The organism is Rickettsia koreansis (assembly GCF_046532895.1).
GTDB lineage: Bacteria > Pseudomonadota > Alphaproteobacteria > Rickettsiales > Rickettsiaceae > Rickettsia > Rickettsia rickettsii.
In genome coordinates this window covers 346,030-576,715 of the sequence record NZ_WHLZ01000001.1, presented here as the reverse complement: position 1 = coordinate 576,715, position 230,686 = coordinate 346,030, and the positions used below count along the sequence as shown (strand labels likewise).

Below are 230,686 nucleotides of genomic sequence, written 5' to 3'. Positions count from 1 at the left end.
GTAAAGTTTACGTTTAAACGGTATTATAATAGATAAGAGTTCATCAAGTGATGCCCAACGCCATTGGTCAAATTCCGGATTAGAGGTATTTATATTAATATCTTCGTTATTTCCGGTAAACCTAATTAAAAACCAGCGTTGTTTTTGTCCACGAAAATTACCGTTCCACAGTTTAGGTATTAAAAAGCTTGGTACATCATAACTATACCAGAATTTGCTTTCGGCAATAATATATCCTTTATCGCTGCCTATTTCTTCTAACATCTCACGCATTGCTGCAATACTTGGTGTTTCGCCGGGAACTATCCCACCTTGCGGCATTTGCCATGCAGATATTTTTGTATCTATTCTTTTACCGACGAATATATGGTTATCGGCATTTAATATCATCATGCCGACCCCTGGTCTATATGGTAAATCAAGATGTTTTTTGGAAGAATTGCTCATTATTTTTTTACTTTAAAAAATCAATTATAATTTTACTACTTTATTTTTACCCGTTGTTTTAGCTTCATACATAGCTTTGTCAGCACGTTCAATGAAAGATTCTATTGATTCTTCTTTTTTATATTTCGTAACTCCGATTGAAATAGTTATTTTTAAAGGTTCAATTTGATCTTCAATGTGAAAATTCATATATTCTATTTTAACCCTAACTCTCTCCGCAGTTTCAATTGCTTTAGAAATATCTATATCCGTTAAGAGTATAGTAAATTCTTCACCGCCGAATCTTGCTATTAAGTCTGTTACTCTGAGAGTATTCTTCAAAATACGGGATACAATTGTTAAAACCTTATCGCCTGCTTGATGACCGTAAGTATCGTTTATATGTTTAAAATTGTCGATATCGCACATAAGTAAATATAATTTAATACTTTCTTTATTAGTTTGCTCAATCATTTGTTTGAGATGTATATCGAAATAGCGACGATTAAATAAGCCGGTTAGACCGTCTTTAGCTGCTAAATTGACACTTTGTTCAAGATCATTACGTAAATTATCTTGATATTGCTTACGTCTTAATTGTGTTCTAATTCTAGCAAGCAATTCGCTTTCCTCTATAGGATAAACGAAATAATCATTAATACCGAGTTCAATACCTTTCACAACCAAAGGCATACCGTCTTCATCAATTTGTAAAATTATTACTACGCCGCTTATTTCTGCTTTACCTCTTAAAATAACACTGATCCTCAAAGGATCGTCATCTTCGAGCGTACTACTGATAATTACTAAATCGGGGGTATATTCATTTATAATATCTAATTCATCGGAATTACTTATTACCTTTACGTTTTGGGTAAGCTTAAGTAACATTTGTTTTATATTTTTAGCTTGTACCACATCATCATTAATTAGTAATATTTTTTTATCTGCACAAGTGTCATGCATTGCGATATTTGTTACGCCTAATAATGCATTAGTGTTATTACGAAGCTTTAACTCATCAATTAAGCTTTTCATTCTAGATAGCGATTTAAGTCTTACAAATAGGGCAGTATCGTTAATCGGTTTTGTTAAAAACTCATCAGCTCCTGCCTCAAGACCTTTAACTCGATCATCAATATCGGAAAGTGCAGTTACCATTACAACCGGTATATGAGTAGTTTCCGGATCGGTTTTTATTGTTTTACATACCTCAAATCCATCCATTGCCGGCATCATAACATCAAGTAGTATAATATCAATTTTTCCCTTTTTAAGAATTGCTAGTGCTTCTTTACCGCTATTTGCAGTAAGAACCGTATAATACTCTTTTAAAAGTTTGGCTGTTAGTAACTTAATATTGGGTTCTATATCATCTACTACTAATATTGTGGTCATAAGATTAAATTCTTGTTTTTAAAGGAAATAATTTGTATATTTATACTTTAATTTTAAGTCTTAATATGTATGATATATGAAAATTTCAGCAAATTCAATTAGAACAGGTAACATATTAGTTTATAATAATGATTTATGGGTTGTCAGCAAAACACCGGAACATACTCAACCCGGGAAAGGTGGAGCTTATGTACAAGTTGAGATGAAAAATTTAAAAACAGGGACAAAGCGTAACGAAAGATTCAGTTCTGCCGATTATTTAGAAAAAGCCGCACTTGAACAAAAAGAATATCAATTTTTATATTTTGAAGGTGATGATTTGGTATTAATGGATACCAAACATTTTGATCAAATAAATATTTCCAAGGAAATGTTAGAAGAAAAATTATCTTTCTTAACTGAAAATATGATTGTTAAAGTCGAATTTTATAATGATAAGCCTTTAAATATTGAGCTTCCTCCAACTGTTATACTTGAAATTAGTGAAACTGATCCGGTAATAAAAGGAGCAACCGCTACCGCTTCTTATAAACCAGCAATTTTAGAAAACGGTATTAAAGTTAAGGTCCCGCAATATTTAGAAATAGGAGAAAAAATTGTTGTTAAAACTGATGATATGACATATGTCGAGCGAGCGAAGTAAGCTGTTTTATTGAACTATGGATGTCATTCCAGCGAAGGCATTGCCTGTGTGGATACCACCCCGTTATTGTGAGCAGCCGTAGGCTGCGTGGCAATCTCATCAAATATCCTGAGATGGCTTAGTCAAAATTTACAGTTTTTTCTCGCAATGATGACTTTCAGCATCCACTCAGGCAATGCTTTTAGTGAGGAATGGTATCAATTTTTTAAAGCCATACGACATAATTGCTAAAACTAATATCTTAAAGTAAAAATATCAAATGCAACCTATAACTAATTTATTAATTAATGCCCTGCGTAAAGCTGTGAAGTTTTTGCATAGAGATTTTTTAGAACTCGAAATGCTACAAAAAAATTCTGTAAGAAATGAAGAATTTTGTAAGCGATCTTATATAAAATTAAAAACTTTATTATGTGAAGAATTACAAAAACATACACAATATTTATTTTTTCCGGAGGATAAATTCGATTTAAATAATAATTATGAGAGTGTTTTTTTAATTAATCCTATAGATAGCCCAAATAATTTTGCCAGAAGCATACCTTTTTTTGCGATATCCGTAACTTATTTAAAAAGGAATCAAGAAGTTTTAACTCCTACTTCTACAGTAATATATTTTCCTGCTCTTAATGAAATTTATTATGCTGAAAAAGGTAAGGGAGCTTGGATAGAAAAAAATAATTTAAACTCTAATTATCAAGGATTAAGACTTAGAGTTTCCGATAATGCCGATTTAAAAAACTGTTTAGCAATTATTGAAGATGTAAATCATAATGATTTGGAGGAGATAGAGGTAGATAATATTAGATCTTTTGGTTCTCTTTGCTATGGGGCTATGCTTGTAGCGTCAGGTAAAGCGGATTTAATATGTTTATCATTATTAAATTTTACATTATATTATGCATTTGAGCTTTTTATTAAGGAAGCAGGCGGGATAATTATAGATTCTAGCGATAAATTTCTATATTCAAATCGTTATATTGCTAAAAAACTTAAAAAATATTAGACAAGAAATTATTTTAGATTTGCATTTTTATTGTTATAATAATATTAATATAATTATTAATTCATAAAGTTATGGCACATTATAAAGAGTTTGAATTTGACTGCGATTTTAGTGGACAAAGAGCCAAGTTTAAGTTTTATATAGGTACGCCTCAAGAAGGGCATCATCCGCTACAATTTCAAGCAAAATGGTTATCTGACGAAAGAGGCGGTACTATTCCTGATGATGTTATGAAAGCAATATCACAGCTAAATGATCTTGCAAAAAAAAACGGTGTTCCACTCCCTGATTTATGCGTATATGCTCTTGGTTCTGCGCAAGAAGTCCAAGCTACCCCTCAAGATGAAGATGAAAACGAGAGTGAGAACCAAGAAGATAAAGCAGAGTAGGCATAGTTAAAAATAATAAGGAGATTCATAGAAATTAAAATGAAACAATATAATGATTTATTTAAAATTATTCACCGCGAAGGATATATATTTATTGCTAGCTTTGCATTAGTAAGTTTTTTATTAGCATCATTTAATGAAAAACTTGGCTGTATTGGATGTATTGCTACTGTTTGGTGTATTTATTTTTTCCGTAATCCTGATCGCGTTGTGCCTATAAGTAATGATCTGATAATAAGTCCTGCAGATGGAATAATTCAAGAAATTAAGGAAGCATTGCCGCCTCCGGAATTAGGGCTTGGTGATGTGGAAATGATTAGAGTTAGTGTTTTTCTAAATATTTTTAATGTCCATGTTAATAGAATCCCGGCAAACGGAAAAATTTTAGCACTTCATTATAATCCAGGAAAATTTTTTAATGTTTCACTCGATAAAGCTAGTGTTTATAATGAGCGTCAATCAGTATTAATGGAAACTGCTCAAGGTCAGAAAATTGTTTTTGTTCAAATAGCCGGACTTATAGCAAGGCGTATAGTTTGTGATTTAGAAGAGGGTAATGAAGTTAAAACGGGCGAGCGATACGGTATAATTCGTTTCGGTAGCAGAGTAGATGTTTATCTACCGTTGAAAACAGCTTTATTAGTGAGTAAAGGGCAGACTGCTATAGGCGGTGAAACTATCATTGCTGATTTTGGACGTAAAAAGACAACAGAATTTAAGTTTGAGAGGAAGTAGCCTCATAACTTTAAAACCGTCATTGCGAGCAGCCGTAGGCATGGTTTGTTTATGTCATTCCTGCGAAAGCAGGAATGAGACATTGACAGCCATGCAACCACACTGTTTTTTCCTTGCAATGACGTGATAAATACATTTTGAGTATAAAAATTGTTAAAAATTCGTAAATCTATAATAACTAAGCCTGTACCTCTAATAAAATTAATTCCCAACTTTATTACGTTGCTTGGTTTAGTAACCGGTATGAGTTCTATAAAATTTGCTTTGGATAGCAGATGGGAACTTGCGGTATATTGCATTATAGTAGCGGCAATTATTGACGGTATTGACGGTAGAATAGCAAGGATGCTAAATGCAGTTAGCCCATTTGGTGCAGAGCTTGATTCATTATGCGATTTTGCTAATTTCGGTATAGCTCCTGCCTATCTGATATATTTATGGTCTTTTCAACAATATGAGTATAAGGTATTTTCATCAGCGGTAATGTTATTATTTATAGTGTGTATGGCACTACGTTTAGCTCGCTTTAACGTTGGTATTTATCAACCGAAACAAGATAAAAAAACTGACTATTTTTTTACCGGTGTACCTGCCCCATGTGGTGCTTTACTTGCTTTAATGCCTGTAATGATAGATTTTGAAATCGGTACGTTATTAAATATCAATACCCGTACTCATACTATAACAATTAATATATATTTGGCTATTATAGCTTTTCTACTTGCTAGTAGGCTGCCTACAATCTCAACAAAAAATTTGAGTATTAAACCTGAATATTTATCGCTTGCAATGATTTTAGTTGCTATTGTTATTATAAATCTTATCATATATCCATGGTATTCACTGCCGTTAATTGCAGTTATATATATTCTTTCTATACCAATTTGTTATTTTTTGAAACATAGAGGGTATTGGTGAAGTTAATTATGCCGAGTGTATTACAACAAGCTATCGACAAATATAAACATCATCCATTTACTAAATATGTAATTATTATAGCCTTAATCATATTTATTTATTTGGGATATAGAATTTATGTTTGGGCAAATACACAATCCACGGATAATGCTTACATAGATGCAGATATTTCAAATGTTAGTGCTGAAGTTAGCGGTGTTTTAACAAAGTTATTTGTTACCGATAATACTAAAGTTAATAAAGGCGATCTGATAGGTGAAATTGACGATAGAGATTATAAGGCAAAGCTTGCAGCACTTGAAGCATCTATTGAAGCTTGCATAAAAAATATAGAAATTATAGAGCAAAAAATCTCAATAGGGCAGATTAGCCTAGAGCAAGCAGCTGAAAAATTAAAGCTTAATAAAATAAGCTTTGATATTGTTGCAACAGATTTTATGAGAGTGCAGGAATTAAATAAGACAAAATTTGCTAGCTCTAAAACGTTAGATGATTCTAAAAACACATATCAAAAAGCCAAAACGGATTATAAACAAGCACAATTAGATTTAGATATATCTAAGCAACATTTACAGCTTCTTGAGCTTGAAAAAGCAGCAGAACAGGAAAAACTTAAAGAGCTAACAGAAAATAAAAAAGTAACCTTAAGGAGCTTACAAAATACTAAACTTATTGCTATGGTACCCGGTATATTCGGTAATAGTAGTTTAGAAGTCGGAAATTACATAGTACCGGGTAGGGCGTTGTTTTCTATAGTTCAAGATAATACTATGTATATTCAGGCTAATTTTAAAGAAACACAAATTCAGAAATTTAAGTCCGGCATGAAAGTCAAAATTGAATTTGATGCTTTGCCTAAAAAGGTAATTTACGGGAAGATTCGTAATATTGCTCCTGCTACCGGCTCTAAATTTAGCTTAATCCCACCAGATCATGCTACCGGTCATTTTACTAAAAGCGTACAACGTGTACCTGTTTTAATAGATTTTGAATCCCCAAATGCTAATCTAGTTCCCGGCATGTCAGCAATCGTATCCATTAGAACGGATCAAAGTACGTAATTTTGGTTAAAAAATAGCAATAATTATTCTATTAAAAGTACATATTCTAGTATTATTTACTGATTACTTAAAAAGCTATATAATATGAGTAATACCAAAAGTAATAATTAATATGCAAAGATATTTAGATCCCACTAATGATAGTGTATTTAAAAAAATCTTTCGTGATTTAGAGAGGTTCAAGGAATTTATCAATGTAGTTCTTGCACTACCTGAGGGGCTTAGAATTAAAGCAATAGAATTTATACCTGTAGAGCAAGTACCTATGCTCGATAAAGGGAACAAAAAGCATATTTGATTTAAAGGTTAAAGATGAAGCCAGTAGCTGGTATATAATCGAGATGCAAAAAAGAAATGAAAGCGATTACTTAAAAAGAGTGCAATATTATTCTGCTCATTCTTACGTACAGCAACTTACACAAGGAATAAAGCATAAAGATTTATTACCGGTAATAGTTATTTCACTTATTAAGACTAAAATGTTTGATGATGAAGTACCTTGTATAAGTCTTCATAAAATGCTTGAAACTAAAACAAATAAGCAATATTTATTTGATTTTTCCTATGTATTTATAGAGCTTAAAAATTTTGATAAAGATAAGATTGAAACTACTATAGATGAGTGGCTACATTTATTTAAGTGTGCAGAAACATAAAACAGCCCACCTGCAAATATAAAGAGCGAGAAAGTATTAGATGCATACAATATAATAGCAATGCATAACCTCACCGCCGAAGAATATGATGCCTATATAAGAGCGAAATTAATGGAAGATGCCGAGGAAATAGCTTTAGACGAACAGTGTGAAAAAGGGAAAGCTGAAATAGAAATAGCAAAGAACTTGTTACTTAAAGATATAGATGTCAATATAATAGCAGATTCAACAGGGCTAACTATAGAAGAAATAGAAGAGCTAAAAGCAAAAATAGAAAATTCTGAAACTAGTTGATTAATTATTTGCTCTTTAACTCTGCTAATTCTTTCTTGAGTTTTATTACTAAAGTTTGTAATTTTTCAAATTCTTCGCGAGTGACGTAATTCCCTTTAAGTATTTTATCCTCAATTATGCCACAGCTTTTATCCGTTATACTATTTAAGGCTTTTTGTGCTACGCTGCTAGCTCCAACGGCTACTTTTAAAATATTATTTGTTTTCATAGTACCTCTATCGATAAAGCATGCAAGCCGCTATTAAATTCATCGGCAAGTAAGTTATTAATAGTGCGATGATTGGCAATTAGGCTTTTCCCCTGTAATGTTTCTGCAGAAATTCTTATTTTTATATGGCTGTGAATTCCGTTATAATGACTAGCATGTTTATAGCTTTCATCTATTATTTCTTGAAAATGTGGTTTTAACACACTTAATTTTTCTTGTATCCTTTCTATGCGGTTCATATTTTTATTTTATTTACAGTAAAAATGTCCTAATATTCTTAAGTATATAATTTTATGATACACATGGCAATGTCGGAATTAATAACGGATTATAAAGATTTACAAGATGCGATAGATAAATTGGAAAAAGGCGTATGTTTTGCTTGTAGATTAGTTAATTATGATGAAATAGAATTTATAGAGCAGGGTAAGCATTTTATAATTGAAGATTTAGATCAAATCATTAAAGATGTAAGCAAAGAACTTAATATTTTTTCAAAGTTTAAGAAAATAAAGAAAGATAGAATATTATTTATCCTAAATACTACTGATTCTGACTTAATTAAAAATTTTGCTAGAAAATTATATTTATTTTTGCAGCTTTATATTAATGAACAGAAGCCGGCAATTTATATGAATTGTTATATTGCTAGTATTAAATTTCCAAAAGTAAGTAATAATGCTAAAGAAATTGAAAAAACATTAAATATGTTACTTTCACAAAATAATAATTATTATTACCGTGAATATAGCAGTACAGAACATGATTTGGAAAATATAAGAAAATCTAATCTTCAGCTTAACTTACTACGACAAGCCTTAGCAAAAAAGACTATGCGATTTGCTTATCAGCCTATAATAGATCGCAATACTATGAAGATTCATTATTATGAATGTCTGCTTCGTATACCTGACGAGAACGGTGTTTATGTTTCCGTAGGTCCTATAATCCCTATTGCTGAAAATAAAGGATTAATTTTTATAATTGATCAAATTGTTTTAGAAATGACTGTTAATGAACTTGTCCGCAACCCAAACTTAATGTTAGCCGTTAATATTTCAAATATAGGAACATGCGATGAAGCTTTATGGGAAATAGCAGAAAACTTATTAAAAGCTCATAATGTTCGGGATCGTTTAATTATTGAAATTACGGAAACTTCTTTCAATGAGCATTACGATAAAATAACTTTATTTATTAATAAACTACGTAAGTACGGATGTAAATTTGCATTAGACGATTTTGGTGCAGGTTTTACTTCTTTTAAACAACTTCAAAGCTTACCAATTGATATTATCAAAATTGACAGTAAATATGTGCGTAGTATTACAAGTGATGTACAAAGTAGGTATTTCGTAGAAAGATTAATTAAAATTTCAGAAGATTTAGGTATTGCAACGGTAGCTGAATTCGTAGAAAACGGAGAAATAGCTAAATTTTTAATTGATCTAAAAGTCGGTGGGCTACAAGGCAACTTCTATTCCGAAGCAAAATTTGATAGGGTGGATGAGGTTTAATTGTCATACTGAACCGGTTTTGTTGCCTGGCTCTTGAAAAAGACTCCGATGTCATGCCGTGACTTGACCACGGTATCCATAAAAATAACTTTTAATATCAATGATTTTAATATTTTAAACTGGATACCGCGATCAAGTCGCGGTATGACACAGTTAGTGCTTGACAATGTTACTTAAAACCTATATGCAGAACTCAATTTTAAATGATTAAACTTAAATGCTGTTACTTGAATTAAAAAAAACTAATCAAACCTTAGAAACTATACATTTTATAGGTATTGGCGGCGTTGGTATGAGCGGTATTGCCGAGATATTACATAATCTAGGTTATAAAGTACAAGGTTCCGATTTAGTAGAAAATTATAATACTAAAAGGCTTGAGTCATACGGCATTAAAATATTTTTAGGACACGCCGAGCAGAACATTACCAATGTGTCGTATGTTGTTATTTCATCGGCAATTAATCCAAAGAATCCTGAAATAAAAGAAGCTTTGGAGCGTAAAATTCCAATTATTAGACGTGCGGACATGCTTGCTGAACTTATGAGATTAAAATGTTCAGTAGCAGTTTCGGGATCGCACGGTAAAACCACTACTACTTCTTTAGTTGCTTGTTTATTTGAGGCAGCCGGTTTATGTCCTACGGTTATTAACGGTGGGATCATCAATAATAAATCGACTAATGCATATCTTGGTTCAAGTAATTATTTAATTGCGGAGGCCGATGAATCGGATGCAACGTTTATTCATATTCCATCAACTATTGCGATAATAACTAACATTGATCCTGAACATTTAGATTATTATAGAGATTTTGAAACATTAATTGGTGCTTTTAGAAGCTTTATTAATAATTTGCCGTTTTACGGTTTTGCCGTTTGTTGTATCGATCATAAAATAGTTCGTAAGTTAGTAGACGATATTACTGAAAGGAAGATTGTTACTTACGGCATCGATTCGGAAGATGCTCATATTATAGCGTTTAATATTAACACTGATATTGCCTCCTCTACTTTTGACGTAAAAATTAGTCTACCAAATGTACTAGGTACAACGATTATTGAAAAAATTACTATTCCAACGCCCGGAAGACATAATATTTTAAATAGTCTTGCTGCAATTGCCGTTGGGATAGAATTAGATTTCGGTATTAAAGCTATTAAAAACGGTTTTAATAATTTTAAAGGAGTGAAGAGGAGATTTACTAAAGTAGCTGAATATAATAAGGCTTCAATTATCGATGATTACGCTCATCACCCTGAGGAAATCAAAGCAACGCTTGCGACGGCTAAAAATATAGCAAATAAACAAAACGGTAAAGTTATTGCTATTTTTCAGCCTCACAGATATTCAAGAATGCAGTATTTATTTGATGATTTTATGCTTTGCTTTGCTGATGCCGATATACTCTATATTACCGATATATATGCTGCAGGTGAAAACCCTATAGAAGGAATTACAGGACAAAGTTTAGTTGATAAGATTACTAAGCATAAACATCACGATAAAGCAAATTTTCTAGCAGAGCTAGATGATGCGGTTGGAGTTATTATAGATAATGCAGCTTCCGGTGATATGATAATTATGATGGGAGCAGGTAATATTTCAAGTTTTGCTAATGAATTAGATGGGAGATTGTCATCCCGTGGCTTTAGCTGTCATACCGTGGTTTGACTGGTATTGTGTTGCATAGCTCTTATGTCATTCCCGCGAAAGCGGGAATCCAGAAAAAAATGATAAAAACAAAGAAAATTATATACTAAATTTTTATATAATTTATTTAAAAAACTGGATTCCCGCTTTCGCGGGAATGACATCTGTTCGTATAACATAGGGTCAAGCGAACTAGGGGACAAAAGAGTGAAGATAACAGTAAAGCGAATAGCAGGACTAAATATGTTAATTTTACCGATAGTAAAAGGCGAGTATAAAAAAGATTATAATTTAAAACACTTAACATGGTTTAAAGTAGGCGGTAATGCTGAAATTTTCTTTAAACCTTTAGATAGCGAAGATTTAAAAAGTTTCTTAATACAAAATAAGCAAAAATTACCTATAAAGACTTTTGGAGCAGGCTCAAATATTATTATAAGAGACGGTGGCATAGAAGGGGTCGTTATAAAACTTGGTCAGAATTTTAGCAATATTGAGTTTATAGATAATCATTTAATAGTAGGTAGCAGCTGCCTTAATTATAATTTAGCAAAATTTTGTCAAGCAAATGCTATTTCCGGTTTTGAGTTTTTAGTAGGTATTCCAGGGACTATCGGCGGCGGTGTTGCTATGAATGCTGGTGCTTACGGCTCTGAATTTAAAGATATTGTAGTGCAGATTGAAGCGATTGACTTTGCAGGAAACTTTTTAACATTCACAAATGAAGAAATCGGTTTTAAATATCGTAGTAATAATTTACCAAAGAATTTAATTATTCTCAAAGCTGTTTTTAAAATAAATAAAGGCGATAGTGAAAATATATTATTACGGATGAATGAAATAAATAACGCAAGATCATCTACACAGCCTATTAAAGAGCGTACGGGCGGTAGTACTTTTGCAAATCCTGAAGGGCGTAAATCTTGGGAACTTATTGACAAAGCGGGGCTTAGAGGCTATAGAATAGGCGGTGCTTCGATGTCAGAACTTCATTGTAATTTTATGATAAATAACGGTGATGCTACCGCTAAGGATTTAGAAGATTTAGGTGATTTCGTCCGGCAGAAAGTATTTGAAGATAGCGGGGTTAAGTTAGAGTGGGAGATTAAGAGAATCGGACGTCATCCCTAATTAAAAATGGCGTTGTTGCAGCTAGTTTTATGTCATTCCCGCGAAGGCGGGGATGACATCGAGTAGGTTTTTCGAGCTATGCAACAAGGCCGCTTTTAGTTAGGAATTACAATGGGTTTAATAAGAAAGGAAAAAACATGCACAAATATCAAACACATTGGGTAGAACACTCTATAGTCAAAATATTAAGTAGTACCGGTAAAAAGCATATAGCATTAATGGCGGGCGGTATGTCTGCTGAGCGTGAAGTATCGTTAGTGTCAAGCGAAGGAGTTAGTAAAGCTTTAATTGAATTAGGATATAGAGTTACCTTTATTGATATGGGAGCGGATATTGCAGTTAGATTACAAGAAATAAAACCTGATATCGTTTTTAATTGTCTGCACGGTACATATGGTGAAGACGGTTGTTTACCAGGATTACTTAATATAATGCGGATTCCTTATACTCATAGCGGCGTGTTATCTTCAGCTTTAGCATTCAATAAAATACATTCTAGGAGCTGGTTTTTAACGAATAATATTAATATGGCAGAAAGCATTGTTGTAAATAAAGGCGATAATATAAAAAATGATCCTATGAAACGACCGTACGTTATTAAGCCTCTTACGCAAGGTTCAAGTATTGGTGTTGAGGTGATATTTACAGAAGATGATTTTAACTTTGCCGATTATGATTTTCCTTACGGTGATCAGGTAATAATAGAACAATATATAAAAGGGCGAGAATTACAAGTAGCGGTATTAAACGGCAAAGCTCTTGGAGCTTTAGAGATTAAATTACTAAAGAATCGTTTCTATGATTATGAAACTAAATATACCGAAGGATTTGCTGATCATCTTTGTCCTGTTCCGCTACCTGCTAATTTATATGAGAAATTACTTATAGAATCAGAAAAAATTTATAAAACAATGAATTGTAAAGGTCCTGCTAGAGCAGAGTTGATTTTAGAAGAGCAAACAAACAAGTTATATGCTTTGGAGATAAATACTCACCCAGGTATGACGCCTTTATCAATAGTGCCGGAAATTGCAGCTTATGCAGGGATAAATTTTACTAACTTAATTGAAGAAATTATAAAGACGGCAAGCTTTGAATCATGAGAAAAAAAACAAGCTCCAATAAAAAAAAACAAACAAAAAAAACTAATAATATCTCATTACGCCGAAAATTAGGACTAATTTACAAAAAAGCAATATTAGGGCTTAAGATTGCTTTAATTATCTTTGTATGTCTATTTGTTTTTACAAAATATTTTGCCAGCATAAAAACCTACTTAACAACAAATATATACCAAACAACAACAAAACTTGGGTTTAAACTTGAGAATGTTATAATTGAAGGACAGCAAAATGTCGATGAGCCTACAATATTAAAGGTTTTAAATGCGAATAAGGGCAGTCCTATTTTTGCTCTTAAATTAGACGAAATTAGAAATAATTTAAAGAAAAATAAATGGATCAAGGAAGTATATGTCAGTAGAAGATTACCAAATACGGTATATATAAAATTATTTGAAAGAGAACCTATTGCTATTTGGCAAATTAATAATCAGCTTTTCTTAGTCGATGAAGAAGGTTACGAAATTAGTAAAAATATTCAACCTTTTCCTCATTTATTACATGTTGTAGGGGAAGGGGCGAATATCTATGCAGGTACATTAGTATTAGAGCTGCAGAAATATCCGGCATTAATGAATAAAACTTCAGCTGCTGTAAGACTCGGAGATAGAAGGTGGGATTTAAATCTTAAAGGTAATATAAGTATTAAGTTACCTGAAAAAGAGTTTGAAGAAGCATTAAAATATGTCGATGCACTAAATAAAGCTAATAAGCTATTTAACCAAAATTATAAGGTTTTGGATTTAAGGGATAAGCATAAGTATTATATAGAAAAGTACTGAGAATCGTCATTGCGAAGAGAAACGTAGTTGCGACGTGGCACTCTTATCAAGCATCCTGAGATTGCTTCGTCGCATTACTTTGTAATTCTTCGTGCAATGACGTTTTTGGAATAACAAGCATAAAAAAATGAAAGAGAAAATATCAAATTTTGTTACACTTGATTTCGGTAGTAGTAAGATTGCCGTAATTGCTGCCTATATTAGTAAAAAAGGTGAAATTAAAGTAGCTAGCCAAAATTTGCATCATTCTAAAGGTATTAAATCAGGAGTTATATCAGATTTAAAAAATGCTGAAACTAGCATTGTTTCAGCAATTTACGCACTTGAAAAAGATTGCGGTAAAAATATAAAAAAAGTTATATTATCGTTATCAGGTGCCGACACTAAATCTTATTATATTAATTATACCATTAAAGTTAACGGGCAAACCGTAACGCAGCAGGATATTAAAAAGTTACTACAAAAAGCATTACTTGAATTTAAAGTTAAAAACCAAGAAATTATTCATTATTTTCCTCTTGAATTTACCCTTGATAATAATTCAGTCGAGAATCCTATAGGTATGTACGGTAGAGAACTTAGTTGTGAATTACATATTATTGCTGCTAGTTCAAATATGTTATCAAATATTGTACAATGCTTCGCTAAATGTCATGTTGAAGTCACAAATATTACTCTAGCAATTTATGCTTCTGCTATTAGCTGTCTTACGAATGATGAAAAAAATCTAGGTTCGATTATCATCGACATGGGGGATAAAACTACCTCTTTCGGCATTTTTTTTGCCGGTAAATTAATATATACGGGGCATGTAAATATAGGTAGTTTTCATATTAGCTCGGATATTGCTAAAGTCTTTGGTATTGATCTTGTTACGGCAGAGAAATTAAAAATTTTATACGGTAATGCAATGATACCTTTATTTGAGAAAGATATTATTATAAATATGGAGGATTTTCAGGTTGATACTCATCATACTTTAAATACTTCCGTAACAATTTATAAATTGGCGGAAGTAATAAGAGCAAGAGCCGAAGAAATATTATCAATAGTAAAAGCTGAATATGATAAAGCAACAAAAGGGCAGGTTGAAGTTTTTAGAGTTGTAATTACCGGCGGCGGGTCTCAGCTTAGAGGACTTAAAGAGCTTTCAAATAAAATTTTTGAAAAACAGAGTAGAATCGGTAAACCGGAGATTATTGCCGGTTTTATAGAAGACTATAATCCGGCCATGTATTCAGCAACTATAGGAATGCTAAAAATTCATGCTCTAAAACAGCAAAAAGAATTTGCTCATACTAGACTTGATGCAAATAGTAGCTTCTTTAAAAAAGCTTTTGATTGGTTTAAAGAGAATATTTAGAGAGGCTGCCCGCGTTGGACTGGAAAATGCATTTAGTGTCATTCCCGCTTCCGTGGGAATGACATAAAATGATCCACTCAACAATACCTACTTGCAATGAGTACTTGTATTTATGCGGGCAATGTCATTTAGAAATATTTTGCTAAGAATTATTATTAGGTTTTTCTCTAGAACAAATTAGTACATTCCCTTTAACTTCGATAATAAAAAGTCGGTCGCCTGTTTTTGCATCGATTTCATTTGGAACAAGGTAAGCATTCATAATAGCACCGGACCATCTTACTTGTCCTATAGTATCAGAAGAAACTGTAGAACTATAAACCTCTACCGTTTTGCCTATCATATCCAAGTAATTTTTTGTTTTATCAGTTTTATTATAAACATATTTTTTAAGAGGATAATATAATATGCAAAACCAAATAAGCGATAATATACCAAAAAATGTTATTTGATTTGTTAAGCTAACTAGAGGGTAGTTATATACCACAAGAGTGTTTGATAACGCTCCAAGCCCAAAGAATAAGAATCCAATACTTGGAACTGCAAATAATTCAACAACTATGCAAATTATGCCTATTATTAACCATATTTCGGTGAGATAATTATTTATCATGAACATAAGTTTTTAAAAATAATATTACGTCAGCTATGTCTTGTGGTTTTGAGATACCGGCAAAGGACATTTTAGTTCCTGGTGCATAGATATTTGGTTTATGTAAGAAAGCAAATAAACTATCATCATCCCATACGTCGCCAAGTTTTGATAGAGCAGGGGAATATTTATAGTCTGCTATGCTTGCTTTTGGTCTGCCTGCTACACCCCAAAGATGCGGTCCTAGTTTATTTGGACCGTCTTTATCAAGAGAATGACACATTAAACATTTCTTGGCTATTTCACGACCGTTATCGGCGTTAGCAGTCTTCATTAATTCTGGTATATTTACCGGTGCTTGCTCTAGTGCAGTAGTATTTTGATTTTCTGATGATTCTTGAACCGCAACACTGTAGCCGCGATGTTGTAACTCTAGAGTGGGCTTGTATAATATATTTGCAACAAATCCAACCATCATAGCAATTAAACTAGCCAATAAGATGGCTGCAACAATTTTATTTAATTCTTTTCCAGACATTTATTTTGTTTTTTTTATTAGAATTTATACTATAATTTAAGTTGTAAGAGAAGTTAATTAAATTTATAAAAATATTTGTTCTTTGGAGAGAAAAATAAATGTCAAAAAAATCAAGGGTTAGAAAAATGTTTAATAAGTTAAAATCTTATTGGACTAGTTTTAGACAAAGTAAAATCGGTAAAATATTATTTAGCAATAGTTTAAGTTATGCAGTTTCCATAGCTTCTATAGCAATTACAGTTTCTGGGCTTTTTACTCCTATATCACCGATAATTATAGCTGTAGCTGTTGTTTCAGGAGTTAGCTTAGGAATTCAAGCTGTAAATGAAACTTTGAAAGTGCATGATTTGCGTAAACTTCATAAAGAGAATAATTTATTAGTACATAACAGAAATGCTAAAAGTCAGCAAGATTATATATTATCATTAGAACCGAGCTTAAAAGATATTTTGAAAAATGAATTATATACGCCGCAAACGGCAGGTAAGTATGCTACTCAAGATAAGTATGAGTTAAATGTAAATAAATTGAAAAGTACAGGACGAATATTTGGAAATAATTTAGGTGGAGCCGCAAATTTGGTCGCTTCTATTATTAAAGGTGCTAGCGGTAATGTGCTTGATATATTAAAAGCTACGGGTTACGGTGTAGTGACAACCGCATCATTAATTATCGACGGTCTTACTGAAAAGGAAAAAATAGAAATAAAAGCAATATTTAAATTAAATATAAATGAAGAATATAAAAAACAAGATACTCCTATATATGAAAATTTAGAACAATTAGAGCATTATACTAAAAATCAAGTATTGCAAACATTAGCTTTAAAAAAATTAATAACGGATAAGAATTATTGGAGTATGAATAAAGACCAAAAAATACAAAAATTTCGAGAAATAATAGGCAGTTTTAATTCTGAGATAAAAAGAAACGGTTTAGAAGAATTTTTTAGAGAAAATAAAATAACAATGGATAATAGCAAAGAGAGCTATGTTAAAGATATTCAAAATGTAATGAATCCATTTTATGAAAATCCTAGTAAAGCCGAAGGATATAATCCTTTAACTAAAGCTATGGATAAAGATAAAGTTAATAATGCTGAAATAAAAAGGACCAAAAGTGAAAATTTAAAAAGGATGCAAAAAAGAAATCGAAATTTAACAATATGAAATGATTATTATAACTCACTGCTAGTTACAAATTTGTAAGAGGTAGTATCGCTAAATATTCTATACAATAGTTCATTATTAAGAGCATGGCTGGTTTTGTAGCCTTTAATTGCACTTACAATGCTAGTGCCGTTGGTATATAAATCACCGAATAAATCTAATAGTTTATGGCGAACAAATTCATCTTCATAACGTAAGCCGTTTGGGTTTAAGATTTTATCCTGCTCATCTATTCCTATAGCATTCTCAAATGAGGCACCTTGGGCAAGCCCTTTGCTTTTCAAATAATCAACATCTCTTATAAAGCCAAAAGTTCTAGCATCCGCAATATTTTTAGTAAAAGATTCTTGATCCCTAAAACTTAGATTTTGTCTGCCTATAGCTTTACTACTAAAATCAATGGTTAAATCTACAGTCATGTGATCGGAAGGAGTACAATATAATTCACAATCTTTATGAACTACTTTTATATCTTTTAAAATTTTTAGATATTTTTTAGGAGCATTTTGTAATTTTTTTCCTGCACACTCAATCATAAACACAAAAGGTTTACTACTGCCGTCCATAATTGGTACTTCAGGACCGTCAATTTTAATAATTGCATTATCAATGCTGCATCCCCAAAGTGCTGCCATTAAATGTTCAATTGTTGAAATTTGAACTTTATGATCATTGCTGATAGTGGTAGATAACAAGGTATCGGAAACATTGAAATAGTTAGCTTCAATATAATTATTTTCAGAAGATATATCGGTTCTAATGAATATAATTCCGGTATTTTCTTTAGCTGGTTCTATAGTTAACTGGGTACGTTTTCCTGAGTGGACCCCGATTCCGTAACAACTAACCGGTTTTAATAATGTACTTTGCTGCATTTTAGGCATTGTAAAAATATATTTAAATATTAATATTTAATGCCAAATTATACAAGTTATATTATGTTACAGAATATTACACATATACTCGATGAACTTCAAAAATTGGCTGCGTCATCCTACAAGAGTTGCGATACTCACGTATTAAGTATACGCGCCTCACCTTGTGGATTCCTTGCTCTTTTTGAAGTTGATCTTCGTCTATGTTAGTTTAAGACTTTTTGCATAACTTGCTAATAAGGATAATTTGTATGTCGATCCGGTACTCGAATCCTCACGTTACTTGCGTGTACGCTGCGGTTCTGCGTTCCGTGTCTCCTGCAAATTTCTCTTATTAGCAAGTTATGCAAAAAGTCTTATTAAAATCTATATAATGTATACTTAATAAAATACCAAAAATGATAAGCTACAAAACTACCGACTACGGCAAAAACAGAAAATAAGAAATCACTGCCGTTAATAGTGCCGTAAGGTACATGAGATGATAAAGCTCCGGCATATGTACCGATGCTGCACATTGAAAAATACGAAAATAAAGCTGTTCTAAGTTCGTAATCCCTAAATTTATCAATTAGTATTAAAATATTGCAAATATAAATGGATCCTAAACAACTACCGATTAGTATTATATATAATATATTAAGGTTTTTATTAGTTCCATGAAGCGGTAGTAAAATAAAGCAGACGAGCAGAATTATAGTTAGTGATAAATTAGCCAAATATTTATTTACTTTGCTTAATATATAGCATATAGGAATTATAGAAAAACATATTGCTAGAAAAATATATTTTAGTATAAGTCTTAAATTAATTAATGCTAATTCTTTCTTTAATGCAAAAGCTTCATAATACCATAATATATCCAAGGTGACATAAGCAACTACGAAGCCTGTCAATAATTGTAATTCGACATTTTTTATTAAGGATGAAAATTTGGAATTTAAATTTAATTTATGAGATGTAGGATTATAATGCAGAAATTCGGTTAGTATATTGATACAATATAATAATGCACAAATTACTATAGTATTATTTGTTGGTGTTATAAATGGATTTAATAAATCTACCATTAAGTTTCCACCCGCCCATAACAACATTATACAAGCTAAAAAAAAATATTTCTTTTCTTTGCTACTCTCAATAATGTCTAATGTTATAGAAGTGAAATATGAAAATGTTCCAAAATTAATTACAATAAAATTAATTTTAATGAGAGTATAATTATTTAATAAAATTAGGTTTATTGTACAAATAATTAATAAAGATAAGCTAATTAAAATAATTTTTTGATTACTTAACTTATTAATTAACTGTGTTAAGGCAAAGCTTGCGATTATCGAACCTATAAATTTAGTTTGATTTATATGATTTATTTGTTCTCCGCCTAGATTTTTATTTAGCAGTAAAAAGATTTTAAAATTATAAAAATTTATAGCATTGATACAGGAAAAAATAAATATTCCCAAAAGTGAGAAAAAAATAGTTTTGTAATCGTTTTTTAAAGTCATAAATTAAGTGTTTGCTAAACATAAATACATTGTATATAACTCATAATTATAATGATTAAGATTATTATCTTAAAAATTAAAGAGATTCGTAATTCCATTATTTAAGTATATATGGATAGTTATTAGATTATCAGCTTTTAATCAAGTATGGTAGTCTTATTTATAATTTGTATATAATTATTGTTGAATTTTAAAAAAAATTAATGAATTAAATAATATGAAAATATTTTAATGTAAGAAAAATAATAATATATTTTTTAGTATTTTAAAGAGGTGTTATTTGAAGTTTATCTAGAATTTCATTTTTGCTCTTTACTCATAGATAAATTATCTATTTAAATAAATTAATACAAGATAAACAATGATTTTTCTTAAGATACAAGCATTATATTAATTATTTGTTCTTCAAGTTAGTGAGCAAGATAAATGAATAAAAAGATTATAATTGATGCTAATTTTCCAAGCGAAACAAGAGTAGTTTTATTAGGACAAAGCAACAATATAGAAGATATTGAATTTCAAACAACCGTAAGACAACAAAATAAAGGTAACATTTATTTAGCAAAAGTTACAAGAATAGAACCGTCGCTACAAGCTGTTTTTATAGAGTACGGAATGGATAAAAGCGGTTTTTTACCGTTTAGTGAAATCCATCCTAACTATTACAATTTGCCTACCTCGGAGAGCAATTTTCCAGTTAATGCTTTTCCTGAAATAGCTCTTTCAAATATTACGGTTGAGGATGATAAAGAGAAATCGGCTGTTATATATGATTCTTTGGTTGATAGTGAAGAAATTGACCTAAAAACCATAGAAGATTTAGTAGAGAGTAAATTCCAGTCAGAACTTAATTTAGAAGCGGCTGATGATATTGAAATGATTCAAAGCGGTACCTCTGAGTCAAATATTCCGCAATATAAACAATATAAAGTTCAAGAAGTAATAAGAAAAAACCAAATATTATTAGTGCAGGTTACTAAGGAAGAACGAGGAAATAAGTGCGCCGCTTTTACTACTTATATATCCTTGGCTGGTAAATATTGTGTTTTAATGCCTAATAAAGGTTCGCAAAACGGTATATCGCGTAAAATATCAAACGGGGAAGAAAGAAAAAGACTGAAAGATATTTTAAATAAAATAGTAAGCGGTGACAAAAATGCTTATAGCGTCATTGTTAGAACCGCAGGTAGAGGAAGTAGCACCTTAGATTTAAAGAAAGACTATAATTATTTAGCAAGGTTATGGAATAAAATTCGTAAAAGTACTATTAAATTTCCGGCTCCGTGTTTTATTCATGAGGAAGATAGTATAATACGTAAAACCATACGTGATATGTGCGATCACAATGTTAAAGAGGTGGTAATTCAAGGACAAGAGGGTTATGAAGACGCTTCAAAATTTATGCAGGATTTATTACCTTCAGAGCTTGCAAAGCTGAAAGAGCATAAAAGTAAAACTCCTATATTTACTAAGTTTCAAGTAGAAGAGCAATTAGTTAAATTATATCAGCCTGTAGTGACGTTACCTTCAGGAGGATATATCGTTATTAATCCTACGGAAGCTCTTATCTCAATTGATGTAAATTCCGGTAAATCAACTTCTGAACAAAATATTGAAGAAACGGCACTAAAAACTAATTTAGAAGCAGCCAAAGAAGTAGCAAAGCAAGTCAAGCTTAGAGATCTATCAGGTTTGATAGTTGTTGATTTTATAGACATGAGCGAAGCTAAGAATCGTAAAATTATTGAACGATCCTTTAAAGAGTTTTTAAGTCGTGATCGTGCTCGTATACAAACCGGTAATATTAGTCAGTTTGGACTACTTGAATTCTCAAGGCAGAGATTACGTTCTTCTTTCTTAGAAACTAATTCGGCAATTTGTGCTCATTGTAACGGTAAAGGAGTCATTAGAGCAAGTGACGCTAATGCTATGTTAATTTTACGTACTATAGAGAATGAAATTTTTGAAGAAAGAATTGATGTAATAAATGTTTTTACCAATATCGTTTCAGTTATTTATCTACTTAATAATAAACGTGCTGAGATAAAATTTATTGAAGAAAAATATAATATAAAGCTTAATTTTTATTCCGATCCTAATGCTACATCAGATAGTTATTCGATTGAAAAAGTGAAGCTGTTCAAGAAAAATAACAATAATGTTAATTCTGTTAAGCCGGTAATTCAGAATCATAATGCCGATTATACTGAAGAAGAGCTGAAAAAAGAACAGTTACGCAAAAATAAACATAAATGGAAAACAGCTAATAATAGTAATAATATTGCTAATGAAGTAAAAGATAAGAGTTTAGAGGCAAAAGAATCGGTAGAGCAAACCGTAAGCGTTGTGGAAGAGGTGAAAGTTGTAGAAAGTAATGCCGGCTTAGAAGCAGCACAAGCTACTCCAAAAAAGACAAAACGTAGATATCGTAATAAAACATCAAATAAGAAACGTCCTTCTAATACCGTCGAAGATACGGAAAAGAATGCAGAGTCTTGATTTGAGGGTTATAATATGTCATTCCTGCGGAAGCAGGAATCCAGTAATCTTTAATGTTACCCCGTGGGCTTGACCACGGGGTCCATAAAAATAATAAAAAATACTAATATGATTAGTATTTTTAGCTGGATCCCGCGATCAAGTCGCGGGATGATAAATGATAAACCTATCCACGCAACAAGGCCTACGCGGGGATGACATAGCAATGCCGTAATGACGCGATAAAAAACATAAACTTAAAATAAAAGTGCAGAAAAGTTTAATTACAAAATGGTTGTGTATAAGTTGTATAATGGTCATAGCGACGATTGTTATAGGGGGGATAACAAGGCTTACCGGTTCTGGTTTATCTATAGTTGAGTGGCGTCCGGTAACTGGTATTTTGCCGCCTTTTAGTTTTGAAAGCTGGCAGGCGGAATTTGCTAAATATAAAGCTTTTCCTGAATATAACTCCGTTAATTACGGAATTACTTTATCACAGTTTAAGTTTATTTATATGTTAGAGTTTATACATCGATTACTCGGTAGAATTACAGTTTTAATATATATTGTACCTTTAATGTATTTTTATTTTAAAGATGTTATAAAAAATCGTGACATACCTTATATAATTGTTTTGTTGTTATTTTGCGTACAAGGCTTTATGGGGTGGTATATGGTTAAAAGCGGCTTGTTGAATAGCCCGTATGTTAGTCATTTTCGACTTGCTTTTCATTTAATTATCGCCGTAATTATTTATCACATACTTTTTTATCAACTAATAAAAAATCGTTGTGATATTTTGTTAATCCCGTCACAAACAGATTTTAAATTACCATTAATATTTTCCGGTATTGCTATTACTGTAGTATATGTGCAAATTTTTTTAGGTGCTTTAGTTGCAGGGCTTGATGCAGGGCTGATATATAATATTTTTCCGCTAATGGATGATAGTTTTATCCCGATGGAGATAAAAGATAATTTCGTTGATCTTAAAAATTGGTATGATCCGGTTTTTATACAATTCATACATCGTTTAGGCGGCTATAGCGTATTTTTGGTTGTTGTAGTTTTGATAATTTGCTTGTTAAAAATAGAACATCCGAAATTAAATAAGATAGCGTATTTTCTAATGATTGCATTATTTATGCAGGTATCTACCGGAATAATTACTCTTTTATACTCTGTACCTATAATAATTGCCTCTATACATCAGCTTTTTGCTATAATCCTTTTATCTATAATAATTTGGTGCTATTTTTTAATAAAAAGTTCCTAATTTATTAAAAATATGATCATCGATTTCAATACTCCTATTTCTTCTAGATTAGATAAATATTTAAAACGTCTATATCCCTTATTGACTCAAGGAGTAATAGAGAAAGCATTACGTCAAAAACAAATTACTGTTAATTCTCAGAAAGCAGAAGCGAGTTTAAGAGTAAAGGGCGGCGATAAAATTTTTATTAACGATAAGTTTAATTTACCTGTTAAGCAACCTGAAAAATTAGTTTTTACCGACACTGAAATTAAGCTAGCGAAGAAAATTATTACCGATTATTTGATATATGCAGATGATAATTTAATAGCTATAAATAAACCTGCAGGTCTTGCTACTCAAGGCGGCAGTAAAATAAATTTATCTATTGACTCTGCATTAAAATATTTGAATTATAAAGGTGCTGATTTTAAGCTAGTACATAGATTAGATAAAAAAACAAGCGGTTTGCTCTTAATAGCCACAAATTATTTAAGTAGTGTAAAACTTCATGATGCTTTTAAAGAAAAATTGGTTGTAAAAACATATTTTGCCGTAACCTATGGGAAGCCAATTAAAAATGTAGGCGAAGTTAGAAGTAATATAGAAAAGAGTAAAGGAAGTACACCTAAAATTACTGATATTGATAGTGAAAATGGTAAACTTGCCATTACTTATTATAAAGTACTTAAATCACTTGATAATAACTTATTTTTAATTGAATTTACGCCGGTTACAGGTAGAATGCATCAATTAAGGTTGCATGCTAAATTATTAGGTTGTCCGATACTTGGAGATGATAAATATGGTAATAAAGAAATAATGCCGTATAGTAAATATATGTTCTTGCATGCTAATACTATATGTTTATCTGAAAAAATTTTTGGTCAAGAGATTAAGTTAGAAGCAAAATTACCGTTTTATTTTAATAGACGTCTTACATAACTTGTTTCTAAAGGTAATTTGTACGTTGATCCGGTACTCGAATCCTCATGTCAAGTGTACGCTGTGGTGCTGCGTTCCGTGTCTCCTTCAAATTTCTTTTTATTAGCTGCGTTATGTAAGACGTCTATTGATAAGTTTGTGGAGTGTTGCATTTATGATTCGTAGATATTTTTTATTGCTGCTTTTTTTTATGACTAATTGTATTGATTGTTTTGCAGATATACAGCAAAGAATCAATGAAGCAGAAAAAGAATATATAAGTAATAGATTTTTAAATGCCGTTTTTATGTTTGCCGATGATTATAAACCTTTATTAACCGGTGCTAAAGGAATTTTTGCTTTAAATGGTGAGCAATTAAAAGCAAATGAAATGATGCCTATTGTTTCTGCTACAAAGCCTTTTACAGCAGCGGGAATCTTAAAATTACAAGAACAGGAATTATTAAATATTAACGATAAAATTTATAAATATCTTGATCCGGAAATGTGGGGTGGAAAAGTGCCGGATTGGGCATATAAAATATCTATCCATAATTTATTAACGCATAGTAGTGGTATTGCTGAATATTTTAGTTTTGTTAAACTTGATTTAAATATGCCTAAGAAAGAGATTCACAAGAAAATATTACAATTTGTTTCTTCTAAGCCTTTAGAAATATCTATAGGGAAAAAATTTAAATATAGTAATACTAATTTTGTTATACTCGGTATGATTATAGAAAAGGTGGCTAAAAAAGATTTAGCTAACTTTTTTTATGATGAATTTTTTAAACCGCTTAATATGAAATCTACTAGTTTTGCTTCATATAGTGAAGCCGCTAGAATCCAAAAAAACGTTATTAGTTCTAATTATCCGGTAAGATATTTTTTAACACCTAATAATAGTAATAAACCTATATTTACTCCTGTAACTGCTGATTTTTTAGCAGTTCCTTGTGCTGACGGTGGTATAATATCAACACCGGTTGATCTTATTAGATGGTATAGGGCATTAAATGAGGAGAAAATTCTTTCTAAGAAGTCGTATAAACTTATGACTACTAAATATTTTTTAGCAAAAGATATAGAAGGTCGTAAGTCTTATATGGGTTACGGTATTTTTCTTACTGATCTTGATTCTAAGCGTTTAATGATTCATTATACGGGAAAAGCCCTTGGAATACAAAGTGAAGCAGGATATGTTTTGCCTGATAATCTTTATTTTGCTATACTTAGTAATACTATGATAAAAATTCCTGAAGAAGAAAAAGATAAAATTGATATGAAAAATCCTTTAAATCAACTTGGAATAATTTATTTTAGAGATGCAATAATAGGGGCAGCTATAAAAAATTAAATAGACTTGTTGTGTAAGCTATTTTATAAAGAGGAATTTGAAAGAAACACGGAACGCAGTACCGCAGCGTACACTTAGTACGTTAGGATGCGAGTACCGGATTGACATACAAATTACCTTTAGAAGGAGGTTATACAACCAGCCTAATGAAGATAGTTACTTGGAATATTAATTCATTGCGTCTACGGATCGCTTTATTAAGAAAATTAGCATATGAACATCAGCCGGATATTATTTTACTTCAAGAAACAAAGGTAGCTGACTCATTATTTCCTCTTGAAGTTATTAAAAATATAGGCTATGAACATGTAATATATTCAGGGCAGAAATCATATAACGGTGTTGCTATTATTTCAAAATTTCCTTTGCATAATGTTTTTTCATTGGAGTTATATAATAGTGATAAAAGGCATATAGCAGCTATAGTTAATGATATAGAAATACATAATTTTTATGTTCCTGCCGGCGGTGATATACCTGATATCGAGGTAAATACAAAATTTAAGCATAAGCTCGAATATGTAAGGTTAATGCAGGAATGGTTAACGACTAACCGTACTAAAAACGATAAAATGATTATTGTCGGGGACTTGAACATTGCTCCGTATGAACATGATGTATGGTCTAGTAAGCAGTTGCGAAATGTTATCAGCCATACCGATATTGAACGCTCGTTATTGGTAGAGCTACAAAATGCGTTAGGTTTTATTGATAGTAGCAGACATTTCGTATCGCTTGACGAAAAATTTTATACTTGGTGGAGTTATAGAAATATAGATTGGAAAAAATCTAACAGAGGTAGAAGACTTGATCATATTTGGGTTAGTGATAATTTAAAAGGTGCATTATTTTCTATGCATTTACTACCAGAAGCACGTGATTGGCCTTCACCTTCGGATCATGTGCCATATTTTGTGACTTTTAATTTACAAATGTCATCCCGTGGTTTGACCACGGGGTCCAGTTCAAAATAAAAAAAAAAGACTGGATCCTGTGGTCAAGCCACGGGATGACAATAGTCTTAAGGAGTAATTAGTGGATATTAAGTTAGGAAAATATAAGCCGACAAAGGAAGAATATATAAAAAGCTTTAAAGATATACTCCTACTGCGTCGTTTTGAAGAAAAATGTGGTCAGTTATACGGAATGGGAGAAATCGGTGGTTTTTGTCATTTATATATAGGGCAAGAAGCAGTAATTTCTGCAGTAGATATGGTTAAACAAAAAGGTGATAGCACTATTACTAGCTATCGTGACCATGCTCATATTATTTTAGCAGGAACTGAGCCTAAGTATGTTCTTGCCGAGCTTATGGGGCGTGCTACAGGTTGTTCGAAAGGTAAGGGTGGCTCAATGCATTTATTTAATGTACCAAACAAATTTTACGGTGGACATGGTATAGTAGGGGCTCAAGTACCGATAGGCACAGGGCTTGCGTTTGCTGAAAAATATAACGATACGCATAATATCTGTTTTACTTTTTTAGGTGATGGTGCCGTTAATCAAGGTCAGGTATATGAAGCTTTTAATATGGCTGCTTTATGGGGGTTGCCGGTAGTTTATATTATTGAAAATAACGAATATTCGATGGGGACGTCTGTAGCACGTTCTACCTTTATGCGTGATTTATATAAGAAAGGGGCATCGTTTGGGATTAAAGGATTTCAGCTAGACGGTATGGATTTTGAAGAAATGTATGACGGCTCTAAGCAAGCAGCCGAGTATGTTAGAGAAAATAGCTTTCCGCTGATATTAGAGGTAAAAACTTATCGTTATCGTGGGCATTCGATGTCCGACCCGGCAAAATATCGCAGTAAAGAAGAAGTTGAGCAATATAAAGAGCGTGATCCGTTGGTAATAATAAGAAAAACGATACTCGACAATAAATATGTAACCGAAGTGGATTTAAAAGAAATAGAACAGTCGGTAAAAGAAATTGTGAAAGAAGCAGTAGAATTCTCAGAAAATTCACCGCTACCTGATGAAGGGGAGTTGTATACACAGGTGTACTGTTAAGGTGTCATTGCGAGGAAAAACTGTAAGTTTTGACTAAGCAATCTCAGGAATTTGTTATTATTTCATGAGATTGCCACGCAGCCTACGGCTGCTCGCAATGACGTTCACGCAGGCAAGCCTACTTGCAATAACGTTTAATTTAATCAAATAAAAAAGAAAAATGCAAATAACGGTACGTGAAGCGTTGCGTGATGCCATGCAAGAAGAGATGATAAGAGACGACAAGGTTTTTGTCATAGGCGAGGAAGTTGCAGAATATCAAGGAGCTTACAAGGTAACTCAAGGATTACTAGAGCGATTTGGTCCTAAGAGGGTAATTGATACACCGATAACGGAATATGGTTTTGCAGGGCTTGCAGTCGGAGCAGCTTTTGCAGGACTTCGCCCGATCGTGGAGTTTATGACCTTTAACTTCGCTATGCAAGCATTCGATCACATAGTTAATTCAGCTGCAAAAACGCATTACATGTCAGGCGGGCAGGTCAAATGTCCGATAGTATTTAGAGGACCAAACGGAGCAGCAAGTAGAGTAGCTGCACAACATAGCCAAAATTATACAGCTTGCTATTCCCACATTCCGGGATTAAAAGTAGTAGCTCCTTATAGTGCAGAAGATCATAAAGGACTTATGCTTACAGCTATTAGGGACGATAATCCCGTTGTTTTTTTAGAAAATGAAATTTTATACGGTCATAGTTTTGACGTGCCGGAAACAATCGAGCCTATACCATTTGGTCAGGCAAAAATTTTAAGAGAGGGTAGTAGTGTCACTATAGTAACTTTCTCGATTCAAGTAAAACTTGCCTTAGATGCTGCAAATGTTGTGCAGAATGATAATATTGATTGTGAGGTTATTGATCTTCGCACTATTAAACCGCTTGATACTGAGACAATAATAGAATCAGTGAAAAAAACTAATCGTTTAGTTGTAGTGGAAGAAGGGTGGTTTTTTGCAGGTGTTGGTGCAAGTATAGCTTCTATTGTTATGAAAGAAGCATTTGATTATTTAGATGCTCCGATAGAGATGGTAAGCGGCAAAGATCTTCCCCTTCCTTATGCTGTTAATTTAGAAACACTAGCTCTGCCGAGTGAGAGCGATGTAATAGAAGCCGTTAAAAAGGTTTGTTATTATAGTATTTAATGTATTAGCTTAGTTTTTTCGTCATTGCGAACAACTGAAAGGAGCGTGGCAATCTCATAAAGCAAGATTCCAGAGGTTGCTTTGTCCACACTTACAGTTTTTCCTTGCAATGACGATGTCAACTTTTTGAGGCATACCTACTTTGCAGCTCTTTTACGGTCGTTAGGGTCAAGTAGAGCTTTACGTAAACGAATAGATTTCGGTGTTACTTCAACTCGCTCGTCATCTTGTATATAGCTGATTGCCTGCTCTAACGTTAAAAGCATTGGCGGAGTTAGCCTTATGGCTTCGTCTTTACCTGCCGCTCTAACGTTGCTCAGTTGTTTCGCTTTTAGTGGGTTTACCTCTAAATCATTATCACGATTATGTTCGCCGATAATCATGCCTCTATATACTTTGTCACTAGGGTTTATAAACATTTTCCCCCTTTCTTCTAGATTCCATAGAGCATATGCGACCGCTGCCCCGTCACCGTTAGAGATAAGCACGCCGTTACGTCTTCTCTCGATATTTCCTTTATAATCAGCATATCCATGGAAAATACGATTCATAATCCCTGTGCCTCGTGTTTCGGTTAAAAACTGGCTGTGATAGCCGATTAACCCTCTAGACGGTCCGATAAACGTAACACGGCTTTTACCGCCGCCTGATGGCCTCATATCAGTCATTTCGGCTTTTCTCAGTGCTAAAGATTTTACGACTACTCCAACATAATTATCATCAACGTCAACTTGGATTTCTTCCATCGGTTCTTGCTTATTACCTTTCTCATCAGTTTGGAATAATACTTCGGGTCTGCTAATAGATAGCTCAAACCCTTCACGACGCATAGTTTCAATTAAGATACCAAGTTGTAACTCACCACGCCCTGCAACTTGGAAAGCATTTTTCTTGGCAGATTCAGTAACTTTTAAGGCAACGTTACTTTCAAGCTCACGCATTAACCTAGCTCCAATTAAGCTCGACGTAACTTTTGTCCCTTCGCTTCCTGCAAGCGGTGAGTCATTAACGCTAAAAGTCATGGATAAAGTCGGCGGATCGATAGGTAGAGACGGTACGGCCTCGGTTACCTCAGGGGAGCAGATAGTATCGGCAACGTTGGCGTTTTCAACGCCTGATACGGCAATAATATCGCCGGCTGTAGCATCATTTATAGCGATGCGTTCTAAGCCTCTAAAGGCTAATATTTTAGTGATACGTCCGGTTTCAAGTACTTTATTCTCACGATTTAATACTTTTACGTTTTGGTTAATTTTAACAGTGCCGCTTTGTACACGACCTGTTAAAACCCTACCGAAGAAAGAATTATATTCTCTAGTAGTAACAAGCATAGAAAACGGTGCTTTGTCATCGGCTAAGGGTTTTGGTACATGCTTGTACTATAAGGTCGAAAAGCGGTGCTAAATCATCTGCTAAATTATCTAAAGGATTAATTTTATCATCAAAGGTTAAAGATGCTCTACCTGCTCTACCTGATGCATAAACTATAGGGAAGTCAAGCTGATCGTTGTTTGCTTCAAGTGCCACAAATAGCTCAAATACTTCATCGATAACTTCTTTAATTCTTTGGTCATCTCTATCGATTTTATTAATAACGACAATAGGTTTTAAGCCGAGATTTAACGCTTTAGAAAGCACGAATTTTGTTTGCGGCATTGGTCCTTCCGATGCATCGACAAGTAGCACTACACCGTCAACCATGCTAAGGATGCGTTCTACTTCACCGCCAAAATCGGCGTGTCCTGGCGTATCAACTATATTGATACGGATATCGTTCCACATAAGAGCAGTACATTTGGCAAGTATCGTGATTCCACGCTCACGCTCAAGATCGTTAGAGTCCATAGCACGCTCAGCAACTGCTTGGTTAGCTCTAAATGTTCCGCTTTGTTTAAGCATGTTATCAACAAGCGTAGTTTTCCCATGATCAACGTGGGCAATAATTGCTATATTACGAATAGATGTCATCTTTAAAAATTCTTACAAGTTTACAATAGTTTTTCGTATTATACACTAAAATACCACAAATTGGAATATAAGTTCTTGAAAAAGAAATTGATTGAACTGCAGAATAAAAATTACTAAGAATTTTAAAACTTTAAAATAAGAGAAATTAATGAACGATAATACAGCTTTATTTATATTTGATTGTGACAATACTTTAGTTGGACATTCGCATAATTATATCGGAGAGAGGTTAGGAGGTTTAATAGCACGTAATATACAAAATCGCTTTTTTAGCTCCTATGAAGAACGAGAGCAAGAAAAAGTTAGGCTTGAGCAAAAATTTTCTATAGAGCTGATGGAGAAATTCCTAGATAATGAAAATTTAGGTTGGAAAAATGAAGAGCAAATAGCACGCCTTTTTAAGCATATTATATTATCCGGTCATAAAATAGCTATAGCATCATTTAATGATTATCCTCATGCTGTAAAATATGCATTAGAAAGGTTACTAGGAAAGGAAGATGCAGCAAAAATTTATATAAAATCAGCTTTACCTTCTAATAATTTTGAAGAAATACAAAATTGTACTAAAAAAGAATATATAAGAGAAATAATTAATAATACCGAAATAACTAATAATTTTTCATGGATGATGATATTAAATATGTCAATGCTGCAAAAGACTATGGTATTACAGTAGTTTTGGTTAAGAACAAAGGAACAGAGCATATTCATGAAGCTTTTTTTTATATGAATTTAGTGAACAGCATGAAATTTATGTTGAGCTAGAAGAACCGGCTACTGAACCTTTGCTTAGTGATGGAGAGAGTACCTATTTTAAGTACTGAAGCAATAAAATCTATTTCGTTTGAACCTATTTCTAGTGATTATTATTCGGATGGCGAATATACACCATGGGGAGGCGTGCCAATGTTAGGTAAAGATTAAGTTTTTAATTATAGACAAATTGCTTGATGTTATTTATTCTTAGATTAATAAGGGTGTTGCTCCGGTGTCATTCCCGCGTAGGCGGGAATCCAGTAATCTTGAATGTCATCCCGCGACTTGATCACGGAATCTTAGGATACTGCTTGTGACACAAGATCCCGTGGTCAAGTCACGGGATGACAATCCTAGCCGACACCGTTTAACCTAAAAGGATCAAGGATGATGTACCGAATATTATGTTTATACATATTCATAATAAATTTCTCAACGATTACGGAGGCACAAAATGTGCCAATTAAAGAAGATAATTTTAAAGTTAGAGTAGCTGTTGCTGATGTACAATCTATATTGGAAGGTTCGATCGCTATAAAAGATTTGCGTAATAAAATCGAAAAGCTTAATCATAAAATTCAAGAGGATATTGCTGCAAAAGAAGCAGAATTTAAACCGTTGGAAGAGAAGCTGCTAAATGAGCGTTCTCATTTAAGTGAAACCGAATTTGAGCATAAAGTAAACGAATTTAATGCAAAAGTTAGCCATGTTAGAAAAGAAATTCAGATTAAGAAAACAAAGCTTGAACAAGCTCACGCTGAGGCTATGAGTAGAGTCCATGAAACAACTATTACAATAATTAGTGAACTTGCCGAGAAATATAACCTTAATTTGGTCATTCCAAGTGCTCAAGTCTTATATGCCAAAAATAATTTGAATATAACTTCCGAAGTGACTTTTATGTTGAATGAGAGATTAAAAGAAGTAACGATAAACTATTGATAGTGTTGTATGGATTTTTGTGTGTCATTCCTGCGTAGGCGGTAATCCAGAAAAATAACTTCAATATTGATATAGAAGTTACATATTTGATAAAATAAATCTATAAAAACTAGTTTTTATAGGTTTTACTGGATTCCTGCCTACGCGGGAATGATATAAACAAGAGAGTATTTAATATGGCAGAATTTACACCGATTACAATTGCATACGGGGACGGTATAGGTCCTGAAATAATGGAGGCAGTGCTTTATATATTACGTAAAGCCGAGGCTCGTATTCGTTTAGAAACCATTGAAGTAGGTGAAAAGCTTTACAAGAAGCATTATACTTCAGGCATAAGCGAGGAAAGCTGGGAATCAATACAACGCACTGGTATTATACTTAAAGCCCCGATTACTACTCCGCAAGGTGGAGGATATAAAAGTTTAAATGTCACGATTCGTAAAACATTACAGCTTTTTGCTAATATTCGTCCTGCCGTTTCGTTTCATCCTTTTACTAGAACATTACATCCAAATTTGAACCTAACTATTATACGTGAGAATGAGGAAGATTTATACGCAGGTATAGAATACCGTCAAACGCATAATATGTATGAGTCAATGAAGTTGATAAGTCATACAGGATGTGAGAAGATTATTAGATATGCTTTTGAATATGCAGTAAAAAATAACCGTAAAAAAATCACGTGTTTAAGCAAAGATAATATTATGAAATTTTCCGATGGGGTTTTGCATAAAGTATTTAATGAGATTGCAAAAGAATATCCGCAAATTAATAACGCGCATTATATTATCGATATCGGGACGGCAAGGCTTGCTACCAAACCAGAAATATTTGACGTTATCGTAACTTCTAATTTATACGGTGATATAATATCTGACGTAGCTGCTGAAATTTCAGGCTCGGTAGGTCTTGCAGGTTCTGCAAATATTGGGCAGCATTATGCAATGTTTGAAGCGGTACATGGAAGTGCTCCCGATATTGCCGGTAAAGATATCGCAAATCCGTCAGGGCTTTTAAATGCTGCAATAATGATGCTAGTACATATAGGGCAGAGTGATATCGCTACATTAATCGAAAATGCTTGGAAAAAAACTATAGAGGATGGCGTTCATACAGCCGATATATATAACGAGCAGAGTTCTAGTAAAAAAGTCGGTACAAAAGAATTTGCCGAAGAAGTAACGAAAAGATTAGGACAGTTACCGACAAAGCTACCTAAAGCAGATTATCCCTTAATTGCTGAGAAGCAAGAAAGCAATATAGATTATAAAATTGATACTAAAGAAGTTAAGAAATTGGTCGGTACGGATATATTTGTGAATATGAATGTATCTTCTGCTCATGATATAGCAGATAAAATTAATAAACTTGATCTTGGTAATTTTGAGTTAAAAACAATCTCGTCAAAAGGATTAAAGCTGTGGCCTCATGATACAAGGTTTGAAACTGTTTCCGATCATTGGTGTTGTCGTTTTATGAATAAAGACGGCACAGAAATAAAGCATTTAGATATAACAAGATTGCTTGAAGCTTTAAGCACAGCAAATATCGATTTTATCAAAGTAGAGAATCTGTTTGAATTTGATGGGGTTGCAGGTTATAGCTTGGCTCAAGGTGAGTAAAAACGTCATTGCAAGTGAACTTTAGTTCGTGCGGCAATCTCAGGACTTTTGCATGAGATTGCTTCGTCAATTATTTCATAATTTCCTCGCAATGATGAAAAAAGGATAAACACAATGACACTATACTATATAGGAATTTTATTAGTAATTATTGGATTATTTGCTATATTTTCAGGGATAATCGGTTTTTTTAGATTTCCTGATTTTTATACTAAATTACATGCAGCAAGTGTTATTGAGAGTTTCGGCGTGCCTATTTGCTTAATAGGTTTTGCGTGCATTGAAGCAGATATTGTGAACTCTGTTAAATTAATTTTAGCGGCTTTATTGATTTTTATACTAAATCCGGTAGCAACTCATGCACTTGGTAAAGCATCTTTATTTATGAAAATTAGAGCTGATAGTACCGTCATTGCGAGGAAAATTACGAAGTAATTGACGGAAGCAATCTCAGGATGCTTGATAAGATTGCCACGTCGAAATTACGTTTCTCCTCGCAATGACGTTAAATTTTAACAACCATATGACAGTAAAGACAGCTTTAAATTTTGATCTCGGCAATTACCTACTTAACTTAATTGCTTTTTTATTGATCTTAATCTCGATAAAAATAATTTTTGCTAAAGATTTACTAAATGCAGTGATTGCTGCTTCTGTATTTAGCTTATTAATTGGTGTATCCTATCTTATTATGGATGCTCCTGATGTCGCAATGACCGAGGCAGCACTTGGAGCTTGCTTATCAACATGCGTATATTTGAATTTGTTGCGTAAATTACCTTCGGATTTAAAGAATATTGAGAGAACTAATATTATTCCAGCAAGTTTAATATGTTTATTGTTTGTAGTAACTCTTGCTTATATGGGGCTAGAATTACCGAATTACGGTGATGATAATGCTCCTATTCATATGCATTCAAGTAAATATTATATCGAAAATACCTCTAGAGATATAGGTATACCTTCTTTTGTTGCGGTTATTCTTGCAAGTTATCGTGGATATGATACTTTAGGTGAAACTAGCGTAATTTTAATTGCAGGAATTGCCGTGCTGTTGATATTTTCAAGAAAGTCTGATGATGCAATACCGCGACTTGATCGCGGTATCTCAGGACACAGCAGGCGATACAAGATCCCGTGGTCAAGCCACGGGATGACAAATCCAATAATAAAATATATTACTAGTTTTATAATACCTTATATAATTTTATATAGTATATATATTCAGCTTAACGGTGAGTCTTCGCCGGGTGGTGGGTTTCAAGCAGGTGTTATATTTGCATCTAGCCTTATTGCTTATGATTTAGTTTACGGTAATCGAAAATTAAACCGATCTAACATGTTAGTTTGTATTGCGGTTTTAGGTGTAGCAATATATGCAATTGTAGGAACAATATCACTCTTTTTTAACGATAATTATTTAAATTATTATTCACTAACAAATTTTATCAATGATAGGCTACTTGCTCAGCATATTGCGATAGTTATTGTTGAAATTGGTATAGGTTTAACTGTTGCAGCTATTATGTACTTAATTTACAACGTATTTAATAATTATGAATAGTCTATTTGTACTAATTAAGCGTGAATTGATAGTGCAGAATCGCATTAATAATGTAATTAAATATCTAGTTATATTTTTTTTATTTTGCATAATTAGTACTGTTTTAATTAACAGTGAAAGGGATATTAACAAATTCGGTTTAATTTTTTCGGTAATTTGTTTATTAATTTCATTAATCGGTTTTTCTTCGGTGATATTTCAATCTGATTTGGAAGACGGAAGCTTAGAGTTATTATTATCAATTGTTAGTCATGAAAAAATTATATTGGCTAAATTTTTTGCTATATTTATCAGCAGTATGATAGGGCTGGTTTTTGTTTTACCCATTATTTATGTTTTGTTTGATCAAACTTTGCTTGAGATAATATTTTTCTTTATTAGTGTATGGATGATATTAGTGTTATCAAGTAGTTTAGTAGTGTTATCCGGTAGCATGCAATGTTATTTTAAGAAGAATGCTAACTTTGTCGGTACGTTTATCATGCCGTTATTAATTCCGAATATTATAATGACAGGTTTAATATTACAAGATAATAACTTACAATTAATTTTTATTATGATAGGAATTAATTTAGTATTTTTACCGATTTCATTCTTCTTGAGTTCCTGTTTAATTAAAAATATTTATAATATTACGTGATTTTGCTTTATTTTTACTAATGTAGTGATATAAAATAAGATGAGTATTATTAATAAATTTTTTTGAGCAGAATATATGTGGCAAGCTTTACGAAGGTTAATGGCAGCAAATCCTATGGGATTTTTTCTGTGGTCTATTATCACTAAATGGTATTTAATTATAGCAGTTGCTTCCTTAATTACTTTATATTATACAGTATTGGGCTTAAAAAAAATTGGGTTTATAGATTATTTTACTGAAACTACAGTCGAGATATTAGATACAACTAAAGCAGTTGCTCAAAATTGTACTACAAAACTCGGTCCTAATTGGAATCGTTTAGTTAGTTTTTGGAATTGCTTAAGTGATCCTGGCGAATATAAGCATGAAGAAGGGACAGGAGCAAAAGTGTTAGAAGATGAAATAAATAAGCTTACGCCAAAACAAGCAGATAGTGCTGCAGACGCTGAACGTCCTATAATAAATCCTTATGAAGCACTAGAAAATCCAAATAATCTTAATAATACCCCAAGCGGTAGTAATAATAATCGTTAATTTATGTCACCTTAATAATTATATGTCGGATACTGAAGAGAATAAAAACAAACAAACAACACGTCGTGATTTTATGGTTCTAACGGCTAGTAGTGTTGCAGCAGTTGGGGCAGCATGTACTCTTTGGCCTCTCGTTGATTCTTTGAACCCTTCTGCGGACGTGCTAGCTTTATCATCAATTGAGGTTGATTTATCAAATATTGCGGTAGGTCAAACAGTTACGGTTAAATGGCAAGGTAAACCGGTTTTTATCACTAACCGTACGCCTGACAAAATAGCTGAAGCAAGAGCCGTTAAAATGTCAGAGCTGATTGATCCTGAAGCAGATGAAGCACGTGTGAAAGCAGGGCATGATAATTGGCTGGTGACGATCGGGATTTGCACGCATTTGGGTTGTGTACCGCTTGCTAATCAAGGTGAATATGATGGATGGTTCTGTCCGTGCCATGGTTCACAATATGATTCTTCAGGTAGAGTTAGAAGAGGGCCTGCCCCTTTAAATTTAGCTGTGCCGCCTTACACTTTTATTAGCGACAAAAAAATTAGAATAGGGTAATTATTTATGAATGAAGATATTACCCCTAAAAAGCCTAATGCTATTATAGAATGGATAGATTATCGTCTTCCTATTTTTGCGTTCCTAAAGCATTTTAGTCATTATCAAACTCCGAAAAATCTTAGCTATTTGTGGAATTTAGGCTCTATTGCTGGTATTGCGTTAGTGATTCAGATAATCACCGGCGTCATACTTGCTATGCACTATACTCCGCATGTTGATCATGCTTTCGATAGTGTTGAGCGAATCATGCGTAACGTGAATTACGGTTGGTTACTGCGTTATACTCATGCGGTAGGTGCATCGATGTTTTTTGCCGCCGTATACTTACACATAGCAAGAGGTTTGTATTACGGCTCTTATAAAGCACCTAGAGAACTGCTTTGGCATATTGGTATCATCATTTTTCTAACCATGATGGCTACTGCTTTCATGGGTTACGTGCTTCCTTGGGGGCAGATGAGCTACTGGGGAGCAACGGTTATTACTAATTTATTTTCCGCTATTCCGTTAATAGGGGAATGCATAGTTACGTGGTTATGGGGTGGTTTTTCTGTTGATAACCCGACATTAAATAGGTTCTTCTCACTGCATTATTTATTGCCGTTTATTATTGTTGCTTTAGTGATGCTGCATTTAGTAGCCTTGCATCAGCATGGTTCAAATAACCCAAAAGGTATAGATGTTAAAAGCCCTAAAGATACTATTCCGTTCCACCCTTATTATACCGTAAAGGATTTTGTCGGTTTCGGAGTTTATTTCATAATATTTGCCTATTTTATTTTTTACGAACCTAATTATTTAGGACATCCCGATAATTACATTCCGGCAAATCCGTTAGTTACGCCTGCCCACATTGTCCCTGAATGGTATTTTCTGCCGTTTTATGCAATACTTAGAGCCGTGCCGTCTAAGCTTGGTGGGGTGCTATTAATGTTCGGAAGTATATTTGTGTTATTCTTACTACCTTGGCTTGATACTTCAAAAGTTAGAAGTAGCAATTATAGACCGATATACCGCATGGCTTTTTGGCTATTTATGGCAGATTGTTTATTGCTTGGTTATTTAGGTGGGCAGCCGGCAGAAGAGCCGTATATTACCATTAGCCGTTTTGCTGCTTGTTATTACTTTTTTCATGTCTTAGTAGCTCTGCCGCTGATAGGTAAATATGAAAAACCGCTGCCATTGCCAGAGGAGTTGTAAGAGTTAAGTCATTACGAAGCAATCTCAGGAGTTTGTTATTATTTCATGAGATTGCCGTGTAGCCTATGGTTGCTCGCAATGACGTTTTTTGTATTATACAAATTTATGAAGTAACCAATAGTATATTATAGTAACTAACAAGAAAAATGGCTATACTGGTGTTACTTTTAATGTAATAAAAAGAATGTATCAACACAAAAATGATACAATTCAGGGGTTTAGTAAAAATTGCAAAATTTTAGTATTTTATGAGATTCATCAACTATGAATTCAGCAATAAATAGAGAAAAACAAATTAAAGCCGGTTTAAGAGACAAAAAAATTAAATTAATAGAACAAACAAATATAAATTGGGATGATTTGTATAATGAAATTATTCTGTAATAAAAACATCATTGCAAGTAAAGACAAAACCTCAACACGACAATCTTATAAAATAATAACAAACTCCTGAGATTGCTTCGTCAACATTTTCAATTTTCCCTTGCAATGATGACTCAAAAAAATTTATGAAAACTAAACTACTTATCTCTATCATCATACTACTAACGTCGTGCTTAAGTTTAGCCAACGAAGAAGTATTACGTCCAAAAAAGATGAAATGGTCGTTTGGCGGCGTATTTGGTACAGTTAATCGTGAAGCAGCACAAAGAGGTTTTCAGGTCTATAAAGAAGTTTGTAGTGTCTGCCACGGTTTAAACAATTTATATTACCGTAATCTTAAAGATATCGGCTTTTCGGATGACGAGATAAAAGAGATTGCTAAAGGCTATACGATACAAGACGGACCTAATGATGACGGTGAGATGTTTGATCGCCCCGCTCTTCCCTCTGATCGTTTTGTACCTCCTTACTCTAATGAGCAAGCAGCAAGAGCAACTAATAACGGTGCCCATCCTCCTGATTTATCGTTGATAATAAAAGCACGTCATGACGGAGCTAATTATATATATTCGCTACTTACCGGCTATACTGAACCGCCGGCAGATTTTAAGCTGATGCAGGGAACTCATTATAATCCCTATTTCCCTGGCGAGCAAATAGCAATGCCGCCGCCGCTTACAGACGGGCAGGTAACCTATATGGACGGTACTAACGCAAGTGTAGAGCAGATGTCGCAAGACATTGTGGTATTTCTACAATGGGCAGCTGAGCCGGAAATGGAACATCGTAAGTCTATGGGTCTTAAAGTTATGATGTTTTTAGCGGTATTTACTATCTTTTTCTATATTGCAAAAAACCGCATTTGGTCTAATTTAAAGTAATTGTTGAGTGGATCAGTTTTCCTATTATTGGCGTTGTTGCATGGATCATTAAACATGTTCAATGTCATTTCTGCGAAAGCAGGAATCCAGTAAAAAATGATAAAAACACAGCAAACTATATAAAAATTTAGTATATAATTAGATTAAAAAACTGGATTCCTGCTTTCGCAGGAACGACATAAATAATCAGTCCATGCTGCTCCTTTTTGCCTCTTTTTAGTATAATGACTTATCTTTGCTATACTTATCCTAAAATTTATATAGATAGATATTTATGATTACTTTACTTGCGGCGATAACAGGATTTATTAGTTCAATAATTCCTGAAATTTTGAAAATATATAAAGATATTAACGACAAAAAACACGAGATAAATATTTTAGACCGTCAAATTGCTAATAACAAAAACTTAATCAGTCTAACACTTCTAAAACTTTTACAGAGCTTACCATATCACAAGAAATGGCAGAGCAATATTCTCTTTACTCCACTTATAAATTTAGGTGTTAGTTGGGTTGATGCTTTAAATGGTTCGGTAAGACCCGTGCTTGCCTATAGCTTTTTTGCAATGTATGTAGGAGTTAAATATGTTCAATATAAATCGTTAAAAAGTTCTGCTCTGCTAGTTGAATATCTAGATATATTATGGAGCATAGAAGATCAAACTATTTTTGCAGAGATTATTAGTTTTTATTTTGGGCAGCGTACTTTCAGTAAATTATGGAAATGTAAGACTTGAATTTTAAATAGATAATTTTATATATTTAAATATATAACTAACAAAATTAATGGTGGTTTTATGTTAAAGAGCGTAAGATTATATATTCCGTCTATAGCAGCTATGATTTTATCTAGTAATATTGCAATAGCTAATAAGAATTATGATTCCGGTAATGCAACGCCACTGCGTCATGTAGCAGATTTAATAGATAATCAAATTACAAATATTGATAATTTATTTAAAAATAGATTGCCGCTTTATGAATCTAATAGCATAAAAAGCAATTTTATTACTAAAGATAAGCAGTATATTATTGTTATGGAAGTACCTGGCTTTGATAAAAGTCAAATTAAGGTTAAAGTAAACGGTAATAAATTATTTATTACAGGGAATATAGAAGAAAAAAATAAAGCTGATGATTCAGATAATTATATGAATAAAAATTTTAATTATGTAATATCATTATATGAAGATGTAGATCAGGCAAATATCTCTTCAAGCCTTAAGAATGGAATACTTACTATTATTCTACCTCGTATTGAGATTAAAGAACAAGAAGCAAGAGAGATAGTCATTGATTAATCAACCATTGCTAAATATTAGCATTTAATTTTTCTGCAACAAAACCTTTCTCTATATAGTTAGGTAATTTTATTAGCTCCTGCTTTAGTTCATTATCTACTCCTATGATTTCAAATTTTCGATCGACTAAGAAAATTATAGGTTTAGTGTTATGAATAAAGAAGAAGTCAAAATTCGGTTTGTTATCAAAATATCGATTAACACGAGGAAAATGATAAGCATAAGTAACAATAGCAATTTCGGCGTTACTTAAGTCAATATTACTGTTTTCATACTCTTTATATAGAGTGTTAAATTGTCCGCGCCGGTATTGGTTTGGTATTCCGGCAGCGTAAAAATATAAAAATTTTCTTTTGGATAATCGGTAATAATATTTTTATCAAGCGCTTCTTGTAGTAATTTATTATCATACGCTCCGCCGTTAAACAAAATCATCGGTCCGTATTTTTTCAATTCTTCATATGTTAGGCTAGATATTTGCTTATCAAGTTTTTTAGCTGCTACTTCTCTTGCAATCTCTATCTATGCCAAGTCTCATCCTATTATATCCGTCCTCTTTATCTGCAGCCTTTATATTTTGAGTATCAGAATTGATAGGTATTTTGGTATAAGAATGTCTTGTGGATTTTTTCATTAGCAGGATCAAACTCTAGATTATTTACGGTTATTACCTGCTCAAAATGTTTATCTTGAGTAAATTTTTGATAACTCTGAAATCCTAGAACCGAGGCTATAGCTATAATAAATATAGAAATAGCAGTAGTAAAGTTTTGCTAGTTTTTCATGTTGCGATAAAAATAATAAGGTTGAAATATGAAAAGGTCATACCAAAGCTTGACCATGATATCAAGAAAAATAACTTTTAGTAATTTATTCGCTTTTTAGCTTTGCTAGATCTTGAGGGGTAGGCAAGAATTTTTCAAGCTTTTTAGGTAATGTTGCTGTAAGCTTAAATTGTGATACTCCTATTGGTTTTTGGATGCCTTCTATAGCGTATTCTACAGTAATACCTTGTTTTTCTTCGCACAAAATTAACCCAATTGTAGGATTGTCTGAATTTCTTTAATTGTGCGCTCCATTAAATTAAGATAAAAATTTAGTGTACCGGCATATTCCGGCTTAAACTTGCCGGTTTTTAATTCAATAACAACATACATAGCATTTGAGTTTTATGTGATAAAAAACTAAATCCAAATAATAATCTTCTCCCTCAAGTTCTATATGATACTGATTGCCAACAAAATTCTAAGTTATACGGTTCTTTTATAATCGACCTGGCTAAATCAGACTGTAGCTCAGGTAGAGTATTGGAAAAGTTATTTATAGTTATTTATACCTTTCGCTGACCTTTCATGTAAATTACTTTTAATTTGCAAAGATAATACATTTCTTGACCAACCATTTTCGATGGTTTGTTGTGCATACCAAATTCTTTGATTTATATTTTTTAGTTTTGAAAAAATAATAATATTATGACTCTATGGGATTTCTCCAATCGCCTGTTGGAGAATTTGGTCATTATTATATTCTGCAAAAAACTGATGCATATAAGAAAGGTTTTGATATGATAATCCTTTCATTTCAGAAAATTCTTTACGCAAATCATTAGAAATATTTTGAATTACTTTTGATCCCCATTTTTCTTTATTCTGACGTTCTAAAATTAATTTTCCTATATTCCAATCAAGAACTATCAATTCTTTATTTACTGCTAAATGGGCTCTAATAAGAGCTTTGCTAATTTCGTGTTTTAAATTTTTAATTAAATCAGTATATGATTCATTACTTAAAGTATTGCTCATTGATTTTCACTACTTCTTACCACCCGCATTCATAGCAAGGTTTGCGGAAACAAATTCTTCAAGGTCACCGTCAAGCGCTCCTTTAGTATCGGAAGTTTCATAATCGGTACGTAAATCTTTTACCATTTGATAAGGTTGCAAAACATATGATCTAATTTGATGTCCCCAGCTATTATCGGTTTTAGTGGCATTCTGCTCGTTAACGCTATCGGTACGTTTTTGCATTTCAAGCTCATAGAGTTTGGCTTGAAGCATTTTCATCGCTTGAGCTTTATTTTTATGCTGCGATCTATCGCTTTGGCATTGTGTTACTGTACCGGTCGGTATATGAGTGATACGTACAGCTGAATCGGTAGTATTAACGTGCTGCCCGCCGGCTCCCGATGCTCTAAAAGTATCGATTCTTAAATCTTTATCCTCAATAGTAATTGCTATATTATCATCAATTTCGGGATATACCCAGCTACTTGCAAAGCTAGTCATTCTTTTACCGGCTGCATTAAACGGAGAAATACGCACTAATCTGTGAACTCCAGCTTCGGTCTTAAACCAGCCGTAAGCACGCTTTCCTATTATCCTAATCGTGCATGATTTAATGCCTGCCTCTTCGCCGTTAATCATATTGATTATTTCGGTTTTAAAGCCGAGTCTTTCGGCAAAACGCAAATACATACGCATCATAATAGACGCCCAGTCATGGCTTTCAGTTCCCCCGGCTCCAGCATTAATCTCTAAAAAGCAATTATTACCGTCTGCTTCACCTGAAAACAAACATTCCGTTTCAAATTTGGCAGCAATTATGCTTAAATTTTTTAAGTCCTGTTCAATTTGTGAAAGTATTTCTAAATCGTTTCCGGCTTCAGCCATTTCTTCAAGTTCTAAAGCATCTTTTAAATTGGATTTGAGTTTATTAAAAGCGTTTAGTTTTTCTTCTAGATTACTTTTTTCTCGCAGTAATTTTTGAGCATTAGCCTGATCATTCCATAAACTAGGATCGGCTGTTAACTCTTCTAACGCGTTCAGTCTTTCAGTTGATGCTTCAACGTCAAAGTGACCTCCAAAGTAGTTCTAAAGACTGCTCAATTTTTTTTACATAATTTTCTATTTCAGCTCGCATTATTTTTTCCTGTTATAAATTTCGATTTTGTTATATATTATCGTGGTTTAGTGTCATCCCGCGACTTGATCGCGGGCTAACAGACAATAAACAAATGCAAATTATATCACAATAATTATGAATCATCAAAAATATATAAGGAACTTCTCAATAATCGCCCATATTGATCACGGTAAATCTACATTAGCCGATAGGTTAATTGAACATTGCGGCGGCTTGCAGGCTAGGGAAATGAGCCAGCAAGTGCTAGATTCGATGGATATTGAAAAAGAGAGAGGTATAACTATTAAGGCACAAACCGTGCGGCTTGTATATAAAGCTAAAGACGGTAACACCTACTATTTGAATCTAATGGATACTCCCGGGCATGTCGATTTTGCTTATGAAGTTAGTAGGTCACTTGCTGCTTGTGAAGGCTCGTTATTGGTAGTTGATAGTACGCAAGGAGTAGAAGCACAAACGCTTGCCAATGTTTACCAAGCAATCGAGAACGATCATGAGATTGTACTGGTGCTTAACAAGCTTGACCTACCGGCGTCAGAACCTGAACAGGTTAAGCAGCAAATAGAGGATATAATCGGAATCGATGCAAGTGAGGCTGTGCTAATCTCTGCTAAAAGCGGTATAGGGATTGATTTAGTTTTAGAGGCTATAGTAAATAAATTACCTCCGCCAAAAGAAAGTAGTTCTGATATTTTGAAAGCTTTGCTTGTTGATAGTTGGTATGACCCATATCTTGGCGTGGTTATTTTAGTACGTGTTATTGATGGCTACTTACGTAAGAATATGCGTATTAAAATGATGGCTACTAACTCGGTTTATACCGTTGAGAATGTTGGCTATTTTACTCCGAAAAAACATATTTCGGATGTTCTGCATGCAGGCGAAATCGGCTTCTTTACTGCGGCTATAAAGCAAGTAGCGGATTGTAAAGTTGGGGATACTATCACTGATGAAAAAAAGCCTTGTGAGCAAGCTCTACCAGGTTTTAAACCAAACTTACCTGTAGTGTTTTGTGGTCTTTATCCAACGGATAGCTCGGAATTTGAGCATCTAAAGGATTCACTAGCTAAATTACGCCTTAATGATGCTAGTTTTGAGTATGAAATGGAAAGCTCTTCGGCACTCGGAGTAGGCTTTAGATGCGGCTTTTTGGGGCTGTTACATTTAGAGATAATCCAAGAACGTTTAAGTAGGGAATTCGATTTAGATTTAATCACTACCGCTCCAAATGTGGTGTATAAAATTCATATGCGGGACGGTGAGAATTTAGAGATACATAACCCAGCAGATTTGCCTGATTTACAAAAAATCGAATCAATGGAAGAGCCTTGGATTAAGGCAACTATAATGGTACCTGATGAGTTTTTAGGTGCGGTACTATCGCTTTGTACGGAAAAGAGAGGGATACAACTTGATCATAGCTATATAGCAAATAGGGCTAAAATAATTTATAAATTACCGCTAAATGAGATAGTTTACGATTTCTATGACCGTTTAAAAAGCTGTTCTAAAGGTTATGCAAGTTTTGAATGGCAAATGGATGTTTACGAACCTTCCGAACTTGTTAAGCTTGGGATTTTGGTTAACGCAGAGGCGGTTGATGCACTATCCACAATCGTACACCGCTCACGTGCCGAGCAAAGGGGGAGGGCATTATGCGTAAGGTTAAAGGATTTAATACCAAGACAGCAGATTGATATAGCAATTCAAGCAAGTATAGGTAGTCGTATTATCGCTCGTGAGACTATTAAAGCCCTACGTAAAGATGTTTTATCTAAATGTTACGGCGGTGATATAAGTCGTAAACGTAAATTACTTGAGAAACAAAAAGCAGGTAAAAAGAGAATGAGACAGTACGGTAATATCGAAATTCCGCAATCTGCATTTATTGCAGCTTTAAAAATAGGTGATGAATAAAACTTTTTTATTTTATATAAAGAAAACGCTAGACGTTATAATAAAGATTTGTTATAAGGAAGTATCTGAATCTTCCAGATGCTTCTAATGTTCCTCGGTAGCTTAGTGGTAGAGCAAACGGCTGTTAACCGTTCGGTCGCTGGTTCGAGTCCGGCCCGGGGAGCCATTCCTCGATTTTTGACAACTTTACGAATGCATCAAACGGTGAATGCAGCATAAAGTCAAGCTTTTTGCCTGTTAATTTAATTGAAAACACAGTTTTTATTAGGCGTCTTTTTCCCTCAGCATTCGACAAAACAAAATATTGATGTGCATTGGCAACTAAATTTAGTACATCTATTATTTTTTCCGTAAAACAATCATCACCTTTATTATGCTCTGCTATCTCTAACATTACTTTATCACGACGTGTTGTTAATTTATATTTATCTTCTTCGTCGTATTCTTCATTTGTAAATATACCTTCTAAAAGTTTACTTCTAAGCTTATCAAGGCTATTTTTTACACTGATAAGCTCTTTATTTAATTCTGTTATTCTTGTGCTATAATAATCTTTTTCATATTTTGCCGATTCTTTAACACTTTTAATTATTTTGTTCAATAAATCAGGCTCAATATACATTGATGCAAAAACTTTTTCTATTTGTTCTATAATTCTTTAGTAACAATAGGCTTGTAAATATGAGGGTAGTATTTGTTGCCTTTTTTATAATGTATTACTCCTAATGTATTACTCCGTGATAAAAAGTATTATTTAATATTTTATGTCGGGCAATGGGGCGTATTAGATGTGTTAGTTAACCCTTATGCACTTGATACAAGCGACAGTATAAGAATAAGATTTATGCAGGATATCGATATTGCCATAAGACATCCTGAATCTTTTGCCGTTGCTAGGAAATGATAAACTAGCTTTTCTTGCTACTTCCATAGTACGAATACGATTTTAATATGAGGCCATTCATTACGCTGGGCTAATTTTAAATCATATCTTGCTTGTAAATTACATAACTGGGCTGAAGTGTGAAAATATTTACCTAATCTCAGTGCCATATCAGCCGTAAGAGTTCGTTTGCCATGCACTAGCAACGCCAAGTAAGAAATCATCGCCTACTCAACTATCAAAACCGACAGTACTGCCGGTTGAGTTAGATTTATAACCGCTTAGATTATTTTGTGCCTTTTGAGTACTATTGCCGACAAAAGGACTAGCCCACGTACTGAAATCTACTTCTGTTTTATCATCGGCAGAAATAGAGAATATTTTTAAAGCCATAGATACGGAAAGATCAGAGAGCTATTTAATAAAAATTATCAAGTTCAAAAAGAAAAAATTGATAATATAGTTAAGTCACTAAATGAAGAAAATAAGTTTGCGATACTTCGCAGAAATCTAACTAATAAAAGTACCTCAGGAATAAAAAATATAGTTGAGAAAATAAACAGAATGCAAGTTGATATAGGTAAAGTATTGTTACTCGGTAGTGCAGGAATAGGTAAAACCACGTTAATGCATTATCTATCTTATAAATGGGAAAAAGACAAACTGTGGAACAACAAATTTGATTATGTATTTGGAATCAGGTTAAAGGAATTGTTAAGCAATTGGACAGTACGTTATGGTACTAATATAGATGACGATATACTAAGTTGTTTTGTCCATTATTGTTTAGATTCTAAAGATATAAAACTTGAAGATATAAAAAGTATACAAGATAAAGATAGGATATTATTACTACTGGATGGTTATGATGAGGTAGCGTTTTTATCACAGAGTAATCGTGATTACCGAGATATTATGGATTCGGTATTTCAGTATAAAAATATCGTAATGAGTTCTAGGCCTAATGCGGTTATAGAAGAAATGAGCAACAGATTTGAGCAGAAAGTAGACAATACAGGCTGGGATAGTGAGGTAATAGAGCAATATGTACATAAAAATTTTGAGTATGATAAAGAGCTAGGAGTGCAATTAAAAAGCTTTTTGGATACTCATAGCCAAATAAAAGAAATATGTGAAGTTCCTATCAATACTGCATTAATATGTTTGGTTTGGAGTGATCAAGATATAAGGGATCAGTTGCACAAAAACAGCGATGAAAATTTTAATATAAGTCGTTTATATAGTGAAATAATAAACTGGCTTAATAATAGGCATCTAGAAAAAAACAAAATAAATATAAAAATAAAACTGAAGCTAATGATATAGATGAAGTTATAGAACAAGGGCTATTAAGAAGAGAAGGGCAAAATTTTCAATTTATTCATTTAACATTTCAAGAATATCTAGCTGCATGTTATTTAAAAAATCAGTTAACAGATAATAATACAAAACACAAAGCAGCGAGCTTTATAGGTGCGCATAGAAACGAACCGAAATATCTAATGACTCTGAAGTTTCTAGCAGGGATGGTAAGTAATGAAAATAATCAAGAGTTAATAGAAATATTTTGGGAAGTTGTAACATGTAATGTTGATGGAATATTAGAGCTAGGAATTGAAAGAAAGATTATACTCTTAATGCATTTATTAGCTCAAAGCAAAATTAAGGGAAAATTTAATAGTAGAATACCGTATTTAAAAAAAATACAAGAGTTGATAGATGAGATCGTACTAAAAGATATTACAGAATAATAGATAGCGGATATTTATCGGCAGAGATTGCTAAGCTCATAAATGAGAAATTACGAAACAAAGAAACTATATTTCAAGCATTTAAAACAGCTATAGAAATAATTAATAAATAAAAATACTTCGGGTAATAAAACAAAAATTTATGAAAGATTAATCGGTTTATTAAAAGTTGATGATACGCAATTAAAGAAGCTAGTATAAATTGGCACATATATTAGATGGGACGATAGATAAGACAGTATTACAGGAAAGCTTTAAAAAAATAATACCATACTAAAATTGAAGCATTCCAATTTGATGAAGATTTACACACAAAGGCAAACACCACTCTACACACAATAACCGATTACATCACTTAAGAATATGAAAAAAGTAAAAATCCTGAAGTAATAGAATGGTTTATTGCGAGTTTTAACTAATTACCGAATATAAGCGAAACGCAAATCTTTTTAAAAGAAATATGTAAAAGCATATTAAAAAGCGGTGTGATAAATGAGTTAGAGAGTAAGTTTATTTTAAATGGTATAAAGAAATATAATTTTACTTTTACAGTATCGGTTAGTAAAGCACCAGGAATAGAAGGCAAGATAATATTTGAAGATAGAAACTATGAAACATTTACAACCGATAATTCAGCAAGCAAAATAGTAAGTTTAGAGGAGTTTGTAACTAAATTACTTGCAGAAACAGACGATCCGTTAGCAGAACGATATAAAACACATAAATCTCTATTCCTAAACAAAGGATTAGCCCTTAAAATAGCAGCAAGTGATATTTAATTACGTAAGTAGTATTACAAATGAAAATAACAAACTTTTTACTGAAAAATATCTTTTATCTTATGCAGGTGATAATAAAGATAAGTTCGTAATGTTGTTAGAAAAAAGAAGTATTTTCGGTGATCATCTAATATATAAATTTGGTGAGGATAATTTAAAGAAAATAGCCACTATTTATCCAGCAGAAATTAACACAGAACTAAGAGGGCAACTATTTAACGAATTAGCAGCCCAAGAACAATGTTTATTAAGAATGAAAAGCTTAAGCCTGAAGAAGAAAAACAGATATTTAAACATAGTAGTAAGCTGAAGTTTTCAAGTGAAATAATTCAAGATGCAAAAATAAGGTTGAAAACCAGTAATTTAAAATTACTAGATGCCGTGGCAAATAAAAGATTAGATGCCTATGAAATTAAGATAGATAGCCACAATAAAACACTAAAAGCTAGTGGAACAATACAAAAAGCAGAAATCTTTAGAGAAATTGACAGTTTAGCACAAGAAAGCCCATTATTATACGATTACTGTAATGCATTTTATTGGAATATAAAAATATCATAAATGCTTGCTGTATTGCTGAAACTAAAATATTTAAAAATAATATTAATGAGCAAGAGGGTATAATAAAAATATTAGCAAAAGGTATAGATTTAATAACGCAAAGTTTCTTAGATAGATATATTAACAGATTTGGCTTGCAGTATAGTAGCAGCAAGGCATGAGAGAAAGCATGGAAATAAAGTAATTAGTATAAACGATATTATTCGCAATAAAATTGAAATAGAAGATTTAGATGATAACTTAAAGAAAATAGTTATTATTAAAACACAAGAATGTAGAAACGAAATAATAAATCTTTCAAAAACACCTATATCAAATTCTGATTCTACTCGATTTCGAGCTAATATAAAAGAATTAGGTAATGTAGTTAAAGAATTTGGGCTTTCTAAAGCTATAGAAAGACATGACCAGGACAATATAGCTGTGCAACTAGCTTTAAAGGACTCTATTTTATTTATTGAATCTTTATATACAAACCGTGATGATATATTGAATGAAAAAAGTGATATATTTTTTAGAAGAAGATAATATAAAGAAGAAAGTTTGTGGCAGATAAGCTTTATACGGGATAAGCAATAACAGCACTAATAAAACATAATGAAGTTGCTTAAATACCAAAAGGTTAAAATTATTATGCTTCTTTAGGATTAAAAAGCCATTTCTTATTACAATTTTTTAATTTTTGTTTTAATTGTAATCAACTATTATTAATAAAAATAAGAAATGACTTTTATGGAAGATTTAAGCTCTTGGCAAAAAAGTTTGAAACTTGCGTTTACGCTAAAAAACTATTAGACAACATCGAATATTTAAACGCTAAAGTAAAAAATCCTGTTGATATACAAGAAGTGAAAAAAGGTATCTACTACGCTTGCAAGTATCACGGCTTACAAATACGTCAATTAGGCGATCCTTATTATTCTCACCCGATTGAAGTAGCGATTATGCTCGTAGAGTTTGTAGCCGAAGAAGCTCCTAAGCTTTATAATGCTATTATGCTGCCAAGCTGCTTTACTGCATGACACTATTGAAGATACAGCACTGACTGAAGAAGTAATAACTACAATTTTTGGATCGGAAGTAGCAAAGCACGTAGAGGGTTTAACTAGAATAAAACCTTACGGAAAAATAAGTAGTGAGGAAAGTCTGAATTTGCTAGTTAGACAAAAAAGATATGATACAGTATTAATAAAGTTCTGTGACAGAATGCATAATTTACAAACTTTAGGTGCTAAATCACCTGAAAAAATGAGGAAAGTTTAATTAGTTTTGTAAAAATTGCTGTGTATATAGAGGCACATGAAATAAAACAACAATAATTAAACTGTGCTACAAATAAATTCTGATGAATAATTTCTGCAGGGCTATAATTAAAAGTATTTTATAATATATTAGTACAATAAATATATTATAAATAAAATGCTACAGGACCTGTACAATCTAATAAAAAAACGCTATAATAGTTTTAATATTACTTTTATCTTCTTAGGATCAAATCGTTTAGCATACACAAACTCCGGTGTCTCTCTAAGCGCAGTTCTCCCGATGACTCCTACTATAGTGATTCCAGCACCGATTAAAAAAGCTATACGCCAACTAAAACCAAATGAAGTAACTAAAGAAGCTAAGCATAATGCTCCAAAACCACCTAATATACAAAAACTATCTAAAGTTGCTATAGTTGGATATTGTACAGGTGGTTTAATAAATTCAGTTAAATATACATCTGCTCCTATTACTTTTCCCATTGAGGACATGCCTTGTGCCATACGGCATGCTATCGTAACCCATGTAGCTACAATTCCTGTTTCATCATAAGTTGAAGATTTGACGTAATAAAACAAGCTATAGTAATAAGCAAAGTAGTTATTATTATAGTTGATTTTCTTCCTATATTATCACCAAGCCAACCAAAGATTAATGCTCCTATCGGTCTAAATACATATGTTGAACATAATGCAGCTGCTTCATAGATTAGAGCAGTCTGAAGATCAGCTTGAGGAAAAGCTCGTTGAGAGGCACTGCCATATGTACATATAAATATAAATCAAAATATTCAAGAAAAGTTCCAATAGACAAAATACCTCATGCTTGCTTTTGTTCTCTATTTAAACTTGTTGGTGCTTGCTCATAGCCGAGCATAAATTCTTTATAAAAAATTAAATTGTAAAGAAATCTATACTGTTTTATATAAAAGTCAATAGGAAATTTCGCTTTATACGAAAATCAGAAAGTGAAGTGCAACTTATTATTAATTTATGTTATCCATTTTGTCAATATAATTGCACTAGTTTAAAGCAGTATGCCCGTGTACTTGAGCATTCATCACAAGACCAAAGCCGATTAGCATGGATGTGATCATTGTTCCGCCGTAAGAAATAAACGGTAGCGGTACGCCTACTACGGGAAGCAAGCCCATAACCATAGCTATATTAATAAATACGTGACTAAATAAGATTGAAGTAATACCTATTACCATTAATTTACTAAAAATCTCTCGGCAATTTGCGGCAATTAATAAAGAAATAGTTATAAGTGCAAAATATAATATTAGTAAAAACATTCCTCCTATAAAGCCGAACTCTTCAGCGAAGGTAGCAAAGATAAAGTCAGTTTGATGTTCGGGAAGAAAATCCAAATGGCTTTGGCTACCTTGATTTAAACCGCGTCCAAATAGGCTACCTGAACCTATAGCGATTTTAGACTGAATAATATTATAACTAGCACCGAGCGGATCATGTTCGGGATCTAAAAAAACCATTACCCGTTTTTTTTGGTAATCATACATCATATTCCAAGCGATAGGTAGGCTAATAAGAGCAGCAAGACCTAGTATTATAAAATATTTTATTCTAAAACCTGCCGCAAAAAATATAATTGCCGCAACAATTAAAACAATCATTCCCGTACCTAAATCTGGTTCTCTAATTATTAGAAAAGCCGGTATGAAGACTCCTATAATCGGTATAATAACTTTATGAAATTTTGTAAGATCATCAATTGTTAGTGAATGGAAATATCTAGCAAGCATTAGTACAACGGCGATTTTTATCGGTTCAGAAGGTTGAAGCTTAACTATACCGATATCAATCCATCTTTTACCGCCCATGGCAGTTGAGCCGAAAAGCTCCACGGCTACTAGTAAAGCGAGTACGCACAAATAAAAGATATACGATAACCTAAATATTATGCGTAAATCAATTAATGCAATAATAATAGCTAAAGGCAAGAATATACAAAAATTTATAATTTGTTTGTAAGCCCAGGGCTGCAAATTGCTATTTGCTGCAGAATAAAGCACAATGAAACCAATACAGCAAATTAAGTTAATTAGTAAAATTAAAGTAATCGGTAATTTTTGTAATTGTTCTAGATAATTTTTATGCATTGTTTTTGTATTCAGTAGAGGTGTTGTATGTCATTCCTGCAACAAATCTGCTAACTAAACCTCAACATCAAACACCTTAAAAATAAATACTAATTCATCAGCTATCTCTTTCAGATAATCAAAACGACCAGCAGAACCTTTATGTCCCGTATCCATATTTGTTTTTAATAATAAGGGATTATTGTCCATTTTTAGTGCTCGTAATTTTGCTACCCATTTAGCAGGTTCCCAGTAACCTACACGTGGGTCGGATATACCGCAAGTAACGAATAGAGCAGGGTAGTTTTGTGCTTTTACGTTATCATAAGGGGAATATGATTTAATATATTCAAAATATTCTTTCTCTTTCGGATTACCCCACTCATTATATTCCAAGAGAGTTAACGGTAAGCTTTCGTCAAGCATGGTACTCAAAACATCAACAAACGGTACATGCGCGATTGCTGCTCTATAGATTTCCGGTTTTTCGTTGAGTATGTAACCGATTAACATACCGCCGGCACTACCGCCCATTATTACTATATTGTTGTTACTTGTATATTGCTCGTTAATTAAAGCTCTACTACAAGCTATGAAGTCTTCAAATGTTCTTTTTTTGGTTAAAAACTTAGCAGCTTCATACCAATCATGACCTAGATCATCGCCACCTCTAATATGAGCAACTGCGTAAATAAAACCGCGATCGGCAAGTGTCACTGCTGTATTTCTAAAATTGACGGGCATAGCGATGCCATAAGCACCGTAACCCATTAGATATAAAGGATTTGAACCGTTTTTTTTAAATAAAGATTTTTTATAAAACAAGGTTATAGGTACTTTTACATCTTCATTATCTGCAAATATTCTCTCCACTTTATACTCCTCCGGGTTAAAGCCTGAAGGTATTTCGTGGCTCTTTAATATCGTTAATTTATCGCTATTAAAATCGTAGCTATAAGTGGTATTGGGTCTTGCTAGAGAAGAGTAATCTATTCTGATATCGTCTTCCTCAAAGTTTGTAGAAAAACTACTTGCTTGGAAACTTTTGTCGGGAAAATGAATTGTGTTTTCTTGTAAATCTTTAAACCGCTTTATTTTAATTAGCGGTAAACCTTGGTCACGATAGTTTAAGATTAAATAATTATTTGTAACATTAAAGCTTTTTAAATATTTGTTTTGTTCTTCCTTAATATAAATATCATCCCAATCATCCCAGCTAGTATTTTCAAAATTATTTACCGGCAGTTTTATAACATGGAAATTTTTAGCTTTATAATTAGTTTTAATATAAAAATAATCGCCATTATATTCTATTTCATAGAATATTTTGTTTTCTGCAGCTCGTACTAATTTAGGCGTAAAACTGTCATCCTGCATAGAAATTACGTAAATTTCATTTTCATTATGATCGCCTGAATTTATAAAAATATATTCATGACTTGCTGATTTCGTGCAGCTGATAAAATGAAGAGGGTTTTTTACCTCGAATATTAATTTATCCTGAGTGACCTCTTCACCTAGACGGTGAAACATTACCTTATTCCAGCGTTGATTCTCATTAATAGTAATATAGAAAAAGCCGTTTAAGTGTTCATGCCAAATTATAGTAGGAGCTACAGCTAAATCTCGATCGCTTGATACAAGCGAATTTTGCGGCATTCGCCTATGCTCACGTACATTTGTACGTTCCGCAGGCTTTTCCTGAAATTCATCTTGTTTGAAGCGATCGAGATTTAGTTGTACATTGCCTAATTCATCAGGTAAGTATTTTTGTTCTTTAAGGTTGTATATTTTGATATTGTATTGTTCATTACCTGTAAAATTAACACTATAAGCCATTAAATTGTGATCAGGTGACATTGCAACTGTAGCAACATCAATAAAACCGCTATTTGGAGCAAGAAGGTTGACATCTAATATTACTTCTTCCGCTGAATCCATATTATTATGCTTTCTGCAATATATCGGATAATTTTTATTCTCCTCTACTCTATGGTAATAGTAATAATCTTTGTTCTTAACATAAACCGATTCATCGTCTAATTTAACCCGTCCTTTTAATTCTTCAAAAATCTTTTCCTTATCATTTTGCAGATCGGCAAAGAAATTTTCGGTATATTGATTCTCAGCTTTTAAATAATCTAAAATTTTAGAGTCTTCTACATTTGGCCACTTAGGATCACGCAGCCAGTGATAATCATCGTTTATTGTTGCTTCGTGAACTTCAAAGCTGTAATTTTGTTTGTCTGTTATTGGTGGTTTCATGTTTTTTATTTTTTTGTGTTGTTATGCCTAAAGTCCTCATTGTGAGGAGCCGTAGGCGACGCGGCAATCTAGTAAAATAATAAAAAAATTCTGTAATCAGAATTGTTTACTAGATTGCTTCGTTGAAACTTACAGTTTCTTCTCGCAATGACGATTTTGGTATCTATACAACAATGACATCGAATTATTGTAGTGTTAAAATCAAACTAATTAATAGGAATAATACAATCAATATAGCAGTTTGCTGATTATGCCAAGCAGATATTTTACTTAAAATATTATCCCAAATAACCTTAAAATTAAGATATTCTGCCGCATCTTCGTTATTGTCTGCCGTTTCTTTATATTTATCGATACTGAAATATATAAATTTTTCAATATATTGGTATAGGTCAAGGTTTATGTTTTCTGTTGAAATGCGTGGTATTTTTCTAAATATTAAAGCCAATAACAGTGAGATTGCAAGGATGACTAGCTTAAAGTTAGCAGTATGTGATATTTGAATAGGGTAGAATAAACATATGCATAAAGTTATGATGCAGAAAGAGAGGTAGGTTATAGTTCTTATGTCATTCCCGCGAAAGCGGGAATCCAGAAATATTATAAAGCTTTTATTTTTAAGGTTTTTACTGGATTTCTGCTTTCGTAGGAATGACATAAAGAGAGACAGGAATGGCGTAGAACTCTCCATCAACAACCCAAATAATACGGTACAAGTCGCTATCTTGGAAAATAGCATTACACTATTCTCGTTTAAAATATTAGCTATTTCATCTTTAATATAAGAAGAACTAATAGGCAGTATAGATGTATAGATCAATATACTAATAACAAATCCGCTTAATAAAATAAAATTAATTTGAGTATTCTGAAGATCTTGGTAATTTTTAATATCATACTCATCTTCTATATAAGCGAAATATAAAGCAAATAATCCGTTATATAATATATGTATGAATATAAAGCTTGTAATAAGATAAGCTATATTTGGAGAGTTTATGCTAATAGCCGTTAATATAAAACCAAGCTGTGATACGGTAAGATAACATGTTAATCGTTTAAGTTTTTTTTCAATTAGAGAAAATACTAACCCGTAAATGATCATTGATATCCCAAAAAACTTTAATATCTCAAGACCGCTAAATAATTTTAAAATGATAATTAAAATAACTTTAGTAGTAAAACTAATTAAATATACAGTACCGCTACTTGAAGCTATAGGATAGCAATGAACCACCCAGCCGTTTACAAAAATAGCCGAGGCATTAATTAAACAACCTGCAAGTATGAATACTGCTGGTAACTCAAAATTATTTACTGATTCCGTTAAAGAAGTAAAAGTCGTATTACTTGTTGTTTGGATTAGAAGAGTCATACCGATTAAGATTAGCCCGCTGCTGAATAAATGAGTGAGGAAATATTGACGTGTCGGTTTTATCTTTAATTGGTCACAAAAAATAATTATGCAGGCAAAAATCGTCATGAATTCAAGCGAGATTATCATGGAAATAAAATCAGCTGCAAATACGCATATAATAGAGGATAAACAGTATAAACTACCGATTAAGCATTCTAATTTTCTATTTTGGGAAATTGTATAAAGACTTAAGATAGCAGTAACAATTAGAAATGCTAGAGCTATTAGCTGATTTTGTGGGTGAAAATCAAACATAAGCTCAAAATTAGTAAGCGGCAATGTACACTTGGTATTTTGAATAAACATTTTAATCCTTAGAAGAAACTGTTAAAACCTCTAGTCCCTGGATTCTTTTAAAGTCTTTTACATTTAGAGTTAATATCGGAAAACCTTTTGTAATAGCCGTTGCTGCAATAAGCATATCATGAGTTCCTATAGTTATACGTTGTGTGTATAAATCATGAGTAATACGTGCATATGTATATACTTCTTCAATACCGAAAGGTAATATAGTAAACAGACTTTTTACGTATTCTATAAAAGCTAAACATTTTATACGTTTATTCTCATTCTTGACTCTATCTACTCCTATTAATAGTTCAGTTAACACAATAGGGCTAATATAAGTCTGACCGTAATGTGACCATTGCTTGGTACTTACCTTTCCTCTTGCTAAAGCTATGATTATAGCAGTATCAATAATTAATCCCATCTTTCAACCAATTTTTTAATATCTTGTTTAGTATTGCGTCTTATTTCTTCGAGATTTTTCATGAATTGATCAGCATCTTCAGGATCAAGATGTGGACCATTTTTAAAAGCTTCCTCTAAGTCTCTTACTGCTACAGAATGCTTGATTTCTGCAGGCGTAATCCTTGCTACGATATGATTACCTTTTTGAACGTCAAAGCTTTCGCCTTTATAGTAAACTCTATTCATAATATCTGAAAAAGATCGTACAAATTCTGTTGCTCTAATAATTTGTGCCATATTTATACTCAAAAATAATTACCATATGTATACCTTTAATACTTCAAGATTTGGTACGTCAAATTTTGGGATTCGCCTGTGTTCACGTACTATTGTACGCTGTGTAGGCGCACTGCTTATTTGACTTCCAACTTTTGAAGTATCAAAGGTATACATATTATATGATTATGTGTAGATTATGTAAATATGTTTATGTAATATAAGCTAAAAATTCTCTGATTAAGATTTGAATAAAATAGAAAAGAGTTACGGCACAGCAGCACATTATTATACTAATTTGCATAGAGTAGGGGAGTGGTTTTGTTACGCTAGATTCTACTAAAGAAAGTTTATAAATAGAGCTTAATATTTTGAGCAGGTAAAGGCTTGAGAATATACTACTAGCTATTACGACAATCATAACAATGATTTGATTCTGTTCGCTTGCGGCAAGTAATATTGAGAATTTGCTAATAAATCCGCTAAAGATAGGTATACCGATTAATGATAATGAAGAGATAGATATAATAAAAGAAATTAAAGGAAATTCTTTGGATGTACCATGTAAATTCTGTACTTGATCGGCTTGCTTTAAACTGTAAATACTTCCCATACTATAAAATAAGCAGATTTTTGTAAAAGAATGTGAAACTAAATGGAGTATTGCGGCTCCAAGTGCCTTAGGTGTTAACATGAAAGCACTAAGCAATGCAAGGCTTAATTGGTTCATAGTGGAGTAGGCGAGTATTTTTTTGATATTATCCGTGTCTAGGGCTTTGATTGAGCTATAAAATATGCTTACTATCGGTATAAAAATTAACCAGTTAAACTCGGCAAATATCATTTGTAAATACGATAAACCGAATATATATAATAGGATTTTGTAAATACAAAATAATCCGGTTTTAACCACTATTACGGCATGCAGCAAACTACTAATGGGGTAATGTGCAACCATTGCAGCAGGAAGCCATGAATGCACCGGAAAAATTGCAGTTTTAGCAATACCGCAAATAAACATTAACAATAAAATAATTGACTGGTTTTTGGAAAAATAATTTTCTACTAAACTCCCACTTGCAAAATCTCCGTTACCGGTTTTAGTATAAATAATTATCACTGCCGGTAAAAATAATATTGTGGCAGAAATCATCAGAATTTTTAGATATTTATATAACCCTCTAAGTACTATATTATTTTTGGTATGTCCTATTAAAAAAGCTGTAGAAATAGTTAAAAGCTCATAGCAAATAAACATCGTGAATAAGTTGCTAGATAAAGCAATTAAAACACCGATTATAATAGTTAAGTTAAAGAAAAATAAGAATCTAGAAGAATAGTCTATATTATTAATAGCAAGATATTTGGGAGTGTAAAGTAAAGCACAAATCCATAAAAAGCCTATTAAGCTTAAGAAAATAAGCCCTAAAGGTTCAAGATGGAATCCTATAGAGTAATTACTGAATATATTAAATTCAAATCCTGCTCTAATACCTTTTAAAAACAACCAGTCTATAATTAAAATATTACCGAAGAAAAAAATAGCGATAGTAATAAGTAAAAAATTACGTATAAAGCTATCTTTTGGAGTGGCATACGGGCTAGTTAAGTTTAATGCACCAACTAGCAAAGTTGATAGAATCAAAAGACTCGGAGTAGTAAATTGTGTAATCATGATAAGCTGTTATACTTTTTTTGATAGTATGGTTAGAGCATTACCTGTATGGCTTTCTATGTCATGCCTAGCTAAAAGTGGGAATCCAGAAAAAGCGAGATAAATCGTGCTTTTAGTTTTAAAAACTTACTGTGTTTATATTTTTTAATTACTGGATTCCCGCTTTCGCGGGAATGACAATAGTACCATTTTATAATGGTAAAATAACGATCCTACGGAGCTAAGTAAAATTATAATAAAATCTAATAGTAGATTTTGTGTTAATAATAATTCAAGAATATTTACTTTGATAAAAAATAATGGACTAATAGGTAAGCCACAGCTGCACATAATAGCAATTATTATTAAAACTTTGTTAGGCTCTCTTTTATAGCTTTCATTATAAGCATCTATCAAGAAAAGAGCTATTTTATTTATACTATCCGCAAGTAATAAACTTGGTAAAACTATTATACCGTTTTCGGTTACGTATAATAAAAATACGTAACCTATTTGAGTGCAACATGAATAAATTATAATATTCTTGAAATCTTTTGTTTGGTAAGCAAAATACGGGGCTATAATAAGAGTAGCTAAAGCGATAGGTTTTATAAAATTTGTAATAGCCGTTTTAATTGTCTCATAGCCTATAATAATATAAGTAAATTTATATATTATATATATTCCTATTATAGTAGAAATCCCTGCTAAATATACTAAAATAACTGAAGCCGTGTTATTATAAGCTCTCATCATCCAAAAATGCATAGGGAAAAAAGCTGTTTTTAAAATAGCACCTATTAAGAAAAAACCGATAGCTATAGTGATTATACGGGAATTAGTATGTTCTTGTAAATACGCTGCAATTTCTGCCATATTCAAACTACCCGTAATGCTTAGCAAAAATCCTATAGATATAAGAATAAGAGTTGCACCGATACTACCTATTATCAAATAATCAAAAGCTCCGATTAAAGATTTTGGATTATTACCTGAGGCTATCAGGACATAGCTACTAAGTGCTGAAATCTCTATAAATATATATAGATTAAAAAAATCGTGAGTAGCAATCATCCCTAAATAGCCCGTATGAGCGAATAATAATATACCGTAAAATAAAGATTTTCTATTATGGTTTATATATTTTAAGATAGTTTGATTAGTAATCTTATGACAAAAAACTAAAAAGAATAATAAAACCAAGTTAAGATAAATAATAATAGCTTGGTTTAGTGCATTTAGCCGATATTCTATTCCTATTTTTGAAGTCCATCCTCCCATGGTGTAAGATAGCTCCATATTTTGTATAATGCTATATCCATAAACACTGACCAAAAGGCTAGATAAAATACAAATCGTAGTAATTATTCGTGCAAATGTAATAAAGCGAAAAGATATTATTGAGAGTAAAGCCCCAAATAAAGGGAATAATATTTGTATGATAGGGACATGGTTAGCTAGAATCATTTATCAAAATTAATTTCATTTTCTGATATTGTACCAAAATGTTTATAAATTTGATATATTAAACTTAAAGCTACGCTAAGAGTAGCAAACCCAACTACTATAGCAGTTAGCATTAATACATGAGGCAAAGGGCTAGTGTAAGTAGTGACGCCCTCTTGGAAAATAGGTACACCGCCTATTTTAATTTTTCCGATACTTAAATAAAATACTAACACCGAACTTTGAAAGATTCCAAGCCCGATAATTTTATGAATATAATTACGACTTGTGAGCATTATAAATAAGCCGCTAGTTAGTAAGATCAAGGCAAAGAAATATATTAAATGATGCATAATTATATTGTTATTGTAAGAAAAGCATTGTTACGTGAATCAGTTTCATCGTCATTGCCGCAATGACGTTGGTAGACATTAATACGCTTTGAAAGACTGATTAAATACGCATGTGACTTTTTTGCCCTTACGTATAGCGAGCTTAGGAAAAACCTGTTCAAGGATCACCATATTAGGATTATCTTGAGCAAGGCGATAATTTACTAAAGATTCTCGAAGTGAAGCATCTACAGCAAAAATACCGGAAATTTCAGCGTTTTTATCCCTAAATTGCAGATAAGTAAACTCACCGTCATCAAAAATTTTAATAGGAGCTATTTCTTCGCTGCCGCTAATATAGTAATTAAAGTTATATTTTTCAGGATGAGTCAGGTCGGGACTTGCTAGGGCAGCAGAAAAAGTTTGCATATGACCGCTCATATTGTCATTTTCGTCATCCGGATAAAGAAACTTTACGTTAAAGACCATTTCAGGATCACGCATATCAAGAGTTTCGGCGGCATATAGTTCAAAGAAGTACGTCCGTTTATTAGTAATTAAAGTCATATTAGTAGTAGCATCTGGTTCCATCGGTTTAATAAAAATCCTATGACCGGCAGGTACTATTTGCCATGAAGTAGTATCTCCCATAGAAATACTTACTATTTCCTCGTCCCTTGCTAGTTCTATACTTGCTTGATAGCCGTAATATCCTGTGAATTTGAAAACATCGTCAGGGTTATAAGTCATAACTCTTAGACGTGGGTCTCGACCTAGAGGTCGTGATATAGTAAGAGCAAATACATCTAATGTAAGTATTATAAAAGTACAAAATATTATTAGTTGCTTCATATTATTTCTGATTTTTATTCCTTAATAACTTTAGCTTGTAACTAGTAACGGTAAAATTGAACGGCATATCAGGTGATGTATTTGTACTGATAGAATCCATTATAAATCCGATTCTTGCTTCCCATACCATATTTTCTAAAATTGTATCCGTACTATTTTTTGCCAATGATTCAAAAGTAACAACTGCCTCGTTATCGTTTATATTGTTAATTGATAATATATTAATTGAGCGTCTATATAGTTTTTGATATCTTATGACCGGTGATAATGGGTTATCAATATTCATAAAATTAGCAAATTGCATATAAACAATACTCGTAGAAGTATTTTTGATAAAGGTAAATTGTTCTTTTAATATATCGTAATTGTATTCTTCTCGTTGCTTTACATAATTCTGAAGCATAATATTTGCAATAGAGATATAAGGATTTGTTAATGTTGAATGTTTAGTATTAGTAACGGCAGCTTGTTTTGCGGCATCATCTTTTATTAAATAACTTACTTTTTTGTTTATAGGTAGCAATATATTGATATTTATACAAATTAAGGTTAATAATAAGGTAAAAATCGTGCATATTAAAAGCAGAAGACTTCTATGACTTAATGGTAAGATATACTTAAAATTATACCATTTTCTTGCATCAATAAAATATTCGCCGGATTTTATATATTCTTGTATTGCGTTGGTTAATGGGTCCATAATTACTAGATTAATATCTAATTTTATTCTGTTTTAAAACTCTATCATAATTATTATAATATGATTATGATTTGTTAATTTAATGTTATTTAAGCTATAAAATAAGTTTATATTGTTGCTACAATACCAAATATTTAACTTTAAAATTAAAATAAATAAATTATAAATTAAAATTATACAATAACAATTATTGATGGTAGTTATTATGTTATACGCGTCCTACTTGAAAAATTGGCAAAAATGTCTTATAAGTCCGCAGGTAGCCACGTATTAAGCACACGCTCTTCTCCTAAGCTGAACTTCGTATAACTACTCTTTATTTACTTCAGAGTATAATAATTTACAATCTTTTTAATATTTTTTCTATTTATAAATAGATTTTTTCAAAAAATGCTTGTGAACTATTGTATAGTAAGGTAATTTTAAAATAGTAACAAGATAATTTAATAATGTATAATTAGAATGTTAAAATCATTAAAGCTTCTATTAGTATTAATTATGCTTGCTCAATTGTTGTCATGTACCCCTTCAGCTCCTTATGAAATTAAAAGCCCGTGTGTTTCTGCTGATATAGATGATGGGAGTGTAAGCGTAAATCCTTGTATAAGAAGACCTGTTAATTCAGTAAATATAGTATAAAAGTAATAGTTTTACACAATAACAATGTAATAATAAAAATACCTTTGATATGAATAATATATTTGGCTTCTTTAAATCAAGTAATAACTCGCAAATCGGTTCAGGAGATACACAAACGCAAGAAAGTATTAAATCGGCTAATCCTTTAAAAATTACTCAGAATTGGTATGAAGAGCGATCTGATAAGTTACTTGTTCAACGTAACTTACTTATCATATTAATAATACTACTAACCATTTTTATGGTTATAGCAACTTTAGTAATAGCCTTTGTAGTAAAATCTAAACAGTTTGAGCCTTTTGTTATTCAGCTTAATAGTGATACCGGACGTGCCTCGGTGGTAGAACCTATTTCATCACCAGTGTTAACGGCGGATGAGTCTCTTACAAGGTATTTTATAAAGAAATACATAACGGCACGGGAAACATATAATCCGGTTGATTTTGCGACGATAGCTCGTACGACAATAAGATTATTTTCAACAAGCAGTGTTTATTACAATTATCTTGGCTATATAAGAAATAAAGATTTTGATCCTACTTTAAAATATAAAGAAGAGAATACTACATTTTTAGTAATAAAATCATGGTCAAAAATCGCAGCAGATAAATATATAGTTAGATTTTCCGTAAATGAAACATCAGGCAACCAATTAGTTTATAATAAAATAGCGGTAGTAAGTTATGCTTATGTGCCTATGCAATTAACAGATTCAGAACTTGATGTAAATCCTGTAGGGTTTCAAGTGAACGGATATAGGGTAGACGATGACAATAGTTAGATTTTATTTTTTAGTTTTTATATTATTAAGCGGTTTTACAGTACAACGAGAATGTCCACTTGTAGATGATCCATATAATAGTAGTAATAATTATGTAGATGATTTATCTTTAACTAAAGATAATAGGATAAAAACTTATATATATAATCCAAATGAAGTTTATTTATTAGTTTTGCATTTTGGCTTTCAATCGCATATAGAATTTGCTAAAAACGAAGAAATCCAAAATATAATTCTTGGGGATGCTTATGCTTGGAAAATAACTCCTTTGGCAAATAGATTATTTATTAAGCCTCTTGAAAAAGATATTCGTACAAATATGACTATTATAACTAATAAAAGAATATATGAATTTGATATCGCTTCTACGGAACTTATGATGGGTAACGAAAGGGATTTAGTATATGTAATTAAATTTTACTACCCTAAGAAAAATAGTAATTACATGGCAAGATTTTAATCGATGTCATTTCTGTGTAGATACGTCATTGCGAGCAGCCGTAGGCTGCGTGGCAATCTCATGAAATAATACAAACTCCTGAGATTGCGGACTTACAATTGCTCTGCGGTTTCCTCGCAATGATGGAAAACCGATCCACGCAACAATGACAATAAAAATACTTTAACTAATATAATTTAGATATGGCTGAAGAGCAAAATAACAATCATAATACCGGTTCTTTATCAGGAGCAGATTTTCCTGAAGTACAAAGAGAATTATCAAAAGTTTCGGTTAGCTTTAATAAGAGTATTGCGATAGTAGTCGTAATTTGTAGTATTTTTATATATATTTTTTATACTCTTTTTTTCGGTACTGAAAAAGAAGAAATACCGGAGACTCAGATACCGAGTAATATTGTAAAACCTGTTACGGAGGTTGATGATAATATTCCGGAGATTCCAAAGTTACCTGATCCGCCTAAGCTTGAGATGCCCACTGCTCCTCCACCGCCTCCCCCTCCGGTAGTAAAAGTTCCACCGGTCTTACCTCCTACTGCTCCTGTAGAAGAGAATAAAGACAAAACGCTTCCATTGCCGCCAGTTTCGTTGCCTTCGACTTCAGGAACGTTAGTTGAGAGCGATGCAGAGAAGCAACGTCGTGCAGCAAAAAGAAAATCAGCGATAGTGTTAATTGGTGGTGTAGAGCCTAAAAAAACACCGGAACAGATTACGGCAGAAGCGACCTTTAAAGATCGCGGTGATATGTCTTTGGTTCTCGGACGCGGTAAATTAATTGATGCAGTCCTTGAAACGGCAATAAATAGTGATCTTGGCGGTGAAATAAGAGCCATTATTAGTAGAGACGTATTTTCTGAGAAAGATAAAGTTATATTGATACCGAAAGGATCAAAAATATTCGGTAAATATGCAACCTCAACTTCTTCAGATAGTTACGGTAGAGTTTCTATAATATGGGATAGAATCGATTTAACTAACGGTTATACTATAGAATTCGACTCACCTGCAGTTGATAATTTAGGTAGACCGGGATTACAAGGAAGAGTTGATAATAAATATAAAGAACAATTTGCAAATGCCGTATTACAATCCGGCTTTAATATAGGGCTTGCTAAAGTCCTTGATAAGTTAGTGCCGCCTCCTATAGCTTCTCAGGCAGCGGCTACCAATAGTGCTACGGCAAAACAATTGTTAAATACTGCTCAAACTATTGCGTCTAATACCGCTATGGATGCAAATACTAGGATAGTTACAATTTGTACTAATATACTTGCTGCTATTACCGATAAAACTTCGACTGCTTATACTACTATGACTCAAGCATGTACAACCGCACAAACTGCTTCTTCAGCGAATACTGCTGAGCAGAGACTTCAAACCTTAGTACAGGCAGTTAATACGGCAGCTTCAAGTTTGCTTACTACTACCTCTATAGCATCAACTCCGACGCAAGCACAACAAGCTTCTACTCAAGCTTTTACGGATGTAACGAATGTTGTAAAAAATATGATAACTCAGCAGCAGTTTAAACCGACGACAACGGTTAATCAAGGTACGCCGGTTAGAATATACGTTAATAAGGATTATAAATTCCCAAAATCCGTTTTATTAAAATCGAAGGTCATGAAATGAATGAAGAATTTGCAGCCTTAGAGACGTTTTTACTTCCTTTTAAAAATTTATTTGCTGAAGACGGTATTAACGAAATTATGGTTAATAAGCCCGGAGAAGTATGGGTTGAAAAAAAAGGCGATATATATTCTAAGCAAATACCGGAACTGGATAGCGAACATCTATTTGCATTAGGGAGTTTAGTCGCTCAATCTACCGAACAGATGATTTCAGAAGAAAAACCGCTTCTTTCGGCAACTTTGCCGAATGGCTACCGTATTCAAATAGTATTTCCTCCTGCTTGTGAGATAGGACAAATCATTTATGCTATAAGAAAGCCTAGCGGTATGAATCTAACTTTAGATGAATATGCTAAAATGGGGGCATTTGATGATACTGCAACAGAGAGTTTAATAGATGAAGATGCAGTAATTTTAAATAATTTCTTAGCTGAAAAAAAGATTAAAGAATTTATTAGACATGCAGTTGTTTCAAAGAAAAATATCATAATTAGCGGCGGTACTTCAACCGGTAAAACTACTTTTACTAATGCGGCACTCACTGAAATACCTGCAATAGAAAGATTAATTACTGTAGAAGATGCTCGTGAGGTTGTGCTATCAAGCCATCCTAACAGAGTGCATTTACTGGCCTCCAAAGGAGGACAGGGGCGTGCAAATGTTACTACTCAAGATTTAATAGAGGCCTGTTTGCGTTTAAGACCAGATAGGATTATAGTAGGTGAGCTTCGAGGTAAGGAAGCTTTTAGTTTTTTGCGTGCTATTAATACAGGTCATCCCGGTTCAATATCAACACTGCATGCTGATAGTCCTGCTATGGCTATTGAGCAGTTAAAGCTTATGGTTATGCAAGCAGATCTTGGTATGCCGCCTGAAGAAGTAAAGAAGTATATTTTAACCGTTGTAGATATCGTTGTGCAGTTAAAACGCGGTAGCGGCGGGAAAAGATATGTTGCGGAAGTATATTATAAGAAGAATAAGAACGCTGAGGGGGTGGTTTAAAAACGTTATTGCGAGGAAATTACGAAGTAATTGACGAAGCAATCTCAGGACACAATCCTGAGATTGCCAAGCTCCTTTTAGTTGCTCGCAATGACGTAAAAATGACTCCACGCAAAAACTACATATATAAGCATAAACTAGGAATATCAATTCATGGAATGGCATAAGATACTTAAAGTTACTAGAAATATATTCGGTCATGCTATAATTCATCCGGTTGTTATTTTTTGTACCATTTGGATAAGCGGTGCATTTGTTGCAATTTTTACTAATGAGGTTGGAGCTTTAGGTGTAAATATAAATGCTATAAATATTGCTTATAAGTGGGCTTACTGGCTTATTAACGTTTGGGGGCAGTTAAAAATTGCCGACTATAATTATTTAAAATTGAAGCTACTTGCCTCTCTTCTCAGTCCGGCTATTATTGTTATAATATTTTACATTAAAAATTTTGAAAGAATAAAATCATTACAATTTTTCAAACAAGATGAAAAAGTATATGGAGATGCAAGCTGGGCTAATCCGTCAGATATAGAGGCTGCAGGTCTTAGATCTAAGAAAGGTATGCTGATCGGTGTTGATGCCGGTGGATATTTTGTTGCAGACGGGTTCCAGCATGCTTTATTATTTGCTCCTACCGGTTCAGGTAAAGGTGTAGGGTTTGTGATACCTAACTTGTTATTTTGGAGTGATTCGGTAGTAGTGCATGACATAAAGCTCGAAAATCACGGGTTGACAAGTGGTTGGCGTGAGAAGCAAGGGCAGAAAGTTTTTGTATGGGAGCCTTCTAATCCTGATGGTGTTACTCATTGTTATAATCCGATTGATTGGGTTAGTACTAAGCCTGGGCAAATGGTTGATGACGTTCAAAAAATTTCAAATCTTATAATGCCGGAAAAGGATTTTTGGAATAATGAGGCACGAAGCTTATTTTTAGGCGTAACTCTATATTTAATAGCCGATCCTACTAAAACTAAATCTTTCGGTGAAATAGTGCGTACTATGAGGAGTGACGACGTAGTTTATAATCTAGCGGTCGTACTCGATACGCTTGGTGGTGTAATACATCCTGTTGCATATATGAATATTGCTGCATTTTTGCAAAAAGCCGATAAAGAGCGTTCTGGCGTAATATCTACAATGAACTCATCGCTTGAATTATGGGCAAATCCACTTATTGATTCAGCTACAGCATCTTCTGATTTCAATATACAAGAATTTAAAAAAGTAAAAACAACCGTATATGTAGGGTTAACACCCGATAATATACAGCGTTTACAAAAATTAATGCAGGTGTTTTATCAGCAGGCGACAGAATTTTTAAGCCGCAAAATGCCGGATTTAAAGGAAGAGCCGTATGGAGTAATGTTCTTACTTGACGAGTTCCCGACGCTCGGGAAGATGGATACTTTTAAAGCCGGTATAGCTTATTTTAGAGGTTATAGAGTTCGTTTATTTTTAATTATTCAAGATACACAGCAGTTAAAAGGCACATATGAAGATGCAGGGATGAATTCTTTCTTATCTAATGCAACATATCGTATTACTTTTGCTGCTAATAACTATGAAACGGCAAATTTAATATCGCAGCTTGTCGGTAATAAGACGGTAGAACAAAGATCATTTAGTAAACCTTTATTTTTTGATCTTAATATTTCTACTAGAACTCAAAACGTTTCTCAGGTTCAAAGAGCTTTACTTTTACCTCAAGAAGTAATACAGTTACCGAGAGATGAGCAAATTGTTTTAATAGAATCCTTTCCGCCTATAAAATCTCGTAAAATTAAGTATTACGAAGATAAGTTTTTTACTAGTAGATTATTACCGCCGACTTTTGTACCTACTCAAGTACCTTTTGACCCTAGGGCAAATAATAATGAGGCTTTTGAAGAGACCGAAACAATAACTGTTCCGGAAAATAATGAGTAAAATGCGTTCAGCTATTATTGATATCGGTTCAAATGCTTTAAGAGCTGTAGTTTATGAAAGTGATGAGCTTGGAGCGCCGGAAATTTTTAATTATAAATTTAGAAATTATCTTACAAATTTACTTAATTTAGATAATTTAGACGTAAAACATCAAACATATTTATCTCTACAATATCTTATTCATATTTTTACCAAACTGTCCGTTACTAATATTAGATGTGTTGCAACAGCTATACTTAGGGGGCATCCTAAAGCAGATGAATTCAAAGCTATAATTAAAAAGAGATTCAATATTGATATTGAAATTATCTCAGGTGAACGTGAAGCTTATTTAACTGCTGCCGGATTAATTTCCGGTATTAGTGATGCTTTCGGTATTGTAGCTGATCTTGGAGGTGGAAGTCTTGAGCTTGCACAGATTGGAAATAAAAAAGTCGGTAAATTAAAATCATTGCCGCTTGGTACAAAAATTATTGTTAGTAGCAATTTTGGTGATGTCGGGCTTATTACTAAAATGCTAGAGGAAGAATTTGGAACTGCACATTATCCTAATTTATATTTAATTGGCGGTGCATTACGTCTAATGAGCCGTATATACATGGAGTCTATAAATTATCCCCTTAAAAATTTACATAATTTTGAAATAAATCGTGTAGAGTTTGAGTTATATTTAGAGAAATTATCGCAAATCGATAAATTAAAGCTGAGTTATTACGAGCAGAAAGCCATAAATTATAATGCAGTTTTAGTAATAAAAGCAATGATTAAGGTATTTTCACCGGAAAAAATTATTATCTCAAATTACGGTTTAAAAGAAGGAGTAAGATTTGACTCGTTGCCGTCTCATGAAACAGAAAAAGATATTATTTATGAGAGGGTGAAGAGATTAGTAAAATTTGATAGAAATATATGTAAAATTGAAAAATATATTGAAGCAGTACAATATCTTTTAATTAATGCCGATGCCACGACTATTATTATTATTGAACTCGCTATAATGCTAGCACAATATAATAAAAATATTGATAAAACGCTTAGAGCAAATTTTGTTTCGGAATTTATATTATCTTCAGACATTCCTTTTAGTCATAGACAGCGTCTTATGCTAGGTATTGCCCTTACGGTTACTTATACTGCTAAAACTGACATGCAGATTAATAAAATAGCTAAGAAAATGATTAGTAAAAGTGATTATTACAACAGTCATATAATCGGTTATTATATAAAAATTGCTAGAGAAATTGATGGGCCAGAATTTCAAGAACCTTCTTTTTCGATTAAATTAAAAGACGATAAATTTTTACAAATTAATGCTTCAAATATCTTGCCTAAACAAGTCTTTGAAAAGGTTTGTGAACGTTTAAAAGATATCAGTTCTGCTAGAAAAAATATTAGGTATAATTTTAGTGATTAGGTTTTTTTGTTATAGTGCCGGATAGTTTGCGAAAAGCCAGGTATGACATAAAAAGCGCCACACAACAATAGCTAAATTAATTACGCTCCATCAAATGTGTCACAATTATATTCCTTTGTACATCCTATAATAGTAGATTCCATTTTAGGAACTATGTGTTCCTCCCAAAAATCTGCCAGCGGTTGGATTGCATTAATAATAAGTGAATCTTCGATGGAATGCAATAAATTATCTATACTAATTTCTAGATACCTAACTATGAACTCTGCAGCTCTATCATCTGATTCGCTGTGTATAAGATTTCCAATTCTTTCTAAGTAGTAAACTTGCTCGCTAGTAAGATCTTTATCTTTTATTATTTGTGGTAGAATCTTGGTTAATATACATTGCAATTGAACTTTTTGATCAGTTGCAAATAATTCATAATAATCCTGTTCTTTTACACAAGGTAATTTTAGTAAATTAATAATTAAATTGGTCATAATATGGGCATGAGAATTAGTTTTTATAACTTCCTCTAATTCTCTTGTATCTGTTTTTTCCGGTCTATAATTATTAAAGTAAATATAGGTAATATAGTCTCGTTTTTTAAATATTTAATCAATTCTTTACTATCGTTATATTTACTACTAATTTCATTTTTTTCCTCTGGTGTTAATATTAAATTTGCCGTTAAATCAAGTATTGGTTTTGCCGCTCTACTACTATTCATATGAACTATTAATTAAGCGCTTTAAGCTTTCAAAATTTTTAGGCAAAAATATTTTATCATCATTTTGATATGGTACATTTTTTACGAAATCTGTTTTCAAAATTTGAAAACTATTATTTAGTGGGATACTTGCATTGTAAAAAATTTTCTCTATTGCATAATGTCCAAATTCATGTGCTATTATTGATTCTAAATTTAATTTTTCTGCGCCTATACCTATTAGGTTATTGTCTCAATCGTAATGAGCAAATGAATTTATTATCAAATATTATAGGCTATCTTGCACTTTAATATTAGCCGTTATATAGGCTAATAACTTATTTGTAGGCCCCTATTGCAAAAGCTTTGTATAGTTATGAAGAATTATATTGTCATTTAAATCGCTTACATTGTTAAGTCCTTGTCATTAAAATAGTAATATCAGAGTTTTCGCTATATGCAATTGGTGATAATTTTTCTATTTTAAATTTTGCAATATTAAGTTCTTCAATATTTATCTCAATTTTATTATCTTCAATAAAGCTTTTAAACTATTGAAGACTTAAATAACTAGCTAATTTTTTAATTCAAATCCTTCTATTTTAAGTTCACTAATTGCATTGTTATTTTGCTCCTCAATCGCTCTCTTCTTAAACTTAATCAACTCTTGCAACATGCTGCTTTTTGTATCTCTATATTGTATAGTATCAAAATTTATAAATGCTGCTACATCAAGTATAGATGTATCATCAATGTTATGTATATATCTATCGTATTCAGCAGAGGTAAAGTGGCTAGGGTTAGCATAAGAAATAATAAGTTTATATACTTCTAGATCAAATGACGTAATGGCATGATGTAACCCTAACAATTATAGCTGTTCTTAGATGCTAAAATTGATTTTATTTTGTCATATTTTTTAGTTTTTATAAAATTTTTTATTAGCTTATTCAAAGCTGTTGTGGGTCATTGTAAATAATATTCAGATGGTAAAGACATGTTGTATATCCTATCAAGTTGCTATATTTCATGGTAATATGTTTTATAATAAATAGTATATCTTTTATTAAGCTCTCTTAGTCTACCTCCCAAATCATTATATAATCCTGAAAACAACAAATATATTAGGATATATGATAAAATCGGCATAGAAGCTTATCGAGAAAATGTTATAGTATATAGATGTATTAATTTAATTGCACAATCGGCGGGACATGTTCAGTGGACAGTGCTTAAAAGTAAAACCGGAGAAGTAATATTAGACTATCCGGTGCATTATTTACTAAAAAAACCGAATCCCAAAAAAGCCGGAGCGGATTTTGTTAGTGAGCTAATTGCAAGCAAATTATTATGCGGTAATAGTTATATTTTATCAGCTCTAGACTCGTACCCTAAAGAGATTTATTTACTACCGGCTCTTGCTACGGAACTGGTTATAGAACATAACAATTTAGTTGCTTATTTTGATTTGCCCAAATTATTTGTCCGTTAACTCTTGCAGCACCGAAAATGAGCGGTATAGGTTCGCCGTAATTAGCTGTTACATATTTAAAACTTTCTTTGAAATTTTTAATATTGTCATATTCTATCGGTTCGTGATTTAGTTGATCTAAATACTCACCAAGCATTTTGCCGACAAATCTTCCCACGCTTGAAAATATGTCACCGCAAAATGCATTTCCAACAGTACCGACAAGCGAACTACAAACATATTTACCATATTATAATTTAATATGGATTGATATTAGCAGTATGATGTGGTAACACTAATATATGTCATTCCTGCGAAAGCGGGAATCTAGGAAAACATATAAAAAAACAAGCTTTTATATGTTTATTTTGTCAAACATGTACCAATTATTAAGGTTATTTTTTCTGGATTCCTGCTTTCGCAGGAATGACATAGAAAATCACAGGGTGATATGCTGCCTTAAAATGGAAATCATAAATGTTTAAAAAATATATATTTATTCTAATATTATTTATTGCTTCTATAGCTCGTGCAGAAATTATAGAAGTGGATAGTTTAAATAAAATAAAACAAGATTTTAAAGAAAATTATAATAAAAATTATGTACCTCAGGATTTATTAGTAGTAACGGTTCTAGATGAATTTTTGTTTAAGTCTTTAGTGCCTATCGTTGCACAGCTTGATAAAGACATTTATCTTACACTAACTCCTCTTTTACGTAATATTAATAAAAATTCAAAAACTATTTATATAAAGCAATTGATTTTAACTAATGATAGTTATAAGAAAGAATTACAAGAATCTGATTTTCCAAATTTTGTAAATGAAATGAGTAATAGTAAAATCCCCATAATAGCAGTAAATGATGGGTTTACCGGTAATTTTAATAATATTCCTAAATTTGAGATATGGTTTGCCGATTATTTAAAGAAAAATTTCGATATTGATTTTTCAAATAGTTTTCCAAACAATAATTATATTATTTTTAATAATTTAGATAGTTTTGCTAATACTTATCCGGTATTTTATAAGGGCATATTGACGAGTAATAATATATCGGAAGCGGCAATGATACTCAATTTCCTTATTCAAATGAATTTTATACCGAAATGCTTTATAATGATTAGTAGTAGTATAGAATTGCTAAGCTCAATGGAATTGCAACTTAGTAGTTATAGTTCTAATATATTATTTATTGGTTATCATTATAATAATAAAAATACTCTGAAAAATAAAGATGTTTCATATTATACTAAACTGATTAATGATTTAATATCTCAAATAAATAAGCTAAAAAGAAATAATCCACCTTTAAAGAATAATAATGCAAAAGGTAAAAATCCTTATGACACGAATAAATAAAGTTTTATTGAGTTTACTTTGCTTAGTTATTTCGTATGCGGGATACGGTCAAATTATTCCTACTTACTCCGTAGATTCAGTAACAATGAAAAACTTATTACCGAAGATAGATGCAGATACGTTGGTACTTATAAATATAGATAATACTATCATAACACCGAAATCCAAATTATTTCGATATCAGGATAATTCTTATATAAATTTTACTAAATATTTATATAGTCTTGCAGCGGATAACGCATCAGTTAATAAAACTATTGCAAAATTGATAGTGCAGCGTCAAATGATGCTTGTTGAATCTAAATGGGTAGATTTAATTAATAAGATGAAACAGCAAGGTGCAACGGTTTTAGGTCTTCAGGAAATAACGGCCCCATGTAATTTAATTGAAAATTATGAAGGATGGTTATATACCTTACTTTACGGACTCAATATTAATTTTACTAATAAAGTTAATGATAAAGATGTATTTAGATTTAATCCAAGCGATGCTGAAGCCCCTCTTTTTTATTTAGGTATAATATTTACCGGTAATATAAATAGAGTAAAAGCTCTTGTAGAGTTCTTAAAAATTATACCGAAACAACCTAAAAAAATAGTAATTTTTGCAAATAATAAAAAAGATTTAGAAAATATGGACTCTTATTTAAGTATGGTTGATATAGGATATTATGGAATTGAATATTTGGGGTGGCAAATGTTACCGGGGTCACCTGATCATCAAATCGCTGAGTTGCAGCAATCTACGTTTTTAAATACCGGTCAGTGGTTAGAAGATGATACAGCTGCAAAGATGTTAAATAAATAATTATGAATGACAATTTAATTAATGCTTTAAAAGATTTAATTATTAATACCGGCAAGATTGCACTAGATATAAAAAAGGCAGGAATATTGACTGATATTAAATCAGATGGGTCAGTAGTCACTAATGCCGATAAGGAAATTAGTAAAATAATTTATCAAGCTCTACAAACCTTAACCTCTCAAATAGCTATAGTATGTGAAGAGCAGCCGCTACCTATATTCAGCAGTGATACTTTTTGGTTAATCGATCCTATTGATGGGACATGGAGCTATGTAAACGGTAAAAGTACATATACGGTCAATATAGGGCTTATTGAAAACGGTTTTCCAACCATCGGTTTGATATATCACCCTGAAACAGCAAAGCTATATTATACCGATGTAAACGGTCGGTTAAAAATCGAACAGAATTCTAAAGAAATATTTGTTAATCATGAACTTAAACATGAAGAGCTTAATGCGGTAATAGGTTTTTATAATTCAAATAAAGCTACTAAAGAATTTTTAAGTAAGTATTCATTCGGTCAAATAAATGCAATAGGCAGTTCAATTAAACTATGCTTAATTGCTGAAGGAGCAGCTGATATATATCCAAACTTCGGTCAAACTATGGAATGGGACATAGCGGCAGGTCATGCTTTAATTAAAGCCGGCGGTGGTAATATTTTAGATACGCATGGACAAGAAATTACTTACGGTAAAGAAAGTTTCGCTAATCCTAATTTTTTCGCCTGTAGTAAATATTGGTTGGAAAGGGAGGCAAGGTTGCATAGATACTAGGTCGTCATTGCGAGCAGCCGTAGGCTGCGTGGCAATCTCATGAAATAATAACAAACTCCTGAGATTGCTTCGTCAAAACTTGCAGTTTTTTCTCGCAATGATGAAAAAACTGATCCACGCAGGCACTGCTAAACTCGCATCAAACCAACTTCTTTAACTCATAAATTAACTCAAGTGCTTCTTTAGGGGATAGTTTATCAGGATCGATAGTGCTGAATTTTTTATCTAATTTGCTGCTTATAGTAGTTTTATTAGGTTCAAGATAAAACAAACTCAAATTATTTGATTCCGTTGATAAAATATTTTTTCCTTTACCTGTAGAAGTTTTTTCAAATTTAAGCAGAATCTGCTCAGCTCTGTTTATAACACTCGCAGGGAGACCGGCAAGAGCCGCAACATGAAGACCGTAGGACCTATCGGCAGCACCTGATATAATATTATGTAAAAATAGAATATCTTTACCTGACTCCTCAATAGCAATAGTATAATTTTGCAAAGCCGGCAGGAAATTACTCATAACGGTTAGCTCATGATAGTGCGTTGCAAATAAACAGCGACATTTCAGCTTATCATGAATATATTCAAGCACCGACCATGCTATAGATACCCCGTCATAAGTGGATGTGCCTCTACCTACCTCATCAAGTATGATTAGTGAGTTTTTTGTAGATTGAGCAAGAATTGCCGAGGTTTCAAGCATCTCTGCCATAAAGGTCGATTGTCCCTTAATTAAGTCATCGGCAGCACCTATTCGGCTAAATATTTTGTCGACTACCCCTATTTTAGCACTTTTTGCTGGCACAAACGAACCTATTTGAGCAATGATTGCAATAATGGCGTTTTGACGTAAAAAAGTACTTTTACCTGCCATATTAGGACCGGTAATTAACCAAATACGCTCAAGCTCTGATAAATGACAATCATTATATACAAAGCTTTTGCTTTCTTGCTGTAGTGCTTTTTCTACTACAGGATGCCGTCCTTTAACGATATCAAAGCTTAAATCATCGGTAAACTCAGGCTTAACATAATCATATTCATCAGCGATGTAAGCAAAATTACAAAATACGTCAAGCCCGCTTAAGGAGTTTGCAAGCATTCGTAAATAGGAAGCTTTTTCGATTACTTGGCTACAAATATCCGCATATAATTCTTTTTCTAAGCTTATTACTAAGGTTTTAGCGTTGAATAACTCACTTTCAAGCTTTTGTAGTTCAGCAGTAGTGTAACGAACATGATTAACCGTTGTTTGACGGTGAATAAATTTGGGATCAAGGATTTTATTAACATTTTTAGCGGTGATATCGATAAAAAGCCCTATAACATTATTATGAGATATTTTTAAACTGTCTATTCCCGTTTCTTTGCGATATTGATCTTTTAGCTTTTCAATATATAATTTTCCGTTATTAATTAAATCATGTAATTGGGCTACTTTCGGATGATATTCATGTTTTATTATACCTCCGTCATTTAAATTATTTGGTGCATCTTCTCGTATTGTTTCGTCTATTAAATTATATAATTCTGCATCGCCTGATAGAGGTTTAATAATTTTTTCGATAAAATCAGGTAAATTAAAACCGTAAGCGTCAAAGAATACTCCTTTAATAATCGTTGCCGTTTCTAAAGTATATTTAATGCTCAGTAAATCACGACCTGAACTTCTGTTCATCGTAATACGTGTTAAGCAGCGTTCTATATCACTAGTTTTTTTTAGAAGTTCTCTAATTTTTTTGACTATTTCTAAGTTGGAATAAAAGAACTCGGTAATATTTAAACGATGATTTATTTTAGCAATGTTGGTTAAAGGACTTGAAAGAAAATTATATAGTAAACGTCCGCCTTGTTTAGTAACCGTATGATTAAGGGTGCTTAATAAACTTCCTTGCGAGCCGCCTTGTGAGTTTGTTACAATTTCAAGGTTGCGTCTAGTAGAGAAATCAATAGTCATATAGCTATGAAAATTGATAATTCTAGGGATTGGCAAATGAGGAATATTTTGTTTTTGCGTTAACGATACATATTCTAAAACGCTACCTATGGCACAAATTTGACTACTAGATATCTCGCCAATTCCTTTAATATCTTTCATTTTATAAAAATCTAAAATGATTTTTTCGCATTTATTAATCGCAAAAAAACTATCAACTTGATAGGTAATACGAAAATTTAATTGTTTGAAAATACTATCCGCAAGATTAGAAGATCTCAGATTTTCGCTAAGCAGAATTTCACGAGGTTTTAAACGAGCCAGCTCATTAAGAATTTCCGTTTCCGGTACATTAACTACAACAATTTCGGAAGTAGAAAGATCAACATAACAAAGGCTAGCTGTTTCTTTATTTTTCGGTATTACGAGACTTGCTAAATAATTAGGTTCGGCTGAAGCAATTAAATTTTCTTCAATTATAGTTCCCGGAGTTATAATACGTGTAACATCCCTAGTAACTACCGCTTTATAACCGCCTCTATTCTTTGCTTCTTCAGGTGTTTCTAGTTGATCACAAATAGCAACCTTATAATTTTCTTCAATTAACTTAGTTAAATAATTCTCAAGGGCATGATAAGGTACCCCGCACATCGCAATTTCTTCTTCGCCGTTTTTGCCGCGCTTTGTTAAAGCAATGCCAAGTACATTGCTTGCTAGAATTGCATCTTCATAGAACATTTCATAAAAATCACCCATTCTAAATAGTAGTAAACAATCTAAATGAGCAAATTTAATGTCTAGATATTGCTGCATCATTTTCGTTGCAACATCGTAATTATATTTTTGTTTCAACTCTTGAAGATTCATACTAAGCAGCATAATTTATATTATAGTTTGGCTTTATTGTATGGATACCGAATCGTCATTGCGAGCGACTGCAAGGAGAGTAGCAATCTTATGAAATAGTGCAAAATGCCTGAGATTGCCACGTCGAGGCTTTGCCTCTTCTCGCAATGACGGATAATAACAATGTTTAACAGTTTATACAACTATTTTATCTTTGATAGGCGGGTGCTATGTCTGCCGCCTTCAAATTGGGTAGTTAAAAACTTATCTATAATATCAAATACTATTTTTGGGTCTATGGTTTTTGCTCCGAGTATCAAGATATTAGCGTCATTATGAGCTTTAGCATTTTCGGCAGTTAATATATTGTTGCACAAAGCGGCTCTTATTTCCGAGCTACGATTCGCAGCTATAGACATACCAATTCCCGTATCACTAATTAAAATACCGATAGGTGCTGATTTTTCAATAATAATATCTACTACTTTCTTAGCATAATCAGGATAATCAACGGTTTGTGTATTATTTGTTCCGCAGTCATAAATCTTTAGAGATTTCTGCTCTAAATAATTGATAATTTTAGACTTAAGCTCATAACCTGAATGATCACTAGCGATGACAATATTATAAGTTTTCATAGTTAATTTTTTGATGGAAAATAATGATAAAAATTATATACTATGTAAGATTTGTTTTCTAATGTAAATAATAGTTTTGTTAAATATATGAAATATCCTGTTGTACTTAGTATCGTTATATGTTTTTGTTTAGTTGCTTGTGTTGATCAGACACCGGCTCCAATTGAGTATAAAGTGGGAGATGTTACTGCAAATAATAATTCTACTGCACTAGATCACGATGAGGGTATGATAGTTCAAAGAACTATGGAAGACAATCCCGCGTCAGAAAAAGTTAGCGGTAGACTCGAAGAGCCAAAGGCAAAAATTATAGAAGATGATAATGATGATATTGAGATTCCTATGTCTCGGAATGAAGACGAAGATGAAGAAGCGAAATTAAACTTTGTAAAACCGTTAAATGGGGTAATTATTAACGAGTTTAAAGCTGGTAAAAGTAAAGGGATAGATATTGCAGCTAAAGAATATAGTGAAGTTAAATCGATAGCTGCAGGAACGGTAATATATTCAGGTTATAATAAGCAATTCGGTAATTTAGTAATAGTTAAATTAGATAAAGACGATCTAGAAGTAGCATATGCGAGTTTAGATGATTTATTACTTAAAAAAGGTGATAAAATTGCTAGAAATAGTGTTATCGGACATGTAGAACATAAATTATATTTTGCTATGCGTAAAAATAAAATAGCAGTTGATCCTAATAAGTATATAGAATTTTAAATGGAAGATGTTATTACTCTTACCAAATATGGTGAACCTCAAAATGTTATAGTAAGAAGGAGTAGCAAAGCTAAAAATATAGCCATCCGCATTACGTCTAAAGGTGCAGAGCTTGTATTACCTCTTAAGGTAAAAGCCAAAAAGGGTCATAATTTTTTGTTAAGTCAAGAATATTGGGTTAGGCAAAAATTACGTCGTAATGTCACTGCGATACCAAAAGATGAAGATAAGATTTCTATTTTGGGTAAATCTTATGAAATAATACATATTGATTCGTCTAAAAATCAGATAAAATTAAATGATTCTACGTTAGAAGTGTATTGTTGTAGTCAGGTACTAAAAAAACTTAGTATAGAAGTATTCCTTAAAAAGAAATTATTAGCAGAAATAAAAATAATAGTAGAGAATATATCTAAAAAACATAATTTGACTTATTCCAATATTAGAATAATGGAAAATGTTAGCCGTTGGGGGAGTTGTTGTAGTAAAGGGAATCTTGTTTTTAATTGGCGGGTCGTTTTTGCCCCCTTTGAAGTACTGAAATATTTAGTAGCTCATGAAATGGCACATTTATAAAGAAATGAACCATAGTAAAAATTTTTGGGAGCTAGTTGAGGATATATATCCCGAATACCAACTGGCAAAATTATGGCTAAAAAGAAACGGTAAGAATTTATATAGTTATTTGCCATAACTTTATGTCATCCCGAGAAAGCGGGAATCCAATCCAATACTTTAAAGCTTTTTAAAAGCTCGATTTATCTTGTTTTACGCTGGATTCTTGTTTTTGCAGGAATGACATCGGAAAGGTTAATTTAAAGAAAAACATAAAGGACAAATAGAATGCATAACACCACAAAAAGAGTAACAGTCCCGGCACTTGAAGAAATCTTATATGAGCCTATAAAAGTGTTAGATTACGGCTTTATTAGAGTTATCGACTATATGGGGGATGATAGTGCTATAGTACAAGCAGCTCGTGTTTCTTACGGTAAGGGTACGAAGCAATTAAACCAAGATAAAGGGCTGATACACTACTTGCTTCGTCATTATCATACCACTCCTTTTGAGATGTGTGATATCAAGTTCCATATTAAACTACCGATATTTATTGCAAGGCAATGGATTAGGCATAGAACAGCTAGCGTTAACGAATATTCGGCAAGGTATTCTATTTTAGGTAATGAATTTTATCTACCTGAACCGGCAAATATTGCTGCCCAATCTGTTGTAAATAAACAATGTAGGGAAGGGGGGAGCTTACCGAAAGAAGTGGCTGAAAAGGTCCTTGCAATTTTAGAGGAAGATGCTAGACAGTGCTACGGGCATTATAAGGAACTGATGAATGCCGATGAAGAGGGTAATATTATAGATGAGAACGCCACAGGGATAGCAAGAGAGCTTGCTCGTATGAATTTAACTTTAAATTATTATACGGAATGGTATTGGAAGATTAATTTACATAATTTACTTCATTTTTTAAGATTGCGAGCCGACCCTCGCGCTCAATATGAAATTAGAGTTTATGCTGAAAAGATGCTTGAGATAGTCAAAGCTTGGGTTCCTTTTGCTTACGAAGCTTTTGAAGAATATCGTTTGCAGGGAGCAAATATTTCACGTAAAGGTTTGGATGTAATTAAAAGAATGATAAACGGTGAAAAAGTTACCTATGAAACTAGTGATATGACTAAGAGAGAATGGGAAGAACTGATGAAGATTTTTGGGTAATGTATGTCATTCCTGCTTGCGCAGGAATGACATACAACAACCATAACGGAATTTGATAAAAAGGAGTATTTTAAGTGCGAAATATTATATATTTTATACTATCACTATTATTTAGCGTTACCAGCTATGCACTTGAAACAATAAACATTGAGCATGGGCGAGCTGACCCGACACCTATAGCGGTCAATAAATTTGATGCCGATAGTTCTGCCGCTGATGTATTAGGTTACGATATGGTTAAAGTTATCTCTAATGATTTAAAGCTTTCGGGGTTATTCCGTCCTATTTCTGCTGCCTCTTTTATAGAAGAGAAGACAGGAATAGAATATAAACCGCTTTTTGCTGCATGGCGTCAAATTAATGCTAGTCTTTTAGTAAATGGTGAAGTTAAAAAACTAGAAAGCGGTAAATTTAAAATTAGCTTTATATTATGGGATACGTTGCTTGAAAAACAGCTCGCCGGTGAAATTCTTGAAGTACCGAAAAATTTATGGAGAAGAGCAGCACATAAAATTGCCGATAAAATTTATGAAAAAATTACCGGTGATGCCGGTTATTTTGACACTAAAATAGTGTATGTATCAGAAAGCAGCTCTTTACCGAAAATAAAAAGAATTGCTTTGATGGATTATGACGGGGCTAATAATAAATACCTTACCAATGGAAAGTCACTAGTCTTAACCCCAAGATTTGCTCGTTCGGCGGATAAGATTTTTTATGTTTCATATGCTACTAAAAGAAGAGTACTCGTTTATGAAAAAGATTTAAAAACAGGCAAAGAAAGTGTAGTAGGTGATTTCCCCGGTATATCTTTTGCTCCTAGATTCTCACCGGACGGTAGAAAAGCTGTAATGTCGATAGCTAAAAACGGCTCGACTCATATTTATGAAATCGACCTTGCTACTAAACAGCTTCATAAATTAACTGATGGATTCGGTATTAATACCTCTCCTAGCTATTCACCGGACGGTAAAAAAATTGTATATAATTCCGATAGAAACGGTGTGCCTCAATTATATATCATGAATTCAGACGGAAGTGACGTTCAGCGTATTAGTTTTGGCGGTGGTTCTTACGCAGCTCCTAGCTGGTCGCCTAGAGGAGACTATATAGCATTTACTAAGATTACTAGAGGAGACGGAGGCAAAACTTTTAATATCGGAATTATGAAAGCCTGTCCTCAAGATGATGAGAATAGTGAAAGGATAATAACAAGCGGATATTTAGTCGAAAGTCCTTGTTGGTCGCCTAACGGACGAGTTATTATGTTTGCTAAAGGTTGGCCGTCGAGAGCTAAAGCTCCGGGAAAAAACAAAATTTTTGCAATTGATCTAACAGGTCATAATGAAAGAGAAATTATGACACCGGAAGATGCTTCTGATCCAGAATGGTCAGGTGTACTGAACTAATGTCATTTCTACGAAAGCATTGTTGGGTGGATCGTTTTTCCGTTGTCATACCGTGACTTGATCGCGGTATCCAGTAAAAATACTATTGTTGTTTTTGGATCCTGTGGTCAAGACATGGGATGACAGTCCAATAAGGCTTAAGCTACTTCTCTACTATGGTTTAAAATAAACTTCTTTATTTTTTCAAAAGCCGTATTTTCTATTTGTCTAATACGTTCCTTAGAAATATTATACTCATTGCTTAGAATATCTAGAGTTTTAGGAGTATCCGTTAGTTTACGCTCTGTTAAAATACGAAGTTCCCTGTCGTTTAAAATCTTCATAGCATTTGATAGTAACTGCCTTTTACTGGTAGAATTTTGCTTATTAATAGCCATAGCTTCAGGAGTAGGGCGTGTTTCCGGTAATAGTTCTATTAATTCTCCGGATTCTGCATCGTCACTATTTATAGAGTTATTTAACGATAAATCAGGACCTGAAATTCTAGTATTCATTTCAGAAACTTCATTAACCGAAACACCTAGCTCATCTGCTATTTGTACAAAATCATCGGTAGTAATAGCCCTTGAGTATAAATTAGTAATTTTATGCTTAACTTTATTAAGACTAAAAAATAATTTTTTTTGTGCGGCCGTTGTTCCCATCTTTACTAATGACCAAGATTTTAATATATATTCTTGTATGGCTGCTTTAATCCACCACATCGCATATGTTGATAGGCGAAAACCAAGTTCGGGATTGAATTTTTTTACTGCCTGCATTAAACCTATATTACCTTCTGAAACCAATTCGGTAATAGGAAGACCGTAAGTCCTATAGCCGCTTGCAATTTTTGCAACAAGTTTAAGATGGCTTGTTACTAATTTATGTGCAGCTTGTAAATCATTCCCTTCTAAATAGGATTTTGCTAATAACAATTCTTCTTCTTGCGTAAGTGAAGGAATTTTATTGATTTTCTGTAAGTAGCTATAAAATCCTGATTCGCTAGAAATTGCTAATGCATTAATATTATTAGTCATACTAACCTTAAAAACTATTTTTTTTATACTAACTTTATACTAACACATATATGATCTAAAATAAACTTTTTCTAGAGTATTTTTAAATAAAATCAAATAATGTCTAAAAAATCCAATAAAAATTTAGCTTTTTCCTTGCTGGGATTAATAATTAGTATGGTGTTACTCAGTTTTGCTTCCGTACCTATCTATAATTTATTTTGTAAAGTTACAGGATATGGCGGTACTACTGCAAAAGAAACGGTGAGTGTATATTCTAAGGTAAAAGGCACTAAACCTATAATTATCGAGTTTGATGCTAATGTTGATAAAGATTTACCTTGGCGGTTTATTCCAAGGCAGCAAAGAGTGCAAATTGTTCCGGGGCAGAATACTATAGTGTTCTATGAAACGGAGAATCTAAGCGATAACGATATAATAGGTACTTCCGTATATAATGTTACTCCAAATAAAGCAGGAAAATATTTCGTAAAAATTCATTGTTTTTGTTTTGAAGAACAATTATTAAAAGCCGGCGAAAAAGTCTTAATGCCGGTTACATTTTATATAGATAAGGATTTTGAGCTTGACCCTGAAATGCAAGACATTAAAGTACTTACTTTATCTTATAGTTTTTTTAAAGTACGAGAGATGTCGTCATTGCGAGGAAATTACGTAAGTAATTGACGAAGCAATCTCAGGAGTTTGTTATTATTTCATGAGATTGCCACGCTTTCTACGGTCGCTCGCAATGACGGCTTTGGAATTATGCAACAACACCGGCTCATTGAGTATACTCGATAACCCATTTACGAAGTCTAACAATCGGCGGAGTATTTATAAGAGCGGTAGCAGGTAAAACTTTGCCGTTAGTATTAAAATTAATTATAGGATCTATACCGTATATGCTATACCAAGGTTTTAACGGTGAGCTATTTGAATATTTACGGTGGAACCAAGATAAAGAAGGTGTTGTTTCTCCATATTCTATTACTTTAACCGATTGTGGATTTTTATGATATATAAGGCTCAGTACCGATTGATCGGAATGATGCCATTTATATTCATCGTAATTAGGATGGATATTATAATCTTTACCTGAAAGAATTCTAATATCTTCACAACTTTTTAGCCATTTTTCAATGAAAGAACGAGAAAGCTTGGTATTACGCACAATAATAACGGCACTCCAAATGTGATCGTCATTTCTGCATTCATCTGTAAGGCAATCCATTAAAGCAAAAGTTTCGCCTTTAACAAAACTACCGTTTTTACGATTGCGATCATGTACCAGTAATATATCATTATCGCCTAAAAGATTTGTTAAATTACTGATATGCTTTTTAATAACAAATGCTGAATCTAAATATACTATAATAGCTCCTTCTGGTGCATTTTTCATTGTTTTAAGTATAATATAAGGCTTCCATAGCCATAACCCCGCTCCTGCAGGTTCATTAAAAATTTCTTGGTTTTTTTCTATAAACGCTTGATTTATGTGCTTTTTCTTATAGTTAAATATGAAGTCTATACCTTTATTAATTGCATAATGAGTGGTTGCATTTTGATTACGATAAACATACTCCGGACCGTCGGCATAAGAAACTAAATAAATTGGTTCTTTTATGGAATTCTGAATAGATAAATCTACTTTTTGTAACGATAAGTCATTAATAAAACCTTGACGTGCATATTCTAAAATAATCAGTATGAAATAAATTAGAGCTAATGTAATAACTGTTTTGTATAATATTTTAAATAACATATAATTTTTGCATTATTTGAAGCATCTTGTCATTCCCAGGTGGATTAGTAAATCGTCATTGCGAGGAAATACGAAGTATTGACGAAGCAATCTCAGGAGTTTGTTATTATTTCATGAGATTGCTACGCAGCCTACGGCTTCTCGCAATGACAAAATCGATAATTATTAGACAACGCCAATATAGCATTTTAATATATTAAAAGATAGTGTTGTAATTTAATTATAAATTTAGTATAACTTGCTGTTTGTTTAAGGTTGGTATGATTAATTTAGGGGATAAGCAGTCTACTATAGTTGTCGCAATGTCAGGCGGGGTTGATAGTTCGGCGGTTGCCGCAATGCTGCATGAACAAGGACATAATGTTATAGGTATTACCTTGCAGCTATATGATCACGGTATGGCAGTAGGGAAGAAAAATGCCTGTTGTGCCGGTCAGGATATTTACGATGCTAAAATGGTAGCGAATAAGCTAGGTATTCCCCATTACGTACTTGATTATGAGAGCAAATTTAAAGAGTCGGTAATAGATAATTTCGTCGATAGCTATTTACAAGGTGAAACACCGCTTCCATGTGTGCAATGTAATAAATCGGTAAAGTTCAGGGATCTAATTAAAACGGCTAGAGAGCTTGGAGCAGATAAGCTTGCTACCGGTCATTACGTACGAAAAATAAACGGTGATAACGGAGCGGAATTACATACAGGGCTTGATCCAGCAAAAGATCAAAGTTATTTTTTATTTACGACAACTAAAGAACAATTAGAATATTTACGTTTCCCTCTAGGAGGGCTTACTAAGGATGAAACACGAAAGCTTGCTAGTAAATTTGGGCTTGAGGTAGCTGATAAGCCCGACAGCCAAGATATTTGTTTCGTACCTGACGGAAATTATAAGAGCGTAATAAATAAAATACGTCCAAATAGCAGTGCAAGCGGTAAAATTATTCACGTAAACGGGTTTGAGCTAGGAGAGCATAGCGGTATAATTAACTACACCATAGGGCAACGTCGTGGTCTTGGTATAGCTTATAATGAGCCTTTATATGTAGTAAAGATTGATCCTAAGGACAATATAGTATATGTAGGACCGGAGTCCGCATTAAACGTGCAGGAATTTATCATTAGAGATGTGAATTGGCTTGCAGATGAGATTAAAGATAACGAAAAGTTAGAAGTAGCAGTTAAGATTCGCTCGACAAGACCGCCACGTCTAGCCGAAATAAGTAAACTCGGTGATGATAAAATGAAAGTAAAATTTTTATGTGAAGAAAAAGCCGTTGCCCCTGGGCAAGCATGCGTTATTTATGCTGGTGAAAGAGTACTTGGTGGCGGATGGATTACTAGAGAGATAAGGTAATTGCGTCATTGCGAGGAGCGAAGCGGCATGGCAATCTAGTTAGACTTTCTGAGATTGCCACGCTCCTTTTAGTCGCTCGCAATGAGACATAATTCACAAAAAAATAAGCTCACTAAAACAGGAGAAACTAATGAGTTGTTTAAGGAAGAAAAGTTTTGAATCAGTAAAAGAGATAGGCAGCTCAAGCGGTCTTAGCAAGACGCTTGGAGCATTCGATTTAATATTACTGGGTCTTGGTGCGATGATCGGCACAGGCGTATTCGTCGTTACCGGTATAATTGCTGCTAAATATTCAGGACCTGCAGTAATGTTATCTTATGCGATTGCAGGTATTACCTGTATCTTTGTAGCGCTTGTTTATACTGAACTTGCTGCAATGCTTCCGACATCAGGAAGTATTTACACTTATTCCTATGTAGCATTTGGCGAAGTATTTGCTTGGATGATCGGTAGTGTTATAATATTAGAACTTGGTGTTGCTGCAGGAATAGTAGCTGCAGGCTGGTCGGGCTACGTACAAGGAATACTAGCAGCAGGTGGAATCAATTTACCGAAAGAATTAACTACTGTACCGACAAACGGCGGTATAATAAATTTACCGGCATTTTTAATCTCGGGATTTATTGGATTTATTTTATATTTAGGTACTAAAGATAGTAAGAGACTAAATGCAATTTTAGTTTTCATAAAAATGGCTGCAATATTTGTATTTATACTCGCTGCTGCCCCTCATTTTGATGCTACTAACTGGAGTAATTTTATGCCTTTCGGTTTTAGTAATGTTTTAGTAGGTGCGTCTATTTTATTCTTAGCTTTTACGGGTTTTGGAACGATTGCAACCGCAGCTGAGGAGTGTAAAAACCCAAAACGCGATATAATGATCGGTATTATTGGCTCACTTGTTCTAACTACTATAGTTTATGTAACGATGGCAGGGCTTGTTACCGGTATTGCACCTTTTGATCAGTTAAATAACGATCAACCGCTTGCTTATGCTTTAACTATCAATAATAGCAAGATCGGCTCTGCTATTGTTGCAACCGGAGCAGTTTGCGGTATGATGACGGTGTTGATGATGAATATTTACGGTACTTCTCGTATTTTTTATGCTATTGCACGTGACGGTTTACTACCGAAAAGTTTTGCAAAGCTGCACCCAAAATATGATAGTCCGTATATTACGATTATAATATTTGCTTCTTTAGCCGCTATCCTTGGAGGATTTTGTTCTACGGAATTATTAACGCAATTAACTTCAATGGGAGCTCTTATTGATTATATAACCGTTACAATAATAGTGGTATTATTTAGGGTAACGATACCTGATGCTCAAAGACCTTTTAGATGTCCTTTAGTATTTATTATCGTACCGTTTATTTTAATTGCTTGTGCATATTTACTATTTATTCAAATATATGACGGTGAATTTAATCTATTAACCGCAGGTCGTGCATTAATATATTGGTTTATTATAATATTTGTTTTATATATTATAAGATCGTTTTTTATGCAAAAAGAGCAGAATTAAGAGGGGGCTATCCGTCATTGCGAGCGAACGTAGAGAGCATGGCAATCTCATGAAGTAGTACAAAATTCCTGAGATTGCCACGTCAAGGCTTTGCCTCTCCTCGCAATGACAAGTTAGTAGTATCCACGCAACAAAACAAAATTAACCAAATGACTGAAAAACTACAACTACTCCGAGGAATGAAAGATCTCTTGCCGGATGATTATAAAGTGCACGACTATATAATTAACAAAGCAAGAGATGTTGGAGTATTGTACGGCTATAAACAAATGAGTACTCCTATTTTGGAGTATACTAAAGTCTTTAACCGTTCGATGGGTGAAAGCTCTGACGTAATCAGCAAAGAAATCTATAGTTTTTTAGATAAAAGCAATGATTCCGTAGCATTACGACCTGAATTTACAGCATGTATTATAAGAAGCCTCATCTCAAACGGATTACAACATAAATTACCATTAAAGTTTTTCTCTACCGGTCCTGTTTTTCGTTATGATAGACCGCAAGCAGGGCGTCAAAGACAATTTCACCAACTAAATTATGAGTATATCGGTGCTAAAGGAGCAATTACTGATGCTGATACTTTGAAGTTAGCCGTTGATATATTAAAAGCACTCGAAATAGAGCAGGATACTACCTTAGAGCTTAACTCTCTTGGATGTAATGAATCAAGAAGCGTTTATCAGCAAAAATTAGTAGAATATCTAAATGATTTTAAAGATCAATTATCAGAAGAAAGCAAAATAAGGTTATCCAAAAATCCAATGCGGATACTTGATTCTAAAAGTGAGACCGATCAGAAAATAATAGCAAACGCACCGGTTTTATCTGAATATTACACTGATGAATCCAAAGAATATTTTGAGGAGTTAATAAAGTATCTAGATATTTTAGGTGTGAAATATAGTATAAATCCACGCTTGGTTAGAGGGCTTGATTATTATTGCCATACTGCTTTTGAATTCACTACAAAAAAGCTAGGGAGCCAATCTACTATTCTAGCCGGTGGACGTTATGACGGGCTTGCTAAAATCATGGGTAATAACGATGATGTGCCGGCTATCGGTTTTGCTGCCGGTATTGAGCGAATTGCTTTAATGCGGGAATATAATATATCTGAAGTTAAGCCAGTATTTGTATTACCTATAGGCAAAAATAATATTTGCTATGCTTTAGAAATTGTAGATAAATTGCGAACAGAAAATATTGCTATTATCATAGAATCCCTAGGTAAAATAGCTAAAAGAATGCAACGCATTTTTAATGAAAATGCTAAATTTATTATTTTTATAGGTGACGAAGAGCAGGCGAATAATAACTTAAAAATTAAAGACTTACAAAAAGAAGAAGAATATATAGTAGATTTTGCAAAAGCTCTTGAGCTATTGAAGAAATAAGATTTTTTATTGTTATACCGTGAACCTTACATGGTATCCATCAAAACTAACTTTAAGTAATAAGCATTTATGAATCTTGCCACAAGCTCGGCATTGCCCGCATGGCTCTTATGTTATGCCTGCATAGGTCTTATTGTGTGGATACTGAAGGTCGTCATTGCAAGGAAAAACTGTAAGTTTTGACGAAGCAATCCAGTAAAAAATTCTGATTTACAGAATTTTTTTATTATTGTTTTGGACTGCCACGCAGTCTACGACTGCTCGCAATGATGGGGCGGTATCTATGCAACAACGCTTTCGTAGGAATGACATAAAACGAGCCATGCAACAAGACTTGCAGTTGTTCACAATGGCGATTAGGTGTCTATACAATAACACCATTTAACCACGACATCTAAAAATATGATTATTATAAACGATTTAGCCATGAGTTATGGTACAAGAATACTATTTACGATGTAAATTTGCATATTAAAAACAATAAACGATATGGTTTAGTAGGTGCCAACGGAGCAGGTCAAACAACTTTTTTCAAAGTCTTAACTAAGGAAGAAGAGCCAGCTTTCGGTGAGATTAACATACCAAAAAACTCTAAAATAGGTTGTTTAAAACAAGATCAGTTTCTTTATGAAAATACTAAAATTATAGATACGGTAATAGCAGGGAAGAAGGAGTTATGGAAAGCTTTACAGGAAAAAGAAGATATATTAAATCGGCAGGAATGTAGCGATGAAGATGGGTATAAGTTTGGTGAACTTGAACAGGTAATATACGATAATGACGGTTATACTGCTGAAATTTTTGCAGCTAGCTTGCTTGTAGGTCTTGGAATAGCCGAAAAATACTATTATGAGCCGCTTTCTGCGTTGTCAGAAGGTTATAAGCTTCGTGTATTACTCGTACAAAGTCTATTTAATAATCCCGATATTTTACTACTCGACGAACCGACAAACCATCTTGATATTATTGCAATATATTGGCTTGAGAATTATTTAAAAAACTCTTTTAAAGGAATATTAATTTTTATATTGCATGATTTAGTTTTTTTAAATAATGTCGCAACGGATATTTTAGACATAGATTATGGAGAAATAAAACTGTATACGGGCAATTATGATAATTTTGTTCAAGAAAAGCAGATAATAGCTGCTCAGAAGCTAAGCAAGCGAAATTTCTTAGAAAAGAAAATAGAAAATATGTAGGCTTGGGTTGATAAATTTGGAGTAGGGACGAGAGCAAGGCAAAGTGCCTCCCGAGAAAAGCAGTTAGAGAAAATAGAATCGGATATACAGAAATCTTCAAGAATTAGTCTGTTATTTAGATTTAAGCAGCTAAGCAATTCAGGAAAATTAGTATTAAAAATATAACTAAAGATTTTGAGAATAAGCAAATATTAAATAAAGTTAGTTTTAACGTATCATGAGGAGAAAAAATTATTATTATTGGTGTAAACGATATCGGTAAATCTACTTTATTAAAAATCTTAATGAATAAAATATCAGCAGATCAAGGTAGCTATGAGTGGGGATATGAATAGCAAATAGCTTATTTCGCTCAAGACCATCATGAGCTACTTAATGAAAATATTAGTATTATTGATTGGCTTAAAAGGCAATCTGAAAAAGAAATGGGAAATACAATTAGAAATACGCTCGGACAAGTATTATTTCGTAGTGATGAAGTAAATAAAAATATTTTAAGTTTAAGCGGCGGTGAGGGGGCAAGATTATTACTTGCTAAAATTATGCTAGAAAAAAGTAATATTTTGGTTCTTGATGAACCGACAAATCATCTTGATATAGAGTCAAGAGAAGCTCTTAAAAAATCTCTAATTGATTTTGATGGTACGGTAATATTAGAACGCACGATCGGAATTATCGCTCTTTCCCATAGGAAAAAGATTGTTGATTTTAAAGGTAAATATGATGATTATATTGAGAAATACGACAACGATTATTTAAGTTCTACTACAAAATTATCCTAAGTTTTAGGCATTGCTCATTAAATATAGATATCGTTATTGCGAGTAGCCATAGGCTGCGTAGCAATCTCGTCAAATATCCTGAGATTGCTTCGTCAATTGCTATGCAATTTCCTTGCAATGACGATAAAAATCGAGTCATACAACAAAGCAGAATCTTAAAGTTAATCACTCCACATTATAAAACTCCAAATGATGACCGCTAATAAACTTTTTTATTTCAGCATGGTTACCAACTCATCAACATTTAATAATAACCCTTGTTCATTTAAATATAATATATTCGTAAATAATCAGTCATCACAGTCCCACTTAGCTTTAAAAGCATTTTCCTTAATAAGTTTCACTCCGTTTACTCCGTGTTTGTGATATATTATTCCTTTTTTTACAGCAGAAACAAAAGAGGTAACTTTACTTTTATAAAATTATAAAAGGTGTTATAGATTTTTTTAGACATTGTACCGTAACAATCAAATCCTCTATATTTGCCAAGAAATTTATCTGTACCTTTTGTTATTTCCTGATTATCAATTTTAATTTGACCTTCTTTAGGAATATTCCAAGAATTATTATTGAAGTTGCTAATCTTTTGAATGGCTAGATAAAATTCATGTTTCTTTTTTAGTTGATAATATTGATAGATTTTTTTTGTATCATATTGAAGGGTTAATTATTCTAAGTTTTCTATTGGCTTATTATCGGGGGAATAGCTTGCAATAATCCCTTCTTGTCGTTATCTGCTATTAAACCGGTATTAACGGCGTTAAGAACCTCTGCTTTTTCATTGGACGTTAGAGTATTATTTTTCGGTAACGTATAATTTGGGTCCACGTAACTCCGAAGTTTTATAATAGCCTTTTCATACAAATTTATTTGATGCTCAGGTATCTTATTTAAAAGATCAGAAGCCGTTTTAAATTGCTTATACTACATAGGGCAAGTGAGAATGCGAGAAGTATGTTGTTTTGGGGTATCACTAATTGCTTTTAGTTTTGCGGTTAATATTGATTGCTGGTTTTTGTTAATTTTTTTATTGAAAATTCTGTTATAAAAAGCCATGTATTCACAGCCATCATATATTGATGAATAGAAAGGAACTAAGGGATTTTTTTTATTACATCTAACGTCTTATAAGAAATTTCATATGGATTAGTTAACATTTCTAGAATGTATTTTATATATTCTACCGGCACATATTGTATTAAGTCATTAGCTTTATCACATTTGCCTTGTATTCTATAATTAGACCATAAATGATAGGCTGCTGTTTGATGTGTAGGTAGAAGCACAAAAGCATGTTCATAACATTTAGTGGACATATCATAGCTCCCGGTTTCTTTATAAACACGCCCTGTTCTATAATACCACTGGGCTAAAACCTGATTTTCAGTATTAGTATTTAACGAAAAAATAGATTCTTCAAGTAAAGCTTTTACCCCTTCAAAATTTTTATTTTCCATTAATAAATCAGAGAATTAACCTGACAAATCTAAGTTGGATTTTATATACGGTACTAGTGCTTGGGTAATTTTAAGCTTAGATTCCGGTTCAATAAGCTTTAGTACGGGGAGTAGATATTCTGCACATTTGCTATATTGTTCAACTTCTTTTGCAAAGTAATTAAAATATAGATTTATTGCTGCAATTATACATTTAAATATCTCTTTAGCAGCTTCATTGTGTCTATTTAATATACTACATTGAAAGGCAAGACTCATTATTTGAATTTTGGTTAGCGTATCAGGTGGTATAGAAATGATTTTATCCGGCATCCATTTTATGAGTTCACCATCTAATTGATATTCAAAAAAGCCTGGTCTCTGTATTATTTCATAATTTTTCAACAATTCATGATTTGTGTAACTTGCATATGAATAATTAGGCATTAATTTATGTATTAGTGAATGCTTAATTTCTGTAGCTTTCTTTCTACTTACTGTAGATTTTGCACTATTTAAATGTCCAAATATATAATGCATTACTTCTATAGCGACACCAACAGTTGGTATAGATGAAAAGTTTTTATCCATTTCTACTAAATCAAGACCGGAAAAGTTTTTTCTAAAATTTCTTATGTTACTTTCTGATAATATATTGAGGGTGTTATAAACCGTGATAATATCAAGCTTAAAAGTAATTGAAGGCGCTGCATTGTTCATGAATATAATTTAGTATTAGTTGGGCTTAAGAACTGCTACAATGTGATAGGAAAGGTTTAAAATTTTACATAGAATTATTATTAAAAACTTATAGTGTATGAACTTTTTATTACTGGATTTCTGCTTCTAGCTAGGAATGACATCGAGAGGCTCAATTAACTCACAAAGCAATTCTTTCTAAGTAATGTCTATTCAAACCCAAATCCAGTAAAATATTTATGAAACTATCCGGTATCATGACCTATCATTTTAACTTTATCATAATGATGAGGTGATTCAGATTCACGATATATAGTTGTGTAGTCATCCATATAGTAAATAGAATAAGATGGAAGGCCATAAGGTCTAAAAAACGTGTCTTTACTTATAACTTTAGGAGTTTTATCGGATTTTTGTATATTTTCTGATTTCAGCATATTAATTTTCTTAATAAATGATTGTTTTATTAATATATAATTTTTATATATTATCACAAGAATAATTAATAGCTATCTACAGAACCTAGAAATTCAGATTTATCAATTGCAGTATTATATTCATAAGGATATTCTAAATATTTTTGCAATTTTAAAGTATTTTTTTGAAACAATGGGTAATTATTTGATTGTTCGTGCTTTGATAAATTGAAATATTTTCGCGCCAAGAATTTCTTATCTTGAACATTATGAAAAGCTTTGATTTTTGAATATCTGTCTTGTTGTTTTTCTTGTAAAAAATAATCTTCATAGTCCTTATAATTCTTTGGAAGATTTAATATAAATCTAGCATATTGTTCTAACTGAAAGTTAGTTAACCAAGTAAATATAGAATATAAATTTGCTCTATAGTCCGAAGAAATAACTTTTGATTGCTTTATCTCTTCTCTTTTTCTCTTTTAATAACGTTATTAGATAATATAAATAACTCTTTATTAAAATGTTTTTTATTTTCTTGAGTTTGAATGATTATGTCAAACAGCTCAGTTTCTAATTCGTCTGAGGTAAATAATTGTTTGTATTTATTAAGCCGTGGACCAAAAGCTATAGATTCAAGTTTTTTTAAATATTGAATTAATTTTATATACAACTTTAGGTTAAATTTAATAGCGGTATTTTATATGAAGAATTGGCATAGGTCAAGAGATATTAAATTAATGGTTTAAAAAATATGTATCACCTCGTGATTTGTTCACAGAATCCAGTTAAAAATACTAATACTATTAGTATTTTTAGTTGTTTTCTGGATACTGTGGTCAAGCCACGGTATGACACTGAAGTGTTTTTCAAAAGCCATACTAAATTGATTACTAAAATTTTTCACATAACCTAATGACAAAAATAAAATATGAATATATTATTTAATTTTAGAATAATTTAAATAATATATATTCAATGAGTGCAGATACTAATATTAGCGACGGTTTAGAAGTCATGACGCAAGATCATTTATCGATTTTTTCTTTAATAAGCTCCTCCGACATTATCGGTAAGTCAGTTATGCTGATGTTGCTTATTGCTTCTATGTGGTCATGGGCTATTATTTTGGATAAAATATTTAAGCTAGTGCAAGTGCAGAAAAGCATGCGGGCATTTGAAAATGTGTTTTGGTCCGGTGGAGTATTAGAGCAATTATATGAAAGCATAAAGAGGTCGGTTAATAATCCGCTAGCTTTAATTTTTGTCTCAGCTATGGATGAGTGTAAAAGCTTAAGCACTAAAGGGCTTTCTGAAGGCTTAAAAAACAACCATAAAGCGCGTATAACGGGTGCAATGTACTTAGCTCAAAATAGGGAAGTCGAAAAGCTCGAGAAAAATTTAAGCTTCTTGGCAACTGTTGGATCAAGTGCTCCTTTCGTAGGTTTACTCGGTACCGTTTGGGGGATTATGCATAGCTTCCAATCGATTGCTACTTCAAAAAATACTTCTCTTGCCGTAGTAGCTCCCGGAATTGCTGATGCGTTACTTGCAACTGCGATAGGCTTATTTGCCGCTATTCCGGCAGTAATTTTTTATAATTATCTGATTTCCCGTATTACTCTTATCAATAATAAGATTGAAGATTTTATTAGTGAGTTAAACTCTATACTTTCTAAGGCAATTGATCAGGAGAAAATGTAATGGCTATAAAGCTTGCCGGAAGTAATAGAAAAAGTAAAAGAGCGGTAGTGAGCGAAATTAACGTTACGCCGCTTGTTGACGTGATGCTTGTGCTATTAATTATTTTCATGATTACTTCTCCAATGCTTGTGTCAGGAGTAAACGTGGATTTGCCTGAGACAAATTCAAGCCAGATTTCAGATCAGGATGAGCCTTTGGTTGTTACTATCAATAATAAAGGCAAAATTTTCTTACTTGAAATTCCAATAGAAAAAGTGCATTTAACCGACAAGCTTGCAAATATCACTAAAGAAAAAAAGGATGCTAGAATTTTTGTAAGAGGCGATAGAAATGTTTCTTATGGGCAGGTAGTAGAGATAGTTGCCGAAATTCATGCTGCCGGTTTTTCTCGTGTAGCTCTTATTTCAAATATTAAAAATAATGAAAAGTAATCAAAATAAGGATAATTTTACGGTTTTCCTTAGCTTCTCTGTTGTTCTGCACTTACTTCTTTTATATTTTTTTCTATTCGGTATGCCGTCACTTTTTGAAAAATTACCGGAAGAGCAAACCATAACTTTTGAAATGTTACCTGTTAGCGATAAATCAAATATTATCACTCAGACAAAGCAAAAAGAAGCCCCTATAGAAAACGAAGACGCTAAAAAATCTGAGCAGAGTAAGCCAAAAGAAGAAGAACTGCAAGATTTGCCTAAAGAAGAAAAATCAAAAGAGCCTGAGGCTAAAACAATGGAAGAAAAGCCTAAAATAGAAGAGAAAAAACCTATAGAAGAACCAAAGTCTGAAGAAGCAAAAGAAGTGTTACCTGCGAAGAAAGAAGAAGTAAAGGAAGCAAAACCTAAAGAAGAAGAAAAAAAACAAGCAGAAGAAAAGAAGAAGCCCGAAGAAAAGAAAGAGGAAACGAAACCGGCTGAGAAATCTAAAGAGGTGAAGAAAAAAGAGCCTAAAACTGATGAGCTTGATTCTTTGCTGAAGCATTTAGAGCAATCTTCGGAAGGGGATAATGTAAAATCCAATAAGCATCAAAGGTCAAAAAAAGCTGATAATGCAAAAGAAGCTAAAGGGGTTTATACGGATGGGCTGCCTCTTTCCGATAGTGAAACATCTTTGATAAAAAGACAGATTGAAAGACATTGGAGTAATGTACCGGCAGGAGTTAGAGGTAATAATAAGGTAAAAGTCATTATTAGTATTACGCTAGATAAAGCAGGTAATGTTGAGCAGGCAAAGGTTAACAAAAAAATCTGTCCTAATATTCCGGCTAGTGTTTGTGAAGCTTTGGCAGATAATGCAATTAGAGCGGTATGGCAAGCAAGCCCTATCGAAAACCTTGACTCTGCACGCTTTAACCATTGGAAAGAGATTAATTTTAGCTTTGATCCAAGTAAATTGTAGGTTGAGCATTGCCTGCGTGGATACCACCCTGTCATTACGAGCAGTCGTAGACTGCATGGCAATCTCATGAAATAATAACAAACTTCTTAGATTGCTTAGTCAATTATTACATAATTTCCTCGCAATAACTATTTTCGAGCCACGTAGGCCAGCCTTTCGCAGGAATGACATTAAGAACCATGCAATAATTAAAAAATTAAAATTACATTTATTTCACAAAGTTTTAAGAGCAGGATAAGTAAATAATAATACATGGCATAAATTTAGACCAAAATGAACTATCACAGAGCATAATATTTTGTCTGTTTTATAATATGCATAACCATAGAAAAAACCGCATATAGTGCTTAAAGCTATGTATATATTAGTCTGCCTTGAAAATATATGTGATCCTAATATTAAAGATGCTATAATAACAGCTAAAATCTGCTGTTTTGGTAAAAGATTTTGTAATGTTCTTTGTAAAAACCCTCGAAAGAATACTTCCTCAGCCATACAGACGAAAAAGAAATATTGTTGTAATGAGAAAAATGTAGGTGATAGTTCAGGATGACATATAAACCTTTGTAAAAAACTATTTTTAATATATAATTATTTTTTAGCATTAAAAATGGAAAATTTATTAAATATAGAGATTTTTAATAAATAATAATTGGATTTTAAAAAGAAAATATAAAAGATAATCATAAAAAAAACAATAAAATAATATATATATATATATATAATTAATAGAACGATTTTATGAAGGATATAGAATATTGGGAAAAAAATTTTGAAAGCTGTAAATATTCAGATCAATTAATCGAAAGGCTTTTATTTTTAAATACCCAAGTAAAACAACCTATCGATATTAGAGAAGTTCAAAAAGGTATTTATTATGCTCGTAAATATCATGGTGAGCAAATGCGTCAATCAGGTGACCCTTATTATTCTCATCCAATCGCAGTAACAATGATGGTAGCGGAATTTGTAGCAAAAGAAGTGCCTAAACTCTTTACTTTTAGAATGCTACAAGCTGCATTACTTCATGATACTATTGAAGATACTGAACTTACTGAAGAAATGATTAGCAATCTTTTTGATGAAGAAGTAGCAAAGCATGTAGCAGGTCTAACTAGAATTAAACCTTGGGGCAAAATAAGTAGCGAGAAAAGTCTTATTTTATTAATTAAACAAAAAAGATACGATACTGCTCTTATAAAACTTTTTGATAGAATACATAATTTACAAACTTTGGAAGCAAAATCGCCTGAAAAAGCTAATAAAATAATTAAAGAGACATTAAAAAGCTTTTTGGTGTTAAGTGAAATACTTGAAATACCTTCAGTTTCAGAGCTTATATATGCTGAATGTTATAAAAATAATTTAAAATTTAATATAAATTTTACTTTTAATAAAATTATAAACTTCGATTCGTTTCCATTTTCTCAAAATAAGTTACTCCCATAAAAAAAGTTATACCTACAGGAATGAAAATTAAAAATAATCCCCAATATCCTAGATAATTGGTAATATAAACTAAACCAAATGACGTTATAATATAAGTAAATAATTTTGCTATTGCACTTAGCATACTAGTATATGTAAATCTCTTAAAAACCGGAAAATATTTATAAAATATAGGAGCTGCTGGTACGTGATCAAATACGAATAATGCAGCTAAACATTGAAAAATAAAAATATATAAAGGAGTAGGGTTATAATTTAACATTATAGGAAAAAAAATGAGAGAGGTAAAAAATAGATATAATTTTACCTTTAGGATTTTTAAAGGATGGATTTTATAGCTAATAAATGCAAGACCGATAATACCGAGTAAATCTATTATAGATACCCAAAAATTTTGATTTATAATTTGATTTGGACTAAATCCGCATTCTCTTTTTAATATATCACCGCAATATATATATACGAAATAAAAACACGGTGGTCTAGCACACTGGATAAAGAAATACCAAATAGAGGTGGTGTTTGGAACTTTTTGATCTAGAATATCTTTGTCAATTTCTTCAAGCATAATATTATTTTCTTGAAGTCTTAGTTTTAATTTGTTTCTTTTATTTGAAAATGCATCTGCTTCTTTTAAACTAGTCCTTGCAATAGTACCTACAAAAGCAATAGTTGCACCAACGAAAAAGGCTATACGCCAACTTGACTCATGGTGATAAATATTTTGATTAGTAAAAATTGATGCAATACCTAGTGCTACCGTAGTGCCTACGGCAGAAAATACGGTTATAATTGTTACTAATGGATATTGTATAGGAGGAGATGAATTTTCGGTTAAGTACAGCTCTGCACCTCGTGCTTCTGCAGTTGCTGACATACCTTGAATTATACGACATATAGTAAGAACCCAAGAGGCTGTTATACCTATCTGTGCATATGTTGGCATGCTGCCTATAATCACACAAGTAATAGCCATTAATAGGGTAGTTAAAACAACTACAATCTTACGTCCAAAATGATCGCCTATATACCCAAATATTAATGCTCCTATAGGTCTTAGCAAATAGGTAGAACAGAAAGAAAAGGCAGTAAGCAACGAAAAAGTGAAAGGATCATATTCCGGAAAAAATAAATTATTTAAAAGCACCGCCATATGCACATAAAGCATAAGGTCAAAATACTCTAGAAATGTACCTATAGAAAGTAATCCGACTGCTTGTTTTTGTTCTGTATTTAAACTTCTTTGTTCTTTTTCGTAGCCTAACATAACCTTTATATATTAATTAGATTATAAAATAAGCTATACTGCTTTTGATTCAAAGTCAATAAAGGATTAAGAATTTTTAATAAATATTGTAAATATTTAGGTTTTGTAAAGTTATCTAACTTAAAATTTTCAAATTATCTATTTTTCTCTGAAAGCTTTAAATGCAGTATCAGTAACGGGATCAAGTAAATATCTAAGTAGTGTTCTAGTACCTGTTACGATTTGTACCTCAGCTTGCATACCGGGGTGTAATTCAAGATTTTTAATTTTAGCAACTTTGTTAAATTCATCCATATCGATTTCAACTCTTGCAACATAATAATTATCTTGCTGTTGTCCTGGATGCTGTCTTTCATCTTGTACGATATCAGGAGATATGCTTACTACTTTACCGGTAAATGTTGGAGTTGTTCTTGATTTAAATGCACTGAAACGTATTTTTGCAACTAATCCCTCATGTACTGAGTCAATGTTTTTTTGAGATACCTTTGCTTCTATTATTAATGGGTCATTAGTTGGCGAAATTTCCATAATAGGTTGTCCGTGACTTATAACACCGCCTATTGTATGATATTTTAAATTATTAACTATACCGTCAACAGGTGATCTGATTATCACACGATTAAGCGAATCCGTCAGGGCATTATATTTTTCTTTAAGAGATGCGGTTTGTACTTGAGCTTCACGAAGCTCTGTTAAAGTCCGTTCAGTGTATTTATTTTGTTGATTTATAATTTTAATTTGAGTTTCGGTAATAGCATGGCGTATTCCTGCTATTTCGGCTTCAGTTGTTGCAACATCGCTTTTTGAAGCGGCGACTTTTGCCTCTTGGTCTAATAAGGCTGCTTTTTGTACAAAGCCTTTTTCTTTTAAGGTTCTTAAAGCTTTTAAACGGTCTTGATAAACTTCAGCAGTTTTGGAGGCGGCAACTTTTTTTGCTTCTAAACCTTCAATTTTTTTCTCAAGTTGAGCAATATTTTGATTTAATGCATCTTTCTCTGAGTTATATACTTCTTTTCTAGATCTAAATAAATTTTCCTGCGTATGAATTATTTTAGCTACTTCTGGTAAATTGATATCCTGCATTAGAAAATCAGAGAATGCGATTTGTTCTAAATGATCACGTTCGGCAATTAAACGATTTTCAGTTGCTAAAAAATTACGGTACTGACCAAGAATATTTTCATGTTCGCTTTTTATTCTAGTTTCTTCAAGCTCTATTAATTTATCGCCTTCTTTGACTTTATCACCTTGCTTCACATAAATAGCATTGATTATTCCGCCTTCATGATGTTGAATCGTTTTTTTATTTGTGCTTGGCATTACGATACCGACAGCTACAGCACCACTATCAAGCGGAGCAAGAGCCGACCATAATCCGCCCATTAATACTAAAAAGATAATAACATAAATACCGAAAAGTATAGGTGACCTTGCAGCTTGGGCTACGTTATTACGATCTTTATCGGTTTTCTTGGTAATAAAATTAACAAACCTATCAAGTTTTACTAATAAGAATTCTATAGTATGAGAGGTTTTCTTTAATGCAGTATTTATTAAAGCTTTACGTTTAGAACTTTGACCTTTAAGGTTTAACGCATCTTCTCTTAAGGACAATAATTGTTTTAATTGTTCCGGAGTAATTTGAGGTTTATTGTGTTTTAAGTCCTGCATAATATTTAATCATTATTATATTTAGTCAGCATTGTTTGTATTTTGCGTCATTGCGAGGATATGACGTAGTAATTGACGAAGCAATCTCGATAGAATTCATGAGATTGCCACGCTCACTAACGTTCGCTCACAATGATGATTTGGAAGCCATGCAACAATGCCAATCAAGTCACGATTTAATATGAATTGTACCGCTTTTTAAAGTTTTAAAGTGTTTTTGAATCTCTTCTTCCGTTCCGTAAACTGCAACGGCTCCATCCTGTAATATTAGAATTTTATCAACAACGGATAATACGGATGGTCTATGTGAAATTACAAGAACTGCTATTCCTTTAAGTTTTGCTTGTTTTAAGGCACTTGCAAGGGCAACTTCACCTGCCTCATCTAAATTAGCATTAGGCTCATCTAAAATGATGAGTTTTGGATTACCGTAAAAAGCTCTAGCAAGCCCGATACGCTGTCTTTGACCACCTGATAGATTAGAGCCTGCAGGACCGATATCAGAATCATAACCGTCAGGGAATCTTAATATCATTTCATGAGCTCCGGCTATTTTAGCTGCTTCAATAACTTTTTGCGGATCGGCATCTTCTTCCATTCTAGCTATATTTTGTTTAATACTACCGCTAAAAAGTTCTATTCCTTGAGGAAGATAGCCGACATGTCTACCGAAATCTTCTCTATTCCAACGATAAATTTCAGCACTATCTAAACGTACGGAACCTGATGATTCTTTCCATACCCCGACTATGATTTTAGCTAAAGTTGATTTTCCTGTAGCCGAAGGACCGATAATTGCTAAAACTTCGCCCGGTTGTACTGCAAAACTAACTCCTTTTAAGATATATTTCGGTACGGGAGGTTGCGGTAAATATTTCGGTATAGGGTGAGCATAATAAATATTTTCAACAGTAAGATGACCATCAACGTTCGGAATTGGCATCGTTTCGTCTCTAGAAGAATAAGTGTTAAATAAATTATTAATGTTTTTGTATGATTTAATAGCACTGCTCATACTTTTCCATAAATCAATAGCATTATCGAAAGGAGCAAGAGCTCTACCGACTATGATAGAACTCATAATCATATTACCGGGAGTCATATCTGCACTGTGAGATTTGACAACAATGTAAGCACCGACTCCGGTAACAGCCATTTGCATTATATTACGGATAAACCTTGAAAAGTTAGAAATAACACCGTTACGATAGCTAGCAACCGATTGCTTATTAAGTGCTAATATGTTAAATTTATGCCAATTTTTTGTAACATTCTTCATCATTCCCATTGCTTCAATTGCTTCTGCATTTCTGTTTGCAATATCGGCTTGTGTCATACCTTTTATAGAAAATTCGGTAGCTTCACCGAGTGTTTTATTAGTAGCTGCAGCGTTAAAGAAAGCGGTTGAAACTATTATAATTGCACCAAAAACGGTAATAAGACCGATATATGGATGAATTGAAAAAATAACCGCAATATAGATAAGGCTCCAAGGGGCATCGAATAAAGTATTAATTCCGGTACTTGTTAGGAATGTTTTGACGGTTTGAAAATCACGTAATAATTGGCTAGAACCCATATTTGCTCGTGTTGCAGCTGCAGAAATTGAAGAAGCAAAAATTACGGGAGCTACTGTTCTATCAAGCCATTCTCCTACCTTTATAAGTGTAAAAGAACGAGCAATTTGTAATAATCCGTAAACAAAATAAATATATGCGATTATTATTGATAAAAATAATAATGTTTGTAGATTACCGCTTCCAAGTACTCTATCAAGAACTTGTAGTGAGTAAAGAGGAGTAATTAACATTAGTAAGTTGATTACAAAAGCAAACCAAAAGACTATCCAAAAAGTTGTTCTACATTCGCCTAATGCTATTACTAGCGGGTTTTTGTTATTTAGATTATTATTTTTATTATCCATATTTAAGTTATATTATAAATAATTATTAATTAATTCTTCAGCAATTTGAACACTGTTTAAAGCTGCTCCTTTACGTAAGTTATCACATGTGATCCATAGATTTATCGTATTATCTCTACTTATGTCATTTCTAATTCGGGAGACATATACGGCATCTTCGCCTACCACTTCAACGGGTGAGATATACGCAAGGTAATTATTATTAGAAATTGTAACAATTCCATCGGCATCTTGTAATATTTCTTCGACTTCTTTGGCATCAATTTTGTCGTTAAATTCTATGTTAACCGATATAGCATGACCGATAAATACTGGTACTCTAACAGAAGTAACGCTAGCTTTAAAGTGATTACCTATAATTTTGTTTAGTTCAGAAGCAATTTTTGCTTCTTCACTTGTATAGCCATCTTTATTTAAATCACCTATATGAGGAAAAAGATTAAATGCAATCTGTTTTGGAAATTTCTTAGGATCATTCTCTCCAAAAACATATTTAGATTTTGTTTGGTCGTAGAGTTCGTCCATTCCTGCTTTACCTGCTCCTGATACTGATTGATAAGTAGATATCACTACTCTTTTAATCTTTATTTCATTATCTAGCGGTTTTAATGCTACTGCAAGCGGAATGACGATACAGTTAGGGTTAGCTATGATATTTTTAGTATTAAACTTTTTAAGTGTTGATAAATTAACCTCAGGTACAATTAACGGCACTTGATTATCAACTCTAAAAAGTGAGGATTTGTCGATAACTACACAATTACTAGCAGTAGCTTTTGGTATAAATTCTTTTGAAACTTCTGAACTTGCACAAAAAAAAGCAATATCGATATCGTCAAAATGTAAACTTTTTAAACTATTAATTTGTAGTATTTTTTCTCCAAAGCTTACTTCCCGCCCTAGAGAGCTATCTGAAGCTATAGCATAAACTTTATTAATAGGGAAATTACGCTCAGCTAGAATATTGAGAGTTTCACGCCCTACATTTCCTGTAGCTCCGATTACTGCAATATTGTATTTTTTAGTCATTATTTATTAATCCGATGAGTTTTTCACCTCCGATAATATGGAAATGGAAATGAAAAATAGTTTGTCCCGATTTCTCGCCTTTATTAGTTATTAAACGATAACCGTCTTTATCTAAACCCGCTTCATTTGCTATATCAGAAAGTTTAGCAAAAAAATGTTTTATTTCGTCTATAGAAGCTTTAGAGATGAAATCGGCATAATCTATATATTCGTTTTTAGGTATAACGATAATATGTACAGGTGCTACGGGTGCTATATCTTTGAATGCTAAAATTTGTTCGTCTTCATAAATTATTTCTGCCGAAAGATTTTTACCTATGATTTTTGCAAAAACATTTTCTTTGTTATACATCATTTTATTCCTGTTAAAAGCTTTATTGTATGGCTTGATTTTCCGTCATTGCGAGTAAAAAATGTAAGTTTTGACGAAGCAATCCAGTAAGAAATGCTAATTTAGCATTTCTTTAATTTTTTTCTGGATGGCCGTGTAGTCTACGACTGCTCGCAATGACGATTTAATATTTATGAAACCACGTTTCTGTTAAACAAGCATACTACGTTTTAGAAATTTTAATTCAGCTTCAATTCGAGAGTTGGCAATTATTATATCTTCTAGTCGGTAATTATTTCTTTTTAAATAATTTTCTCTAATATCTGAAGCAAAAAAGCCGAAGCCTAATATTAAGACTATCTTAAATATAAACTTTAACTCTTCGATATTAATCGCTGTAACGATTATATTCGCTATTACGGCAATAGCAACAATTAACCACATTTTATGGTATAATGCCCAAAATATACTTAAAAGAGCCGCTATCCATGAAAAGCCTTCTGCAATAACAATAAAATTATTATTTTTTTGTGTGGAGTTAATGTATATTGCGTATATATTCATTATTTAAGTTTAAGCCTTGAAAATTCAAGGGACAATAATTAATTAAATTGGGTTAGTCAAGTATACTCGTTTAATTTGGAAAATTGGCTACGTCGTTTTGGTAAGTCCTCGGATGCTCACGTATTAATATACGCTCCGCTCCTCGGCTTACAGACTCCTTGCTCTTTTCCAAATTAAACTTCGTCTATTCGTCTTTCGTCTATTCGTCTATTTAACAGTAATTCTAATAGTACTTAATTAACAACTTAATATCAATAAATTTTATATTATGTCAGATAATTTAGCCTTACACGGTACAACAATACTTTGTTTAAAAAAGAACGAAGAAATAATTATAGCAGCAGATGGACAAGTCTCGCATGGTAATACCGTACTAAAATCTACAGCACGAAAACTTCGGACTATAGCAAATAATAAAATTATTGCCGGTTTTGCGGGTTCTACGGCTGACGGTCTTGCGTTATTTGAAAAACTTGCAGTAAAGATAGAGCAACATAAGTATAATTTACTTAGAAGTGCAGTTGAGCTTGCAAAAGATTGGCGTAGCGATAAATATTTGAGACGTTTGGAAGCAATGATGATTGTTGCTGATCGTAGTCATATATTAATTTTAACCGGTAACGGTGATGTCGTAGAGCCTGAAAATAATGTGGCAGCAATAGGTTCAGGCGGTTTATTTGCGCTATCTGCTGCTCGCGCTCTAATGTCTTATGAGAATAATTTAACTGCTGAAGAAATTGCTTTAAAATCTATGAATATAGCTGCAGATTTGTGTGTATTTTCTAATCATAATATTATAATGGAAAAAGTTGTATGAAAGCTACTAAAACTACTTATAAAAAAGACCCTATGGGGCTTACCCCTTCTCAAATAGTGAATGAACTTAATAGATTTATCGTAGGTCAAGAAAAGGCCAAAAAAGCCGTTGCTATTGCACTTAGAAATCGTTGTCGTCGTAAAAGAGTAGAAGGTAATTTACGTAATGAAATAGTACCGAAAAATATTTTAATGATTGGTTCAACCGGTGTCGGGAAAACGGAAATAGCAAGACGCCTTGCAAAGCTGACTAATTCTCCTTTCTATAAAATTGAAGCAACTAAATTTACCGAAGTCGGATATGTAGGGCGTGATGTAGAATCAATAATTCGTGATTTAGTCGAAATAGCCGTTAATACTGAAAAAACTTTAGCAAAAACGAAAGTAGATATTCATGCCCGTGAAAAAGCGATCGAGAGAATATTAGATAGTTTAGTAGGTAAAACTTCTAGTAGTGAGACTAGAGAAAAGTTCAAAGAAAAAATTTTAAACGGCGAACTTGATGATACGGAAATTGAAATTAGCGTAGCTGATACTACACCTGTCGGTGGTGGAAGTTTTGAAATACCGGGTATGCCGGGAGCATCTATGGGCGTTCTTAATCTTGGCGATATGATTGGACGAGCCCTTGGCAGTAGTAAGACTAAAACAAAAAAAATGCTAGTTAAAGATGCTATGGCTATTCTTATACCTGAAGAATCAGAAAAATTAATAGACCAAGAAAAAATTATTCAGCAAGCTATAAATTTAGCTGAAAATGACGGTATAGTTTTTATTGACGAAATTGATAAAATAGCTTCAACTGGTAGTTCTGGAGCAAAAAATGCCGAAATAAGTAGAGAGGGAGTGCAAAGAGATTTGCTACCTTTGATAGAGGGCACGACGGTTAATACTAAATATGGACCGGTTAAAACCGATCATATATTATTTATTGCTTCCGGTGCTTTCCATATTGCTAAACCTTCTGATTTATTACCGGAGTTACAAGGAAGGTTACCGATTAGAGTAGAATTAAATTCGCTTACCAAAGATGATATGATTAAAATATTGCTTGAGCCTGAAACTAGTTTAATAAAACAATATTCGGCGTTAATAGGTACTGAAGACGTACGTCTTGAATTTGCTGCTTCTGCTATTGAGAAGATAGCGGATTATGCGATCACCGTTAATTTAGAAGTCGAAGATATAGGGGCTAGAAGGCTGCATACTATACTTGAGAATTTGCTTGAGGATATAAGCTTTGAAGCTAGCGAAATGAAAGGCAAAAAAATAACTATCGATGATAAATTCGTAGAAAATCAATTATCAAAAATAATAACTAATCTTGACTTAGCTAAGTTTGTTCTATAGTATGTTTTTCCAATTAATGGTTAAGGCAAGATTGTTATTTTTCATCATTACGAGGAAATTACAAAGTAATTGACGAAGCAATCTCAGGAGTTTGTTATTATTTCATGAGATTGTCACGCAGCCTATGTCTGCTCGCAATGACGATTTAGTAGTATCCATGCAATAACATCTACAACCTAGCAAAATAGCATTTTAAGAAAAATTTCATGATAAGGCATATAGCAAGTCTAACGTGTTAAAGCAGTGTTATCTTCTATAGGGCTTGCACTACCTACTAAAAAGATTTTAATAAATTTAGCTCTGGCAGATTTAGTAAAAGAAGGAAGCCACTTCGATCTTGCGATTGCTTGTGCGATACTTACCGCAATGAATATTTTATCTGAACTTGAAATTGCGGAATATTTGATAATAGGAGAGCTATCATTAGACGGTTCAAGTTTACCAGTAAGTGGAGCTTTACCTGCAGCGATTGGGGCTTCTGTTAGAGGTAAAGGTCTTATTTGTTCGAGTAAAAACAGCTCAGAAGTTGCTTGGTCGGGTAATGATAATATACTTGTTGCAGGTAATTTAATTGAACTAGTAAATCATTTTAAAGGTTCACAAGTTTTAACTCCTCCGGAAGCTAAGCTACAAGATGAGCCGATAAATTATCCCGATTTTAAAGATATAAAAGGTCAAACAATTGCTAAACAAGCTTTAGAAATTGCAGCATCAGGTGGCATAACCTTTTAATGTTCGCTTCTCCCGGAACCGGTAAATCAAGACTTGCTGCCTGTCTTCCCAGTATACTACCTAAAATGTCTACAAAAGAAATTTATTAGAATGTAGTACGATTACAAGTATTGCAGGAAAATTTTTAGACGGTAAACTTACCAAAGCAAGGCCGTGCAGAACTCCACATTATTCATGCTCACTGGCCGCTATGGTCGGTGGCGGTATCGGAAAAAAAGTAAAGCCTGGGGAAATTACGCTAGCTCATAACGGAGTATTATTTTTAGATGAACTACCTGAATTTCCACAGCATGTTATTGATGCATGAAGACAGCCTATTGAAAACGGTGAAATACTAATCTCACGATCAAATGCTCATATAAAATATCCGGCAAATTTTCAGTTAATAGCAGCTATGAATCCTTATAAATGCGGTTATTGAGGCGATTCTTATAAAGAATGTATGAAAGCTCCAAAATGTGCTAGCGACTATCAAATGAAAGTATCGGGACCTATTATGGATAGATTTGATTTGCATATAGAAGTATTTAGTATTAATGTTTATAATTATGACTTGATCTGAATATATAGCTGCACGAGTCGAGAAAGTACGTTTAATTCAAGAAAAGAGATATGAGGGCTATAATATTAAAACAAATAACAGATTAGATGGGCAGTTGTTAATAGATTATGCTATGCCTGCAGATGAAGGTAAAGATTTACTGAATGAAGCGGCAAATAAATTTTGTTTATCAATGCGTGTTTATAACCGAATACTTAGAGTAGTACGCACGATTGCTGATCTTGAGAATGTTGATAAGGTCTTGAAAGTGCATATTGCGGAAGCTTTGAGTTACCGTAAAATGGAATTTAATAATATGTATACGAAGATCAACTTCAAAAAGAGCAAGGAGTTCACAAGGCGAGGAACGCAGTGTATACTTAATACGTGAGTACCGAAGCTCTTGTAGGACGACGTAGCATTTTTGAAGTTGATCTTCGTATACTGTCTTCATTTTTTGCAATATATAAGATGATTTAAGGATAAAAGATATGAGTACTATAATAAGTTTTGATTACGCTATAAAATATTTATTAAAAGATAAAGAGGATTATGAAATAGTCGAGGGATTTATTTCGGCTATTCTTAAAGATGCTGGTTATAGTTCTGTTAAAATAAAATCCCTACTAGAAAGTGGCAGTAATAAAGAAAATGATAGCTTAAAATCTAGCGTAGCAGATGTCATTGTGGCAGATGAAGAAGGGCATAAATATATAGTAGAAATAGATAAATCCTATACAAATCTTTTTAATGCATAAAGCTTGTTTTAATTCTAGTAGATTAATAGTTGATAGTATTTCTAAGAGCGAGGATTATTCTACTATAAAAAAAATATTTCATATTAATTTATTGTATTTTCCTTTTGATAATATGAAAGCACCTTTATATCACGGTAAGACTATTTTTAGAGAAGTTGATAAAAAACACCCTATGAAATTTTCTTTGGGAGATATGAGAGGTAAAATATTTGATTTATATAATGTATTTCCAGAATATATTGTAATATCAGTACCATTATTTAATGATGTTATAAGAGATGAATTGGATGAATGGCTATATGTAGTAAAACATTCTGAAGTTAAGAAAGATTTTAAATCACCATATATGAAGAAAGTAGCAAAATGTCTTTACTTAAGATGACTCCTAAAGAGCAAATAATTTATCGTGCCTATATGAATAAAAGCTATAAAGAGTGTGATTATATAGTTTCTGCTGAAGAAAAAGTTAGAGAACAAGGTATGGCAAAAGGAATAGAGTAGGGGAGGAAAAAAGGTAAACAAGAAGGTATACAAGAAGGCGAAGTGACAAAAAGTATAAAAATAGCAAAAAAGATGTTAATACAAAAAAACTCGATAGAAAAAATACATGAGATTACTGAAGTATCTATAAAAGAAATAGAGCGATTACAAACAGAAATTGAGAACCTTAAAAAATAACTATCTTTAATGACAAAAATTTACTTTATAGCTGGTGAGGTGTCAGGAGACTTTGTAGGTGGTCGTATAATGCAGCATTTAAAAAACAATACAGGAGTACAACTCAATTCGCCTGTATCAAGCTTTGTGAATGATGCTGTACAGTTTGTTGGTGTTGGCGGCAAATATATGGAGGAAGCCGGTAGCTTTAAAAGCTTATTTCCTATTACTTCCATAAATTTAATGGGTTTTGTAGAAATTTTGCCTCATATTTTTAAGCTTAAAAAATTAATTGATAAAACTGTGGGGGATATAATAAATAGTAAAGCTGATTTATTAATTACCATAGATTCACCAGGGTTTACTTATCGTGTGGCAAAGCGAGTAAGGAAACTTTTACCAAAGCTGAAAATGATTCATATCGTTGCACCGTCAGTTTGGGCATATAAAGAGGGTAGGGCAGTAAAATACGCTAAAATTTATGATTGTTTATTTGCTTTACTACCGTTTGAACCTCCATATTTTACTAAAGTCGGTCTTGATTGTAGATATATAGGTCATCCGATTATGGAGCAAGAGTTTTATAGTGATAAAATAGCTTTACGTGAAGAGTTTAAAATAGATGAGAATGAGAGAGTTTTGTGTGTTACTCTTGGTAGTAGAAAGGATGAGATTCTAAGGCATTTATCGGTTTTTGTTTCTTCTATTGAAGAAATATTCAAGAGTTGTAATAATCTTAAAGTTATATTTACTCTTGCAAATCCTGCTCATGAGGCAATAATAAAACCGTTTCTAGAAGATGTTAAGTTTAATTATTTATTTTCAAGTGAGAGACTTAAAACTTATGCTGTTGCGGATGTAGCTTTAGCAAAATCCGGTACTAATACTTTAGAGATAGCAGCTTCCGGTACTCCTATGATTGTGGCTTATAAAGTTAATCTTATAAGCTTTTTTATTATTAGGCTATTGATAAAAATAAAATATGTTACGTTGATAAATATTATAGCCGATAAAGAAATAATTCCGGAATTTATCCAATTTAATTGCCGAGCTAATCTTATTAGTAATAAGCTTCAAGAGTTATTATTTAATTCTAAGAAAGCTTATGAGCAGGTAATAGAAAGCCAAAAAATTTTGCAGCAATTAGGATTTAAATCAAACCGATTACAGCTAAATTCAGAAAGTTTTAGACACGATGAATTTAAAGGTAAGCTAGCTAGCTGTACAAAAGTACGTGAACACAGGCTTAGCTTGGAAAATTCGCTTGTATCAAGTGATCAAGATGACGCTGTACCTTCTTATATAGCTGCAGAAATTATTAAACAGGAGTTCTTAGAACCTAAAATAAAGTTGTTAAAAGAGAAAGATTAGTACTTGAAACCGGTGGTCCACAACATTTTCTGAATTATAATAAACATTAATATTAATATAATAACAAAATATATTTCCATGTTTTTTCTTATAGTATTAATTTGTTTCATTAAAATTTTTAAATCATTGGAAATTTTTTTGTATTCCTCATTGTTATCAGAACGCATTGTTGTCAAGAAACCGGATAAGTTTCCTAACTTATGTTGTAAAGCTTTTAACCTTTCAGTATGTTCTTCGTGTTTTAGATCGGTATTGTGATCTTGTATCATAATATATAATGCCCATTATAAGATCAGTATTAACGCTGGTATAGTAATATGCACTATGAATAAAGATTTATATTTCTTGTTTGTAACAAAAATTCTAACTTTTTCATTTTACAGGAGTATACTATTGTTATAGTAAATTGGTTTGCGTTATTAATTTGTTGCTCATTAGTCATCTAATTTTAATTACCAAATATTAAAACTATTGATTGATTTAGCACAAACTATATAATTTAAATTTAGCAAAAAGTTAGTTTTACTATATGTTATTTCAAATGTCAAGAAAAAAACCATATTTCGTGGTAATTTTTTTATCAATATTTCTAAGCCTTATAAAAATAATAGTTATTATGTTAAACAACCTATTAAAAACTAAACTTTTTTTAGTTATAGTATCTCTAACTATATTTATTACTTTGCTAAATTTTAGTATATTTTATATTTTTGTGCCGGGTGATCTTACTCAAAATAAAACGATAATTATTGAACCTAAATTATCCGTAAATCAAATAGTTACAAAACTTTATTCTAATGAAGTAATCAAATATCCAAGAATTTTTAAGGTAATTGCTAAAATTTATTCTATAAAAAGACCTCTTAAAAGTGGTGAATATGTGTTTACTCGTAATATATCACCTCTGCAAACTTTAAGAATATTAGCAAGCGGTAAATCTATAATACACAAGATAATTGTCTCGGAAGGTACGGTAGTTAGTGAGGTTATAAAGAAAATTAATGAAGAAAGTCGATTGCTTGGAGAAATAAAAGGGATAATACCTGAAGGTTTTTTAATGCCTTCCACGTATTTTTTTTCTTACGGTGATCAAAAAGAGCAGATAATTGATCACATGAGAAATTTAATGTCTGCTAATTTAGATAAAGTAATGCAAAATCTTGCACCGGATTCTCCATTAAAAACTAAACTTGAGGTATTAACACTAGCTTCAATAATTGAAAAAGAAGCCGGCTCAAATGCAGAAAAACCTATTATAGCAGCAGTATTCATTAATCGTTTAAAGAAAAATATGAAGCTACAAGCCGATTCGACTACTATATATGCTTTGACTGAAGGAAAATTTAAATTAGCAAGAGCTTTAACAAAAAAAGATTTATTGCAAGAACTACCCTATAATACTTATTATATAAAAGGTTTACCACCCGGTCCGATTTCTTGTCCGTCGTTAAAATCTTTAGAAGCAGTGGTAAAATCTGCTAAAACGGATGCATTATTTTTTGTAGTTGATGGTAAAGGCGGGCATAATTTTTCTAACAATCTTAATGATCATAATAGATTTGTTGAAACTTATCGAAAAAGTTTGATTAAAGTACCTGAGCCGGCAATTGATCCTGAAAAACCATCTACTCGATGAACTTCAAAAATTGGCTACGTCGTCTTATAAGAGCTATGGTGCTTATGTATTAAGTATACGCTCCGCTCCTTGTCTTATAGACTCCTTGCTCTTTTTGAAGTTGATTTGCGTATATTTTTATCTACTTAAGGGATGTTATCATGAATAATAGTGAATTTAGTAAAATAGCCGAGACAACAATTGCATATATAGCAGAAAAGATAGAAGAGCAGGATAAAGAAGCACGTATAGATGTAGATTTACAAGGCGATATATTAAACCTTGATACTGATAAAGGGGTATATGTAATAAATAAACAAAGTGCCGCCAAAGAAATTTGGTTGTCGTCGCCGGTTAGCGGTCCTTATCATTTTTTTTATGAACAAGGTGCATGGACAAATAGAGCAGGGCTTGAATTAATGGCTATTTTAACTGAAGAACTTAATATTAAATTTGATACTTGCCCCACTTGAAAAATTAGCCACAATGTCTTTGTAAGACCTCGGATGCTGAACGTTTAATATACGCTCCACTCCTCGGCTGACAGACCTATTACTCTTTTCCAAGTTAAACTTCGTATCACTACTCTTCATTTTACTTCGGAGTATATATGAAAGAGTTTGAAACTGCCGATAGTGCCGAAAAAGTTTATGGAAAAAGTTTATGATTTAATAATAAAAAATGTTCCTACTCGTGCATCTATATTCATTGATGTTGACGATACGCTTATAACTCCTAAATCAAAAACTTTTAAGCAGCCGCCTTATAATCAAATAATTGATAGAATTAAGGAAAATAACAGTAGTTATGACAATTATAAGGAAATTATCAGTAATTGGCGTTTGCAGCGAAAAGTAATATTAATTGATGAAGAGTGGGTAGAAGTTATAAACAAGCTCAAGGAAAAGTTTCCGGTTTATGGTCTTACACAAATGAATACGGGAGCATTCGGCAATATTCCTTCTATGCAAGATTGGCGATATAAAGAACTAAAAGAGCTGGGTCTCGAATTGTCAGATAATGAAAAATTAGCAATTTATAATTCAGGACAAAAGGATGATGCTATTTTTTATAAAGGTATATTTATAACTGGTAATCACTCAAACAGTGGTACTTTATCAAAATTTTCTGAAGAGCTAAATGCTAGTTTTATTGTATTTATTGATGATCGTGCGAAGCATATTGAAGATGTAGGAGATTGATATAGGAGATTATTGTAAAAAGAATAAAATAGGTTTTTTAGACATTTTATTTGACGGGCTTAAAAATTTAACAGGCGAACCTGATCCTACACTTGCCGAATTTTAAGAATCATATTTAATAGAAAACGCTAAATGGCTTGAAGATATAGAAGCTTATGGGCTAATGGTCAGGAAGTAATAATTAAATAGAATACATGCCTACATAGATATCGTCATTGCGAGCAGCCATATAGGCGACGTGGCAATCCATAAAAAATAATAAAAATTCTGTAAATCAGAATTTTTAACTAGATTGCTTCGTCAATTATTTTATAATTTCCTTGCAATGATGACTCAGTATCCACGCAACAATGCCACGCAGGAATGGTATCGAGAGTCGCACAACACTCTAAATAATCCCTAAAATCCATGTCTAATACGTCTGTTTCAGCTATCAAAGTTGAGAAAGAAATAATCGGCAATATGAGTGGTGAGGTTGTTTTAGATTTACCCTATGCATGGGCAAATGCCTACATATTACAAGCAAATCAAAAATGTTAAGCTAGAATAGCCTATTGGAAAATTACAGTTTAGAAATCAAGACTCGAATAAAGCTATTTTAAATACGGGAAAAATCAATATTATTCGTTTAAGCTACGAAATATATCAAAAAACTGGTAATCCTTGTGATATCCACGAAGCAATAATTAGACAAAATTTCATTCATTCACCGGGTTATGGGCTTTTTGCTACTCCCGGTGATCTAAATGGAAATGATATAGTAGCGTTTAACATTGAATGGAATAATATTCCTGATAGCTGGGAAACAATATCAGATTATGCTCTTGGTAAAAGCGTGAAATTTAAAGCTATGCCGATTGAATTATATAGTGCAGTTTATGCAGTGGGTGATTTACGTGTTTACAAAATTGTCGATCAAAAAAATCCTGTATATCTTGTGTTACATGGTCAATTTGATCTTAAAGATGAAGAAATAGCTTCTTATATAAATAAAATTATCAAGGGACAAAGAACATTTTTCCATGATAATGATTTTCCTTATTATCTAATAAGCTTAATCGAGGGGAATCAACCTAGATATATGGGCAGAACGGGCTTAACTCATAGTTTTACTGCATTTATTCCTCGAGGTTTGGACAAAACAGGATTATATAACGTTACTTGCTCATGAACATCTACATAATTGGGAAAATACGTAATAACTTAGAACGATTAAATTATTGGTGGAGTGAGGGATTTACCGATTATTATAGCAGGGTTTTAGCCTTACGTTCTAGTGTTATAACGCTTGAGGAATTTGTAGAAGAATTTAATAAATTCTTTGAGAATTATTATTTATCACCTGTTATAAATGAACCTAATAATTTAATCGAAACAGATTATTGGCAAGATTATGCAGTACAAAGATTGCCATATTATCATGGATTTGTTTTGGCACTTTATTTGGACAATTTCATTAAAGAGAATAAGTAAGAGTAAATCGCTGGATAATGTTATGTTTGATTTATTTAAAACCTCAAAAGAACAAGAATTTTCAAGCGATTATTTTAAAACAATAGTTAAAAATTATCTTCCAAAGGGCATAGATAAAGAGATAAACGAATATATAGAACAAGGTAAAACTATAGATTTAGCTAATGTTGCTAAAGTGCTGCCGATCGAGACAATAACAATGTGGGCATATGATCGTGGTTTTGATAGAGATGCTTTAATAAATAATTATACAATAAAAGATATTGATGAAAATAGTAACGCTTATAAATCTGGACTTAGAAACAGGGACATAGTTATAAAATATGATTTTCCTAAATGGGGTTCTTCTGATCAGATAGTTACAATCAACACAATTAAAGGCGAGTTTCAATTTAGACCTGAAAGTACTAATAAAAGATATATAAAGGTTCAAGCCTACTTTGTCTAAAGAAGATAAGCTAAAAATCAAAAAGTTTTTAACAGCTAAACCTTCTTTTTATCTTAATGTATTATCAATTTTTTAATTATTTATTAATAATATCCATTGACACAACCCAACATTTAAGTTATAATTGCGTCACGATTTAATTTTAAGGGGAAAAATCATGACAAAAAACTATACGGGGCCACAAACTTCAAAAAAAACATCTAGTTATTTTGACAGTGCTACAATTCATTTTCAAAATGCTAAAGCTGCGACAGATTTCACAATGTATGTGCTACCTTAGCAACGGAACATGCTATTAATGTGATAGAAAACGGTGCACAAACTGTATGTTCCGTTCAAGGTTTTGTTTCTGATGTGAACAACTCTAATTATTCTGTTGTATCTACATTTGCTTAAGCAACCGTAGCAAGCCTTGCAACTTTGGCTTATTACAATCCTCCGGTTCTTATCAGTGCTTTTACCTTAGGAGCAATTTTAATTTCGCCGTCCGATTAAAAAATACAGTAAAAGCAGGACTAACTGCAGGATATGTAGCTTATGAAACTGTGGGAAGGTTTAGTAGCAGGAACAGCAGGTACGATAATATTTACGGTGATACCGCAGAGCTTGCCGGTGCTATTAATACTAACATGATAGAGTATTATAGTTAAAACATTGTCATACTCAATCGTTATTGCAAGGAGTTGCATGGCTTCTATGTCATTCCCGCGAAAGCGGGAATCTAGTAAAACATATAAAAACTTGTTTTTATATGTTTATTTTACCAAATATACAATTTTTGTACCGATAAGATTATTTTTACTGGATCCCCGCTTTCGCGGGAATGACATAGAGAGTCACGCACTAGTTAAACGCTTTATTATCTCTTCTCTATCAATCAAAGGTAAAACGCCTGCGATTTCCGGTCCTGATTCTCTGGCGGTTAAAGCAAGGCGAAGAGGTAAAAATAACTCCTTACCTTTCCTGCCTGTTATATTTGTTATTTCTTTAGTCCAAATGCTCCAGCTATCTTTGGTGATTTCACCTTTCGGTAATAATTCTGCTGCTTGCTTTAAATATTCCTTATCTAAATTTAGATTTTCTACATTCGGAGTTTGATGGCAAATTTTCCACCAATCTTTTACATCACGTAATTTTTGCAAGTTAGGGCTTACCGATAACCAAAAATTTTCATCAATATACTCGGCATCTATTTCTTTAAGGCGTGCTTTTACTGTATCAAAATCTAAACTTATAAGTAATTTATGATTTAATCTTTCTAAATCTTCCGGCTGATAGATAGTTGGACTTTTAGAGAAACTACTTATCTCAAATTGATTTGCTAGCTTCGCCATTGATTTATAAGGCAAGATTTGTGCTGATGAACCAAGTAAACTAAAAAAGCTAGCGATTGCCATAGCTTCGATTCCGATTTCTTTTCTAAGAGTTGCGATCTCAAACCCTCCAACTCTTTTAGAAATTTTCTCATCTTTATTGATTATTAAACTTAAATGCCCAAAAGTCGGAGGAGTAGTATTTAAAGCCTCAAACATTTGTATTTGAATGGCGGTATTGCTAACGTGATCTTCACCCCTAATAATATGAGTAATATCATAATCAATATCGTCAATAACTGAGCATAACATATAGGTCATACTACCGTCTGCTCTTATCACTATTGGGTCGCTTAAAGCCTTGCCGTCATATTTAACTTCGCCTTTGATCATATCATGCCAGCTAATCGGTTCATGATTTACCAAAAATCTATAATGCGGTTTTCTTCCTTGTTCTATATATTTCTTTGCTTGCTCTTCAGTTAAATTTAAGCTAGCTCGATCATAAATCGGTGGTAAACCTTTAGATAATTGAAATTTACGCTTTAATTCTAGCTCTTCAGGAGTCTCATAGCAGGCATATAATCTTTTTTTGTCTAGTAATAGATTTTTGATTGCATCATATCTACTTAAACGACTTAATTGATTAAATGTCTGATCCCAATTAATATTTAAAAATTTTAGATCTTCCTTGATAGCGTCTTTATATTCCTGTTTACTACGCTCTAAATCCGTATCGTCAAATCTTAAAATAAACTGTCCGTTATGCTTCTTTGCATATAGCCAGTTAAGCAATGCTACCCTGATATTACCGACATGTAACATACCGGTCGGTGACGGAGCAAATCGTGTTATAACTTTTGTCATAAATAAGTAATTTTATTAATTGTCATCCCGTGGCTTGACCACGGGATCTTGTATCACAGCCTGTGTCCTGAGACCCCGTGATCAAGTCACGGGGTGACACTAAACCATTTACGCCGGTTTCTTCTCTAATTTCGCTTTATTCTCTTCAATTAGCTTCATCGCATCATCTAAGCTTAAATTTAGAAAATCATATTTTTTTTGCACTGAAATAAATTTACCCATATATTTTATGTAAGGACCGAATTTACCGTATCCTATCATAATTTCCTCGTCGCTATCTTTATGAATACCTATTTTTAGCGGTAAGCTTAGAAGCTTTAATGCTATATCAAGTGTAATATCATTTTGGTTCAAGCTAGCAGGCACGGGGCTACGTTTTGGCTTTACTTTGCCTTCTTGTTCGCCAAGTTGAATATAAGGTCCGTAAGGTCCTTTTTTCAGATATATTTCTACTCCGTTTTTATCCGTACCTAAAACTTTATTCTCATTAGGCATAGCGGCAGGCTCGCCTTCATTCTCGTTGTTATCGTTACCGCTAACAATAGATTTTCTAAAAGTACATCCAGGGTAATTACTACATGCTAAAAACGCTCCGAACTTACTAAGCTTTAAGCTAAGTTCGCCCGTGTTACATGAAGGACAAACTTTAGATTCTTTATTCTCACCGAACAGGTGATAATCAAGGGCTTTCTGTACATAGCTAATAATCTCGGTTATTTTCTGCTCGTTTACTGATTCAATATTATGGTTAAAACCGCTCCAAAAATTATTTAAAGCAGCTTTCCATTCAAGTTTGCCGGCTGCTATTGCGTCTAATTCGTTTTCAAGTCCTGCAGTAAAATCATATTCAACATATTTTTTGAAGAAACCGACTAAAAATACCGTTACCAAACGTCCAAGCTCTTCAGGTATAAATCGTTTTTTCTCAAGAGCAACATATTTTCGATCTTGTAAAACCGATAAAATACTAGCATAGGTCGAAGGACGACCGATCCCAAGCTCTTCAAGTTTTTTCACTAAACTTGCTTCTGAATATCTTGGAGGCGGTTCAGTAAAATGTTGATTTGGAATAACTTTTTTAGTTTTAAGCGGCTCTTGTTCTTTTAAAGGCGGCAGCATTTTATTTTCTTCTTCAGTTTTATCGTCCATACTTTCACGATAAACCTTATAAAATCCGTCAAAGGCTATAGTCGATCCGTTTGCTTTTGCCAAATATTCTTTATTTTCCGAAGCTAAATTTGCAACTACCAAATCCATTATAACATTTTCCATTTGGCATGCTATAGTTCTTTTCCAAATCAACTCATAAAGCTTATAATAATCCTTTTCTAGCTTTTCTTTTAAGCTATCAGGAGTATAAGTAATATTTGTTGGTCTTATTGCTTCATGAGCTTCTTGAGCATTTTTTACTTTGGATTTATAAATTATAGGGCTAGTTGGTAAATATTTATCGCCGTAACTTTTATCGATTAACTTACGTATATCTGCTATTGCATCATTTGATAATGTAACGCCGTCGGTTCTCATATAAGTAATAAGCCCTATAGTGTCCTTACCTATATCAACACCCTCATAAAGTTTTTGTGCTATTTGCATAGTCTTTTTAGCACTAAAACCTAATTTTCTTGCTGCTTCTTGTTGTAGTGATGAAGTAATAAAAGGAGGTTGTGGTTGACGTTTTTGTTGTTTTTTTTCTATCTTATCAACATGAAATTTTTGAGATTTTAATTTTTCGGTTAAATCTTTGGCGTTTTTTTCGTTAATAATTGAGAATTTTTCTAACTTCTGATCGTTTACGTGAGTCAATTTAGCAGTAAATAGTTCGTTATTACTATTTTGCATTTTAAGGCTAATATCCCAATATTCTTCTGACTTAAAACGCTCTATTTCATCTTCTCGCTCACATATTAATCGCAGAGCCACGGACTGCACACGTCCTGCCGATTTACATCCCGGTAACTTACGCCATAAAAGAGGTGAAAGGGTAAAGCCGACTAAATAGTCTAGAGCTCTTCTTGCTTGTTGGGCATTTACTAAGTTATTGTCAAGTTTCCTAGGGTTTTCAACGGCATGAATAATTGCTTTTTTAGTGATTTCGTTAAATGCTATCCTTTTGAAAAAATCATCGGATTTAACTTGATTCTTTTCTTTTATTACCTCTGCAACATGCCATGAGATAGATTCACCCTCACGATCAGGATCGGTTGCAAGATATACTGCATCAGCTTTTTTAGCATCTTTAACTATAGCATCTACATATTTACCGGCTTTATCGGAAATATCATATTTCATTGCAAAATTTTCATCAGGTAACACCGAGCCTTTTTTAGAAGGTAAATCTCTAATATGACCGAATGATGCAATGACCTTAAACTCATCACCTAAATATTTATTTATCGTTTTTGCCTTTGCCGGCGATTCTACTATTACTAATTTCATCTACTTATTATAAACTAATGATATTTTATTACCGGCGTGACGCATTACTGTCCCGGCGAGTTCTAATTCTAATATTACCGTATATATGATAGGAAGCGGTAATTCTATTTCTTTTGGTAAATATTCCAAGTCTATGGGTACTGCCGATAATAATTCCAATATAGCAAGCAGTACGCTCCTTTTGTGACGGTTCTTTAACATATCTCGTATTTACTTACTGTTCCTAGCTCAACAAAATCCTTAAATAATCCATCATCTTTTTTCATAAATTCTTCATATTGTGGTAAATTAGCTACAATATAGTCTACTGATTCCACTAAATATGTTCCATCTCTAATCAATTTATTTGTACCTTAACATCTTGGATCTAAAGGAAAGCCGGGAACGGCAAATATTTCCCTATTTTGTTCAAGTGCAAATTTTGCAGTTATTAATGAATCGGATTTTAAGCTTGCTTCTACTACCACTACTCCTAAGGCTAGTCCCGATATTATCCTGTTACGCTGTGGGAAATGTTTTCCAAGCGGGGTAAAGCCGATAGGTAACTCAGCTAATATTAAACCTTCTTCTGCTAAATTTTCAAATAGTTTTTTATTTTCCGGTGGATATATATGATCAATACCGCCTGCAATAACTCCGATAGTTTGAGAAATTGCAGCTTGATGTACGTTGCTATCTATTCCTCGTGCTAACCCTGAAACGGTTATATAACCTTCTTTTACTAAATCATTTGCAATTTTATGCGCAAAGCTTTTTCCGTTTGCAGCAGCGTTTTTGTGCCTACTATTGCAACGCATTTATTATGATTTAATAACTCTATATTACCTTTATAGCTTAATATTGGCAGTGGATCATAAATTTCAAGTAATAATTTTGATATTCCGGAGATTTATATGTGATGATCTTAGCATTGTCTTTTTCGAGAAGCTCTCACTCTTTTTCAGCATCGCTTTTACTGAAAATTTTAATTGGTTTTGACTTTCCGCCTCGCAATGAAAAATCCGGAACGTTATCTATGGCAGTTGCTACATCACCAAATAATTTAATTAAACTAAAGAAAGTTTTAGGACCGATATTTCACTCCTAATAAGACGTAAAATATTAATTGTTTCAATATTATAAGATATTTTAGGAGCAGAAAATAATTCTTTCAACATTATTTAGGGTTATTTGATATTGCGTTAGTGCTGTATGTCATTCCTGCCTAGTCGGGAATCCAGTCAAGCATATAAAAATTTGTGTTTTTATATGTTTATTTTGTTAAATATGTAATTGTTTATCAATGTTAAGGTTATTTTTTGCTGGATTCCCGCTTTCGCGGGAATGACGTCGAACCATGCAACAACACTAGACAAGTCACGGTAGGACAGTTTTCCACTTTAATAACACAGTAGTAATATAATTACAGCTTCTCTGCATGTGAGCTTAAATAATGTGCTATACCTTCATGTGATGGGGTAATTGCTTCCTCACCTTTATGCCAGCCGGCAGGACAAACTTCACCGTGCTTTTGATGATGAGTTAAAGCATCGATTACTTTTAATGTATAATTAATATCACGACCGATAGGTAAGTCGTTAACTAGCATGTGACGTACTATGAAATTCTTATCGATTAAAAAAGTGCCACGCAAAGCAACACCGTCTTCATTAAGTACATTATATTTTGAAGAAATATCCTTTTTTATATCGGAAACCATGGGGAATTGTACTTGTCCAAGCCCGCCTTTATTATGCGGAGTATTTTTCCAAGCTAAATGGCTAAAATGAGAATCAACGCTAACAGCTACTACTTTAGTACGTCTTTCGGTAAATTCACCAAGCTTATTGTGAAATGCTATAATTTCCGATGGACAAACAAAAGTAAAATCTAGGGGATAAAAAAATAACACTATATTATCCCCTGCAGCATAATCGCTAAGTTTAAACTTATCGTCTATATTATTATTAGGCATAATAGCTTGGGCTGTAAAATCCGGAGCAGTTTTGCCGACAAATACTGACATATTCATAACCTTTTATTAATTAATAATCTGATATGATATATAAAACTAATTATTATTACAATAATAAATCGTCATAAATTGCTACTTATCTATTTTTGTTCCCGAAGAAGCTTTTAATTGGTTAAATATAGTTAATGCTCCGGTTATAAAACTACTCGGTTCTGAAAGATTTGCGGGTAAAATTACGGTGTTGGTATCTTTAGCCAAATTACCGAACGCACTAATATATTGCTCGGCTATTTTAAGAGCTACTGCATCACTTCCTCCCGTTTTTTGTACGGCAGTTGCGACAATCTCAATACTATTTGCCGTAGCGGTAGCGACTAAGCCTATTGCTTCAGCTTCACCTTTTGCCCTGTTAACTTGATCTGTATAAGAAGCTTCTGAATTCAGTACGATTTGTGCTTTTTCACCTTCTGCATGGTTAATTTTTGCTTGTCTATTACCTTCCGACTCTAGAATTTGAGCTCTTTTTTGACGCTCTGCCGCTACCTGCAATTCCATAGCTTTGAGTATAGTTTGCGGAGGTTGAATATCTTTAATTTCATAACGCATACATTGTATGCCCCAATTTATAGCAGCCTGATTAATAGCTGCTACAATTGCTACGTTTAAAGTTTCGCGCTCTTCAAAAGTTCTATCTAAAGGGAGTTTACCGATTTCCGAACGCATAGTAGTTTGAGCAAGCTGTGTTATGGCATAGTAAGGATTATTAACACCATAAGATGCTGCCATTGGATCAATGATCTTAACATATAAAACACCGTCTATAGATAATGTTACGTTATCGTTTGAAATAGCTGTTTGAGCGGTAACGTCTATTGCTTCTTCTTTTAAAGTATGTTTGTATGCTACTCTCTGAATAACAGGGATGAGTAAATTTAAGCCAGGTTGCAGTACCTTATCGAATTTTCCAAGTTTTTCTACTACCCATGCTTGTTGTTGCGGTACAACTTTAACCATTTGTATTATAACTAAAATCGCTATAATACTGAAAATTAATAATGCATATTCCATAATTCAATACCTTTTTTATTTTCACTCTATATTATTTTTAATTATAAAAAAAGGATTTAAGTTAAACGGTACTTAATTATATATTTTTTTATCACTAAAATGGGTTTTAATTACTTTGAGTAAAGAAAGAATGCTTGAATATTCTTCAAGTTGTTCATTTACATTTTTTATCTCATTTAAAGCGCTATTAAAATCTTTCTGCAATAAATACGTTTCAGCAGCTTTATTTTGTTCTAGTGTTTTAAGTAAAATACTTTGTAAAAATCTATAATAATAGTCGTCTAGTTTATGTATATCAGACATAATAATAAATCATATAATTATTGAGTTCTTAATTTATATATAAATTTTTTAATAATTCAATAATTTTTAACTAGATTTACATATACTTAAGTCTTTATCTATTATTTCGGAATCTATATTTAAACAGTCAAGGATTGAATGAAATACATAATCATGGCTAATTTCGGTATTAGCATAATTTTTAATTGAAGATACTGATTTAGGATATTTGGCTTGAAAAGCATCTGATACCCAAACTATAAGAGGTACGGTTATTTGTTCTGCAAGTAGTGGACCACCGTGACCGTAATAACCATTTTCTCCGAGAGATTCGCCGTGATCAGATACATATAATAAAAATGCATTTTTATCTTTAAGCAAATCTATTAAATTAGATAAAAAAAAATCGGTATATAAAATAGAGTTATCATAACTGTTAACTAAAGCAAGCTTATCGCAATCACTTGCATCGCCCTTAACCTTAATAGGACAGGTAGGGGTAAAATACTCAAACTCTTTTGGATATCTCGCATTATAGTTCCAATGGCTGCCGGAAGTGTGAACTACTAAAAATTGTTTCTCTGAGTTTGTTATTATTTCTTTTATAAAAGGCAATATTTTTTCATCATGATCATTTAAAGAAAATAGGGCAGAGCCGCCCGGTACTATAGTAAAATTAACGTCATTATATATATTACTGAGGTCAAAATTTGCAAAACTCCTCATTAAAGTTTGAGTACCGATCCAGGTAGTATTAAAGCCAAGATTTGTTAAAATTGATAAAAAGCTGTTTTCTTGTCTACTATTTTCAATTTGACTTGCAGGATAACGTGAAAGTAACGACGGTACGGAAAGATAGGTAAGGTTAGAAGAAGATTTAGCTTTGAAAGAAATTAGGTTTTGAGTAGTCTTTAAGTAAGGAGTCGTATCTCTTTCATAACCGTTAATACCGAAATGATCAAATCTTGCTGATTCTCCTATAACTAAAACACCGATAATATCTTTATCTGACTTATCTATAAAGTTATATTGTTTGCTAATATCTATACATGCATAATTTTTTTCACCGAAATTTCCGGCAAAATTAAGGTAGCTATTATGTAAATACTGAATGGGAAAATAATTTTTTAGTATCTTAAATGAAGGAGTAATAATATTATATACAAAAATAAGTAAGCAAGCGGCAGATAATAGTTTTGTTACGAATGATTTAGAATTTTCGGCGGCAAAAGATTTGAGAGTATAAAAACAGGTAAAAAGGCAAAAAATTATCCATATTATTAACTTAATGCTGGTTAATTCATAAACTTCGTTTAAATCAGTTGAGAAAAAACTACCTATTACTTGTTTAGTGGGATTGATTTTGAAGAAATAAATGTAATAACTAGCAATAGCGGATGTTATAAATAAAAACCCCACGCCGATTTTTAACACTAATCTATGTACGCTAAGACCGAAAAATGCTATAAAAGAAAATATATAAATATAGCAAAAATCTTTTGATAACTCTAATATCCCTCTAAAGATTGTTGCTTTATAATAATCAAATTTATAAATCAATATTGCGGTATTAAATAATAAACAATAAATAAAGGCTAAAATCGCCGATAATTTAATTAATTTCGTATCTAAATGTTTCTGAATAGTTTTTAGCATAAATAATAATTAATAAAGTAATTTTTATAACTATCATGATCATAAAAAATCTTCAAGAATTTTATCGGCTTTTAATACCAAATGCTCCGCTTATCGCTATTGATTACGGAAGCAAAAAATTAGGAATCGCATTATCTAATCAAGAACGTAGTATTGCTATGCCTTTAAATACTATAACCGAGATAAATAAAAAAATTGTTATTACTTCCTTACTTAATATCATTGAGAAATATAAAGTTTGTGGTGTTATAATAGGTCTACCGATTGATATGAGCGGAGCAGTAACGGAGCAAACAAATATAGTGATGAAATTTGCTGAAGAGCTAGCAAAATCTATAAACTTGCCTATATATTTACAAGATGAAAGATTAACTACCAAAGCTGCAGATAATTTTCTTAAATCGTTTGGAGTGAACAGAAAAGACCGTAATAATAACGATGATGCAGTAGCTGCTAGTATGATTCTTGAAACCGTGCTTGATTCTATAAAAAATATTTAATTAGGAAAGAATTGAGGAGTTGTTGCATGGATCGAAAAACCTACTCAATGTCATCCCCACGAAAGCGGGGATCCAGCAAAATAACTTCAATATTGATATAGAAGTGGCATATTTGACAAAATAAACCTATAAAAACTTGTTTTTATAGGTTTTACTGGATTCCCGCCTACGCGGGAATGACATAAAACGGTCCATGCAACAAAGCCCAGAATAAATTACCTCCTATTTCACCGGGACAAATTTTACTAGCAGAATTTATGGAACCTATGGGGATTAGTCAAAGCAAACTTGCTCGTGATATTGATGTACCCGTTACTAGGATCAATAATATAATTAAGCATCATCGTTCAATTGCCGATGATACAGCCCTTCGTTTGGGTAAGTATTTTAATATTAATCCTCGTTGGTGGATGAATATGCAAGACCAATATGATTTAGAGCTTGCAGAAGATGAAGGTTGGAAAATTACAGAAGATAGAATAAGAACCTTTTCTATGGCAAGTTAATTATTTATAATTCAATATTGTTACGCACTCAAAACACTATTGTAAAGATATATTATTTATGATAGAACCGATTCGGTAAAAATAAATAAAATATACTATGAAAACATTAATTTTAGGTGTTACCGGTATGCTAGGTAATAGCATATTCAGGTTTTTAAGTAGTGATAAAAAATTTGATATTTTTGCGACAGCCCGAAATAATTCAGCTCGTTCTTACTTTTCTAAGGATTTATCCGATAAATTAATTACAAATGTAGATGTTGAGAACCATGATGCGTTAGTTGAGGTATTGAATCACACAAAACCCGATATAGTAATAAATTGTATAGGGCTTGTAAAACAATTGGCAGATGCTAATGACCCTTTAAAAGCATTACCGATAAATAGTTTGCTGCCTCATAGGCTAGCTAATTTATGTAAACTAGCTAATTCAAGGTTAATCCATATTAGTACTGATTGTGTGTTTTCAGGAAAAAAAGGTAATTATAAGGAAAGCGATTTTTCTGACTGTTATGATCTTTACGGTCGTTCAAAATTTCTTGGTGAGGTAGATTATCCGCATACTATCACATTGCGTACTTCCATTATAGGTCATGAGCTAGCAGGCAATAGAAGCTTAATCAATTGGTTTTTAAGTGCAGAAGGTTCAGTGAAAGGGTTTGAGAAAGCTATTTATTCAGGATTCCCGACAGTAGAGCTTGCAAGAATAATAAGGGATTTTGTGTTACCTAATAAAGAGTTGCACGGGCTTTATCATGTTGCCTCAAAACCGATTAATAAGTTAGAATTGTTAAAATTAGTAGCAGAAATATATAATAAAGAAATCGATATTATTTCATCAGATGAGCTTGTAATAGATCGTTCACTAGATAGCACTCGTTTTAATGAGGTGACAGGATATACGCCTCCTGAATGGCGTGAGCTTGTAAAGCGTATGTGTGAGTTTAAGTAAATTGTCATTGCGAATATAGGCTTGTACACGGAATCCAGCATAAAGTGAGATAAATCGAGCTTTTTATGTTTGTATTTTTTATAGCTGGACCCTGTGGACAAGCCACAGAATGACTACCTTAGAGTGTTCCTCGATTGACACAAGAATGAATAATAACAAAATAGGTATTTATATATAATGTTTGTAGATAAAACTTTAATGATTACAGGAGGCACCGGTTCGTTTGGTAATGCGGTGCTTTCTCGTTTTCTTAAATCCGATATTATTAACGATATTAAGGAAATTCGTATTTTCAGTAGAGATGAAAAAAAGCAAGAGGATATGCGTATTGCTTTAAATAATCCGAAACTTAAATTCTATATCGGGGACGTACGCAATTATAAAAGTATTGATGAGGCAATGCACGGTGTAGATTATGTATTCCATGCCGCTGCTTTAAAGCAGGTTCCGACTTGTGAATTTTATCCTATAGAAGCAATAAATACTAACGTCTTAGGTGCTGAAAATGTTTTAAGTGCTGCTATTAATAACAAAGTTACAAAAGTTATTGTACTGAGTACCGATAAGGCTGTATATCCAATTAATGCAATGGGATTATCTAAAGCATTAATGGAAAAGTTAGCAATAGCAAAAGCACGTATGCGTTCTCCAGGTGAGACTGTGCTTTGCGTCACTAGATACGGTAACGTTATGGCTTCTAGAGGTTCGGTCATTCCTCTTTTTATCAATCAAATAAAACAAGGTAAGGAATTAACTATTACAGAACCGTCAATGACACGTTTTTTAATGTCGCTTGTAGATTCGGTGGATTTAGTTTTATATGCGTTTGAGCATGGTCATCAGGGTGATATTTTCGTACAAAAATCTCCGGCAAGCACAATTGAAGTACTCGCAAAAGCGTTACAAGATATATTCGATAGTAAAAATGAAATACGTTTTATCGGTACACGTCACGGCGAAAAACATTACGAATCATTAGTATCATCAGAAGAAATGGCAAAAGCTGATGATTTAAGGGATTATTACCGTATTCCTATGGACGGGCGCGATCTTAATTATGCAAAATATTTTGTTGAAGGTGAAAAGAAAGTAGCACTTTTAGAGGATTACACTTCCCATAATACAAAACGTTTAAATTTAGAAGAAGTAAAAGAGTTATTACTGACTCTTGATTACGTACAAGAGGAGCTAAAAAATGCTTAAGGTAATGACGATTGTCGGTACTCGTCCTGAACTTATTAAACTATGCTGTGTGATTTCCGAGTTTGATAAATATACTCATCACATACTAGTTCACACCGGTCAAAATTATGCATATGAATTACATCAGGTTTTTTTTGATGATATGGGAATTAGAAAACCCGATTATTTCTTAGAAGTAGCAGCAGATAATACGGCAAAATCTATCGGGCTTATTATCGAAAAAGTTGATGAAGTACTTGAGAAAGAAAAGCCCGACGCCGTTTTATTTTACGGTGATACTAATTCATGTTTATCGGCAATTGCTGCTAAACGCCGTAAAATTCCGATTTTTCATATGGAAGCGGGAAATCGTTGTTTTGATCAGCGTGTACCTGAAGAAATAAACCGTAAAATCATTGATCATATTAGTGACGTTAACATTACGTTAACCGAGCATGCAAGACGTTATTTAATGTTCGAAGGTTTACCGCCTGAGCTTATTTTTAAATCAGGTTCGCATATGCCTGAGGTCCTTGATCGCTTTATGCCTAAAATATTAAAGTCTGATATTTTAGATAAATTGTTACTTACCACAAAGCAATATTTCTTAATTAGCTCACATCGTGAGGAAAATGTTGATGTCAAAAATAATCTGAAAGAATTACTAAGTAGTTTACAAACGCTTATTAAAGAGTATAATTTTCCTGTAATCTTCTCAACACACCCAAGGACTAAAAAAAGGCTTGAGGATTTAGAGGAGTTTAAAGAACTTGGCGATAAAATAAGATTTTTGCCGGCCTTCGGGTTTACGGACTACGTCAAACTTCAGATGAATGCATTTTGTATTTTATCCGATAGCGGTACTATCACTGAAGAGGCATCTATACTTAATTTACCTGCTTTAAATATTCGAGAAGCACATGAACGTCCTGAAGGTATGGACGCCGGAACGCTTATTATGTCGGGTTTTAAGGCTGAACGGGTACTACAATCGGTGAAAGCTATTACAGAAGAACACGAGAATAATAAACGCTTGCAAGATATCGTGCCGGATTATGCAGAAGCAGGACTTGTATCAAAGAAAATATTACGTATAGTTTTAAGTTATGTGGATTATGTTAACCATACAGTATGGTTTAAAAAGTAATCCTATTCATTGTTATCATATCAAAAACATGAAATTCTTTAAATTAATAAAACTTAACACTTTATTTTTAAGTGTTTTTTTACTAATAACTTTTATATCTTCTTTTTGCTATTCCAAAGAAAATTCTTATAAAAAAATAGTTTTTCTTGTTAGTACAGAGACATTCGGCGGCAAAGGCGTATACGCAATGTATAATGAGATGAAAAAAATAGGTCATGATGTCAAAATTGTAATAGTACCTCATCCTCATCCCAATATTCAAGGAAGAATAGATACCGGGTTTATTAGTAAATTTGATACACAAGATGTGATATATCCATGCGGTAAGTATGCTTCTTATTCAAATGTTAATACAAAATGTGAAATTTCTGAACTAAAAAATTATCAGCCGGATTTTATCTTTACGCAAAATCCTTACGAAAATTTTCAGGGCTATATATCAGAACCTTTTACGGCTGCTAATTTGTACAAGAGCTTTAGAGGAACTAAAACAAAAATTATGTATATAGTCTATGGTCCGCATATCTTTCATCAAAAAAATATTGATGATGATAAGTTATCAAGTTGCATAGAGACGGTATTTGTTGATTCAGAAAGTACAAAGGATATCTTTATTAGTAATTATAAATTTCCTAAGGATAGAGTTATTGTTTCAGGTTATCAACCATACTATGAAGTAAGAAATTATAATATTAAAGAAAAACCAAACTCGGAAACCATTTTATGGCTTCCTAGATGGGAATTATCATTTAAAAATAGAGATTTATATGAAGGAGGTTCTACTTTCTTAAATTATCACTATTTTTTCTATAATTATGCATTACAACATCCTAATATTCATTTTATTATAAGACCGCATGTTACACTATTTACCTATGCGGTCGGTAAAAATTACTTAAGCCAAAGTGATATGGATAATATATTAAGTAGATTTAACTCTTTAAAGAATGTTACTGTTTCTGCACATGCATTCAGGTCGTTACTGGATGATATAATGGTGTCAGATATTGTAATAAGTGACGGTACTTCATCTCTTGCTGAAGTAGTAGTTGCCGATAAGCCTATAATTTACTTAAGTAATGGTTGGAATAATGAATTTAATAGCAATGCTCTATCTAAAGAATTAAAAAAATATATGTATTTTGCTTATGAGCCGCAAGATATTATTAACTATATAGAATTTATTAAGCAAAATCATTATTTACCTTATTATGAAAATAGTAGTGGCAGAAATCAATTTAAAAAGATGCTTGATCCTGTAGAAAACCCTGCTGCATTTATCGCCGAATATTTATTAAAATTATAATAGTTTAAATAATTTATGTTAGAAGAAATGTATAATGATGGAGAAAGATTAATTCTTGGGGAAACTTATGATGTTTTAGAGGTAATGCGTCATAGAAGCCGATATACTTAATAGTCCATTAATGCTAAATCAAAAAATAAAAATTTTAGATATAGGTTGTGGAACGGGACACGGAACTTTCATGCTTAGCGATATATTAGGAGTAGAAATTACAGCAATAGATATCAGTAAAGAATCTATAATTTATGCTGAACAAAATTATGGAGCATCTAATATACAATATATTAAATCTGATTTAGTTAGTTTTATTAAAAAGGCAGGAGAATATGATTATATTGTATCACGACATGCACTTGAGCATATTGAAGATGGGTTAGTACTTAATCTTCAATATAAAAAACGATTAATAGTAAATGTACCTTTCAATGAACCGGAAGGTAATATACATCATTTAGTTAATTGAATTACTGAAAAAGACTTTGAATCATATCCGAACAAAGAATTTTTCTATGAAGGAGTAGATGGTGTAACTAACGACACGCATTCTGAAAAAAATCCTCCTAATTCTATAATCTGTATATCTAGTAACTCAGATTTAAAGCCTATAAAACAATTATTTAACTATCCAATCTCAGCTTGGACTCTGGAATTTTTAGAAAAGCTAGGTTTGCAATCCCAAGATATATTAAAACAATTGCTGCAAACTAGAGATGCATTTAAAAATAGCGAAGAGAAAAACTAAATTAAATAATACTGTAACAGAGCTAAATAATGCTTTAGAAGAAATAAAAATTCTTAAAAATAAACTAATTATTAGTGAAGAAGAAAAATCTATTTTTCTAAAGCTCTATAGAAAATTTAAACAATAAAACTAACATTTTATAAATTATTTTTAAAAGTTATGACAACTAGAAAAGATAACCCTCTAAATATTTATCATACTTTAGTTTCCATTATTATACCTGTCTATAATGGGGCTAATTATATGAAAGAAGCTATAAATAGTGCTTTAGCACAAACTTACAAAAATATTGAAATTATTGTTGTTAATGATGGTTCAAAAGATAATGGAGAGACAGAACGTGTAGCATTATCATATGGTGATAAAATACGCTATTTTCATAAAGAAAACGGAGGTTGTGGTTCGGCCTTAAATTACGGTATAAAAAACATGAAAGGGGAATATTTTTCGTGGCTTAGCCATGATGATATATATTATCCTAATAAAATCGCGCATCAAGTTGACATATTAAATAAATTAGATAATAAAGATACTATCATTTACGGTGGTTATGAATTAATCGATGAAAAAGGCAACTCTCTACGTTATATTAAACCGGATAGTGTGCTACCTATAAATAAACTTAATATTTCTTTATTACCTTTATTACGAGGATTAATACATGGTTGTTCGTTATTGATTCCTGCTAAATATTTTCATGAAGTTGGTATATTTAATGAGGCTTTACCGACAACGCAAGATTATGATTTATGGTTTAAAATTTTCCGTGTTGCCCCTATTCATTTTGACGAATCTATCCTAATTAAATCTCGTTTTCATTCAGAGCAAGGTAGTAAAAAAATATCAAATCATAACGAAGAATGTAATGTATTATGGTCATCGTTTCTTCATGAGTTAACAGAAGAAGAAATGATCAAAATGGAAGGCTCTCCTTATTTATTTTTAACTCGTACAGCTACTTTTTTATCCAATAATACTCCGTATAAAAAAGCCTGTGATTTAGCAAATACTATGGCTAAACAAGTACTAAATGATACTAAAATTAGTGTTATTATACCGGTATATAATAGAATAAATTGGGCAATTGAAGCTATAGAAAGTGTACTTATTCAAACACACAAAAATTTTGAGATACTTATAATAGATGATGGGTCGACTGATGATATATCAGAATTAACTGCAATATGCAGAAAAGATAAAAGGATAAAATATTTTCATAAAAAAAATGAAGGACCTGCTGCTGCACGTAACTTAGGTATTAAAAATGCTATAGGAAAATATATTGCTTTCCTTGATTCGGACGATTTATTTTATAAGGATAAAATAGAAATCCAATTAAAGTTTATGGAAGAAAATAATTTTATATTTTCTCATACTTCATATCAAAAAATAAATGAAAAAGGAAAATATATCGAATCTGTTCATTCCGGGCTTTTTAGTGGCAATGTTTTTCCTCAAGTCATACAAACTTGTCCAATAGCAATGCCGACAGTTATGGGAACTTTGACATTATTCCAAGAAAATTTATTTCCTGAAAATATAAGAAGCGGTGAAGATTGTTGTTTATGGATATCTATTGCTAGTAAAAACTCAATAGGCGGTATAGACAAAGAATTGTCTAAAGTACGAATTAGCGGTGGTACTAATACGTTTATGGACCCAAATAAATATTCAGTAGGTTTAATAAATATTACTTCTTATGTTCTTAATGATTCTTATTTAAGTAAATTTAGTCCGTTTACTATTAATTTGTTATTAGCAGCTGTTACACAATTAAGATTACTAGAAAATAAAAATGAAGACTATAAAAAAAGTAATATTTCTTTTTTCAAAAATAACTGTGTAATTCAAAAAATACGAACCTATTGCTTTGTGACAAAAATTTTGATTTTATTAACTATTACTTCTATAAGGCAAGAAGGAGTACGTGCAACAATCTCTAGAATACAGAGATGGCTTAAAAAGCATATATAAATAACTATTCCTCAAGTATCTTAACTTTTGAGCCGTCACCAATTTTAGTCATACCTTCGGTAACGACTAAGTCACCTGCTTTAATATCGTCCGAGATAATTTCAATTAGACCTTCTGTACGTGTACCGATTTTTACATATAATTGTTTTATCGTATAACCGTCTATTTTATAAATAAAATTACCTTGATTATTTCGTTGAATACAACTTTCAGGAACGGTTAGGTTTTTATGAGGGTTAATTATAAGCGTAACATCTACAAAGCTATTATGCAGGATTTTTGTACCCATAGGTAAAATAATTTTAGCTGTGAAAGTACCATTATCTGATAAGTAATGCGATACTGCCTCGATTGTACTTTTAATTTTTCCTGCAATTAAAACTTCAGTATCGACGCCAACTTTTTCGCTTAAAGACTCCGGCAATTCAATAAAAATACTTTGTGAGTTTTCTGTTCCGGTAATGCTAAAGAGATAGTCACCTATTTTTACTTCATCGCCGACCATAGACTTAATTACGCCTATTTTACCAGAGTAGGGTGCAGTAATTATCATATCATTATATGTTTTTAGAGCTTTGGAATAATTAAATTTTGCATCTTCAAGTTCGCTTTTTGACCTTTTATATTCCTCGTTGCTTACAAATTTTTTAGCGAATAAAGCTTCTTTTCTATTATAATCTTCTTGTTTTGTATTTAATAACGCTGCTGCTCTAGATTTAGTGGTTTCTGCTATGTTTTTATCTATAACTAGCAATATATCCCCTTTTTTTACTATTTCTCCTTGATGTGCTGAGACTTGTTCAACTACTCCGGTGGCATTGGCATAATAATCACGACTATTATCATTCCGGCATTGCCCTACAATATTAAATATGTCGTAAAGCTCGGCAATTTGTACTTTAGTTGCTTTTACTCCTGTAATTTTTTCTTCTTCCTTTTTACTTGCCATAGTAGAAAGCGAGATAAGTAAGGTAAAAAGAACAATAAGTTTTGCAGACATCATATTATACTCTAAGGTGAATAGGTGTCATCATAGTAGTTTGTCCACGGCATCTAGGAAAAACAACTAAAAGTGTATGTTGTTGTGACATTTTTAGCTGGATACTGTGGACAAGCTACTAGATGACAAAGTATGCTTTTTAAGTTCCTCATCCGTTAACCATTTATATTCTTTTTCTAGAATTTCAAATCTAATTTTTTCTAATTGTGCATCAAGAACAGGTTCAGGAACGATAGCAGAACCGGTAAACTCAAATCCTTGATAGTTAATTTTTAGTTTCTTACAAATTTCTTGTAATGATAATAAATTTTCTTCTATATCATCGATAAATATTATTGATTGTGGATAATAATTTGTTTTTCGTAATACATACTCAAGCATGCTTCCTTTATCATATTCTGCAGTGTAAATTATTCCGTCTTTTAATGTAGGTTTACCGTAACCGGCATTAAAATCTTCTATTATTATCTCATCTTCTAAAGGTGAAAATTCTTGAAAATTTACCTTTAATTCAGTGAGTTCACGAATTCTCCATTCGATCATATCTTCAATTACGCCGAATTTACCGGTAGGAAGTTTAGTAAGACCTATTGCTGGTACATTTTTTTCCGTAAGTAGAGCAAATATCGTTAAGATATCTGGGTTAACAAATCTAGCTTTCCTATCTTTAAGAACAATACTAAGTAATAATTCACATTCTTTTCTAGTAAGTCTTTTTTCAATGTTCTTCATTAATTCTTTTCTATAATCATGTGTTAACCTAGATTCATCACTATCCATTACAATTACTTCATCTATATCAAAAAGCACCAAGCTAGTATTATCGGCTTGTTTTACCGCTTCTATAACTTCTTTCAAATCATGAACTTTATTTATTTTGCTATACATATTTATTGTTTATTTAATATTACTTAAGAGTCTAATTACTTCTTCTAAGGAATTTGTCATTACCTTTAAATCTTCTTCTCTAGATAAATTATGGTGACCGTCTTTAATTAGCTTCATTACTATTTGTTTGCTCGTTATTTTTTCTAATAATTTTACTGAAACATTATACGGCACGTCTTCATCTAACATCCCATGAATTAGATGTACCGGTATCTTTATATCAATCTGTTTCTTTGTCAATAATAAATGTTTTTTTGCATCTCCTATCAGTTTATAGCTTATAGCATATTTATGCTCACAATTTTTACCGCTTACTTCTAGTATTCCCTCTTTTTGCATCTTATTTTGATCATTTAGAGATATATTTTGCCAAATATTTTCAGTACAATCTGGAGCAGGGGCTACACACACAAGTCCCTTTATTTTATCAGGAAATCTTAAAGCCGCAAGAAGTGCTAGCCATCCTCCTATGCTCGAACCTACTAATATCGCCTCCGTATTAATTAATTTGTCTAAAATTAGTGATACTCCTTCTAACCAATCACTAATTGTTTGATCCTTAAATTGTCCTGATGCGTTTCCATGGCCGAAATTATCAAAAACAATAAAATTATAATTGTTTTTTTTACAATAATCTATTAAATAGATAGCCTTAGTTGATTGCATACTAGACATCAAGCCGTGTAAAAAAATTACAGATGGAATATTTGTATTAATTATTCTATAATTATCATAGACAATAAATTTGTCTTGTGTTTTATTATAAAGCTTGTGCATTTTAAATAATTATTTTAATAGTTGAGATTTAATGCCTTCATTAAAGTCAAGTAAACGATACAATAAATATACTATTTTGCAAGTAGTGCCTGCTCTAGTTTCAGGAGGGGTTGAAAGAGGTACTATAGAAGTCGCAAAATATCTTAAAATTCTCGGTCATACTCCTATCATAATTTCAGCAGGCGGTACTCTAGTTAAAGAGTTAGATAAGGAAGATATATTGCATATTGAAATGAATAGTAACAGTAAAAATCCTTTTGTAATTCTGAATAATGCAAAATTGATAGCAGAGATAATCAAAAAATATAATGTTGATATAGTTCATACAAGATCAAGAGCACCGGCATGGAGTTCATATCTAGCAACAAAATGGACAAATGCTAAATTTTTGACTACCTTTCATGGGGTTTATAATATTCCGAATAGTTTTAAAAAATATTATAATAGCATAATGCTAAAAGGCAAGAAAGTTGTTGCCGTGTCTAATTTTGTAAAACAACACTTGCTCGAAAACTATAAAATTGATGAAGATAAAATAGTAGTAATTGAGCGTGGAGTGAATTGTGATTATTTCGATCCCGCAAATTTAACGCCGGAAAAACTTGAAAAATGTTGTGATAAATATGATGTACCGAGTAACGTGCCGATAATATTAATGCCTTCTAGAATGACAAGCTGGAAAGGACATCTTGTTCTAGTAGAAGCATTAAGTAAATTAAAACATAGAGACTTTTATTGTTTAATGGTCGGTGATATATCTAGACATCCCAATTTTACTAATAGAGTAAAAGAGCTTATAGCTAATCTAAAACTTCAAAATAAAATTCAAATTTTCGGTAATGATTCGGATATAATAAACCTATATGGGATTTCCGATATTATCATTTCTGCCTCAATCGAGCCTGAAGCTTTCGGGCGTACTATTATAGAAGGGCAGGCGATGGAGAAGCTTGTTATTGCAACTAATATCGGCGGGGCAGTAGAGACAATAAATAATAATATAACCGGTTTCCACGTAGAACCAAATAATGCCGAAGCGTTAGCACAGAAAATCGATTATTGTTTCTCGATTTTAGGTACTGATATTGCTAAGAAAATCCAAGAAGCGGCAAGACATACGGTAATTAATCATTTCTCTCTTGATCTGATGCTAAGAAAAAACCTTGAAATCTATAAAGAAATCTTAAAAAACTCCCATAATTGAACATCTAGATTTAGTATATACTCATGATAAATGAAAAGTAGTCAAGTATATAGGGTTGAATAGAATAGCTATTCTCCTAATAATTTTATTTCAGCATACAAATCTTCAAGATTTATATACTGATCATAAAAATTATTATAGTAATGAGATTTACCGTCATGATGCACTACAAGCATTAAAGTTTCCGGTAAAAATTCTTTTAAAGTTTGTTGTGCATTTTTTATAGATATTTTATCAAGATTAGCAAATACCTCGTCTAAAATTAATATTTTAGGGTTTGAAATTATAGCTTTAATGATTCCAATTTTTTTCTTGTGACTTTGCCACTTGGTGCATTTATTACATCATAATTTTTATCACTTAAGTGCGTAATTAATGTACCTAGATCTAATTTTATAAATAGTGTGTTAATTTTTTCTTCTAATAATTGCTTATTACTTTTAATGATTGATTGATCAAGGCCGGAGGTTATTATTTCAAATAAAGTAGATTAAACCGGTATGTAACTATTCTGATCAATAAATATTATTTTTGGATTTTGATAATGGGTAGGTATGGCAATTTCACCAACGCTATGGCATGGATCAGCAATACAATTGACTAAACTCTTTAAAAAAGTAGTGTTGCCTTTCCTAAGGAAGCTGAAAGAAGATCATGTGCTCATAGTTTGAATACTAATTTTTCAAAACTCAAAATAGTGCTTTCTTCTATAATTAGGTTATAATCAGAAATTACAAGTTCATCGTTTGTATCATTAGTAGACCATGTTATTCCTTTTTTATTCTCAGAAGAAATTGCCTCTATTAATTTTGTAATTCTCGCTTGTGATATAACTGCTTCACTAAAGATTATTTTTCATGAGGAACTTGTTAAGAATGATTTTAAGGTTTCAAGCTAAGGATTAAGTAGTAGAGCTTGCTCAGTCGTAATCTCTCCATTTTTTACTTTATAAATATAGTAAAGTGATTTTATGAGTTTATCGGAGATATCTAGTACAGTAGTTATAGTATTTTTTGTGCTATCTAAAAACAACATTTTCTTTGATATTTCTTTTTTAGCTTTAAGTTGCTTGGCATATTGATTTTGTACAAATTGAGCAGAATCAGTTAACAAGATATTTGAAGTATTAGAGGATATATTTCTTACTATAGAAGCTTTATTTTCGTTAATTTTCTCTGTTTCTTGCCTGTAAGAAATATCCAGTTGATATAATATATTTAAAAATCCTTGCTTAATATTTTCAAACGCATTAAATAATAGCTCCTGGAACTAAATTCATTATCTCTTGCAATGCAATAAGCTGTATAATTTTTTGAGTGGTTAAATTCCCTAATTGTAAAATTCCAATAGTGAAAGTATTATTAAGATCATTAAATAAATTATTAGTAATAGCTTCTATATCCTTTAATCCTAAGATTTTACTTTTATATTCCTCGTTTAGTAACAGTTCTAAAGTTTTTTGTTCGATTAAATCTTGAGTATTTTGTGTTAAAGAAGCTTTATATGATTGGAATAGTGTGCTGATTATATTTTTTCCACACCATAAAATACTGATTTTTGCTCCTTGAGAAACAAGAGGTCCTATAGCAGCATTAGGGTCCTGTATGAGTAAGGTTAATATAATTAATGTATTGCCATCATTTCCGGTATAGTTAATAAAACTACTATTTATGTATGCTTCAATTAAATCTAAAACCTTTGGGTTACATCTTTAATTTCATTTTTTGAATCATTTTTAAAATTGTTAGAAAGTATATTAGGATCAATTACCCTAATATTAGGAGTTAAGTTTATCTGAATTTCTTGTAAATTTTCCTGATAATTTAAGAAATCAGTCCCATAATATGCTAAGCCTACTATTGCAGCTGTAGAAGTTAAATAAATTGGTACTGAATAATTAGGAAAAGTTGTGATGAAATTTGTAGTAATAGGGTAGATTACACTTCCTTTAAATGTGGCAGAAGTAAGATAATGTTTCTGAAAATATCCTTCGGTTATTAAGATTTCATCAGTAAGAGTTGCCGAAACAAAAAGACTGCTTTCTGTTGTCCCATTTACAATAAAACCAAGTTATACCTCTAATTATTAAATGCGTTCCATATGCTAACTTCTTGGAAAAGGTAGAATCAGCGATTTTTATTAAAAATAGATATCGTTATTGTGAGCGGGCGTTGTTGGGTGTATCGAAAAAGGCACTCGGTGTTATACCGTGGTTTGACCACGGTATCCAAAAACAACTGAAAAACTGATCCACGCAGCAATACCTTTCGAGCGATTGAAAGGTAGCGTGGCACCTCCATAAAAATAATAAAAAAATGCTAAAAAATTAGCATTTTTATACTTCCTTGCTTCGTCAAAAATTACAGTTTTTTCTTAGCTCAGACGTTAAATTCTTAACTAATCTATCTTTAATAAACGCTACTGAATTAGGTGATAAGTTGTATTATAGTATAAAGAAAAAATGTAGGTGTAGGGAAGAAAGTAAAAAGGCAGATAAATAAAACCTGCCTTTTTATAATTATTAACGGGAATATAACTCGATTACTAAATGCACTTCTGCTTCAAAAGGATATGGGACATCAGAAAGAGCAGGAACTCTTAAATATTTACCGGTTAATGAAGGTACATCAAATGATAAATACCCCGGTGTTGTTTGACCTTGTTTTGAAACGGATTCTTGGATAAGCGGTATTTGTTTTACGGATTCTTTAACTTCTATAACATCGCCTGCCTTTAGTCGTATGCTTGCGATATCGGCTTTCTTACCGTTTAATTTAATATGTCCGTGTGAAACTAACTGTCTTGCAGCAAAAATAGTTGGAGCTATATTCATTCTATAAACTACAGTATCAAGTCTACTTTCAAGTAACCCAATGAAATTTTCACCGGTATTACCTTTCATTTTTTGAGCAAGTGCAAAAATATTTCTAAATTGTTTTTCAGTGACACGACCGTAGTGGCATTTCAATCTTTGCTTAGCTTTTAAATGTAAACCATAATCTGAAGTTTTAATCATGGTATTCTGCCCATGTTGCCCGGGACGATAATTTCGTGTATTGAAAGCATCCTTGCTATCACCCCATAGACTTACTCCAAGTCTTCTACTAGCTTTATATTTAGAACGAACAATTTTTGTCACTGATAATATCCTTAACTTATTATTTGAATTACAAAAAAATATATACATTTCTTGCATCAAAGTCAATCATTGATTTTTAACCTAAAACTTTTTATATTTAATTAAAAAATATTTCATATGAGTTCTTTAGTAAGACCAATCAATTTAGGTAAAATCAATCATTCACAAAGTACTGTTAAAGACTATATTTTACTTATGAAACCGCGTGTAATGTCGCTTGTGATTTTTACGGGTTTTGTAGGTATGTGGCTTGCTCCTTATTCCGTGCATCCGTTTATTGCTGGTATTGCAGTTGTTTGCATAGCTCTTGGGGCAGGTAGTGCAGGGGCAATTAATATGTGGTACGATAGAGACATCGATAGCTTAATGAAACGTACCCAAAAAAGACCGATAGTAAGAGGAGTTATAGAATCTGATGAAGCTTTATCTTTTGGTTTGATAACGGGATTTTTTGCAGTATTTTTTATGGCTTTATGTGTTAATCTACTTGCATCCTTTTTACTGTTATTCACTATTTTTTATTATATATGTATTTATACTCTCTGGTTAAAGCGTCGTTCTATACAAAATATCGTTATTGGTGGAGTATCGGGAGCCTTACCTCCTGTGATAGGTTATGCAGCGGTAAGCAATACTATATCTCTAGAGTCGATTATATTATTTTTGATTATTTTTATTTGGACGCCGCCGCATTCATGGGCTCTTGCTTTATTCTGTAACGATGACTATAAAAACTGTAAAGTACCGATGATGCCTGCAGTAAAAGGGACTTTATATACTAAAAAACAAATTCTAATTTACAGTATTCTTTTATTTATTGTTTCGCTAATGCCTTTTTTTATTGGAATGAATAATTTTATATATTTAATAATTTCTGGTATTCTTGGGGTAGTATTTCTATATTATGCCGGTTCTTTATTCTATGACACCCCTGATAACAAACAAGCTAAACGATTTTTTGTCTATTCGATATTTTACTTGTTTTGTATATTTTTACTTTTGTACTCAACTAACACTATATCCACTATTAGCTGAGAGATAAATAGTGTTGGGTTACTTTTATGGAAGATACAATTGAAACCCAATGTGAAGAAACATATCATAAGTGTATTTTCATGCAAGTGATTTTTTATTTATAACTGTAGTATTTATAACTGTAGTTTTTAAATTTTATGCTTTTGTTTCGTAATTTTGATAAGTATGAAGAGTTAGAATATATATAGTATTTTATTCCATGGGAGCAACCTGTCATACAACACACTCCATCGTTGGAGAAAACTACTCTTAATACCGGCTTTATAACGTACCGCCTTGCCTCCATATTCTCTTACTTTATTTTTCTGTATAATTTGGTTGCCAAATTAAAGCTTCACTCTCTAATCTATTTGGGGCAATATTTCTTTCATGCTGCTTATCGTTATGCGTTAAAAATATGCATTCCGCTTTTATAAACGGTTTATATTGGTTATTTATGTATTGAGCTAAATCTTCAAATAACTTTGCATATTCGGTAAGCCAGCCTTCATAAGCAATAATAGGAGCAAAGTTTAGATGAACTTCGTAACCTGCTTCAATAAAAATATTCACCGCTTTTATTCTCTCGATAATTGGACTCGTTTTTGGCTCTAATATCTCACTCATTCTTGCCGGCATCACACTAAATCTAATCCTTATTTTGTTTTCATGATTAAAATTAAGTAATTTAGGATTGACATATTTAGTAGCAAAAGTTGCTTTAGCACGTGGATCTTCTTTGAAGAAATTAAATATCTTGAACCAATTAGTGTGTTTCCAATGCAAACTTATATCGGTAGAACAACCTATATCATATGTCCAATATTTAGAATCTGTTTGATTGGAAATTTTAGTCGGTAAATTTGCTATATGTTTATCCAATACGTCAAGTATTTGATCTATATTTTCATTGATATATAATGTCTCATAGTTATGACGCATAACATAACAATAACTATTGCTGCAACCTCCGGCACAGCCATACATGAAGTTAGGCGTTATGTAATCAGCTGATCTTCCATTAGGACATACGTGCAAAGCTTTCGTATTTTGTATTATTTTCTTAATCATATGATTTTAAATTAAAGTTTATTTAAAATACTTACTTAGCTTTACAAACTTCAGATTTATTTACTTACATTGAAATTGTAGTTATAAATTATTAATTACAAATATATTATAAGTTATGGAAAAACCAAGCTATCTAAATTTTGATAATAAAAGTTATAAATGGAAAAATGATATTGAGTATCGTAAATGTCCGGAAAGCTATAGAGTAGGTAAAGGTGAGCAAGGAGTATGCATTTGTCAACCATATAAAAATGAAATTTTGCCTTATTGGAAGTTTAAAACTTCTGAAATTGCTAAAGAAAGTAGTGAAAAAATATCTCGATCTTCATAACAGATATCCAATATCAAGAAGAAAAAGACAATCTACGAAAATTCGTTGAAACTGATCCTGAAGAACTTTCAAATTTTATTGAAACTTATGATAAAACTGAAAAATATAACAATAGAGAAGCTGAAATTTTTCATAGTTTAAGTTCTATTTTAATGGAAAAACAACAAGATAATGCGATTAAATCATTAAAGAAAGCTATTGAACTAGATCCAAGTAAAGCATACTATCACGAAGAGTTTTTTACTAAATTACATAAAATAAATCCGGAGGAAGCACTCGCTTCTATCAAAAGAGCTATAGGGTTAAGTTCAAATAGAAAATCATTATATGAAGACCTTATTATTTTGCTGAAAAAGGCAAATTATGATGAAGAAGCAGCAAAAATTACTCAAGTAATTCCAGATTTCCCTAAAAACATATCTAATTTGGTATTAGATACTGAGGAAACAAAGGATGTGTATCCAATTAGGTTTGGCACAGGAATAACTGTATCAAAACGTGGGTATTTATGAGTTTTGCACTGTCATCTAGTTTGCTTGCTAACTAAGTCTAGAAAAAATAACTTCAACATTGTTACTACACTATATTATATGTTGTGCTGGATGATGACATAGAGAGGAATAATAAGTCACACAACACCCGTGACGGTCACATTAAAACAGTTTCTTCAATCCTTTTTGTAGAAGCTTATTCACAGGATCTGCTTGTTGGTTTTCCTGCAGAGGGCTGCTTTGTTTCTCTGTATTTGTATCCTTTTTCTTTCTGAGACCCAAAGCATCTTTAATAATATTTTCAGGTTTCTTCTCTCCGCTTTTTAAGTCTTTAATAACGCTATTAAATACGTTTTTAACTAAATATGTTTGAAAGGCTTGAACGTCTAATTTATGCTGCGGATTATTTATGAATCCGTATAGTTTAACGGCTATAGGCGGTAAATCCGCAATAGTAACGCTTGCACTAACATCCATCATATATTGTGGTAAGTTAATTTGACCTCTTGCATTTGTTGTGGCAGGTGAAGCATCTAAACGACATTCATTTAAATTAAGCTTGCCTTGCGTTATATTTCCGCTGGCAATTAAATTTTTAAAAGATGTGGATCCGCCACTAAAGGAGCTGCTAATAAGTCGCAATACTCCTTCGGTATTTTTAGCATTATTTACCGCATCTGCGATTCGGTTTAAATCAAATCCGCTTATTTCCCCGTTATCGCTATTTACGTTAAATTGTCCATTTAGATTATTAACATATGTATAAACGCTATTACCGCGAGAAATAAGATCGGCTTTAAAGCTTAGTCGCCCATCAGTTATTTTTATTTTCTCCGATTGCGGAGTGAAATTTTTGAGATAGGCATTTTTTAAATCGATTTTAATTGCAGCGTTTTGATCTTTGGCTGAACTCACATAACCGGTGCTATTTAGTTCGCCACCGTAAATGCTTGCATTAACTGAAGTAATATTCAGCGTGCCGCCAGTGATATTTAATTTTGCTTTTAAATTATTTATGATTAATGAGTCGTTAGTTAATTTATCAATATTTGCGGATAATTGCCCTTCAATTTCATTTAAAAAACCTAAATTAATAGGATTATTTGACCAAGGAGAATTATTTTTATCTGTAGGTATGTTTTGAGTAGCAGGACTATTAGTTTTATTTGGAGCAGGAGTAGGACTATTACTTGTAAGAATTTTATCCAAGTTAACTAACGGACTATATAAGTTAAGATTAAAATTGGGCTTCTGAGTTGCTAAATTAATATCTCCTTTAATAGATATATTAGTATTAAAAGCGGATATTTTATTATTAATATGGAAAGTATCTTTAATTTTTTGCACTCCTCCGTTTAACTGCAATACTCCAATCTTACTTAAATTACTTACTCCCATAAGAGACATAAACGACTCAAAATTATTAATTTTTAGATTGTGCGAAATAGTTATATCTTGTGCTAAATTTTTAAGCTCAATATTGCCTGTTAGATTACTATTTGCAGCCGATAAATTAATATTTTGTAATTTTATTGCTTGAGAATTACTAATTACATTAGAAGTAAGTATAAGTTTTTGGTTAATAATAGACGGTAATTTATCGGTCTTTAGTTTTAGAGCATCAAGTATAGGTTTTAAACTATCAGCTTGTAGAATAATATTTGTCTTATCTAAATTAGAGCTAATTTCGGTTATAATGTTACCGGGATTGATAATAATATTTGATTTTAGGTTATTATGCTCTATATCATAATTTGCATTTGCTAGTAATTCTATATTTGGATAATTAAGTCTAGCATCTTTAATAGCTATATTTTTACTATCGGTAGTAATTGCCGTAGTTAGCTCGTAGTCATTTTGTAAATCAGCAGGCATACCTAAAGTTTTAGTATTACCTTTAATATTTGCGTTACCTATGAACGAATTATTTTTGCTATCAAATTTTCCTTCGATTTTAATTTTTTCACTGGCAAGATTAATATTGGCACTTAACGGAATTATTTTACCTATTTCTTCAATATTTCCGTCTATATTAATTTGCTGTTCTAAAGCCTTTAAAGTTAAAGTCAAATCTATAGGACCTTTAAGGCTTTTAATTTTAGTCTCTAAGTTAATATCGTTAAATATTTTCTCACTGTTTTTTGCTATATATATTACTTTGCCGTCTATAATTTTAAAATGACTAATCAAAATAGGAAGTGCTAATTCAGTTTTAGTATCGGTAGATTCTACAGGGCTAATTTCATTTGTTTTGGATGCATTATTAGGTGTAGAAAATTGCCAATTTTTTTGTCCATTACTTAAAACTTCTAGATTTATAATCAGTTTTTGCAGTTCTATAGAAGCTACTTCAATTGCTCCTCTAAAAAGAGGAAAAAGTCGTAATGACGCTTTAGCACCTTCAACGGAAACTAGATGAGGTTCTTTTGTACCGTTTATTGATGATAATTTAATTTCTGATAGTGATATTGCGGGATTCGGTAGTAAAGCTAATTTTATGTCGCCGTTAATAGTTAAATCTCTATTTGTAGCCTCTTTAACTTTATCTATTATTATTCCTTTATAATGATTTAAAGGAATAAAGAAAGGAATAACAATTAATAATAATATTATACTTATAAATATAATAAGTGAGTATTTTAAAGTTTTAGGCATAGAGCTTAATCTTCTATTTATATACATATATTAATTATTATAGTATTTAAGGATTAATTGTCAATTTTATATTAATTTACTCAATTAAGGATTGAAATAATTATATTCTATGTCATTCCCACGAGGCGTTGTTGCGTGGACCGGTAAAACCCACTGTGTGTCACCCCGTGGCTTGACCATGGGGGCCATAAAAACAATAAATACTAATAAATTTAGTATTTTTAACTGGATCCCGTGGTCAAGCCACGGGATGAGACAGTGATGAATAAGAATCGTAGGGTACTATAAAGAAATTGAAAATTACGGTAAATTATTCAAGCTTCTCTTTAATAATTTAAAATCACATAATCTTTAGTTATAATAGGAAAAAATTCTTTATTGAAAGGTAATAATTCGGTTGTTTGATCTGAAAATGCTATTTCAATTATGTCACCGGCACCAAAGTTAAGAATATTTTTAATTTTGCCTATTTCTTTATGATCTTGGTTTAATACCGGTAAATGAGTTAAATCCGCTATATAAAATTCATCTTCTTCTAGTTCCGGTAAACTTGCTCTTAAGCAAAATATTTTATAACCTTTTAAATTTTCAGCTTCATTTCGAGTAGCTATATCATTAAATGTACAAATTAATTCTCCTTTGGCATTTTGGCTAATTAGCTTAATATGTATATTTGCTCCTGACTCATTTACTAAATTTCTTTCAAGTATTTTTGTAGCAGGGTCGGTAAAAGATTTTAACATTACATGACCTTTAATTCCATGACATGATTTTATTACACCGACTAAAATTAAATTTTCTAAAGAATTCATTAATTTGCCTTTAAATTTTGATGATTATATATAATAATATATTTAAAAACTTTTTTACAGACATGATAAAAAAAATAGCTGCCGGCGTCATAATTTGTTTCTCATTATTGTTATTTATAATGTTTGGTGCATTATCGTTTGTTAACTATAATTCGGTTACTAATAATTTTACCAGTCATTTAGGAATTGCGAAAGAAAATATCGGAAAAATAAAGATGAATAAATTTCCTTTGTCCTATTTAGTTATTGAGACGATAAGAGAAGAAGGAAAGTTAGATTTAGAGCAGATTAAAATTCATTTTTCGTTGTGGTCGCTTATAAAATTTAATCCTAAAATTAATAAAATAGATATATTAGATGCTAAATTTTATTCACATTCTAATGTATTAAATATTTATAATCATGAAGAGTTAATAAAGAATTTCTTTAAATATAAATTACAAAATATAAATCTAAATATTACTAATCTAAGTATTATTAATAAACAAGATTATTCTATTTTAAATTTTAATAATTGTATATTAAAAAAAGAAAATGCTTTATCGTCTAATTACATATTTAAAACTACAAGTAACTATATAGGTAAAATTTCAGGTTCAATTAATAAACGTGACGATATAGTAGATTTTAGTCTTAATATTGATAATAATGATTATGGTTTTAAGTTATCGCAAATTTACAAAGATTCTAAGCTTATTAGCGGTAGTGGTGAATATCAGATTAAAAATTTAGCATCGGTAATGTATAATATATTACCGGATTTAAATCATCTTTTTAATAAATTTAATCAACATGAGGCAATAAACGTTAAATTTAATATTTCAAATAATGAAGATGAAATAGAGCTAAAAGACATAGTCATAGCATCGTCTTTTATTATTGGTCATGGATTTGTTAACATTGCTAAAAATGATAATATTACTACTAATGTAAAACTAGATTTTCCTAAAATAGATTTAAGTTCGTTAATTTCTCCAAATGCAGAGGTAACATTTAATACTTCTTCTTCAAATATTAGATTTATTTTTGCCGATAAATTACTTAAAGCAGACGTGGCAATTAACGAAATAATTTTAAGTAATAATGAAGCACTAGAAAAAATAGTCTTTTCTTCTAACTTATCAAAGGGTACTTTAAAGATAAATGAATTTTCAGGTAATATTAAATCAGGTGGAGAATTTAAGCTTACAGGTAATGTAACACAGAATGCCGTTAGAAGTATGTTCGATGGACAGCTATATTTAAAGCACAACGATATAAATTCGTTACTGAATATTTTAGGATTTAACGATGTTACTATTAAAGAAGCTATTCCTTTTAGCTTGTCATCGGATTTAAAACTCACTTTAATAGATTTATTTTTTAAAAATTTATTACTCAAAACAGATAATTTAAATTTATCAGGAAATTTTTCTAGTAAATTTATTGCTCAAACCCCTCGTTTAGACGCTACGCTTAATATATCTTCGCTTGACTTAAGCAGTAGAACGTATCCAATAATTTCGCCGCTTATCGAATTTACAAAAAATTTAACTAAAGATATGAAAGCGCTAGATTATCCAAGTAAATTCATCCCTATTAGAACAATAGGATATTTAGCTCATTTAGATATTCTGATAGATAGCGTTAAGTATAACGATCATGTATTTGACAAAATGAATTTGCTTGCTAAAATCGTACCAGCTAATATAAAAATTAGTAATTTAGATTTTAAAACTGCTAACAGCTATTTATCAACTAGCTGGAACTTAGATGCATCGAGTGTATTACCGTCTTTGACCGTAGAAATTAAGGACGGTAATCTTACGACTGATTTATTATCACCGGCAGGAATGCTTAATTTAAGAAATAAATTAATAAATGATTATAGTTTAGATAAAGCTACCTTACAATTTTCCGGTACATTGTCTACATTATTACAAAATGATTTAATATTGAAAAATGTTAAATTTTATGTAGCAAATAATAATAATTTATTACAATTTAATAATATTGAAGCAGAATTATTAGGCGGTAAGCTTCAAGGTAACGGCAATATTTTATTAAAACCTTATGCTATAAATTTCGTATATGCTTTAAATACAATAGATTTAAACAAAGTTTCAGCTCTTATGCCTAAAATATTTACTGCAAGTGGTGGAAAAATAAGTATAAGCGGTAGTTTAGGAACTAACGGTAACACTCTTCAAAGCCAGCTATATAACCTGACTACAAAATCACAATTTGCTATAAACAATATAGATGTTAATAATTTTGCAATTGATTCTTTTATAGAAAAAATTGATACAGCTGATTATAAGGTACAAAATTTAGATAAAGATATAAATAGTGCTATAACCACAGGACAAGAAAATATTAGAGGTATAAGCGGTGATATTGAACTACAAAAAGGTATTGCCCTTTTAAAAAAAGTAAAATTTGCAACACAATATAGTAGCGGTGCAGCCTCTTTTGCAGTTAATATATATAATTTTGATATGGATGCATCTAGCATTTTATCATTTTACGTGCCGGCAAGGCTTGTTAAGTTAAATACCTCAAATACAAGTTCTGATAAAGATAGCTTGGCACATCTTAATATAAAAATGCAAGGGAGTATTTTTGCTCCTAAGAAAACTTTTGATAGTAGTGAGATAAAAAAATTACTTATACCCCAAACAACTGAAGACACAACTACTACAGATAACCATTAAAAAATAAAAATAAATGACTAATACTAAAACTTTAGAAGCAAATATTAGCTTTGAAGAAGCTTTAAAAGAGCTTGAGGAAATTGTTAAAAAAATAGATAACGGACAAGAGAGTCTAGAGACGGCAGTTAATAGCTTTGAAAGAGGTATTTTACTTAAGAATCATTGTGAGAAAAAACTAAAAGAAGCTCGGTTAAAAATTGAAAAAATTACTAAACTTGCTGATTCTACAGTAGTCTTAGAAGAGACGGAAGTGTAGTGTTGACATAAAGCATACATTGTACTAATATCATAAGATGACAAAGAAATGTAATTATAGCTTTTCTGCTGAAAAAAATTATAAGTTAATAAGTGAGCGCAAGGTAAGTTTTGAAGAAATAATATCAGTTATAGAAAGTAATTGTTTATTGGATATAATAGGACATCCAAATCCTAATAAATATTCAAAGCAAAAAATGTATATAGTTAAATTTAATGAATACGCCTATTTAGTGCCTTTTATTATTGAAGTTGATGGAACAGTGTTTTTAAAGACTATTATTCCACGTCGCAAAGCTACTCAAAAATATCTAAAAATAGGAAAAAGTAATGAGAAATAAAGAGAATGTATCAAATATAATACTAGATGCTGAAGAAAACGCATTGCTGGAGTCTTTTGAAAATGATGAATGGCAAAGAATTAAAAATTTTGAACAAGAGAAACATATAGCACAAGTTGCAGCAGCTAATTATTTAAAAAAAGATACTCGAATAAATATTCGTATTTCTAGTAGTGATTTAATGAGAATAAAACAAAAAGCTGCTTATGAGGGATTACCTTATCAAACTCTTATTTCTAGTATATTACATAAATATTCAGCAGGACATGGTTAATAATACCTATGTAATCATATAATTGACTTTATCTATACCGTTCCTAATATTGTTTTGATGAGTTTTTGTGCTGGATGTTTATATTTAACAAAATACATTATTCCTAATAATTTTCAAAAAGAAGAGCTTGGAAGTTTTGGTGGGTTTTTATCGGGTGTAGTTTGTAGTATGTATGCGGTATCAACCGGTTTTGTATTAATTTATTTACTCGGTAATTTTAATAAAGCACAAGAAGGGGTGGCAGCAGAATCTATAGTGTTGATGAGGCTTGCAGATAGTGTAGGTTGGCTTCCTCATGAAATGAGACCTAAAATTTATCTAGATATTAAAAATTATACCAAAGGTGTAATGTAGCGTGAATGGCAATTAATGAAAGACGGCAAGCAAATCGGTCATGAAGCTCTTAGTTTCCTCCAAGATATTAATAAGAGACTACAAGCTTATAAAGCAAGCGAGCAAATGCAGCTATTGACTAAGCAGGAAATCATCATTGAGGAGATAAAAGAGCTTTATACAGTAAGGTATAACAGAAATGTCCTATTTTCCCTTAAATATTCAATGTTGGATAGTTGTATGTATAATGACTGCTATTAATTTAATTTTTGTCTGTATGCTTGGCACCAAGCTTTATTTACATAAGATTTCGGTTGGTTTAGTTTGTATCACTTCATCATCAATGCTTTTGTTATTATTTATATTAGACAAACCTTTTCGAGGTCCTTTCGCCGTAAATCAATATGACCTTATTAAGGCTATACATTATATTGAGAGATTAAATTAGTGATATCTGTAACAACATAACGCCATAATTTATCCATGCCTTTAGTAATACCTATACGAGCAGTAGTAGAGTAGGGTAGCTTTAAGCCGATATCACCGACAAAAAATTCGTTGTTATTTATAAGATCGCATTTATTATGAGAAATATTAATTCCTAAATATTTGCATAATTTACCCGGACCGTTGAGGTATAGATTTTCAGGCGAAATAACATGTACGCCTCTTATTAAGGTCGCAGCAGGGAAGCCTTTAGCTTCGGTTACGAAATTTAAACAATAATACATTCCGTAAATTAAATAGACATAGCTAAAGCCTGCAGGACCAAACATTATATCCGTTCTTTTTGTTCGCCCTCTTGCTGCATGGCAAGCAGGATCATTCTGCCCTATATAGCTTTCAGTTTCAGTAATGATGGCTGTTTTACCTTGGAAATAAAGAGCTTTACCGATTAACTCAGTGCTTACTACATTAGTATCTCTTGCAAAAAATTCACGAGGTAAAGGGATTAGTTTATTCATGTTTTTGAAAAAAATATTTAAATTCTTATGTCATTTTGTAGGAGTGAAGTTAGTAATTTCATATTCAGCTATATTATTTATATAAAAAGGATCTTCTCTTAATATATCTTTAAGCTGACTTAGTTTTTCTATATTAGCTAAAATAATACCGCCAATTCTTGGATGTATAGGACCTAATAAAATATCCTTTATCATAACATGTATCTAAACATTTTCTATGTTCCGTAATAAATTTTTCAACAGAAGAAAGGTCTAAGCCTAAGGTATATTTAAGGTTTACAATAAACATAATTTATATTTTTTTATTAAGTATTTTAGAATTTTTTATAGAGATTGGAACGGTATCATATCCGCCGTCGCAAAACGGTTGACATTTGATGATTCTTTTAAAGGTAAGCCACAAGCCTTTTATGCTGCCGTGCATTGATATAGCTTCTTTGGCATATTCAGAACAAGTGGGGTGAAACCGGCAATTATTGCCAAGTAGTGGAGAAATGAAATATTGATAAAATCTAAGTAATAATAATAAGATTCTAGTCATTTTGAAGCTTGTCTATTATTTTCCCCATTTTTTCTTGAGTTAGATCTTCATAATAATCGTCATTAATCTGTACGACCGGAGCGTTAACGCATGCTCCCAAACATTCTATCTCGCTTAAAGTAAATTTTTGATCTTCAGTAGTTTCTTTGAGTTTTACACCTAATTTCTTTTCGCAAATTTTCATTATATCATCACTACCACGCAGCCAGCAAGGAGTAGTAGTACATACTTGAATATGATATTTACCAACTCGCTTTAAGTTAAACATAGTATAAAATGTTGCAATCTCATAAGCCCGTATATAAGGCATTGCTAACATATTTGCGACATATTCGATAGCAGGAACAGGTAGCCAGCCGCCGTTTTGACGTTGTGCTAGATCAAGCAGCGGAAGTATTGCACTTCTTTTTCCATGCGGTGGATATTTTTTTATAATCTCTTCTGCTAGATTTAAATTTTTCTTATCAAATGTAAAATTTGTAATTTTTGTATTCATATATTTTTAGTACGGTATAGTTTTATGTCATTCCTGCACAAGCAGGAATCCATAGAGCTATTTAATGAAATCTTTCCATTTAGGATTAGTTTTTTCTATCAGTTCTATTTTCCCACTACGTTGCCATTTTTTCAAGTTTTTTTCTCTTGTAAGTGCTTCTTGAATATCAGTAAATTCTTCTTTATAAAATAGCTTTATAATATTATATTTTGCGGTAAAACCTTTTATTATTTTTTATTTATGTTCATAAGCACGACGTATTATATTATTAGTAATACCAATATATAAAGTACCATGCTTATTAGAGCATAATATATATACCCAATACATTTTTTTGTTTTTTAGTTTTATTTTATGGATTCCTGTTTTCGTAGGAATGACAGCGCAACGCAAGTACAAGCCCACGGCATGACAAATATATTACCTATCTATCTCACCAAATACTATATCAAGCGTTGCAATAATAGTAATAACATCTGCCATTAAATGACCTTTAGACATAAAATCTAGTCCTTGCAAATGAGCAAAGCCGGGTGCTTTAATACGACATCTATAAGGTCTATTACCTCCTTGCGAGTATAAATATACACCAAATTCGCCTTTAGGGGCTTCTACGGCTTTATAGGTCTCGCCGGCTGGGACGTCATATCCTTCCGTATAGAGCTTAAAATGATGAATCATTGCTTCCATAGATTCTTTCATTTTGGCTCTTGTCGGTGGTGTTAATTTAGGATCATCGGTTTTAACTGCACCTTTCGGCATTTTTTCTATACATTGCTTGATTATCTTGATTGATTCGTACATTTCAAGCATACGAACGAAATATCTGTCGTAACAATCACCGTTTTTGCCGATTGGTACTTTGAAGTCCATTTCATCGTAAACGTCATAAGGGTTTGACTTGCGTAAATCCCAAGCTATACCCGAACCTCTAAGCATTGGTCCTGAAAACCCCCAGTCCATTGCCTCTTTTTGAGACGCAACGCCGATATCTACTAAACGTTGTTTCCATAATCTATTTTCATTTAGTAGACTTTCAATATCGTGAAGTTTAGGAGGAAACTGTTCTATAAACTTATCTATATCCTCAAGTAAACCTTCGGGTAAATCTGCTGCAACCCCGCCCGGTCTAAAGTAGTTTGAATGCATACGAGAGCCGGAAACATGCTCATAAAATTCCATGATCTTTTCTCGCTCTTCAAAGAGCCATAATAAAGGAGTAGTAGCACCGATATCTAAAGCTTGGCTGCCAATATTCAAAGTATGGTTCAAAATTCTTGTTAGTTCTGAGAATAGTACCCTGATAAACTTAGCTCTTCGTGGAACTTCGCATTCTAATAACGACTCGACAGCTAAAGCAAATGCATGTTCCTGACACATCGGTGAAACATAATCAAGACGATCAAAATATGGTATAGCCTGCAAATATGTTTTATGCTCAATAAGTTTTTCCGTACCACGATGAAGTAACCCAATATGAGGGTCGGCATTATTTACTACTTCCCCGTCCATCTCAAGGATTAACCTTAAAACTCCGTGAGTTGCCGGATGCTGTGGACCAAGGTTTAGAGTTATAGTTTTGGTGTTGTTAGTCATAGTATTTTTCCTACTGTCACCTAGTTCGCTTGACCACGGGGTCCAGTCTTTTTTATTTTTTCTGGATCCCGCGATCAAGTCACAGGATGACATTCATTTTATTTCTGGATTCCTGCTTTCGCAGGAATGACATCGGTTGCCTTCTCATCACCTGGCAATACATAACTCGGGCTATGCCAGTGCGAGCTAAAATCAAACTCACGATATTCTATGTCTAAATCGACCGGTTCATAAGCTACTTTCTTTAGCTTCTCATCATATTTAACTTGTGTATAGCCTGTTAACGGGAAATCTTTACGTAATGGATGCCCCTCAAATTCGTAATCGGTTAGTATGCGTCTTTTATCGTCATTACCCTCGAAATTTACCCCGTACATATCATAAACTTCACGCTCATACCAACAAGCGGCACTAAATATATTCATTGCTGAAGGTATAGTTTCTTTTTCAGATATATATACTTTTATTATAAGACGCTTATTTAATTTTAAGCTTAATAAATTATATACTACTTCAAACCTTTTATAGTCAATTGATTTGGACTCGCCTGCATTGTCGCTCGTCGCTTTCCTATTAGTTATAGGCTTCGCGCCTTGCTCCTTGTGGCCAAGCCCAACTGAATTGACTACGTTATTCTGAGGAAAATCAGCTCCAAATAAATCAGTAAGTAAAGTGAAGCGTAATTCTTCCGATTCTTTTAGAGCTTTTAAAAACGGCAATAAAAAATTCGGATCGATTTTATAAGCTAGGTAATCTTTAACCGTGATCGGAGTTATTAAAATGCTAGATTTAGCTGCAAGTCTTTCAATGAGTTTGTCTAGCGTCATACTTAAAACCTGTAGTGCGTTTAATTTTTTTCTGTAACTGCATAAGCCCGTAAATTAATGCTTCAGCGGTAGGAGGGCAGCCAGGGACATATACGTCAACCGGTACGATTCTATCACAGCCACGCACTACCGAATAGGAAAAGTGGTAATAGCCGCCGCCATTGGCACAGCTACCCATTGAAAGCACCCATTTAGGTTCAGCCATCTGATCATATACTTTACGTAGAGCCGGTGCCATTTTGTTAGTAAGCGTTCCTGCAACTATCATAAGGTCGGACTGTCTTGGACTTGGTCTAAATAACATACCGAAGCGATCCATATCATATCTACTTGCTGCTGCCTGCATCATCTCAACAGCACAACAAGCAAGCCCAAAAGTCATAGGCCATAAGGAATTAGCTCTCGCCCAGCCTATAACGTCATCAACTTTAGTGAGTAAGAATCCTCTATTAGAAAGCTCATTACTTAATAATTCGTCTTCTTGATAAAAATTATTTTTCATATTACTACCAGTCTAAAGCTCCTTTCTTCCATTCATATATGAACCCGATAATAAGTACGAATAAGAAAAACATCATTGAGAAAAAGCCTATTTTACCTATCGTATTAAGACTAATAGCCCAAGGCACTAAAAATGCAATTTCAAGATCAAAGATAATAAATAAAATAGCAACTAAGTAAAAACGTATGTCAAATTTTGCTCTTGCATCGCTAAAAGGCTCAAAACCGCACTCATAAGGTTCTAGCTTATCTTTATTATATTTTTTTGTCGATAATAGGTTAGGTAGAATCATTATTAAACCGGAAACCAATACCGCAATACCGAAAAATATAGCAATCGGTAGATATTCTTGTAAAAGTTCTGAGTTTTGTAGCATATGTTTTTTATTATATTGTTCTGTCATTGCGAGAAGAATTGCACAGTAATGCGACGAAGCAATCTCAGGATATTTGATGAGATTGCCACGCAGCCTACGGGCTGCTTGCAATGACGTAGATTTAATGACACTTAACTCTATATTTACCTCAAATAGCATCAATTATCAATGACAATATCAGGTTTAACTAGTAGCTTCATTAAAACTAGTACCCAAATACCGCTTGATATCCACCATATTTGCCAAATATTATATGAAATCATGCCGATAATATAGTAATTTATAAAACATGCATAGGAAATTGCTTTGAAATTTTTATTTTTGAGATTACTAATTTGTTTGAGATATTTATAAACTAAGCATAAAAATAATATTAAACCTATTATACCGAGTTCAAGAGTAATTTGTAATATATTATTATGAGGATGAAGCGGCAAAGGATGCCATTTTTCTCCGTTGTAATCGATCATTTCACTATCATTAGCTTCGATATATTTAGAAGAAGCTAAGCCATAGCCTAAAATCGGCTTTTCAATGATTTTGTTTGCGACGAAATGCCAAATAAATAAACGATGAGCAGCGGAAGGTTTTGTAGCTAAATATTGTTCAGATAAATCTTGTGGTTCTATTTGTTTAGCTATCACAGGAAATAGTAACGAGCCGGTAATTAAACTTATTGCGATTAATTTGAAAAATATCGGCTTCATAAATCGTGTTAAAATAAATATTACTCCTCCTATACCGAAGCCTAAAAAACTTGCTAAACTATCGGAAATACTTAGCAAATAAAGTACTAATATATATAGCATTAATGCATGTCGTTTTTTACCGTTAGAAAGTAAAATTATAATCGCTACCCAAGCGGTAATTGAAAGTAAAGCACAACCACGATCTAGCATATATAAGCCAAAACTAGTTTTGAATATTCTTGTTAAAAATCCATGAGAAGAATATTCGATGAAGAATAATAATATTGCTGTGAGAATTCCGAATATTAAGGCTTTTTTAAGCTGTAAGCGATTTTGAAAAGGAGAAGAATTACTAACTGCAAAGCCAAGAAATAAGAGTATAAAAACTTGAGTAAAAGTAGCTAAGCTATTAATAAGATGGATTGCGAATAAACAAGATATAAAGCACCAAGCGGTGAATAACATTGTCATCCCGTGAGCTTGTAGTGGGATCCAGTCTTTTTTTATTTTTTGGATACCGTGGTCAAGCCACGGTATGACATTGTTACTGGATTGCCACGCTCCTTTCAGTCGTTCGCAATGACTATTAATACTTCGCAGGAATGATATAAGCAAAAAAATTGTAACAGTAGCTGCAGCGGATAAGCCCGCCAGCATCCCAAGGCTTGGAATTAAAAATATTAAACTTGAAATTAAATATTGCATCTAAAAACAATCTTTAGCAAAAATTTCGTAGATTGGGTGTTCAAACGTTGAAAGTGAAATGCTTGAAGAAATCATCCATCCTTGAAAGAGTAAATTAGGATCTTCGTCTATTTTATATTCCGTTATGGTCATCAACAAATAATTATCTTCATTATATGGATCAAGGTTTTTTATACATTTGTGCAATTTGATTTTTATATTACCGAAATATTTTTCTTCTCCGACTTTAAAATCTATCTCTTCAGAAGTAGCAGTAATGTTATTTAGAGCAATAATTTTGCCATTTGTATAATTCTTAAACTCAGAACTATCATTAATATTATCGTTTGGATTTAAAATAGGATGATTTTCATCAAGAGGGATAAATACGTCATTTTCAATATCTTCGGTTGTAGTAACCGACTCTAAATTTTCTGCGAATATAGGAAAATTAATGCATATAGTAATGATAAAAATAATTTGTAGTAATTTCATAGATAAATATATTATTTTTCGAAATTATATACTATAGGGGATTAATGGCAATGATAATTTATGATAAGGTTTTAAGGTCATTGCGAGCGACTAAAAGGAGCGTGGCAATCTCAGGAATCTTGCCTGAGATTGCTTAGTCAAAACTTACAATTTTTCCTCGCAATGACGATGTAGGTACAATATGCTCCACTCTAAAGAACTCTTAAATTCTATTGTACGACAGGATTTTCATAGTTTTATAATTAAGGTATTTAATACTATTAATCCTGGAGCGGAGTATTATCCAAGTAAGCATATAAGAATAATTACCGATTATTTAAATGCCGTGTAAAGCGGTGATATTAATCGTTTAATAATTAATATACCGCCAAGGAGCTTACTACAATCTATTTGTGTTAGTGTTGCTTGGCCTGCTTATTTATTGGGGGTGAATCCTACCAAAAGGATTATGGTTGCCAGCTATTCTCAAATACTTAGCATTAAACACTCACTAGATTGTCGGTTCATTTTAAATTTTGATTGGTATAAAGAACTTTTCCCAAGTACTATCCTTAGTAAACCCCATAATCAAAAAAGTAAGTTTTTAACGACAGCTAATGGCTTTAGATTTGCAACATCGGTTGGAGGATCAGCAACAGGTGAGGGCGGTGATATCTTAATGATCGATGATCTTCATAACCCCACGCAAATTCATTCTTATAAAATACGTAAGAAAGTTATAGATTGGTTTGAGCAAACTTTTGTTAGCAGACTAAATAATCGTAATAAGGGAGCGATAGTTTTAGTGATGCAGCGTCTGCATACGGATGATTTATCCGGTTATCTACTTAATAATAGCAATTCATGGTATCATTTAAAAATTCCGGCGATTAGCATTCAAGATTACTCCTTTAAATTAATGAATAAAGAATATCAATATCTTAGTGGTAAAGTTATTAGACAGCTATAAAGAACCTCCTGATTGTTGAATGAAATTAGAGCAGGAAATAGGTAGCTATAATGATAATGCTCAATATTTACAAGAACCGATAGCACAAAGGTCATCGTTACTGAATATGGAAGATATTAGCTTTTATGAAAATCTACCTTCAAGATTTGATTATTTTGTGCAAAGCTGGGATACGGCAATTAAGATTTCCGAAGATTCCGATTATAGTGTTTGTAATATATGGGGGATTCTTGAACAGAAATATTATCTAGTATCATTAGTACGGAAAAAAATTAATTATCCTGAGCTTAAGAATTTGACGGAAAAACTAACTAGAGAATATCAGCCAAAATTTATATTAATCGAAGATAAAGCAAGTGGTCAACAATTGATTCAAGATATAGGATTTTTAGGTGGTAATATTAGAGTGACAGGGGTTAAACCAAGCTTTGATAAAGTTATAAGATTCGCCTCGGTAGTTCCTTTATTTCAATCAGCTAGTGTTCTAATACCTAAACAATCAAGCATAATTTAAAAGGAATTACTGAATTTTCCCCATATTAAAAATGACGATATAGTAGATTCAGTTAGCCAGTTCTTGAATTTTATGAAGGATAAATCTTTTAAATATCCTGCAAGGATTAGGAGTTTAATATAAAAATAGTTGCTTTTTTGTATGGATGTTGGTAGTATTTATGTTATTCCCGTGAAAGCGGGAATCCAGTACAAATACAATTATCTGTTTATGGATTCCTGCTTTCGCAGGAATGACATAGGATTGTAGTATGATAATGATTAGGCTGGGTAGCAAAGTGGTAATGCCGTGGACTGCAAATCCTCTATTCGTCGGTTCGATTCCGACCCTGGCCTCCATTATAGAAATTAAAACATCTTATGGCATTTATTGTGCAATTCCTAGAAATGCTTTTAGCCGAGAGAGCATTGTCAAAAAATTCAATACTTAGCTATAAGCGTGACTTATTCGATTTTCAAAATTATCTTGCTAAACAAAAATTATCCGAATTAAATATTACTACTGAGAATATTAGAGACTGGATTGAGTATCTAGCAAGTAATGATTTGCAAGCACGTTCAATCAACAGAAAAATCTCAACTATAAAAAGTTATTATGAATTTTTAATTAGCGAAAACCATACCGCGTTTAATCCGGTTCTTAACGTAGATTTGCCAAAATATCACAATAAACTTCCCGAAATATTATCTATAACTCAAATTAAATTGTTACTTGAACATTGCGCTCACGATAATTCTCCCGAAGGTATCAGGCTTAATGCTATGATTCATTTGCTTTATGCTAGTGGTCTTAGAGTCTCGGAGCTTGTTAGTCTTAAGCTTGCTGATATTCTGACTAATAAAACGTCTAAAGGAGAAGTAAGAAAAATATTTTCGGTACTTGGTAAAGGTAATAAGGAAAGAGTCATAGTAATAAATGAACAGGCAGTTATCAGTATTGCTAAATATCTTGCAATTAGAGATGTTTTTGTGAATAAAGCTAAACCAAGCAATCTAATTTATTTATTTCCCTCATCAGCTTTAGCGGGTTATATGACTAGGCAAAATTTTGCTATTCTGTTAAAATCTGCTGCCCTTTATGCAGGACTTAACCCTGAGTATATTTCTCCGCATATATTACGTCACAGTTTTGCAAGTCATTTGCTTGAGGGCGGAGCAGACTTAAGAGTAATTCAAGAGCTGCTGGGTCACGCTGATATATCTACTACCCAAATATATACTCATCTTCAAACTAATCATCTCAAAAAAGCATTGTTGCATCATCCTCTCAATAAAAATTAATTTATCTTAATCTTCTATAAAGTACTTGTTAATATTTCTTAACTAAATATAATATTCCTTATTAATATGTAAGGAATAAATCATATGAAGCTAAAAGACATTATGAGCTCTTGTATTAGTAAACCTAGAGAAATTGAAGAAGAACATCCTGGATTAGCTCAAAAGAAAGAATCAGGATACAATGTTTATGCCGGGTTAGGATGCAAAAATCAAGAAGTAAAATTTAGCAACTGTTATGAGTTACTTAAAAAAATTCAACAAGGAGAAATAACTTTAGAAGTTCTAGAAAATTTAAGGAAATTAAAAATAGATGATAAAAAATCTTTTCTAGCAGATGTAGAAGAGATTATATCTAACAATAGGTTACATGAGCTTAATGCAACAATAATGAAACATGCTTTAGATTTAGTTGATTATAAAGATGCAGCTTTTTTACTTCGTAGAACAAAAGAGGATAGTATATTTCGAGATCTAATATATTTAGAAGCAAAAGAAAACAGGTTTACTGTAGAAATTGATAAAAAAGGAACTTTGAAAATTAACCTTCCTAGTGGGGTACTTGAGCTTTACAAGCTATTAATTGATAATTTCTATTTGAAAAAATTTGCGGAGAAGGCATTGCAGAAAAAATTATATCAAGCATTGTTCAGTGATCTCAACATTCCTTTTGAAGAACTAATTGAAAAAGAGGAATTGCAGAAAAAATTATATCAAGAATTATTACCTGATTTCAAAATTCCTTTTGAAGGACTAAATTTTTTTGAAAATTTTATGGAATGCTTAAAAGGCTTGTATATTAAAAATAGTTTAGCACAAAGCATAATGAGTTTATTTGTAAGTAGAGATATTAAAGAACATGCTATATGTGAAGAATTACTTGAATTAGATACATTTAAAAAATTATTTGAGGCAAAAATGTCATTATATGGAACTTCTGATGATTCTAAATTATTAGTAGTTGATTATGTATTAAATGATGTACAAGGTGTTTATATTACCAATTTAACATCTTCAAATATTTTAGATTTAGTAATGCATAGTCAATCGAATAATGAAACAATAGAATCAATAGAAATTTTGGGTAATAGCTCAGAACCAGTATGACTTTGCTAGATACTGTTTTAAAGTTTTGATTATAAATATAGTAAAAACATCTAGAAATTAATTTAATCTATCATTAATATTTAAATAATTATAAGTGAGATTAATACTAAATATGGATACAAAAAATAAAAAAGAAACAGTGAATACTGAAACAAAAAATTTAGCAAATTTAGTTATCCAAGAAATAGATAACAAAAATTTTGATTTTGTTGTTTTGCAAAAGATGCAGCAGGCTTTTAGTACTGCAAGTAAGCAAAAACAAAGAGAAGCTTTTATAAGTTTGTTAGATAAAAAGCTTAATAAAGAGCAATTACATAAACTCAATCAAGCAATAATGGAAAATGCAAATGAATTAATGCCGGATAACGATCCTAATTTCGTTTGTCGTACTCCTAATAATAAAGTTTTTCAAGAAATATTATTATTGGAAGCCAAACGTTCAGGTATGAAAGCAAAATTTAATGATAAAGGAGAATTACAATCTCTTGATGTAAAAGATATAACACAGGAAATATTAGATCACTATCGTATTTTACAAGAAAAATTTTATCCCAAAAGAGATTCTAAAGATTTGATAGATAGTAGAATAGCTCAAAGTATTAATTTTTTATTATATGCTCCACTTTTCCGAGAATCAGATATATATACAAAATTAGGTTTAAAATCTGCTGAGATAGAGCGAGAAATACAAGATCCTAACGGTAAGTATGCTAAACAATTAGTAGATGCTAAAATAGGAACTAATATAAATTTTAATACCAAAGCAAATTTAGAAAATAAAGCGCATGAAGGAAAAGAAACTAAGATATCTTCAATAATTGAAAAAGCAATAACAAAACTCAAGAAAGACAAAAAAGTAAATATTGAAGATAAGAGACAAGGAGAAATAAAAAGGCATTTATCTAAATCCTTAGAAGGAGCTTCTGATTATATATTAACATTCAAAAAAAATGATTTAGTAGATGTAATATATCAAGGATTAGATAAAAGACAAACTTGGTGGTCAAAGATTGTTAATTATATAGGTATAAAATCATATTCCATTTCTAAAAAAAATCTTGAGAAAATAGGCACAATAATAAATAGTGAAATGAAAAATTCTCATACTCCTTTAACGATAGAAGTACAAGAACAGTTAAAACAAATCTCAAAAGAGTTAAATAGATTAAATAATCTGGTATTGCCGTTAGAGGCTAAAAAGGTTCAGGAAAAATCTAAAAAACCGCCTGTTCCTCCAAAACCTGAACACCTCAAAAAAAGAAATCATGGATTGTGATGATTTTGTTGTGTGACTTGAAAAATACAGTTGTCATCCTGTGATTTATTCACGGGATCTAGCTTAAAATACTAATATTATTAGTATTTTTTATTGTTTGTATGGATCCCGTGGTCAAGCCACGGGGTGACACAGTGGATTTTATTGGTCTACACAAGCAAGCCTTTTGCGGGAATGACATTAATCCCTAATTTATAATTTATTACTTCCCATAATATTATAACCGCAATCTACATAATGGATTTCACCGGTAACACCTTTAGATAATTCACTAAATAAATATACTGCTGCTCCTCCTACATCTTCTTGGGTAGTATTACGTTTTAACGGTGCGGTTGCAGCGTGAGATTTAAGCATAGTACTAAAATCACCTATTGCACTAGATGCTAAAGTTTTGATAGGTCCTGCCGAAATAGCATTTACCCTAATATTATTTTCTCCCATATCGTTTGCTAGATATTTTATACTAGCCTCAAGTGCAGCTTTGGCTACTCCCATAACGTTATAATTAGGTATAACTTTTTCAGCGCCGTAGTAAGTTAATGTCACAATGCTTCCGCCATTATGCATTAAGGCTTCTGCGGACCTTGAGAGTTCTAAAAGAGAGTAACATGATATATGTAAAGAATTATGAAAATTTTCTAAGCTAGTATAAACATAACGTCCTTTTAATTCATTTTTATCGGCAAAAGCCATACCGTGAAGTAAGAAATCGAAGCTACCCCATTTCTCTTTTATATCATCAAATAAATTACTAATTGATTTTGGCTTCGTAACATCAAGTTCGCTAACAAAATTACAACCTATTTCCTCAGCGAGTGGTTTAACTCGTTTTTCTAGTACTCCCGATTGATAAGTAAACCATAGCTCTGCTCCGTGTTTTTTAGCAAGCTGTGCAATCGCCCACGATATTGACATATTATTTGCAATACCTGTAATTAAGCCTTTTTTTCCTTGTAGTAATCCTGTAGTCATTTATTTACTCATTATATTAAAACTTGCTGAAAATGATAGCATGATGTATTATTTTGTAAACAAATAATCGATAAAAATGTATAAACCTAAAATCATCTGTTTACTGCTTGGGATATTAAGCGGTTTAGTTTTTGCTCCGACTTTCTTTATACCGGCATTATTAACGTTATCTTACTTATGTTATATAGTTCAAAAATCCGAAAATTGGCAAGAAGCCACAAAATTTGGTTATTTATTCGGTTTTGGGCATTTTTTAAGTGGAATATATTGGATAAGTATCGGTGTTAGCGTTTATATTGCAGATTTTTGGTGGGCAATTCCTTTTGCGTTATTTGGACTACCTATAGTTTTAGCTTGCTTTATATCAGCAAGCTGCACGCTTAGTTTTTTTGCTAAAAATAATAAATATTACCAATTTATATTCTGTTTATGTTGGGTATTATTTGAGTGGGTACGTTCGTGGATTTTTACCGGTCTTCCTTGGAATTTGATCGGTTATGCTTTTTCGTTTTCAGATATTTTAATACAGCCTTTAAGTATAATAGGGATATATGGGCTTAGTTTTATAGTTATATATATTTCTACATCAGCTTATCCTTTATTTAGCAAGCAATTTACTCAGTTAAAAATATTACTAGCTAGTTCAGTCCTAGTATTAACCATCATTGTCATTTACGGAGCAGTAAGGCTAAGTAATAACCATACAAATTTCACGGATATAAAAGTACGATTAGTGCAACCTTCAATACCTCAAACCGAAAAATGGAATGAAGAAGAATTTTGGCATAATTTAATGCTACATATTAATTTATCGGAAAATTTGGAACCTACCGATTTAATTATTTGGTCTGAGGCAGCATTAGTAGTACCTGATGATATACCGCAAGTTAAATCAAAATTATTAAAAATGCTAAATTCTACAAATGCTATTTTGATAACAGGAGGAATTTCGGATAATAAAAAACAAGGTGATGAGTTTGAACTTTACTCAGCTATGTATGCTCTTGATAAAAATGATCATAAATTATTTGAATACCATAAATCACATTTAGTACCTTTCGGTGAGTATATGCCCCTTAAAAAGATACTACCGTTTAAAAAATTAACTCATGGTTTAATTGATTATAAAGAAGGAAACGGAGGGCTTGTTTATCTTGAAAAATATAATCTTAAAATTAAACCTTTGATTTGTTATGAATCTATTTTTTCTGATTTTGTACGGACTAATAATGAAATAGCCGATGTAATAATTAATATTACAAATGATGCATGGTATGGTAAATCCAGCGGTCCATATCAGCATTTTCATATTAGTAGAAGTAGAGCTGTAGAGAATGGTTTACCTATGATTAGAGTAGCGAATAACGGTATTTCAGCTATAGTAGATCCTTTTGGCAGAACAATAAAAAAACTAAATCTAAATGAAATAAATTATACTCAAGGTTTAATTCCTAAAAAACTAATCTCTCCCACTATATTCTCGCAATTCGGTAATTTTACTATTTTATTACTCATCGTTTTTATACTTTTAATTAATTATTTATTAGCCTTGATTCTTGATAATCAAAGGGTTTTAGCATTATTATATTAAATTTTTAATAAAGTTGCTTGATTAAATATAAAGTAATATATACTACATTTAAAGTTGAATAGCCTTTATAATTAATTTTAATTAATTAAAGCTTATTGTTAAAATGAATGATTCAATAAAACATCCAGACAAACTCGCAAGTGAACGTTTAAAAGAACGACGTCTTGCTGTAGGTATTAGCCAACAAGAATTAGGGCAAGCTTTTTCGATATTAGTGCTCTCCAAGTTAAAAAATATTAAGAAGGTTAAAGTAATATACCTATAAGTAGGTTATATGTTTTTGCAAAAGTTGTAAATACGCCTTTAAAATATTTCTTTAATAGTCCTGAAGAAGAAAAGTTAAAAGCTGACAATGAAAATACTCCTAATAATAAAATTGAATATCTATTCAAAGAAATAGAAAGTGATTTCTTAAATAATATTGCTGAAGAAGAAGGGCAATATGAACATGACGTCTCTTTTGATTATAAATGAATTATCAAGGACTATGGAAAGAGCACTTTTATCGTTAACTAGAACATTTACTAGAGTACAAAATCCAAATATTAGAAAAATAATCATTGAACTTGTCAGATCAGTATAGATACCTTGTGAATAATATTTAAATTTTCATTGACTTAGCATTACCAAAGTATTAATTGTGGTTAAGGTTTAGTAAATTCTGAACTGTCAACAATTACTAAATATATTGGAGGAAGGTTATGAGTAAAAGTAAGGCTATTGAAAATAACGGTATTAGTAATACCAATAGTCCAAATGGTAAATATATAGCCCCAAGACCGGAAGGAGTAAAACCTACCTGTGTAGTAATTACTTATTCTGTAAGCAAGGATATTAAGGCTGTTCGTGAAGTATTGGATGAGCGAGGTGCAAGTGTTCATTACATAATTGATAAGGATGGGACTCAAAAAGAATATCATAATGATTTAACAGATCAAGCTTTTTATGCAGGCAAGAGTAGTTGGAAAGGAGAAGTAGGTGTTAATAAGTTTGGTATTGGAGTCATGCTTATTAATGATGCAAAAAGTGATTTTCCTGAAGAGCAAATAGGGAAATTAAAAGAATTTCTTAAGGATGTAGCAGAAAGATATCCAAATTTAGATTTAAAACATGATTTAGTCGGTCTTGGTGAAGTAACTGTAAACCGAGAAGTCAATGCTCATATAGCTCCTGGATCAAAATTTCCTTGGAAAGAATTAGCTGAAGCTGGTTTTGGTAGATATTTTGAGACTACGCAAGAGCAAAAGAGTGAATTATTATTAAGTCTTGATAGTACTGGAGAAAAAGTTAATACTTTACAGGAAAATTTAAAAGAATATGGCTATGGAGTAGAATCCACAAGTACATTTGATCAATTTACTCAGCAAGCAGTTAGAGTATTTAATGATCGTTATGGTACAGGTTTACCAAACGAAGAGCCACCTGTAAGTTGGACTGAAGCAGGTCAAGATGTTCTATCGCAATTACTAGGGCAAACGGAACAAACAGAAAATGTATAGTTTAAGAAATGAATCCCTTTTTCATTTTATAAGCCTTGCTGCATGGGTACTGAATCGTCATTAAGAGGATGAATGGCTTGTTTAGGTCATTCCTGCGTGGATCGATTCCACGCCTGTCATCCCGCGACTTGATCGCGGGATCCAATTTAAAATACTAAAAATTTAGTATTTTAAAGTTACTTTTATGGATGCCGTGGTCAAGCCACGGTATGACACCAAATACATTTTTCGATCTACGCAACAATGTTATGCGGGGATGACATCGAGTAGGTTTTTTGTAGCCGTGCAACAACTTTATGCAATAATAACGTTTCGTAAAAGCGGTTATGACATCGAAGTATAGGCTATCTCAAGTAATTCTTTTAGGCAATACTATTTATTGGTTATTGACATAATCTAAAAATGGTGCTAAACATTAAAAATTAAGAGGCTATCTGTAAATAAGTTTTAATTAGCCTTAAAATTTATTTACAGATAGCCTCTAAGGTAGAGCTTTCTTGACTATTTAGATTCTAGTCAAAGCAAGATAAGTTTTTTATCTTTACTTTATATTTCTACAGTTAAAAATATTTATGATATCTTTAAATGTTAATAGTTTAATACAAAATTGGCGTTGGCGTAGATAATTTTTGGCGTTTATGTGTTTGCTATATGCAAATTTAAATTTTGATTATTAAATTATAACTTATAACAGGATATTAAAATGTTTATCTCTAATATTTTTCAAAAATTTTTTTCTTTTCTTTTTGTTTTATTCATCACAGCTGCAGTTTATGCGGGTCAAAAAAAAGTAGCAGTCATTGTTCCACTTGAACATGCCGCAATGACTGAGATTATATCAGGAATTAAAGAGTCGCTAAAAGATATAGATGCAGAAATTATAGTTAAAAATGCTCATGCTAATTCTAATATTTTACTTGCCATTATAAAGCAAATAAAAGATCAGGATATTGATGTAATAATTCCAATAGGCACGACAGCCAGCCAAACTGTTATTTCTCATATAACAAATAAACCGATTGTGTGTGCTGCTGCTATGATTAATAGTAAAAACCTACCTTTAGTTACCGGTGTTAACGATGAGATACAAATCACTGACACCATTAGTAAATTACCTTTTTTACAGAATATCACTTTAATTTATAGCAGTAGCGAGAAAGTTATACCTGAAGTAGAAATGTTAAAATTATATGCTGGAAAAAACAATATTTCTCTGCATACGGTAATGATATAAAATTTCAATGATATGCCTGTGGCTGTAAAAAATGCTCCTGAAAATACGCAGAGTTTTATAATTTTGAAAGATCATTTAATAGTCAGTGGGATTAATATTTAAAAGCAAGAAGCATTTAAACGCCGTATTCCGATAATTGCTTCCGATGAAGGTTCGGTAATTAGCGGGGCAACTATTGCGGTAGGAGTACAAGAGAAGCAAATAGGCGTAGAAGCAGGTTTAATGGCAAAAAAAATCTTACAAGGAATAGAACCGAAAGATATTCCATTTGGGGATATGAAAGACTTAACTTTATTTATTAACCTTAAATCATTTGTTAAACAAGATATTCTTACTAAAGAAAATTTATCCGTACTTCCTTTCGCGCGTAAAGAACTTGAAGAGTAGTAACATGAACATTTTAGTTACTGCTCTTGAGCAATCCTTAATAATGCTGCCGCTTATTTTAGGGATGTATATAAGTTATCATATTCTCAAAATTACCGATCTTACCGTAGACGGTACTTATGTACTTGGTGCGGCAGTGTTTGCCCGCAGCCTTTCATTTGGGTTATTTCCTGCATTAATATTTGCCGTAATAGCAGGCGAGTTAGTGTTATGCAGAAGAATAACTGCATTAACGGGCTTATAGCCGGAATACTTGCAAGTTTTATGCTTTATTCGGTTAACTTACAAATTATGCAGCGTCCTAATATATCGGTTCTTTGGTATGCCGACTCTATTATCTCTATTATCTGTATTAGATCTCAAAAATTGGTTAATACCTTTAGTAATAATCAATTGTCTTATTATATGTTCAGTTATAATTTTATTAAAAGGTAAGCTCGGTTTATTTCTGCGTGCTTTTGGTTTTAATAAAGATTTATTGATTAATTTAGGAAAACCTGCCGAGCTTTACCGTACTATCGGTTTTAGCATAAGTAATTGTTTGGCTGCTTTAACCAACCGGTACTTTATCTGCACAAGTAAATGGTTTTGCCGATATTAATATGGGTTTCGGGGTGGCACTAGTCGGTATTGGTGCAATTGTTATAGGGCGTCATATTTTAATCCATGCTAATAATTTTAATGCGTTTAAAGAGATATTTTCTTGTTTGATGGGTATATTATTTTACTTTATTGCTCTGGGCTTTTTACTCCGAATTGGCATCGATCCCATAAATCTTAAGCTTATTTTAGGGATAGTATTGTTTATTTCGTTGAGTTCTGTAAAAAGAGGGGCTTTATGAAACCTTATTTATATGCAGAAAATATACAGTTCAAAGTTAAAGAAAGAACCGAACCTATAATTGCTGAAACTACTTTAAATATTGCTAAAGAAGAGTTTGTTGTAATATTGGGTCATAACGGTAGCGGTAAGTATACTGTAGTTAAAATACTTGCCGGCTATTTAAAACCTACTAGCGGGAAAGTGTGTCTAGATCAAGTCAGAATCGATAAAATACCTAAAGGACAAAAAGCTTTTACATTAGTTACATTAACACAAAAAGCTGAAGAGAGGCTATTTACCGAGCTAACCCTTGAAGAAAATATCATTTTGTGGGAAAGTAGATTCTCTAGTAATGAACGGTTAGCAAGTAGCGAGTTGTTAGAGCTTACAGGTGCGCCTAAACGCTTTTTGTCTTTACTTTCACAGCCATTAGGTAAATTTTCCGGTGGAGAAAAGCAGATTATACTGTTGGCACTTATCATAGCTCATCCACCTAAAATATTATTTCTAGACGAACATACGGCACATTTAGATCCAAAAGCTTCTTTGGAAGTGATGAAAAAAACAGCAGAGATTATAGAGAAACATAAGATCACTTCCGTTATGATCACGCATAATTTAGAAGATGCCGTAAATTACGGCAAAAGGCTTATAGTCTTAGATAGTGGTAAGGTAGTACTAGACTACCTAAAACCACCGGGTTTTTCTTTAAAAGAACTTAAAGAGATTTAAACTTAGAATTGAATATCTGCACCTATCTGTCCGGCTAATTCAGTACCGAAAGAATATTCACAAATATAATCTATTAACTCACTTTTTACATTCTCGTTAGTAGTCTGATAAAGAAGCACGAAATTAATAATATCATCCTTATTTTCTCTATTGTAAGGCGTGTCTTCACTTCAGCCAATAACTTTTCTTCTGTTGAAGTTGATGGAGCCGGTACTACTATAGGGGTTGCTACAGGAGTAACTAATGCTGGAGCTGCTACAGGATTATTATCATTAACATTATAATTTAAAACTTTTTTTATTAACTCTGCTCTTGTATCTTCATTAATACTAATCTCAATTAATGTATTAATAATGCCATCTTTATCTTCACCGTTTTTAAGACGTTGCATAACATCTTTTAATAATTTTTCGTGTGTATTTTTTGCAAACCCTTCTTCATCCGGACTTGTCCCTTTGTCTAATAAAATTTTAGCTATTTCTTGAGTGCTTGCATAAAATAATGCCGTATTTCCTTGTTCATCTTTAGCATTGACATCATGACCTTGCTCAATTAATTTTTGAACAATATTTGCATTTCTGGCTGAGGCTTCTATACTAAACGGTGTACGGTTGTCTTCAGCTTCAATTCAGGTGTCATGTATTTCATGGTTTGGTGCACGTACATTGTCCTCTGCTGTTATTTCTGTAGAAGTAGTGGTTGTTACTGGTGCCGGTGCTGCTACCGGAGCTATTACTGGATTATTATAGTTAATATTATAATTAAAAAGTTTTTCTATTAATTTCTCTCTTGTGACATCATCTATATCAGAATAAAATTCAGGATTCATAATTAATCCGTTGATAATTTTATTTTTATCATCCTCATTTTTAATATTTTTCTTCATCTCAGCAAGCTTTTGTTCTGCTTTGAATTCAGGCAGTGCTGAGCGTGCATTAGCGGAATCAGTTAGTATTTCTTTAATTTCTGGTTTAGATGCATAATCTATAGTTTTTTTCCTTTAGCATCTAAAGCATTAACATCGGCACCTTGTGAAAGTAAAAGTCTAACATTATTTACATTCCCTATACGTGCTGCATTATGTAAAACCGTACTACCGTCTTGAAGTCTGTAATTAGCATTATTTGTTGGTTGATTCATCATATAAATATTCCTTTATATAAATATTCCTTTATGTTTAAATATTATTTTGTCGTGCGAGCATTATACATAATATTTTGAATTTCTGCAAGCTAATAATTAATTTTTTAACTATTTATTAGATTTTGTATAAAACAAAACGAGGAGTAAACAGATTAGAAGACCGATATTTAAGAGTAGATTATACTCTGTCATAGAAATACCAAAGATTTTGATAGCGGGTTTCATGCAGGACGTGATTGGCTGCGAGTAGAACATTTGTTTGATGTGTTGTATAGACAAGCCTTTCGGGATACGAAGCATTGATGAACAAAGAGCACTTGGTTGTACTATGCCTCTTTCTACGAAACTATGATAGGTTGATAATATACAAGAGCTAAGGATAGTTAGGAGAATGAATATTAAAGTATACTTACTTAACTGTCGGATGATTAAAGCAGTTAAGCAAATTTTGATTAGGGTTAAATAGGGAAATCGTTCGTAAACGCATAAAGGACAGGGTGTATAATGGAATATATATTCAGCAATATAAGCGGTAGCAAGTGCTATTATAGAAATTGCAATCAGTCCTAAATGTAGAACTTTATAGTTATCTTTTCTGATGTAATTTATAATAGTATTAAATGGCATGATTTTTTTGTTCTTAATGTCATTGCGAGCGACTGCCAGGAGCGTGGCAATCTCGGGAAGTTTGATGAGATTGCTACGTCGCTTCGCTCCTCGCAATGACGGCGTTTAATTTGATATTTTACAAATAAATAAATTTAGTATATTGTCACTGATTATTAATTAAAGCGCAAGAAAAATCAATGTCAGAAATTTGGAAAGATGCTATTAAGTCAAACGCGTGGCCTTTTGTTGAGGCTAAGAAGATATTAGATAGCTTAAACGGTAAAATTCCTGAGAAGGGGTATGTATTATTTGAAACGGGTTACGGTCCTTCAGGTTTACCTCATATCGGTACTTTTGGTGAAAATGCCCGTATGGTGATGGTACAGAAAGCATTTGAGCAATTATCCGATATTCCGACTAAACTCATTTGCTTTTCCGATGATATGGACGGGCTTCGTAAAGTACCTAGCAATATCCCAAATCCTGAAATGGTGGCACAGTATATGGATATGCCGCTTACTTCTATCCCTGATACATTCGGTGAATGTGAAAGTTATGGGCATTATATGAATGCAAAGCTTCGCTCATTCCTTGATAAATTCGGTTTTGAGTATGAATTTTATAGCAGTACTAACTGTTATAAAGCTGGTATGTTTGATGAGATGCTGATAATGGTGCTTGAAAAATATGACGAGATAATGGAGCTAATGCTACCGACTTTTAGAGAAGAGCGCAAGGCTACCTATTCACCTTTCATGCCTATATGTCCGAAAACAGGTAAGGTACTGCAAGTACCTATAGAGAAATGGGATGCTAAAGCAGGCACTGTAACGTATAAAGACAAAGCCGGTAATTATATAGAAGTACCGGTAACGGGAGGGCATTGCAAATTACAGTGGAAGCCGGATTTTGGTATGCGTTGGGCTGCGCTTAAAGTCGATTATGAGATGTACGGCAAAGACCATTTGGCAAATGCTCGTCTTTATTCGGAAATTTGCCGAATCCTAGGAGGAAAGCCGCCGGTGCAGTTATGTTATGAGTTATTCTTAGATGAAAACGGTGAGAAAATATCAAAATCAAAAGGTAATAGTATTAGCATTGATGATTGGCTTAAATATGCTCCTGTTGAAAGTATGGCATTATTTATGTATCAAAATCCGACTAGAGCTAAGCGTTTGTTTTTTGATGTAATTCCTAAAAATGTTGATGAATATATTACTTTTAATCAGAAATATCATTTAGAAGAGGATAGGGCAAAGCGTTTTGCAAATCCCGTTTATCACATCCATCACGGAAATGTACCGAAAATTGAGACTTTTGGAATTACCTATTCGTTGCTTTTAAATCTTACTTCTGTGTGTAATCCTTCGGATAAATCGGTGCTTTGGGGATTTATTAGCAAATATGAGCCAAAAGCAACTCCAAATACTAACCCTTATCTTGACCATTTAGCAGAATTTGCTATAAGATATTATAATGACTTTATTAAAGCACATAAATCATATTTATCTCCTTCTGAAAAGCATAAGGTTATTTTGCAGGATATATTAGATATGTTATCTGATATAGCTGATCAAACCGAAGCTGAAGCAATTCAGAAAGCAATATATGATATAGGAATGAAAGCAGGATATGAAAATCTGCGTGATTACTTCAAAGATTTATATCAAATATTGCTTGGACAGAATGAAGGTCCAAGACTTGGGACTTTTATAAAGCTTTACGGGGTGCAGGAAATGAAAAAGCTGGTTGAAGGGCAGTTGTAGCCTATATATCATTCCCGCATGGGTATCTAAGCGTCATTGCGAACGAAGTGAGTGTGGCAATCTCAGGAAGTTGGACGAGATTGCCACGTCGCTTCGCTCCTCGTAATGACGTTAAAATAAAAACTATTAACAAATGAATGAAATTTTTTGTAGTACGTTACCTATTTTTTTAATTACGCTGCTTGGTAGTATTATCAAAAATAAATGGTTAACTTCAGAAGAATTTTGGCGTGGTATTGAGAAATTATCGTATTTTGTACTATTTCCTGCCATGTTGTTTAGTTACGTATCTACTGCCGATTTAAGCATTGCGCCCATAATTAAATTAGTAGTGGCGCTTATTATATCCACTATTCTTGTATCAATCGGTCTTATAATTTACCAAAAAAAATACAACATAGATAAAGTCCAATTTACTTCCATTTTTCAAGGATCGATTCGTTATAATAGCTACATTTTTTTTGGGGTAAGTAGCCCCTTGCTTGGTTCTAGCGGGCTTTCAATCGTTGCCATTATTTCTTCTTATATGATTATTTTTACCAATATTTTATCGGTAATGATTTTCGCTTATTATATCCCTAATAAATCCGTTACTAATACTATTAGCACTAGTTTTGTTTTAATGATGAAATTAATTGTGCGTAATCCGTTAATTATCGCAAGTTTAGTAGGATTCGTTTTTAATTACTCAAATCTTGAATTACATTTAGGGCTTAAGAAAACGTTAGATAGCCTTTCTAATGCTGCTTTAGCTATCGGTATGTTAAATGTTGGGGCAGGGCTTAATTTTACTATTAGACAAGAGCTTTTACATAATGTAATGTTTACAAGCTTTGTTAAATTAGTTGCATTTCCTCTAGTTAGTGTAGTAGTACTATGGTTAATGTCTATTGACGGATTAGATAGATCGGTAGGAATATTATATAGCTGCCTTCCATGTGCGAGTACGGCTTATGTTTTATCTCGTCAACTTGACGGTGATCCTGATTCTATGGCGTCGATTATAACATTTACTACTTTTTTCTCGGTAGTTACTATATCAATTATTATGTATATAATGGGTTGAATTTACCACGTCATTGCGAGCGACTGCAAGGAGCGTGGCAATCTCAGGAATGTTGCCTGAGATTGCTTCGTCGATGCCTAGTGCGTATGTTCGCAATGACGAAAAACCAGAACAAACAAATAAAACAGGAATTTCTAAAATGGATGAAATGAATAAAATAAATTATGCTGAGGCCCTTGAATATCATGAAAAAGATAAGCCTGGTAAGATCGCTATTTCTGCAACAAAGTCTTTAGTTACTCAGCAAGATTTATCACTTGCTTATTCCCCAGGGGTTGCGGCTCCTTGCCTTGAAATTGCTAAGAATTTAGAGGATGTATATAAATATACTGCTCGCGGTAATTTAGTTGCCGTAATCTCTAACGGTACTGCCGTACTTGGGCTTGGTAATTTAGGAGCTGCCGCTTCAAAACCGGTGATGGAAGGTAAAGCGGTACTATTCAAAAAATTTGCTGATATTGATGCAATTGACTTGGAAGTGAATACGGAAGACCCTGAAGAATTTATTAATGCCGTGAAGTATCTCAGTTATAGTTTTGGTGGTATTAATCTTGAAGATATTAAAGCTCCAGAATGTTTTATTATAGAAGAAAAATTAAAATCTTTAATGGATATACCAGTCTTTCATGACGATCAGCATGGAACAGCGATTATTACCGCCGCAGGGCTAATAAATGCTGCGTATCTTACTAATCGCAAGCTTGAAGATTTAAAAATCGTAGTTAACGGAGCAGGTGCAGCAGCTATTGCTTGCATTGATTTATTAATTGCTCTTGGAGCCGATAAATCAAAGATTATTGTATGTGATACTAAAGGCGTTGTTTACAAAGGACGCCTAGAAGGTATGAATAAATGGAAAGAGCTATATGCAAGTGATACCAAGTTTAGAACTTTAGCGGAAAGCTTAGATAACGCTGATGTATTTATAGGGTTATCGGTAAAAGGGGCAGTAACTAAAGATATGGTGAGTAGAATGACAAGTAATCCGATTGTTTTTGCTATGGCTAACCCTGATCCGGAAATTACTCCGGAAGATATAAAACTTGTGCGCGATGATGCGATTATAGCAACAGGGCGATCTGATTATAATAATCAGATTAATAATGTTATGGGATTTCCTTATATTTTTAGAGGAGCATTAGATGTAAGAGCTAAGACTATTAATACGGAAATGAAAATAGCTGCGGCAAAAGCCATTGCAGATTTAGCCCGTAGACCTGTACCGGAAGAGGTGTATAAAGCTTACTCAGGGCGTAAGATGGTTTTTGGTAAGGAATATATCATTCCTGTACCGTTTGATCCTCGTTTAATTACCGTAGTAGCAGCAGCGGTTGCCGTTGCTGCAATAGAAAGCGGCGTTGCTAGGGTTAAAGATTTTAGTATAGGTAAATATAAGAAAGAATTAGGTAGCAGATTAAATCCTACTGCTAACTATATGAATTTCTTAGCTGAAAAAATTCATAATGCACCGCTTAAACGGATTGTTTTTGCTGAAGGTGAAGAAGAAGAAGTAATTTCTGCCGCTCTTATGATGCGAGACAAGAAATACGGTCATCCGATTATAATTGGTCGTGTTGAACGAATTGAGGCTATATTAAAAAAGATAGGTCAAGATATTAGCTTAGACGGAATTCAAATAATGAATGCGGCCTTAAGCGATAGTTTAGAGCAATATACTGATTATTTATATAAAAGACTTCAGAGAAAAGGTTATTTATACCGTGATTGTGCAAAGCTTGTTAAAACTGATAAGAATATTTTCGCTGCTTGTATGTTAGCATGCGGTGACGGTGATGCTCTGCTAACCGGTGTTACGAAAAGTTATATCGATAGTTTAGAAGATATCATGAAAGTCATTTCACCAAAAACTAATCGTAGCATCCTTGGCTATTCAATTATGATTGCTAAAGATAATAATATTATTATTGCTGATAATTGTATTACAGAATATCCAAACAGCTGGGAACTTGCACAAATAGCAACCCAAACTGCAGAAATTGCTAAAAATATGGGAATCACGCCTCGTGTTGCACTTCTTTCTTTTTCAACATTCGGTAATTCTTCTAAGGCAAAAACAGCTTGTATTCGTGAAGCAGTAAATATACTAGATAATTTTAGCAAAGACAAAAAAGAGCTGAGCGGCATGGAGGTAGATTTTGAATATGACGGAGAGATGTCGGTTAAAGTGGCTTTAGATGGTGATTTACGTAAATTATATAAATTTTGTAGATTATCAGGATCTGCAAATGTATTAATTATGCCTGGTTTAAATTCAGCTGCTATTTCTACTGAGTTGTTACAAGAATTTTCGTCAAACAGCTTTATAGGTCCTATAACAAACGGTTTTGAAAAACCCGTTCAAATACTTCAAGCTACAGCAACAGCTAATGAAATACTAAAAATAGCAACTTTTGCTTGCGTTGAAGCTATAAAAGAGGTTTAATTACTATATCTTTAAAATCAATTAACTTGTGAGAGGTAAAATGGCGTCGATTACAGAACTTCATAAAAATATACAAGAAATTACAAAAGGTTTACGAAAACATGATCCTCAAATACCTGATACCAGTAAAAAACCGTTAGCTTCTAGAGAAAATTTTGACGATCTAATACATTCTGATTTAGGACAGCCTGTACGAAATAAACCGCTTTCTTTTGATGAAGAGTTAAAGAAAAAAGTTCAAAGCAGACAAGTACAGGATTCTTTCGAGCAGCAAACAAAGAGTACAGAAGAAAAAATAGATAATCATGCAAAACGTATAGAAGAATTAAAGCAAAAACAGAAAGAACTAGAAGAGAGGAAAAAGGGGCTTGAAGAAAAAACAGCTAATTCTAATATTACTAGAGAAGAAAGATGGAAAATCGCTGCAGAATTAGAAGCTATTAATAATCAATTTAAGGCTATAGAAAAAGAACATAATACTATTAATAGTGCTTCCGATAGAGAACAAAAGTTTGATAATAAAAATAAATATTTAACTTCTACAAAAAGAGAGCCGACAGCTGCAGATTTACAGCAACAAGGAGCATTAGCAGCTATAAAACGTATGAAAGAAGAGAAGATAAAGCAGCAGCAAGCAGAAGCTGTTAATCAATCTTCAAAAAATACTCCAACTATGCCTAGCGGTACTATACCGATGCCGCCTCTAATGCCTGGAAGCGGTATTCCTATTCCCCCATCGCCTCCGCCACCACCTATATCAATTCCAAAAACTATAAAAAAAGAGGCAAAGGATGTTGGTAAACAAATGCCTCAAGGAGGAGATAAGCATAAAGAAGAACTAACAAAAGCTATGAAAGCACGAAGAGAAAAAATAGAAAAGCAAAACTTAGGAAGAGGAATGTAATTATTATAGTATCATAATGGCTCTTTTTTCAAATTTTATCATAAAATGAGCTGTTAGTCTCTATGAAGATTTCTAAGAAGATTTAATTTTGGTTATTTTTTGCTGCAAATTATAAGGTTTCTTTGAAATAGGAGTAGAAAATCTTATTAATTTTCGCTAAAAAATACCTCAAAATAGCAAATCAATTAGAAATCTTCATAGAGACTAGCGAATTAGAACGATTTTACAATTTAATTGCAGTTTAGCCCAAATTTTATCTGCAGTATATATAGGATAGCCTGTAATGAATCCTAGGCTAATGCAAGCTCTGTCACCAAGAGATAAGCCAAATTGTTCTGTTTCTTTCTTTAAGCGTCCAATTTCTATAGCTTGATCAAAATCTAAGGCTACAATTTTATTTATTGAAGCTGAGATCATTTCTTTACTTTGAATAAAAGATATGTTCAATTTTTTATCTAGTTCAGCTACTACTTCTGCTATATTTACTGTAGACATAATAGATAACGGTAATAATTCTTCGACCTTGTCACTACCAGTTTCTACGTTAAATAATGCAAGTAAAGCAGATGAATCTAAAATATATTTATTCATTATTAAATTCCTTTCTTCTTGATTCAATTAAAGAGTCAACTAATGATATGTTATCTTTATTTCTAGATTTTACTAATGCTTGAAATTCTTTAATTTTATTTTTTAGAGGAATCAATGTTAATTCTTTATCAAGTATTAGCATTAACTGATCTCCTGAAGCAAGATGTAATTGATCACGAATTTTTGCAGGAATATTTATTCTGCCATTTTCAGATATAGTAACTTTATATTCTAAGTGCATATTTTTAAACAGTTAAGAATTGAATATATACCAAATATAAAATATTATAATTAAAACTACAATAGTAAAATAAATATAAAAGATTTCTATATTGAAATTATGTTGTAGTTGTTCCTATTTCAAAAAAATCTTATAATTTGTAGACACCAAGAGTAAAAATAGATTAAATTAATTTTCTTTCACACAGCCTAAATAGTTGGTATCATATGATGTTGCCACAAAAAGAAAATATTATATGTCTAATTCAGCTTTTTTAGTTGCATTTTTTACAACGATTATCCGTTATTATGATTATGCTCTATTCGGTTTATCGGCTAGTATTCTTGCACAAAATTTCTTACCTAATATAGAGCAGGATAAACAACTACTTGGTTTTTTTGCTATTCTTAGTGCAGCTGTTATAGTACGACCTTTAGGGTCCTTAATTTTTGGATTTATCGGAGATAAATACGGGCGTACTAAATCTATCAAGATATCAATGTGCATGAGTAGCATTTCTACCGGATTAATTGCTATTACTCCTTCCTTTGAGATAATAGGTATTTTTGCTACGGTAATACTAACATTATGTCGAATGGTTTTTTTAGCAAGCCTTGCCGGAGAAGTTGACGGAATAAAGGTTTATGTAGCTGAAAAAACAGGAGATAATCAGAAAAATTTAAATATAGGAATAGTTTCATGCTGTAGCCAAATAGGTGCATTACTTGCGGCTATAGCTTATTATTACGCTAGTAATTCCGATATCCAATATTTATGGCGTTTTAATTTCTTTATTGGTGCAATATTTGGTTTATTTGCTATTTTGATGAGAAATTTTTTTAAAGAAAGTAGCGAATTTTTAAGAACGTCATCAAAAAGTACCTTGCGGCAAATTATATGGAATAATAAACTATCCGTTATAATAGCATTACTAATAAACGGTGCTATTGGAGGAGTGTATCACTTTTTAGTAATTTTCTTAGGAGTTTTTTTAACAAAAATAGCTTTTATAAATCATCCTGAAATAAGATTTATGAATATAGCTCTTACTACTACCTATGGAATATCAGCTGTTTTTGCAGGGCTGTTTGCCGATAAAATAAACCCTTTAAGACAGATTACATGGGCTTTATTTGTCAGCATTATTGTTGCTTTAGGAATGCAAATAATGTTATACAAACAAATATTTAATATTCTTTGTCCCGTTATATTAATAGGACTTGCAGCATTTTATGCAGTACCGCTACAAATTATTGTTCAATCCTTATTTAAGACTAATGTTAAAATGAGGCTTTATAGTCTATCACATTCTTTTGGAGGTATTATTCTATCCTCAACTACTCCTTTCTTTAGTATGTTGTTATGGAAAACTTTTAAGTCACTATCTCTCACTTTAAGCTTTTTCATATTTTTGCTTATAATATTAATGAGTACAGTGTTGGTTTTACGCAGGATGTCATCCTCACAACAGTAAAGCCTTGTTGTATGGCTCGAAAAACCTACTCAATGTCATCTCCGCGAAGGCGGGGCTCTAGAAAAATAACTTCAATCTTGATACAGAGTTTACATATTTGACAAAATAAACACATAAAAAACAAGTTTTTTATGTGTTTTACTGGAGTCCCGCCTCCGCGGGAACGACATAAACGAGCCATGCAACAAGACCCAAAAACAAGAATAACATCAATTGCCTTAGATATTTCTTTCGTATTTACTGCAACCTGTAGGTTTTATGTTAGGACTACTTGAAGATTTGGAGCTTTGCTGTGCTTGTGTCCCAATTTGCTTCGCTTCTTTTGCTAAGTTTTCAAATTTGTCTTTTAAGTTTTTTGTATTGCTTTTTAGCTTTAAATAAATCGTGAGTTATTTCGTTAATATTCAATTTTTCAGGTGTTGGATGATATATAGGCTCTTTAGATTGAGTATGTTTAGAATGTTCTATTGCAAATTTTGTACGAGGTTTTATTAGTTCATTCTCTTTTCCTATACCTTTCTGTTTTTCTTCCTCCCATTTATCCCATCCCGCCGGTGATGTCCAGTATCTTGTTGTTTTATTATCAAAGCCTTTTTCAATTGGTACTATTCTCTTTAATTTCTTTACCTCGATTTTCAAACTCAAAATTTTTCTGAGGAGTTATATAGTCAGATTGAGTATTTTCATGTTGTTTTTCTACAGTCTGTTTCTTTTCTTCTGTCCAGTATTTTTTGATTTTGCTGTCAGAGTCTGCTTCAAATTTTGCTATTCTATCTTTTATACCAGTAACTGCTCCTGTAGATATTTTAGGTTGATCTTGGGGTGATTGCTTAATATGTTTCGGAGATGTATTTTTAGATAATTCATAAGTCAAAGATTCTAAATTAGATAAATTCTTTTGAACTTTTTCTATATTGGAATTTAAATATTCTATTTCGGGTCCTTTATTTCTATTATATTTTTTAATGTGGTATTAATTTCTACAAAAGATTCTTTAATCTCTTTATTAAATTTATCATCATTATTACTTATCTTACTACAATTAGTAGAAATTTTTTGAAGTTTATCTAATATATCATTAATTCTCTCATCTTGTTAAGAAATCGATACCATACTTGCTAAAAATTCACTTCTTCCTAAATTTCTATTAACATTATTTCAATATAGAGGTATGGTAGAGGTATAATCTTGTGGAAATTTATCGATCTCTTCTTTAAACCTTTTTAAGAACTTTATTGTATCATCGAATATAGGATGAGTATTCCAGGAAAGGCACTATTTGGGGCAGGAGGCAGCATTCCGGTGTCATCCCACTCTAAATCAGTATCAGTAGTTAGCCTTCCAGTATCATCCTGCTCTAAAGCGATATTATCGCTTCTACGCTCCTCACGAGGATCAGTTAGCTTATAGTAATTTTTATTTAGTAAACGAGGAACACGTGAATTGTTGCTCTTTTCATATTCCTTAATTTCTTCAAATATACCTAGTGTCTTATAAATATTATCTACTTCTTCTTGAGTAAGTCTTTCATTGCTTACTTCTTTTTGTTGGATAGATTTTTGTAGTTCTTGTGTTGCCGTTAACGTATCTTTTGCTGTATTTGAATTTGATAAAATTTTCGCTTGTGCTAAATCAAGAGCTTCAATTAAATTAGTAGAGCTGCTTTTTCCAAATGTGGTAGATAATTCTTCTTGACTTGAGCCTATTCCTGAATCAATAGAAGAAGATCTAGAAACGGTATTAGATTTAGGATTAATATTTGCCTGTTGTACATAAGATTTGCCGGTATCTATTAATATTTTATCAGTGAATTGTGCTAGTTCATTGAATGAATTTTTTAGTTTTGCAAAAAGTTCTGTTGAGTAATGTACTATTGCCGGTGATAACTTAGGTATAGAATCTTCAGGTATAGTTTCTAAAGAAGGAGAATATTTACCTGTTTCTTTTTGTAGTACTGATTCATTTTGCTTGATTAAATGTGATATATTTTTAAATTTATTTGCTAATTCTTCAGATAATATATCAATCTTGTTATTGTTATTACTTCCGGCATATAAGACTAGAGCCTCCTTTATATTTGGCGAGATATTATCTTAACAACATCTTATATTGTAAATCTAATTCGCTTGAATTATTAGTATTACGGAAGTAATTTTTATTTACTGATATACTTTTGCTGAGTATATTTTTAGAAGCTTCTATAAGTTCTTTTGCCCCTGTCTCTTCTTTATTTTTTAACTTCTCAAATAAATTTTGTACACCATCTGAAAAATCCCTGGCATTATCAAGGGATAAAAATTTTTCATTTCATCTAATTTTTCTCTAGACTCTTTTATTTTTTGTAATCTCTCTCTTAATTCTTGAAATTTATCCCATTCATGTTTTTCAAGAAAAAATCCCTCTATTTTTGTATTTTTAGTATTAGGGCTTTCTCCGCGACTCAGGATTTTATTTCTAGCTGCCTGTAATCTAGATGGTTGATGAGAGTTGATATTATTAATCAAACCTAAAATTTCTTTTGATATCTTATTAAATTCTTCATTATTAGTTGGATTTTTGATTGTTTCTTGAACTGCTTCCCTTAACTTGATTATTTCTTCTTTAAGGCTAAGTTCTACTTTTTGTTGACCGTGTGTTATAGTTTGTTCGTTTTTTTGTGAGGTAAGTACTTTTTTATCTTGCTGTATATTTAAGCTCTTTTCCCCTACTTTCTGAACAACTTCTTCCATCAATTGCCATAGATTAATATTGCCCTTTATTTCTAGTTCTTGCTCATTAGTGATCGGTAATGAATTACTTAGTCTTAATAATGCTGAAAAATCTGAAGGGGATATTAGGATATCAAGTTGAGCCTTTACTAGCACCCTGTATATTTTTATCATTTGCTACTTTGAAGTTAGCTTGTTGCTGAGCAACATACGATCCCGGCGTTCTAGGGTCTATTTTGTTTATTAGAGCTTCTATAAAATTAGTTGTACGTGTTATAGCTAGTTTATCTGTTTCTAAAATACTAATTTAAATTTAGCCGGTCTAATTCATTCTTATGTTTCATAATTTCCCTCTATTAATAAAAATAAACCAAAATGTAATACCATTTATGTTCAATTAACAATACTAATAATTAGTATTAATTCAATATTTTAAATCTTGTTGCATTTGTGCTTCAATAATATAATTTTATCATTTATTTTATCGTCTCAATGAGTTTTTTAACTTCCTCGACTGATTTATCAAATAGTGCTTTTTCCTCTGCGGTTAACTGCAGTTCTATTACTTTTAAAACACCTTCTTTACCGATCATAATAGGCACTCCGACATATAAATCATGTACGCCGTACTCACCTTGTAAATGAGCGGCACAAGTTAGAATCTGACGTTTATCTTTTAAATATGACTCAAGCATTTCTATTGCTGAGGCTGCGGGAGCATAATAAGCAGAACCTGTTTTAAGTAATGCAACAATCTCACCGCCGCCGTTTCTAGTACGATCGATTATTTTTTCAATATTTTCATTACTTGATAAGCCCATTTTTATCAAGTCAGGTATCGGCACGCTTGATATTGTAGAATATCTTGCAAGAGGTACCATAGCATCGCCGTGACCGCCGAGAACCGTGCTATTAACATTGCTAACTGATACTTTAAACTCTTCAGCAAGAAAAAGATTAAATCTTGATGAGTCAAGTACTCCTGCCATACCGATTACTTTATTGTGAGGCAATCCGCTTTCTTTAAGCATGACATATACCATAACATCAAGTGGATTGGTAATGACTATTACAAAGGCATCAGGAGCGTATTTTTTAACATTTGCTGCAACCGTTTTCATAATACCGGTGTTAATGCTAATTAAATCGTCTCTACTCATCCCTGGTTTTCTTGGTAAACCGGCAGTAATAATTATGGCATCAGATCCTTCAATATCTTTATAGTCGTTTGTGCCTTTTATTTTGATATCAGACCCGGCTATTGTACCGGCTTGCATGAGATCCAATGCTTTTCCTTGCGGTACTCCTTCAGTCACATCAAATAACACGATATCGCCGAGTTCTCTAAGGCTAATTAAGTGAGCAAGTGTACCACCTATGTTACCGCTACCTATTAATGAGATTTTTGGATTTTGTTTCATTACTCCCTCTACAAATATTAAATATGCCTATTACTATATTACAAATAGATTCAAGAAAAAAGAATTTTTAAATTATATTGTTAATTGGTTAATTCATAAAAATTAACCATTCACATTGACTTTATTAAAATAGATTATATATAATTAATGCCGAGTCAAAAATACCATGAAACATGGAATTTTAGTAAAATAACTAAAAAAATAATTATGCCTAAAATTTCTAAGTTAGTAAATATTTTTAAATCTTGTATAGGAAAGGGGAGTAATGCAAAAGAATGTAAAATCGCTCCAGAAATGTTTCATGATTTACGCATTAGTATTAACAATAGTCTTAGTAGTAAAACAGTAAAGATATTAGTTTTGATACGGTAGATAGACCAGAAAACAAAAGTACCCTACATTATGTAACTGACTTAGCAGACCTTAAAGAGTTACTGCAAAAAGGTATTGATCTTAATATACAAGATGAGAATGGTGATACTGCTTTAGAGATTACAGGTAATTTTAAAAAAGCCAAAATGTTACTTGAATATGGTGCTACGGTGAATGACTATAAACAGATGGGTGAAGTATTACATTACTGTGGTCGTAACTCAGTAGAAAACAAAATTATTCTTTCACTATTAATGCATAACAATACTAATTTTACAAAAGCAAATTTAGTAAGACAATGTAAAGAACCATATGAAGGAGGCAGAGTGGTTAATAAAACAAATTGAAAAAATAGAGGGCTTAATATATCAAAGTAAAGAAGTAGAGACGTTAAGAGTATATGTTGACAGATTACAGAGCTTAAAAAATAAATATGAAAAAGCAAAGGATAGTAGCCAAGCTGTTTTAAAAATAATATTAGATTATATTAAAAATCAATAGAGTGATGGTTTAAAAGCTCAACTTGTTATTATTGTCAAAATCTAGGGTTAATCGAAGATTATTCGGAAGTAGATCAAGAAAATGCAGTATATAAGTGCTTGGATGAGGCTTTTGATTTGCTTGATCAAGGATTAATAGGAGAGGATATTCAAAATACAGTAGTTTGATTCATAGCATCAAGCAATTTTTGAAAAGCACTGGTCATTCCTGTTCAGCATTGTATGTATGGATCGTTTTATGTCATTCCCGCGTAGGCGGAAATCTAGTAAAACCTATAAAAAATTTGTTTTTTTAGGTTTATTTTTTTAGTAAAGAACTTCTCTATATCGATATTTGAAGTTATTATGCTAGACCCCGTTTTCGGGCCTTGTTGAGTGGATCAGTTTTCCCGATTTCATCCCGTGACTTGATCGCGGTATCCAGTTAAAAATACTAAAATTATTAGTATTTTTTATTGTTTTTATGGATCCCGTGGTCAAGCCACGGGATGACACAGGGGATTTTACCGGTCTACGCAACAATGTTGAGCTAGGAATGACATCGTACGCATTTTCTGAGTCATGAAACAACGCCTACGTAGCTCATGAAGATTAGGTATCAACGCAAGCAAGCCTTCGCAGGCATGGATATCCTTATCAACGTTGTATCATCTTATTATAATATTTCGATAAAACTTTCACGCCATATAGCCATAATAGACATACGATAATAAAACTAAACATCAATAAACCGGCTATGTCGTTATGTATGGCGTTCGGGAAAATACTAAAGGATATGAATTGAATAATAGCACCTATTGATTTACCGATTTTAGCACCCATAACATCAACTGCAGCTTTACCTTTGGTCTTCATTTCACTATCGAGTGGAATATATACCATTTCTTTAGTAGCATCAAAAAGTGAATATTTTACGGATTTAGAAAGTACATGCCAAAGTCCGCCGATAAAAACTATAACGACCAGCGGCGCACTATAGCCGAGAGTATTTACGATATTTCCTAGGTGATTTTCAAAAACCGTGAATGAAAAGAACATAAAACCTGCTCCAAACATCACAATCGGTGTTATAATAGCTCCCCAAAACCAGCCGCATATTCTAATTAAACTACTGCCTAAAAACGCACTAACTAACGTGAGTATTCCCGTCCAAAAAAACACTTTACCGTGATAGGCCATAAAATCCTTTGTCGCGGGATAGAGTTGCTTTACTTTGGACATCCATAATCCTTCTATTAGGCTAATACTCATAGAATAAGACATTACAAGAAGACAAATAAAACCGAGATATCTAGAAGTTAATATTACTTTTGCACTTTCGACCAAGTTTAATTTTAATATATCCGTTCTTTGGTTTTTAAATTTAATATTTTTGTCAGTTTCTACGACTGATTTATCAATAAGTTTATGAAGAGCTAGACAAATTAATCCGGATATTAAAATAACCGTAATAAATGATTTTAAAAGAATTTCATTTGTATCGTTGAGATGAGAAAATAAAGGTAATAAGAAATGCTCACTCTTAGCAAAATAAATAATTACGGTTCCTGAGATGAGTAAATTAGTTTGTCCGAATAAAGTAAAAAATGAGTAAAATCTTGGTGCTTCTTCGACTTTAGTAATTTTATTTGCAAGCTGCCAATATAAAAGAGTAAAGACTATAACCGGCCATAACTCTCCCATAATATAAAATAATACCAAACTCCACTGTCCCCAAATTATTAAAAACCATTTTAAGTGAGGAAGAACAGTGATATAGTGCTTAATTAATTCGGGATCGGGATGAAAAAACCCTCTGTACGGAAATAAAATAAAACCAAAAATTGCGAAGAAAAATAAAAAAATACCAGTAATTATCCTAAAAACTTGCTCTGTTGTCATAATATTACAGAGTTTAGAATAAAAAATAACAAATAAAATGCCCATCGGCATTTCGCCCCAAAGTTTGATAAAACTCAATACTTCTGAGCTAATTAAGGTAACAACAAAACTATCTTTAATACTACGAACTAAGTTTTGATTAAGTAGAATAAAAAACATTAGTAAAGCCATCGGGATGAACTTGGTTAATTCATACGATCTAATCGGCCATACTATATGCCTAAATTTACTGTTTCTGGCTTTATTCCAAATTGTGAAATTAGAATTCACGCTATCCATTGATTTACTATGAGCTTATTTTTTTAGTACCAGATAGTTTTTAAAAATGTTATGTTTTTGCAAGGCTTAGAGCTTTATAGGTCATTCCCGCATATGCGGGAATGACCTAAAACGCTTTTCAGAAACTGTCCGGCTATATTATTTTTTATGCACCCTAGACTATAATAAAAACTATGTCAAGATTTTTTAACATAGTCTCATATATTATTGTTAATTACATTTGTTATACTCAATCGCTGCTTTAATAAACTGAATAAATAACGGATGAGCTTCAAAAGGTTTAGATTTAAATTCCGGATGAAATTGTACTCCTACGAACCAACGCAGTAGCGGTAGTTCAATTATTTCTACAATCTCTTCATCTTTTGAAAAACCGCTAAATACTATTCCGTGTTTTTCAAAAATATTTTGAAATTCATTATTAAATTTATATTTATGACGATGTCTCTCATTTATTTCAAGGCTTTTATAAGCATTAGCTGCAATGGTACTTGCGACCAAACTACAAGGATAAGAGCCGAGCCTCATAGTATTTTTTACATTTTCAATTGTTATTTTGGAGTCTTCACAGTTTTTATTTATTTTCTCAATAATTTTTGTACCATCTACTTTAAATTCTTCCGTTACTGCATCTTTAATACCGATTAAATTCTGAGCTATTTCGATCGTCGCAAGTTGCATACCGAAACATATTCCAAAAAAAGGTATGTCATTAGTACGGGCATATTTTATTGCTATAATTTTTCCTTTAGTTGCCCGTTCTCCAAATCCGCCTGGTACTAAAATCCCATCTATATCTAATAATTTTTTATTAATATTCTCTTCAGTTAAAGTTTCAGCATTTATCCATACTAAATCAATTTTGTATTTGTAATAAATACCTGCATGATCAAGTGCCTCGATTACTGATTTATAAGCATCTTTTAATTTATGATATTTAGCTATTATAGCGATTCTTACTTTTGAATTAGAATCTTTTATCCTATTAATTATATCATGCCATTTATCTAATTTAGACGGCATTATATTAATATTAAAAAATTTTAATACTTTATTATCAAGACCTGAATTATGATATGCAATCGGTACTAAATATATATTTTTTTGATCTATTGCCGGAATAACATACTCAGATTCTATATTACACAATAAAGCTATTTTATCTATTTCGCCTTTTGAAATGTTACGTTCTGCACGACACACTAGTATATTAGGTAAAATACCTATAGTGCGTAATGCTTTAACTGAGTGTTGGGTAGGTTTTATTTTTAATTCACGGGCGGTTTTAACATAAGGTAATAATGTTAAATGAATAAATAAACAATTTTCGCTTTTTAATTTGTTACCAATTTGCCTTATAGCTTCAAAAAACGGTAGACCTTCAATATCACCGACTGTACCGCCTATTTCACAAATAATAAAATCAAAACCCTTGGTGTTTGAAAGTATAAAATCTTTTATTATATTTGTAACATGCGGGATGACTTGAACAGTAACGCCGGCGTAATTTCCTAAACGTTCATCTTTAAGTAATTTTGAGTATATCGCACCTGTTGTGATGCTATCAAATTTGCATGCGGAAACTCCGGTAAAACGTTCATAATGTCCAAGATCTAGATCGGTTTCTGCTCCGTCATCGGTTACATATACCTCACCATGTTCGTGAGGATTCATAGTTCCCGGGTCAATGTTAAGATAAGGGTCTAGTTTTCGTACACTTACTCTAAAACCTTTCGCTTGCAATAGCATAGCAAGAGATGCTGCCGTTAGACCTTTACCGAGTGATGAAACAACGCCGCCGGTAACAAAAATGAAATGTACCATTATTATAAACCTAGTTTACTAATATTTTCGTAAAATTTTACTGCTTTTTTTAAGTCTTCTTCCGTATCTACGGAAATAGGAACATTCTCAACTAAACATGTACCTATAGTCATGCCGTTTTCAAGGACACGTAATTGTTCTAAACGTTCTGTTTTTTCTAAAAAAGTTGGCTTAAGAGATACAAATTTTTCTAAAGCGTTTTTGCGAAAACCATACATGCCTACATGATATAAAAATTCTTCTGCACCGTTTGGAATAAGACTACGCGAAAAATACAATGCTGTCCCCGCCGAGTCAACTGCTACGGTAACATTACTACTAGCTTTCACTGATTCCCTATCTACTTTTACTATCGGTGTAACAATATCGTATTTGCTGTTTTTTAAATATTCTATAATTTTTAAAATAGAGCTAGGTTCAATGAAAGGCATATCTCCCTGTACATTAACTATGTAATTAATGTTTTGATTATTTGGAATTAATTTAAAAGCTTCATAAGTACGATCAGTACCGGTTGGGATAGCACTATCCGTGAATATTACTGTTCCTCCGACTTTTGTAATAATGCTTGCTATCTCTTCCGAGTCGGTCGCAACATATGTATGCTCAAGGCCCGCTTGATTTACTTGTTTGAATACCCGCTCGATTAAAGTTATAGAGCCGATAAGCTGCAGCGGTTTTTGTTTAAGCCTAGTTGAACTTAGCCTTGAGGGGATAATTATAGCCACGTCCTGATGCCGCATAAACTTTCTAAGTTTAAATTAAAAAAATAATTGTTGACAGATTAGCCTTTTTCGGCGATAAAGTAAAACATAATTTTTGAATATATGCAATATATTTAAGAGCTCGTAGCTCAGTCGGTAGAGCATTTGACTTTTAATCAAAGGGTCCCGGGTTCAAATCCCGGCGAGCTCGCCATATTTCTACACTGTGGGTTTGTAGCTCAGCTGGTTAGAGCACACGCCTGATAAGCGTGAGGTCGGAAGTTCAAGTCTTCTCAAACCCACCATTCAATCGGCTACAACAATAAAATCTGTATTATCATAATTATATCAAGGTGATCATTTATTAATATTGCTAAGTTAGGATGATATTGTCAAGCTAAGGTTTAGATTATGAAAAAATACAACTTTACTGAAAAAGAACAAGAAATACTAGATTATTTTGAACAAGATGAGCTTTTAGGGTTACCTAAAAAAGAACTAGAGAGCCAAAAAAATATAGCTAAAATTGCCGCAGCTAATTTTTTTTAAAAATCGGAAAGAATTAATATTAGATTCCCGTTATACGATTTAAATCATATAAAAAGAATTGCAGCACAAGAAAGAATGTCTTATCAAACTCTTATTGCTAGTGTTTTACACAAATACGCGTCTGGATATTTAAAATTAGATAAACTTAGTTAATCAATACTTTTTTTATATAAATAACATTTTTTCTCAATGAGTCTTTTTAGAGGTAGAAAAAGGTTAGAGGGTAAATTATCAAGAGCAAACCACTACCAGCTTTCTACTTTATGAGCCTCAAGATTCTGTAATTCATGCTCATTTAAACAATGAGCTTTAAAGAAAATCAAGACGTAATGCTTTTGTTCTTTTTCAAAAATATCGTTAGTCACCGCTATCAATTGTGGATTTTCAATGATCAGATTTGTTTCTTCTAAAACTTCACGGATAGCACATTCTTCAAATGTTTCTCCAAATTCTAAATGTCCACCGACAGGAGCATAACTAGACTCACCATGGGAACTAATACGTTTACCTAATAAAATTTCATTCCTATTAAGATTAAAATACCGATACCGATGCGTAGGTGGTTAGTCATATCTAACTATTAACTCTGGATTGACTTATTAATATCGTATGTTAGCTTCTAAAGTAAATAAAAAAATATTGCTTATTTAAATACTGTGAGCTATTTGTAGATTATATTTAATACTTACCTGTAGTTATGAATTCTACCAATCAATTACAAAATAATAGCTTAACTAATTCTTGGCTTAAGCTTGGTGTTTTATCCTTGGGATTTGCGGGTTTATATTCAATTATTTTGGTGGTACTACGTACTCCGCAATTATCAAGCTTTTTCCCAAATCCACATATTTTCAAATCTGCTTTAATTATTCATGTTAATTTATCGGTATTGATTTGGTTATTATCCGTTACGGCTAGTGTTTGGGGGGGTGAAACGTCATTGCGAGGAGAGGCCAAGCCTCGACGCGGCAATCTCATGAAACAATACAAAATTTCTGAGATTGCCACGCTCTCTACGTTCGCTCGCAATGACGTGTTTCGCCTTTACCCCAAACTTGCTTTTCTAGCTACTCTTCTAATCGCCATCTCCCCAATAGCCGGGCATAATCCGGTGATGAATAATTATATACCGATGCTTGAAAATATCGTATTTATTGGGGGGTTAAGCTTATTTGGTGTTACGTTGCTATTGTACGCTATAAATATTTTATATTTCTTCGATTGGACGAACTTAAATAGTTTAGTTAATTTTACCGTATTATCGACTATTATAATGTTTATTTTAAGTTTTGTTTGTTTTGGATGGTCTTATAATGGCTTGCAAAACATCATTCAAATTATTCCAATCGAGATAGAATTTTATTATGAATTACTTTTTTGGAGCGGAGGTCATTTACTGCAATTTATATATACTCAAATATTAATATTTATTTGGGTTAGTTTATTTAGGGAGTTAATAGCTAGAGAATTGAAATTTCAAAAATTCTATCTTTTCTTGCTTTATTTAAATTTTATTTTCGGAATTCTTACACTTTTCGGTCATATATTTTATGATATTATCGATGGAGCCTTCAAAGTATTCTATACAAATCATATGCAATATCTAGGCGGCATTGCTCCTGTTTTATGTTTAATAGGTATGGGGGTTGAGTTGGTGTGGGTATTTGTCATCCCGCGGCTTGACCGCGAGATCCAAACAAAATATCAGAATAATGTTATAGATCTCGCGGTCAAGCCGCGGGATGACACGGTTACAATAAATGACAGAGTAATCAAAACTATCTTACTTTGCTCTATTACTTTATTCTTACTTGGCGGGCTTATAGCAATGAATATCACAGGTATAAATGTAGCAATTCCTGCTCATTATCACGAGTCTATAGTAGGGATTAGCATTGCTTGTATGGGGTTGAGTTATTTAGGTATTGGGAGGTATCAACGTCATTGTGAGCGACTAAAAAGAGCATGGCAATCTCATGAGGTAATACAACAACTCCCTAGATTGCCGCGTCGATACTTCGTGCCTTCTCGTAATGACAATATTATTAATTTTACATTTTACCTCCTAACATTCGGGTAGATTCTGCACATACTAGGTCTAGCATTCGCCGGTGGTTATGGTGTTATGCGGAAAGACCCAAATAGTGTAATGCCGATGTCAGCTAAGCTATTAATGGTAATGATGGGCGGAGGAGGGTTTATTGCTATAGTAGGCGGCTTGATGTTTGTATATATTTGTGTTAAAGTAATGTTTTTTAAAAGTATAAAACTAGCACATGAGTAAACCAACTAGAGAAGAAGCTAAAGAGGCAGTAAGAACGTTACTAAAATTCATTGGTGAAGATCCAAGCAGAGAAGGGTTGCTTAAAACGCCTGATAGAGTAATTAATAGCTACGCAGAAATATTTTCTGGTTATGGAAAGGATGTAGCAGAAATATTAAATACCAAGTTTTATGAAACTTGTAATTTTCAAGATTTTATCTTACTGAATATAAAATTTACCTCTTTCTGTGAACATCATATATTACCTTTTAACGGTACAGTAGATATAGCTTATGTTCCTGATAATTGTATTGTCGGTATAAGTAAGCTAGCACGAATAGTAAATATTTTTGCTAGAAGACTACAAATCCAAGAAAAAATGACGGTACAGATAGCAGAAAGCGTGCAGGAGAATTTAAAGCCGCTTGGCGTTGCCGTTAAGATTTCTGCCGTACATAGCTGTATGTCAATACGTGGTGTAATGCAAGATAATAGCGTTATGAATACCATGCATTATACGGGTATATTTGCCGAACAGCAGAAATATCGTCATGAGTTTTTAAACCTTACTGCTAAAAGGTGATACGTTATTAATGTCATTTCTGCGGAAGCGGGAATCCAGTCATTTTGTCATACCGCGACTTGATCGCGGTATCCAGAAAAAAATTTAAAAAAACTGGATCCCGTGGTCAAGCCACGGGATGACAAAATAAATGATTATAAATATAGCAAGAAAGTAAATAAAATATGTTATTATCAAAATATTTTTTACCTGTGTTAAAGGAAGAGCCAAGTGAAGCTCAAGTAACTTCGCATAAATTAATGCTTAGAAGTGGAATGATTAGGCAGCAAGCAGCAGGGATTTATACTTGGCTTCCGCTTGGCTTAAAAGTATTGAAGAATATCGAGAATATAGTACGCTTAAATATGAATAAAGCGGGAGCTTTGGAAGTGCTAATGCCTTGCATTCAGCCGGCACATTTATGGATGGAATCGGGACGTTTTGATAATTACGGTAAAGAAATGCTGAAATTTCAAGATCGCCACGATAATACTTTACTATTAGGTCCTACTAACGAAGATATGATTACGGATATTTTTCGTCATAATATTAAGTCATATAAGGATTTGCCGAAAAATCTTTATCATATCCAATGGAAATTTCGTGATGAGATTAGACCTCGTTTTGGTGTTATGAGAGGACGAGAGTTTTTAATGAAAGATGCTTATTCTTTTGATATAAATGAAGAAAATGCCGTTAAAACCTATAATAAAATGTATAAGGCTTATATCAACGCTTTCAGGGATTTAGGCGTGTTTGCTATCCCTGTTATTGCCGATAACGGTCCGATCGGTGGCAATTTAAGCCATGAGTTTCATATAATCGCTGAAACTGGTGAAAGTACTATTTATTACGATAAAAAATTTAAGACATTAAAAGATAATCCTGATATCGATGTAGAGGAAATTAAAAGTTGGTATGCGGCAGCTGAAGAAAAATATGAAGTAAATAAATTACCTATATCTGAACAAGAAATAACCAGCAGTAAAGGAATAGAAGTCGGGCATATTTTTTATATAGGCTCAAAATATTCGGTTAATATGAATGCACTTATTAATGATGAGCATGGTAAACTAACTCCTATAGAAATGAGTTCTTACGGTATAGGCATTTCAAGGTTAGTTGCTGCTATCATAGAAGCAAATTGTGATGAGAAAGGTATCATATGGCCTTCTAGCGTTGCTCCTTTCAAAGTTTCTCTAATTAATTTAAATATTCATGATAGTAAATGCGTAGAGCTTGCGGAAATGGCTTATAAAGAGCTATCAGATAAAAATATAGAAGTATTATATGACGATACCGAAGCACGTCCAGGCAGTAAATTTGCAACGCATGATCTTATAGGCTCACCTCATCAAATTATAATTGGTCCTAAAAAAGCCGCAAATAATATTGTTGAATTAAAAGATCGTAAAAGTGGTGTTATAGAAGATATTGAGGTAGGTAGTCTAATGAGTGTATTGTAAAATAAAGAAATATACATCATTACGAGGAAATTGCATAGCAATTGATGAGGCAATCTCAGGAGTTTGTTATTATTGCATGAGATTGCCACGCAGTCTACGGCTGTTCGCAATGATGATTTTGGAGTCATGCAATAAGGCTAATACCCTATGGGAATGATATAGCAAAAATATTCTTCGTAGACAATGATAGTATCATATGATACTATCATATAATGAATAGCAAACCGTCTTTTCAAATAACTAATAAAATCTTGGAGTTATCACAAGATATTTCTTATAAGCTTGGTATTTTAGCCGGTAGCAAGCTTTACTCTCAACCTATAAAACTTAGAAAAAATAATCAAATTAAAACCATCCATTCTTCTTTAGCAATTGAAGGAAATAGTTTAAGCGTAGAGCAGATAACCGATATAATAAACGGCAAGCGTGTACTCGCACCTGAAAAAGATATTGTAGAAGTAAAAAATGCTATAAAACTATACAATAATCTGACTATATTTAATCCCTGCAAAATTGAATCATTATTAAAAGCACATGAGATATTAATGCAAGGATTAGTAGAAGATAACGGAAAGTGGCGTAAAGGTAATGCCGCTATATTTAAAGGCACAGAGATTATACATTTTGCCCCTACGGCACGCCGTGTATCTTTATTAATGCAGGATTTATTTGAGTTTATAGCACAAGATAAGCAAATTTCTGGAATAGTTAAAGCTTGTATATTTCATTATGAGTTTGAATTTATCCATCCTTTTTCAGACGGTAACGGACGAATCGGTAGATTATGGCAACAATTATTACTAATTCAAGCTAATAAAATTTTTGAGTATATTTCCGTTGAAAGTTTGATAAGGAATAATCAAAGTGAATATTATAGTGTTTTAAGTAAGTGTGATAGGCTTGGTGAATCGACCTTATTTATCGAGTTTATGCTTGATAGAATAGTTGCAGCATTAAGATTATATAGTAATAGTATTACATATGAGGCAAATACGCCTTTATCTAGAATGGAATTTGCTAAGGTTAATTTAATAGATCAATGGTTTTCTAGAAAAGATTATATTACTGTACATAAAAATATTTTACATAAAAATATTTCTACGGCAACGGCTAGTAGAGATTTGTTATATGGTTTAGAGCGTAAACTTTTAATAAGTAAAGGGGATAAGAATCAAACTTATTATAAGTTTGTGTAGTTTTTAATGTGTCATTCCCGCTTTCGTGTATGAGGGTTAACTTAAGAGAAGAAAAAATCTCTGATGCCATTCCCGCGAAAGCGGGAATCCAGTACTTTAAAGCTTTTTAAAAGCTCGGTTTATCTTGCTTTATCCCTAGATTTCTGCTTTCGTAGGAATAACATCATATCACTGATTCAAAAAGAGATTAACATGAAAAATTTTATAAAATATTTGGTTTTTTACCGGTCTATATATTAGTAGTGACGATAATAGTTGCTTATATGGTTTTGGCTCAAACTATTCCTAATGATGGGCTGTCATATGATGGATAGACCGTTTGTTATTCATTACATCTTAACAGCAATTATTACCGCTTTACCAACACTAATTTTAATATATAGTAAAAAGAAAAAGTAAATATATGATCGGTAAATTAAGCGGTAAAGTTGATTTCCAAGGCGATGATTACGTTATAATTGACGTAAACGGGGTAGGGTACTTAGTCTATGCTTCAGGTAAAACTTTAGGTAAACTTGCTGCAGGGGAGTTTTATAAACTATTTATCGAAACCCATGTTAGAGAGGAACATATTCATCTTTACGGTTTTTTGACTCTAGAAGAGAAGAATTTTTTTAATTTGCTACAATCAGTAAACGGTATAGGTACAAGAATGGCTTTATCTATCTTATCAAACCTTACGCCTTCAGATATTCAAATTGCTGTAAATAATGAAGATAAAAATATATTTAAAGTAATATCCGGAGTAGGGGCTAAACTTGCTGAACGTATAGTGCTAGAGCTGAAAGGTAAAGTAGCGAAAATATCAAGTGGTTCAGCTATTATTAAAGAGAGCTTAAATATTAAGAATATCACACCCGTTGCAAGTAATGAAGTAATAAAAGCTCTAGTAAATCTAGGATTTTCTAGATTTGAAGCTCAAAACGCTGTTCAAGGCATCATTACCAAAAATCCCGAAATCTCTATTGATGAATTAATCAAAACAGCCTTGAAAAATCGAAATTCTAATTTTTAGTTGATAAATTAGCAGTTATTTTATATTAATTTTAATTACTAAAATTAATATAAAATAACTGTCCAAGTTAATAGAATATTTAGGGAAAATACAGGCTGAAGAAATATTAAAAGAGCTAGAGAAAGACCCTGCTACTTTAATTATTACCGAGGTTAATTTTGTACCACAATCACCGGTATTTGCAGCTGCTGGATACTCTAAAATTCCTGAAGATGTTTTAAATGGGTTATTTAATGCTTTACAAGGAGACGCTACTATAAAGTACTTAAAAGCACTGATAGTTTTGAGTGGAGTTTAAAATCAATAAAGTTATTTGCTGAATTTTTTAAAGATCCGCTATGCCGAATTACCGACATTAGTTTTATAAATGCTTTGAATAATGTTAATAAGATAGATGTTCTTTTAGATACCTTAAGAGTAAACGAAACAAAAATAAGCGATTTAGATATAAGTGGGATATTTTTTGATAATAATGTTCCTGCCTGATCCTCATTTGTTAAAAATACTAAACTTGCCGGATTGAATTTTTCATTAAGTACAGAAGTAAGCGAGGAATCAAAGAAAGCCTTATCGGATGTTATAAAAGAGAATAAAAGCTTAATTGGATGTAATATTTTAGGTTATAAGATAGGAATGAAATCTCAAGATAGACAAGAATTGGACGCACAAATTACAACAATAACTGATGAAAATAACCTTACTCTAAAATATGTAGCAGAAGTTTTGAAAAATTATTATGAAAATCCTAATATAATATTATCAAATGAGATATTTGGCCATTATTTCAAGTTATATAAAGGATTAAATCAAAATTACCTTAAAGAAGAATTACAAAACTTAGGCGTCACTGATACAGAAAAATTTTTTGACACCGTAGATAAACTTAGAGAAGGGGTAACTAGTTTCTATGAAGAGGGCTAATATAAAAGTCTAAAATAATTTATAGCATAAAACTATTTTTTGGCTATTATTAGTCATTATATTCGATTTAAAATAATGACTAATATATTATCACCTGAAAAAAGTGAAAATGATCAAGAATTGCCGATAAGGCCGTCATATTTGCAAGAATTTGTCGGTCAACAGCAGATTAAAGAAAATCTTTCGGTATTTATTAAGGCTGCAAAATCTCGAAATGAGCATCTTGATCATACTTTATTTTACGGTCCGCCCGGGCTTGGTAAAACTACGCTTGCTAAAATTATCTCTAACGAAATCGGCGGTAATTTTAAATCCACCTCCGGTCCTGCTATACTTAAGGTCGCTGATCTTGCTGCTATTCTTACCAATCTTGAAAAGAACGATGTATTATTTATTGATGAAATCCACCGCTTAAATACTGCGGTTGAAGAGGTTTTATATCCTGCTATGGAAGATTTTGAGCTTGATATAATTATCGGTGAAGGATCTGCCGCAAGGTCAGTGAAAATAACCTTGCCGAAATTTACCTTAATCGGTGCTACCACACGCCTCGGGCTGCTTAGTAATCCTTTGCGTGATAGGTTCGGTATCCCTATGCGGCTAAATTTTTATAATACCGAGGAATTGAAGAAAGTTCTCAATAGAGCGAGTAAACTACTTGATATTGATTTGACCGATTCGGGTTCTGCAGAAATAGCTAAAAGAAGTAGAGGAACGCCAAGAATTGCATTAAGATTGCTTCGTCGTATAAGAGATTTTGCAGCAGTTGACGGTAAATCAAGAGTAGATAAGGAAATCTCTGATTTTGGGTTAAATCGTTTGGCGGTTGATCGCATAGGACTTGATAGCAATGATTATCGTTATCTAAAATTCATAGCGGATAATTATAACGGCGGTCCTGTCGGAATTGAAACGATTGCAGCTGCCTTATCTGAACAACGTGATGCACTTGAAGAAACCATAGAGCCTTATCTTATACAGATAGGTTTACTACAAAGAACTCCTAGAGGTAGGGTAATCACGATTGCCGCTTTTGAGCATTTGAAAATGCCTGTACCGAATCAATCACATCATCAAATTAATATTTTTAACGAGAATGAATAACAATAATTTAAATGATAACTACACAGCCGCAGATGTTATAAAAAGGCTGATAAAAGATCATGTTAAACCTTACGCAAATAAAATATATTTTTCGATATTTTGTATGGTTGTTGCAGCACTTTGTACGGCAGTGATCGTACATGCAGCTAGACCTATTATTGATAAGGTTTTTTTAACGCATGATAAGAAAATGCTTATAATAATGCCTATAGTGCTTACTGTAACTTTTGTTATAAAAGGAATTTCAGAGTATTATCAGAATTATCTAATAAAATTTGTTGGGCAGAGGGTACTAAACGATTTACAGATAAAAATGTATGAGCATTTGTTATTTGCCGATATTTCTTTTATTCAAAACCAATCTTCAGGACGTTTAATATCTCGTTTTACTAATGATATTTCTTTGATGCGTGGAGCTGTTTCTAACTTACTTGTCGGATGTGCTAAACATTTCCTAACTGTGGTATGTTTAATAGCAACAATGTTTCATTTAGAACCGCTATTATCTTGCGTAGTTTTTCTTGTTTTCCCTTTAGCTGTTTATCCGGTGCAAAGGATGGGTAGAAAGATAAGAAGAATATTTGCACAGTCACAAGAAGAGCTTGGGCATTATACCTCTCGGCTTGATGAAACATTTCAGTCAATTAAGATTATTAAATCTTTTGTAGGCGAACAAATAGAAAGTAATAGAGCATCGTTGATTATTAATAATATTTTAGAGTGCTACAAAAAAACATCTAAGCTAGATGCGATGGTTTCACCGATTATGGAGGGTTTAAGCGGGCTTGCAGTTGGAGGGATGGTATGGTATGGAGGTAATCTAGTCCTGGAGGGGAAAAGTACGCCAGGGGCTCTTTTTGCTTTTTTGGCTTCTTTTGCAGCGGCTTATAGACCGTTTAAAAGTTTGGTATCGTTAAATGTTAATTTGCAAGAAGGAATAGCAGCAGCTAAGAGGGTATTTAGTATTTTGGATACCGAGCCTCTTATTAAAGATCATGAAGATGCTAAAGACGTAGATTTATATAATCCACAAATTACTTTTGAAAAACTAGCTTTAAGGTTTGAGAGTAAAATAGCTATAAAATATATAGATTTAAGGTTAGAGCCTTATAAAATTATTGCGTTTGTCGGGCGTTCAGGTAGTGCTAAGACTTCGCTTAGTAATTTATTAGTGCGTTTTTATGATCCAAATGAAGGAAGAATTTTAATTAATAATCATGATATTAAAGATATTAAGCTTACTTCACTTAGAGGTCAGATTTCCTTAGTGACTCAAGATACTCATTTGTTTGATACAAGCGTTGCAGAAAATATAGCATATGGTCAGGAAAACGCTACAAGAGAAGAAATAATTAGAGCAGCAAAATATGCCGATGCTCATGAGTTTATTATGCATCTGCCGAATGGTTACGACACGCAGATAGGGGGGCAGGGGATGACTCTTTCAGGCGGTCAGCGTCAGCGTTTATCTATTGCTAGAGCTTTCTTAAAAGATGCTCCTATTTTAATTTGGGATGAAGCAACAAGCAGCTTAGACCAAGCTTCCGAACAGAAAATTCTAGAATCGTTAAAGAAATTACGCCAAGGAAAAACCACTTTAATTATTACGCATCGTTTAAGCAGTATTACCGATCTTGATAATATTATCGTCATGAAAAACGGTGAGATTTGTGAACAAGGCACTCATACACAATTGCTTAAGAATAAAGATGAATATTATAGGTTGTATAATAAGGAGTTAAGAGAAAATGGTTGATTTATAAAGTAAATAGCTTATATTTATTAATTATTATTGCAACACTAATATTTCCGTCATTGCGAGGAAATTATGTAAGTAATTGACAAAGCAATCTCAAGATACTTAACAAGATTGTCACGTCGGGACTATGCCCCTCCTCGCAATGACGATTTAATGAAATATCACAATGCGCATTACCAAGATTTTTAAAGACTATCGATTATTTGAAATATTTATTTTAGGAATAGTGAGCGGTGTGCCGCTGGTTATAATTTTTTCTACTCTTGCGGTATGGTTAAAAGAATCCGGTATAGATATCGCCGTTATTACTACTTTTGCGGTTGCAAGGTTATCATATTCGTTAAAAGTATTTTGGTCGCCTCTAGTCGACAATTTTAAAATACCTTTTTTAAGTAGATGGGGACATCGCAAAAGCTGGCTTATATTATGTAGCTCTTTAATGGCTTTAGTACTAATTGCTATGAGCAAGGAAAATCCTGAAGTTTCTTTAACTTCTTTCTATTTTTTGACTATATTATTAGGCTTTTTATCTAGCACGTTTGATATTGCCGTTGATGCGTTGCGTATAGATAAGTTTGATCAAGACACACAAAGCATAGCTAGTGCAACCGCCGTATTCGGTTATCGAATCGGTATGCTTATTACAGGGGCAGGTGCTTTGTACCTTGCAGAAATAACTGGAAATAATTGGCAACTAACTTTCTTTGTTATAGCTATAATATTTGTCGTTGCAACGATATTTATAATAACCGTAAACGAAAAAGAATTAGTAAGAGAAAAAATTAATATTATTTCTATTACTTCATGGATTTCTACAGTAATTAATCCTTTCAAGGATTTTTTCAAAAGAGAGTTTGCTGCAACTATTTTACTTGCGGTAATATTTTTTAAATTAGGCGATGCTATGCTTGGAGCGGTTGCCTCACCTTTTTATATAGAGCTTGGTTATACAAAAGGCGAAATAGCAATAATAGCTAAACTTTATGGATTGATTGCAACCTTAGTCGGCGGTTTTGTCGGTGGTATTGTAATGTATAGGGTGGGGAATTTTAAAGGTTTGATTATTACCGGTATTGCACAAAGCTTAACGCATTTTGCATTTATTTGGCTTAATCATCAGCATCCTTCTTTTGAAGCTTTATTCATTGCTATTACTATAGAGAATTTTGCTGCTGCTATGGGTGCTACTGCTTTAGTCGGATATATAGGTAATTTATGTAATAAAAAATATTCCGCAACACAATATGCTTTACTTAGTAGTGCTAGTAGTTTATGTAACAATACTGTCACTATTTATGCTGGAAAACTCGTAAATATGATAGGCTGGGACGGTTTTTTCCTCTTTACTATAATTTTAGCCTTGCCTGCTTTGTTTATATTAATGTATCTTAATAAAAAGGTTAATGTGTAGTAAGTATTATTTTCATCGTCATTGCGAGCGACCGTAGGAAGCGTGACAATCTAGGAAAATAATAAAAAAATGCTATGCATTTTTTACTGGATTGCTTCGTCAAAATTTTCAATTTTTCCTCACAATGACGAAAAATCACACTTGGTTTAATTTGAATAATATTTTATTTATTTAAAATGTTTAGGAAATTTTTATTACCTTATGTTTTTGTCGTAACATTTTTCTTTGCGCCTATAAGCGAAGCAAAAAAAGCCGTAAAAAATACCCCTAAACCTCCTGTTCAAACTAGTTTAGTAATTGATGCAAAAAGCGGTAAAGTGTTGCAGGCCCATAATTCACAAATTCGGATTTACCCTGCTTCTTTAACTAAGCTAATGACTCTATACTTAATGTTTGAAGCAATTGAAGCTGGTAAGTTACCTTTAGATAAAAAATTACTTGTATCAGCAAAAGCTTCAAAAATGCCGCCTTGTAAGCTGGGTTTAAAAGCAGAGGAAACTATAACCGTTCGAGAGGCAATTAATGGATTAATTATAAAATCTGCTAATGATGTCGCTGTAACGGTTGCTGAGGGCATGAAAGGTTCAGAGAAAGCTTTTGCTCATTTAATGAATGTTAAAGCTAAACAGCTCGGTATGAAGAATACCTATTTTAAAAATGCTTCAGGTTGGCATGACCCATTGCAGCAAACGACCGCAAGAGATATGGCTAAACTTGCTATGGCTTTGAAGAGAGATTATCCTAAATTTTATCCGTTATTTGCTAAAACCAGCTTTGTATTTCGTGGAAACGTAGTAAACGGACATAATATGGTTACTAAAAATTATCAAGGTGCAGAAGGGATGAAAACAGGTTTTCATACACCGGCAGGTTATAATTTAGTAACTACTGCTTCTAGGAACGGTAAATCATTGATTGCCGTTGTTACAGGCAGTAAAAGTGCCGCATCTCGTGATCAAAAGATGATGGGGCTACTAGATCAGCATTTTAATATTAAGCCTATAGTCCCTAAACCTTCAATCAAGCTTGCCTCTAATAATAAATCTACTACAAAAGCTAAATCAAAAATAATAAAGAAAAAGAATATACGTAGTTGATATGTATCGTCATTGCGAGACCACAAAGTGGTCGTGGCAATCTCATGAGGTAATACAAAAATTCCTGAGATTGCTTCGTCGAAACTTAAGTTGCTACTTGCACTGACGTTAAAAAGCGAGCCATGCAACAACGCCTACGACTACTGACGATTTAATATTCACACATCTTTTAAGGAGTTACTGCCAATTTATACTTTAAATTTACAAGTTTTATATGACAATTAACGCTACATTTATTGTTTTTTTTAACTTTATTAGATGAAGATTTTTTAGAGTTTTTAGCTAAAGTTTTACTTTGTGGTTTTTTTAGATTAATATTTTTTAGAAATTTCTCAGTTTCATTAGGTAAATATTCTATTTTTACTTTAGTTATACCTTGATTTTTAAATGCTAAAATTTCAGCCGCTTTTTGAGAAACATCTATTATACGATTTTTCTTAAAAGGACCTCTATCATTAACCATTAAAATTACTGCTTTATTATTGGCTTTGTTGGTAACTTTAACTAAGCAAGGGAGCGGAAGAGTTTTATGTGCAGCAGTTAATAAATTTCTATTAAATCTATCGCCGTTAGCTGTTTTTTTGCCGTGAAAACCGTCTTTATGTCCACCGTACCATGAGGCATAACCTGTTTCGGTAAAAGATTTAGGGTTGTGAGGTTTGTAAGTCTTTCCTTTTATTTTATAATTTTTACCGACTTTATAATGTCCTTTATAAGTTAGATTATGAGGATCATCTTTTGATAATTCTTTGTAAGAATATTTGTGGGAATAAGGTAATCTTTTTGAGGTATTACAACTGCTTAGACCGAAACAAAAAATTAACAAAAGTAATAAACCCTTTGCATAACGTGCTCCTAAAGGTAATTTGTATACCTTTGATACTTCAAGATTTGGTACGTCAAATTTCGGGATTCTCCTGTGTTCACGTATTTTTATAAGCTGTGCAGGCTCACCACTTATTTGATTTCCAACGTTTGAAACATCTGCGGTATACGTCAATCCGGTACTCGCATCCTCACGTATTGAAGTGTACGCTGCGGTGCTACATACCGTGTTGCCTTCAAATTTCTCTTTATTAGCTTCGTTCTGCAAGAGGTCTAATTTGAATTTATGATTCTTCACTATTATCATTATTTGTGTTAAAGTTATTCATTATTTTAGCGTAACACACAACTTTTTCAACACCTTTTATTTTTGATGCAATAGAAGCAAGCTTTTCTAGCTCTTCTTCTGATCTTGCAACTCCAAATAAATAAACAATATTATCTATAGTTAGAATAGTATAATTAGCAAATTTAATGTCTTTGCTGACTAAATTTTTAGCTTTAATTTGCGTGGTTATCATACTATCTTTAGTATATTGGGCTAAGTCAAAATGATTACTGTTTTTATTTACTTTCAACTCATTAATAACTTCTTTTACGCTTTTTTGATTCCAAGCAATTTCTACGGCTTTTAACGCATCAGATTCTTTTTGAATATTTCCTGTTAATAATACTCTTCCTTGTGATACTTCAACCTTTATTTTAGCACCTAAATCTCTAAAATTATTTTTTACTAAATCAGCTTTAATGCTGGCAGAAATCCTTGCATCATTTAATGTTTCAGACATTTGTTGATCTTTTGAAGCAACAATGCCGGTAGTGGTTGCTACGGTAAAAATAGCAGGTAAACAAGCAGATAGACTAAAAGAAAGAGCTATAAAAATTAGAACTCGTAATATCATAACAATAGTACCCTACGATTTTTAAAAAGATTGTATTTGTTCAAGAATTAACTGTTTGTTTATTATAGTACCGGACAATTTTTAAAAAGCCATCGGTGTTATCTCTGTGAAAGCAGGGATCCAGTGCTTTTCTGTGTCATCCCGCGACTTGATTGTGGGATCCAGCTTAAAATACTAATATTATTAGTATTTTAAATTGTTTGTATGGACCCCGTCGTCAAGCCACGGGGTGATACAGTGGATTTTACCGGTCCATGCAACAACGCCTACGCGGTAATGACATAAAGTAAAAATAGTAAGGTATTATATATCATATCTTACTATTCGGTAATTTATTCTTTAATAAAAGAGGTAATTGCAGTAAAATAAATATAAAAGTCATAGGTATTACACCGAATACTTTGAATTTTACCCATGTTTCATCTGAGTAATTACGCCAAACTATTTCATTAACTATAGCCATAAAAAAGAAAAAAGCCGCTGTTCTATAGCTTAAGGTTATCCAACTTTCTTCTTTAAGACGTACTATACTCTCTAAAGCATATTTGATAAAAGGATTTTTTCTTATACCGCTCATGAGAAATATTATTCCAAAAATAACATATAATATAGTAGGTTTGATTTTTATATACATTGAATCGCCGCTAATTAAAGTAATGCTTCCTGAAACTAATAAAACAGTCGTAGAAATAATAGAAAGCTTGGATACTTGCTTATCTATAACATAACAAAGGGTAATACAAATAACAGAGGTAATAAGCATATAAAGAGTAGCGTGTTGTATACCGCCTCCATAAAAAAAGCCTGCAAAAAATGCTATTACCGGACCAATTTCTGATAAAAGTTTTAACATATTTAATTTAATTGTTCTATTTGATAAAATTAATTTGATTCATTTTTTTGTACTGATATTAAGTTATTTTTGGAATATCTTAATTTTATTTGTATGACAATATTTATCAGTAATATAGTAGTAAAATAAGCCAGTACTTGTAGCCCGTTAGGTCTTGCAATATAACCGGTAACAATATGTAAGATTTTACCTATCATACTTCTATCTGCTACTAACCATGAACTATCCCAAAGTTGATCGGATAAAAACATAACTAGACCGGAAGAGGTTAAAATACCTGCAGCACTTGCTGCAAATCCGCCTGCTATTAGCATTAATAATATGGTAGAGATTTTAAAAATATATTTTTGATTAGCAATCTTAATGAAACCGAAATATATTACTAAACCAAGTAAGAAGCCACTTGTAGCACCTATTATCACTCCTTGCAAGTAAATACTGCTTGATATTGTTTCAACTGAAGATATGCTATATACTAAAATAATAATTTCTGCACCTTCTCGTAATATAGTAGTGGCAACTAAAAAAAACAACATGAAATAACTGGCATTACCTTCATGAATTTTTACTGATAAGTCGTTTATATGTTGCTTTACTTTTATACCGTAACCTTGCATCCATATTATTGTCCAGCTAATCAGAATTGTTATTAGTATCATAATTCCGGAATCGAATAACTCGTCGCCTATTCCGCCAAAAGATAAAGATAATTTACGTGTAAAAAATGCAAAAATTGAAGCAAATACTACTCCAAGCATGACTCCAGCAATAATATAAAGACGAGATTTTTCTATTTGTTTTGTTACGACGAGTATTACACCAAGTAATAAGGATATTTCTAAACATTCACGAAACACTACTAAAGCAATTTTAAACATATTTTTTATCTAATCATTAACAATTATAAGACCCTGAGCTGTATCTTGATGAAAATCTCCAAAAAATTCATATTTTCCGGACTTGAGAGGTGCAAGTATAATATGTATTGACTCATTTGGCATAACTATTTTTTCACGATGTAAATCATGACTTTCAAACTCTTCTACCGTATCATCTTCATTATGAACAATTAACCTTATCTTAGTCGATTTTGGTACTTCAACTATATTCGGAACAAATTTATGATCTTGTATAGCTATCTTTACTTCTAATATATTATCGTTTGTTTTATTATAGGAACTCTTACTTGTATAGATATAAATAATTACTGCTAAAAATATTAAACCTACTAATATAATAATATTTTTGTTTTTTTTAATAATTTCCATATTATAATTAAAGTTTAAAGTCAGATGCTTATATACTCGTTTAATTTGAGTTTTAAATTTTTAATAATTACAAAATTTATCCTGCAATTTTTATTAATGTTATAAGATATACAATTATTATCATTATGACAAGGATAGATAATAAAATATAATTTTTTTGTCTTTGAATTTTATTTTGTTTCATATTTATTTAATTTTGTTTAAAGTCTCTTAGTTCAAGCAAAAGATATTCATTTATCGGTAACGATTCATGAGAAATAATTTTATTTATGTTAGAACCTAAAGTTTTAAATGTTTTGCCTTCAGCAATAACACTGCGTGTTCCAACCATTACTTTACCTTGCAAGGCGTAAGAAAAAATTAAAGGATATGTAATATCGCCGATTTTCATATCTATTTGTTGTCCTTTTGCTTTTGAATCATATAGTATTTTACCGTTTGATAAGCGAGTAATTTTAGCATTAAAGCTTACTTTTTCACCACATAATAAAGGAACACGATACGCTATCTCATCGTCATAAATTTTCACTTTATTACTTTTAACAAAATTTTGCGGTAATATGGATTTTAAAATTACATTAACTTTATAATTATAAGCATCATCGAAGATAATATTATTACTATTATTAACGGCATATTTTGCCGGAATAATAGCTTCTCGTGCTTCTCCTACCATCATACCGATTATTACATTATCTAAGCCAAGCATTACAGGAGCAGAGCCTAAAGTAAAAGTCTTAGTATCTTCAGATATTAAAGTATTGTTCATATCTGATATTTGATAAGATACGGTAACTACATGTCCGCAAGAAGCGGGACCGATATTACCGCTACCGAGCGTATTAATTTTGAACAGTGTTTTTACTAAATCCTTACGTACTTCAATAGTGTAATCATTAGGATTGATAGGTCCATTTAACGGTTGTAAAATATTTTCAAAAAATGCTTTTCCTTCTTCGGTTTTAAGAGCATTGATTACTATTTTTGAAACCGTACGTTCAAATAAGTTGCCGTTTAATGAAATAGGAGGTTCATTATTTATACTAGTTTGGTTTTCATCGGTAGATGAATTATTTGAAGCCGTTTGCTCTACAGTTGTAAGATTATTGTTGTCGGGAGATATTTTTAACTTGACTATATTGTAAAGTATTAGAATTACAATTATTAAAGATAAAAATTTTTGCATATATATAATGTTTTAGTATAACAAAGTTTACTATAACAATCAATTACTTAATAATCAAATGAGAATAAAAATAATTTGATTAATAAAAATAATTGATTTAAATTTAGATGCAGAATTTTATAAATATAGTGGTGAAAAGTGAAAAAATTTATATTTTGTTTTTTATGTTTATGGACATTAAACATATTTGCTGCCTCTAAAACTTACCCTAATAAGCTTAATCGTTGTAAAATTACTAGAAATATATTTAATGATTATGAACCAAAAGTTTTTGAAACTACTAATAATTTATTACGTAAAACAGGAAGATTATCAAAATTTTACGGTGAAAGGATATTAATTAAAGGAAAAGTATTAGATCAAAATTGCGTACCGGTTGCGGATGCTAAAGTTTATTTATGGCAAGCAGGCAGCGGTGGTAAATATCCTTACGAACCTTTAAAAACGAGAGTTGATAAAAGAAGATTTACAAGTAAAAGCGATTCAAGTTTTACCGGTTCCGGTATTGCTACTACTAATAATAAAGGAGAATATTACTTTATTAGCATGTTGCCTTATAAATCTTCTCGTTATTTGAGAAGTGCAAATATAAGAATAGAGCATCCTAGTCTTACTACTCTCGAAACACGCTTAGACTTATCTGATAAAAATATGTGTGATAATGAGTGCGGTGAAGTAAATCCAATATTGATCGAACCGCAAGAAAATATGCCGTCTTATTGTTTTGACTTAGTTTTGCAAGGTACGACGCTTAAGAGGTATTGATACAGTACGTCATTGCGAGGAAAATTACGAAGTAATTTGACGAAGCAATCTCCAGGATATTTTACGAGATTGCCACACAGTCTACGACTGCTCGCAATGACGTTTTGCCTCTTTCTGCGGTGCTTCTAAAGGCTTTTTTATACCACAACTACATAATGTAAGTGCTAATACGAATAAAAAAAATGTCTTCATTACTATAAATTATTATATGACCTTAAGAAATTATAATAAATATCTTATATATATTATAGTATTTTTATTATCTATAATAATTTTTATTCCTAAAATTCATGCTAAGCTCTATGAGCAGTCTAAGGATAAATTAGCATTTTTAAGAGGTTCAAGTGTTCCTGATAATATAATTTTTTTTGATGAAGAAAAAAATCAATATTCTCTTGATCAGTTTGAAGGAAAGACTATATTGTTAGTGTTTTGGGCTACTTGGAGTGCTCCTTGTATCAAAGAAATGCCTGACCTTGATATGTTGCAAAAAGATTTTAGGAAATTACCTTTTTCAGTAATTCCGATTTCAGAAGATTATCAAGGCATAAAAGTTGTGAAAGAATATTTTAAAAGCTATCAAATAAGATATTTGCCGATTTATCATGATTATAGAAATGAATTATTTAAAGCCTTAGGGGTTGTTAGTTTACCGACTATTAATAGACCCAAACGGCAAAATAGTAACTAGCTTTGTCGGCAATACAAATTGGTATGACGAAAAAGTTAGAGATACTATTTTATCTGCCATTTCCGGAAATTATCCTGAACCTAAAAATAGTTATAACGAGCAATCTCTGAATACACCGGCTAAGCCTTTGCCGCCAATAAAAAAGGATGCTCTATAGTAACTCCAAGTAAATAGAATAAGTGTAATTTGGAAAAGAGCAAGGAGTCTATAAGGCGAGGAGCGGAGCATATACTTAATAGGTGAGTACCGCAGATCTTATAAGACAACATAGCCAATTTTTCAAATTAAACGAGTATATTAAATTAAAAATGAGTAAAATTAATGAATGAAGTAAATAAATCAACTATGGCGAATGCTGAATTTGATCAGATAATAACCAAACGGCAGATAAGTAAATTAGATCAATTATTTGCTTCGGTTTTTGGTAATTCTAAAGAGGTGATTGCCGTTTTACGCCTTAGCGGTGTTATCGGTAAAGTAAGTACTATGCAATCGGGACTTACTTTAGAATCATTAAATGAACTAATAGAAAAAGCTTTTAAAATAAAGAAATTAAAAGCTTTATGTTTAATTATTAATTCTCCCGGCGGTTCTCCGGTACAATCTGAACTTATTGCAAAACGTATTCGTGACCTTGCTGAAGAAAATAAAATAAAAATTTATAGTTTTATTGAAGATATGGCGGCTTCAGGTGGATATTGGCTGGCTTGCAGCGGTGACCGGATATATGCTTTGCCGAGTTCGGTTATCGGTAGTATCGGAGTAGTATCAAGCGGATTTGGTTTTCATGAAGCAATTAATAAACTTGGGATAGAGAGAAGAGTTTATACGGAAGGCAAGAATAAATCAGTATTGGATCCGTTTAAACCTATTAATAAAGATGATCTTAAAATTATCAAAGATTTGCAAAAGCAGGTTTATGAACATTTTATAGAATATGTAAAAACAAGAAGAGCAGGGAAGTTAACTCAGCAAGACGAAATTTTATTTAACGGTGAATTTTGGGCAGGGCAAACAGCGCTTGATTACGGCTTAATTGACGGCATAGGTGATATGTATAGCGTAATGAAAGAAAAATTTGGTGATAATATTAAGTTTCAATATCTGTGTGCTAAGCAACCTTGGCTTAAAAAGAAACTTGGCATGGGAAGTAAGATATTAACCGATAATCTTGCTAATTCTTTAATTGATGCGGTAGAAAATAAAATTATTAACGATAAATTTGATATGAAATAATATGACAATAACACAAGTTAAAATTACAAAACTAGAAAATTTTTCCGGCAGTCTGCCGGAATATGCTACAGAGCATAGTGCAGGGATGGATTTAATAGCCGCAAACGAGCAACCTACAACAATAAAAGCAGGCGCAATACAGCTAATTCCAACAGGCATCGCTATAGCACTACCGGATTCGTTTGAAGCCCAAATAAGACCTCGTTCGGGTCTTGCCGTTAAACACGGTATCACGGTTGCTAATTCACCCGGTACTATTGATGCAGATTATCGAGGTGAAATAAAGGTCATTCTTATTAATCTCGGTAAAGAAGATTTTATTATAGAAAAAGGCATGCGAATTGCACAGATGATAATCGCAAAGTACGAACGTATATTATGGAAAGAAAGTAGTAGTCTTATAGAGACGATGCGTGGTAGCGGTGGCTTTGGTTCTACGGGTGTTTAGTGGGTCTCTATGTCATTCCCGCGTAGGCGGGAATGACATAAACGAGCCATGCAACAACGCTTTTAGTAGCTCTTAATGACTATTAGGTATCCACGCAACAAATCATAAAACTTATGAAAATCACAATAAAATTATTAACTTCTATATTATTGTTATTAGCTTTGAAAGTACATGCTAATTCTGATTCTGTAGATAATGTTAAGCAAGTTTTTACCTATATCGATCAAAAAAATTGGTCACAAGCCGAAGATTTAGCTCTAGAAGTAAATAATAAAACTTTAACAAAAATTGTACTTTCTCAGAAATATTTAGATAATAAATATGCAGATAATAGTTTTGAACATGTAATAAGGTTTTTATGCAATAACCCAGATTGGCCTCAAAATAAACTGCTTGAAGAAAGAGCAGAAGAATATCTAAATAATAATACAAATAAAAAAGTAATTGTTGATTGGTTTAGTAAACATTCTCCTCTTACCGGCAAAGGTTATAAATTTTATGCGGCAGCTGCAAGTAGTTTAATCAAAGATCAGAAGATGTTACTACCTATTATTAAAGAGGCTTGGGTATACGCCAATTTTACTCCTGAAGAAGAAAATGCATATTACAATAAGTGGCATAAATATTTAACTGCGAGTGATCATTTAGAGCGAATAGAAGAACATTTATGGAAAAATGATATTAGATCTGCTGAGCAATCCCTGAAATATGTAGAGCAAGGTTACCGTAATTCTTTTAAAGTCCAAATTGCGATTATAGGTAAATCGCCAAATGCTGAAAAGCTTTTTAAAAGTGTTCCTGAAAAATACTATACTTCCGGTTTATTATATCATTATTTAGATTTTAAAAAAATGCAAAAGCCGACAAAGGAAATTATTACTTTGTTTAAGAAAGCTAAAAATAACCGTAAACATTTTGCTAAATGGTGTCGGATTCAGTCCTATTATGCTCGTGAATTCATCGATTACAAGGATTTTGCTAATAGCTATAGAATGGCAACGCTGCCTTTTGCTACTTGTCCTGAAACTATAAGGGAGCAGGAGTGGCTTGCGGGCTGGCTTTCTTTAAGTTTTTTAAAAAAGCCTGATCAAGCATTAGTACATTTTAATAAGTTTATTAAAGTGGTTAAGACTCCGATTAGTTTGGCACGTGGGTTTTATTGGCTCGGTCGTACTTATGCAGCAAAAGGCGATAAGCAAACGGCTAGAAAATTTTACGAGCAGGCAGCTAAATATTCTTTTACCTTTTATGGGCAGGTAGCAAATATTGAATTAAATAGGACAAAGTTAGTTTTACCTCCTATTCCCGTAATAACTTCTGAAGAAAGGAAAATTGTAGAAAATAAAGAGATTATTAAAGCAATAAGGTTATTGGTTAAATATAATAAAAACTACTTAGCCCTGATATATTCCAAAGCAGCAATGAAAAACACTAAAAATTCTGCAGAAATTCAAATAATTGCGAATATTATTAAAGCAAATAATAATACTAATCATATAGTTGAGGTGGCAAAAATTGCCGCCCAAAATAATGCTTTTATTCCGGATTGTGCTTTTCCAACGCCTTATAATCTAGTAGGTTTGCCTATCCCACCTCATTTAACTTATGGAATAATTAGACAAGAATCGGTTTTTGATCATAAAGCAGTAAGTTATGCAAATGCTATGGGTCTCATGCAACTTATTAAAGGTACTGCTTGTGATACCGCAAGATCCATAAATGTTAAATGTAATGTAGCAGACTTAACTAGAAATCCGGTATATAATATTAAACTTGGTTCGTATCACTTCAAAAAATTATTAGATGATCATAAAGGTTCTTATATTCTATCCATTGCTTCTTACAATGCCGGGAGTCATAATGTAGTAAAATGGATAGATAGGTTTGGTGATCCAAGGGATATAAAAGATACAAGAAAAGTTATTGACTGGATAGAACTTATACCTTATCGAGAAACAAGAGATTACGTTCAAAGAGTACTTGAAAATGTTCAGATTTATCGGGTAATCTTAAATAAGAATAGTAGTTTGTACTTTAAGCGTGATTTACATGCTTGTGATATAGCAACAAGTTAATTTCTATTAGTGTTTTATTTTAACATTAAAAATATGAATTAAGGAGGAGAGTATGAAAAAATTAGAGCAACACTTTAAAAAATATCGTAATGATACCGATATTCAAGTAAAGAAATATAAAAACGATCTTAATGTAATCGGCATTAGATATGACCATAAATTTGCATATGTTGCAGTTCCAAATCATGCTACCGGCGGGTTTGAATATTTTTAATGGGATTGGATGACAAGCATTACGGGTAGTCATTCAGAAATAGTAACAAGATTTAAGAAAATAGTAAGCATTTTAAAAGAAGCTAAAAGTAACCCAGCCCAGTATGAAAACTTAGTATCTAACTTGGATGCCAGTACTAAAAATGCACTTGAGGTTACTATTAAGAGTAATAATATTACTATACCGACACAAGACACTAATAAGGTAATGTCAGAAATATTATCAGGAATGCAAACATGGCTAGATATAAAAAGTCATATCCCTATGGACCTTAAACAAAAATTCTTAGATTTAGGTTCTAATCATTTAGAACTATTCATAAAAGCTGCTTATAACAAATTTAACAATACGTGGATAGTTAAAGAGTTTGTTGATAATGCTGTAAAAACTGGAGAAGAAGGTAGAAAATATCTAGCCGATTGTGATTGTAGTTCAACTGACCAGCTATGGACAAAGCTTGTTGAACCTATAATAGAAAACCTTAGAATAAGCGAAAATTCAACTGATAAATCTAAAGATGATGAAATATCAGAGGCTTCGGCGAATAAACTTGGAGCAAAAGTAAAGACTTTATCTAATACTCATGAACTACCAGCACAAAAAGAAGCATTAAAGCTTGTATATGATATGAGGAAAGGTAATATAGATAAAGCAACTGTTGTTAAGAACATTAATTTTTTTGGTCAGGACGATACTTTATTAGGTTGGTTTATAGAATATAGTGGCCTTACTATTGACCAAATCAAGGCTAAAGCAGTAGAGATTACCGGTGATGATGCTGCTGATTTTTATTTAGAATAGTTTCTTAAGGTTATTCTCATTTTCTATGTCATTTCTGTTCCCTTTTATGTCATCCCTAGCTAAAATGGGAATCCAGTGCTTGCCTCTGTCATAGCGTGGCTTGTCCACGGTATCTAGAAAAAATAAAATAAAGACTGGATGCCGTGTGGTCAAGCCACGGCATGACATAGTAGGTTTACCTGTTCATATAACAATACCTATCAATTATATTCATGATTCTTAAAAATATATCTTTACTAATAATATTATTTTTTTCAATATCAACTTTTTCTGCTGGTCATAGTCTAAAAAATATCTCTATTACTGTTGTTGCTCCGGCAACAGGAGTGGATAATAAAACCTTGTCGGATTTAAAAAATATTAATGGACTAAATTTACAAATTTCTTCTAAGTGTTTTGCTAAAGGTAAGCTACCCTTTCTTGCAAGTAGCGATGAAGTAAGATTTAATTGCCTGCGGGATGCATTATTTGATGAGTCTGATAATATAGTATGGAGTTTACGAGGTGGTTACGGCTCTGCGAGAATAATGCCCGATTTACTAAAGCTATCAAAACCAAATAAAGAGAAATTCTTTATAGGATATAGCGATATAACGGCGTTACATCTTTTTCTATCACAAGAATGGGGCTGGAAAACTATTCACGGCAGTAATATAGCCGATCTCTTAAAGTTGGAACAAGATCAAGGTAATTTTACCAAGCTTGCTGAAATATTAAAAGGTAAAGTAAAGCAAGTTACTATAGATAATTTAGTGCCTCTTAACGATATAGCAAAATCAAGTGATCTTGTTAACGGCAAACTAACAGGCGGTAACTTAACTATGGTGCAGACTAGTATAGGAACGAGTTGGCAAATAAAGACTAAGGGCAAAATTCTTTTTTTAGAAGATGTGAATATAGCTCCTTTTAGATTAGATCGTGAGCTTTTACACTTAAAGCAAGCAGGGTTACTTGAGGATGTGAAGGCTATAATATTTGGTTCATTTGGTAAAGATCTTGATGCCACAATGTTAGTGCTTCGTAATTTTGCAGATAGTTTAGATATACCGGTATTTAAAACAAATAGATTTGGTCATGAAAAAATTAACGATCCGATTATTTATAATACGAATAGTAAGATTATTAAAAGTAAAGAATTTAAGTTAGTGATGGGGTTGTAAGCACTATTGAGCAGTGGCTAAGCCGTCATTGCGAGCGACTGAAAGCCTTGTTGCATAGTTTGTTTATGTCATTCCCGCGTAGGCGGGAATGACATCGAGTCTGACACCCATGCACCTGCGCAGGAATGACATAATGAGCCTATCGACTCAAATGCAAATAATCATTATACTTTGATAAATTCAAATCATAAGAAAAGAATTTATTTGTAATATAATGTTCAAGTAATTTTACTAATCCTGCTTTATGTCTATTTAAAGTCTCGATGCTTAAAGCTATTTCTGTTGTGTGTACATAAGGTTCGGTACTAGTTATTTTTACGTAGGCGATAGTAATATTGTTATTCATAACTGGATTCCCGCTTTTGCGGGAATAACACAAAAGGGGCTGAAGATGACATAAAAGGGACAGAGAATTACATTTCATAAATCCGTTTTCTAGTAACATCAAACTTTCTATGATAAGTTGCGGAGAGAGTCCAAGCTCTATTTCTTTCTTAGTCGGAATAGTACCGGTCTTATAATCTAGTATAGTTATATTGTTTGATTTACTTATTTCAATTCGGTCAGCTATACCGATTATTTTTATATCTTGACCTACAATATTTAGCCGTAACTCCCCTTTAGTTTCAAAATAGATTTCTTTGCAGTTTTTTCGGCGTTCTATATCAAATAAAATAAAAGCTTTGCTGAAAGCCGTGAGTTTTATTTGCCAAGTCTTTTTTGTGTAGCTTGGTAAAATAGTGCTATATAAAATATGATTACCGATATTTATTAAAGCATTTTGTTTATCAAGCAAATTTAAATTAATATATTGTTTGTCATAATTTGTAGAATATTCCTCTAAAACTTTATGAATCAAATGACCGAAATCCGATATTTTAGGCTCTTCCCATATATGATCTTTTTTACGTAGTCCAAGAATTTTCTTAGCATAAAAACCGTATGGGTTTCTTATTAATGTTTCTATTTCGGTTACTGATAAGGTGGTTGGGAAAGAGGGGCTGTGGATCTCAATACTTTTGTCATACCGTGGCTTGACCACGGTATCCATATAATTACTGGATCCTGTGATAAAGTCACGGGGTGACACAGAACCTTTTTCTAGCTTCAAAAATAAATTACTCGGCACTGACAGTTTCCCATCATATTTTTTAGCATTCAGTATAACTATTTGCTTATTTTGTAGAAATAAATTGAAGTAATCTGAATATAGAGTAGGGGCGATTTCATCGTAATCTATATTTAGTATCTGCAAGGCTTTCTTGCTAAGCCATGGGTGAGCTTTAGCACTAAGTGTCCAGTTTTCATTATTAAAATGCGGTAATATAATTAAGTCAAATTCACATAATGCTAAATCTTCAGGCCGTCCTATAATAATACTAGCAGCGTCGGTATTTTTGTAATATTTGATATTAGAAAGTAAAAAAGAAAAAATTTTAGGAAAATCCTTTTTATCCGTTGAATTTACATATTTACTATATGCGGTTAAATTTGTTAAAAACTCAAGTAGTTCTGCTCCTCCTTCTTTTTCCCAAATAGTAGGCAAAAGTTTTTCAGTTATTTCTTTAGTTAAGGTTAGAATAGCTTGTATATTATGTGGAGTATCGGTAAATAAAATATCTATTAAGTTACGGCAATACTCTCTTATATCCTCATTATCAAATTGTAATTGCAATAAATATTTCGGTGAGGATATAAAACGGTTTTTATTAGATAGCATTAACTCTAACTGCTGCACAGTAGGGCAGTTAATTAAAGGATTTTTAAGTAATAAAAATAGAAGTTTTAAATCAAAATTATTACATAATATTTTAATAATGGAAGTTAGTAATTCACCTATATTAGTAAGCCTTAAGTCATTACCTAGTAGATCTTCATATTTGTCTAAAAAATTACAATATACTCTTTTAAGCTTATTATTATTTGTAACGATTGCAATCCGTCTGTCTTTATTACGGCTACATATATAAGCTATTTGTTTAGTTTCTTCATAAATGTCATTAGGTTCATAATAAGATATACCATCGCTAATCTGTTTGGAGGCAGGATTATAGTGAATTATGTAATCCTTTAATTCTTCTTCAAATCTTTTTAAAAAAACATTAGGCTTGAATATTCCGGCGAGTATTACCTGCTTATGTCCCGTTTTTATTTTTATTATTTCTTCTTGTAATAGCTTTAATTTATAAACTGCTTTAGTTTGTTTTTGAGTAAACGATATTTCTTCTTGCCATCTTAAAAAGCAATATTCTAGAAATTTATAAATCTTTTGCCAATAGTTAGAATTGTTATAGACTTCAATTAATTTTATATCGATATTATTGATTATAAGATCATTAAACAATTTTCTTAAAAGTTCTGCAGTTTTTAATGATTCATTTTTATTAAAAGGTAATTCTTTATATTCGGTGATAATGGATGATAAAATAAGTAATTCTTCTATTTTAGATATATAATCCGAATTGGTTTTTTTTGAAATAAGAGAATTAAAAGGAATAATAATAGGTAATTTAATTTTATATTTATCGGTTAAAATCTTCTTTAATTCTAGGCATGAGAAATTATTAGGCAATATTATTTGAACTTCTGTATCTTTACCTAATTTATCAATGATATACTCAGCAAAACTTTTCAAAAAAGAATAATCAGCAGTCATAAATAATGTTTTTGATGATAATATAGCAGATCAAAGGTCCGAAATCTTATTTAAAATGATAATATAGTAAAATAAATAATATTTGAATTAGTTTCTTATTAAGTATCTTTAAATATATTAATTTAAATTTAATAAATAAGGTATCATTTTTTATTATATTATTTATAGTCTTTATAACATCACGAGCTTGTGCTAATAATTTAAACTCACATATAGCTTATTGTGATAATATACAAGTAGAACAACAAGAAGATTTGGTAATACAAAAATTGGTTAAACTATTTGTGACTGAAATGAATTGTATTATTAGCGGCTGTTTACAACAATGGGATGTGCAAGATAATCGGGTAAAATATTCAATTGCTTGGCAAGAACAATGTGGACCTGTAATTTATGGTCAGTATCAACTAGAAGACAATGGTAGAGGTTCTACTTTCGTATATGAACGCTCTAAAAATTCCGTATGTTGTTGGCCGCTTGGATATGAATATAATAAAGCATTTGTAATATGTTCATCTAATGATGTTAAAAACTAATATTTACTTACTAACTTTTACGAATTCTTTAAATAATTCTAAATCTACTCCATTATCGTTAAGATATTCAGGATGCCATTGAACGCCGATAACAAATTTATGTTTCGTTGATTCAATGGCTTCAATTATACCGTCTTCTGCTGTTGCAGATACGATAAGATCATTACCAAGTTGTTTAGCAGCCTGGTGATGAGTCGAATTAACCATAGTTTGTAGTTGATTATTAGCTATTTTAGCAAGTTTAGTATTTGCTTCTATATTAATTGCATGTGAAACGATGTTTTTAGGCGAAGGTTGTGTATGATTAATTACAGTTTCAATATAATCAGGAATATGTTTAATAAGCGTACCCTTAAAAATAACGTTTAATAACTGCATACCTCGGCATATGCCTAAAACCGGAATATCTCTCTCTAATGCTTTCTTTAAAACTAATATCTCAAAATTATCACGTTCTTCATTGGAAACTACTATATCTTCGGCGCATTCCGGCTCATAAAATTTAGGATGTATGTCCTCATCACCGCCTGGCATTACAACACCATCAACAAGTTCCATAAGCTGATTTATTGTATCACTTTGATAAGGTAATAATAGCGGTACACCGCCGGCTGCAATAATCGCATCGGTATAGTTTCTTCGCAAGGCGTACCATGGAAAAGCAGCGTAAGTATATTTTTCACAATTTTGAGCTAAATCAGGTGTAACACCTATTATCGGTTTTTTATACATTTTATTATCGTTTTATTATTTTTCGGTCAGCTATGTCATTCTTCATAGTACCGGACAGTTCATAAAGGTCCCGTCATTGCGAGCCAGCATTTATGCTGACGTGGCAATCTCAGGAGTTTTTTTTATATTATCTTATGAGATTGCCGCGTCGTTGCTAACGCAACTCCTCACAATGATGACTTGGCATCCACGCAGCAAAGTCACTATTACCCCTCAATATGCGGTGGTGTTTCAAAAGTATGGAACGGCGGTGGTGAGGTAAGTGTCCACTCTAATGTGTCTGCTCCTTCTCCCCAAGGATTGTTTGGACAATCTTTGCCGTATTTTAGCGTATAGAAAACGATAAATACAAAATAAAGGGCAGCAAACATAGAAATACCTGCTCCTATCGACGAAACCATATTCCAGCCGGCGAAAGCTTCAGGGTAGTCCGGTATTCTTCTTGGCATGCCCGCAAGACCTAAGAAATGCTGCGGGAAGAAAGTTAAATTAACGCCTATAAAGGTAATCCAAAAATGAATTTTGCCTAAAATGTCCGGATATTGTTTACCGGATATTTTGCCAAACCAATAATAAAAGCCTGCAAATGCCGTAAATAAAGCACCGAGCGACATCGTATAATGGAAATGTGCAACAACATAATATGTATCGTGCAGAACTCTATCAATTGCCGAATTTGATAGGATTATGCCGGTTACGCCGCCGATCGTGAATAATATAATAAATCCTATCGAAAATAGCATAGGAGTTGGGAATGTAATCGACCCACCCCACATAGTCGCTATCCAGCTAAATATTTTAATACCCGTCGGAACTGCTATAATCATCGTTCCGGCAGTGAAATATATAAGTGCATTATAAGAAAGCCCAACAGTAAACATATGGTGAGCCCATACGATAAATCCAACAAAGCCTATTATCACCATGGCCCCGATCATACCTTGATAGCCGAATATAGGTTTGCGTGAAAAAGTTGAAATAACTTGACTTACTATACCAAAGCCTGGAAGTATTACGATATATACTTCAGGATGACCGAAAAACCAAAATAGATGCTGAAATAATACAGGATCACCGCCGCCGTCAGGCTTAAAGAAAGTAGTTCCAAAATTACGATCTGTAAGTAGCATAGTAATAGCTCCACCAAGTACCGGCATCGCAAGAATTATTAGAAATGCGGTAACTAAAATAGACCAAACGAATAATGGCATCTTGAAAAGCCCCATTCCTGGAGCTCTCATATTAAAGATAGTAACGATTAAGTTAATTGATCCAAGGATTGACGATAGACCGGTTAAATGTAAACTGAAAATAGCCATATCAACGGCTGCACCGGGGTGACCGCTTAAATTACTTAAAGGAGGGTAGAGCGTCCAGCCCGTTCCTGGTCCACCGTCAACAAAAGCTGATCCCATAAGTAAAAGAAAAGCAGGAACTAGTAGCCAAAAACTGATATTGTTAAGGCGTGGAAATGCCATATCGGGGGCCCCTATTAACAGAGGTACGAAATAGTTACCAAAGCCACCGAACAAAGCCGGCATAATCATAAAGAATACCATAATAACCGCATGTGCTGTGATAAGCACGTTATATAGCTGGAAATCATGATTTAAGAAAGTGCCGCCGGGCATTGCAAGCTCTAACCTAAAAAGCAGTGAGAACAAACCTCCGACAATTCCAGCAAAAATGGCAAATATGATATACATAATGCCGATATCTTTGTGATTGGTAGAAAAAAGCCATCGCCTCCAACCGTGTGGGGTGTGGTGGTCATCGTAATAAATTTCGGTAGTAGTTATATCCATAATTATTATTCTGCCTGTTTTAATTGTTCGATATCTGCTTCAACAATTGCCGGAATATTCCGAGTGATTTTATCATAATCCCAATCCCACCGTTTAAATTTTAAGTAATTGCTCAACTATCTCATCAGGAAATCTATAGTGTACTATCTTTGCAGGATTACCGACAACAATACTATACTAGTACCCATAGCAATAGCACAAAATTTTCCTATAATCAGTAATAAGTGTAATCTCCGACTATATATATTTGGATTATGGATAAAATGTTTTAAAAATATCGTTTTTTTCGCTTGTTTAGGAACAAGATGGGGATAAGGGTTATTGTGGTTAGTCATATATTAAAAAATTTAAAGTAATAATTTTAGTTTATGAAATACTTGCGTTATAAATTACCCTGCTTCTTTACCTGCTGAATCATCACTACTTAATAATTTCTTGATGTCGATTAGAATCGGTTATATCGTTTAGTAATTTATCTAGTTCAGATATATTATAATTTTCTATAGAACTTCTAAATATAATTAGTTAGCTGCCAATTTTGGCTTCTTGCCATTCATAGCAGTCTTATTCTTGCTTGCAACCCAATTGTCGAAATCCTCTTTACTTACTACTTCTATAGCAATCGGCATGAAGCCGTGATGGATGCCGCATAGTTCGGAGCATTGTCCGTAATATACGCCTTTTTTAGCCACTCTTGTCCAGGTTTCGTTTATTCTGCCTGGGACTGCGTCTATTTTAAACCCAAGTGATGGAACGGCAAAACTATGTATTACGTCACCTGCGGTAATGAGAAACCTTACGGTAGCATTTTCAGGGATAACAATTCGATTATCAACATCTAATAATCTTTTGTGGTTAGGTTTTAAATGCTCATCAGAGATCATTACGCTATCAAATTCTAAATTATCATGATCAGGATATATATAATGCCAATACCATTGATAACCTACTACTTTAATAGTTAAATCCGTTTCGGGTATTTTTTCGGCATGACGCAATATTTTAAAAGACGGCACTGCAATAATAACTAAAATTATTATAGGTATTACAGTCCAAATTATTTCTATTAAAACATTATGTGAAAATTTTGCTGGTACGGGATTATTTTTTGCATTAAATCTTATGCATACAAAGCCAAGTAATCCGGCAACAAATAAAACAATAGCTGTTGAGATATAAAGCAGAAAATTATGAAAATGATGTAATTCCTCCATAATAGGACTTGCCGGCGGTTGGAACGTTACTTGCCAAGGTAACGGCTCGGAAGCAAAGCAATTATTGCTAACAATCAAAAAATAAATTAAAGTAATAGACATTTTTCCAAATTTTGCTTTTGGAGGTAATTTATACGTCAATCCGGTACTCGAATCCTCACGTACGCTTTTGTACGCTGCGGTTCGAGGGGAAGTGTCTCCCTTAAATTCCTCTCTATAAGCTGGTTTGGCAAGATGTCTAATAATATTTTTCATAGCACATATAAAGTTATTTATATTTAATATAAATGGATATACACTTTTATTAAAGTAAAAATCGATAAATTTTTGTAAAAACTACATATTTTAAATAATATTTTAGCTAGAAAGTGTACCTATATTAGGATGTTGCAGTAAGTCAATAACTTCTATTACTTTCGCATTTATTAATTTTGCTTGAATTTATTTATTAACTGAGGATTGTGCTTTGTTATGGCGATTACAGAAGGACAAATATTTTGCACTAACCGAGCGTAATCATTAAAATCTTTTAGTTTAGGTAATATAAGTACTTTATCAACAAATGTGAAAGAACTTAAAATTTTTGCTCGTTGTAATGGATTATGGATAGGTTGACGTTTTTTATATTTAATAATTGTTTCATCCGGCTCTAAAGCAACGATTAAGTATTTACCGTGTTTTTTAGCTTTGCGTAGAAATGCTATTATGACCGTAATGTAATAAATCAAAACAACCGCCTACTAGAACTATTTTACTATTTATAGGACAGTTTTTATTTAAAGAAATATTCTCATAATATTCTATTTTGGGTAATTTGACAGTATTATGGCTAGATATGAGTAGGACATAAGATTTATAAAAATTAATAAAAATAGGAAAAGTCTAGGCATAATATTTATCTATATAAGTTAATGAGAATTAACTTAATATAAAAAATTAAATTTTAATCAATAAAAAACTAATAAGACAGAAATAAAACAAAATTTTACAATTTTCTATTGTAATTTGTTTGTATGTAGTTCATATTATTACTAGTAATAAAAAATTGATTCAAATAATCTTCAGAGCAATTTTAATGAATGATACCGCACTATCTTATGATTTTAATGGCATATTACCATCATCTTTTATTAGTGCACGTCTCAGGAAAATCCTCACCTCTGCCTCCTTATTATTATTTATAGGATTAGTTGTTTTTGTCTCTTTTGCCGTTAATAATTATGTTAACGACACTTTATCCATAACTTTAGTACAACCTGATAGTAGTGAAGAGGAAACAATTTCATTTAAAGAAGTAGTAGTAAAAAAAGGCGATACTATAAAGTCAATTTTGATAGAACAACGTATCCCTAAAAATGAAATAGACAAAATTGTAAGTTTAATAAAAGAGGGAAAATTATCTTCTGCTCTTAAAATAGGGCAGCAAATTACTTTTGAATATGAAACAAAAATTACCGAAAACGAGGATGAAGATTTAACCTCAGAGGTAGCATTCTTAAATAAAATCGTTATAATTATCGATAAGCTAAAAACTATTGAAGTAATTAGAGAAGGTGATAATTTTAAAGTTGAAGAAATTGTAGTACCTTTAAGTAAAAAAGTTGCTAAATCGTCGGTAAGTATTGAAGCAAATTTTATGTCAGCTCTTAAAAAACTGGGCTTATCGGATAACAGTATAATAGAGCTGATTAATGCTTATGCTTATCAAATCGATTTTCAGCGTCAAATAAAAAGCGGTGATACTGCAACCGTAATAACAGAAAAATACGTAACGGAAGACGGTAAATTTTCCCACTACGGTAAAATTCTATATGTTTCATTAAATCTTTCAGGGAAAAAATATAATATATATCGTTATTCTCATGACAATAACGCAAATAATCATGCATTTTTTTCCGAAGACGGTAAAAGCGTAAAAAGAAGCTTACTTAAAACTCCGCTAAAAGTTATAAAAGTTTCTTCACATTACGGTAATAGAAAGCATCCGATACTCGGTTATACTAAAATGCATAAGGGGGTTGACTTTGCAGCTCCAACCGGTACGCCTATATATTCCGCAGGAAACGGAGTTATAACAGACATAGGTTGGAAGTCGGGTTATGGAAAATTTATTCAGGTAAAACATAGCGGTACGCTATCTACTGCTTATGCGCATGCTTCAAGTTTTGCAAAAAATTTAAAAGTGGGAAGTATCGTAAAACAAGGACAAATCATCGCATATGTCGGAAGTACCGGCAGAGCTACAGCTCCACATTTACATTATGAAGTTAAAATTGATGGCAAACATGTTAATCCTATGTCAGTTAAAACAACACCGGGTATAGAATTAAATGGAAAAAATTTAGAGAAATTTAAACAATTTAAAAAAGAAATAAAAACTTTAAGTGTTAAGCTTGATAAGGAATTGCAAGCTGATAAAGCAGCCACAGTTTCATTGTAGGGTGAATCCTTGTCATACCGTAATCAACTTGTTGTACGACTCTTATGTCACTCCCGCGAAAGCGGGAATCTAGTAAAATCTATAAAAAACTTGTTTTTTATAGGTTTATTTTATCAAATATATAATTTTGTATTAATATTAAGGTTGTTTTTTCTGGATTCCCGCTTTCGCGGGAATGACATTTACAATTATGCTCCCACTACTAAAAAAACTATATCTCACATTTGCTCGTAGTAGTCTTATAATAATAACCTTAGTGATTATTGATCAGTTAAGTAAATGGTGGTTTATTGATAATTTGAGATGGAAGCCGGGCTTAATGCTTAAGGTTACTTCTTTCTTAAATATGGTTTATACTTGGAATTATGGTATTAGCTTTGGTCTAATGCGTGAATATTATCAATATAGCAATACTATTTTCTTAATAACGAACACGATTATTGTCTGTTATTTATATTATTTGATGATACGTTCAAAAACGATCGGAAGCTTTGCCGGTTATAGCTTTGTAATCGGCGGAGCTGTTGGTAATCTAATTGATAGATTTTTTAGAGGAGCAGTTTTTGACTTCATCCATTTTCATTATCAGAATTATAGCTTCCCCGTATTTAATTTAGCTGATTGCTTTATTACAATAGGAGTAATTATCTTAATAGAAGATTATTATAGTACTAAAAAAGTTATTGAAGAAAAGGCTAAAGGGCATTATGATAATGCTCAAATTGAAGCTATGGCTGAAAAATTTCGTAATACCGACGATAAGGGTGGTAACGATAAAATAGCCTCCTTGCAAAATTAAACTTATAGAGAGGCATTTGAAGGAAACACGGAACGCAGAACCGTAACATAGTAGACCTACGTGAGGATTCGAGTACTGGATTGACGTACAAATTACCTCTAGAAGTTCATTTTGCAAGGAGGCTATTATAATTTTAATTTATAGGTGTTTAAGTGAAAAAGATTTTTTTATTATTTACTGTTTTATTAATTACTTCTGCTTGTAGTAAAAAGTTAAAAGAAACCGTAGGTATATCAACAGCTGGACCTAATGAGTATCAAGTACAGCGTGCTAAAGCACTAGAAGTTCCGCCTCATTATTATTTACCTGATCCTGGGCATAGCAAAACAACTTACAGTAATGTAAAAGGACAAGGTGAATTTAATGAAGGTGAACAAGCATTAATGCAGGACATGCATTAGTATACTTGATCAAATTCAAAAATTGGCTACGTCGTTTTACAAGATCTGCGGTGCTCACGTATTAAGTATACGCTCCGCTCCTCGACTTGTAAACTCCTTGCTCTTTTTGAATTTGATCTTCATATACCTGTTCTTGAATACTAAGACTGCAATGTTCTTGCAAATTAATTCATGAATTCTCATACAAAACAAAAAATAGGTGTTTTTGGGCTTGGTAAAACCGGTATATCGGTTTACGAGGAATTGCAAAATAAATATGATGTAATTGTTTATGATGATTTAAAAGCAAATAGAGATATATTTGAAGAATTATATAGTAAAACCGCTATCGCTGCTTTATCTGATTCAAGATGGCAAAATTTAGATACAATTGTCTTAAGTCCTGGAATTCCTTTAACGCATGAGATAGTCAATATTGCAAAAAATTTTAATATTCCAATCACTTCCGATATAGACTTATTATTTGCAAAATCAAAAAACTTAAAATTTATAGCTATAACCGGTACAAACGGTAAAAGTACTACTACTGCTTTAATAAGCCATATCTTAAATAGTAGCGGTTTAGACTATCCGGTTGCCGGTAATATTGGAGTTTCTGCTTTGCAAGCTAAAGCAAGTAAGGATGGATATGTACTTGAATTGTCTTCTTTTCAGCTAGATCTAGTAAAAACCTTTACAGCTAAAATAGCCGTGCTTCTTAATATAACTCCCGACCATTTAGATAGACATCAGGATATGATCTGCTATATTGCAGCAAAATCTAAGATCTTTGATCGAATGGATCAAGAGAGTTATGCGGTAATTAATATCGATAATGATTATTGTCGTGAAGTCTTTATAAAATTGCAACAAGAGCAGCGTATAAAGCTAATTCCTTTTTCGGTTACTAAAATTCTTGAAAACGGTATTTCGGTAGTTGATGATAAAATTAGCGCTAATTTTTTTGATGATATAAGTTTTGAATTACAGCGTAATTCAGAAAGTTTTAGACAAGATGAATTTCAAGGTGAGCCTGCGGAGCGTATAAAAATACGTGAGCACAGGCGAGACCTGCAAAATTCGCTTGTATCAAGCTTTATGCATTATGCTGTACCTTTTAATAAAAACCTGCAAGGAGTTCATAATTGTGAGAATATTGCAGCAAGTTATGCAGTAGCTAAAATAATAGGAGTAGAACCTAAAAAAATACTTGAATCTATAAGTAGTTTTCAAAGTTTACCTCATAGAATGCAATATATCGGTAGTATAAATAATATAAGTTTTTACAATGATAGTAAAGCGACAAATGCCATATCTGCCGTGCAATCAATTAAAGCACTCGATAATATTTACTGGCTTGCGGGAGGAATCCCTAAAGAGGGTGGTATTGAGGAAATAAAGCCTTATTTCAGTCAAATTAAGAAAGCTTATTTTTATGGTCAAGCTAAAGAAATATTTGCAAGTACTGCTAAGAATATAGTAGATTTTGTAATATGTGATAATCTTGAGCAGGCTTTCGATCTTGCTTATAAGGATGCAGTAGGTGATAACGCGGAGGTAAAAAATATCTTATTAGCACCTAGTTGTAGCTCATATGATCAGTTTAAAAATTTTGAAGAGCGTGGCGAGTTGTTTATAAAATTGTGTAGTATCCTGTTACCCCGTGGCTTGACCACGGGGTCTAGTTAAAAATACTAAATAATATTAGTATTTTTTATTGTTTTTCTGGATACCGTGATCAAGCCACGGGGTGACATCGAGGGTGTTTTCCGATCCATGCAATAACATTATAAATATAGCCATAATTGAATAACTATAATATGAATAACGAAATATCTAATAACTTTATAAAATTATGGTGGCGGAGTACCGATAGGCAAATAATAATTTCTTTAATTATCTTATTTGCTTTTAGTCTAATGCTTGTTACTACCTCAGGTTCAGCAGTAGCAAGTAGAATAGGTCTTGAAGAAAGTTATTTTGCATCTAGACAAATATTTTATTTAGCTGCCGCTTCAGGACTTATATTATTATTTTCATGTCTTAATAAAAAATGGTTAAGGCGTTTTGCAATAGTTGGATTTATTGCTAGTATAGTTTTATTAATAGCAGTTAAATTTTTTGGCTATGAAGTAAAAGGCGCAGTGCGATGGATTAATATTCTAGGTCTATCTATTCAACCTTCGGAATTTATCAAACCGTTTTTTGCAGTTGTTACGGGCTGGATATTATCGCTAAAATTTAATGATGATTTTCCAAGTTTTACGATTTGTGTAATACTTTATTCTATTGTTGCTATTC

At 32.2% G+C, this 230,686-nt stretch carries 231 protein-coding genes, 4 tRNA genes and 33 pseudogenes (2 of these 268 running past the window's edge); 159 read left to right on the top strand and 109 right to left on the bottom strand.

Going from position 1 to position 230,686, the window contains the following annotated elements:
• Positions 1–447: the 5' portion of an RNA pyrophosphohydrolase gene (locus GCO76_RS03310; RefSeq protein ID WP_004996360.1), read on the bottom strand. The gene continues 39 nt to the left of window position 1, outside the view; 447 of the gene's 486 nt are visible here — the first part of the coding sequence; it begins with the start codon at positions 445–447; its stop codon lies off the left edge, out of view.
• 24 nt (positions 448–471) lie between these two features.
• Complete coding sequence (locus GCO76_RS03305; protein WP_410956156.1) at positions 472–1,824, bottom strand: PleD family two-component system response regulator; 1,353 nt, start codon at positions 1,822–1,824, stop codon at positions 472–474.
• A 76-nt stretch (positions 1,825–1,900) separates the two neighbouring features.
• Here GCO76_RS03305 and efp point away from each other — a divergent pair, with 76 nt between their 5' ends.
• The 9 genes from efp (at position 1,901) to GCO76_RS03260 (ending at position 7,526) form a co-directional block, all read left to right on the top strand.
• Positions 1,901–2,467 carry an elongation factor P gene (efp, locus tag GCO76_RS03300; protein ID WP_103897214.1) on the top strand — a complete coding sequence of 189 codons (567 nt, stop codon included), beginning with the start codon at positions 1,901–1,903 and terminating at the stop codon, positions 2,465–2,467.
• Positions 2,468–2,726: 259 nt separating this feature from the next.
• Entirely contained in the window at positions 2,727–3,473 is a 747-nt protein-coding gene (locus tag GCO76_RS03295; protein ID WP_410956155.1) for an inositol monophosphatase family protein, read from the top strand.
• 71 nt (positions 3,474–3,544) lie between these two features.
• Positions 3,545–3,862 carry a DUF2610 domain-containing protein gene (locus tag GCO76_RS03290; RefSeq protein ID WP_410956154.1) on the top strand — a complete coding sequence of 106 codons (318 nt, stop codon included), beginning with the start codon at positions 3,545–3,547 and terminating at the stop codon, positions 3,860–3,862.
• 39 nt (positions 3,863–3,901) lie between these two features.
• Positions 3,902–4,597, top strand: coding sequence for a phosphatidylserine decarboxylase (locus GCO76_RS03285; RefSeq protein ID WP_410956153.1), 696 nt, complete (start codon positions 3,902–3,904; stop codon positions 4,595–4,597).
• A gap of 150 nt (positions 4,598–4,747) precedes the next feature.
• Positions 4,748–5,515, top strand: coding sequence for a CDP-alcohol phosphatidyltransferase family protein (locus GCO76_RS03280; RefSeq protein WP_014120611.1), 768 nt, complete (start codon positions 4,748–4,750; stop codon positions 5,513–5,515).
• An 8-nt stretch (positions 5,516–5,523) separates the two neighbouring features.
• Entirely contained in the window at positions 5,524–6,576 is a 1,053-nt protein-coding gene (locus tag GCO76_RS03275) for an HlyD family secretion protein (RefSeq protein ID WP_410956152.1), read from the top strand.
• 112 nt (positions 6,577–6,688) lie between these two features.
• On the top strand, positions 6,689–6,874 hold the full coding sequence (locus GCO76_RS03270; RefSeq protein ID WP_410956151.1) for a hypothetical protein: 186 nt from the start codon (positions 6,689–6,691) through the stop codon (positions 6,872–6,874).
• Positions 6,849–7,232 carry a PD-(D/E)XK nuclease family transposase gene (locus GCO76_RS03265; RefSeq protein WP_410956469.1) on the top strand — a complete coding sequence of 128 codons (384 nt, stop codon included), beginning with the start codon at positions 6,849–6,851 and terminating at the stop codon, positions 7,230–7,232. Before GCO76_RS03270 ends, GCO76_RS03265 begins: the two co-directional genes overlap by 26 nt.
• A gap of 60 nt (positions 7,233–7,292) precedes the next feature.
• Positions 7,293–7,526 carry a hypothetical protein gene (locus tag GCO76_RS03260; RefSeq protein WP_410956150.1) on the top strand — a complete coding sequence of 78 codons (234 nt, stop codon included), beginning with the start codon at positions 7,293–7,295 and terminating at the stop codon, positions 7,524–7,526.
• A 4-nt stretch (positions 7,527–7,530) separates the two neighbouring features.
• Here GCO76_RS03260 and GCO76_RS03255 read toward each other — a convergent pair whose 3' ends face one another.
• Both GCO76_RS03255 and GCO76_RS03250 read right to left on the bottom strand, forming a co-directional pair.
• Positions 7,531–7,734: a hypothetical protein gene (locus GCO76_RS03255; protein ID WP_004996338.1), complete on the bottom strand. Its 204-nt coding sequence runs from the start codon at positions 7,732–7,734 to the stop codon at positions 7,531–7,533.
• Positions 7,731–7,973 (bottom strand): BolA family protein, encoded by a 243-nt coding sequence (locus tag GCO76_RS03250; protein ID WP_012736546.1) that lies wholly within the window; start codon positions 7,971–7,973, stop codon positions 7,731–7,733. Before GCO76_RS03250 ends, GCO76_RS03255 begins: the two co-directional genes overlap by 4 nt.
• A gap of 54 nt (positions 7,974–8,027) precedes the next feature.
• Here GCO76_RS03250 and GCO76_RS03245 point away from each other — a divergent pair, with 54 nt between their 5' ends.
• The 6 genes from GCO76_RS03245 to ftsA all read left to right on the top strand — a co-directional run bounded on the left by GCO76_RS03245 (position 8,028) and on the right by ftsA (position 15,302).
• Positions 8,028–9,251, top strand: coding sequence for an EAL domain-containing protein (locus tag GCO76_RS03245; RefSeq protein ID WP_410956149.1), 1,224 nt, complete (start codon positions 8,028–8,030; stop codon positions 9,249–9,251).
• 217 nt (positions 9,252–9,468) lie between these two features.
• Entirely contained in the window at positions 9,469–10,926 is a 1,458-nt protein-coding gene (gene murC / locus GCO76_RS03240) for a UDP-N-acetylmuramate--L-alanine ligase (RefSeq protein ID WP_014014035.1), read from the top strand.
• 222 nt (positions 10,927–11,148) lie between these two features.
• A complete protein-coding gene (murB, locus tag GCO76_RS03235; RefSeq protein WP_410956468.1) occupies positions 11,149–12,036 on the top strand; it encodes a UDP-N-acetylmuramate dehydrogenase in 888 nt (295 codons plus the stop codon).
• A gap of 137 nt (positions 12,037–12,173) precedes the next feature.
• Positions 12,174–13,139, top strand: coding sequence for a D-alanine--D-alanine ligase (locus GCO76_RS03230; RefSeq protein WP_410956148.1), 966 nt, complete (start codon positions 12,174–12,176; stop codon positions 13,137–13,139).
• On the top strand, positions 13,136–13,939 hold the full coding sequence (locus GCO76_RS03225) for a cell division protein FtsQ/DivIB (protein WP_410956147.1): 804 nt from the start codon (positions 13,136–13,138) through the stop codon (positions 13,937–13,939). Before GCO76_RS03230 ends, GCO76_RS03225 begins: the two co-directional genes overlap by 4 nt.
• Positions 13,940–14,066: 127 nt before the next feature.
• Entirely contained in the window at positions 14,067–15,302 is a 1,236-nt protein-coding gene (ftsA, locus tag GCO76_RS03220) for a cell division protein FtsA (protein WP_410956146.1), read from the top strand.
• Between the two features lie 142 nt (positions 15,303–15,444).
• On the opposite strand, the gene GCO76_RS03215 is transcribed toward ftsA, so the two are convergent.
• Both GCO76_RS03215 and GCO76_RS03210 read right to left on the bottom strand, forming a co-directional pair.
• Positions 15,445–15,921 (bottom strand): NfeD family protein, encoded by a 477-nt coding sequence (locus tag GCO76_RS03215; RefSeq protein ID WP_410956145.1) that lies wholly within the window; start codon positions 15,919–15,921, stop codon positions 15,445–15,447.
• Positions 15,905–16,432, bottom strand: coding sequence for a c-type cytochrome (locus GCO76_RS03210; protein WP_410956144.1), 528 nt, complete (start codon positions 16,430–16,432; stop codon positions 15,905–15,907). The genes GCO76_RS03215 and GCO76_RS03210 overlap by 17 nt, the downstream gene beginning before the upstream one ends.
• Before the next feature lie 98 nt (positions 16,433–16,530).
• Between GCO76_RS03210 and GCO76_RS03205 the strand changes: the two genes are divergently transcribed.
• Positions 16,531–17,601, top strand: coding sequence for a hypothetical protein (locus tag GCO76_RS03205; RefSeq protein WP_410956143.1), 1,071 nt, complete (start codon positions 16,531–16,533; stop codon positions 17,599–17,601).
• Between the two features lie 8 nt (positions 17,602–17,609).
• On the opposite strand, the gene lpxC is transcribed toward GCO76_RS03205, so the two are convergent.
• Both lpxC and GCO76_RS03195 read right to left on the bottom strand, forming a co-directional pair.
• The gene (gene lpxC, locus GCO76_RS03200; RefSeq protein WP_410956467.1) at positions 17,610–18,476 is read right to left on the bottom strand and encodes a UDP-3-O-acyl-N-acetylglucosamine deacetylase; all 867 of its coding nucleotides are present in this window, start codon (positions 18,474–18,476) and stop codon (positions 17,610–17,612) included.
• 359 nt (positions 18,477–18,835) lie between these two features.
• Entirely contained in the window at positions 18,836–19,984 is a 1,149-nt protein-coding gene (locus tag GCO76_RS03195) for an MFS transporter (protein WP_410956142.1), read from the bottom strand.
• Positions 19,985–20,410: 426 nt separating this feature from the next.
• On the opposite strand from GCO76_RS03195, the gene GCO76_RS03190 reads away from it, so the two are divergent.
• The 3 genes from GCO76_RS03190 to GCO76_RS03180 all read left to right on the top strand — a co-directional run bounded on the left by GCO76_RS03190 (position 20,411) and on the right by GCO76_RS03180 (position 24,665).
• Positions 20,411–22,483, top strand: a complete 2,073-nt coding sequence (locus tag GCO76_RS03190; RefSeq protein ID WP_410956141.1) for an Rne/Rng family ribonuclease — start codon at positions 20,411–20,413, stop codon at positions 22,481–22,483.
• A gap of 247 nt (positions 22,484–22,730) precedes the next feature.
• Positions 22,731–23,741 (top strand): COX15/CtaA family protein, encoded by a 1,011-nt coding sequence (locus GCO76_RS03185; RefSeq protein ID WP_410956140.1) that lies wholly within the window; start codon positions 22,731–22,733, stop codon positions 23,739–23,741.
• Between the two features lie 12 nt (positions 23,742–23,753).
• Positions 23,754–24,665 (top strand): RluA family pseudouridine synthase, encoded by a 912-nt coding sequence (locus GCO76_RS03180; protein WP_410956139.1) that lies wholly within the window; start codon positions 23,754–23,756, stop codon positions 24,663–24,665.
• Here the strand turns inward: GCO76_RS03180 and GCO76_RS03175 are convergent.
• Positions 24,644–24,793: pseudogene (locus GCO76_RS03175) on the bottom strand (palindromic element RPE1 domain-containing protein); the annotation flags it as partial. The gene GCO76_RS03180 and the pseudogene GCO76_RS03175 overlap by 22 nt on opposite strands.
• Before the next feature lie 26 nt (positions 24,794–24,819).
• On the opposite strand from GCO76_RS03175, the gene GCO76_RS03170 reads away from it, so the two are divergent.
• The 5 genes and pseudogenes from GCO76_RS03170 to GCO76_RS03150 all read left to right on the top strand — a co-directional run bounded on the left by GCO76_RS03170 (position 24,820) and on the right by GCO76_RS03150 (position 29,158).
• Positions 24,820–26,001, top strand: a complete 1,182-nt coding sequence (locus GCO76_RS03170; protein ID WP_410956138.1) for a serine hydrolase domain-containing protein — start codon at positions 24,820–24,822, stop codon at positions 25,999–26,001.
• A gap of 9 nt (positions 26,002–26,010) precedes the next feature.
• Positions 26,011–26,150: pseudogene (locus GCO76_RS03165) on the top strand (palindromic element RPE1 domain-containing protein); the annotation flags it as partial.
• Entirely contained in the window at positions 26,148–26,975 is an 828-nt protein-coding gene (xth, locus tag GCO76_RS03160; RefSeq protein WP_410956466.1) for an exodeoxyribonuclease III, read from the top strand. The pseudogene GCO76_RS03165 and the gene xth, both read left to right, overlap by 3 nt.
• A 61-nt stretch (positions 26,976–27,036) precedes the next feature.
• Positions 27,037–28,017 carry a pyruvate dehydrogenase (acetyl-transferring) E1 component subunit alpha gene (gene pdhA, locus GCO76_RS03155; protein ID WP_410956137.1) on the top strand — a complete coding sequence of 327 codons (981 nt, stop codon included), beginning with the start codon at positions 27,037–27,039 and terminating at the stop codon, positions 28,015–28,017.
• Between the two features lie 160 nt (positions 28,018–28,177).
• Positions 28,178–29,158: a pyruvate dehydrogenase complex E1 component subunit beta gene (locus GCO76_RS03150; RefSeq protein WP_014014051.1), complete on the top strand. Its 981-nt coding sequence runs from the start codon at positions 28,178–28,180 to the stop codon at positions 29,156–29,158.
• Positions 29,159–29,295: 137 nt separating this feature from the next.
• Here GCO76_RS03150 and typA read toward each other — a convergent pair.
• Positions 29,296–31,126, bottom strand: a pseudogene (gene typA, locus GCO76_RS03145) (translational GTPase TypA).
• Between the two features lie 148 nt (positions 31,127–31,274).
• Between typA and GCO76_RS03140 the strand changes: the two are divergent.
• The 15 genes and pseudogenes from GCO76_RS03140 to GCO76_RS03070 all read left to right on the top strand — a co-directional run.
• Positions 31,275–31,499: pseudogene (locus tag GCO76_RS03140) on the top strand (hypothetical protein); the annotation flags it as partial.
• A gap of 425 nt (positions 31,500–31,924) precedes the next feature.
• Positions 31,925–32,053, top strand: coding sequence for a hypothetical protein (locus GCO76_RS03135; protein WP_410956484.1), 129 nt, complete (start codon positions 31,925–31,927; stop codon positions 32,051–32,053).
• A 219-nt stretch (positions 32,054–32,272) separates the two neighbouring features.
• Complete coding sequence (locus GCO76_RS03130) at positions 32,273–32,827, top strand: OmpH family outer membrane protein (RefSeq protein WP_045805387.1); 555 nt, start codon at positions 32,273–32,275, stop codon at positions 32,825–32,827.
• Positions 32,828–33,003: 176 nt separating this feature from the next.
• Positions 33,004–34,455 carry an NADP-dependent isocitrate dehydrogenase gene (locus GCO76_RS03125; protein ID WP_410956136.1) on the top strand — a complete coding sequence of 484 codons (1,452 nt, stop codon included), beginning with the start codon at positions 33,004–33,006 and terminating at the stop codon, positions 34,453–34,455.
• 114 nt (positions 34,456–34,569) lie between these two features.
• Positions 34,570–34,890 (top strand): Na+/H+ antiporter subunit G, encoded by a 321-nt coding sequence (locus tag GCO76_RS03120; protein ID WP_004996272.1) that lies wholly within the window; start codon positions 34,570–34,572, stop codon positions 34,888–34,890.
• A gap of 64 nt (positions 34,891–34,954) precedes the next feature.
• Positions 34,955–36,019 (top strand): DUF4040 domain-containing protein, encoded by a 1,065-nt coding sequence (locus GCO76_RS03115; protein WP_410956135.1) that lies wholly within the window; start codon positions 34,955–34,957, stop codon positions 36,017–36,019.
• Complete coding sequence (locus tag GCO76_RS03110) at positions 36,012–36,659, top strand: heme exporter protein CcmB (protein WP_410956134.1); 648 nt, start codon at positions 36,012–36,014, stop codon at positions 36,657–36,659. The genes GCO76_RS03115 and GCO76_RS03110 overlap by 8 nt, the downstream gene beginning before the upstream one ends.
• Positions 36,660–36,734: 75 nt before the next feature.
• The gene (locus GCO76_RS03105; RefSeq protein ID WP_012719528.1) at positions 36,735–37,193 is read left to right on the top strand and encodes a DUF2670 domain-containing protein; all 459 of its coding nucleotides are present in this window, start codon (positions 36,735–36,737) and stop codon (positions 37,191–37,193) included.
• A gap of 22 nt (positions 37,194–37,215) precedes the next feature.
• On the top strand, positions 37,216–37,749 hold the full coding sequence (gene petA, locus GCO76_RS03100) for a ubiquinol-cytochrome c reductase iron-sulfur subunit (RefSeq protein ID WP_103897267.1): 534 nt from the start codon (positions 37,216–37,218) through the stop codon (positions 37,747–37,749).
• Positions 37,750–37,755: 6 nt separating this feature from the next.
• Positions 37,756–38,952, top strand: coding sequence for a cytochrome b (locus tag GCO76_RS03095; RefSeq protein WP_103897266.1), 1,197 nt, complete (start codon positions 37,756–37,758; stop codon positions 38,950–38,952).
• Positions 38,953–39,076: 124 nt separating this feature from the next.
• Positions 39,077–39,220, top strand: coding sequence for a GIY-YIG nuclease family protein (locus GCO76_RS03090; RefSeq protein ID WP_410956465.1), 144 nt, complete (start codon positions 39,077–39,079; stop codon positions 39,218–39,220).
• The gene (locus GCO76_RS03085) at positions 39,217–39,336 is read left to right on the top strand and encodes a GIY-YIG nuclease family protein (RefSeq protein WP_014410066.1); all 120 of its coding nucleotides are present in this window, start codon (positions 39,217–39,219) and stop codon (positions 39,334–39,336) included. Before GCO76_RS03090 ends, GCO76_RS03085 begins: the two co-directional genes overlap by 4 nt.
• 125 nt (positions 39,337–39,461) lie before the next feature.
• Positions 39,462–40,217: a cytochrome c1 gene (locus GCO76_RS03080; RefSeq protein WP_410956133.1), complete on the top strand. Its 756-nt coding sequence runs from the start codon at positions 39,462–39,464 to the stop codon at positions 40,215–40,217.
• Positions 40,218–40,491: 274 nt separating this feature from the next.
• Positions 40,492–40,956 (top strand): hypothetical protein, encoded by a 465-nt coding sequence (locus GCO76_RS03075; protein WP_410956483.1) that lies wholly within the window; start codon positions 40,492–40,494, stop codon positions 40,954–40,956.
• Between the two features lie 60 nt (positions 40,957–41,016).
• Complete coding sequence (locus GCO76_RS03070; protein WP_410956132.1) at positions 41,017–41,520, top strand: Hsp20/alpha crystallin family protein; 504 nt, start codon at positions 41,017–41,019, stop codon at positions 41,518–41,520.
• 249 nt (positions 41,521–41,769) lie between these two features.
• On the opposite strand, the gene GCO76_RS03065 is transcribed toward GCO76_RS03070, so the two are convergent.
• The 4 genes and pseudogenes from GCO76_RS03065 to prfB form a co-directional block, all read right to left on the bottom strand.
• Positions 41,770–41,955 (bottom strand): hypothetical protein, encoded by a 186-nt coding sequence (locus GCO76_RS03065; protein ID WP_012150576.1) that lies wholly within the window; start codon positions 41,953–41,955, stop codon positions 41,770–41,772.
• Positions 41,956–42,390: 435 nt separating this feature from the next.
• Positions 42,391–42,714, bottom strand: a pseudogene (locus GCO76_RS03060) (PDDEXK nuclease domain-containing protein).
• Positions 42,715–42,760: 46 nt separating this feature from the next.
• Positions 42,761–43,322 (bottom strand): annotated as a pseudogene (locus tag GCO76_RS03055) (DUF1016 N-terminal domain-containing protein); the annotation flags it as partial.
• 9 nt (positions 43,323–43,331) lie between these two features.
• A protein-coding gene (gene prfB, locus GCO76_RS03050; RefSeq protein ID WP_410956131.1) for a peptide chain release factor 2 occupies positions 43,332–44,439 on the bottom strand; the annotation gives its coding sequence in 2 pieces (ribosomal slippage) (positions 43,332–44,369 and positions 44,371–44,439; 1,107 coding nt in all).
• 117 nt (positions 44,440–44,556) lie between these two features.
• Between prfB and lepA the strand changes: the two genes are divergently transcribed.
• Both lepA and GCO76_RS03040 read left to right on the top strand, forming a co-directional pair.
• Positions 44,557–46,359: a translation elongation factor 4 gene (gene lepA / locus GCO76_RS03045; RefSeq protein ID WP_410956130.1), complete on the top strand. Its 1,803-nt coding sequence runs from the start codon at positions 44,557–44,559 to the stop codon at positions 46,357–46,359.
• Positions 46,360–46,450: 91 nt separating this feature from the next.
• A tRNA-Asn gene (locus GCO76_RS03040) sits at positions 46,451–46,525 on the top strand.
• A gap of 755 nt (positions 46,526–47,280) precedes the next feature.
• On the opposite strand, the gene GCO76_RS03035 is transcribed toward GCO76_RS03040, so the two are convergent.
• On the bottom strand, positions 47,281–47,412 hold the full coding sequence (locus GCO76_RS03035) for a helix-turn-helix transcriptional regulator (protein ID WP_225981189.1): 132 nt from the start codon (positions 47,410–47,412) through the stop codon (positions 47,281–47,283).
• A gap of 61 nt (positions 47,413–47,473) precedes the next feature.
• Complete coding sequence (locus tag GCO76_RS03030; protein WP_410956129.1) at positions 47,474–47,635, bottom strand: autotransporter outer membrane beta-barrel domain-containing protein; 162 nt, start codon at positions 47,633–47,635, stop codon at positions 47,474–47,476.
• A gap of 171 nt (positions 47,636–47,806) precedes the next feature.
• Between GCO76_RS03030 and GCO76_RS03025 the strand changes: the two genes are divergently transcribed.
• The 8 genes and pseudogenes from GCO76_RS03025 (at position 47,807) to GCO76_RS02990 (ending at position 51,596) form a co-directional block, all read left to right on the top strand.
• The gene (locus tag GCO76_RS03025) at positions 47,807–48,568 is read left to right on the top strand and encodes an NACHT domain-containing protein (protein WP_410956128.1); all 762 of its coding nucleotides are present in this window, start codon (positions 47,807–47,809) and stop codon (positions 48,566–48,568) included.
• Between the two features lie 176 nt (positions 48,569–48,744).
• On the top strand, positions 48,745–48,993 hold the full coding sequence (locus tag GCO76_RS03020) for a hypothetical protein (RefSeq protein WP_410956127.1): 249 nt from the start codon (positions 48,745–48,747) through the stop codon (positions 48,991–48,993).
• A gap of 485 nt (positions 48,994–49,478) precedes the next feature.
• Entirely contained in the window at positions 49,479–49,772 is a 294-nt protein-coding gene (locus GCO76_RS03015) for a hypothetical protein (protein ID WP_410956126.1), read from the top strand.
• Positions 49,762–50,082, top strand: a complete 321-nt coding sequence (locus GCO76_RS03010) for a hypothetical protein (protein WP_410956125.1) — start codon at positions 49,762–49,764, stop codon at positions 50,080–50,082. Before GCO76_RS03015 ends, GCO76_RS03010 begins: the two co-directional genes overlap by 11 nt.
• The gene (locus GCO76_RS03005) at positions 50,013–50,333 is read left to right on the top strand and encodes a hypothetical protein (RefSeq protein WP_410956124.1); all 321 of its coding nucleotides are present in this window, start codon (positions 50,013–50,015) and stop codon (positions 50,331–50,333) included. Before GCO76_RS03010 ends, GCO76_RS03005 begins: the two co-directional genes overlap by 70 nt.
• Positions 50,312–50,494, top strand: coding sequence for a hypothetical protein (locus tag GCO76_RS03000; protein ID WP_024704486.1), 183 nt, complete (start codon positions 50,312–50,314; stop codon positions 50,492–50,494). The genes GCO76_RS03005 and GCO76_RS03000 overlap by 22 nt, the downstream gene beginning before the upstream one ends.
• Complete coding sequence (locus tag GCO76_RS02995; protein ID WP_410956123.1) at positions 50,463–50,861, top strand: hypothetical protein; 399 nt, start codon at positions 50,463–50,465, stop codon at positions 50,859–50,861. The genes GCO76_RS03000 and GCO76_RS02995 overlap by 32 nt, the downstream gene beginning before the upstream one ends.
• Before the next feature lie 204 nt (positions 50,862–51,065).
• Positions 51,066–51,596 (top strand): annotated as a pseudogene (locus GCO76_RS02990) (HD domain-containing protein).
• 191 nt (positions 51,597–51,787) lie between these two features.
• Here the strand turns inward: GCO76_RS02990 and GCO76_RS02985 are convergent.
• The 13 genes and pseudogenes from GCO76_RS02985 to GCO76_RS02925 all read right to left on the bottom strand — a co-directional run bounded on the left by GCO76_RS02985 (position 51,788) and on the right by GCO76_RS02925 (position 63,335).
• Positions 51,788–52,177 (bottom strand): MFS transporter, encoded by a 390-nt coding sequence (locus GCO76_RS02985; RefSeq protein WP_410956122.1) that lies wholly within the window; start codon positions 52,175–52,177, stop codon positions 51,788–51,790.
• The gene (locus tag GCO76_RS02980) at positions 52,129–52,251 is read right to left on the bottom strand and encodes a hypothetical protein (protein ID WP_410956464.1); all 123 of its coding nucleotides are present in this window, start codon (positions 52,249–52,251) and stop codon (positions 52,129–52,131) included. Before GCO76_RS02980 ends, GCO76_RS02985 begins: the two co-directional genes overlap by 49 nt.
• Positions 52,252–52,620: 369 nt before the next feature.
• On the bottom strand, positions 52,621–53,721 hold the full coding sequence (rodA, locus tag GCO76_RS02975; RefSeq protein ID WP_410956121.1) for a rod shape-determining protein RodA: 1,101 nt from the start codon (positions 53,719–53,721) through the stop codon (positions 52,621–52,623).
• Positions 53,722–53,775: 54 nt separating this feature from the next.
• Positions 53,776–55,965: a prolyl oligopeptidase family serine peptidase gene (locus GCO76_RS02970; RefSeq protein ID WP_410956120.1), complete on the bottom strand. Its 2,190-nt coding sequence runs from the start codon at positions 55,963–55,965 to the stop codon at positions 53,776–53,778.
• Positions 55,966–56,149: 184 nt separating this feature from the next.
• Positions 56,150–57,688: a proton-conducting transporter transmembrane domain-containing protein gene (locus GCO76_RS02965; protein WP_410956119.1), complete on the bottom strand. Its 1,539-nt coding sequence runs from the start codon at positions 57,686–57,688 to the stop codon at positions 56,150–56,152.
• Between the two features lies 1 nt (position 57,689).
• Positions 57,690–58,094, bottom strand: a complete 405-nt coding sequence (vapC, locus tag GCO76_RS02960) for a ribonuclease VapC (protein ID WP_014014082.1) — start codon at positions 58,092–58,094, stop codon at positions 57,690–57,692.
• Positions 58,085–58,372, bottom strand: a complete 288-nt coding sequence (gene vapB / locus GCO76_RS02955; RefSeq protein WP_410956118.1) for a type II toxin-antitoxin system antitoxin VapB — start codon at positions 58,370–58,372, stop codon at positions 58,085–58,087. The genes vapC and vapB overlap by 10 nt, the downstream gene beginning before the upstream one ends.
• Positions 58,373–58,399: 27 nt before the next feature.
• Positions 58,400–58,525: pseudogene (locus GCO76_RS02950) on the bottom strand (palindromic element RPE5 domain-containing protein); the annotation flags it as partial.
• Positions 58,526–58,562: 37 nt separating this feature from the next.
• Complete coding sequence (locus GCO76_RS02945; RefSeq protein ID WP_410956117.1) at positions 58,563–60,026, bottom strand: proton-conducting transporter transmembrane domain-containing protein; 1,464 nt, start codon at positions 60,024–60,026, stop codon at positions 58,563–58,565.
• Positions 60,027–60,170: 144 nt separating this feature from the next.
• Positions 60,171–61,472, bottom strand: a complete 1,302-nt coding sequence (locus GCO76_RS02940; protein ID WP_410956116.1) for a proton-conducting transporter transmembrane domain-containing protein — start codon at positions 61,470–61,472, stop codon at positions 60,171–60,173.
• Positions 61,469–61,804, bottom strand: coding sequence for a Na+/H+ antiporter subunit C (locus GCO76_RS02935; protein WP_014014086.1), 336 nt, complete (start codon positions 61,802–61,804; stop codon positions 61,469–61,471). Before GCO76_RS02935 ends, GCO76_RS02940 begins: the two co-directional genes overlap by 4 nt.
• Before the next feature lie 78 nt (positions 61,805–61,882).
• Positions 61,883–62,635, bottom strand: coding sequence for a P-type conjugative transfer protein VirB9 (gene virB9 / locus GCO76_RS02930; RefSeq protein WP_410956115.1), 753 nt, complete (start codon positions 62,633–62,635; stop codon positions 61,883–61,885).
• A gap of 1 nt (position 62,636) precedes the next feature.
• On the bottom strand, positions 62,637–63,335 hold the full coding sequence (locus GCO76_RS02925) for a VirB8 family type IV secretion system protein (RefSeq protein ID WP_410956114.1): 699 nt from the start codon (positions 63,333–63,335) through the stop codon (positions 62,637–62,639).
• Positions 63,336–63,797: 462 nt separating this feature from the next.
• Between GCO76_RS02925 and GCO76_RS02920 the strand changes: the two genes are divergently transcribed.
• The 7 genes from GCO76_RS02920 (at position 63,798) to GCO76_RS02890 (ending at position 71,190) form a co-directional block, all read left to right on the top strand.
• Positions 63,798–63,974 carry a DUF2706 domain-containing protein gene (locus tag GCO76_RS02920; protein WP_410956113.1) on the top strand — a complete coding sequence of 59 codons (177 nt, stop codon included), beginning with the start codon at positions 63,798–63,800 and terminating at the stop codon, positions 63,972–63,974.
• Between the two features lie 49 nt (positions 63,975–64,023).
• The gene (locus GCO76_RS02915) at positions 64,024–64,755 is read left to right on the top strand and encodes a VirB8 family type IV secretion system protein (RefSeq protein ID WP_410956112.1); all 732 of its coding nucleotides are present in this window, start codon (positions 64,024–64,026) and stop codon (positions 64,753–64,755) included.
• Complete coding sequence (locus GCO76_RS02910) at positions 64,742–65,215, top strand: TrbG/VirB9 family P-type conjugative transfer protein (protein ID WP_410956111.1); 474 nt, start codon at positions 64,742–64,744, stop codon at positions 65,213–65,215. The genes GCO76_RS02915 and GCO76_RS02910 overlap by 14 nt, the downstream gene beginning before the upstream one ends.
• Positions 65,216–65,397: 182 nt before the next feature.
• Positions 65,398–66,846: a TrbI/VirB10 family protein gene (locus tag GCO76_RS02905; protein ID WP_410956110.1), complete on the top strand. Its 1,449-nt coding sequence runs from the start codon at positions 65,398–65,400 to the stop codon at positions 66,844–66,846.
• Positions 66,843–67,847: a P-type DNA transfer ATPase VirB11 gene (gene virB11, locus GCO76_RS02900; protein ID WP_410956109.1), complete on the top strand. Its 1,005-nt coding sequence runs from the start codon at positions 66,843–66,845 to the stop codon at positions 67,845–67,847. Before GCO76_RS02905 ends, virB11 begins: the two co-directional genes overlap by 4 nt.
• A gap of 153 nt (positions 67,848–68,000) precedes the next feature.
• Positions 68,001–69,776, top strand: a complete 1,776-nt coding sequence (locus GCO76_RS02895; RefSeq protein WP_410956108.1) for a type IV secretory system conjugative DNA transfer family protein — start codon at positions 68,001–68,003, stop codon at positions 69,774–69,776.
• Between the two features lies 1 nt (position 69,777).
• Positions 69,778–71,190: a Ppx/GppA phosphatase family protein gene (locus GCO76_RS02890; RefSeq protein WP_103897730.1), complete on the top strand. Its 1,413-nt coding sequence runs from the start codon at positions 69,778–69,780 to the stop codon at positions 71,188–71,190.
• An 80-nt stretch (positions 71,191–71,270) separates the two neighbouring features.
• Here GCO76_RS02890 and GCO76_RS02885 read toward each other — a convergent pair whose 3' ends face one another.
• The 3 genes from GCO76_RS02885 to GCO76_RS02875 all read right to left on the bottom strand — a co-directional run bounded on the left by GCO76_RS02885 (position 71,271) and on the right by GCO76_RS02875 (position 72,752).
• Positions 71,271–71,672, bottom strand: a complete 402-nt coding sequence (locus tag GCO76_RS02885) for a hypothetical protein (protein ID WP_410956107.1) — start codon at positions 71,670–71,672, stop codon at positions 71,271–71,273.
• 35 nt (positions 71,673–71,707) lie between these two features.
• Entirely contained in the window at positions 71,708–71,902 is a 195-nt protein-coding gene (locus tag GCO76_RS02880; protein WP_410956106.1) for a hypothetical protein, read from the bottom strand.
• A 553-nt stretch (positions 71,903–72,455) separates the two neighbouring features.
• On the bottom strand, positions 72,456–72,752 hold the full coding sequence (locus GCO76_RS02875; RefSeq protein ID WP_410956105.1) for a hypothetical protein: 297 nt from the start codon (positions 72,750–72,752) through the stop codon (positions 72,456–72,458).
• Between the two features lie 357 nt (positions 72,753–73,109).
• Between GCO76_RS02875 and GCO76_RS02870 the strand changes: the two genes are divergently transcribed.
• On the top strand, positions 73,110–73,373 hold the full coding sequence (locus GCO76_RS02870; protein ID WP_324602900.1) for a hypothetical protein: 264 nt from the start codon (positions 73,110–73,112) through the stop codon (positions 73,371–73,373).
• Here GCO76_RS02870 and GCO76_RS02865 read toward each other — a convergent pair.
• On the bottom strand, positions 73,315–73,542 hold the full coding sequence (locus tag GCO76_RS02865; RefSeq protein WP_410956463.1) for a host specificity protein: 228 nt from the start codon (positions 73,540–73,542) through the stop codon (positions 73,315–73,317). The two genes, GCO76_RS02870 and GCO76_RS02865, sit on opposite strands and share 59 nt — an antisense overlap.
• Before the next feature lie 287 nt (positions 73,543–73,829).
• On the opposite strand from GCO76_RS02865, the gene GCO76_RS02860 reads away from it, so the two are divergent.
• From GCO76_RS02860 to GCO76_RS02850, 3 genes are read left to right on the top strand one after another with little or no spacing between them, the layout of a single operon-like run.
• On the top strand, positions 73,830–74,714 hold the full coding sequence (locus tag GCO76_RS02860; protein ID WP_410956104.1) for a DUF2608 domain-containing protein: 885 nt from the start codon (positions 73,830–73,832) through the stop codon (positions 74,712–74,714).
• Positions 74,677–75,522 carry a DUF2608 domain-containing protein gene (locus tag GCO76_RS02855; protein WP_410956103.1) on the top strand — a complete coding sequence of 282 codons (846 nt, stop codon included), beginning with the start codon at positions 74,677–74,679 and terminating at the stop codon, positions 75,520–75,522. The genes GCO76_RS02860 and GCO76_RS02855 overlap by 38 nt, the downstream gene beginning before the upstream one ends.
• 2 nt (positions 75,523–75,524) lie before the next feature.
• The gene (locus GCO76_RS02850) at positions 75,525–76,301 is read left to right on the top strand and encodes a 3'(2'),5'-bisphosphate nucleotidase CysQ family protein (protein WP_410956102.1); all 777 of its coding nucleotides are present in this window, start codon (positions 75,525–75,527) and stop codon (positions 76,299–76,301) included.
• A gap of 139 nt (positions 76,302–76,440) precedes the next feature.
• Here the strand turns inward: GCO76_RS02850 and mutS are convergent, their stop codons facing one another.
• Together mutS and rpiB are read right to left on the bottom strand one after the other, a co-directional pair.
• Complete coding sequence (mutS, locus tag GCO76_RS02845) at positions 76,441–79,101, bottom strand: DNA mismatch repair protein MutS (RefSeq protein WP_410956101.1); 2,661 nt, start codon at positions 79,099–79,101, stop codon at positions 76,441–76,443.
• A 182-nt stretch (positions 79,102–79,283) separates the two neighbouring features.
• Entirely contained in the window at positions 79,284–79,718 is a 435-nt protein-coding gene (gene rpiB / locus GCO76_RS02840) for a ribose 5-phosphate isomerase B (protein ID WP_410956100.1), read from the bottom strand.
• Between the two features lie 51 nt (positions 79,719–79,769).
• On the opposite strand from rpiB, the gene GCO76_RS02835 reads away from it, so the two are divergent.
• From GCO76_RS02835 to tolB, 4 genes and pseudogenes are all read left to right on the top strand, one after another.
• Complete coding sequence (locus GCO76_RS02835; protein ID WP_410956099.1) at positions 79,770–80,438, top strand: murein hydrolase activator EnvC family protein; 669 nt, start codon at positions 79,770–79,772, stop codon at positions 80,436–80,438.
• A pseudogene (locus GCO76_RS02830) lies at positions 80,439–81,132 on the top strand (M48 family metallopeptidase).
• Positions 81,133–81,281: 149 nt separating this feature from the next.
• Positions 81,282–82,166 (top strand): FAD-dependent thymidylate synthase, encoded by an 885-nt coding sequence (gene thyX, locus GCO76_RS02825; RefSeq protein WP_410956098.1) that lies wholly within the window; start codon positions 81,282–81,284, stop codon positions 82,164–82,166.
• 74 nt (positions 82,167–82,240) lie between these two features.
• Positions 82,241–83,575, top strand: coding sequence for a Tol-Pal system beta propeller repeat protein TolB (gene tolB, locus GCO76_RS02820; protein ID WP_103897238.1), 1,335 nt, complete (start codon positions 82,241–82,243; stop codon positions 83,573–83,575).
• Between the two features lie 137 nt (positions 83,576–83,712).
• Here the strand turns inward: tolB and rpoH are convergent, their stop codons facing one another.
• Positions 83,713–84,594, bottom strand: a complete 882-nt coding sequence (gene rpoH, locus GCO76_RS02815) for an RNA polymerase sigma factor RpoH (protein ID WP_012736778.1) — start codon at positions 84,592–84,594, stop codon at positions 83,713–83,715.
• Positions 84,595–84,693: 99 nt separating this feature from the next.
• Between rpoH and GCO76_RS02810 the strand changes: the two genes are divergently transcribed.
• Positions 84,694–85,260 (top strand): cytochrome c oxidase assembly protein, encoded by a 567-nt coding sequence (locus GCO76_RS02810; protein ID WP_014014111.1) that lies wholly within the window; start codon positions 84,694–84,696, stop codon positions 85,258–85,260.
• A 97-nt stretch (positions 85,261–85,357) separates the two neighbouring features.
• Here the strand turns inward: GCO76_RS02810 and GCO76_RS02805 are convergent, their stop codons facing one another.
• Positions 85,358–86,338 carry a hypothetical protein gene (locus GCO76_RS02805; protein ID WP_410956097.1) on the bottom strand — a complete coding sequence of 327 codons (981 nt, stop codon included), beginning with the start codon at positions 86,336–86,338 and terminating at the stop codon, positions 85,358–85,360.
• Positions 86,339–86,598: 260 nt separating this feature from the next.
• On the opposite strand from GCO76_RS02805, the gene mnmA reads away from it, so the two are divergent.
• The 3 genes from mnmA (at position 86,599) to hisS (ending at position 90,618) form a co-directional block, all read left to right on the top strand.
• On the top strand, positions 86,599–87,696 hold the full coding sequence (gene mnmA, locus GCO76_RS02800) for a tRNA 2-thiouridine(34) synthase MnmA (RefSeq protein ID WP_410956096.1): 1,098 nt from the start codon (positions 86,599–86,601) through the stop codon (positions 87,694–87,696).
• A gap of 130 nt (positions 87,697–87,826) precedes the next feature.
• Positions 87,827–89,224 carry an amino acid permease gene (locus GCO76_RS02795; protein WP_410956095.1) on the top strand — a complete coding sequence of 466 codons (1,398 nt, stop codon included), beginning with the start codon at positions 87,827–87,829 and terminating at the stop codon, positions 89,222–89,224.
• 149 nt (positions 89,225–89,373) lie between these two features.
• Positions 89,374–90,618: a histidine--tRNA ligase gene (hisS, locus tag GCO76_RS02790; RefSeq protein WP_410956462.1), complete on the top strand. Its 1,245-nt coding sequence runs from the start codon at positions 89,374–89,376 to the stop codon at positions 90,616–90,618.
• A 152-nt stretch (positions 90,619–90,770) separates the two neighbouring features.
• On the opposite strand, the pseudogene GCO76_RS02785 reads toward hisS, so the two are convergent.
• A pseudogene (locus tag GCO76_RS02785) lies at positions 90,771–91,012 on the bottom strand (MFS transporter); the annotation flags it as partial.
• A gap of 8 nt (positions 91,013–91,020) precedes the next feature.
• On the opposite strand from GCO76_RS02785, the pseudogene GCO76_RS02780 reads away from it, so the two are divergent.
• The 3 genes and pseudogenes from GCO76_RS02780 to GCO76_RS02770 all read left to right on the top strand — a co-directional run.
• Positions 91,021–91,511: pseudogene (locus GCO76_RS02780) on the top strand (ATP-binding cassette domain-containing protein); the annotation flags it as partial.
• Entirely contained in the window at positions 91,485–91,820 is a 336-nt protein-coding gene (locus GCO76_RS02775) for a hypothetical protein (protein WP_479725311.1), read from the top strand. The pseudogene GCO76_RS02780 and the gene GCO76_RS02775, both read left to right, overlap by 27 nt.
• A 230-nt stretch (positions 91,821–92,050) precedes the next feature.
• A pseudogene (locus GCO76_RS02770) lies at positions 92,051–92,602 on the top strand (ATP-binding cassette domain-containing protein).
• Between the two features lie 290 nt (positions 92,603–92,892).
• On the opposite strand, the pseudogene GCO76_RS02765 reads toward GCO76_RS02770, so the two are convergent.
• From GCO76_RS02765 to GCO76_RS02740, 6 genes and pseudogenes are all read right to left on the bottom strand, one after another.
• Positions 92,893–93,320: pseudogene (locus tag GCO76_RS02765) on the bottom strand (hypothetical protein).
• Positions 93,321–93,328: 8 nt separating this feature from the next.
• A pseudogene (locus tag GCO76_RS02760) lies at positions 93,329–93,658 on the bottom strand (hypothetical protein); the annotation flags it as partial.
• 38 nt (positions 93,659–93,696) lie between these two features.
• Entirely contained in the window at positions 93,697–94,059 is a 363-nt protein-coding gene (locus tag GCO76_RS02755; RefSeq protein WP_410956094.1) for a tetratricopeptide repeat protein, read from the bottom strand.
• A 15-nt stretch (positions 94,060–94,074) separates the two neighbouring features.
• On the bottom strand, positions 94,075–94,758 hold the full coding sequence (locus tag GCO76_RS02750) for a hypothetical protein (protein WP_410956093.1): 684 nt from the start codon (positions 94,756–94,758) through the stop codon (positions 94,075–94,077).
• Positions 94,759–94,982: 224 nt separating this feature from the next.
• Entirely contained in the window at positions 94,983–95,174 is a 192-nt protein-coding gene (locus tag GCO76_RS02745) for a hypothetical protein (RefSeq protein ID WP_410956461.1), read from the bottom strand.
• Between the two features lie 436 nt (positions 95,175–95,610).
• Entirely contained in the window at positions 95,611–95,823 is a 213-nt protein-coding gene (locus tag GCO76_RS02740; RefSeq protein WP_410956092.1) for a hypothetical protein, read from the bottom strand.
• Positions 95,824–96,128: 305 nt separating this feature from the next.
• Between GCO76_RS02740 and tolQ the strand changes: the two genes are divergently transcribed.
• Genes tolQ through GCO76_RS02725 form a run of 3 tightly spaced genes read left to right on the top strand, consistent with a single transcriptional unit; the run spans position 96,129 to position 98,249 of the window.
• On the top strand, positions 96,129–96,854 hold the full coding sequence (gene tolQ, locus GCO76_RS02735) for a protein TolQ (protein WP_410956091.1): 726 nt from the start codon (positions 96,129–96,131) through the stop codon (positions 96,852–96,854).
• Positions 96,854–97,285, top strand: a complete 432-nt coding sequence (gene tolR / locus GCO76_RS02730) for a protein TolR (RefSeq protein WP_410956090.1) — start codon at positions 96,854–96,856, stop codon at positions 97,283–97,285. Before tolQ ends, tolR begins: the two co-directional genes overlap by 1 nt.
• Positions 97,275–98,249: an energy transducer TonB gene (locus GCO76_RS02725; RefSeq protein WP_410956089.1), complete on the top strand. Its 975-nt coding sequence runs from the start codon at positions 97,275–97,277 to the stop codon at positions 98,247–98,249. The genes tolR and GCO76_RS02725 overlap by 11 nt, the downstream gene beginning before the upstream one ends.
• Before the next feature lie 213 nt (positions 98,250–98,462).
• Here GCO76_RS02725 and GCO76_RS02720 read toward each other — a convergent pair whose 3' ends face one another.
• The gene (locus tag GCO76_RS02720; protein ID WP_410956460.1) at positions 98,463–98,807 is read right to left on the bottom strand and encodes a CPBP family intramembrane glutamic endopeptidase; all 345 of its coding nucleotides are present in this window, start codon (positions 98,805–98,807) and stop codon (positions 98,463–98,465) included.
• Positions 98,808–98,990: 183 nt separating this feature from the next.
• Between GCO76_RS02720 and GCO76_RS02715 the strand changes: the two genes are divergently transcribed.
• On the top strand, positions 98,991–99,698 hold the full coding sequence (locus tag GCO76_RS02715; RefSeq protein ID WP_410956088.1) for an HD domain-containing protein: 708 nt from the start codon (positions 98,991–98,993) through the stop codon (positions 99,696–99,698).
• Here GCO76_RS02715 and GCO76_RS02710 read toward each other — a convergent pair.
• From GCO76_RS02710 to GCO76_RS02680, 7 genes are all read right to left on the bottom strand, one after another.
• A complete protein-coding gene (locus GCO76_RS02710) occupies positions 99,649–100,965 on the bottom strand; it encodes an MFS transporter (protein ID WP_410956087.1) in 1,317 nt (438 codons plus the stop codon). The two genes, GCO76_RS02715 and GCO76_RS02710, sit on opposite strands and share 50 nt — an antisense overlap.
• A 138-nt stretch (positions 100,966–101,103) precedes the next feature.
• The gene (locus GCO76_RS02705) at positions 101,104–102,639 is read right to left on the bottom strand and encodes an HlyD family type I secretion periplasmic adaptor subunit (RefSeq protein WP_410956086.1); all 1,536 of its coding nucleotides are present in this window, start codon (positions 102,637–102,639) and stop codon (positions 101,104–101,106) included.
• A 169-nt stretch (positions 102,640–102,808) separates the two neighbouring features.
• The gene (locus tag GCO76_RS02700; protein ID WP_410956085.1) at positions 102,809–104,563 is read right to left on the bottom strand and encodes a type I secretion system permease/ATPase; all 1,755 of its coding nucleotides are present in this window, start codon (positions 104,561–104,563) and stop codon (positions 102,809–102,811) included.
• Between the two features lie 12 nt (positions 104,564–104,575).
• Complete coding sequence (gene asd, locus GCO76_RS02695; RefSeq protein WP_410956084.1) at positions 104,576–105,592, bottom strand: aspartate-semialdehyde dehydrogenase; 1,017 nt, start codon at positions 105,590–105,592, stop codon at positions 104,576–104,578.
• On the bottom strand, positions 105,585–105,944 hold the full coding sequence (locus GCO76_RS02690) for an HIT domain-containing protein (protein ID WP_041404383.1): 360 nt from the start codon (positions 105,942–105,944) through the stop codon (positions 105,585–105,587). Before GCO76_RS02690 ends, asd begins: the two co-directional genes overlap by 8 nt.
• Before the next feature lie 189 nt (positions 105,945–106,133).
• On the bottom strand, positions 106,134–106,487 hold the full coding sequence (locus GCO76_RS02685) for a DUF2628 domain-containing protein (RefSeq protein WP_004996102.1): 354 nt from the start codon (positions 106,485–106,487) through the stop codon (positions 106,134–106,136).
• A gap of 70 nt (positions 106,488–106,557) precedes the next feature.
• Positions 106,558–106,659: a palindromic element RPE5 domain-containing protein gene (locus GCO76_RS02680; protein WP_014410558.1), complete on the bottom strand. Its 102-nt coding sequence runs from the start codon at positions 106,657–106,659 to the stop codon at positions 106,558–106,560.
• A 96-nt stretch (positions 106,660–106,755) separates the two neighbouring features.
• Here GCO76_RS02680 and hslV point away from each other — a divergent pair, with 96 nt between their 5' ends.
• The 9 genes and pseudogenes from hslV (at position 106,756) to lpxB (ending at position 112,712) form a co-directional block, all read left to right on the top strand.
• Positions 106,756–107,304: an ATP-dependent protease subunit HslV gene (hslV, locus tag GCO76_RS02675; RefSeq protein WP_014014134.1), complete on the top strand. Its 549-nt coding sequence runs from the start codon at positions 106,756–106,758 to the stop codon at positions 107,302–107,304.
• Complete coding sequence (hslU, locus tag GCO76_RS02670; RefSeq protein ID WP_410956083.1) at positions 107,301–108,653, top strand: ATP-dependent protease ATPase subunit HslU; 1,353 nt, start codon at positions 107,301–107,303, stop codon at positions 108,651–108,653. Before hslV ends, hslU begins: the two co-directional genes overlap by 4 nt.
• Before the next feature lie 243 nt (positions 108,654–108,896).
• Positions 108,897–109,385, top strand: a complete 489-nt coding sequence (locus GCO76_RS02665) for a magnesium chelatase domain-containing protein (RefSeq protein ID WP_103897683.1) — start codon at positions 108,897–108,899, stop codon at positions 109,383–109,385.
• A complete protein-coding gene (locus GCO76_RS02660; protein WP_410956082.1) occupies positions 109,385–109,474 on the top strand; it encodes an ATP-binding protein in 90 nt (29 codons plus the stop codon). The genes GCO76_RS02665 and GCO76_RS02660 overlap by 1 nt, the downstream gene beginning before the upstream one ends.
• Positions 109,475–109,485: 11 nt before the next feature.
• Positions 109,486–109,947: pseudogene (locus GCO76_RS02655) on the top strand (ATP-binding protein).
• 4 nt (positions 109,948–109,951) lie between these two features.
• Positions 109,952–110,317: a magnesium chelatase subunit ChlI family protein gene (locus tag GCO76_RS02650; protein WP_410956459.1), complete on the top strand. Its 366-nt coding sequence runs from the start codon at positions 109,952–109,954 to the stop codon at positions 110,315–110,317.
• 100 nt (positions 110,318–110,417) lie between these two features.
• Positions 110,418–110,684 (top strand): PD-(D/E)XK nuclease family transposase, encoded by a 267-nt coding sequence (locus GCO76_RS02645; RefSeq protein WP_410956081.1) that lies wholly within the window; start codon positions 110,418–110,420, stop codon positions 110,682–110,684.
• 91 nt (positions 110,685–110,775) lie between these two features.
• Positions 110,776–111,362 (top strand): annotated as a pseudogene (locus GCO76_RS02640) (RpnC/YadD family protein).
• A gap of 9 nt (positions 111,363–111,371) precedes the next feature.
• A complete protein-coding gene (lpxB, locus tag GCO76_RS02635; RefSeq protein WP_410956080.1) occupies positions 111,372–112,712 on the top strand; it encodes a lipid-A-disaccharide synthase in 1,341 nt (446 codons plus the stop codon).
• On the opposite strand, the gene GCO76_RS02630 is transcribed toward lpxB, so the two are convergent.
• Positions 112,709–112,981, bottom strand: a complete 273-nt coding sequence (locus GCO76_RS02630; protein ID WP_410956079.1) for a hypothetical protein — start codon at positions 112,979–112,981, stop codon at positions 112,709–112,711. The genes lpxB and GCO76_RS02630 overlap by 4 nt on opposite strands.
• Before the next feature lie 347 nt (positions 112,982–113,328).
• On the opposite strand from GCO76_RS02630, the gene mltG reads away from it, so the two are divergent.
• The 8 genes and pseudogenes from mltG (at position 113,329) to GCO76_RS02590 (ending at position 117,945) form a co-directional block, all read left to right on the top strand.
• Positions 113,329–114,348, top strand: coding sequence for an endolytic transglycosylase MltG (mltG, locus tag GCO76_RS02625; RefSeq protein ID WP_410956078.1), 1,020 nt, complete (start codon positions 113,329–113,331; stop codon positions 114,346–114,348).
• Between the two features lie 140 nt (positions 114,349–114,488).
• Positions 114,489–114,800 (top strand): iron donor protein CyaY, encoded by a 312-nt coding sequence (gene cyaY, locus GCO76_RS02620; RefSeq protein ID WP_410956077.1) that lies wholly within the window; start codon positions 114,489–114,491, stop codon positions 114,798–114,800.
• Between the two features lie 177 nt (positions 114,801–114,977).
• Complete coding sequence (locus tag GCO76_RS02615; protein ID WP_410956076.1) at positions 114,978–115,529, top strand: DUF2608 domain-containing protein; 552 nt, start codon at positions 114,978–114,980, stop codon at positions 115,527–115,529.
• A 408-nt stretch (positions 115,530–115,937) separates the two neighbouring features.
• Positions 115,938–116,069 carry a hypothetical protein gene (locus GCO76_RS02610; protein ID WP_410956075.1) on the top strand — a complete coding sequence of 44 codons (132 nt, stop codon included), beginning with the start codon at positions 115,938–115,940 and terminating at the stop codon, positions 116,067–116,069.
• A gap of 295 nt (positions 116,070–116,364) precedes the next feature.
• The gene (locus tag GCO76_RS02605; protein ID WP_410956074.1) at positions 116,365–116,700 is read left to right on the top strand and encodes a hypothetical protein; all 336 of its coding nucleotides are present in this window, start codon (positions 116,365–116,367) and stop codon (positions 116,698–116,700) included.
• A complete protein-coding gene (locus GCO76_RS02600; protein ID WP_410956073.1) occupies positions 116,697–117,002 on the top strand; it encodes a M61 family metallopeptidase in 306 nt (101 codons plus the stop codon). Before GCO76_RS02605 ends, GCO76_RS02600 begins: the two co-directional genes overlap by 4 nt.
• 22 nt (positions 117,003–117,024) lie before the next feature.
• Positions 117,025–117,450, top strand: a complete 426-nt coding sequence (locus GCO76_RS02595; RefSeq protein ID WP_410956072.1) for a hypothetical protein — start codon at positions 117,025–117,027, stop codon at positions 117,448–117,450.
• A gap of 300 nt (positions 117,451–117,750) precedes the next feature.
• A pseudogene (locus GCO76_RS02590) lies at positions 117,751–117,945 on the top strand (hypothetical protein).
• 341 nt (positions 117,946–118,286) lie between these two features.
• On the opposite strand, the gene gltX reads toward GCO76_RS02590, so the two are convergent.
• The 5 genes and pseudogenes from gltX to GCO76_RS02565 form a co-directional block, all read right to left on the bottom strand.
• A complete protein-coding gene (gene gltX, locus GCO76_RS02585; protein ID WP_410956071.1) occupies positions 118,287–119,630 on the bottom strand; it encodes a glutamate--tRNA ligase in 1,344 nt (447 codons plus the stop codon).
• Positions 119,631–119,738: 108 nt separating this feature from the next.
• Positions 119,739–122,069 (bottom strand): type I DNA topoisomerase, encoded by a 2,331-nt coding sequence (topA, locus tag GCO76_RS02580; RefSeq protein WP_410956070.1) that lies wholly within the window; start codon positions 122,067–122,069, stop codon positions 119,739–119,741.
• Entirely contained in the window at positions 122,070–122,270 is a 201-nt protein-coding gene (locus tag GCO76_RS02575) for a DprA-like winged helix domain-containing protein (protein ID WP_209445224.1), read from the bottom strand.
• Positions 122,264–122,410 carry a hypothetical protein gene (locus tag GCO76_RS02570; protein ID WP_410956069.1) on the bottom strand — a complete coding sequence of 49 codons (147 nt, stop codon included), beginning with the start codon at positions 122,408–122,410 and terminating at the stop codon, positions 122,264–122,266. Before GCO76_RS02570 ends, GCO76_RS02575 begins: the two co-directional genes overlap by 7 nt.
• Before the next feature lie 12 nt (positions 122,411–122,422).
• A pseudogene (locus GCO76_RS02565) lies at positions 122,423–122,889 on the bottom strand (DNA-processing protein DprA).
• A 78-nt stretch (positions 122,890–122,967) separates the two neighbouring features.
• On the opposite strand from GCO76_RS02565, the gene GCO76_RS07925 reads away from it, so the two are divergent.
• The gene (locus GCO76_RS07925; protein ID WP_423246764.1) at positions 122,968–123,156 is read left to right on the top strand and encodes a hypothetical protein; all 189 of its coding nucleotides are present in this window, start codon (positions 122,968–122,970) and stop codon (positions 123,154–123,156) included.
• 315 nt (positions 123,157–123,471) lie between these two features.
• Here the strand turns inward: GCO76_RS07925 and GCO76_RS02555 are convergent, their stop codons facing one another.
• From GCO76_RS02555 to GCO76_RS02540, 4 genes are all read right to left on the bottom strand, one after another.
• Complete coding sequence (locus GCO76_RS02555) at positions 123,472–124,074, bottom strand: peroxiredoxin (RefSeq protein ID WP_024704503.1); 603 nt, start codon at positions 124,072–124,074, stop codon at positions 123,472–123,474.
• Between the two features lie 81 nt (positions 124,075–124,155).
• Positions 124,156–125,091 (bottom strand): SPFH domain-containing protein, encoded by a 936-nt coding sequence (locus tag GCO76_RS02550; RefSeq protein ID WP_014014149.1) that lies wholly within the window; start codon positions 125,089–125,091, stop codon positions 124,156–124,158.
• A 72-nt stretch (positions 125,092–125,163) separates the two neighbouring features.
• Positions 125,164–125,394 carry a hypothetical protein gene (locus tag GCO76_RS02545; RefSeq protein WP_014120688.1) on the bottom strand — a complete coding sequence of 77 codons (231 nt, stop codon included), beginning with the start codon at positions 125,392–125,394 and terminating at the stop codon, positions 125,164–125,166.
• 66 nt (positions 125,395–125,460) lie between these two features.
• The gene (locus tag GCO76_RS02540) at positions 125,461–127,029 is read right to left on the bottom strand and encodes a phosphoethanolamine transferase (protein WP_410956067.1); all 1,569 of its coding nucleotides are present in this window, start codon (positions 127,027–127,029) and stop codon (positions 125,461–125,463) included.
• Positions 127,030–127,064: 35 nt separating this feature from the next.
• Between GCO76_RS02540 and ruvX the strand changes: the two genes are divergently transcribed.
• The 9 genes and pseudogenes from ruvX (at position 127,065) to GCO76_RS02495 (ending at position 135,338) form a co-directional block, all read left to right on the top strand.
• Entirely contained in the window at positions 127,065–127,529 is a 465-nt protein-coding gene (gene ruvX, locus GCO76_RS02535) for a Holliday junction resolvase RuvX (protein ID WP_410956066.1), read from the top strand.
• A gap of 257 nt (positions 127,530–127,786) precedes the next feature.
• Positions 127,787–128,035 carry a HigA family addiction module antitoxin gene (locus tag GCO76_RS02530; protein WP_410956065.1) on the top strand — a complete coding sequence of 83 codons (249 nt, stop codon included), beginning with the start codon at positions 127,787–127,789 and terminating at the stop codon, positions 128,033–128,035.
• 97 nt (positions 128,036–128,132) lie between these two features.
• Entirely contained in the window at positions 128,133–128,987 is an 855-nt protein-coding gene (locus GCO76_RS02525) for a dTDP-4-dehydrorhamnose reductase family protein (RefSeq protein ID WP_410956064.1), read from the top strand.
• A 177-nt stretch (positions 128,988–129,164) separates the two neighbouring features.
• Positions 129,165–130,190, top strand: a complete 1,026-nt coding sequence (capD, locus tag GCO76_RS02520; RefSeq protein WP_014014155.1) for a UDP-glucose 4-epimerase — start codon at positions 129,165–129,167, stop codon at positions 130,188–130,190.
• On the top strand, positions 130,183–131,316 hold the full coding sequence (wecB, locus tag GCO76_RS02515) for a non-hydrolyzing UDP-N-acetylglucosamine 2-epimerase (protein WP_410956063.1): 1,134 nt from the start codon (positions 130,183–130,185) through the stop codon (positions 131,314–131,316). The genes capD and wecB overlap by 8 nt, the downstream gene beginning before the upstream one ends.
• Complete coding sequence (locus GCO76_RS02510) at positions 131,276–132,622, top strand: hypothetical protein (protein ID WP_410956062.1); 1,347 nt, start codon at positions 131,276–131,278, stop codon at positions 132,620–132,622. The genes wecB and GCO76_RS02510 overlap by 41 nt, the downstream gene beginning before the upstream one ends.
• Positions 132,623–132,637: 15 nt before the next feature.
• A pseudogene (locus GCO76_RS02505) lies at positions 132,638–133,085 on the top strand (class I SAM-dependent methyltransferase).
• Between the two features lie 247 nt (positions 133,086–133,332).
• Entirely contained in the window at positions 133,333–133,491 is a 159-nt protein-coding gene (locus GCO76_RS02500) for a hypothetical protein (RefSeq protein ID WP_014014159.1), read from the top strand.
• 32 nt (positions 133,492–133,523) lie between these two features.
• On the top strand, positions 133,524–135,338 hold the full coding sequence (locus GCO76_RS02495) for a glycosyltransferase family 2 protein (protein WP_410956061.1): 1,815 nt from the start codon (positions 133,524–133,526) through the stop codon (positions 135,336–135,338).
• A 4-nt stretch (positions 135,339–135,342) separates the two neighbouring features.
• Here GCO76_RS02495 and GCO76_RS02490 read toward each other — a convergent pair whose 3' ends face one another.
• The 3 genes from GCO76_RS02490 to GCO76_RS02480 all read right to left on the bottom strand — a co-directional run bounded on the left by GCO76_RS02490 (position 135,343) and on the right by GCO76_RS02480 (position 138,003).
• On the bottom strand, positions 135,343–136,341 hold the full coding sequence (locus GCO76_RS02490; protein ID WP_410956060.1) for an efflux RND transporter periplasmic adaptor subunit: 999 nt from the start codon (positions 136,339–136,341) through the stop codon (positions 135,343–135,345).
• 90 nt (positions 136,342–136,431) lie between these two features.
• Positions 136,432–137,226 (bottom strand): DUF2608 domain-containing protein, encoded by a 795-nt coding sequence (locus GCO76_RS02485; protein WP_410956059.1) that lies wholly within the window; start codon positions 137,224–137,226, stop codon positions 136,432–136,434.
• A 9-nt stretch (positions 137,227–137,235) separates the two neighbouring features.
• A complete protein-coding gene (locus GCO76_RS02480; RefSeq protein ID WP_410956058.1) occupies positions 137,236–138,003 on the bottom strand; it encodes an alpha/beta hydrolase in 768 nt (255 codons plus the stop codon).
• 31 nt (positions 138,004–138,034) lie between these two features.
• Between GCO76_RS02480 and GCO76_RS02475 the strand changes: the two genes are divergently transcribed.
• The gene (locus GCO76_RS02475) at positions 138,035–139,207 is read left to right on the top strand and encodes a glycosyltransferase family 4 protein (RefSeq protein WP_103896848.1); all 1,173 of its coding nucleotides are present in this window, start codon (positions 138,035–138,037) and stop codon (positions 139,205–139,207) included.
• Positions 139,208–141,728: 2,521 nt separating this feature from the next.
• Here GCO76_RS02475 and rpsD read toward each other — a convergent pair.
• The gene (rpsD, locus tag GCO76_RS02470) at positions 141,729–142,346 is read right to left on the bottom strand and encodes a 30S ribosomal protein S4 (RefSeq protein ID WP_010977111.1); all 618 of its coding nucleotides are present in this window, start codon (positions 142,344–142,346) and stop codon (positions 141,729–141,731) included.
• Positions 142,347–142,463: 117 nt separating this feature from the next.
• On the opposite strand from rpsD, the gene cyoE reads away from it, so the two are divergent.
• Positions 142,464–143,381 (top strand): heme o synthase, encoded by a 918-nt coding sequence (cyoE, locus tag GCO76_RS02465; RefSeq protein ID WP_410956057.1) that lies wholly within the window; start codon positions 142,464–142,466, stop codon positions 143,379–143,381.
• 297 nt (positions 143,382–143,678) lie between these two features.
• Here the strand turns inward: cyoE and GCO76_RS02460 are convergent, their stop codons facing one another.
• Complete coding sequence (locus GCO76_RS02460; RefSeq protein WP_410956056.1) at positions 143,679–144,431, bottom strand: SPL family radical SAM protein; 753 nt, start codon at positions 144,429–144,431, stop codon at positions 143,679–143,681.
• A gap of 115 nt (positions 144,432–144,546) precedes the next feature.
• Between GCO76_RS02460 and GCO76_RS02455 the strand changes: the two genes are divergently transcribed.
• Together GCO76_RS02455 and GCO76_RS02450 are read left to right on the top strand one after the other, a co-directional pair.
• A complete protein-coding gene (locus GCO76_RS02455) occupies positions 144,547–144,762 on the top strand; it encodes a DUF4385 family protein (RefSeq protein ID WP_012737014.1) in 216 nt (71 codons plus the stop codon).
• A gap of 152 nt (positions 144,763–144,914) precedes the next feature.
• Positions 144,915–145,274 (top strand): hypothetical protein, encoded by a 360-nt coding sequence (locus tag GCO76_RS02450; RefSeq protein WP_410956055.1) that lies wholly within the window; start codon positions 144,915–144,917, stop codon positions 145,272–145,274.
• Between the two features lie 141 nt (positions 145,275–145,415).
• On the opposite strand, the gene GCO76_RS02445 is transcribed toward GCO76_RS02450, so the two are convergent.
• Together GCO76_RS02445 and rimM are read right to left on the bottom strand one after the other, a co-directional pair.
• Positions 145,416–147,908, bottom strand: coding sequence for an AsmA family protein (locus GCO76_RS02445; RefSeq protein ID WP_410956054.1), 2,493 nt, complete (start codon positions 147,906–147,908; stop codon positions 145,416–145,418).
• Between the two features lie 326 nt (positions 147,909–148,234).
• Positions 148,235–148,720 (bottom strand): ribosome maturation factor RimM, encoded by a 486-nt coding sequence (gene rimM / locus GCO76_RS02440; RefSeq protein ID WP_103896845.1) that lies wholly within the window; start codon positions 148,718–148,720, stop codon positions 148,235–148,237.
• Positions 148,721–148,782: 62 nt separating this feature from the next.
• Here rimM and GCO76_RS02435 point away from each other — a divergent pair, with 62 nt between their 5' ends.
• The 5 genes and pseudogenes from GCO76_RS02435 (at position 148,783) to GCO76_RS02415 (ending at position 153,064) form a co-directional block, all read left to right on the top strand.
• On the top strand, positions 148,783–151,413 hold the full coding sequence (locus tag GCO76_RS02435) for an AsmA-like C-terminal region-containing protein (RefSeq protein WP_410956053.1): 2,631 nt from the start codon (positions 148,783–148,785) through the stop codon (positions 151,411–151,413).
• A 13-nt stretch (positions 151,414–151,426) separates the two neighbouring features.
• The gene (locus GCO76_RS02430) at positions 151,427–151,669 is read left to right on the top strand and encodes an exodeoxyribonuclease VII small subunit (RefSeq protein ID WP_014014175.1); all 243 of its coding nucleotides are present in this window, start codon (positions 151,427–151,429) and stop codon (positions 151,667–151,669) included.
• A 37-nt stretch (positions 151,670–151,706) separates the two neighbouring features.
• Positions 151,707–152,009, top strand: a complete 303-nt coding sequence (locus tag GCO76_RS02425) for a toxin (RefSeq protein ID WP_410956052.1) — start codon at positions 151,707–151,709, stop codon at positions 152,007–152,009.
• On the top strand, positions 151,999–152,283 hold the full coding sequence (locus GCO76_RS02420) for a CopG family antitoxin (protein ID WP_410956051.1): 285 nt from the start codon (positions 151,999–152,001) through the stop codon (positions 152,281–152,283). Before GCO76_RS02425 ends, GCO76_RS02420 begins: the two co-directional genes overlap by 11 nt.
• A 57-nt stretch (positions 152,284–152,340) precedes the next feature.
• Positions 152,341–153,064, top strand: a pseudogene (locus GCO76_RS02415) (bestrophin-like domain).
• Here the strand turns inward: GCO76_RS02415 and GCO76_RS02410 are convergent.
• The 11 genes and pseudogenes from GCO76_RS02410 to GCO76_RS02360 all read right to left on the bottom strand — a co-directional run bounded on the left by GCO76_RS02410 (position 153,036) and on the right by GCO76_RS02360 (position 159,787).
• Complete coding sequence (locus GCO76_RS02410; protein ID WP_410956050.1) at positions 153,036–153,581, bottom strand: DNA-3-methyladenine glycosylase; 546 nt, start codon at positions 153,579–153,581, stop codon at positions 153,036–153,038. The pseudogene GCO76_RS02415 and the gene GCO76_RS02410 sit on opposite strands and share 29 nt — an antisense overlap.
• Positions 153,582–153,611: 30 nt before the next feature.
• Entirely contained in the window at positions 153,612–153,776 is a 165-nt protein-coding gene (locus tag GCO76_RS02405) for a YciI family protein (RefSeq protein WP_410956049.1), read from the bottom strand.
• Positions 153,777–153,873: 97 nt separating this feature from the next.
• Complete coding sequence (yidD, locus tag GCO76_RS02400) at positions 153,874–154,122, bottom strand: membrane protein insertion efficiency factor YidD (RefSeq protein ID WP_410956048.1); 249 nt, start codon at positions 154,120–154,122, stop codon at positions 153,874–153,876.
• The gene (gene nuoE, locus GCO76_RS02395; protein ID WP_410956047.1) at positions 154,115–154,618 is read right to left on the bottom strand and encodes an NADH-quinone oxidoreductase subunit NuoE; all 504 of its coding nucleotides are present in this window, start codon (positions 154,616–154,618) and stop codon (positions 154,115–154,117) included. The genes yidD and nuoE overlap by 8 nt, the downstream gene beginning before the upstream one ends.
• A 57-nt stretch (positions 154,619–154,675) precedes the next feature.
• Positions 154,676–154,948, bottom strand: a pseudogene (locus tag GCO76_RS02390) (GIY-YIG nuclease family protein).
• A gap of 90 nt (positions 154,949–155,038) precedes the next feature.
• Positions 155,039–156,214 carry an NADH dehydrogenase (quinone) subunit D gene (gene nuoD, locus GCO76_RS02385; protein ID WP_014014181.1) on the bottom strand — a complete coding sequence of 392 codons (1,176 nt, stop codon included), beginning with the start codon at positions 156,212–156,214 and terminating at the stop codon, positions 155,039–155,041.
• A gap of 98 nt (positions 156,215–156,312) precedes the next feature.
• Positions 156,313–157,041 (bottom strand): NADH-quinone oxidoreductase subunit C, encoded by a 729-nt coding sequence (locus tag GCO76_RS02380; RefSeq protein ID WP_410956046.1) that lies wholly within the window; start codon positions 157,039–157,041, stop codon positions 156,313–156,315.
• On the bottom strand, positions 157,019–157,543 hold the full coding sequence (locus GCO76_RS02375; protein WP_004995988.1) for a NuoB/complex I 20 kDa subunit family protein: 525 nt from the start codon (positions 157,541–157,543) through the stop codon (positions 157,019–157,021). The genes GCO76_RS02380 and GCO76_RS02375 overlap by 23 nt, the downstream gene beginning before the upstream one ends.
• Positions 157,544–157,547: 4 nt before the next feature.
• Positions 157,548–157,919, bottom strand: a complete 372-nt coding sequence (locus GCO76_RS02370) for an NADH-quinone oxidoreductase subunit A (protein WP_014014184.1) — start codon at positions 157,917–157,919, stop codon at positions 157,548–157,550.
• 158 nt (positions 157,920–158,077) lie between these two features.
• Complete coding sequence (locus GCO76_RS02365) at positions 158,078–159,313, bottom strand: O-antigen ligase family protein (RefSeq protein ID WP_410956045.1); 1,236 nt, start codon at positions 159,311–159,313, stop codon at positions 158,078–158,080.
• Positions 159,314–159,787: a DUF2155 domain-containing protein gene (locus tag GCO76_RS02360; RefSeq protein WP_410956044.1), complete on the bottom strand. Its 474-nt coding sequence runs from the start codon at positions 159,785–159,787 to the stop codon at positions 159,314–159,316.
• A 427-nt stretch (positions 159,788–160,214) separates the two neighbouring features.
• Here GCO76_RS02360 and GCO76_RS02355 point away from each other — a divergent pair, with 427 nt between their 5' ends.
• From GCO76_RS02355 to GCO76_RS02330, 6 genes are all read left to right on the top strand, one after another.
• Complete coding sequence (locus tag GCO76_RS02355; protein WP_410956043.1) at positions 160,215–160,736, top strand: hypothetical protein; 522 nt, start codon at positions 160,215–160,217, stop codon at positions 160,734–160,736.
• A 19-nt stretch (positions 160,737–160,755) separates the two neighbouring features.
• On the top strand, positions 160,756–161,250 hold the full coding sequence (gene terL, locus GCO76_RS02350) for a phage terminase large subunit (protein WP_410956042.1): 495 nt from the start codon (positions 160,756–160,758) through the stop codon (positions 161,248–161,250).
• Between the two features lie 263 nt (positions 161,251–161,513).
• Positions 161,514–161,588: transfer RNA gene (locus tag GCO76_RS02345), tRNA-Cys, on the top strand.
• Positions 161,589–161,609: 21 nt separating this feature from the next.
• Positions 161,610–162,530 carry a site-specific tyrosine recombinase XerD gene (locus GCO76_RS02340; RefSeq protein WP_410956041.1) on the top strand — a complete coding sequence of 307 codons (921 nt, stop codon included), beginning with the start codon at positions 161,610–161,612 and terminating at the stop codon, positions 162,528–162,530.
• Positions 162,531–162,614: 84 nt separating this feature from the next.
• Positions 162,615–163,634, top strand: coding sequence for a DUF5410 family protein (locus GCO76_RS02335; RefSeq protein ID WP_410956040.1), 1,020 nt, complete (start codon positions 162,615–162,617; stop codon positions 163,632–163,634).
• 112 nt (positions 163,635–163,746) lie between these two features.
• Positions 163,747–164,910: a DUF5410 family protein gene (locus GCO76_RS02330; protein WP_410956039.1), complete on the top strand. Its 1,164-nt coding sequence runs from the start codon at positions 163,747–163,749 to the stop codon at positions 164,908–164,910.
• A gap of 192 nt (positions 164,911–165,102) precedes the next feature.
• Here GCO76_RS02330 and fabI read toward each other — a convergent pair whose 3' ends face one another.
• The gene (gene fabI, locus GCO76_RS02325) at positions 165,103–165,885 is read right to left on the bottom strand and encodes an enoyl-ACP reductase FabI (protein WP_045805466.1); all 783 of its coding nucleotides are present in this window, start codon (positions 165,883–165,885) and stop codon (positions 165,103–165,105) included.
• Between the two features lie 76 nt (positions 165,886–165,961).
• Here fabI and lnt point away from each other — a divergent pair, with 76 nt between their 5' ends.
• From lnt to GCO76_RS02295, 6 genes and pseudogenes are all read left to right on the top strand, one after another.
• Entirely contained in the window at positions 165,962–167,476 is a 1,515-nt protein-coding gene (lnt, locus tag GCO76_RS02320) for an apolipoprotein N-acyltransferase (protein ID WP_103896835.1), read from the top strand.
• Between the two features lie 103 nt (positions 167,477–167,579).
• Positions 167,580–167,741, top strand: a complete 162-nt coding sequence (locus GCO76_RS02315; protein WP_410956038.1) for a hypothetical protein — start codon at positions 167,580–167,582, stop codon at positions 167,739–167,741.
• Positions 167,742–168,177: 436 nt separating this feature from the next.
• Positions 168,178–168,975, top strand: a complete 798-nt coding sequence (locus tag GCO76_RS02310) for an N-acetylmuramoyl-L-alanine amidase (RefSeq protein WP_410956037.1) — start codon at positions 168,178–168,180, stop codon at positions 168,973–168,975.
• A gap of 703 nt (positions 168,976–169,678) precedes the next feature.
• A pseudogene (locus GCO76_RS02305) lies at positions 169,679–170,596 on the top strand (ABC transporter substrate binding protein).
• Between the two features lie 4 nt (positions 170,597–170,600).
• Positions 170,601–171,438, top strand: a pseudogene (locus GCO76_RS02300) (ABC transporter permease subunit).
• Positions 171,435–172,151 carry an ATP-binding cassette domain-containing protein gene (locus GCO76_RS02295; RefSeq protein WP_410956036.1) on the top strand — a complete coding sequence of 239 codons (717 nt, stop codon included), beginning with the start codon at positions 171,435–171,437 and terminating at the stop codon, positions 172,149–172,151. Before GCO76_RS02300 ends, GCO76_RS02295 begins: the two are co-directional and overlap by 4 nt.
• Positions 172,152–172,236: 85 nt before the next feature.
• On the opposite strand, the gene GCO76_RS02290 is transcribed toward GCO76_RS02295, so the two are convergent.
• The 5 genes and pseudogenes from GCO76_RS02290 to GCO76_RS02270 form a co-directional block, all read right to left on the bottom strand.
• Positions 172,237–172,629, bottom strand: a complete 393-nt coding sequence (locus tag GCO76_RS02290; RefSeq protein WP_410956457.1) for a hypothetical protein — start codon at positions 172,627–172,629, stop codon at positions 172,237–172,239.
• A pseudogene (locus GCO76_RS02285) lies at positions 172,627–172,719 on the bottom strand (ankyrin repeat domain-containing protein); the annotation flags it as partial. The gene GCO76_RS02290 and the pseudogene GCO76_RS02285, both read right to left, overlap by 3 nt.
• Positions 172,720–172,779: 60 nt before the next feature.
• Complete coding sequence (locus GCO76_RS02280) at positions 172,780–173,037, bottom strand: hypothetical protein (protein ID WP_410956482.1); 258 nt, start codon at positions 173,035–173,037, stop codon at positions 172,780–172,782.
• Positions 173,038–173,135: 98 nt separating this feature from the next.
• Positions 173,136–173,294 carry an ankyrin repeat domain-containing protein gene (locus GCO76_RS02275; protein ID WP_245207399.1) on the bottom strand — a complete coding sequence of 53 codons (159 nt, stop codon included), beginning with the start codon at positions 173,292–173,294 and terminating at the stop codon, positions 173,136–173,138.
• Positions 173,295–173,402: 108 nt separating this feature from the next.
• Positions 173,403–173,921 (bottom strand): disulfide bond formation protein B, encoded by a 519-nt coding sequence (locus GCO76_RS02270; RefSeq protein WP_410956035.1) that lies wholly within the window; start codon positions 173,919–173,921, stop codon positions 173,403–173,405.
• Positions 173,922–174,100: 179 nt separating this feature from the next.
• Here GCO76_RS02270 and GCO76_RS02265 point away from each other — a divergent pair, with 179 nt between their 5' ends.
• The 4 genes from GCO76_RS02265 (at position 174,101) to GCO76_RS02250 (ending at position 180,082) form a co-directional block, all read left to right on the top strand.
• On the top strand, positions 174,101–175,669 hold the full coding sequence (locus GCO76_RS02265) for a lysine--tRNA ligase (RefSeq protein ID WP_410956034.1): 1,569 nt from the start codon (positions 174,101–174,103) through the stop codon (positions 175,667–175,669).
• A gap of 133 nt (positions 175,670–175,802) precedes the next feature.
• Complete coding sequence (locus GCO76_RS02260) at positions 175,803–176,735, top strand: AEC family transporter (RefSeq protein WP_010977145.1); 933 nt, start codon at positions 175,803–175,805, stop codon at positions 176,733–176,735.
• 139 nt (positions 176,736–176,874) lie between these two features.
• Entirely contained in the window at positions 176,875–179,178 is a 2,304-nt protein-coding gene (locus GCO76_RS02255) for an NADP-dependent malic enzyme (RefSeq protein ID WP_410956456.1), read from the top strand.
• Between the two features lie 40 nt (positions 179,179–179,218).
• The gene (locus GCO76_RS02250) at positions 179,219–180,082 is read left to right on the top strand and encodes a hypothetical protein (protein WP_410956033.1); all 864 of its coding nucleotides are present in this window, start codon (positions 179,219–179,221) and stop codon (positions 180,080–180,082) included.
• A 204-nt stretch (positions 180,083–180,286) separates the two neighbouring features.
• On the opposite strand, the gene GCO76_RS02245 is transcribed toward GCO76_RS02250, so the two are convergent.
• Both GCO76_RS02245 and GCO76_RS02240 read right to left on the bottom strand, forming a co-directional pair.
• On the bottom strand, positions 180,287–180,673 hold the full coding sequence (locus tag GCO76_RS02245; protein ID WP_410956032.1) for a type II toxin-antitoxin system VapC family toxin: 387 nt from the start codon (positions 180,671–180,673) through the stop codon (positions 180,287–180,289).
• Complete coding sequence (locus GCO76_RS02240; protein WP_010977150.1) at positions 180,666–180,914, bottom strand: AbrB/MazE/SpoVT family DNA-binding domain-containing protein; 249 nt, start codon at positions 180,912–180,914, stop codon at positions 180,666–180,668. Before GCO76_RS02240 ends, GCO76_RS02245 begins: the two co-directional genes overlap by 8 nt.
• 235 nt (positions 180,915–181,149) lie before the next feature.
• On the opposite strand from GCO76_RS02240, the gene GCO76_RS02235 reads away from it, so the two are divergent.
• On the top strand, positions 181,150–182,367 hold the full coding sequence (locus GCO76_RS02235) for an MFS transporter (RefSeq protein ID WP_410956031.1): 1,218 nt from the start codon (positions 181,150–181,152) through the stop codon (positions 182,365–182,367).
• 218 nt (positions 182,368–182,585) lie between these two features.
• Here GCO76_RS02235 and GCO76_RS02230 read toward each other — a convergent pair.
• From GCO76_RS02230 to GCO76_RS02220, 3 pseudogenes are all read right to left on the bottom strand, one after another.
• A pseudogene (locus GCO76_RS02230) lies at positions 182,586–182,775 on the bottom strand (hypothetical protein).
• Between the two features lie 138 nt (positions 182,776–182,913).
• A pseudogene (locus GCO76_RS02225) lies at positions 182,914–183,241 on the bottom strand (hypothetical protein); the annotation flags it as partial.
• Between the two features lie 27 nt (positions 183,242–183,268).
• Positions 183,269–183,450, bottom strand: a pseudogene (locus tag GCO76_RS02220) (hypothetical protein); the annotation flags it as partial.
• A 447-nt stretch (positions 183,451–183,897) separates the two neighbouring features.
• Between GCO76_RS02220 and GCO76_RS02215 the strand changes: the two are divergent.
• The gene (locus GCO76_RS02215; protein ID WP_014014209.1) at positions 183,898–184,062 is read left to right on the top strand and encodes a hypothetical protein; all 165 of its coding nucleotides are present in this window, start codon (positions 183,898–183,900) and stop codon (positions 184,060–184,062) included.
• 539 nt (positions 184,063–184,601) lie between these two features.
• Here the strand turns inward: GCO76_RS02215 and GCO76_RS02210 are convergent.
• Together GCO76_RS02210 and mdh are read right to left on the bottom strand one after the other, a co-directional pair.
• Positions 184,602–185,249, bottom strand: coding sequence for a hypothetical protein (locus tag GCO76_RS02210; RefSeq protein WP_410956030.1), 648 nt, complete (start codon positions 185,247–185,249; stop codon positions 184,602–184,604).
• Between the two features lie 302 nt (positions 185,250–185,551).
• The gene (mdh, locus tag GCO76_RS02205; RefSeq protein ID WP_410956029.1) at positions 185,552–186,496 is read right to left on the bottom strand and encodes a malate dehydrogenase; all 945 of its coding nucleotides are present in this window, start codon (positions 186,494–186,496) and stop codon (positions 185,552–185,554) included.
• Between the two features lie 147 nt (positions 186,497–186,643).
• On the opposite strand from mdh, the gene GCO76_RS02200 reads away from it, so the two are divergent.
• A complete protein-coding gene (locus GCO76_RS02200) occupies positions 186,644–186,868 on the top strand; it encodes a hypothetical protein (RefSeq protein WP_410956028.1) in 225 nt (74 codons plus the stop codon).
• A gap of 312 nt (positions 186,869–187,180) precedes the next feature.
• Positions 187,181–187,369, top strand: coding sequence for a hypothetical protein (locus GCO76_RS02195; RefSeq protein ID WP_245207404.1), 189 nt, complete (start codon positions 187,181–187,183; stop codon positions 187,367–187,369).
• A 635-nt stretch (positions 187,370–188,004) separates the two neighbouring features.
• On the opposite strand, the gene tlc2 is transcribed toward GCO76_RS02195, so the two are convergent.
• The 3 genes from tlc2 to GCO76_RS02180 all read right to left on the bottom strand — a co-directional run bounded on the left by tlc2 (position 188,005) and on the right by GCO76_RS02180 (position 192,095).
• Entirely contained in the window at positions 188,005–189,528 is a 1,524-nt protein-coding gene (tlc2, locus tag GCO76_RS02190; RefSeq protein ID WP_410956027.1) for a nucleotide exchange transporter Tlc2, read from the bottom strand.
• 210 nt (positions 189,529–189,738) lie between these two features.
• Positions 189,739–191,352, bottom strand: a complete 1,614-nt coding sequence (locus GCO76_RS02185; protein ID WP_410956026.1) for a CTP synthase — start codon at positions 191,350–191,352, stop codon at positions 189,739–189,741.
• Between the two features lie 2 nt (positions 191,353–191,354).
• On the bottom strand, positions 191,355–192,095 hold the full coding sequence (locus GCO76_RS02180) for a 3-deoxy-manno-octulosonate cytidylyltransferase (protein WP_410956025.1): 741 nt from the start codon (positions 192,093–192,095) through the stop codon (positions 191,355–191,357).
• Positions 192,096–192,194: 99 nt separating this feature from the next.
• Between GCO76_RS02180 and GCO76_RS02175 the strand changes: the two genes are divergently transcribed.
• From GCO76_RS02175 to GCO76_RS02165, 3 genes are all read left to right on the top strand, one after another.
• Positions 192,195–192,270 (top strand) — tRNA-Lys (locus GCO76_RS02175).
• 14 nt (positions 192,271–192,284) lie between these two features.
• Positions 192,285–192,361 (top strand) — tRNA-Ile (locus GCO76_RS02170).
• Positions 192,362–192,467: 106 nt separating this feature from the next.
• Complete coding sequence (locus GCO76_RS02165; RefSeq protein ID WP_410956024.1) at positions 192,468–192,605, top strand: hypothetical protein; 138 nt, start codon at positions 192,468–192,470, stop codon at positions 192,603–192,605.
• A 245-nt stretch (positions 192,606–192,850) separates the two neighbouring features.
• Here the strand turns inward: GCO76_RS02165 and GCO76_RS02160 are convergent, their stop codons facing one another.
• Positions 192,851–193,123 (bottom strand): nucleotide triphosphate diphosphatase NUDT15, encoded by a 273-nt coding sequence (locus tag GCO76_RS02160; RefSeq protein ID WP_410956455.1) that lies wholly within the window; start codon positions 193,121–193,123, stop codon positions 192,851–192,853.
• Between the two features lie 179 nt (positions 193,124–193,302).
• On the opposite strand from GCO76_RS02160, the pseudogene GCO76_RS02155 reads away from it, so the two are divergent.
• The 11 genes and pseudogenes from GCO76_RS02155 (at position 193,303) to GCO76_RS02105 (ending at position 205,399) form a co-directional block, all read left to right on the top strand.
• Positions 193,303–194,889: pseudogene (locus GCO76_RS02155) on the top strand (hypothetical protein).
• On the top strand, positions 194,882–195,451 hold the full coding sequence (gene folE, locus GCO76_RS02150) for a GTP cyclohydrolase I FolE (RefSeq protein WP_410956023.1): 570 nt from the start codon (positions 194,882–194,884) through the stop codon (positions 195,449–195,451). The pseudogene GCO76_RS02155 and the gene folE overlap by 8 nt, the downstream one beginning before the upstream one ends.
• Before the next feature lie 164 nt (positions 195,452–195,615).
• Positions 195,616–196,896, top strand: coding sequence for a proline--tRNA ligase (gene proS, locus GCO76_RS02145; RefSeq protein ID WP_410956022.1), 1,281 nt, complete (start codon positions 195,616–195,618; stop codon positions 196,894–196,896).
• Between the two features lie 212 nt (positions 196,897–197,108).
• On the top strand, positions 197,109–198,092 hold the full coding sequence (locus GCO76_RS02140; RefSeq protein WP_410956021.1) for a Fic family protein: 984 nt from the start codon (positions 197,109–197,111) through the stop codon (positions 198,090–198,092).
• 192 nt (positions 198,093–198,284) lie between these two features.
• A pseudogene (locus GCO76_RS02135) lies at positions 198,285–198,491 on the top strand (Holliday junction ATP-dependent DNA helicase RuvA).
• A 4-nt stretch (positions 198,492–198,495) separates the two neighbouring features.
• On the top strand, positions 198,496–199,107 hold the full coding sequence (gene ruvA, locus GCO76_RS02130; RefSeq protein ID WP_410956020.1) for a Holliday junction branch migration protein RuvA: 612 nt from the start codon (positions 198,496–198,498) through the stop codon (positions 199,105–199,107).
• Positions 199,108–199,740: 633 nt separating this feature from the next.
• Entirely contained in the window at positions 199,741–200,028 is a 288-nt protein-coding gene (locus GCO76_RS02125; protein WP_410956454.1) for a hypothetical protein, read from the top strand.
• Between the two features lie 75 nt (positions 200,029–200,103).
• Positions 200,104–201,132, top strand: coding sequence for a Holliday junction branch migration DNA helicase RuvB (ruvB, locus tag GCO76_RS02120; protein WP_410956019.1), 1,029 nt, complete (start codon positions 200,104–200,106; stop codon positions 201,130–201,132).
• A complete protein-coding gene (locus tag GCO76_RS02115; RefSeq protein WP_410956018.1) occupies positions 201,125–202,888 on the top strand; it encodes an ABC transporter ATP-binding protein in 1,764 nt (587 codons plus the stop codon). Before ruvB ends, GCO76_RS02115 begins: the two co-directional genes overlap by 8 nt.
• A gap of 169 nt (positions 202,889–203,057) precedes the next feature.
• Entirely contained in the window at positions 203,058–204,302 is a 1,245-nt protein-coding gene (locus tag GCO76_RS02110; protein WP_410956017.1) for an AmpG family muropeptide MFS transporter, read from the top strand.
• A gap of 176 nt (positions 204,303–204,478) precedes the next feature.
• Positions 204,479–205,399, top strand: a complete 921-nt coding sequence (locus tag GCO76_RS02105) for a D-alanyl-D-alanine carboxypeptidase family protein (RefSeq protein ID WP_410956016.1) — start codon at positions 204,479–204,481, stop codon at positions 205,397–205,399.
• A 169-nt stretch (positions 205,400–205,568) separates the two neighbouring features.
• Here GCO76_RS02105 and GCO76_RS02100 read toward each other — a convergent pair whose 3' ends face one another.
• From GCO76_RS02100 to GCO76_RS02075, 6 genes are all read right to left on the bottom strand, one after another.
• Positions 205,569–206,531, bottom strand: a complete 963-nt coding sequence (locus GCO76_RS02100; RefSeq protein ID WP_410956015.1) for a septal ring lytic transglycosylase RlpA family protein — start codon at positions 206,529–206,531, stop codon at positions 205,569–205,571.
• A complete protein-coding gene (locus tag GCO76_RS02095; protein ID WP_410956014.1) occupies positions 206,509–207,126 on the bottom strand; it encodes a BON domain-containing protein in 618 nt (205 codons plus the stop codon). The genes GCO76_RS02100 and GCO76_RS02095 overlap by 23 nt, the downstream gene beginning before the upstream one ends.
• Positions 207,127–207,436: 310 nt before the next feature.
• Positions 207,437–207,979: a septation protein A gene (locus GCO76_RS02090; protein WP_410956013.1), complete on the bottom strand. Its 543-nt coding sequence runs from the start codon at positions 207,977–207,979 to the stop codon at positions 207,437–207,439.
• 29 nt (positions 207,980–208,008) lie between these two features.
• On the bottom strand, positions 208,009–208,857 hold the full coding sequence (locus GCO76_RS02085) for an FTR1 family protein (protein ID WP_410956012.1): 849 nt from the start codon (positions 208,855–208,857) through the stop codon (positions 208,009–208,011).
• A 9-nt stretch (positions 208,858–208,866) separates the two neighbouring features.
• Positions 208,867–209,247 (bottom strand): cupredoxin domain-containing protein, encoded by a 381-nt coding sequence (locus GCO76_RS02080; RefSeq protein ID WP_103896988.1) that lies wholly within the window; start codon positions 209,245–209,247, stop codon positions 208,867–208,869.
• Between the two features lie 190 nt (positions 209,248–209,437).
• Positions 209,438–210,433, bottom strand: coding sequence for an FKBP-type peptidyl-prolyl cis-trans isomerase (locus GCO76_RS02075; RefSeq protein ID WP_410956011.1), 996 nt, complete (start codon positions 210,431–210,433; stop codon positions 209,438–209,440).
• A gap of 138 nt (positions 210,434–210,571) precedes the next feature.
• Here GCO76_RS02075 and GCO76_RS02070 point away from each other — a divergent pair, with 138 nt between their 5' ends.
• The 7 genes and pseudogenes from GCO76_RS02070 to GCO76_RS02040 all read left to right on the top strand — a co-directional run bounded on the left by GCO76_RS02070 (position 210,572) and on the right by GCO76_RS02040 (position 217,823).
• The gene (locus GCO76_RS02070; RefSeq protein WP_064463564.1) at positions 210,572–211,198 is read left to right on the top strand and encodes a dioxygenase family protein; all 627 of its coding nucleotides are present in this window, start codon (positions 210,572–210,574) and stop codon (positions 211,196–211,198) included.
• 208 nt (positions 211,199–211,406) lie between these two features.
• Positions 211,407–212,046, top strand: a pseudogene (locus GCO76_RS02065) (TlpA disulfide reductase family protein).
• A 164-nt stretch (positions 212,047–212,210) separates the two neighbouring features.
• Entirely contained in the window at positions 212,211–213,125 is a 915-nt protein-coding gene (locus GCO76_RS02060) for a S49 family peptidase (RefSeq protein WP_103896991.1), read from the top strand.
• 1 nt (position 213,126) lies between these two features.
• Positions 213,127–213,573, top strand: coding sequence for a dUTP diphosphatase (gene dut / locus GCO76_RS02055; protein WP_410956010.1), 447 nt, complete (start codon positions 213,127–213,129; stop codon positions 213,571–213,573).
• Between the two features lie 113 nt (positions 213,574–213,686).
• Positions 213,687–215,648 carry a lytic transglycosylase domain-containing protein gene (locus GCO76_RS02050; RefSeq protein WP_410956009.1) on the top strand — a complete coding sequence of 654 codons (1,962 nt, stop codon included), beginning with the start codon at positions 213,687–213,689 and terminating at the stop codon, positions 215,646–215,648.
• Between the two features lie 52 nt (positions 215,649–215,700).
• Positions 215,701–216,663: pseudogene (gene srfF, locus GCO76_RS02045) on the top strand (SrfF family effector protein).
• A gap of 212 nt (positions 216,664–216,875) precedes the next feature.
• Entirely contained in the window at positions 216,876–217,823 is a 948-nt protein-coding gene (locus GCO76_RS02040; RefSeq protein ID WP_410956008.1) for an LD-carboxypeptidase, read from the top strand.
• A gap of 139 nt (positions 217,824–217,962) precedes the next feature.
• On the opposite strand, the gene GCO76_RS02035 is transcribed toward GCO76_RS02040, so the two are convergent.
• Positions 217,963–220,479: a PD-(D/E)XK nuclease family protein gene (locus GCO76_RS02035; protein ID WP_410956007.1), complete on the bottom strand. Its 2,517-nt coding sequence runs from the start codon at positions 220,477–220,479 to the stop codon at positions 217,963–217,965.
• Positions 220,480–220,733: 254 nt separating this feature from the next.
• Between GCO76_RS02035 and GCO76_RS02030 the strand changes: the two genes are divergently transcribed.
• Positions 220,734–221,015: a hypothetical protein gene (locus GCO76_RS02030; RefSeq protein WP_410956006.1), complete on the top strand. Its 282-nt coding sequence runs from the start codon at positions 220,734–220,736 to the stop codon at positions 221,013–221,015.
• A 3-nt stretch (positions 221,016–221,018) separates the two neighbouring features.
• Here GCO76_RS02030 and GCO76_RS02025 read toward each other — a convergent pair whose 3' ends face one another.
• The 5 genes and pseudogenes from GCO76_RS02025 to GCO76_RS02005 all read right to left on the bottom strand — a co-directional run bounded on the left by GCO76_RS02025 (position 221,019) and on the right by GCO76_RS02005 (position 225,494).
• The gene (locus tag GCO76_RS02025) at positions 221,019–221,747 is read right to left on the bottom strand and encodes a gamma-glutamyl-gamma-aminobutyrate hydrolase family protein (RefSeq protein WP_410956005.1); all 729 of its coding nucleotides are present in this window, start codon (positions 221,745–221,747) and stop codon (positions 221,019–221,021) included.
• Between the two features lie 206 nt (positions 221,748–221,953).
• On the bottom strand, positions 221,954–223,552 hold the full coding sequence (gene ctaD, locus GCO76_RS02020) for a cytochrome c oxidase subunit I (RefSeq protein ID WP_410956004.1): 1,599 nt from the start codon (positions 223,550–223,552) through the stop codon (positions 221,954–221,956).
• Positions 223,553–223,557: 5 nt separating this feature from the next.
• Positions 223,558–223,887: pseudogene (locus GCO76_RS02015) on the bottom strand (acetyltransferase).
• A 186-nt stretch (positions 223,888–224,073) separates the two neighbouring features.
• On the bottom strand, positions 224,074–225,021 hold the full coding sequence (gene coxB / locus GCO76_RS02010; RefSeq protein ID WP_410956003.1) for a cytochrome c oxidase subunit II: 948 nt from the start codon (positions 225,019–225,021) through the stop codon (positions 224,074–224,076).
• A 170-nt stretch (positions 225,022–225,191) separates the two neighbouring features.
• Positions 225,192–225,494, bottom strand: a complete 303-nt coding sequence (locus GCO76_RS02005; RefSeq protein ID WP_410956002.1) for a hypothetical protein — start codon at positions 225,492–225,494, stop codon at positions 225,192–225,194.
• A 347-nt stretch (positions 225,495–225,841) separates the two neighbouring features.
• On the opposite strand from GCO76_RS02005, the gene GCO76_RS02000 reads away from it, so the two are divergent.
• The 6 genes and pseudogenes from GCO76_RS02000 to ftsW form a co-directional block, all read left to right on the top strand.
• Positions 225,842–227,206 carry a M23 family metallopeptidase gene (locus GCO76_RS02000; RefSeq protein ID WP_410956001.1) on the top strand — a complete coding sequence of 455 codons (1,365 nt, stop codon included), beginning with the start codon at positions 225,842–225,844 and terminating at the stop codon, positions 227,204–227,206.
• A 190-nt stretch (positions 227,207–227,396) separates the two neighbouring features.
• Entirely contained in the window at positions 227,397–228,005 is a 609-nt protein-coding gene (gene lspA, locus GCO76_RS01995; RefSeq protein WP_410956453.1) for a signal peptidase II, read from the top strand.
• A gap of 3 nt (positions 228,006–228,008) precedes the next feature.
• A pseudogene (locus GCO76_RS01990) lies at positions 228,009–228,124 on the top strand (palindromic element RPE1 domain-containing protein); the annotation flags it as partial.
• A gap of 33 nt (positions 228,125–228,157) precedes the next feature.
• Positions 228,158–228,406, top strand: coding sequence for a DUF3035 domain-containing protein (locus GCO76_RS01985; RefSeq protein WP_024704530.1), 249 nt, complete (start codon positions 228,158–228,160; stop codon positions 228,404–228,406).
• Between the two features lie 171 nt (positions 228,407–228,577).
• Positions 228,578–230,074, top strand: coding sequence for a UDP-N-acetylmuramoyl-L-alanine--D-glutamate ligase (gene murD, locus GCO76_RS01980; RefSeq protein ID WP_410956000.1), 1,497 nt, complete (start codon positions 228,578–228,580; stop codon positions 230,072–230,074).
• Between the two features lie 131 nt (positions 230,075–230,205).
• Positions 230,206–230,686: the start of a putative lipid II flippase FtsW gene (gene ftsW, locus GCO76_RS01975; RefSeq protein ID WP_410955999.1), read on the top strand. The gene runs 653 nt beyond the window's last position; the window shows 481 of its 1,134 coding nt (coding positions 1–481); it begins with the start codon at positions 230,206–230,208; its stop codon lies off the right edge, out of view.

Excerpts from the sequence above, each read along its gene's own strand:
- GCO76_RS03305 (WP_410956156.1), bottom strand. The coding sequence starts at position 1,824 with ATGACCACAATATTAGTAGTAGATGATATAGAACCCAATATTAAGTTA.
- efp (WP_103897214.1), top strand. The coding sequence starts at position 1,901 with ATGAAAATTTCAGCAAATTCAATTAGAACAGGTAACATATTAGTTTAT.
- GCO76_RS03295 (WP_410956155.1), top strand. The coding sequence starts at position 2,727 with ATGCAACCTATAACTAATTTATTAATTAATGCCCTGCGTAAAGCTGTG.
- GCO76_RS03290 (WP_410956154.1), top strand. The coding sequence starts at position 3,545 with ATGGCACATTATAAAGAGTTTGAATTTGACTGCGATTTTAGTGGACAA.
- GCO76_RS03285 (WP_410956153.1), top strand. The coding sequence starts at position 3,902 with ATGAAACAATATAATGATTTATTTAAAATTATTCACCGCGAAGGATAT.
- GCO76_RS03275 (WP_410956152.1), top strand. The coding sequence starts at position 5,524 with ATGCCGAGTGTATTACAACAAGCTATCGACAAATATAAACATCATCCA.
- GCO76_RS03270 (WP_410956151.1), top strand. The coding sequence starts at position 6,689 with ATGCAAAGATATTTAGATCCCACTAATGATAGTGTATTTAAAAAAATC.
- GCO76_RS03260 (WP_410956150.1), top strand. The coding sequence starts at position 7,293 with ATGCATAACCTCACCGCCGAAGAATATGATGCCTATATAAGAGCGAAA.
- GCO76_RS03255 (WP_004996338.1), bottom strand. The coding sequence starts at position 7,734 with ATGAAAACAAATAATATTTTAAAAGTAGCCGTTGGAGCTAGCAGCGTA.
- GCO76_RS03250 (WP_012736546.1), bottom strand. The coding sequence starts at position 7,973 with ATGAACCGCATAGAAAGGATACAAGAAAAATTAAGTGTGTTAAAACCA.
- GCO76_RS03245 (WP_410956149.1), top strand. The coding sequence starts at position 8,028 with ATGATACACATGGCAATGTCGGAATTAATAACGGATTATAAAGATTTA.
- murC (WP_014014035.1), top strand. The coding sequence starts at position 9,469 with ATGCTGTTACTTGAATTAAAAAAAACTAATCAAACCTTAGAAACTATA.
- murB (WP_410956468.1), top strand. The coding sequence starts at position 11,149 with ATGTTAATTTTACCGATAGTAAAAGGCGAGTATAAAAAAGATTATAAT.
- GCO76_RS03230 (WP_410956148.1), top strand. The coding sequence starts at position 12,174 with ATGCACAAATATCAAACACATTGGGTAGAACACTCTATAGTCAAAATA.
- GCO76_RS03225 (WP_410956147.1), top strand. The coding sequence starts at position 13,136 with ATGAGAAAAAAAACAAGCTCCAATAAAAAAAAACAAACAAAAAAAACT.
- ftsA (WP_410956146.1), top strand. The coding sequence starts at position 14,067 with ATGAAAGAGAAAATATCAAATTTTGTTACACTTGATTTCGGTAGTAGT.
- GCO76_RS03215 (WP_410956145.1), bottom strand. The coding sequence starts at position 15,921 with ATGTTCATGATAAATAATTATCTCACCGAAATATGGTTAATAATAGGC.
- GCO76_RS03210 (WP_410956144.1), bottom strand. The coding sequence starts at position 16,432 with ATGTCTGGAAAAGAATTAAATAAAATTGTTGCAGCCATCTTATTGGCT.
- GCO76_RS03205 (WP_410956143.1), top strand. The coding sequence starts at position 16,531 with ATGTCAAAAAAATCAAGGGTTAGAAAAATGTTTAATAAGTTAAAATCT.
- lpxC (WP_410956467.1), bottom strand. The coding sequence starts at position 18,476 with ATGCAGCAAAGTACATTATTAAAACCGGTTAGTTGTTACGGAATCGGG.
- GCO76_RS03195 (WP_410956142.1), bottom strand. The coding sequence starts at position 19,984 with ATGACTTTAAAAAACGATTACAAAACTATTTTTTTCTCACTTTTGGGA.
- GCO76_RS03190 (WP_410956141.1), top strand. The coding sequence starts at position 20,411 with ATGAATAAAAAGATTATAATTGATGCTAATTTTCCAAGCGAAACAAGA.
- GCO76_RS03180 (WP_410956139.1), top strand. The coding sequence starts at position 23,754 with ATGATCATCGATTTCAATACTCCTATTTCTTCTAGATTAGATAAATAT.
- GCO76_RS03170 (WP_410956138.1), top strand. The coding sequence starts at position 24,820 with ATGATTCGTAGATATTTTTTATTGCTGCTTTTTTTTATGACTAATTGT.
- xth (WP_410956466.1), top strand. The coding sequence starts at position 26,148 with ATGAAGATAGTTACTTGGAATATTAATTCATTGCGTCTACGGATCGCT.
- GCO76_RS03150 (WP_014014051.1), top strand. The coding sequence starts at position 28,178 with ATGCAAATAACGGTACGTGAAGCGTTGCGTGATGCCATGCAAGAAGAG.
- GCO76_RS03135 (WP_410956484.1), top strand. The coding sequence starts at position 31,925 with ATGGAGAGAGTACCTATTTTAAGTACTGAAGCAATAAAATCTATTTCG.
- GCO76_RS03130 (WP_045805387.1), top strand. The coding sequence starts at position 32,273 with ATGATGTACCGAATATTATGTTTATACATATTCATAATAAATTTCTCA.
- GCO76_RS03125 (WP_410956136.1), top strand. The coding sequence starts at position 33,004 with ATGGCAGAATTTACACCGATTACAATTGCATACGGGGACGGTATAGGT.
- GCO76_RS03120 (WP_004996272.1), top strand. The coding sequence starts at position 34,570 with ATGACACTATACTATATAGGAATTTTATTAGTAATTATTGGATTATTT.
- GCO76_RS03115 (WP_410956135.1), top strand. The coding sequence starts at position 34,955 with ATGACGTTAAATTTTAACAACCATATGACAGTAAAGACAGCTTTAAAT.
- GCO76_RS03110 (WP_410956134.1), top strand. The coding sequence starts at position 36,012 with ATGAATAGTCTATTTGTACTAATTAAGCGTGAATTGATAGTGCAGAAT.
- GCO76_RS03105 (WP_012719528.1), top strand. The coding sequence starts at position 36,735 with ATGTGGCAAGCTTTACGAAGGTTAATGGCAGCAAATCCTATGGGATTT.
- petA (WP_103897267.1), top strand. The coding sequence starts at position 37,216 with ATGTCGGATACTGAAGAGAATAAAAACAAACAAACAACACGTCGTGAT.
- GCO76_RS03095 (WP_103897266.1), top strand. The coding sequence starts at position 37,756 with ATGAATGAAGATATTACCCCTAAAAAGCCTAATGCTATTATAGAATGG.
- GCO76_RS03085 (WP_014410066.1), top strand. The coding sequence starts at position 39,217 with ATGAATTCAGCAATAAATAGAGAAAAACAAATTAAAGCCGGTTTAAGA.
- GCO76_RS03080 (WP_410956133.1), top strand. The coding sequence starts at position 39,462 with ATGAAAACTAAACTACTTATCTCTATCATCATACTACTAACGTCGTGC.
- GCO76_RS03075 (WP_410956483.1), top strand. The coding sequence starts at position 40,492 with ATGATTACTTTACTTGCGGCGATAACAGGATTTATTAGTTCAATAATT.
- GCO76_RS03070 (WP_410956132.1), top strand. The coding sequence starts at position 41,017 with ATGTTAAAGAGCGTAAGATTATATATTCCGTCTATAGCAGCTATGATT.
- GCO76_RS03065 (WP_012150576.1), bottom strand. The coding sequence starts at position 41,955 with ATGATTTTGTTTAACGGCGGAGCGTATGATAATAAATTACTACAAGAA.
- lepA (WP_410956130.1), top strand. The coding sequence starts at position 44,557 with ATGAATCATCAAAAATATATAAGGAACTTCTCAATAATCGCCCATATT.
- GCO76_RS03035 (WP_225981189.1), bottom strand. The coding sequence starts at position 47,412 with ATGGCACTGAGATTAGGTAAATATTTTCACACTTCAGCCCAGTTATGT.
- GCO76_RS03030 (WP_410956129.1), bottom strand. The coding sequence starts at position 47,635 with ATGGCTTTAAAAATATTCTCTATTTCTGCCGATGATAAAACAGAAGTA.
- GCO76_RS03025 (WP_410956128.1), top strand. The coding sequence starts at position 47,807 with ATGCAAGTTGATATAGGTAAAGTATTGTTACTCGGTAGTGCAGGAATA.
- GCO76_RS03020 (WP_410956127.1), top strand. The coding sequence starts at position 48,745 with ATGACTCTGAAGTTTCTAGCAGGGATGGTAAGTAATGAAAATAATCAA.
- GCO76_RS03005 (WP_410956124.1), top strand. The coding sequence starts at position 50,013 with ATGTTTATTAAGAATGAAAAGCTTAAGCCTGAAGAAGAAAAACAGATA.
- rodA (WP_410956121.1), bottom strand. The coding sequence starts at position 53,721 with ATGCATAAAAATTATCTAGAACAATTACAAAAATTACCGATTACTTTA.
- GCO76_RS02970 (WP_410956120.1), bottom strand. The coding sequence starts at position 55,965 with ATGAAACCACCAATAACAGACAAACAAAATTACAGCTTTGAAGTTCAC.
- GCO76_RS02965 (WP_410956119.1), bottom strand. The coding sequence starts at position 57,688 with ATGTTTATTCAAAATACCAAGTGTACATTGCCGCTTACTAATTTTGAG.
- vapC (WP_014014082.1), bottom strand. The coding sequence starts at position 58,094 with ATGGGATTAATTATTGATACTGCTATAATCATAGCTTTAGCAAGAGGA.
- vapB (WP_410956118.1), bottom strand. The coding sequence starts at position 58,372 with ATGGCACAAATTATTAGAGCAACAGAATTTGTACGATCTTTTTCAGAT.
- GCO76_RS02945 (WP_410956117.1), bottom strand. The coding sequence starts at position 60,026 with ATGATTACACAATTTACTACTCCGAGTCTTTTGATTCTATCAACTTTG.
- GCO76_RS02940 (WP_410956116.1), bottom strand. The coding sequence starts at position 61,472 with ATGATTCTAGCTAACCATGTCCCTATCATACAAATATTATTCCCTTTA.
- GCO76_RS02935 (WP_014014086.1), bottom strand. The coding sequence starts at position 61,804 with ATGCATCATTTAATATATTTCTTTGCCTTGATCTTACTAACTAGCGGC.
- virB9 (WP_410956115.1), bottom strand. The coding sequence starts at position 62,635 with ATGAAGCAACTAATAATATTTTGTACTTTTATAATACTTACATTAGAT.
- GCO76_RS02925 (WP_410956114.1), bottom strand. The coding sequence starts at position 63,335 with ATGGACCCATTAACCAACGCAATACAAGAATATATAAAATCCGGCGAA.
- GCO76_RS02920 (WP_410956113.1), top strand. The coding sequence starts at position 63,798 with ATGTTAAAATCATTAAAGCTTCTATTAGTATTAATTATGCTTGCTCAA.
- GCO76_RS02915 (WP_410956112.1), top strand. The coding sequence starts at position 64,024 with ATGAATAATATATTTGGCTTCTTTAAATCAAGTAATAACTCGCAAATC.
- GCO76_RS02910 (WP_410956111.1), top strand. The coding sequence starts at position 64,742 with ATGACAATAGTTAGATTTTATTTTTTAGTTTTTATATTATTAAGCGGT.
- GCO76_RS02905 (WP_410956110.1), top strand. The coding sequence starts at position 65,398 with ATGGCTGAAGAGCAAAATAACAATCATAATACCGGTTCTTTATCAGGA.
- virB11 (WP_410956109.1), top strand. The coding sequence starts at position 66,843 with ATGAATGAAGAATTTGCAGCCTTAGAGACGTTTTTACTTCCTTTTAAA.
- GCO76_RS02895 (WP_410956108.1), top strand. The coding sequence starts at position 68,001 with ATGGAATGGCATAAGATACTTAAAGTTACTAGAAATATATTCGGTCAT.
- GCO76_RS02890 (WP_103897730.1), top strand. The coding sequence starts at position 69,778 with ATGCGTTCAGCTATTATTGATATCGGTTCAAATGCTTTAAGAGCTGTA.
- GCO76_RS02885 (WP_410956107.1), bottom strand. The coding sequence starts at position 71,672 with ATGACCAATTTAATTATTAATTTACTAAAATTACCTTGTGTAAAAGAA.
- GCO76_RS02880 (WP_410956106.1), bottom strand. The coding sequence starts at position 71,902 with ATGAATAGTAGTAGAGCGGCAAAACCAATACTTGATTTAACGGCAAAT.
- GCO76_RS02860 (WP_410956104.1), top strand. The coding sequence starts at position 73,830 with ATGTTTAAAAAATATATATTTATTCTAATATTATTTATTGCTTCTATA.
- GCO76_RS02855 (WP_410956103.1), top strand. The coding sequence starts at position 74,677 with ATGCAAAAGGTAAAAATCCTTATGACACGAATAAATAAAGTTTTATTG.
- GCO76_RS02850 (WP_410956102.1), top strand. The coding sequence starts at position 75,525 with ATGAATGACAATTTAATTAATGCTTTAAAAGATTTAATTATTAATACC.
- mutS (WP_410956101.1), bottom strand. The coding sequence starts at position 79,101 with ATGAATCTTCAAGAGTTGAAACAAAAATATAATTACGATGTTGCAACG.
- rpiB (WP_410956100.1), bottom strand. The coding sequence starts at position 79,718 with ATGAAAACTTATAATATTGTCATCGCTAGTGATCATTCAGGTTATGAG.
- thyX (WP_410956098.1), top strand. The coding sequence starts at position 81,282 with ATGCATAACACCACAAAAAGAGTAACAGTCCCGGCACTTGAAGAAATC.
- rpoH (WP_012736778.1), bottom strand. The coding sequence starts at position 84,594 with ATGACTAATAATATTAATGCATTAGCAATTTCTAGCGAATCAGGATTT.
- GCO76_RS02810 (WP_014014111.1), top strand. The coding sequence starts at position 84,694 with ATGTCTAAAAAATCCAATAAAAATTTAGCTTTTTCCTTGCTGGGATTA.
- GCO76_RS02805 (WP_410956097.1), bottom strand. The coding sequence starts at position 86,338 with ATGTTATTTAAAATATTATACAAAACAGTTATTACATTAGCTCTAATT.
- mnmA (WP_410956096.1), top strand. The coding sequence starts at position 86,599 with ATGATTAATTTAGGGGATAAGCAGTCTACTATAGTTGTCGCAATGTCA.
- GCO76_RS02795 (WP_410956095.1), top strand. The coding sequence starts at position 87,827 with ATGAGTTGTTTAAGGAAGAAAAGTTTTGAATCAGTAAAAGAGATAGGC.
- hisS (WP_410956462.1), top strand. The coding sequence starts at position 89,374 with ATGACTGAAAAACTACAACTACTCCGAGGAATGAAAGATCTCTTGCCG.
- GCO76_RS02755 (WP_410956094.1), bottom strand. The coding sequence starts at position 94,059 with ATGGAAAATAAAAATTTTGAAGGGGTAAAAGCTTTACTTGAAGAATCT.
- GCO76_RS02750 (WP_410956093.1), bottom strand. The coding sequence starts at position 94,758 with ATGAACAATGCAGCGCCTTCAATTACTTTTAAGCTTGATATTATCACG.
- GCO76_RS02745 (WP_410956461.1), bottom strand. The coding sequence starts at position 95,174 with ATGCTGAAATCAGAAAATATACAAAAATCCGATAAAACTCCTAAAGTT.
- tolQ (WP_410956091.1), top strand. The coding sequence starts at position 96,129 with ATGAGTGCAGATACTAATATTAGCGACGGTTTAGAAGTCATGACGCAA.
- tolR (WP_410956090.1), top strand. The coding sequence starts at position 96,854 with ATGGCTATAAAGCTTGCCGGAAGTAATAGAAAAAGTAAAAGAGCGGTA.
- GCO76_RS02725 (WP_410956089.1), top strand. The coding sequence starts at position 97,275 with ATGAAAAGTAATCAAAATAAGGATAATTTTACGGTTTTCCTTAGCTTC.
- GCO76_RS02715 (WP_410956088.1), top strand. The coding sequence starts at position 98,991 with ATGAAGGATATAGAATATTGGGAAAAAAATTTTGAAAGCTGTAAATAT.
- GCO76_RS02710 (WP_410956087.1), bottom strand. The coding sequence starts at position 100,965 with ATGTTAGGCTACGAAAAAGAACAAAGAAGTTTAAATACAGAACAAAAA.
- GCO76_RS02705 (WP_410956086.1), bottom strand. The coding sequence starts at position 102,639 with ATGCAGGACTTAAAACACAATAAACCTCAAATTACTCCGGAACAATTA.
- GCO76_RS02700 (WP_410956085.1), bottom strand. The coding sequence starts at position 104,563 with ATGGATAATAAAAATAATAATCTAAATAACAAAAACCCGCTAGTAATA.
- asd (WP_410956084.1), bottom strand. The coding sequence starts at position 105,592 with ATGACTAAAAAATACAATATTGCAGTAATCGGAGCTACAGGAAATGTA.
- GCO76_RS02690 (WP_041404383.1), bottom strand. The coding sequence starts at position 105,944 with ATGTATAACAAAGAAAATGTTTTTGCAAAAATCATAGGTAAAAATCTT.
- GCO76_RS02685 (WP_004996102.1), bottom strand. The coding sequence starts at position 106,487 with ATGAATATATACGCAATATACATTAACTCCACACAAAAAAATAATAAT.
- hslV (WP_014014134.1), top strand. The coding sequence starts at position 106,756 with ATGTCAGATAATTTAGCCTTACACGGTACAACAATACTTTGTTTAAAA.
- hslU (WP_410956083.1), top strand. The coding sequence starts at position 107,301 with ATGAAAGCTACTAAAACTACTTATAAAAAAGACCCTATGGGGCTTACC.
- GCO76_RS02660 (WP_410956082.1), top strand. The coding sequence starts at position 109,385 with ATGTTCGCTTCTCCCGGAACCGGTAAATCAAGACTTGCTGCCTGTCTT.
- GCO76_RS02645 (WP_410956081.1), top strand. The coding sequence starts at position 110,418 with ATGAGTACTATAATAAGTTTTGATTACGCTATAAAATATTTATTAAAA.
- lpxB (WP_410956080.1), top strand. The coding sequence starts at position 111,372 with ATGACAAAAATTTACTTTATAGCTGGTGAGGTGTCAGGAGACTTTGTA.
- GCO76_RS02630 (WP_410956079.1), bottom strand. The coding sequence starts at position 112,981 with ATGATACAAGATCACAATACCGATCTAAAACACGAAGAACATACTGAA.
- mltG (WP_410956078.1), top strand. The coding sequence starts at position 113,329 with ATGTTAAACAACCTATTAAAAACTAAACTTTTTTTAGTTATAGTATCT.
- cyaY (WP_410956077.1), top strand. The coding sequence starts at position 114,489 with ATGAATAATAGTGAATTTAGTAAAATAGCCGAGACAACAATTGCATAT.
- GCO76_RS02615 (WP_410956076.1), top strand. The coding sequence starts at position 114,978 with ATGGAAAAAGTTTATGATTTAATAATAAAAAATGTTCCTACTCGTGCA.
- GCO76_RS02610 (WP_410956075.1), top strand. The coding sequence starts at position 115,938 with ATGTCTAATACGTCTGTTTCAGCTATCAAAGTTGAGAAAGAAATAATC.
- GCO76_RS02600 (WP_410956073.1), top strand. The coding sequence starts at position 116,697 with ATGAACATCTACATAATTGGGAAAATACGTAATAACTTAGAACGATTA.
- GCO76_RS02595 (WP_410956072.1), top strand. The coding sequence starts at position 117,025 with ATGTTTGATTTATTTAAAACCTCAAAAGAACAAGAATTTTCAAGCGAT.
- gltX (WP_410956071.1), bottom strand. The coding sequence starts at position 119,630 with ATGACAAAAGTTATAACACGATTTGCTCCGTCACCGACCGGTATGTTA.
- topA (WP_410956070.1), bottom strand. The coding sequence starts at position 122,069 with ATGAAATTAGTAATAGTAGAATCGCCGGCAAAGGCAAAAACGATAAAT.
- GCO76_RS02575 (WP_209445224.1), bottom strand. The coding sequence starts at position 122,270 with ATGTTAAAGAACCGTCACAAAAGGAGCGTACTGCTTGCTATATTGGAA.
- GCO76_RS07925 (WP_423246764.1), top strand. The coding sequence starts at position 122,968 with ATGATCTTAGCATTGTCTTTTTCGAGAAGCTCTCACTCTTTTTCAGCA.
- GCO76_RS02555 (WP_024704503.1), bottom strand. The coding sequence starts at position 124,074 with ATGTCAGTATTTGTCGGCAAAACTGCTCCGGATTTTACAGCCCAAGCT.
- GCO76_RS02550 (WP_014014149.1), bottom strand. The coding sequence starts at position 125,091 with ATGGAATATGCATTATTAATTTTCAGTATTATAGCGATTTTAGTTATA.
- GCO76_RS02545 (WP_014120688.1), bottom strand. The coding sequence starts at position 125,394 with ATGTCTGATATACATAAACTAGACGACTATTATTATAGATTTTTACAA.
- GCO76_RS02540 (WP_410956067.1), bottom strand. The coding sequence starts at position 127,029 with ATGCTAAAAACTATTCAGAAACATTTAGATACGAAATTAATTAAATTA.
- ruvX (WP_410956066.1), top strand. The coding sequence starts at position 127,065 with ATGATCATAAAAAATCTTCAAGAATTTTATCGGCTTTTAATACCAAAT.
- GCO76_RS02530 (WP_410956065.1), top strand. The coding sequence starts at position 127,787 with ATGGAACCTATGGGGATTAGTCAAAGCAAACTTGCTCGTGATATTGAT.
- GCO76_RS02525 (WP_410956064.1), top strand. The coding sequence starts at position 128,133 with ATGAAAACATTAATTTTAGGTGTTACCGGTATGCTAGGTAATAGCATA.
- capD (WP_014014155.1), top strand. The coding sequence starts at position 129,165 with ATGTTTGTAGATAAAACTTTAATGATTACAGGAGGCACCGGTTCGTTT.
- wecB (WP_410956063.1), top strand. The coding sequence starts at position 130,183 with ATGCTTAAGGTAATGACGATTGTCGGTACTCGTCCTGAACTTATTAAA.
- GCO76_RS02510 (WP_410956062.1), top strand. The coding sequence starts at position 131,276 with ATGTGGATTATGTTAACCATACAGTATGGTTTAAAAAGTAATCCTATT.
- GCO76_RS02500 (WP_014014159.1), top strand. The coding sequence starts at position 133,333 with ATGCATTTAAAAATAGCGAAGAGAAAAACTAAATTAAATAATACTGTA.
- GCO76_RS02495 (WP_410956061.1), top strand. The coding sequence starts at position 133,524 with ATGACAACTAGAAAAGATAACCCTCTAAATATTTATCATACTTTAGTT.
- GCO76_RS02490 (WP_410956060.1), bottom strand. The coding sequence starts at position 136,341 with ATGATGTCTGCAAAACTTATTGTTCTTTTTACCTTACTTATCTCGCTT.
- GCO76_RS02485 (WP_410956059.1), bottom strand. The coding sequence starts at position 137,226 with ATGTATAGCAAAATAAATAAAGTTCATGATTTGAAAGAAGTTATAGAA.
- GCO76_RS02480 (WP_410956058.1), bottom strand. The coding sequence starts at position 138,003 with ATGCACAAGCTTTATAATAAAACACAAGACAAATTTATTGTCTATGAT.
- GCO76_RS02475 (WP_103896848.1), top strand. The coding sequence starts at position 138,035 with ATGCCTTCATTAAAGTCAAGTAAACGATACAATAAATATACTATTTTG.
- cyoE (WP_410956057.1), top strand. The coding sequence starts at position 142,464 with ATGAGTTCTTTAGTAAGACCAATCAATTTAGGTAAAATCAATCATTCA.
- GCO76_RS02460 (WP_410956056.1), bottom strand. The coding sequence starts at position 144,431 with ATGATTAAGAAAATAATACAAAATACGAAAGCTTTGCACGTATGTCCT.
- GCO76_RS02455 (WP_012737014.1), top strand. The coding sequence starts at position 144,547 with ATGGAAAAACCAAGCTATCTAAATTTTGATAATAAAAGTTATAAATGG.
- GCO76_RS02450 (WP_410956055.1), top strand. The coding sequence starts at position 144,915 with ATGGAAAAACAACAAGATAATGCGATTAAATCATTAAAGAAAGCTATT.
- GCO76_RS02445 (WP_410956054.1), bottom strand. The coding sequence starts at position 147,908 with ATGCCTAAAACTTTAAAATACTCACTTATTATATTTATAAGTATAATA.
- rimM (WP_103896845.1), bottom strand. The coding sequence starts at position 148,720 with ATGAATTCTTTAGAAAATTTAATTTTAGTCGGTGTAATAAAATCATGT.
- GCO76_RS02435 (WP_410956053.1), top strand. The coding sequence starts at position 148,783 with ATGATAAAAAAAATAGCTGCCGGCGTCATAATTTGTTTCTCATTATTG.
- GCO76_RS02430 (WP_014014175.1), top strand. The coding sequence starts at position 151,427 with ATGACTAATACTAAAACTTTAGAAGCAAATATTAGCTTTGAAGAAGCT.
- GCO76_RS02425 (WP_410956052.1), top strand. The coding sequence starts at position 151,707 with ATGACAAAGAAATGTAATTATAGCTTTTCTGCTGAAAAAAATTATAAG.
- GCO76_RS02420 (WP_410956051.1), top strand. The coding sequence starts at position 151,999 with ATGAGAAATAAAGAGAATGTATCAAATATAATACTAGATGCTGAAGAA.
- GCO76_RS02410 (WP_410956050.1), bottom strand. The coding sequence starts at position 153,581 with ATGAATAAACTAATCCCTTTACCTCGTGAATTTTTTGCAAGAGATACT.
- GCO76_RS02405 (WP_410956049.1), bottom strand. The coding sequence starts at position 153,776 with ATGATAAAGGATATTTTATTAGGTCCTATACATCCAAGAATTGGCGGT.
- yidD (WP_410956048.1), bottom strand. The coding sequence starts at position 154,122 with ATGACTAGAATCTTATTATTATTACTTAGATTTTATCAATATTTCATT.
- nuoE (WP_410956047.1), bottom strand. The coding sequence starts at position 154,618 with ATGAATACAAAAATTACAAATTTTACATTTGATAAGAAAAATTTAAAT.
- nuoD (WP_014014181.1), bottom strand. The coding sequence starts at position 156,214 with ATGACTAACAACACCAAAACTATAACTCTAAACCTTGGTCCACAGCAT.
- GCO76_RS02380 (WP_410956046.1), bottom strand. The coding sequence starts at position 157,041 with ATGACGCTAGACAAACTCATTGAAAGACTTGCAGCTAAATCTAGCATT.
- GCO76_RS02375 (WP_004995988.1), bottom strand. The coding sequence starts at position 157,543 with ATGAAAAATAATTTTTATCAAGAAGACGAATTATTAAGTAATGAGCTT.
- GCO76_RS02370 (WP_014014184.1), bottom strand. The coding sequence starts at position 157,919 with ATGCTACAAAACTCAGAACTTTTACAAGAATATCTACCGATTGCTATA.
- GCO76_RS02365 (WP_410956045.1), bottom strand. The coding sequence starts at position 159,313 with ATGCAATATTTAATTTCAAGTTTAATATTTTTAATTCCAAGCCTTGGG.
- GCO76_RS02360 (WP_410956044.1), bottom strand. The coding sequence starts at position 159,787 with ATGAAATTACTACAAATTATTTTTATCATTACTATATGCATTAATTTT.
- terL (WP_410956042.1), top strand. The coding sequence starts at position 160,756 with ATGAAATTAGAGCAGGAAATAGGTAGCTATAATGATAATGCTCAATAT.
- GCO76_RS02340 (WP_410956041.1), top strand. The coding sequence starts at position 161,610 with ATGGCATTTATTGTGCAATTCCTAGAAATGCTTTTAGCCGAGAGAGCA.
- GCO76_RS02335 (WP_410956040.1), top strand. The coding sequence starts at position 162,615 with ATGAAGCTAAAAGACATTATGAGCTCTTGTATTAGTAAACCTAGAGAA.
- GCO76_RS02330 (WP_410956039.1), top strand. The coding sequence starts at position 163,747 with ATGGATACAAAAAATAAAAAAGAAACAGTGAATACTGAAACAAAAAAT.
- fabI (WP_045805466.1), bottom strand. The coding sequence starts at position 165,885 with ATGACTACAGGATTACTACAAGGAAAAAAAGGCTTAATTACAGGTATT.
- lnt (WP_103896835.1), top strand. The coding sequence starts at position 165,962 with ATGTATAAACCTAAAATCATCTGTTTACTGCTTGGGATATTAAGCGGT.
- GCO76_RS02315 (WP_410956038.1), top strand. The coding sequence starts at position 167,580 with ATGAATGATTCAATAAAACATCCAGACAAACTCGCAAGTGAACGTTTA.
- GCO76_RS02310 (WP_410956037.1), top strand. The coding sequence starts at position 168,178 with ATGAGTAAAAGTAAGGCTATTGAAAATAACGGTATTAGTAATACCAAT.
- GCO76_RS02295 (WP_410956036.1), top strand. The coding sequence starts at position 171,435 with ATGAAACCTTATTTATATGCAGAAAATATACAGTTCAAAGTTAAAGAA.
- GCO76_RS02280 (WP_410956482.1), bottom strand. The coding sequence starts at position 173,037 with ATGAAGAAAAATATTAAAAATGAGGATGATAAAAATAAAATTATCAAC.
- GCO76_RS02275 (WP_245207399.1), bottom strand. The coding sequence starts at position 173,294 with ATGATGAATCAACCAACAAATAATGCTAATTACAGACTTCAAGACGGT.
- GCO76_RS02270 (WP_410956035.1), bottom strand. The coding sequence starts at position 173,921 with ATGCCATTTAATACTATTATAAATTACATCAGAAAAGATAACTATAAA.
- GCO76_RS02265 (WP_410956034.1), top strand. The coding sequence starts at position 174,101 with ATGTCAGAAATTTGGAAAGATGCTATTAAGTCAAACGCGTGGCCTTTT.
- GCO76_RS02260 (WP_010977145.1), top strand. The coding sequence starts at position 175,803 with ATGAATGAAATTTTTTGTAGTACGTTACCTATTTTTTTAATTACGCTG.
- GCO76_RS02255 (WP_410956456.1), top strand. The coding sequence starts at position 176,875 with ATGGATGAAATGAATAAAATAAATTATGCTGAGGCCCTTGAATATCAT.
- GCO76_RS02250 (WP_410956033.1), top strand. The coding sequence starts at position 179,219 with ATGGCGTCGATTACAGAACTTCATAAAAATATACAAGAAATTACAAAA.
- GCO76_RS02245 (WP_410956032.1), bottom strand. The coding sequence starts at position 180,673 with ATGAATAAATATATTTTAGATTCATCTGCTTTACTTGCATTATTTAAC.
- GCO76_RS02240 (WP_010977150.1), bottom strand. The coding sequence starts at position 180,914 with ATGCACTTAGAATATAAAGTTACTATATCTGAAAATGGCAGAATAAAT.
- GCO76_RS02235 (WP_410956031.1), top strand. The coding sequence starts at position 181,150 with ATGTCTAATTCAGCTTTTTTAGTTGCATTTTTTACAACGATTATCCGT.
- GCO76_RS02210 (WP_410956030.1), bottom strand. The coding sequence starts at position 185,249 with ATGATAAAAATATACAGGGTGCTAGTAAAGGCTCAACTTGATATCCTA.
- mdh (WP_410956029.1), bottom strand. The coding sequence starts at position 186,496 with ATGAAACAAAATCCAAAAATCTCATTAATAGGTAGCGGTAACATAGGT.
- GCO76_RS02200 (WP_410956028.1), top strand. The coding sequence starts at position 186,644 with ATGCCGAGTCAAAAATACCATGAAACATGGAATTTTAGTAAAATAACT.
- GCO76_RS02195 (WP_245207404.1), top strand. The coding sequence starts at position 187,181 with ATGAAGGAGGCAGAGTGGTTAATAAAACAAATTGAAAAAATAGAGGGC.
- tlc2 (WP_410956027.1), bottom strand. The coding sequence starts at position 189,528 with ATGGATAGCGTGAATTCTAATTTCACAATTTGGAATAAAGCCAGAAAC.
- GCO76_RS02185 (WP_410956026.1), bottom strand. The coding sequence starts at position 191,352 with ATGGTACATTTCATTTTTGTTACCGGCGGCGTTGTTTCATCACTCGGT.
- GCO76_RS02180 (WP_410956025.1), bottom strand. The coding sequence starts at position 192,095 with ATGCGGCATCAGGACGTGGCTATAATTATCCCCTCAAGGCTAAGTTCA.
- GCO76_RS02165 (WP_410956024.1), top strand. The coding sequence starts at position 192,468 with ATGAAAAAATACAACTTTACTGAAAAAGAACAAGAAATACTAGATTAT.
- folE (WP_410956023.1), top strand. The coding sequence starts at position 194,882 with ATGAGTAAACCAACTAGAGAAGAAGCTAAAGAGGCAGTAAGAACGTTA.
- proS (WP_410956022.1), top strand. The coding sequence starts at position 195,616 with ATGTTATTATCAAAATATTTTTTACCTGTGTTAAAGGAAGAGCCAAGT.
- GCO76_RS02140 (WP_410956021.1), top strand. The coding sequence starts at position 197,109 with ATGAATAGCAAACCGTCTTTTCAAATAACTAATAAAATCTTGGAGTTA.
- ruvA (WP_410956020.1), top strand. The coding sequence starts at position 198,496 with ATGATCGGTAAATTAAGCGGTAAAGTTGATTTCCAAGGCGATGATTAC.
- GCO76_RS02125 (WP_410956454.1), top strand. The coding sequence starts at position 199,741 with ATGAAATCTCAAGATAGACAAGAATTGGACGCACAAATTACAACAATA.
- ruvB (WP_410956019.1), top strand. The coding sequence starts at position 200,104 with ATGACTAATATATTATCACCTGAAAAAAGTGAAAATGATCAAGAATTG.
- GCO76_RS02115 (WP_410956018.1), top strand. The coding sequence starts at position 201,125 with ATGAATAACAATAATTTAAATGATAACTACACAGCCGCAGATGTTATA.
- GCO76_RS02110 (WP_410956017.1), top strand. The coding sequence starts at position 203,058 with ATGCGCATTACCAAGATTTTTAAAGACTATCGATTATTTGAAATATTT.
- GCO76_RS02105 (WP_410956016.1), top strand. The coding sequence starts at position 204,479 with ATGTTTAGGAAATTTTTATTACCTTATGTTTTTGTCGTAACATTTTTC.
- GCO76_RS02100 (WP_410956015.1), bottom strand. The coding sequence starts at position 206,531 with ATGATAATAGTGAAGAATCATAAATTCAAATTAGACCTCTTGCAGAAC.
- GCO76_RS02095 (WP_410956014.1), bottom strand. The coding sequence starts at position 207,126 with ATGATATTACGAGTTCTAATTTTTATAGCTCTTTCTTTTAGTCTATCT.
- GCO76_RS02090 (WP_410956013.1), bottom strand. The coding sequence starts at position 207,979 with ATGTTAAAACTTTTATCAGAAATTGGTCCGGTAATAGCATTTTTTGCA.
- GCO76_RS02085 (WP_410956012.1), bottom strand. The coding sequence starts at position 208,857 with ATGTTTAAAATTGCTTTAGTAGTGTTTCGTGAATGTTTAGAAATATCC.
- GCO76_RS02080 (WP_103896988.1), bottom strand. The coding sequence starts at position 209,247 with ATGGAAATTATTAAAAAAAACAAAAATATTATTATATTAGTAGGTTTA.
- GCO76_RS02075 (WP_410956011.1), bottom strand. The coding sequence starts at position 210,433 with ATGCAAAAATTTTTATCTTTAATAATTGTAATTCTAATACTTTACAAT.
- GCO76_RS02060 (WP_103896991.1), top strand. The coding sequence starts at position 212,211 with ATGAATGAAGTAAATAAATCAACTATGGCGAATGCTGAATTTGATCAG.
- dut (WP_410956010.1), top strand. The coding sequence starts at position 213,127 with ATGACAATAACACAAGTTAAAATTACAAAACTAGAAAATTTTTCCGGC.
- GCO76_RS02050 (WP_410956009.1), top strand. The coding sequence starts at position 213,687 with ATGAAAATCACAATAAAATTATTAACTTCTATATTATTGTTATTAGCT.
- GCO76_RS02040 (WP_410956008.1), top strand. The coding sequence starts at position 216,876 with ATGATTCTTAAAAATATATCTTTACTAATAATATTATTTTTTTCAATA.
- GCO76_RS02035 (WP_410956007.1), bottom strand. The coding sequence starts at position 220,479 with ATGACTGCTGATTATTCTTTTTTGAAAAGTTTTGCTGAGTATATCATT.
- GCO76_RS02025 (WP_410956005.1), bottom strand. The coding sequence starts at position 221,747 with ATGTATAAAAAACCGATAATAGGTGTTACACCTGATTTAGCTCAAAAT.
- ctaD (WP_410956004.1), bottom strand. The coding sequence starts at position 223,552 with ATGGATATAACTACTACCGAAATTTATTACGATGACCACCACACCCCA.
- coxB (WP_410956003.1), bottom strand. The coding sequence starts at position 225,021 with ATGAAAAATATTATTAGACATCTTGCCAAACCAGCTTATAGAGAGGAA.
- GCO76_RS02000 (WP_410956001.1), top strand. The coding sequence starts at position 225,842 with ATGAATGATACCGCACTATCTTATGATTTTAATGGCATATTACCATCA.
- lspA (WP_410956453.1), top strand. The coding sequence starts at position 227,397 with ATGCTCCCACTACTAAAAAAACTATATCTCACATTTGCTCGTAGTAGT.
- murD (WP_410956000.1), top strand. The coding sequence starts at position 228,578 with ATGAATTCTCATACAAAACAAAAAATAGGTGTTTTTGGGCTTGGTAAA.